206 protein-coding genes and 1 pseudogene (2 of these 207 running past the window's edge) are annotated in these 230,686 nt (G+C 39.0%); 85 read left to right on the top strand and 122 right to left on the bottom strand.

Annotated features, from left to right (window positions below):
- Window positions 1-729 carry the 5' portion of a catalase/peroxidase HPI gene (katG, locus tag AC27JL_RS06795; RefSeq protein WP_487195178.1) on the bottom strand. Its footprint begins 1,449 nt before the window's first position, so 729 of the gene's 2,178 nt are visible here — the first part of the coding sequence; the start codon lies at window positions 727-729; its stop codon lies off the left edge, out of view.
- A 676-nt stretch (window positions 730-1,405) separates the two neighbouring features.
- Here katG and AC27JL_RS06790 point away from each other — a divergent pair.
- Window positions 1,406-2,290, top strand: a complete 885-nt coding sequence (locus AC27JL_RS06790; protein ID WP_138741116.1) for a tetratricopeptide repeat protein — start codon at window positions 1,406-1,408, stop codon at window positions 2,288-2,290.
- A gap of 353 nt (window positions 2,291-2,643) precedes the next feature.
- Here the strand turns inward: AC27JL_RS06790 and AC27JL_RS06785 are convergent, their stop codons facing one another.
- The 4 genes from AC27JL_RS06785 to AC27JL_RS06770 form a co-directional block, all read right to left on the bottom strand.
- Window positions 2,644-2,964 carry a hypothetical protein gene (locus tag AC27JL_RS06785; RefSeq protein ID WP_006794611.1) on the bottom strand — a complete coding sequence of 107 codons (321 nt, stop codon included), beginning with the start codon at window positions 2,962-2,964 and terminating at the stop codon, window positions 2,644-2,646.
- Window positions 2,965-2,972: 8 nt separating this feature from the next.
- A complete protein-coding gene (locus AC27JL_RS06780; protein WP_006794610.1) occupies window positions 2,973-3,641 on the bottom strand; it encodes a nuclear transport factor 2 family protein in 669 nt (222 codons plus the stop codon).
- A gap of 973 nt (window positions 3,642-4,614) precedes the next feature.
- Window positions 4,615-5,316, bottom strand: a complete 702-nt coding sequence (deoD, locus tag AC27JL_RS06775; protein WP_006794609.1) for a purine-nucleoside phosphorylase — start codon at window positions 5,314-5,316, stop codon at window positions 4,615-4,617.
- Between the two features lie 14 nt (window positions 5,317-5,330).
- Window positions 5,331-6,548, bottom strand: coding sequence for a phosphopentomutase (locus AC27JL_RS06770; RefSeq protein ID WP_039037285.1), 1,218 nt, complete (start codon window positions 6,546-6,548; stop codon window positions 5,331-5,333).
- A gap of 192 nt (window positions 6,549-6,740) precedes the next feature.
- Between AC27JL_RS06770 and udk the strand changes: the two genes are divergently transcribed.
- The 3 genes from udk to AC27JL_RS06755 all read left to right on the top strand — a co-directional run bounded on the left by udk (window position 6,741) and on the right by AC27JL_RS06755 (window position 9,595).
- Complete coding sequence (gene udk / locus AC27JL_RS06765; protein WP_006794607.1) at window positions 6,741-7,373, top strand: uridine kinase; 633 nt, start codon at window positions 6,741-6,743, stop codon at window positions 7,371-7,373.
- Between the two features lie 17 nt (window positions 7,374-7,390).
- Entirely contained in the window at window positions 7,391-8,617 is a 1,227-nt protein-coding gene (locus AC27JL_RS06760) for a NupC/NupG family nucleoside CNT transporter (protein WP_008132935.1), read from the top strand.
- 267 nt (window positions 8,618-8,884) lie between these two features.
- Complete coding sequence (locus tag AC27JL_RS06755) at window positions 8,885-9,595, top strand: substrate-binding periplasmic protein (protein WP_487195177.1); 711 nt, start codon at window positions 8,885-8,887, stop codon at window positions 9,593-9,595.
- Between the two features lie 305 nt (window positions 9,596-9,900).
- On the opposite strand, the gene AC27JL_RS06750 is transcribed toward AC27JL_RS06755, so the two are convergent.
- From AC27JL_RS06750 to AC27JL_RS06695, 12 genes are all read right to left on the bottom strand, one after another.
- Complete coding sequence (locus AC27JL_RS06750) at window positions 9,901-10,110, bottom strand: cold-shock protein (protein ID WP_002959120.1); 210 nt, start codon at window positions 10,108-10,110, stop codon at window positions 9,901-9,903.
- Window positions 10,111-10,349: 239 nt separating this feature from the next.
- Window positions 10,350-11,063, bottom strand: a complete 714-nt coding sequence (locus tag AC27JL_RS06745; RefSeq protein WP_008132926.1) for a hypothetical protein — start codon at window positions 11,061-11,063, stop codon at window positions 10,350-10,352.
- Window positions 11,060-11,800, bottom strand: coding sequence for an FTR1 family protein (locus tag AC27JL_RS06740; protein ID WP_487195176.1), 741 nt, complete (start codon window positions 11,798-11,800; stop codon window positions 11,060-11,062). The genes AC27JL_RS06745 and AC27JL_RS06740 overlap by 4 nt, the downstream gene beginning before the upstream one ends.
- Complete coding sequence (locus AC27JL_RS06735) at window positions 11,787-12,140, bottom strand: cupredoxin domain-containing protein (protein WP_487195175.1); 354 nt, start codon at window positions 12,138-12,140, stop codon at window positions 11,787-11,789. Before AC27JL_RS06735 ends, AC27JL_RS06740 begins: the two co-directional genes overlap by 14 nt.
- Window positions 12,133-13,434: an ATP-binding protein gene (locus tag AC27JL_RS06730; RefSeq protein ID WP_487195174.1), complete on the bottom strand. Its 1,302-nt coding sequence runs from the start codon at window positions 13,432-13,434 to the stop codon at window positions 12,133-12,135. The genes AC27JL_RS06735 and AC27JL_RS06730 overlap by 8 nt, the downstream gene beginning before the upstream one ends.
- Window positions 13,435-13,496: 62 nt before the next feature.
- Entirely contained in the window at window positions 13,497-14,156 is a 660-nt protein-coding gene (locus AC27JL_RS06725) for a response regulator (RefSeq protein WP_055011598.1), read from the bottom strand.
- Window positions 14,157-14,167: 11 nt separating this feature from the next.
- Window positions 14,168-14,815 (bottom strand): hypothetical protein, encoded by a 648-nt coding sequence (locus AC27JL_RS06720; RefSeq protein ID WP_487195173.1) that lies wholly within the window; start codon window positions 14,813-14,815, stop codon window positions 14,168-14,170.
- 13 nt (window positions 14,816-14,828) lie between these two features.
- Window positions 14,829-15,599, bottom strand: a complete 771-nt coding sequence (locus AC27JL_RS06715) for an SDR family oxidoreductase (protein WP_010556095.1) — start codon at window positions 15,597-15,599, stop codon at window positions 14,829-14,831.
- Entirely contained in the window at window positions 15,596-16,285 is a 690-nt protein-coding gene (locus AC27JL_RS06710) for an iron-containing redox enzyme family protein (protein ID WP_487195172.1), read from the bottom strand. Before AC27JL_RS06710 ends, AC27JL_RS06715 begins: the two co-directional genes overlap by 4 nt.
- On the bottom strand, window positions 16,278-17,756 hold the full coding sequence (locus tag AC27JL_RS06705) for an AMP-binding protein (protein ID WP_487195171.1): 1,479 nt from the start codon (window positions 17,754-17,756) through the stop codon (window positions 16,278-16,280). Before AC27JL_RS06705 ends, AC27JL_RS06710 begins: the two co-directional genes overlap by 8 nt.
- Window positions 17,753-18,406 (bottom strand): thermostable hemolysin, encoded by a 654-nt coding sequence (locus AC27JL_RS06700; RefSeq protein ID WP_487195170.1) that lies wholly within the window; start codon window positions 18,404-18,406, stop codon window positions 17,753-17,755. The genes AC27JL_RS06705 and AC27JL_RS06700 overlap by 4 nt, the downstream gene beginning before the upstream one ends.
- A 151-nt stretch (window positions 18,407-18,557) precedes the next feature.
- Window positions 18,558-20,126, bottom strand: a complete 1,569-nt coding sequence (locus tag AC27JL_RS06695) for a sensor domain-containing diguanylate cyclase (protein ID WP_487195169.1) — start codon at window positions 20,124-20,126, stop codon at window positions 18,558-18,560.
- Between the two features lie 304 nt (window positions 20,127-20,430).
- Here AC27JL_RS06695 and AC27JL_RS06690 point away from each other — a divergent pair, with 304 nt between their 5' ends.
- The 3 genes from AC27JL_RS06690 to AC27JL_RS06680 all read left to right on the top strand — a co-directional run bounded on the left by AC27JL_RS06690 (window position 20,431) and on the right by AC27JL_RS06680 (window position 25,152).
- Window positions 20,431-22,242 carry a glycoside hydrolase family 3 protein gene (locus tag AC27JL_RS06690; RefSeq protein ID WP_487195168.1) on the top strand — a complete coding sequence of 604 codons (1,812 nt, stop codon included), beginning with the start codon at window positions 20,431-20,433 and terminating at the stop codon, window positions 22,240-22,242.
- Between the two features lies 1 nt (window position 22,243).
- Window positions 22,244-22,969 carry a 5-oxoprolinase subunit PxpA gene (locus AC27JL_RS06685; RefSeq protein ID WP_487195167.1) on the top strand — a complete coding sequence of 242 codons (726 nt, stop codon included), beginning with the start codon at window positions 22,244-22,246 and terminating at the stop codon, window positions 22,967-22,969.
- 158 nt (window positions 22,970-23,127) lie between these two features.
- Entirely contained in the window at window positions 23,128-25,152 is a 2,025-nt protein-coding gene (locus tag AC27JL_RS06680) for a S9 family peptidase (RefSeq protein WP_487195166.1), read from the top strand.
- Between the two features lie 602 nt (window positions 25,153-25,754).
- Here AC27JL_RS06680 and AC27JL_RS06675 read toward each other — a convergent pair.
- Window positions 25,755-27,356 (bottom strand): isocitrate lyase, encoded by a 1,602-nt coding sequence (locus AC27JL_RS06675; RefSeq protein ID WP_006793310.1) that lies wholly within the window; start codon window positions 27,354-27,356, stop codon window positions 25,755-25,757.
- Window positions 27,357-27,590: 234 nt separating this feature from the next.
- Here AC27JL_RS06675 and AC27JL_RS06670 point away from each other — a divergent pair, with 234 nt between their 5' ends.
- Window positions 27,591-29,771, top strand: a complete 2,181-nt coding sequence (locus AC27JL_RS06670) for a malate synthase G (protein ID WP_487195165.1) — start codon at window positions 27,591-27,593, stop codon at window positions 29,769-29,771.
- 274 nt (window positions 29,772-30,045) lie between these two features.
- Here AC27JL_RS06670 and AC27JL_RS06665 read toward each other — a convergent pair whose 3' ends face one another.
- From AC27JL_RS06665 to AC27JL_RS06650, 4 genes are all read right to left on the bottom strand, one after another.
- Complete coding sequence (locus tag AC27JL_RS06665; RefSeq protein WP_487195164.1) at window positions 30,046-30,771, bottom strand: YebC/PmpR family DNA-binding transcriptional regulator; 726 nt, start codon at window positions 30,769-30,771, stop codon at window positions 30,046-30,048.
- Between the two features lie 131 nt (window positions 30,772-30,902).
- Entirely contained in the window at window positions 30,903-31,520 is a 618-nt protein-coding gene (locus AC27JL_RS06660; RefSeq protein WP_006793307.1) for an HAD family hydrolase, read from the bottom strand.
- A gap of 312 nt (window positions 31,521-31,832) precedes the next feature.
- On the bottom strand, window positions 31,833-32,327 hold the full coding sequence (locus AC27JL_RS06655) for a DUF6702 family protein (RefSeq protein WP_006793306.1): 495 nt from the start codon (window positions 32,325-32,327) through the stop codon (window positions 31,833-31,835).
- Window positions 32,327-34,774 (bottom strand): M1 family metallopeptidase, encoded by a 2,448-nt coding sequence (locus tag AC27JL_RS06650; protein WP_487195163.1) that lies wholly within the window; start codon window positions 34,772-34,774, stop codon window positions 32,327-32,329. The genes AC27JL_RS06655 and AC27JL_RS06650 overlap by 1 nt, the downstream gene beginning before the upstream one ends.
- Before the next feature lie 284 nt (window positions 34,775-35,058).
- On the opposite strand from AC27JL_RS06650, the gene AC27JL_RS06645 reads away from it, so the two are divergent.
- The 7 genes from AC27JL_RS06645 (at window position 35,059) to AC27JL_RS06615 (ending at window position 42,429) form a co-directional block, all read left to right on the top strand.
- The gene (locus AC27JL_RS06645; RefSeq protein WP_010556105.1) at window positions 35,059-35,295 is read left to right on the top strand and encodes a hypothetical protein; all 237 of its coding nucleotides are present in this window, start codon (window positions 35,059-35,061) and stop codon (window positions 35,293-35,295) included.
- A gap of 133 nt (window positions 35,296-35,428) precedes the next feature.
- Window positions 35,429-35,665 carry a hypothetical protein gene (locus tag AC27JL_RS06640; protein WP_487195162.1) on the top strand — a complete coding sequence of 79 codons (237 nt, stop codon included), beginning with the start codon at window positions 35,429-35,431 and terminating at the stop codon, window positions 35,663-35,665.
- Window positions 35,666-35,743: 78 nt separating this feature from the next.
- A complete protein-coding gene (locus AC27JL_RS06635; protein WP_487195161.1) occupies window positions 35,744-36,988 on the top strand; it encodes an exonuclease SbcCD subunit D C-terminal domain-containing protein in 1,245 nt (414 codons plus the stop codon).
- Window positions 36,985-40,635, top strand: coding sequence for an AAA family ATPase (locus AC27JL_RS06630; RefSeq protein WP_487195160.1), 3,651 nt, complete (start codon window positions 36,985-36,987; stop codon window positions 40,633-40,635). Before AC27JL_RS06635 ends, AC27JL_RS06630 begins: the two co-directional genes overlap by 4 nt.
- Window positions 40,636-40,655: 20 nt before the next feature.
- On the top strand, window positions 40,656-41,315 hold the full coding sequence (locus AC27JL_RS06625; RefSeq protein WP_487195159.1) for a class I SAM-dependent methyltransferase: 660 nt from the start codon (window positions 40,656-40,658) through the stop codon (window positions 41,313-41,315).
- Between the two features lie 146 nt (window positions 41,316-41,461).
- Complete coding sequence (locus AC27JL_RS06620) at window positions 41,462-41,908, top strand: hypothetical protein (RefSeq protein WP_487195158.1); 447 nt, start codon at window positions 41,462-41,464, stop codon at window positions 41,906-41,908.
- Window positions 41,909-42,036: 128 nt separating this feature from the next.
- The gene (locus AC27JL_RS06615; protein ID WP_487195157.1) at window positions 42,037-42,429 is read left to right on the top strand and encodes a tellurite resistance TerB family protein; all 393 of its coding nucleotides are present in this window, start codon (window positions 42,037-42,039) and stop codon (window positions 42,427-42,429) included.
- Window positions 42,430-42,499: 70 nt separating this feature from the next.
- Here the strand turns inward: AC27JL_RS06615 and AC27JL_RS06610 are convergent, their stop codons facing one another.
- The 3 genes from AC27JL_RS06610 to AC27JL_RS06600 are packed head-to-tail and all read right to left on the bottom strand — an operon-like array spanning window position 42,500 to window position 43,909.
- Window positions 42,500-42,892: an ACT domain-containing protein gene (locus tag AC27JL_RS06610; protein ID WP_305399352.1), complete on the bottom strand. Its 393-nt coding sequence runs from the start codon at window positions 42,890-42,892 to the stop codon at window positions 42,500-42,502.
- Window positions 42,893-42,909: 17 nt separating this feature from the next.
- Window positions 42,910-43,452, bottom strand: coding sequence for a DUF6942 family protein (locus tag AC27JL_RS06605; RefSeq protein WP_487195156.1), 543 nt, complete (start codon window positions 43,450-43,452; stop codon window positions 42,910-42,912).
- Window position 43,453: 1 nt separating this feature from the next.
- Window positions 43,454-43,909 (bottom strand): YaiI/YqxD family protein, encoded by a 456-nt coding sequence (locus AC27JL_RS06600; RefSeq protein WP_004588273.1) that lies wholly within the window; start codon window positions 43,907-43,909, stop codon window positions 43,454-43,456.
- Window positions 43,910-44,029: 120 nt separating this feature from the next.
- Between AC27JL_RS06600 and AC27JL_RS06595 the strand changes: the two genes are divergently transcribed.
- Window positions 44,030-44,551, top strand: coding sequence for a lipocalin family protein (locus tag AC27JL_RS06595; protein ID WP_487195155.1), 522 nt, complete (start codon window positions 44,030-44,032; stop codon window positions 44,549-44,551).
- Window positions 44,552-44,790: 239 nt separating this feature from the next.
- On the opposite strand, the gene AC27JL_RS06590 is transcribed toward AC27JL_RS06595, so the two are convergent.
- Genes AC27JL_RS06590 through AC27JL_RS06580 form a run of 3 tightly spaced genes read right to left on the bottom strand, consistent with a single transcriptional unit; the run spans window position 44,791 to window position 47,059 of the window.
- Window positions 44,791-45,132: a DUF3325 domain-containing protein gene (locus tag AC27JL_RS06590; RefSeq protein WP_487195154.1), complete on the bottom strand. Its 342-nt coding sequence runs from the start codon at window positions 45,130-45,132 to the stop codon at window positions 44,791-44,793.
- A complete protein-coding gene (locus tag AC27JL_RS06585) occupies window positions 45,129-46,724 on the bottom strand; it encodes a PepSY-associated TM helix domain-containing protein (RefSeq protein ID WP_487195153.1) in 1,596 nt (531 codons plus the stop codon). The genes AC27JL_RS06590 and AC27JL_RS06585 overlap by 4 nt, the downstream gene beginning before the upstream one ends.
- Window positions 46,721-47,059 (bottom strand): hypothetical protein, encoded by a 339-nt coding sequence (locus AC27JL_RS06580; protein WP_424072809.1) that lies wholly within the window; start codon window positions 47,057-47,059, stop codon window positions 46,721-46,723. The genes AC27JL_RS06585 and AC27JL_RS06580 overlap by 4 nt, the downstream gene beginning before the upstream one ends.
- A gap of 222 nt (window positions 47,060-47,281) precedes the next feature.
- Between AC27JL_RS06580 and AC27JL_RS06575 the strand changes: the two genes are divergently transcribed.
- From AC27JL_RS06575 to AC27JL_RS06560, 4 genes are all read left to right on the top strand, one after another.
- Window positions 47,282-47,638, top strand: a complete 357-nt coding sequence (locus AC27JL_RS06575) for a VOC family protein (RefSeq protein ID WP_006793291.1) — start codon at window positions 47,282-47,284, stop codon at window positions 47,636-47,638.
- Window positions 47,639-47,788: 150 nt separating this feature from the next.
- Window positions 47,789-48,379, top strand: a complete 591-nt coding sequence (locus tag AC27JL_RS06570) for a uracil-DNA glycosylase family protein (protein ID WP_487195152.1) — start codon at window positions 47,789-47,791, stop codon at window positions 48,377-48,379.
- A complete protein-coding gene (locus AC27JL_RS06565) occupies window positions 48,376-48,702 on the top strand; it encodes a phytanoyl-CoA dioxygenase (protein ID WP_487195151.1) in 327 nt (108 codons plus the stop codon). The genes AC27JL_RS06570 and AC27JL_RS06565 overlap by 4 nt, the downstream gene beginning before the upstream one ends.
- A 163-nt stretch (window positions 48,703-48,865) precedes the next feature.
- Window positions 48,866-51,250, top strand: a complete 2,385-nt coding sequence (locus AC27JL_RS06560) for a TonB-dependent receptor (RefSeq protein ID WP_487195150.1) — start codon at window positions 48,866-48,868, stop codon at window positions 51,248-51,250.
- On the opposite strand, the gene AC27JL_RS06555 is transcribed toward AC27JL_RS06560, so the two are convergent.
- Window positions 51,234-52,163, bottom strand: a complete 930-nt coding sequence (locus AC27JL_RS06555; RefSeq protein WP_487195149.1) for a LysR family transcriptional regulator — start codon at window positions 52,161-52,163, stop codon at window positions 51,234-51,236. The genes AC27JL_RS06560 and AC27JL_RS06555 overlap by 17 nt on opposite strands.
- A gap of 90 nt (window positions 52,164-52,253) precedes the next feature.
- Between AC27JL_RS06555 and AC27JL_RS06550 the strand changes: the two genes are divergently transcribed.
- The 3 genes from AC27JL_RS06550 to AC27JL_RS06540 all read left to right on the top strand — a co-directional run bounded on the left by AC27JL_RS06550 (window position 52,254) and on the right by AC27JL_RS06540 (window position 56,052).
- A complete protein-coding gene (locus AC27JL_RS06550; RefSeq protein ID WP_487195148.1) occupies window positions 52,254-53,060 on the top strand; it encodes a class II aldolase/adducin family protein in 807 nt (268 codons plus the stop codon).
- Between the two features lie 126 nt (window positions 53,061-53,186).
- Window positions 53,187-55,178 (top strand): AMP-binding protein, encoded by a 1,992-nt coding sequence (locus AC27JL_RS06545; protein WP_487195147.1) that lies wholly within the window; start codon window positions 53,187-53,189, stop codon window positions 55,176-55,178.
- A 1-nt stretch (window position 55,179) separates the two neighbouring features.
- The gene (locus tag AC27JL_RS06540) at window positions 55,180-56,052 is read left to right on the top strand and encodes a bile acid:sodium symporter family protein (RefSeq protein ID WP_010556125.1); all 873 of its coding nucleotides are present in this window, start codon (window positions 55,180-55,182) and stop codon (window positions 56,050-56,052) included.
- A gap of 54 nt (window positions 56,053-56,106) precedes the next feature.
- Here the strand turns inward: AC27JL_RS06540 and AC27JL_RS06535 are convergent, their stop codons facing one another.
- Window positions 56,107-57,015: a LysR family transcriptional regulator gene (locus tag AC27JL_RS06535; RefSeq protein WP_487195146.1), complete on the bottom strand. Its 909-nt coding sequence runs from the start codon at window positions 57,013-57,015 to the stop codon at window positions 56,107-56,109.
- A 115-nt stretch (window positions 57,016-57,130) separates the two neighbouring features.
- Between AC27JL_RS06535 and AC27JL_RS06530 the strand changes: the two genes are divergently transcribed.
- From AC27JL_RS06530 to AC27JL_RS06510, 5 genes are read left to right on the top strand one after another with little or no spacing between them, the layout of a single operon-like run.
- Window positions 57,131-58,351, top strand: coding sequence for an acyl-CoA dehydrogenase family protein (locus AC27JL_RS06530; protein WP_487195145.1), 1,221 nt, complete (start codon window positions 57,131-57,133; stop codon window positions 58,349-58,351).
- A gap of 9 nt (window positions 58,352-58,360) precedes the next feature.
- Window positions 58,361-59,182, top strand: a complete 822-nt coding sequence (locus tag AC27JL_RS06525; protein WP_487195144.1) for an SDR family oxidoreductase — start codon at window positions 58,361-58,363, stop codon at window positions 59,180-59,182.
- A 12-nt stretch (window positions 59,183-59,194) separates the two neighbouring features.
- Window positions 59,195-60,268 carry a phosphotransferase family protein gene (locus AC27JL_RS06520; protein WP_487195143.1) on the top strand — a complete coding sequence of 358 codons (1,074 nt, stop codon included), beginning with the start codon at window positions 59,195-59,197 and terminating at the stop codon, window positions 60,266-60,268.
- Window positions 60,268-60,972: a histidine phosphatase family protein gene (locus AC27JL_RS06515; protein WP_487195142.1), complete on the top strand. Its 705-nt coding sequence runs from the start codon at window positions 60,268-60,270 to the stop codon at window positions 60,970-60,972. The genes AC27JL_RS06520 and AC27JL_RS06515 overlap by 1 nt, the downstream gene beginning before the upstream one ends.
- Window positions 60,973-60,982: 10 nt before the next feature.
- On the top strand, window positions 60,983-61,729 hold the full coding sequence (locus AC27JL_RS06510; RefSeq protein WP_171036111.1) for an SDR family oxidoreductase: 747 nt from the start codon (window positions 60,983-60,985) through the stop codon (window positions 61,727-61,729).
- A 62-nt stretch (window positions 61,730-61,791) separates the two neighbouring features.
- Here the strand turns inward: AC27JL_RS06510 and AC27JL_RS06505 are convergent, their stop codons facing one another.
- Window positions 61,792-62,361, bottom strand: coding sequence for a hypothetical protein (locus tag AC27JL_RS06505; protein WP_058429322.1), 570 nt, complete (start codon window positions 62,359-62,361; stop codon window positions 61,792-61,794).
- A 211-nt stretch (window positions 62,362-62,572) separates the two neighbouring features.
- Here AC27JL_RS06505 and arfB point away from each other — a divergent pair, with 211 nt between their 5' ends.
- Window positions 62,573-62,986 carry an alternative ribosome rescue aminoacyl-tRNA hydrolase ArfB gene (arfB, locus tag AC27JL_RS06500; RefSeq protein WP_006793276.1) on the top strand — a complete coding sequence of 138 codons (414 nt, stop codon included), beginning with the start codon at window positions 62,573-62,575 and terminating at the stop codon, window positions 62,984-62,986.
- 53 nt (window positions 62,987-63,039) lie between these two features.
- Here arfB and AC27JL_RS06495 read toward each other — a convergent pair whose 3' ends face one another.
- The 3 genes from AC27JL_RS06495 to AC27JL_RS06485 all read right to left on the bottom strand — a co-directional run bounded on the left by AC27JL_RS06495 (window position 63,040) and on the right by AC27JL_RS06485 (window position 65,877).
- Window positions 63,040-63,924, bottom strand: coding sequence for a spermidine synthase (locus AC27JL_RS06495; RefSeq protein ID WP_006793275.1), 885 nt, complete (start codon window positions 63,922-63,924; stop codon window positions 63,040-63,042).
- Window positions 63,917-64,540 carry a fused MFS/spermidine synthase gene (locus tag AC27JL_RS06490; protein ID WP_039037322.1) on the bottom strand — a complete coding sequence of 208 codons (624 nt, stop codon included), beginning with the start codon at window positions 64,538-64,540 and terminating at the stop codon, window positions 63,917-63,919. Before AC27JL_RS06490 ends, AC27JL_RS06495 begins: the two co-directional genes overlap by 8 nt.
- Before the next feature lie 461 nt (window positions 64,541-65,001).
- A complete protein-coding gene (locus AC27JL_RS06485; protein ID WP_487195141.1) occupies window positions 65,002-65,877 on the bottom strand; it encodes a LysR substrate-binding domain-containing protein in 876 nt (291 codons plus the stop codon).
- Window positions 65,878-65,983: 106 nt separating this feature from the next.
- Between AC27JL_RS06485 and AC27JL_RS06480 the strand changes: the two genes are divergently transcribed.
- Window positions 65,984-66,661, top strand: a complete 678-nt coding sequence (locus AC27JL_RS06480) for a hypothetical protein (protein WP_487195140.1) — start codon at window positions 65,984-65,986, stop codon at window positions 66,659-66,661.
- Between the two features lie 245 nt (window positions 66,662-66,906).
- Here AC27JL_RS06480 and AC27JL_RS06475 read toward each other — a convergent pair whose 3' ends face one another.
- The gene (locus AC27JL_RS06475; RefSeq protein ID WP_487195139.1) at window positions 66,907-67,488 is read right to left on the bottom strand and encodes an NAD(P)H-dependent oxidoreductase; all 582 of its coding nucleotides are present in this window, start codon (window positions 67,486-67,488) and stop codon (window positions 66,907-66,909) included.
- A 119-nt stretch (window positions 67,489-67,607) separates the two neighbouring features.
- On the opposite strand from AC27JL_RS06475, the gene AC27JL_RS06470 reads away from it, so the two are divergent.
- The 3 genes from AC27JL_RS06470 to AC27JL_RS06460 all read left to right on the top strand — a co-directional run bounded on the left by AC27JL_RS06470 (window position 67,608) and on the right by AC27JL_RS06460 (window position 69,683).
- Entirely contained in the window at window positions 67,608-67,979 is a 372-nt protein-coding gene (locus AC27JL_RS06470) for a winged helix-turn-helix transcriptional regulator (RefSeq protein WP_010556137.1), read from the top strand.
- A gap of 473 nt (window positions 67,980-68,452) precedes the next feature.
- Window positions 68,453-69,142 (top strand): hypothetical protein, encoded by a 690-nt coding sequence (locus AC27JL_RS06465; protein ID WP_487195138.1) that lies wholly within the window; start codon window positions 68,453-68,455, stop codon window positions 69,140-69,142.
- Between the two features lie 334 nt (window positions 69,143-69,476).
- The gene (locus tag AC27JL_RS06460) at window positions 69,477-69,683 is read left to right on the top strand and encodes a zinc ribbon domain-containing protein (protein ID WP_487195137.1); all 207 of its coding nucleotides are present in this window, start codon (window positions 69,477-69,479) and stop codon (window positions 69,681-69,683) included.
- A gap of 480 nt (window positions 69,684-70,163) precedes the next feature.
- Here AC27JL_RS06460 and AC27JL_RS06455 read toward each other — a convergent pair whose 3' ends face one another.
- Entirely contained in the window at window positions 70,164-70,664 is a 501-nt protein-coding gene (locus tag AC27JL_RS06455; protein WP_008130525.1) for a lactoylglutathione lyase family protein, read from the bottom strand.
- A 114-nt stretch (window positions 70,665-70,778) separates the two neighbouring features.
- Here AC27JL_RS06455 and AC27JL_RS06450 point away from each other — a divergent pair, with 114 nt between their 5' ends.
- A complete protein-coding gene (locus AC27JL_RS06450; protein WP_487195136.1) occupies window positions 70,779-71,645 on the top strand; it encodes a LysR family transcriptional regulator in 867 nt (288 codons plus the stop codon).
- Window positions 71,646-71,719: 74 nt separating this feature from the next.
- Here the strand turns inward: AC27JL_RS06450 and AC27JL_RS06445 are convergent, their stop codons facing one another.
- The gene (locus AC27JL_RS06445) at window positions 71,720-72,391 is read right to left on the bottom strand and encodes a haloacid dehalogenase type II (protein ID WP_487195135.1); all 672 of its coding nucleotides are present in this window, start codon (window positions 72,389-72,391) and stop codon (window positions 71,720-71,722) included.
- Window positions 72,392-72,959: 568 nt separating this feature from the next.
- Here AC27JL_RS06445 and AC27JL_RS06440 point away from each other — a divergent pair.
- Window positions 72,960-74,036 (top strand): serine hydrolase domain-containing protein, encoded by a 1,077-nt coding sequence (locus AC27JL_RS06440; protein ID WP_487195134.1) that lies wholly within the window; start codon window positions 72,960-72,962, stop codon window positions 74,034-74,036.
- Between the two features lie 123 nt (window positions 74,037-74,159).
- A complete protein-coding gene (locus AC27JL_RS06435) occupies window positions 74,160-74,594 on the top strand; it encodes a hypothetical protein (protein WP_487195133.1) in 435 nt (144 codons plus the stop codon).
- Between the two features lie 309 nt (window positions 74,595-74,903).
- Here the strand turns inward: AC27JL_RS06435 and AC27JL_RS06430 are convergent, their stop codons facing one another.
- The 3 genes from AC27JL_RS06430 to nhaR all read right to left on the bottom strand — a co-directional run bounded on the left by AC27JL_RS06430 (window position 74,904) and on the right by nhaR (window position 78,351).
- The gene (locus AC27JL_RS06430) at window positions 74,904-75,944 is read right to left on the bottom strand and encodes a methionine synthase (protein WP_487195132.1); all 1,041 of its coding nucleotides are present in this window, start codon (window positions 75,942-75,944) and stop codon (window positions 74,904-74,906) included.
- Between the two features lie 31 nt (window positions 75,945-75,975).
- On the bottom strand, window positions 75,976-76,950 hold the full coding sequence (locus AC27JL_RS06425; RefSeq protein ID WP_487195131.1) for a DUF1852 domain-containing protein: 975 nt from the start codon (window positions 76,948-76,950) through the stop codon (window positions 75,976-75,978).
- 507 nt (window positions 76,951-77,457) lie between these two features.
- Entirely contained in the window at window positions 77,458-78,351 is an 894-nt protein-coding gene (gene nhaR / locus AC27JL_RS06420; RefSeq protein ID WP_487195130.1) for a transcriptional activator NhaR, read from the bottom strand.
- A 109-nt stretch (window positions 78,352-78,460) separates the two neighbouring features.
- Between nhaR and AC27JL_RS06415 the strand changes: the two genes are divergently transcribed.
- Together AC27JL_RS06415 and AC27JL_RS06410 are read left to right on the top strand one after the other, a co-directional pair.
- Entirely contained in the window at window positions 78,461-78,772 is a 312-nt protein-coding gene (locus tag AC27JL_RS06415) for a hypothetical protein (protein ID WP_008110823.1), read from the top strand.
- 497 nt (window positions 78,773-79,269) lie between these two features.
- Window positions 79,270-80,244 (top strand): alpha/beta hydrolase, encoded by a 975-nt coding sequence (locus AC27JL_RS06410; protein ID WP_487195129.1) that lies wholly within the window; start codon window positions 79,270-79,272, stop codon window positions 80,242-80,244.
- A 167-nt stretch (window positions 80,245-80,411) separates the two neighbouring features.
- On the opposite strand, the gene AC27JL_RS06405 is transcribed toward AC27JL_RS06410, so the two are convergent.
- From AC27JL_RS06405 to AC27JL_RS06390, 4 genes are all read right to left on the bottom strand, one after another.
- Window positions 80,412-82,745, bottom strand: a complete 2,334-nt coding sequence (locus AC27JL_RS06405; protein ID WP_487195128.1) for a S9 family peptidase — start codon at window positions 82,743-82,745, stop codon at window positions 80,412-80,414.
- 212 nt (window positions 82,746-82,957) lie between these two features.
- The gene (locus AC27JL_RS06400) at window positions 82,958-83,536 is read right to left on the bottom strand and encodes a DJ-1/PfpI family protein (RefSeq protein ID WP_487195127.1); all 579 of its coding nucleotides are present in this window, start codon (window positions 83,534-83,536) and stop codon (window positions 82,958-82,960) included.
- 112 nt (window positions 83,537-83,648) lie between these two features.
- Window positions 83,649-86,849 carry a glycoside hydrolase family 2 TIM barrel-domain containing protein gene (locus tag AC27JL_RS06395; RefSeq protein WP_487195126.1) on the bottom strand — a complete coding sequence of 1,067 codons (3,201 nt, stop codon included), beginning with the start codon at window positions 86,847-86,849 and terminating at the stop codon, window positions 83,649-83,651.
- 137 nt (window positions 86,850-86,986) lie between these two features.
- Entirely contained in the window at window positions 86,987-88,228 is a 1,242-nt protein-coding gene (locus AC27JL_RS06390) for an NADH:flavin oxidoreductase/NADH oxidase family protein (protein ID WP_487195125.1), read from the bottom strand.
- Window positions 88,229-88,320: 92 nt separating this feature from the next.
- Here AC27JL_RS06390 and AC27JL_RS06385 point away from each other — a divergent pair, with 92 nt between their 5' ends.
- Window positions 88,321-88,725, top strand: coding sequence for a MerR family transcriptional regulator (locus AC27JL_RS06385; RefSeq protein ID WP_010556155.1), 405 nt, complete (start codon window positions 88,321-88,323; stop codon window positions 88,723-88,725).
- Here the strand turns inward: AC27JL_RS06385 and AC27JL_RS06380 are convergent.
- The 7 genes from AC27JL_RS06380 to AC27JL_RS06350 all read right to left on the bottom strand — a co-directional run bounded on the left by AC27JL_RS06380 (window position 88,722) and on the right by AC27JL_RS06350 (window position 98,323).
- Window positions 88,722-89,129 carry a hypothetical protein gene (locus tag AC27JL_RS06380; protein ID WP_487195124.1) on the bottom strand — a complete coding sequence of 136 codons (408 nt, stop codon included), beginning with the start codon at window positions 89,127-89,129 and terminating at the stop codon, window positions 88,722-88,724. The genes AC27JL_RS06385 and AC27JL_RS06380 overlap by 4 nt on opposite strands.
- 56 nt (window positions 89,130-89,185) lie before the next feature.
- Window positions 89,186-89,638: a GNAT family N-acetyltransferase gene (locus AC27JL_RS06375; protein WP_243534279.1), complete on the bottom strand. Its 453-nt coding sequence runs from the start codon at window positions 89,636-89,638 to the stop codon at window positions 89,186-89,188.
- Between the two features lie 54 nt (window positions 89,639-89,692).
- Window positions 89,693-90,274, bottom strand: a complete 582-nt coding sequence (locus tag AC27JL_RS06370) for a hypothetical protein (RefSeq protein WP_487195123.1) — start codon at window positions 90,272-90,274, stop codon at window positions 89,693-89,695.
- A 125-nt stretch (window positions 90,275-90,399) separates the two neighbouring features.
- A complete protein-coding gene (locus tag AC27JL_RS06365) occupies window positions 90,400-91,866 on the bottom strand; it encodes a DNA recombination protein RmuC (RefSeq protein WP_487195122.1) in 1,467 nt (488 codons plus the stop codon).
- A 669-nt stretch (window positions 91,867-92,535) separates the two neighbouring features.
- Window positions 92,536-95,682 carry a DEAD/DEAH box helicase gene (locus AC27JL_RS06360; RefSeq protein ID WP_487195121.1) on the bottom strand — a complete coding sequence of 1,049 codons (3,147 nt, stop codon included), beginning with the start codon at window positions 95,680-95,682 and terminating at the stop codon, window positions 92,536-92,538.
- A gap of 424 nt (window positions 95,683-96,106) precedes the next feature.
- Window positions 96,107-97,069, bottom strand: coding sequence for a transcriptional regulator (locus AC27JL_RS06355; protein WP_487195120.1), 963 nt, complete (start codon window positions 97,067-97,069; stop codon window positions 96,107-96,109).
- Window positions 97,070-97,084: 15 nt separating this feature from the next.
- Window positions 97,085-98,323 (bottom strand): AAA family ATPase, encoded by a 1,239-nt coding sequence (locus tag AC27JL_RS06350; RefSeq protein ID WP_487195119.1) that lies wholly within the window; start codon window positions 98,321-98,323, stop codon window positions 97,085-97,087.
- A gap of 775 nt (window positions 98,324-99,098) precedes the next feature.
- On the opposite strand from AC27JL_RS06350, the gene AC27JL_RS06345 reads away from it, so the two are divergent.
- Complete coding sequence (locus AC27JL_RS06345; protein ID WP_006793243.1) at window positions 99,099-100,313, top strand: hypothetical protein; 1,215 nt, start codon at window positions 99,099-99,101, stop codon at window positions 100,311-100,313.
- A 63-nt stretch (window positions 100,314-100,376) separates the two neighbouring features.
- Here the strand turns inward: AC27JL_RS06345 and AC27JL_RS06340 are convergent, their stop codons facing one another.
- Window positions 100,377-101,252, bottom strand: a complete 876-nt coding sequence (locus AC27JL_RS06340) for a DNA replication terminus site-binding protein (RefSeq protein WP_277054928.1) — start codon at window positions 101,250-101,252, stop codon at window positions 100,377-100,379.
- 582 nt (window positions 101,253-101,834) lie between these two features.
- Between AC27JL_RS06340 and AC27JL_RS06335 the strand changes: the two genes are divergently transcribed.
- On the top strand, window positions 101,835-103,184 hold the full coding sequence (locus tag AC27JL_RS06335; protein WP_487195118.1) for a class II 3-deoxy-7-phosphoheptulonate synthase: 1,350 nt from the start codon (window positions 101,835-101,837) through the stop codon (window positions 103,182-103,184).
- A 65-nt stretch (window positions 103,185-103,249) separates the two neighbouring features.
- On the opposite strand, the gene ppsR is transcribed toward AC27JL_RS06335, so the two are convergent.
- Entirely contained in the window at window positions 103,250-104,059 is an 810-nt protein-coding gene (gene ppsR, locus AC27JL_RS06330; RefSeq protein WP_006793240.1) for a posphoenolpyruvate synthetase regulatory kinase/phosphorylase PpsR, read from the bottom strand.
- 154 nt (window positions 104,060-104,213) lie between these two features.
- Between ppsR and ppsA the strand changes: the two genes are divergently transcribed.
- On the top strand, window positions 104,214-106,589 hold the full coding sequence (ppsA, locus tag AC27JL_RS06325) for a phosphoenolpyruvate synthase (protein WP_058429294.1): 2,376 nt from the start codon (window positions 104,214-104,216) through the stop codon (window positions 106,587-106,589).
- 60 nt (window positions 106,590-106,649) lie between these two features.
- Here ppsA and AC27JL_RS06320 read toward each other — a convergent pair whose 3' ends face one another.
- Complete coding sequence (locus tag AC27JL_RS06320) at window positions 106,650-106,862, bottom strand: PGPGW domain-containing protein (RefSeq protein ID WP_008131796.1); 213 nt, start codon at window positions 106,860-106,862, stop codon at window positions 106,650-106,652.
- Between the two features lie 144 nt (window positions 106,863-107,006).
- On the opposite strand from AC27JL_RS06320, the gene ydiJ reads away from it, so the two are divergent.
- Window positions 107,007-110,054, top strand: a complete 3,048-nt coding sequence (gene ydiJ / locus AC27JL_RS06315) for a D-2-hydroxyglutarate dehydrogenase YdiJ (protein ID WP_487195117.1) — start codon at window positions 107,007-107,009, stop codon at window positions 110,052-110,054.
- 58 nt (window positions 110,055-110,112) lie between these two features.
- On the opposite strand, the gene AC27JL_RS06310 is transcribed toward ydiJ, so the two are convergent.
- Window positions 110,113-111,309 carry a cation:proton antiporter gene (locus AC27JL_RS06310; protein WP_487195116.1) on the bottom strand — a complete coding sequence of 399 codons (1,197 nt, stop codon included), beginning with the start codon at window positions 111,307-111,309 and terminating at the stop codon, window positions 110,113-110,115.
- Complete coding sequence (locus AC27JL_RS06305; protein WP_058429291.1) at window positions 111,309-112,520, bottom strand: tyrosine-type recombinase/integrase; 1,212 nt, start codon at window positions 112,518-112,520, stop codon at window positions 111,309-111,311. Before AC27JL_RS06305 ends, AC27JL_RS06310 begins: the two co-directional genes overlap by 1 nt.
- Before the next feature lie 139 nt (window positions 112,521-112,659).
- Here AC27JL_RS06305 and AC27JL_RS06300 point away from each other — a divergent pair, with 139 nt between their 5' ends.
- The gene (locus tag AC27JL_RS06300) at window positions 112,660-113,223 is read left to right on the top strand and encodes a lipid-binding SYLF domain-containing protein (RefSeq protein WP_006794784.1); all 564 of its coding nucleotides are present in this window, start codon (window positions 112,660-112,662) and stop codon (window positions 113,221-113,223) included.
- A gap of 120 nt (window positions 113,224-113,343) precedes the next feature.
- Here the strand turns inward: AC27JL_RS06300 and AC27JL_RS06295 are convergent, their stop codons facing one another.
- From AC27JL_RS06295 to AC27JL_RS06275, 5 genes are all read right to left on the bottom strand, one after another.
- Window positions 113,344-114,282 (bottom strand): DUF2971 domain-containing protein, encoded by a 939-nt coding sequence (locus AC27JL_RS06295; protein WP_487195115.1) that lies wholly within the window; start codon window positions 114,280-114,282, stop codon window positions 113,344-113,346.
- A 68-nt stretch (window positions 114,283-114,350) separates the two neighbouring features.
- On the bottom strand, window positions 114,351-115,376 hold the full coding sequence (locus tag AC27JL_RS06290; RefSeq protein ID WP_487195114.1) for a patatin-like phospholipase family protein: 1,026 nt from the start codon (window positions 115,374-115,376) through the stop codon (window positions 114,351-114,353).
- Between the two features lie 139 nt (window positions 115,377-115,515).
- Window positions 115,516-116,922, bottom strand: coding sequence for an alanine/glycine:cation symporter family protein (locus AC27JL_RS06285; protein WP_006794782.1), 1,407 nt, complete (start codon window positions 116,920-116,922; stop codon window positions 115,516-115,518).
- Between the two features lie 118 nt (window positions 116,923-117,040).
- The gene (gene ctlX / locus AC27JL_RS06280; protein WP_487195113.1) at window positions 117,041-117,952 is read right to left on the bottom strand and encodes a citrulline utilization hydrolase CtlX; all 912 of its coding nucleotides are present in this window, start codon (window positions 117,950-117,952) and stop codon (window positions 117,041-117,043) included.
- Window positions 117,949-119,019, bottom strand: coding sequence for an ornithine cyclodeaminase (locus tag AC27JL_RS06275; RefSeq protein WP_487195112.1), 1,071 nt, complete (start codon window positions 119,017-119,019; stop codon window positions 117,949-117,951). Before AC27JL_RS06275 ends, ctlX begins: the two co-directional genes overlap by 4 nt.
- A gap of 165 nt (window positions 119,020-119,184) precedes the next feature.
- Between AC27JL_RS06275 and AC27JL_RS06270 the strand changes: the two genes are divergently transcribed.
- The 3 genes from AC27JL_RS06270 to AC27JL_RS06260 all read left to right on the top strand — a co-directional run bounded on the left by AC27JL_RS06270 (window position 119,185) and on the right by AC27JL_RS06260 (window position 121,416).
- Window positions 119,185-119,616, top strand: coding sequence for an Lrp/AsnC family transcriptional regulator (locus tag AC27JL_RS06270; RefSeq protein WP_487195111.1), 432 nt, complete (start codon window positions 119,185-119,187; stop codon window positions 119,614-119,616).
- 75 nt (window positions 119,617-119,691) lie between these two features.
- The gene (locus AC27JL_RS06265) at window positions 119,692-120,294 is read left to right on the top strand and encodes a cupin domain-containing protein (protein ID WP_487195110.1); all 603 of its coding nucleotides are present in this window, start codon (window positions 119,692-119,694) and stop codon (window positions 120,292-120,294) included.
- A 258-nt stretch (window positions 120,295-120,552) separates the two neighbouring features.
- The gene (locus AC27JL_RS06260) at window positions 120,553-121,416 is read left to right on the top strand and encodes a DMT family transporter (protein ID WP_243534247.1); all 864 of its coding nucleotides are present in this window, start codon (window positions 120,553-120,555) and stop codon (window positions 121,414-121,416) included.
- A 54-nt stretch (window positions 121,417-121,470) separates the two neighbouring features.
- Here AC27JL_RS06260 and AC27JL_RS06255 read toward each other — a convergent pair whose 3' ends face one another.
- Complete coding sequence (locus tag AC27JL_RS06255) at window positions 121,471-122,463, bottom strand: patatin-like phospholipase family protein (protein ID WP_487195109.1); 993 nt, start codon at window positions 122,461-122,463, stop codon at window positions 121,471-121,473.
- Window positions 122,464-122,791: 328 nt separating this feature from the next.
- Window positions 122,792-123,535, bottom strand: a complete 744-nt coding sequence (locus tag AC27JL_RS06250) for a siderophore-interacting protein (protein ID WP_487195108.1) — start codon at window positions 123,533-123,535, stop codon at window positions 122,792-122,794.
- Window positions 123,536-123,657: 122 nt separating this feature from the next.
- Here AC27JL_RS06250 and AC27JL_RS06245 point away from each other — a divergent pair, with 122 nt between their 5' ends.
- The 3 genes from AC27JL_RS06245 (at window position 123,658) to AC27JL_RS06235 (ending at window position 125,824) form a co-directional block, all read left to right on the top strand.
- On the top strand, window positions 123,658-124,077 hold the full coding sequence (locus AC27JL_RS06245; RefSeq protein ID WP_203987600.1) for a MarR family winged helix-turn-helix transcriptional regulator: 420 nt from the start codon (window positions 123,658-123,660) through the stop codon (window positions 124,075-124,077).
- Window positions 124,078-124,160: 83 nt separating this feature from the next.
- Window positions 124,161-124,574 carry a translesion error-prone DNA polymerase V autoproteolytic subunit gene (gene umuD / locus AC27JL_RS06240; RefSeq protein ID WP_010556176.1) on the top strand — a complete coding sequence of 138 codons (414 nt, stop codon included), beginning with the start codon at window positions 124,161-124,163 and terminating at the stop codon, window positions 124,572-124,574.
- Window positions 124,562-125,824 carry a Y-family DNA polymerase gene (locus AC27JL_RS06235; protein ID WP_487195107.1) on the top strand — a complete coding sequence of 421 codons (1,263 nt, stop codon included), beginning with the start codon at window positions 124,562-124,564 and terminating at the stop codon, window positions 125,822-125,824. Before umuD ends, AC27JL_RS06235 begins: the two co-directional genes overlap by 13 nt.
- Here the strand turns inward: AC27JL_RS06235 and AC27JL_RS06230 are convergent.
- The 6 genes from AC27JL_RS06230 to AC27JL_RS06205 form a co-directional block, all read right to left on the bottom strand.
- Complete coding sequence (locus AC27JL_RS06230) at window positions 125,819-126,286, bottom strand: hypothetical protein (RefSeq protein ID WP_271481655.1); 468 nt, start codon at window positions 126,284-126,286, stop codon at window positions 125,819-125,821. The two genes, AC27JL_RS06235 and AC27JL_RS06230, sit on opposite strands and share 6 nt — an antisense overlap.
- Window positions 126,287-126,415: 129 nt before the next feature.
- Complete coding sequence (locus AC27JL_RS06225) at window positions 126,416-132,727, bottom strand: M4 family metallopeptidase (protein WP_487195106.1); 6,312 nt, start codon at window positions 132,725-132,727, stop codon at window positions 126,416-126,418.
- A gap of 280 nt (window positions 132,728-133,007) precedes the next feature.
- Window positions 133,008-133,523, bottom strand: coding sequence for a DUF4240 domain-containing protein (locus AC27JL_RS06220; RefSeq protein WP_006793493.1), 516 nt, complete (start codon window positions 133,521-133,523; stop codon window positions 133,008-133,010).
- Window positions 133,523-133,714 carry a YwbE family protein gene (locus AC27JL_RS06215; protein WP_487195105.1) on the bottom strand — a complete coding sequence of 64 codons (192 nt, stop codon included), beginning with the start codon at window positions 133,712-133,714 and terminating at the stop codon, window positions 133,523-133,525. The genes AC27JL_RS06220 and AC27JL_RS06215 overlap by 1 nt, the downstream gene beginning before the upstream one ends.
- 68 nt (window positions 133,715-133,782) lie before the next feature.
- On the bottom strand, window positions 133,783-134,064 hold the full coding sequence (locus AC27JL_RS06210) for a hypothetical protein (RefSeq protein WP_487195104.1): 282 nt from the start codon (window positions 134,062-134,064) through the stop codon (window positions 133,783-133,785).
- 8 nt (window positions 134,065-134,072) lie between these two features.
- The gene (locus AC27JL_RS06205; RefSeq protein ID WP_008131755.1) at window positions 134,073-134,285 is read right to left on the bottom strand and encodes a hypothetical protein; all 213 of its coding nucleotides are present in this window, start codon (window positions 134,283-134,285) and stop codon (window positions 134,073-134,075) included.
- 101 nt (window positions 134,286-134,386) lie between these two features.
- Here AC27JL_RS06205 and AC27JL_RS06200 point away from each other — a divergent pair, with 101 nt between their 5' ends.
- A complete protein-coding gene (locus AC27JL_RS06200; RefSeq protein ID WP_006793489.1) occupies window positions 134,387-135,190 on the top strand; it encodes an ion transporter in 804 nt (267 codons plus the stop codon).
- 52 nt (window positions 135,191-135,242) lie between these two features.
- Here AC27JL_RS06200 and AC27JL_RS06195 read toward each other — a convergent pair whose 3' ends face one another.
- The 18 genes from AC27JL_RS06195 to AC27JL_RS06110 form a co-directional block, all read right to left on the bottom strand.
- The gene (locus AC27JL_RS06195; protein ID WP_487195103.1) at window positions 135,243-136,358 is read right to left on the bottom strand and encodes a DUF748 domain-containing protein; all 1,116 of its coding nucleotides are present in this window, start codon (window positions 136,356-136,358) and stop codon (window positions 135,243-135,245) included.
- A 246-nt stretch (window positions 136,359-136,604) separates the two neighbouring features.
- Window positions 136,605-137,744, bottom strand: a complete 1,140-nt coding sequence (asd, locus tag AC27JL_RS06190; protein ID WP_487195102.1) for an aspartate-semialdehyde dehydrogenase — start codon at window positions 137,742-137,744, stop codon at window positions 136,605-136,607.
- A 203-nt stretch (window positions 137,745-137,947) separates the two neighbouring features.
- A complete protein-coding gene (locus AC27JL_RS06185; RefSeq protein ID WP_138740592.1) occupies window positions 137,948-140,647 on the bottom strand; it encodes a TonB-dependent receptor domain-containing protein in 2,700 nt (899 codons plus the stop codon).
- Window positions 140,648-140,710: 63 nt separating this feature from the next.
- Window positions 140,711-144,799, bottom strand: coding sequence for a hypothetical protein (locus tag AC27JL_RS06180; RefSeq protein WP_487195101.1), 4,089 nt, complete (start codon window positions 144,797-144,799; stop codon window positions 140,711-140,713).
- A gap of 307 nt (window positions 144,800-145,106) precedes the next feature.
- Entirely contained in the window at window positions 145,107-146,435 is a 1,329-nt protein-coding gene (locus tag AC27JL_RS06175; protein WP_305398710.1) for a tetratricopeptide repeat protein, read from the bottom strand.
- Window positions 146,436-146,465: 30 nt separating this feature from the next.
- Complete coding sequence (locus tag AC27JL_RS06170; protein WP_006793482.1) at window positions 146,466-147,071, bottom strand: energy transducer TonB; 606 nt, start codon at window positions 147,069-147,071, stop codon at window positions 146,466-146,468.
- Between the two features lie 9 nt (window positions 147,072-147,080).
- Complete coding sequence (locus AC27JL_RS06165; protein ID WP_006793481.1) at window positions 147,081-147,491, bottom strand: ExbD/TolR family protein; 411 nt, start codon at window positions 147,489-147,491, stop codon at window positions 147,081-147,083.
- Between the two features lie 50 nt (window positions 147,492-147,541).
- On the bottom strand, window positions 147,542-148,069 hold the full coding sequence (locus tag AC27JL_RS06160; protein ID WP_006793480.1) for a MotA/TolQ/ExbB proton channel family protein: 528 nt from the start codon (window positions 148,067-148,069) through the stop codon (window positions 147,542-147,544).
- Window positions 148,070-148,072: 3 nt separating this feature from the next.
- The gene (locus AC27JL_RS06155) at window positions 148,073-149,440 is read right to left on the bottom strand and encodes a MotA/TolQ/ExbB proton channel family protein (protein WP_487195100.1); all 1,368 of its coding nucleotides are present in this window, start codon (window positions 149,438-149,440) and stop codon (window positions 148,073-148,075) included.
- Between the two features lie 10 nt (window positions 149,441-149,450).
- Entirely contained in the window at window positions 149,451-150,203 is a 753-nt protein-coding gene (locus AC27JL_RS06150) for a DUF3450 domain-containing protein (RefSeq protein ID WP_006793478.1), read from the bottom strand.
- A gap of 211 nt (window positions 150,204-150,414) precedes the next feature.
- The gene (locus tag AC27JL_RS06145; RefSeq protein ID WP_487195099.1) at window positions 150,415-151,029 is read right to left on the bottom strand and encodes a DsbA family protein; all 615 of its coding nucleotides are present in this window, start codon (window positions 151,027-151,029) and stop codon (window positions 150,415-150,417) included.
- Window positions 151,030-151,037: 8 nt separating this feature from the next.
- Entirely contained in the window at window positions 151,038-152,126 is a 1,089-nt protein-coding gene (locus tag AC27JL_RS06140; protein WP_487195098.1) for a GGDEF domain-containing protein, read from the bottom strand.
- Window positions 152,127-152,128: 2 nt separating this feature from the next.
- Window positions 152,129-154,018, bottom strand: coding sequence for a methyl-accepting chemotaxis protein (locus AC27JL_RS06135; RefSeq protein WP_487195097.1), 1,890 nt, complete (start codon window positions 154,016-154,018; stop codon window positions 152,129-152,131).
- A gap of 251 nt (window positions 154,019-154,269) precedes the next feature.
- Window positions 154,270-155,529 (bottom strand): L-fucose:H+ symporter permease, encoded by a 1,260-nt coding sequence (gene fucP, locus AC27JL_RS06130; RefSeq protein ID WP_487195096.1) that lies wholly within the window; start codon window positions 155,527-155,529, stop codon window positions 154,270-154,272.
- Between the two features lie 98 nt (window positions 155,530-155,627).
- The gene (locus AC27JL_RS06125; RefSeq protein WP_006793472.1) at window positions 155,628-156,521 is read right to left on the bottom strand and encodes a substrate-binding periplasmic protein; all 894 of its coding nucleotides are present in this window, start codon (window positions 156,519-156,521) and stop codon (window positions 155,628-155,630) included.
- A gap of 157 nt (window positions 156,522-156,678) precedes the next feature.
- Window positions 156,679-157,197, bottom strand: a complete 519-nt coding sequence (locus AC27JL_RS06120) for an RNA methyltransferase (protein ID WP_487195095.1) — start codon at window positions 157,195-157,197, stop codon at window positions 156,679-156,681.
- The gene (locus AC27JL_RS06115) at window positions 157,197-157,709 is read right to left on the bottom strand and encodes a YcgN family cysteine cluster protein (RefSeq protein WP_487195094.1); all 513 of its coding nucleotides are present in this window, start codon (window positions 157,707-157,709) and stop codon (window positions 157,197-157,199) included. Before AC27JL_RS06115 ends, AC27JL_RS06120 begins: the two co-directional genes overlap by 1 nt.
- Before the next feature lie 97 nt (window positions 157,710-157,806).
- Window positions 157,807-159,636, bottom strand: a complete 1,830-nt coding sequence (locus AC27JL_RS06110) for a DUF885 domain-containing protein (RefSeq protein WP_487195093.1) — start codon at window positions 159,634-159,636, stop codon at window positions 157,807-157,809.
- Window positions 159,637-159,779: 143 nt separating this feature from the next.
- Here AC27JL_RS06110 and AC27JL_RS06105 point away from each other — a divergent pair, with 143 nt between their 5' ends.
- The 3 genes from AC27JL_RS06105 (at window position 159,780) to AC27JL_RS06095 (ending at window position 164,605) form a co-directional block, all read left to right on the top strand.
- Complete coding sequence (locus tag AC27JL_RS06105) at window positions 159,780-161,057, top strand: Xaa-Pro dipeptidase (protein WP_487195092.1); 1,278 nt, start codon at window positions 159,780-159,782, stop codon at window positions 161,055-161,057.
- Between the two features lie 408 nt (window positions 161,058-161,465).
- On the top strand, window positions 161,466-163,883 hold the full coding sequence (locus AC27JL_RS06100; protein ID WP_487195091.1) for a TonB-dependent receptor: 2,418 nt from the start codon (window positions 161,466-161,468) through the stop codon (window positions 163,881-163,883).
- Between the two features lie 176 nt (window positions 163,884-164,059).
- A complete protein-coding gene (locus AC27JL_RS06095) occupies window positions 164,060-164,605 on the top strand; it encodes a GbsR/MarR family transcriptional regulator (RefSeq protein ID WP_010556194.1) in 546 nt (181 codons plus the stop codon).
- 32 nt (window positions 164,606-164,637) lie between these two features.
- Here AC27JL_RS06095 and AC27JL_RS06090 read toward each other — a convergent pair whose 3' ends face one another.
- Both AC27JL_RS06090 and AC27JL_RS06085 read right to left on the bottom strand, forming a co-directional pair.
- Complete coding sequence (locus AC27JL_RS06090; RefSeq protein WP_487195090.1) at window positions 164,638-165,654, bottom strand: lytic murein transglycosylase; 1,017 nt, start codon at window positions 165,652-165,654, stop codon at window positions 164,638-164,640.
- Entirely contained in the window at window positions 165,647-165,928 is a 282-nt protein-coding gene (locus tag AC27JL_RS06085; RefSeq protein ID WP_487195089.1) for a YcgL domain-containing protein, read from the bottom strand. Before AC27JL_RS06085 ends, AC27JL_RS06090 begins: the two co-directional genes overlap by 8 nt.
- A gap of 155 nt (window positions 165,929-166,083) precedes the next feature.
- Between AC27JL_RS06085 and minC the strand changes: the two genes are divergently transcribed.
- From minC to minE, 3 genes are read left to right on the top strand one after another with little or no spacing between them, the layout of a single operon-like run.
- Window positions 166,084-166,788 carry a septum site-determining protein MinC gene (gene minC / locus AC27JL_RS06080; protein ID WP_008131728.1) on the top strand — a complete coding sequence of 235 codons (705 nt, stop codon included), beginning with the start codon at window positions 166,084-166,086 and terminating at the stop codon, window positions 166,786-166,788.
- A gap of 5 nt (window positions 166,789-166,793) precedes the next feature.
- The gene (gene minD / locus AC27JL_RS06075) at window positions 166,794-167,603 is read left to right on the top strand and encodes a septum site-determining protein MinD (RefSeq protein WP_006793462.1); all 810 of its coding nucleotides are present in this window, start codon (window positions 166,794-166,796) and stop codon (window positions 167,601-167,603) included.
- A 1-nt stretch (window position 167,604) separates the two neighbouring features.
- The gene (gene minE / locus AC27JL_RS06070) at window positions 167,605-167,868 is read left to right on the top strand and encodes a cell division topological specificity factor MinE (protein ID WP_006793461.1); all 264 of its coding nucleotides are present in this window, start codon (window positions 167,605-167,607) and stop codon (window positions 167,866-167,868) included.
- A gap of 61 nt (window positions 167,869-167,929) precedes the next feature.
- Here minE and rnd read toward each other — a convergent pair whose 3' ends face one another.
- The 3 genes from rnd to AC27JL_RS06055 form a co-directional block, all read right to left on the bottom strand.
- Window positions 167,930-169,060, bottom strand: a complete 1,131-nt coding sequence (gene rnd / locus AC27JL_RS06065) for a ribonuclease D (RefSeq protein WP_276755794.1) — start codon at window positions 169,058-169,060, stop codon at window positions 167,930-167,932.
- Window positions 169,061-169,111: 51 nt separating this feature from the next.
- The gene (gene fadD / locus AC27JL_RS06060) at window positions 169,112-170,764 is read right to left on the bottom strand and encodes a long-chain-fatty-acid--CoA ligase FadD (protein WP_006793459.1); all 1,653 of its coding nucleotides are present in this window, start codon (window positions 170,762-170,764) and stop codon (window positions 169,112-169,114) included.
- Window positions 170,765-170,879: 115 nt separating this feature from the next.
- On the bottom strand, window positions 170,880-171,731 hold the full coding sequence (locus tag AC27JL_RS06055) for an alpha/beta hydrolase (RefSeq protein ID WP_487195088.1): 852 nt from the start codon (window positions 171,729-171,731) through the stop codon (window positions 170,880-170,882).
- Window positions 171,732-172,090: 359 nt separating this feature from the next.
- Here AC27JL_RS06055 and AC27JL_RS06050 point away from each other — a divergent pair, with 359 nt between their 5' ends.
- Window positions 172,091-173,380, top strand: a complete 1,290-nt coding sequence (locus tag AC27JL_RS06050) for an alkaline phosphatase (protein ID WP_487195087.1) — start codon at window positions 172,091-172,093, stop codon at window positions 173,378-173,380.
- A gap of 62 nt (window positions 173,381-173,442) precedes the next feature.
- Here the strand turns inward: AC27JL_RS06050 and AC27JL_RS06045 are convergent, their stop codons facing one another.
- The 4 genes from AC27JL_RS06045 to AC27JL_RS06030 all read right to left on the bottom strand — a co-directional run bounded on the left by AC27JL_RS06045 (window position 173,443) and on the right by AC27JL_RS06030 (window position 177,229).
- Complete coding sequence (locus tag AC27JL_RS06045; RefSeq protein ID WP_010556199.1) at window positions 173,443-173,772, bottom strand: hypothetical protein; 330 nt, start codon at window positions 173,770-173,772, stop codon at window positions 173,443-173,445.
- Between the two features lie 76 nt (window positions 173,773-173,848).
- On the bottom strand, window positions 173,849-174,550 hold the full coding sequence (tsaB, locus tag AC27JL_RS06040; protein ID WP_487195086.1) for a tRNA (adenosine(37)-N6)-threonylcarbamoyltransferase complex dimerization subunit type 1 TsaB: 702 nt from the start codon (window positions 174,548-174,550) through the stop codon (window positions 173,849-173,851).
- Between the two features lie 9 nt (window positions 174,551-174,559).
- Window positions 174,560-176,476: a DNA repair helicase YoaA gene (gene yoaA, locus AC27JL_RS06035; protein ID WP_487195085.1), complete on the bottom strand. Its 1,917-nt coding sequence runs from the start codon at window positions 176,474-176,476 to the stop codon at window positions 174,560-174,562.
- A gap of 129 nt (window positions 176,477-176,605) precedes the next feature.
- Window positions 176,606-177,229 (bottom strand): transglutaminase-like domain-containing protein, encoded by a 624-nt coding sequence (locus AC27JL_RS06030; RefSeq protein ID WP_487195084.1) that lies wholly within the window; start codon window positions 177,227-177,229, stop codon window positions 176,606-176,608.
- Window positions 177,230-177,424: 195 nt separating this feature from the next.
- Here AC27JL_RS06030 and AC27JL_RS06025 point away from each other — a divergent pair, with 195 nt between their 5' ends.
- A complete protein-coding gene (locus AC27JL_RS06025) occupies window positions 177,425-178,375 on the top strand; it encodes a GlxA family transcriptional regulator (RefSeq protein ID WP_487195083.1) in 951 nt (316 codons plus the stop codon).
- Window positions 178,376-178,397: 22 nt separating this feature from the next.
- Here AC27JL_RS06025 and AC27JL_RS06020 read toward each other — a convergent pair whose 3' ends face one another.
- Entirely contained in the window at window positions 178,398-178,646 is a 249-nt protein-coding gene (locus AC27JL_RS06020; RefSeq protein WP_487195082.1) for a hypothetical protein, read from the bottom strand.
- 406 nt (window positions 178,647-179,052) lie between these two features.
- Here AC27JL_RS06020 and hisG point away from each other — a divergent pair, with 406 nt between their 5' ends.
- The 11 genes from hisG to AC27JL_RS05965 all read left to right on the top strand — a co-directional run bounded on the left by hisG (window position 179,053) and on the right by AC27JL_RS05965 (window position 187,845).
- Entirely contained in the window at window positions 179,053-179,952 is a 900-nt protein-coding gene (hisG, locus tag AC27JL_RS06015; RefSeq protein WP_487195081.1) for an ATP phosphoribosyltransferase, read from the top strand.
- Between the two features lie 5 nt (window positions 179,953-179,957).
- The gene (gene hisD, locus AC27JL_RS06010; protein WP_487195080.1) at window positions 179,958-181,259 is read left to right on the top strand and encodes a histidinol dehydrogenase; all 1,302 of its coding nucleotides are present in this window, start codon (window positions 179,958-179,960) and stop codon (window positions 181,257-181,259) included.
- On the top strand, window positions 181,249-182,358 hold the full coding sequence (gene hisC / locus AC27JL_RS06005; protein ID WP_487195079.1) for a histidinol-phosphate transaminase: 1,110 nt from the start codon (window positions 181,249-181,251) through the stop codon (window positions 182,356-182,358). Before hisD ends, hisC begins: the two co-directional genes overlap by 11 nt.
- Entirely contained in the window at window positions 182,355-183,416 is a 1,062-nt protein-coding gene (gene hisB / locus AC27JL_RS06000; protein ID WP_006793446.1) for a bifunctional histidinol-phosphatase/imidazoleglycerol-phosphate dehydratase HisB, read from the top strand. Before hisC ends, hisB begins: the two co-directional genes overlap by 4 nt.
- A complete protein-coding gene (gene hisH, locus AC27JL_RS05995; RefSeq protein ID WP_004586382.1) occupies window positions 183,413-184,003 on the top strand; it encodes an imidazole glycerol phosphate synthase subunit HisH in 591 nt (196 codons plus the stop codon). The genes hisB and hisH overlap by 4 nt, the downstream gene beginning before the upstream one ends.
- Before the next feature lie 33 nt (window positions 184,004-184,036).
- Window positions 184,037-184,771, top strand: coding sequence for a 1-(5-phosphoribosyl)-5-[(5-phosphoribosylamino)methylideneamino] imidazole-4-carboxamide isomerase (locus AC27JL_RS05990; protein WP_305398761.1), 735 nt, complete (start codon window positions 184,037-184,039; stop codon window positions 184,769-184,771).
- A complete protein-coding gene (gene hisF, locus AC27JL_RS05985; RefSeq protein WP_058429250.1) occupies window positions 184,753-185,532 on the top strand; it encodes an imidazole glycerol phosphate synthase subunit HisF in 780 nt (259 codons plus the stop codon). Before AC27JL_RS05990 ends, hisF begins: the two co-directional genes overlap by 19 nt.
- Window positions 185,523-186,137, top strand: a complete 615-nt coding sequence (gene hisIE, locus AC27JL_RS05980; RefSeq protein WP_006793442.1) for a bifunctional phosphoribosyl-AMP cyclohydrolase/phosphoribosyl-ATP diphosphatase HisIE — start codon at window positions 185,523-185,525, stop codon at window positions 186,135-186,137. Before hisF ends, hisIE begins: the two co-directional genes overlap by 10 nt.
- Before the next feature lie 119 nt (window positions 186,138-186,256).
- The gene (locus AC27JL_RS05975; RefSeq protein ID WP_487195078.1) at window positions 186,257-186,787 is read left to right on the top strand and encodes a hypothetical protein; all 531 of its coding nucleotides are present in this window, start codon (window positions 186,257-186,259) and stop codon (window positions 186,785-186,787) included.
- Between the two features lie 2 nt (window positions 186,788-186,789).
- Entirely contained in the window at window positions 186,790-186,975 is a 186-nt protein-coding gene (locus AC27JL_RS05970) for a DUF1289 domain-containing protein (protein ID WP_006793440.1), read from the top strand.
- 63 nt (window positions 186,976-187,038) lie between these two features.
- Window positions 187,039-187,845: a glycosyltransferase family 25 protein gene (locus AC27JL_RS05965; RefSeq protein ID WP_487195077.1), complete on the top strand. Its 807-nt coding sequence runs from the start codon at window positions 187,039-187,041 to the stop codon at window positions 187,843-187,845.
- An 8-nt stretch (window positions 187,846-187,853) separates the two neighbouring features.
- On the opposite strand, the gene AC27JL_RS05960 is transcribed toward AC27JL_RS05965, so the two are convergent.
- The 3 genes from AC27JL_RS05960 to AC27JL_RS05950 all read right to left on the bottom strand — a co-directional run bounded on the left by AC27JL_RS05960 (window position 187,854) and on the right by AC27JL_RS05950 (window position 193,579).
- Entirely contained in the window at window positions 187,854-189,125 is a 1,272-nt protein-coding gene (locus AC27JL_RS05960) for an O-acetylhomoserine aminocarboxypropyltransferase/cysteine synthase family protein (RefSeq protein ID WP_487195076.1), read from the bottom strand.
- A 429-nt stretch (window positions 189,126-189,554) separates the two neighbouring features.
- Window positions 189,555-191,642: an EAL domain-containing protein gene (locus AC27JL_RS05955; RefSeq protein WP_487195075.1), complete on the bottom strand. Its 2,088-nt coding sequence runs from the start codon at window positions 191,640-191,642 to the stop codon at window positions 189,555-189,557.
- Between the two features lie 155 nt (window positions 191,643-191,797).
- Window positions 191,798-193,579: a M61 family metallopeptidase gene (locus tag AC27JL_RS05950; RefSeq protein ID WP_487195074.1), complete on the bottom strand. Its 1,782-nt coding sequence runs from the start codon at window positions 193,577-193,579 to the stop codon at window positions 191,798-191,800.
- 204 nt (window positions 193,580-193,783) lie between these two features.
- On the opposite strand from AC27JL_RS05950, the gene AC27JL_RS05945 reads away from it, so the two are divergent.
- The 6 genes from AC27JL_RS05945 (at window position 193,784) to AC27JL_RS05920 (ending at window position 200,864) form a co-directional block, all read left to right on the top strand.
- Window positions 193,784-195,319 (top strand): GGDEF domain-containing protein, encoded by a 1,536-nt coding sequence (locus tag AC27JL_RS05945; RefSeq protein WP_487195073.1) that lies wholly within the window; start codon window positions 193,784-193,786, stop codon window positions 195,317-195,319.
- Window positions 195,320-195,390: 71 nt separating this feature from the next.
- Window positions 195,391-196,734 carry a nucleotide 5'-monophosphate nucleosidase PpnN gene (ppnN, locus tag AC27JL_RS05940; protein ID WP_039037389.1) on the top strand — a complete coding sequence of 448 codons (1,344 nt, stop codon included), beginning with the start codon at window positions 195,391-195,393 and terminating at the stop codon, window positions 196,732-196,734.
- A 10-nt stretch (window positions 196,735-196,744) separates the two neighbouring features.
- On the top strand, window positions 196,745-197,518 hold the full coding sequence (gene xni, locus AC27JL_RS05935; protein ID WP_487195072.1) for a flap endonuclease Xni: 774 nt from the start codon (window positions 196,745-196,747) through the stop codon (window positions 197,516-197,518).
- A gap of 69 nt (window positions 197,519-197,587) precedes the next feature.
- Entirely contained in the window at window positions 197,588-197,974 is a 387-nt protein-coding gene (locus AC27JL_RS05930; protein WP_033019488.1) for a DUF3192 domain-containing protein, read from the top strand.
- 7 nt (window positions 197,975-197,981) lie between these two features.
- Window positions 197,982-199,670 carry a hypothetical protein gene (locus AC27JL_RS05925; protein WP_487195252.1) on the top strand — a complete coding sequence of 563 codons (1,689 nt, stop codon included), beginning with the start codon at window positions 197,982-197,984 and terminating at the stop codon, window positions 199,668-199,670.
- Window positions 199,671-199,856: 186 nt separating this feature from the next.
- On the top strand, window positions 199,857-200,864 hold the full coding sequence (locus AC27JL_RS05920; RefSeq protein WP_006793428.1) for an isocitrate dehydrogenase: 1,008 nt from the start codon (window positions 199,857-199,859) through the stop codon (window positions 200,862-200,864).
- Window positions 200,865-200,916: 52 nt separating this feature from the next.
- On the opposite strand, the gene AC27JL_RS05915 is transcribed toward AC27JL_RS05920, so the two are convergent.
- Window positions 200,917-203,931 (bottom strand): immune inhibitor A domain-containing protein, encoded by a 3,015-nt coding sequence (locus AC27JL_RS05915; RefSeq protein WP_487195071.1) that lies wholly within the window; start codon window positions 203,929-203,931, stop codon window positions 200,917-200,919.
- A gap of 484 nt (window positions 203,932-204,415) precedes the next feature.
- Between AC27JL_RS05915 and AC27JL_RS05910 the strand changes: the two genes are divergently transcribed.
- A complete protein-coding gene (locus tag AC27JL_RS05910) occupies window positions 204,416-206,143 on the top strand; it encodes an acetolactate synthase 3 large subunit (RefSeq protein WP_487195070.1) in 1,728 nt (575 codons plus the stop codon).
- Complete coding sequence (gene ilvN / locus AC27JL_RS05905) at window positions 206,143-206,640, top strand: acetolactate synthase small subunit (protein ID WP_006793425.1); 498 nt, start codon at window positions 206,143-206,145, stop codon at window positions 206,638-206,640. The genes AC27JL_RS05910 and ilvN overlap by 1 nt, the downstream gene beginning before the upstream one ends.
- Window positions 206,641-206,731: 91 nt before the next feature.
- Here the strand turns inward: ilvN and AC27JL_RS05900 are convergent, their stop codons facing one another.
- The 16 genes from AC27JL_RS05900 to AC27JL_RS05825 all read right to left on the bottom strand — a co-directional run bounded on the left by AC27JL_RS05900 (window position 206,732) and on the right by AC27JL_RS05825 (window position 218,680).
- The gene (locus tag AC27JL_RS05900; RefSeq protein ID WP_006793424.1) at window positions 206,732-207,007 is read right to left on the bottom strand and encodes an HU family DNA-binding protein; all 276 of its coding nucleotides are present in this window, start codon (window positions 207,005-207,007) and stop codon (window positions 206,732-206,734) included.
- A gap of 207 nt (window positions 207,008-207,214) precedes the next feature.
- A complete protein-coding gene (locus tag AC27JL_RS05895; RefSeq protein WP_006793423.1) occupies window positions 207,215-207,754 on the bottom strand; it encodes a DUF3833 domain-containing protein in 540 nt (179 codons plus the stop codon).
- A 1-nt stretch (window position 207,755) separates the two neighbouring features.
- Window positions 207,756-208,232: a chalcone isomerase family protein gene (locus AC27JL_RS05890; RefSeq protein WP_370587932.1), complete on the bottom strand. Its 477-nt coding sequence runs from the start codon at window positions 208,230-208,232 to the stop codon at window positions 207,756-207,758.
- Between the two features lie 51 nt (window positions 208,233-208,283).
- A complete protein-coding gene (locus tag AC27JL_RS05885; protein WP_033025361.1) occupies window positions 208,284-208,793 on the bottom strand; it encodes a DUF2878 domain-containing protein in 510 nt (169 codons plus the stop codon).
- A complete protein-coding gene (locus AC27JL_RS05880) occupies window positions 208,771-210,033 on the bottom strand; it encodes an SAM-dependent methyltransferase (RefSeq protein ID WP_008129194.1) in 1,263 nt (420 codons plus the stop codon). Before AC27JL_RS05880 ends, AC27JL_RS05885 begins: the two co-directional genes overlap by 23 nt.
- 49 nt (window positions 210,034-210,082) lie before the next feature.
- Complete coding sequence (locus AC27JL_RS05875; protein WP_008129195.1) at window positions 210,083-210,811, bottom strand: DUF1365 domain-containing protein; 729 nt, start codon at window positions 210,809-210,811, stop codon at window positions 210,083-210,085.
- A complete protein-coding gene (locus AC27JL_RS05870) occupies window positions 210,804-212,060 on the bottom strand; it encodes an NAD(P)/FAD-dependent oxidoreductase (RefSeq protein ID WP_203987519.1) in 1,257 nt (418 codons plus the stop codon). The genes AC27JL_RS05875 and AC27JL_RS05870 overlap by 8 nt, the downstream gene beginning before the upstream one ends.
- Entirely contained in the window at window positions 212,057-212,767 is a 711-nt protein-coding gene (locus AC27JL_RS05865; protein WP_008129197.1) for an SDR family NAD(P)-dependent oxidoreductase, read from the bottom strand. Before AC27JL_RS05865 ends, AC27JL_RS05870 begins: the two co-directional genes overlap by 4 nt.
- Window positions 212,768-212,769: 2 nt before the next feature.
- Window positions 212,770-213,198 (bottom strand): nuclear transport factor 2 family protein, encoded by a 429-nt coding sequence (locus tag AC27JL_RS05860; protein ID WP_006794850.1) that lies wholly within the window; start codon window positions 213,196-213,198, stop codon window positions 212,770-212,772.
- 1 nt (window position 213,199) lies between these two features.
- Complete coding sequence (gene phrB / locus AC27JL_RS05855) at window positions 213,200-214,594, bottom strand: deoxyribodipyrimidine photo-lyase (protein ID WP_487195069.1); 1,395 nt, start codon at window positions 214,592-214,594, stop codon at window positions 213,200-213,202.
- A complete protein-coding gene (locus tag AC27JL_RS05850; protein ID WP_010556229.1) occupies window positions 214,594-215,547 on the bottom strand; it encodes a YbgA family protein in 954 nt (317 codons plus the stop codon). Before AC27JL_RS05850 ends, phrB begins: the two co-directional genes overlap by 1 nt.
- 8 nt (window positions 215,548-215,555) lie before the next feature.
- Window positions 215,556-216,236 carry a ChrR family anti-sigma-E factor gene (locus AC27JL_RS05845; RefSeq protein ID WP_008129204.1) on the bottom strand — a complete coding sequence of 227 codons (681 nt, stop codon included), beginning with the start codon at window positions 216,234-216,236 and terminating at the stop codon, window positions 215,556-215,558.
- Window positions 216,229-216,852 carry a sigma-70 family RNA polymerase sigma factor gene (locus AC27JL_RS05840; RefSeq protein ID WP_487195068.1) on the bottom strand — a complete coding sequence of 208 codons (624 nt, stop codon included), beginning with the start codon at window positions 216,850-216,852 and terminating at the stop codon, window positions 216,229-216,231. Before AC27JL_RS05840 ends, AC27JL_RS05845 begins: the two co-directional genes overlap by 8 nt.
- Before the next feature lie 67 nt (window positions 216,853-216,919).
- Window positions 216,920-217,498: an LON peptidase substrate-binding domain-containing protein gene (locus AC27JL_RS05835; RefSeq protein ID WP_033020167.1), complete on the bottom strand. Its 579-nt coding sequence runs from the start codon at window positions 217,496-217,498 to the stop codon at window positions 216,920-216,922.
- Between the two features lie 235 nt (window positions 217,499-217,733).
- On the bottom strand, window positions 217,734-218,006 hold the full coding sequence (locus AC27JL_RS05830; protein ID WP_475605406.1) for a hypothetical protein: 273 nt from the start codon (window positions 218,004-218,006) through the stop codon (window positions 217,734-217,736).
- A 341-nt stretch (window positions 218,007-218,347) separates the two neighbouring features.
- Window positions 218,348-218,680, bottom strand: a complete 333-nt coding sequence (locus AC27JL_RS05825) for a hypothetical protein (RefSeq protein ID WP_008129213.1) — start codon at window positions 218,678-218,680, stop codon at window positions 218,348-218,350.
- 150 nt (window positions 218,681-218,830) lie between these two features.
- Between AC27JL_RS05825 and trhA the strand changes: the two genes are divergently transcribed.
- The 5 genes and pseudogenes from trhA to AC27JL_RS05800 all read left to right on the top strand — a co-directional run.
- The gene (trhA, locus tag AC27JL_RS05820) at window positions 218,831-219,460 is read left to right on the top strand and encodes a PAQR family membrane homeostasis protein TrhA (RefSeq protein ID WP_008129215.1); all 630 of its coding nucleotides are present in this window, start codon (window positions 218,831-218,833) and stop codon (window positions 219,458-219,460) included.
- A 266-nt stretch (window positions 219,461-219,726) separates the two neighbouring features.
- A complete protein-coding gene (locus AC27JL_RS05815) occupies window positions 219,727-220,881 on the top strand; it encodes a YaaC family protein (protein WP_008129217.1) in 1,155 nt (384 codons plus the stop codon).
- 195 nt (window positions 220,882-221,076) lie between these two features.
- Window positions 221,077-221,493 (top strand): hypothetical protein, encoded by a 417-nt coding sequence (locus tag AC27JL_RS05810; protein ID WP_238530294.1) that lies wholly within the window; start codon window positions 221,077-221,079, stop codon window positions 221,491-221,493.
- 36 nt (window positions 221,494-221,529) lie between these two features.
- Window positions 221,530-222,621: a hypothetical protein gene (locus AC27JL_RS05805; RefSeq protein WP_487195067.1), complete on the top strand. Its 1,092-nt coding sequence runs from the start codon at window positions 221,530-221,532 to the stop codon at window positions 222,619-222,621.
- Window positions 222,622-222,654: 33 nt separating this feature from the next.
- Window positions 222,655-222,819: pseudogene (locus tag AC27JL_RS05800) on the top strand (transposase); the annotation flags it as partial.
- Between the two features lie 66 nt (window positions 222,820-222,885).
- Here AC27JL_RS05800 and AC27JL_RS05795 read toward each other — a convergent pair.
- Both AC27JL_RS05795 and AC27JL_RS05790 read right to left on the bottom strand, forming a co-directional pair.
- Window positions 222,886-223,191 carry an MGMT family protein gene (locus tag AC27JL_RS05795; protein ID WP_008127844.1) on the bottom strand — a complete coding sequence of 102 codons (306 nt, stop codon included), beginning with the start codon at window positions 223,189-223,191 and terminating at the stop codon, window positions 222,886-222,888.
- Window positions 223,181-224,083, bottom strand: coding sequence for a LysR family transcriptional regulator (locus tag AC27JL_RS05790; protein WP_008127847.1), 903 nt, complete (start codon window positions 224,081-224,083; stop codon window positions 223,181-223,183). Before AC27JL_RS05790 ends, AC27JL_RS05795 begins: the two co-directional genes overlap by 11 nt.
- A 122-nt stretch (window positions 224,084-224,205) precedes the next feature.
- Between AC27JL_RS05790 and AC27JL_RS05785 the strand changes: the two genes are divergently transcribed.
- Together AC27JL_RS05785 and AC27JL_RS05780 are read left to right on the top strand one after the other, a co-directional pair.
- The gene (locus AC27JL_RS05785) at window positions 224,206-225,288 is read left to right on the top strand and encodes an efflux RND transporter periplasmic adaptor subunit (RefSeq protein ID WP_008127849.1); all 1,083 of its coding nucleotides are present in this window, start codon (window positions 224,206-224,208) and stop codon (window positions 225,286-225,288) included.
- A gap of 2 nt (window positions 225,289-225,290) precedes the next feature.
- Window positions 225,291-228,368 carry an efflux RND transporter permease subunit gene (locus tag AC27JL_RS05780; RefSeq protein ID WP_487195066.1) on the top strand — a complete coding sequence of 1,026 codons (3,078 nt, stop codon included), beginning with the start codon at window positions 225,291-225,293 and terminating at the stop codon, window positions 228,366-228,368.
- Between the two features lie 91 nt (window positions 228,369-228,459).
- Here the strand turns inward: AC27JL_RS05780 and rluF are convergent, their stop codons facing one another.
- From rluF to AC27JL_RS05765, 3 genes are all read right to left on the bottom strand, one after another.
- Complete coding sequence (gene rluF, locus AC27JL_RS05775; protein ID WP_033035542.1) at window positions 228,460-229,425, bottom strand: 23S rRNA pseudouridine(2604) synthase RluF; 966 nt, start codon at window positions 229,423-229,425, stop codon at window positions 228,460-228,462.
- A 64-nt stretch (window positions 229,426-229,489) separates the two neighbouring features.
- On the bottom strand, window positions 229,490-230,575 hold the full coding sequence (locus AC27JL_RS05770) for a DUF418 domain-containing protein (RefSeq protein ID WP_487195065.1): 1,086 nt from the start codon (window positions 230,573-230,575) through the stop codon (window positions 229,490-229,492).
- A gap of 15 nt (window positions 230,576-230,590) precedes the next feature.
- Window positions 230,591-230,686, bottom strand: the end of a protein-coding gene (locus AC27JL_RS05765) for an EAL and HDOD domain-containing protein (protein ID WP_487195064.1). 1,119 nt of this gene lie beyond the right edge of the window; only the last 96 of its 1,215 coding nucleotides appear in the window; the start codon falls outside the window, past its right edge; the stop codon is at window positions 230,591-230,593.

Below are 230,686 nucleotides of genomic sequence, written 5' to 3'. Positions count from 1 at the left end.
ACGAACTTGTGCTGCGGTTTTAAGCGGATCGGGTTTACCGTTTACCCCTTCTGGGTTTACGTAAATTAGGCCCATTTGAACAGACGCTAACGGGTTTTCCATTGTGTCGGGTTTATCAACATTTTGGTAGCGTTCGTCGCTTGGTGCTAACCATTCTTTTTCGGCGCCCCAGTATACGTCTTTTTCTGGCTGCCAAATGTCTTCACGGCCACCGGCAAACCCAAAGGTTTTTAAGCCCATTGATTCGTACGCCATGTTGCCCGCTAAAATAATGAGATCGGCCCACGAGAGTTTGTTACCGTATTTCTTTTTAATTGGCCAAAGTAAGCGGCGCGCTTTGTCGAGATTGGCGTTATCGGGCCATGAGTTTAAAGGGGCAAAGCGTTGATTAGCCGTGCCACCGCCGCCACGTCCGTCAGATAAACGGTATGAACCTGCCGAGTGCCATGCCATGCGGATCATTAAACCGCCATAGTGGCCCCAATCGGCTGGCCACCAATCTTGGCTTTGGGTCATTAAGTTTTTTAAATCGGTTTTTACGGCTTCTAGATCTAGGGATTTGAATGCTTCAGCGTAGTTAAAGTCGCTACCGTATGGAGAGCTTTTTGTATCGTGTTGATGAAGGATGTCGAAATTAAGTGCATTTGGCCACCAATCTGTGTTTTGGCCTGCTGTTTGTGTATTGCTGCCATGCATTACCGGGCATTTGCCAGCGCTAGAGTTACTCATTATTTAATCCTCTTGGTCTAAAATAAAATACGTAAGCAATGGTCAATTTGTTTAGGTATTACTATTTTTAATTCATGCAAATGTTGCTTAATCAATTGTTTATATACTTGTACTTATTTTGAATTACCAATATAGGCTTATTTTTTGAGCTATACCAACAAATGCACCGTATTTAAAACGATTGGACCGATTTGTATTTTTGATTGGTATTTAAAAACGAGCCTTTAAAAATTTTTGATCTTTTTTTTAAATAACGATGATCGAATTAAAAAGTAGCGGCGTAATGGTATGTGAAGGGTTTGAAAGTGGCTTTGGTTTACCACAGCGCACATAGGAATACCCCCCTTCACCATGAAATTGTAGTTATAACGTTAAAGGTGTATTACTAAGCCCAATACACCTTTACTTTATAACTCTAATTTACCTGTTTTTTGTTAGCTGATTTTTATTAGCTAACGGTAGTTAAGTTTTACCTAACCTTTGATGTTTTAGCAGTTTCAGCCAGCTCACCCAGAGCTGGTTTTTTTTGCCTAAAATTTATTACTGCACACTGCTTTAGTGATAATAATTTATAATGTGCTGTAATCTCGCCTTCAAAACAAAACCCGCCCTAGTGAGTTTAGGTTGTGCGTGTTAATATCATTTTTGCAATTTATTATTTTATTTGGGCATGTTGATGCGTTATTACTTTTATTTACTATGTATTTGTTTTACTTTATTTTTAACGTCGGCTAATGCGGCTGAGCAACAAACAGAAGCCCCCTCAAAGCTACAAGAACAGCAAGCGCTCGAGCAACTTAAAGAGCCTATGTATAAACCGCTTATGGAACGCTACATTTTAGATGAGCTAAAAGCGGTTCGCCAAGATCAGCAAAAACTACGCGAAGACGTTACTAAACAAGTAACGCACGCGCAATTAGACACAGCCGACAGAGCCCTTACTTACACTACCGATACGATAAATAATGTGTTTTTTATTATTACTGCGACGGCATCTATTTTGGTACTTGTTGGCTGGAACTCGCTGCGCGATGTTAAAAATAAAGTAGAAGATATTGTAAATACCCGTGTGAGTGTTATTACGGACGAATACGAAGACCGATTAAAAATTCTAGAAGAAAAACTGCGTGTACGTTCTGAAGAAATACTCAGTAACCAAGAACGTATATCGATTACAAATGAGGTTCACTCGTTGTGGATGCGCGCAAATTTAGAAAGTGATTATGCTAATAAAATCGAGATTTTTGATGAAATTTTAAAGCGTAAACCTGAAGACGTTGAGGCTATTGCTTACAAAGCTGATGCCCTACTTGAAATTAATCAAACAGCCAAAGCGATTGATTTATGTAACCAAGCAATTGATATAGATAGCGACTATGGTTATGCGTATTGGCAACGCGCCTGTGCATTTGCGTTAATACACGAACACGCCGATGCGCTGGCCGATATAAAAATGGCACTTGAGTATTCGCCTAACTTACGTAATGAGTTACTTCACGAAAGTGCATTTGCAAGCCTTCACGATAATAATAGCTTTAATACTATTGTGGCGGGCGAGTAAGTTTAGCTTGCTTATATAGTTTGAAAAAAAGAGCGAAAGCTCTTTTTTTATGGCTGTAATAAAGTCCTGTGCTTTGTGTATTAAGGTTTTAAAAGATTATTATTCACAAAGAGGTTAAGAGACGCTGCGCTTTTAGAGGTAAAAATAAGTGATTTAATATTTGATCTGAAACAAGAAGCTGCGCTTCTAACGTGAGCAAGCTCTACGTCTACAAAACAAGGTTAAGAGACGCTGCGCTTTTAGAAGTAGAGGCTAAGTGATTTAATAAAGGATTACGTGAGCAGGCTTTAGGTATAAAGCATACGTAACAAGTATACCTTTAGCCGCTTTACTTATATTTGAAGCTTCAGGGATTAGCGTTTAAAGTACAAGTCGATTGCTTTGGTGAGTAGCTCGTCGAGTTGCTCTTCAAAGCCATCCATATCGATTTCAAAGTGACTAAAGTACTTTCTAACCTGCAATTGCGATAGATTACGGCTTTTTACGCTGTATTGGCGTTCGTCTTTTTGTTTATCGTAACGCGGTAAAAAAACGAATTGTGCATAATAAGGTGACTTAATATGCTTATTGGCATAACGACAAAAATCTTCAATATGTTGTGCGCCTTCGGGGCCTAAACAACCGGGCTCTACTCGGTACATTAAGCGAAGTTTTTTGTCGTCAGTAATTTGCATAATAATCCTTAACGAAAAAATAATACGCGAATTATTTTTCCGTTTTTAATTTGATAGCTCGATACAAGCTCTGAGCGTTTATCTATTACGTTTTCGTCTGCTGAGCAGGTTTCTGATAGCTCATGGTCTATTACTATATCACCATGGACTATGCGTTTAATTGGCGATGAATGAATACACTTTAGCTTTTTAAACATCAAACCATAACGTGCTATTAGTTTTTCTTTTCCTTTAAATAATAGCTCATTGGGGAAAATATAAAACTCTACATCTTCATCGTAAACACGAATAAACTCTTCAATGTTGCGCGCGTTATAAGCTTTTATAAGTTGTTCAACCACAGCAAGTGATTCGCGTGATTGCTTGGCTTTGGCTTGCTGTTTGGCTGTTAAGGCCTCTTTTGCTTGGGCTACTGCTTTTTCTGCTTCGGCTACGGCTGCTGCTTTTTCTATTTTATTTTTAGGCTTTTCAACGGGCTTGGGGGTTTCATCGCCTAACACTTTTGAGTCGTCTGGTTTGGTTGGGTCAACAACCGGTTTTTTAAGCTCAGGGGCTTTATATTCTAGTGTGTTTACTTTTTCATCCGCTTTTTGCTGATCGGTAGTAGACTCTGTGGCATAGCTATTTACTGCTAGCGTAAAGGTAAATAAAGCAAAAAAAATAGATAACGATTTCATAACTTTCCTAATAAAAACACTAAGCGTGTATTGTATTGCAACATAGCAAATTTTAACGTTTTCGGGTAGCAATTAAATGAATAACCTTGGCTTTCATAGCGTAGTTTAGCTTGAGTTTAACCCAGCTTTTAAAATAATTTTGTTAAATACATAATTTTTAATGATGGTATGAAAAGTGATTACTTCACCACCAAGAAGGAAAGGACAGGAGCCGTGACTAGTTGTTACTCTTTTTTCTCGGTGCAGCGCGAAACGCCTCGGTGCGCTCGGTGGTGATATCTTTTTTAAGTAACAAGAAGCTACGCTTCTAACGTGAGCAAGCTCTACGTCTACAAAACAAGGCTAAACTACGACCTGTTCACTTTGTCTTCTCATTTACTCCTCATTATGTTCTCTTTGTGCATTACGTTTTTGAAAGATTATTCACAAAGAGGTTAAGAGACGCTGCGCTTTTAGAGGTAATGAAAAAGCCTTGTATTTCAATGCCGTGGCTAAATATAACCTGTAAACGCACTTTACTTTTTTTAATAGCAACGTTTATCTCATGCTATAAAAGTGATTGTTTCACCACCGAGAAGTGAAGGAGAAGACCAGGAGTAGTGACTAACAAATATTTTTAACTCTGTGTAGCGCGAAGCGCCTCGGTGCACTCTGTGGTGATACCTTTTTTAAGTAATAAGAAGCTGCGCTTCTAACGTGAGCAAGCTCTACGTCTACAAAACAAAGCCCTAGCCAATTTATTTTAGCTACTCATTTACTCCTCATTCTGTTCTCTTTGTGCATTACGTTTTTGAAAGATTATTCACAAAGAGGTTAAGAGATGCTGCGCTTTTAGAGTCTGGTACTCATGATTTTATAATTATTAAGGCATAAAAAAAGCCGCATAAAATGCGGCTTTGGAGGTTAGTCTCACTTCACTTTGGGCGTGTCTCCAAAACTTAGTGAATACGTTACCAAGGAACTGTTTTATTGATTAGATAGACTCTAATGCAATTTTAACCATTTCGTTAAACGTGCTTTGACGTTCGTCAGCAGGTGTTGCTTCGCCAGTGATCACGTGGTCGCTTACGGTAAATAATGCCATTGCGTTTGCGCCGTACTCAGCTGCAACGCCATATAAACCGGCTGTTTCCATATCTACTGCAAGAACGCCTAACTTATCTAAATCTTTGTAGAAAGTGTCGTCTGCTTGATAGAAAGTGTCGGTTGTGAATACGTTACCTACTTTTGCTTTAATGCCTAGCTCTTTTGCTGCATTAACGCCGTTTAAAAGTAGGTCGAAGTCTGCAATTGCAGAAAAGTCGTAACCACGAACACGTGCACGGTTTACGTTTGAGTCTGTGCTTGCACCTTGTGCAAAAATTACGTCACGGATTTTAATGTCGGTACCAATACCGCCACATGTACCAATGCGTATAATGTTTTTTACGCCAAAGCTAACAATTAGCTCACGTGCATAAATAGACATTGATGGAATACCCATGCCTGAACCCATAATGCTTACTGGCTTACCTTTGTAAGTACCTGTAAAGCCAAACATGTTGCGTACACCAGTTACTTGTACCGCATCATCTAAAAAGTTTTCAGCAATATATTGCGCACGTAGCGGATCGCCTGGCATTAAAACTGTTTCGGCGAAATCACCAACATTTGCATTTATATGAGGAGTACTCATTCGTTGTTTCCTTTTTATTTTGGCGCGTTTAATTGAGTTAAAAAGCTGTCGCCATATTCAAGCTCAGACAAGTTAAACCACTGTGCTAGTGTTTGACCAATATCTGCAAAACTGTTTCGTTCACCTAGCGGTGTATTATCCATACCAGGCTTGTACGCTATCACAGGTACGTATTCACGCGTGTGCTCAGAACCTGGAAAGGTTGGATCACACCCGTGGTCGGCAGTGATCATTAAGACATCATCTGCATTTAACTGGTTTAGTATAGTTGGTAAATAGTCATCAAATTCTTTTAATGCTTTAGCGTAACCTACGGGGTTGCGACGATGACCAAATTTTTCATCAAAATCAACCAAGTTGGTAAAAATTAAGCTGCGATCAGGTGCTGTTGAAATAACCTCGCTGGTTTTTTCAAGCAAGTTCATAAGCCCTGGTGCTTTGTGCTTTTGGGTTATGCCTTGATGCGCGTATATGTCTGAAATTTTACCAATACTAATTACTTCGCCGCCGTCTTTTGCTAAAACATCTAACAATGTTGGTGCTGGCGGAAGTACTGAATAGTCACGACGATTGCCTGTTCGTGCAAAATCTTGACTATTTGAACCCAAAAATGGCCGCGCAATCACTCGCCCTATATTCATTTCATCAAGCAGCGCCCGTGCGATTTCGCAAACTTGATAAAGCTTCTCTAGGCCAAATGACTCTTCATGCGCGGCTATTTGAAACACACTATCAGCTGAGGTGTAACAGATTGGTTTACCTGTTTTTACGTGCTCTTCACCTAGCTGTTCTAATATGGTTGTTCCCGATGCATGGCAATTGCCTAAAATGCCAGGAATACCTGTACGAGCTATAAACTCGTCTACAAATTCTTGTGGGAAACTGGGCTGTGTTTTTGGGAAATATCCCCAATCAAATAACACAGGTACGCCAGCCATTTCCCAATGGCCTGATGGAGTGTCTTTTCCGCTAGAAAGTTCTTTAGCGTAACCCCATGCACCTTGTGGTGCTTGGCGGTCTGAAACTAAACACATTTCTCCACCGGCGGCTTCACAGGCGTCTACTAAACCTAATTTAGATAAATTAGGAAGCGAAAGTGCGCTGCCTGTTTCGTCGTAATATGCTTTTAGTAAGTGAGCGAATGTATTGGCGCCAAGATCACCAAATTTATCTGCATCTGGTGCTGCACCGATTCCTAGGCTATCTGCCATTAAGATAATTGCTCTTGCCATTTTGACCTCACTTTGTTTCTAGGTGGTTACTTTATCTGCTGAACGATTTTTCCGTACAGGACAAAAGTCCTGTTTCATAAAACCTAAACATTATAAATTTGCGTTCTTAAGCGAAGCAAAAGAGATTAATCGTGTCTTTTTTGCTATTGTGATCTACCAACAATATATCCTTCTGTGTGGGTGAGAACTTTAGTGACACGAACAACTATTATAGCTATTGCTGGCGCGTCTGCGTCGGGCAAATCTCTGTTTAGCCAAACTATATACAACGAGTTGGTTAATGAGCTTGAACCGGGCGCAATTGCCATTATTGAAGAAGATGCTTATTACAAGGATCAGTCGCATTTGCCGATGGCTCATCGTACGCAAACGAACTACGACCACCCTGATGCATTTGAACATGAGTTAATGCTTGAACATTTAACTCAACTTCGTAGTGGAAATTCAGTAGAAGTACCAACATATGATTATGCACAGCATACCCGCAGCGATAAAACGCGACGTGTAGCCGCTGCAAAAATTTTAATTGTTGAAGGTATTTTATTACTGAGCGACAAAGCGCTAAATAAAGAATTTGATATTAAGGTATTTATAGATACTCCTTTAGATATCTGCTTAATGCGTCGTATGCAACGTGATATGGAGCAGCGAGGCAGAACGTTACAATCTGTTGTTGAACAGTATCAAGCAACTGTAAGACCGATGTTTTATCAATTTATTGAGCCTTCTAAGCATAATGCAGATTTAGTAGTGACTCGAGGCGGCATGAACCGCGTTGCGATTGATATTATAAAAAGTAAAATTAAATATTTACTACAAGAATAACAACGGGAAACATTTGTATGACAACATTTATGAGCTTGGTAGGCATGTGTGTGCTGCTGGGCATTGCCTTTGCCGCGTCAACTAATCGCAAGGCAATTAATTTAAGAACCGTTGCTATAGCATTTGCAATGCAAGTTGTTATTGGCGGCTTTGTTCTGTTTTTTGACGCAGGAAAAAACGTATTAGCAAGTATGTCAGCAGCCGTTTCATCGGTTATTGGCTACGCGAATGACGGGATTGGCTTTTTGTTTGGCCCGCTGGCATCGCAGGATACGCTAGGTTTTATTTTTGCAATTCAGGTTTTGCCCGTTATTGTGTTTTTCTCAGCGCTGGTCGCTGTTTTATATCACATAGGCATTATGGACTGGATAATTAAGATTTTAGGCGGTGGTTTACAAAAGCTTTTAAAAACCTCGCGAACAGAATCACTTTCAGCGACGGCAAATATATTTGTTGGCCAAACTGAAGCGCCGTTAATTGTTAAACCTTTTATAGCAACGATGACCAAATCTGAGTTATTTGCTGTAATGGTAGGTGGCTTAGCCACTGTAGCTGGCTCTGTAATGGCGGGTTACGTAATTATTGGTGTAGAGCTTAAGTACTTAATTGCAGCCAGCTTTATGGCGGCACCAGGTGGTTTTTTAATGGCAAAAATGATTGTGCCAGAAACCGAAACACCTAAAGATAACTTAGCTGATTTAGATTTAAACGACGATGATAAACCGGTAAACGTAATTGATGCTGCTGCATCAGGTGCGGCAAATGGTATGCATTTAGCACTTAATGTTGGTGCAATGCTACTGGCATTCGTAGCGTTAATTGCGCTTCTAAATGGTTTATTAGGTGGTGTAGGCGGATGGTTTGATCATCCAACATTAACGCTACAAGAAATTTTAGGTTATGTATTTGCTCCTGTTGCATGGTTACTCGGTGTACCGTGGGATGAAGCAATTATAGCCGGCAGTTTTATTGGTCAAAAGATAGTAGTAAACGAGTTTGTTGCTTACTTAGACTTTATAAATTATCGCGATACGTTAAGTGCGCACACACAAGCAATTGTTACGTTTGCTTTGTGTGGATTCGCTAACTTATCATCGATAGCCATTTTACTAGGTGGGTTAGGCGGTATGGCGCCTAGCAGGCGGAAGGATATCGCACGCTTAGGGCTCAGAGCAGTGTTAGCAGGATCTATGGCTAACCTTATGAGCGCAGCAATTGCTGGGTTTTTCCTCTCGCTAGCTTAGAAACTTAAGAGATGAACCGGTGTTGCAAAACAAGAAGTTAGTACTTTAAGGGGTTAAAGTGCTAGCTGACTTGAACGATACTTCACCAAGGGCCGCAAGGCCCTTTTATCGTTTTAGGGCTTTAATAAAGTTACCTTTCTTCCTATATCCTCTCTTTATTTTCATTATGAGGTTTTTACAACTCAAATAACCACTAATACTTTGTAAATTTAACAATTTTAAACCACACTTAATTAAGTGTTTCTAAGCCTAAATTGACTAGTTGTAGTGAATTATAATCTGACCTCTTTTATCCTTTTTTTATCATTTAGTACTTTGGCTGAAGAGCCTTTGCTGGTTGTTACAGAATTAGCACCACCTAATCAAGTTTTAATAGACGGTGAAGTTCAAGGTAAAGGAACACAGTACATAAGAGATATATTTAAACAGGCTGGTTTAACACCAAACATACAAATGTACCCTTGGGCCCGCGCCTATAAAATGGCAAGCGAGGAAAAAAACACGTTTATTTACAGCATTGCTCGCACGTCAGAACGTGAAGATCAATTTCAGTGGGTAGGGGAAATTGGTCGCTTTGAAATGGGGTTTGTTGGGTTATCAGAGAGAACCGATATAGTAATAAATAGTATTAACCAAGCAAAAAATTACAAAATAGCTATGCAACATAACGACTTCTCGACCCAAACTCTCACTAAAATGGGGTTTGAGGGCGTTATAACTTCAGATATACAGCATTCTTATAAGTTACTACTAGCCAAAAAAGTAGACCTAATATTGGATGACCCGCTTTATATGCTCCAATATAGTGATTACTTTAAACTTAAACCGGGCCACTTAAAATTTATTTTTAAAATAGATGCATTAACAACGGTTGCTTATTTAGCTGCAAATAAAGATACAGATAAAGTTCTTATAGAAAAAATGGAAGAAGCGCACAAACAAGTGAGCAAAACTAAAAGAAGCCCTTACGGTAAATGAGTTAAATTACACGCGGGTTTTGAGTTAAATGATGTGCAGGTGAGGTAAATGACTAACAATAAGTGGTATTCGCTCAGCGGTACTTGAACTCTCTCTTCTACGCTTTTACTAATTAAAGCTATACAGACTTTTTATAGCACCTAACCCTGTCACTAAATAGGTGTTTATATTAGACCTTAAGGTCAAATAGAACCACTTTAATTGTGATCCTTGGTATTAGGTCGGGCTGTTGAATAAGTTAGGTTTGTTTCAGACACAAAAAAAGCGCCCTAGGCGCTTTTTTTCATTTTACTTAAAAAGTAAAATTATACAGCTGTGATGTTATCAGCTTGAGGACCTTTTTGACCTTGTGAAAGAGTGAACTCTACACGTTGGCCTTCAGCTAAAGTTTTGAAACCTTCGCTTTTGATTGCTGAGAAATGTGCGAAAACGTCTGGGCCATTTTCTTGCTCGATGAAACCAAAACCTTTAGACTCGTTGAACCACTTAACTGTACCTGATACGATGTTAGACATTGTAATATCCTGATATAAAAATAAAAAATATGCTCATATGAGCGGGTGTAGCAAAAAATGAGATGGTACTTTAAAAACTTCAGGACGGTACTACAAGTATTACTTATACAACAACGAAATGGAGATTTATAGCTTACATGCTTTCTTTCTAGCTGCGGCCCACTATATAGATAACCAAATATAAGTCAAGCACTTCCTTATTTTATTGAGCAATAAATAATCAACCTGTATTTATATGCTTAAAATTCAAATTCTAGGGCAAGTCTAAAACTGTGGTTTTTTTCAGACTGGCTAATTTCACTTATAAAGCCAGCTTCCCATTTTAGCTGTTTTTGGCCTTCAAACCGGTATAGCCCAATAAACCCGGGCCCAATTCCGATAAAATCTTCCCCTGCATATAACTCAATAGAGGGTTGAAACGCAGACAAGTATCGGTAACGATATTGTGCCCTAAACTCTGTTTCCCATTCGTTCTCTATGTCTTGCCCCCATTCGTATACCAAAAAAGCATTCATGGTGAGACTTGCACGACCAAACTCTTTTTCAATTACAAAACCGGAGGTTGCTTCGTATGCGTCGGCGTCATGCTGTTTTTCAAATTCAAACAAAGCGCCCCAATCAGCCCATAACCGGCCTTGCTCTATTAGTTGCCATCTAAGCTCCAATTCATACGCTTGCAAGCCAAAGTCGCCGTTATCATCTCGCTCACCCACTAAATAACCTTCCAGTGCCATAGTGTCGTTAATGGCGCCACCTAAACCAATACGTTGCGCTAAAATATTGCCACTGTCGGTTTGATGCGACACAAGGCGCCACTCAAGCTCTCGTTCAAACGGCAACACATACGGGTGATAAACTTTATCTACTACTATGCCATCAGCATAAGCGAGCTTAGGTATTAATAAACAAAAACCAATTAATACAGTAGCTGCAAATAGGTTTATTGCTTTCATGATTTTTCCTTAGTGATTGATTTAGGAATAAAATAACTAGCAGATAAAAATAATACGCTGCTCAGCACATAGCTTAAAAAACTGGTTAAATTTGGTGTAGCCTCATAACCGATCAGAGCGCGCAATACTCTTCCAAACTCTGAGTTTTCGGTTAAAATGTCACGTAAATCCCATACGGTTACCGTTGTTGCTATCAAATCAATTTGGCTCGCCAAATCAAGCGCCACAACTAGTTTTGCCGCACTATTTAAAGCTAACAATACCAATAAAGGGGTAAGCCCAAAGCGCTGTTTGATTGCACTCAATAAAAAATACAACAAGACGCTAAAGCTGCTGCATATTCCCAAACCTAAAAAAGTGCCAATAAATAAACTTTGTGCCGCTTCGTTGTTTTGCCAAAAGCCAATCAGGTAAATAATGTAGTGACTTAAATAAAGTGTCATTACACTGATAATCGCAATCATAAAAGCAGCTGTTGCTTGTTTAATGGCGTAGTACAGTGCACTAATAAAAATTAAAATACACAAACCAATTTGGGCATATTCTAAACCCTGATAGTCAAACAAGGGGCTCATTAACGGCGCACTTTTAACAAACAAAAATGAAAGCCCGATCCCTAAAATAAGCCCTCCCAGCAATTTCATTAAACTTTGCTTGGCTACAACTTGGAGTAAAATAAGTAAAATGGCCACCGGCAGTAACTGGTTTAGACTCATCACTAGGCTAGTTATTAGCATTAGAACGCTCCTTTTCAGTCACTATGACAGCACCACGCGCCGTATTAGGCGAAAACTCGCCAAAAAATTCATAGCGCCCAGGGATTAATGGCCCGATATAAATAACGCTTTTGCGCTTTGGGTAAAGTACTTTCTCTCGATTGAGATCGAAACTGTCGAACTCTTCAGGCGTACTATCTTGATTTTCGATTAACAAGCGGACCTTTTTATTGGCCGGTACGACGATTTCTGCGGGGTAAAACAAATGATCTTTAAGTACAATAAGATAGTCTTGACTGGCGGCGTTAAATGATAAAAATACACAACAATATAAGTAAGGCCTAATAAGTCGTTTAATCACATTTAGCTCCTGCAAAAACTACCTGTACTTTTAAGCCACCCAAATCACTATCCGTTAAGTGAATTTCAGCGCGATAAATAGCAATAATATGCTGCACTATTGCCATGCCTAAACCCGCACCTTGTTCACCCGAAGGGTGTTGGTCACCGCCAACACGATAAAAACGGTTAAATATCCGTTGTTTTTGATCGTTCGTCATACCTGGGCCACTGTCTTCTATTTGCCAAATACGCTGCTTGTGCATCTGCTTTAGCGTTATTTTTATTTGTCCATTGGCTGGTGCGTACTTTATGGCATTGCTAAGTAGGTTTGAAATCAACGTCACCAAGGTAAATTCATCACCGTTAATGATAAAGTCATCTCCCTCAAGACTAATAGTGTGGTTTTTAGCCTCTATTTTTTCATACAACTGGCTAACACCTTCTTGCGTGATCGCTAATAATGATTGCTCCTTAAACTGTTTTTGCCACTGCTCTGGCTGAGTACGCCCTAGTATTAGCATTTGCTCTACTATATTGGATAGTCGGTTAATACCTTGAGTCATGGCTTGTAATTCTTGGTTATCGCCTTGTTGAGCAGCCAAATTATGCACATTAATTTTTAAACTGCTCAGGGGAGTACGTAATTCATGTGCCGCATCAGAGGCAAAAAAACGCTCTCGTAAATAGGCGGTTTCTACGCGTTTAAATAAATCGTTTAAGCGGCTGATCACCGGTTTTATCTCTTCATCAGTCACCTGCCAATTGATCGCTGTGAAATCATTTGCTTGGCGCAGAGCTAACTGTTTTGATAAACGAGTTAATGGTGCCAGTGCATATTTAACAAAAAAGCTAATAAATAGCGCAAGCAAAGGAACCGCCCAAAGCATAGGCAACATGGCTGATAAAATCACCGCCTCGGCAAGTTCAAACCGCTTAGCAATCGGCTCGGCAACAACCACGGTGCGTAAAGAAGTGACAAATACGAATACCCGCATTCGCTGCCCTGCAATATTAAGCGTTTGAAAACCCGCTTGATACTGGCTCAAATCAAGATTTAATTCGTCAGAGCCACTAAGGAGCTCACCAGCTTGCCAAATTTGATACAGTAATTGGGCGCTTTCTTGCATTTTTGGCGCCATGGCGTTTATAGATAAAGGCTGTTGCATCAACACTCCAGCGACTACTTTTAGCTCACTATCAAGTAGTTGCTCACCATGGCTCATACTTTTTTGGTAGCCTTTGACTAAAGCTAAAAAGCACGTTAACACCATCATTGATAGTAAAATAAGAGTTAAACGCTTACGAATTGACATAAAGTATGGTTACCTTTGTAAATTCAAGTTTGTGCAATCTAGGGGTGTTTTAATCACGTGAACTATCTCTTTCCCACGACATAACCAATACCACGGAGAGTTTTAATAAAATCGCTGGGGAATTTTTTTCGTAGGTGATGAATATGCACTTCAATGGTGTTAGAGCCAACCTCTTCACCCCACTGGTACAGCTTGTTCTCTAACTGCTGTTTAGATTGCACGCGACCTTGGTTTTCCAATAGTGCCTTTAGCAGCATGTATTCTTTTCGTGGCAGAGAAAGCAGCTCATTGCTGAGTGTGACACTATGCGCTGACGTGTCCATAGTCACTTCACCACACTGTAATAAACTTGACTGAGCTTGATTTACTCGTCGGCTCGCTACGCGCAAACGAGCAAATAATTCGGCTGGTTCAAATGGCTTAGCTAAATAATCATCAGCGCCCATATCAAGCCCTTGCACCTTGTCATCTATGCTACTACGTGCAGTTAGTATAACCACCGGAATCACTTTTTTTTGCGCTTTTATGTGCTTTAGAATTTGTGAACCATCACCATCGGGTAAACCTAGGTCAAGTATAACCAACTCTATTTCACCACTGCCTAAGCATTGCAATGCATGCTTAACCGTTGCGCTATGCTCTACACTGTAGCCTTCTTGGCGCAATGAGCGGCAAAGCCCTTGCGCCACAAGATGATCATCTTCAACTAATAATAAATGCATTGTTTATTTTGCTATCTCTTTAGTTTTTTATCTACTTTAGCTAATAAAGAGCTAATTGCTTGTTGACGATATTTATCAGCTTTAGTACGAGTATCACGAATACCTGCTGCTTGCGCAACTAACAAATGGGCTTTAGCTTGCTCATATTCACGCTCGTCATATAAAAACTCACCATACAAGTAGTTAGTATCAATGCCTTTTTTGTTAAAAGCGAGCGCTTGCTTAAAAAACTTGTCGGCGGTGTCATCATCACCAAAACCAATAGGCCACCCCGGTACTTTACTGTATAAGGTTGCTAGGCTGGCATACGCTGAGCCACCTAAAGCACTGTCGTCTATTTTAAGGGCTTGCTCTAATGACGCTTTTGCATCTTTAGCATAGCCCAGCGCCCCTAACCCGCCCTTTGCGCCAGCAAAACTGGCCAGTACAATGCCGTTCCACGTATAGCTATTTGCTGAATCAGGGTAGCTTTCAATAAATTGAGCACTTTGCTCACTCAGTTGAGTAAACGCTTTAATTTGTGCATCACCTTCAAGCTCATAATTAGCAACCGCCCATTGCTGTTGAATAGCAAGTAAATCGCTTTGTTCGTCTGCAAATACCGGCGATGAAAACACACTAACAATGCTTAAATAAGCTACTAAAGTAAATTTTTTCATAATAAATCCTCTATTAACCTAAAAACTGTTTTATTTTAGGAAGCTGTTTGGCAATTGCGTTATCCACAATACCTGGAAAAACGCCATTGATACGTGCAAAAAGTTTCTCAGGAAAACCAATAAATCGTCTGGTTTTATTTGAGTTTAATAACGCAACTAACTCATCAGCTACCAACTGCGGAGAGTCCATTTGATTACCAAGCGCCTTATTCATTGCTCGTATTTGTGCATCATTAATATCTGTATCGGTTGCTCTTGGTGCTAAATAACTAACTTTAACGGGTGTGTCTGAAAGCTCTCGTGATAGCGCTTCGCTAAAACCACGTAAACCGAACTTACTAGCACAGTAAAGTGTTTGATACGGGTAACCTATGCTGCCAAATGACGACCCAACATTAACTATGGAGCCTTTATTCGCGTGCAACTGCGCTAAAAACAGCTGACATAATTTCATAGGGACGGCTAAATTAGTGCTCAGTAGATTATCAATTTGCTCACTACTCGATGCACTTAAGCTTTGCATTACATTAATGCCTGCATTGTTTATGAGTAACTTAGCGCCCCCTAATTTTTTGGCTTTAATGGCGAGTGCCAACATGTTTTCGGCAACCGTTAAATCCCCCACAAAAACTATACTACCGGGACATTGGCTACTTAACGTATTGAGGGCATCACTATTTCGCCCCACCAAGAGCAGTTGCCAACCTTGGCCGTGTAATGTTTTAGCAATCGCTTGACCAATTCCACCTGTCGCACCAGTTAATACACATAAGCCGGTATTCATGCGTGTTGCTCTTGTGCTGATGCTTTAAAAAACGGCTCGTCGTCTAAAGCGCGAAATATATTCCCGTATAAACGGTAAAAACACTTTGCACCATGTAAAATAGCCTGCTGATCCGCCTCGTCAGTAATTTGGTTCATTAAGTTTTCAAAAAACTTTACGTGCTCTATATCAAGCGCGCCGTGAGAGGTTAAATAGCTAAATGCTTTTTTAGGAAGCCCTATTGCATTCGCTATGTTTGATGCGGCTCCATCAGCAAGCGCAATTGAGGTCCCCTCTAATACGTGAACCATGCCAAAAAAGCTAAGCGGATTTTTACGTGCAATACTATCGTAGGCATACGACACCATCATTTCAGTGGCGAATTGTGGCTGACTATGGCGCACACTTTCTTTATCAAACCCACAGGCTGCAATGTCGTTTAGCACCCACTCTTGATGACCAATTTCTTCTTCAATATATTCAGCTACCGCTTCACGTAACCATTCTTGCTCATCAGTTAAACGTGCGCCAAGTGACATCATTAAAGGAACGGTGTGTTTTACATGATGATAAGCCTGCGCTAAAAACGAGGCATACTCTTCAAGCGTTGCTTGCCCGTTAAATACACGCTGTATAATTGGCGCAGCTAATAAGTACTCACGCTCGTTTTGAGTTTGTGCTTTTAATGTATTAAAAAAATCACTCATGGATCACTTCTCCAAGTCGGTAAAACTGTTCAAAAATAGGGCTGTAGTGCTGGCTAATTGCCGCTCGTTTAGGGCGATTATTAGCGGTTAATAATCCTTGCTGCTCGTTTAAAGGTTGGGCCAAACGATGCCACTTTTTAATCTGTGCGTAGTCAGGAAGTTGCTGGTTTACTGTTTTTAAATGTGCTTTTAATTGCTCATCACTAAACTCGGGTGCCGCATAAATAAGCGCGCTTAAAAATGGCTGGCTTTCACCAAACACCACCGCTTGCTGTATCGCACTTTGGCTTAAAATTAATGATTCAGGCCATTCGGCGCTAACATTACGCCCCATACTGGTGATGATCAGATTTTTTACTCGCCCTTTTATGTACAGCTTATTATTACGCTTAGATACTAAGTCGCCAGTGGCGTACCAGGTGTTTGGGTTATGCGGCGCTTGATTTAAATACCCTAAAAATAACGATCCTTTAATAAATAACTCACCATTTTCAACTTTCGTTTCAACGTGCCCTAATACTTCACCAGCACTATTTATGTCGTCACAGTTGGGGGTGTTTAAACTCACTACTGAAGCAGCCTCAGACAGACCATAACCTTGATAAACCGGTAGGTTATATTCTCGTGCAGTTAAAATTAGAGATTCACTAACCCGTGCTCCGCCAACAGCAATAAACTTAAGTGACTTTGGTGGCTGCCAGCCTTGTTTTGCAAAGGCAACTAAACACGTTAATAACTCAGGCACTAAAATAAGGGTGTTAGGTTTTACACTATCGATTGCACCAATGAGTTTGTTAGGATTTTTTAACCCTGAGCCAACAAAACCTAATTCGTTTAGCAGCATTAAATGTACACAACCGCCACTTAACAAAGGTGCATACACACCCGCTACATTTTCCAGTAGTACTGGCAGCGGAAGTAAGCATAAATGCACGGGGTTACTAATGTTTATTTGCTCACATAATGACTGAGCTACCTGCATCTGGCTTTGTGTTGATAAGCACACCCCTTTTGGCTCGCCAGTAGAACCTGAAGTAAATGTAATTTTTTGCGTACCAGTAAAATAGTCCACGGGTTCAATCGCATCGAGCTGATAAATATAAAGGGTATAATGCTCAAATAATGTTACCGATAATGAATGCTTACCAAGCGAATGACGAGGCATATCACTAATAAAAAACTGCGCACCGCATTGAGCTAGCACATACTGTGTTTGCTGCTGACTAAAAAAATGGGCGATAGGCACCGCAACCTTGTTTGCTGCACTGGTTGCGGCATCAACAACCAGCCAAGCTGGAGTGTTATCAAGCTGGAAGGCAATTGCACCTGAGTCTAAAGCGTTAAAAATAGCTGTTAGCTTATTAGTTTCTTGTTGTAACTCCAAAGCGCTAATAGGCATCACTTTATTGGCTAAGTAACTAACAACCACTGGCTCATTCGCTACCTTATTAATATTATTTAATAGGCTCATAAGCTCTCCAACGCAGTCATCAAGGCATTAATTTGTTGTGTATTTTGCTGTTTAATATTTAACAGCATGGGTGTGTTAAGTACTTGCTGATGTGCCTGCGCTAAATTAACAATGCACACCGTAGGTTGATTTGCATAATAGCTACCCCAACTTAATGGGTTTTCAACTACAAAGCTGTTTGCAACAGCAACCTCAGTGCAATTAACCCCCAGCATTCGAACCATCGCCCTTACTTTTTTTGTGGCGCAAAATACTAAATACTTAGCTCCAGCATTGTAAAGTGCCTCGTTAACAACAATAAAATGACCAAGCGTTGCCCTGCGATGTGTAGAGCATAAGTTACCTAGCTCAAATATTTTGCTACGCGGAATTTGTTCTAATAAAAAGTGCTCAATGGGCTCTGCAGTGTACTGCTCAATAAATAAGGGAGAGGTAGCTTGCCTTAAACCTAACGTACATTGCCCCTCAATTGTTGTGTATTGGCAAAGTAGTGGCATAAATGATTTAAGCGTTGCATTGTAAGCCACTAAAAATCCATCTTTTACCGCAGATTCTAGTGCATTGCGATGCTCATCATTTTCTCGAGCAGTTATTAAATGTGCCGAATTTGATATGTTATCTAGTGATAAGTTTGACTGTGCTAATTGCATAAACATCGCCCGTTTAAGGAGTATGTTTATAAGTTAAAGAGCGAAACTTAAAAAAAACTTAAGAAACAAAAAAGCCCTTAAATAAATTTAAGGGCTTTTAAAGTAAAGTTTATTTTTAGCTAAAGATTAATTCAAATTAAACATGTCTATACTAACTAGGCTCTGCCACTACGCAGCGATTACGGCCATGCTCTTTAGCATGGTAAAGCGCTTTGTCTGCACATTTATATACTTGGTCGATGTCATTGCTATGGATTGGCCAAGTTGCAATTCCGACTGAAACGGTAATAAAACCGATTGTTTCCATTTGCGTTGTTTCAACTGTGGTGCGTAATCGCTCTGCTATTTTTAGAGCGCTTTGGCTGTCTTCATGTGGCAATACAAGTAAAAACTCTTCACCACCAATACGCGATACAATATCCCCTTTTCGAGAGATCTTTTTTATAATATCGGCTAATACTTTAAGTGCTTCATCGCCTTTATCGTGCCCAAAGGTATCGTTCACACGTTTAAAAAAATCGATGTCTATTTCTAAAATAGCGAAGGGTGTTTGCTTTAACATTAGCTGACTAAGTAAGCCATTTAAGCTTCTACGATTGTGGGTGTTTGTCAGCGGATCGGTTTGGGCATCGTGCTTAAGTTGCCCTATTTGTGTTTGTAAAATATTGACGCCATTAAGCATCGCCAGCTTCAATCTTTGGCTTTCAAAGTACCACGCTTTTATTTTTTTTAGCTTTTCTATACTGTTTACTTCGTCGAGCCTGTTTGCGCTACTAGCGAGTTGCTTTAATGGGCGTGAAATAAAATACGAAAATACACCTATGAGTATGAAGGTGACTAACGCCATGGGGAGCGTTCTTGCAAATACTTCCATGATTAATGTATCTAGAGACGCAAGTGTTGCTTTGATGGGCCGTTGAGCCACTACGCCCCAGTTTGAATTAATAACGGGTGAAAATCCTGCGAGCATTTTTACCCCTTTGCTGTTTACAACAACGGCTTGCCCCGCCTCTCCTGTAATAACCGCATTGATTACTTTATTCTTGGCAACGCTTGTACCTATTCGCTCGCTATCTGGGTGATACAGGATTTGCTTATTAGCATCGACGACATATAGGTGCGATCCCCCTTCGTAAAAATGTTGCTCTAGGAGATCGTTTAAAATATTTCTTTCTTTTAAATATAACGAGCCGCCCACGTAGCCTAAGTAATTCCCCTCTTTGTCAAATAAGGGATGCGATATAAATATAATTAAATTATTGGCTGCTGACATGTACGGCATGCTAATAAGTGGCTTTTTTTGTTTTAAAGCCTGTGTTGCGCCGGGGGAGGAAATTGATTTTCCTATGATTTCAGGTAAATAAGGGGATGTGGCATTTATAACCCCATTCTTACTTATAACTACTGAATTAAAGCTATTTGTTTGCAAATTTAAGCGCGTTACTTCTTCTTGCAGTAATGCTGCATTATTTATGTTTTGCTCAATTTTATTTGCTGAATACGCAAGTTGTTGTTTTGCCGACTCTAAAAAGTTGTCGGTTGCTGAAGCTAATTTATTAGCGTAAGCGAAGTTACTTTCTAATGTATGGCTTATTAACTGCTCTTTTTGTACTTGGTACGTTGAATGAAAACTACTAATAAGCGTGGCTAAAGCCGCAGAAAAAGCCAATAGCACAATAAGAAGACGCAGATTAAGCACAGGAAATAATTTATTCAGCAAAAGTAAACAGCCCACAGTACACTGCTATTAAAGCAAGTACTTTGTTAAAAAGTATTTACAATTATACCCCGCCATTTATTAATTATCTAATATTTGAGCACATAGTGTATTTTTAATAACCAGCCAAATAACTTTTTATTACATTGTGACGTTACATTCCCCCTAATGACTAGGGTGCGCTTATTTTGCAGTTATATAAAAAAATAGATAAGCTGCTTTCACTTGTTCATTTTATTTAGCTTTGGAGTGTATTTTGCTAAATAAGTATGTTTTATCGTCAATTATTTTTATATCTGGGTGCTTAATGCCATCAATTAAAGCGGTTGCAAAACCGGCTCTTTCTCTTGAGGAAAAACTAGGGCAAAAGTTAATGCTCGATTTTCGCTATTATTGTGAACAAGTCACTGGTAAACATTGCAGAACGCCAATGACAAAGCTACCAGAGTCATTAGCGCGCGTAATCAGCGACTATAACATTGGTGGCGTTATATTATTTTCAGAAAACACACAGTCAATTGAACAAACCATTACGCTTAGCCATCAACTTCAAGTGGCTGCCAGTAAATCTTCAAGTAAACTGCCACTATTTATATCAATAGACCAAGAGGGCGGAAGAGTTGCGCGTTTGCCGCGTGATATTGCAACGTCATTCACGGGCAATATGTCTATTGGTGCAACCTATAAACAGCATGGCGTTGACTTTGCTACTAAATCAGCAACGGTTATTGCCAATGAGCTAACAGCACTGGGAGTCAATGTAAATTATGCACCCACTATTGATGTGAATATGAACCCAGACAACCCCGTTATAAATGTACGCTCGTTTGGTGAGAACCCACAACGAGTGAGTGAACTTGGCGCAGCACAAGTGGCTGGGTTTGAGAGCAATGGCATAATTACATCGCTCAAACATTTTCCGGGACATGGCGATACTCACGTTGATAGCCACACAGGACTCCCTAATGTTGCCCACTCAAAAAGTACCATTTACGAACAAGATTTAGCCCCTTTTAAACATATTATTGCTAAGCAAAATCCCGGTATGATCATGACAGCGCACATACAATACCCAGCGCTTGATAGCTCAACCTTTGTCTCTGTAGAAGGCAAAACAATGATTAAACCCGCCACTATGTCGCGCACTATTATTACCGACATTTTAAGAGGTGAGCTTAACTATAAAGGCGTAGTGGTTACCGACGCACTTGATATGGCTGGTATTAGTCAGTTTTTTACACCCATTCAAGCTGTTATAAATACATTTTTAGCCGGCGTTGATATTGCGCTTATGCCTATAGAAATAAGAACGCCCGATGATATAAAAAAGCTCGATGAGCTTATTAAATCGTTAGTTCATGCTGTCGAGTCAAATCAGTTAGATGAGCAAGAAATAACACAATCGGCTGCGCGTATTATTTCGCTTAAAAATGCATTTGAGTTATCTACTGAGTTTGACCCTATTAATGCAGTAGTTAATGCAAAAAGTATAATAGGCAATAAACAACACAGAAAAATAGAAGCTGAGCTTGCTTTAGCAGCAATAACACAGGTAAAAAACACAGAAAACACATTGCCACTAAATTTAAATGATGACCAACATATACATATTATTATGCCCGACACCCGTAAGTGTATGGCTATGCAGCAAGCAATTGAATCTGCAAGTTCATCATCTATTACGTTCAGCTGCAGCAGCTTACAAGGGTTTGACCCAGCAAAAGCAGCCCAGAGCATTAAAACAGCTGATATTGTTATAGCGGGTAATGCCACGCCCAATCAAAGCGCGGTTGAAATTGGTGGCATGGATGATTTAAAAGATGACCCTAATTTTGCGCTTAATACGCGCGAACAGCCACAAGCGCTTGAGTCATTGCTTTCCATGGCTAACAAATTTAATAAGCGTACTGTATTTATAAGTTTGAGGGCTCCTTACGACATTGCTAAATTTGGCGACTATGCCCACAGTGTACTGGCCTCTTATGCTTACAATATTGATGTAGACAAGCTCGAGCGTGTTTCAGGCCCTGCCTTTACCGCACTCGCTAAAGTATTAGTAGGCCAAGCCACTGCCAATGGCACCTTGCCTGTTACAATTAAACCGCAAAAAGGCAATTAACATGAAACTAAATTGTGATTTGGGCGAAAGCTTTGGTTCATGGAAAATGGGGCTAGATGATCAAGTTATGCCTCATATTAATATGGCGAACATTGCTTGTGGTTTTCACGGCGGTGACCCTGATGTAATAGCAACAACATTAACGTTAGCTAAAAAAAACAACGTAACGGTAGGTGCGCATCCCAGTTACCCTGATCTTCAAGGATTTGGACGACGCTCTATGGCGTTAACAACAAGCGAACTAACTAATTGTATTCAGTATCAGATAGCAGCGCTTGAAGGCATGGCAAAAATACAGGGGCTTACGTTAAGCTATGTAAAACCACATGGTGCACTTTATAACGATATGATGGCGAACAACGACGTATTAGCAACCATTATATCTGCTGTCGCGAGCTACCCTAGCACACTAAAACTGATGATTTTAGCGACTAACCAAGCAGATAAACACATCCAGTTAGCTAAACAGTTTAATGTAGAACTAGTACTCGAAGCATTTGCAGATAGGCAATACACTGATGAGGGCTTTTTGGTCTCTCGCAAACTTGATGGCAGCGTGCATGATAAACCCGCCATAATTGCACAGGTCAAACAGCTCTTACAAACAGGCAGTGTAACCACACGCTCAGGTAAGCAACTAATGCTTAATGCACATAGTTTATGTGTGCATGGAGACAATAATGATGCAATTGAGCTCATTAAAGAAATAAAAGCACTGTGTGACTGACATTTAATAATATATGAAAGCTGTAAACCCCCTTTACAGCTTTTATCCCAACTTGTTAAATACCCCCATAGAGTTAAATATGAGCTTCATCGCATTGCACTGTTAATTTAATAATCCCTCACTTATAACTGTACATAAGTTAACAACAGGGATTAATAATGAAACAACTTTTAGCACTTAGTTTTATATTAAACGCAAGCCATTTGGCTAGCGCAAACGACAATACACACACATTGCAACTTCAAGATGTATTTGATTTAGAATATGCAAATCAAATAGATATTACTGACGACGGAAAAACCGTTTACTTTGTGCGAAACCGCATGGATATAAAAACAGACCGAAAAGTGGGAAACATTTGGTCTGTTGATTACAAAACCAAACAAATGCAGCCGCTCACTTCAGGCGTTCACATGGATTACTCGCCAGTACTTTCTCCAGATGGGCAACGCCTTGCTTTTATATCTACCCGCGATGGCAGCAGCCAAATTTATATGAAGTGGCTTAAAACCGGTGCCATTGCCAAAATAAGTAATTTTACCAGTAGCCCTCGCGCTATTAGTTGGAGCCCCGATTCAAGCCAGCTTGTATTCAGCATGTTTGTACCAAGTAAAAACACGCCACCGGTTAATTTGCCAGGAAAACCAAAAGGCGCAACGTGGGCAGAGCCAGCTAAATTTATTGATGACGTATACTATCGAGCCGATGGTGGTGGATACTCGCAAAAAGGCTTTAATCAATTATTTACACTTGATGCTAACGGCGGAAATGCTAAGCAGCTTACTAGCGATGAATTTGATAACGCAGGTGATGTTAGCTTTAGCAAAGATGGCAGCTTACTTTACTACTCAGCCAATAGGCATAAAAATGGTGAACTCAAGCCTACAAACAGCGAAGTATATAAGTTAAATCTTAATACATTAGCCATTGAAGCTGTAACAAATAGAAATGGCCCAGATCAACAACCCAAAGTCTCTCCTAATGGTCGTTACCTTGCGTATACAGGATATGACGATAAACTCACTAACTACGAAAATACTCAACTTTACATTCGTGATTTAAAAACGGGTAACACCAAAAGCTTAACCCCCAACTTTGATAGAAGTGTTGGGCAAATAAAATGGGCTGCAAACTCTAAAGGGGTTTACTTTAGCTATGCCAATGAAGGTCAAACTACCCTTGCTTATCAACCTCGAAATGGCAAGCGTAAAGTGATCACCGAACAAATTGGCAGTGTAGCATTTGGACGACCATACTCAGGCGGAGATTTTGATGTAAGCAGCAACGGCGATATCGCGTTTACACTTGCTGACACTCAACGCCCTGCTGATGTAGCGAGCATTAAACGCGGTAAAACTCAGCGCTTAACCACGCTTAATAGCGATGCGCTAGGTGATAAACAACTGGCAAAAGTGGAAGAGATTTGGCTTAAATCAAGCCACGACCAATTACCTATTCAAGGATGGATTGCTTACCCGCCAGAGTTTGATAAATCTAAAAAATATCCTCTAGTACTCGAAATTCACGGCGGGCCGGTCGCTAATTATGGCCCTCACTTTAGTGCCGAAGTTCAGCTTTTTGCAGCAAAAGGTAATGTGGTGTTATACATGAACCCGCGCGGAAGTGACTCGTATGGGAAAGAGTTTGCACAAACCATTCATCATAATTACCCAAGTAATGACTTTGATGACTTAATGTCTGGGGTTGATGCTCTTATTAAAAAAGGGTTTATTGATGAGTCTAAACTATTTGTTACAGGTGGTTCTGGCGGAGGTGTACTAACAGCATGGATTGTTGGACATACAGATCGATTTGCTGCAGCTGTTGTTGCTAAACCTGTTATAAATTGGATCAGCTTTGTACTAACTGCAGACTTTTATCCATTTTTTGCTGATTACTGGTTCCCAGGCAAACCATGGGATCACATAGCGCATTACATGAAACGTTCGCCAATTAGCTATGTAGGTAATGTTACTACACCCACAATGCTGCTTACAGGTGAAGCAGACTACCGCACACCTATTTCTGAAACAGAGCAATACTACCAAGCACTAAAATTACAAGGTGTTGACACCGCGATGGTTCGCATACCAGATGCATCGCATGGTATTACAGCTCGCCCTTCTAATTTAATGACTAAAGTTGCTTACATTCAATGGTGGTTTGATAAGCACAGTAAATAGCATTACATTAATTAAATTACTAAAAGCCACTTTTTAAAAGTGGCTTTTACGTATGTGCAAAGTGTAAACCCCCTTTACACTTTTAGGGCATATTAAATATCGGACTTAGTCTATTTCTCAGTTAGTAAAATTTCGGTTTATAGCTTTTTTATAGTTTGAGTTAGTAAAAAATCGGTTTGAGTCACTGTTTATAGCCTTTCAGTTGGTAAAATTTTGTTTTGTGAAAGGTATACGTTAGTAAAAAATCGGTTTATAAATCGAATTTAAACACCAAAAAAAACAAAAAATAACGTTTTTGATTACTTTAATAGCTCTTTAAGGCCCCTTTACAGCAAAAAAGCACTTACAAAACGCTTTTATTAAAGGGTTAGTTAAACTCTGATCTACAAATTCGGTTAGCTAGTTAAAACGTGATCCGCATATCTATAGTTGGTTAAAACCTGATCTCAACTAACTAAGTAACCTAATGTAAGTTTTATTTCTCATACACTATCCGCTTTTAACACTAATAAAGGCTTTACTATTAGTGAGTGCAGTAAAAATATTTATGACACATAAAAAAAAGGGCCTTACGGCCCTTGAGTAACACTATCTAGAAATTTTTAGAACTGGTTCATGGTGTTGTCTTCACCACCGGCTTTTAACGCGTTATCACCAGAGAAGTACTCTTTATGTGTATCACCAATGTTAGAACCTGCTAGGTCTTGGTGTTTAACAGATGCTTGTTCACGGCGAATTTCTTGGCGTTGTACATCACGTACATAAGCAAGCATACCTAAGTCACCAAAGTAGCCTTCTGATAAAATATCTGTGCTAAGTGCTGCAGTATGGTATGTAGGCAGCGTAATTAAGTGGTGGAAGATACCCGCTTCACGTGCACCATCGCGTTGGAAGTTTTGTACAAGTACATCAGCAGCAGCGGCAAGCTCTGTTGCATCCATTTCTGGTGCCATTAGGCCTTTGTTATCACCAAGGCTTGGGTAAGCGCTCAAATCGCGACCCGCTTCTTGCCACTCTTGGTACACTTGCTCACGGAACTTAAGCGTCCAGTTAAACGAAGGTGAGTTGTTGTACACTAGTTTAGCATTTGGTACTTGCTCTTTAACACGGTTTACAAGCTCAGCAATTTGTTTTACGTGTGGCTTTTCTGTTTCAATCCACAATAAATCAGCGCCAGATTGTAGGCTAGTTACACAGTCAAGTACTACGCGGTCTTTCTCTGTTCCTTCACGGAACTGGTATAGGCCATTTTCAAGGCGAGTAGGTTTACACAGCTCACCGTTGATTTTCATTGCCGTATCACCTTCGTTTAAGTCCTCTACGCCATTAATAGGTGTAGTCTCTAAAAAGGCATTGTACTGACTTGCTAAATCACCTGGAGTTTGTGATACCGGTACTTTTTGAGTCAAGCTTGCACCTAACGAATCAGTACGCGCAACAATAATACCGTTGTCGATACCTAACTCTAAAAATGCATAACGAACCGCATTAATTTTTGCTAAAAAGTCTTCGTGAGGCACGGTTACTTTACCCGCCTGGTGACCACATTGTTTAGCATCAGATACTTGGTTTTCGATTTGAATAGCACATGCACCTGCTTCAATCATTTTTTTAGCAAGTAGGTAAGTTGCCTCTTCGTTACCAAAACCTGCATCAATATCAGCAATAATTGGCACAACATGTGTTTCAAAGTTGTCAATTTTATCAAGCACAGCTTGAACGTCGCCGCCATTCGCTTTTGCTTCATCTAGGTCATTAAATAAGTGGTCAAGCTCACGGGCATCGGCTTGCTTTAAGAATGTATAAATTTCTTCAATAAGCGCTGGAACAGATGTTTTTTCGTGCATACTTTGGTCAGGTAACGGACCAAACGCAGAACGAAGTGCAGCAACCATCCAACCACTTAAGTAAACATAACTACGTTTAGTTGTTTTTTGGTGGCGTTTAATAGCCATCATCATTTGCTGGGCAGTAAATCCATGCCAACACCCTAAAGACTGTGTGTACTGGCTTGTATCTTTATCGTAAGCGGCCATATCTTCACGCATTACGTCAGCTGTGTATTGTGCAATTTCTATCCCAGTACGAAAGCGATTTTGTAAACGCATGCGAGTTGCATACTCAGGGTTAATTGCCTGCCATGCATTACCTTGAGATTGGCATAAAGTAGAAAGTGTGTCGGTTTCGCGTTGATATGTTGTCATAATAAAGTCCTTCGAACGGGTATATAAATAATTTAATGTTGTGAGAGTGGCAACGTTGCTAGTGCTCCGTAGCGCTTAATTCAACATTAGGCTTATTTTTTAGATTTAGTAAATTTATAGTTTTTATTACGACTATATTTTTTGTGAATATCAAAAACACACTCAACATGGCTTTTTTACGTTATTGTTGCTCAAACGCACAAATACTATGGCGACCGTTTAAGGAAGGCAATTATGACCCACACTCTCACACATTCAGGACTCAGCGTAGATTTAGAGCTTGCTGACTTTGTTAAAACTAAACTATTACCTGGTACACACTTATCAGAACAACAATTTTGGCAAAGCTTTGCAAAGATTGTTCAAACGCTCACGCCAATAAATAAAGCGCTGTTGGCCAAACGCGAACAACTGCAACAGCAAATTGATCAGTACCACATTGCAAATAAAACGTGGGATAGCAAGCAATACCAACGTTTTTTAAGTGACATTGGCTACCTAGTGCCAGAGCCTGCAAATTTTAAAATTGAAACACAACAGGTTGAGCCCGAAATAGCGGTTACAGCAGGCCCACAGTTAGTTGTTCCAGTAAGTAACGCACGCTTTGCACTTAATGCAGCTAACGCACGTTGGGGCTCGTTATACGACGCCTTATATGGCACAGATGTGTTAAGTGAAGATGACGGGGCAGAAAAAGGCACTACCTATAATCCGGTTCGTGGCTTTAAAGTAATGGCATACGCACGCCAGTTTTTAGACAAAGCACTGCCACTTGAAAACGGCTCACATATTGAAAGCACCAATTATTCTGTTGTAAACGGCGCATTAGTTATTACGCTGCGTGACAGCTCTCAAACCACTTTAGCTGACCCCTCTCAGTTAATTGGCTACCAAGGCGAAGCCCAAAACCCAAGCGTTGTATTGCTTAAAAACAATGGCTTACATATAGAATTACAGATAGATCACCACCATATTATTGGCCAAGCTGATAAAGCGGGTTTAAAAGATGTGGTACTTGAAGCAGCCCTAACTACTATTATGGATTGTGAAGATTCTGTAGCCGCCGTAGATGCACAAGATAAAGTACAAGTTTACAAAAACTGGCTTGGTTTAATGCAAGGTAACTTAGTCGAATCGTTTAAAAAAGGCGACAAAGTTGTAGAACGTACGTTGCAAAGCGACAAAACGTATACTTCTATTGATGGCGGTACCATAACGCTTAAAGGCCGAAGCATGATGTTTGTAAGAAACGTGGGCCACTTAATGACAAACCCAGCCATTACAGACGTTTACGGCGAGCCTGTTTTTGAAGGTATAATGGATGCAATGTTTACTGCCACAGCCGCCCTGCACGACTTAAATAAAAATTCTGGTATAAAAAACAGCAGCGCGCAGAGCATTAATATTGTAAAACCTAAAATGCATGGCCCAGAAGAAGTTGCTTTTACAAGCACACTATTTACCCATGTAGAAGAGGCCTTAAACTTACCTAAAAACACCTTAAAAATGGGTATTATGGATGAAGAACGCCGTACATCTGTAAACTTAAAAGCATGTATAAATGAAGCAAAACAACGTGTTGTATTTATTAACACCGGCTTTTTAGACCGTACAGGCGATGAAATTCACACCTCAATGCAAGCAGGTGTTGCGCTCCCTAAAGCTGAAATAAAACAACAGCCTTGGATAAGTGCTTACGAAGATCGCAACGTAGATATTGGCCTTGCCTGTGGATTAAGCCAAAAAGCTCAAATAGGCAAAGGCATGTGGCCTATGCCTGACAAAATGGCGCTGATGATGGAGCAAAAGTTAGCACACCCTAAATCGGGCGCTAATACAGCTTGGGTGCCCTCTCCTACTGCCGCAACGCTGCATGCTATGCACTACCATGATATTAATGTTTTTACTGAGCAACACGCAATCGCTGAGCGTACAATAGCAAGCCTTGACGACTTACTTACTCCGCCACTCATGCAAGATACGTCAACACTCTCTAAAGAAGACATACAAAGCGAACTTGAAAACAATGCACAGGGTATTTTGGGTTATGTAGTGCGTTGGATAGACCAAGGTGTAGGCTGCTCTAAAGTACCCGATATTAACCATGTAGGGCTAATGGAAGACAGAGCAACACTTAGAATATCTAGTCAACATATGGCTAACTGGTTATTACATGGCATATGTACACAGGAGCAAATTACATCCACAATGGCAAAAATGGCCAAGGTAGTAGACGGCCAAAACGAACACGATAAAGCCTATACCCCAATGGCAAGCAGCCCTGAAACACTAAAAAATAGTATTGCGTTTCAAGCAGCCCTCGCCTTAGTACTTGAAGGAACAACACAACCTAGTGGCTATACTGAACCGTTATTACATAGCTACCGTATACAGTATAAGTTACAGCAAAGTTAATACACTCCAAATGTTTAACGCTGTATCTTAATTGTTTATTTCGTGTCAAAACCAGCCTTAGGGCTGGTTTTTTATTTTCTAAATCAACAAATAAGCACACCAATATTTTTAAAAATGTGTTTAAACACACTTAAAACAACTCATTTTAAAATAGAAACACATAAATCAATAACCTCTATGAATACCTAACATTTCTGTAAATACAAAAAAGCGTGTTTTGTATACACAAAACACGCTTTTTAATTTGTATTTGCTATAAAAAACGACGTTAAGATTATTTTTTTATAATTGCATTGTGATACACATTTTGTACGTCATCACAGTCTTCAAGCATATTTATAAATTTATCGAAGTTAGCAATAACCTCTTCATCATCAATTTCAATATTAACTTGAGGAATAAAAGTAATTTCGTCTACCTCAAAGTTAATACCTTCAAATGCGTCTTCAAGAGCTGTTTTAGCCTTAAAGTATTCTGTAGGCGGTGCAAAGACCGAAATTTTTCCATCTTCAGCTTCTACGTCAGCAACGTCAACGTCGGCCATCATTAGCGCTTCTAAAACAACTTCATCGTCATCGCCTGCAAAGCCTAATACTGCATAATGATCAAACATATGGGCTACACAACCAGGCGTCCCTATTTTTGAATCAGTTTTAGTAAACGGTAAGCGCACATCTTTAATGGTTCTGTTGGGGTTATCAGTTAAGCAGTCAACAATCACCATACAATTACCCGGCCCATAGCCTTCGTAGCGAGCAACCGAGTAATCCTCCCCTGCTCCACCGGCGGCTTTCTCTATTGCTTTTTCGATAACGTGCGCAGGAACTTGGTCTTTTTTAGCTTTTTCGATTAGACGACGCAAAGTTTGATTTATTTCAGGATCGGGTTCACCATTTTTAGCAGCAACGTAAATCTCTTTACCGTACTTTGAGTTTACTTTTGTTTTTGCATTGGCTGTTTTGATCATAGAACTTTGACGAACTACAAATGCTCTACCCATTTTGTGCCTCTAATAAATACATTACATTTTTTATTATTTTACCAATTCAAAACGTATTGGGCTAGTAAACCTTAGTGAATGAGCGCCCATATTGTGAGAGGTAAATTTACTAAAGCTAATAAAGCGCCAATTTAACATAACTCTACTTTTTTGGAGTAGCTTTCAACTAAAGCAACCAAATCGTAAAAATCATGCAACACATAATCAGCTTGATCAGCATAAGGAGGCGTTTCATTGGGAGCATATAAGCAGGCACGCATATTAGCATTGTGTGCAGCTTGAATATCGTATAAGTAATCGCCTACGTACAGTAGGTTATCTGCGCTAATATTCCAAAGCGTAGCAATAGCATTTAATGCACTTGGATCGGGTTTTGCTGGTGCGTCACTTCGTGTAAGTACTGTACTGATAGGAAGCGGGTTATTTTTTAATTTAAGTGCAGCGGCTTTGTCAAAATTACGCGTCACTATTGCCATAGGAATATTTCGTTCATTTAATAGTGCAATAGCTTCACTTACACCTGGCAACAACGTGGCATGTTGCGCATCTAATAATTCGTGCTGGTGAACAATGTTCATTGCCTCTTCGCGCATATAGGGAGAAGGAAGTTGCGCAATAAAGTCGAGTAAATCTTCGTTATCGGGACAGCCAATTTGGGCTTTAATAAGTGAAAAGTCGAGTTCTGACGATACCAAAGTACCATCTAAATCAAATATAACACCATGGATAGCCTCTACCTGAGTCGTCATACCAATCCTTGTTTGTGAAAATAATTAGTTGAGCTTTTTTCAAACATAAAAATACTCTGAGCTTACACCCTTAAATGGGAACAATTAATACTAATTATATTTAAATTAATAGTGCGAGGTGGTCAGTAACTTCACTGCAACTACCAATGAACAAAAGCTTAGCAGCTAGTTGTATGTTGCGCAAAACAAGGTAAATATAAACAACCCAATTTTTTACGTAACTTGGTATTTTACCGATCAATTATGAACGCACGTTAAATAGTGTAATAAAATACGCACTTAAATAAGCGCGTATTTTATATTAACAATGAGTTAGTTAGCCTCAAAGCGAGCTTCAAGCCAGGTATCATCCTGAGCAAAGTTTAGGGTTTTAACTTTACCTTTGCCTTCAACGTTCACCATATTAACTTGTGATGGCCATAAATCACGCAGCGCACCATTGCTCATTTTTATCCCTTGAATTCCCTCTGGGATAGGCGCTTCTTGATAAACCCAAAAAAACTTACCATCAACCTGAGCGCCAACAAAGTTAAGCGGCACAACATCACCATTTAATGTTTGCAAAGCCACATGTGACTCAACATATTTGGCAAAGCGTTGTTGATCGGTTTTATTGCTAATTATATCAATTTTACCTTTAAATAAGCTGCTAACAGCATGCTCAGTATCGTGTAAGTAAAACCGATGCATAAGCTCAACATTATGCGTTCTTTTGTTAAAAAGCACAGTCGTTACTGATGATTTTAATTGATGCGCCATACTTGGCGCAGCAATTAAAAAGCAAACAACAATAAGCAAAAAACGCATTATTGCTGTTCCTCTACTTCATCCTTTGCGTCTTTTTTCTCATCGCTTTTAAGCTCTGTTTTAATATCTTGCATGATATCGCGACTAACTTTAGCTTTACTCTTACTCTTTTTAAATACTTCAATACGTGAAGGAATAATACGACGTGGGTAGTTATTATTTTCTACATCAACGTCTGCAGTTTCCCAGCGTGGATCAACACTTACTGATACAAGCGGCTTATTTTTATCAGTAACTATAAGCTTTTGTACATTTTTATGATTACGACGCCAAATTTCAGCAGGAATGTAACGCTCTTCTTTAGTGCCATCTTCATACGTGAGCTCAAGTAAAATTGGCATCACCAAACCGCCTAAGTTTGAAAATTCCATCACGTAATAGTTTTGATCGTCATTTAAAGCACGGTCTAGCGTTTTACGCTCCCACGGCTCAAGCCCTTTTAAAAACTTGTTGTACGCGTTGCGCTCTTTATTCGTTACCGTGAAACGGTCATTTTCGTCATAAAAATCAGTAATATCAGGGTTTTTCTCAACCCATGTTTTTTTACCTTCTGCACGGTTACGCTCAACAAATAACGATGTTGGTTTGTCAGCTTCAATATCACGTAGGCGGCTGTAATCTATATCTGGATTTTTAGTATCTAAACGCAGTTGATACACTTTATCCAACGAGATATCTACATGGTCGGTAGTGTAAAACCAGCCGCGCCAAAACCAATCTAAATCAACACCTGACGCCTCTTCCATAGTACGGAAAAAATCAGCGGGGGTAGGGCGTTTGTATTTCCAGCGCTGTGCGTACTCTTTAAATGCAAAGTCGAATAAATCGCGGCCTAAAATCACTTCACGTAAAATATTAAGCGCGGCAGCAGGTTTAGTGTAAGCATTAGGGCCTAAGCGAAGTACGCTATCTGATTGCGTCATAATAGGCACCTGAACTTCAGATTTCATATACGAAACAATATCACGAGGCTCAACACCCCAAGGAATAGTAGGATCCCATTCACGTCCGGCAACACCATCTAAAAAGCTATTTAAGCCTTCATCCATCCACGTCCACTGACGTTCATCAGAGTTAACGATCATTGGGAAGTAAATATGGCCAACTTCATGAATCACAACGCCAATCAAAAAGCGTTTTTCAGACTGAGAGTAAGTGCGTGTACCGTCATCTTGTAACTTAGTACGCGGACCATTAAAGGTAATCATTGGGTATTCCATACCACCTACCGGACCATTTACCGATTGTGCAGTTGGGTAAGGGTAATCAAACGAATACTTTGAATACACTTCCATTGTGTGCACAACAGATTCAGTAGAATACTTTTTCCATAAGTCGCCACCCTCTTTAGGGAAGAAAGACATGGCCATAACCAGTGGTTGAACATCACCGCCTTGCTGATAGCCTTTTGCATCCCACATAAATTTACGTGAAGACGCCCATGCAAAATCACGAACATTATCGGCTTTAAATCGCCATGTTTTCGTTTTGTCTGTGCCTTCTTTTTCGTTTTCGAGTGCTTCTTCTTCGGTCACGATAAACACAGGACGCTTAGCAGTTTCAGATTGCTTTAAACGTTTACGCTGCGTGCTTGTAAGTACCTTGCTTGGATTATCTAACTTACCCGTCGCCGATACAATGTGATCAGCGGGTACTGTAATTTCTACGTCGTAATCGCCAAATTCAAGCGTAAATTCACCTGAGCCTAAAAAGGCTTTATTCGTCCATGCTTCGTAATCTGTGTACGCCGCTAAACGCGGAAACCACTGGGCAAGTAAAAATATATCGTTGCCATCTTTTTCAAAATGCTCATAACCTGAGCGTGCGCCAACAGCATCTTCTTCAACAATATTGAACGCAAAGTCCATGCTGAACTCAACTTCTTTACCTGGCTTTAACGGCTCATTCAAGTCAATACGCATTAATGTATCTACAATTGTTACACGTAGTGCTTTACCGTCTTCGTCTTTAACATTGCTTATTGCAAAGCCAAGCTCGTTGTCACTCATAAATTGCTGGCGACGCAACTGACCTAGGCTCAGTTTTGCAGGCTTTTGCGCAGGCAGGCTTTGTAACGTACTTTTAAAGGTTTTAGTGGTTTCAGCAATTGAATCACTTTTAAAAATATTTTGGTCTAACTGTAACCATAAATATTTTAATGTATGCGGTGAGTTATTTTTATACTCAATGCTCTGGCTTGCACTAAGACGACGCTTTTTTTCATCTAACTTCACGTCAATATCGTAGTTAACTTTTTGCTGCCAGTAATTTTCACCTGGTTCACCCGCAGCACTGCGGTACACATTTGGTGTCGGCAATGCTTCATCTAACTGACGAAACTTATCAACAAACGAGCCTTTTGTTTGTTCAACTGAAGACGCAATAGCACTACCCGACATTGCCATTGGCAATAAAAGAGCACTAAGCGTAAGACTTATTTTTTTCATTGTTAGTCCTAAAATAATTTTGTGATCATACTGTGTCAAATGTAGCCATTTTCTTCAATTAAATAGCGACCAAACACCCTATTTTTAGGGTGGTATTCACTAAAGTTTTGTACGCACAAATAACAATAATTTGTTAGCTATTTTAATTCATTTAAAAATGTAAAGGGGGTTTACAAATTTTAAACCGATTAAAGCATTAAAACACACTCGTATTAGCCAACTTCAGGTCAAGTTCATCAAATGAGATTACAGTAAAGTTAAGTGAGATTTTGAAGGTCCACGCTATGAAATTCTATATTGTAAAAAAAGCACACAAACTAGACGCTATTCCTGCTGAAAAAGAACTACTTGAGCGCTATAAAGCTGACCATTATTCTTATGTAGATATTGTGTCGGCCTGCAACAAAGAAGATGCCCTAAAACGGCTAACCACTGAACAAAAACACAGTAAAAAACAGCTCATAATTGGCGTAAATATTGCGGTGTTTTCACTAATTTTAATTATTTGTACGATAAATTAAAATTACCGTAGTTTTTGGTTGATCTTTGTAGTCATTTGTATTTAAAATCGCCCACCTTTTTATTTGAGGCAAATAAATAATGACTATTTATCCTCAAATATTATCGATTACAAGTAAGAAATGCGGTGGGCTCATGGATTTTTATATCCTAAAAAAACAACAAGAACTAATTGCAATCCCAGCCAACGAAAATAGCTGTAAGCAGTACCTTGATTCAGGTTATTTTTACATTGATAAAGTAGCCGCTTGTAACGAAACGAACGCACTTAAAAGGCTGCAATCCAAACAAACTAAAACGTTAAAAAAACCTCTACTCATCGCATTGATTGTTTTGCCAGTAATTTTTGGCATTTGGCACAGCTTAAGCTAACTGTTTAGTTATACTGAGGCTTGCATCTTTAACAACCTTGGGTATATTGGCGCTCTTACTGGTTTTTAAGAGCGCGATATGAAAGTCCTTCATACCTCCGATTGGCACCTTGGCCAACAATTTTACGAACACGACCGCCGTGTTGAACATCAAGCATTTTTTACCTGGTTACTTGCCACACTTGTTGAGCAGCAAATAGATTTGTTATTAGTCGCAGGCGATATTTATCATACGGCAACACCCAGTGCCAGCGCCGAAAACCAACTTTACCAGTTTATAAAAGACGCTAAAAAACATTGCCCACACATGCATGTGGTAATTATTGCTGGCAATCATGACTCTGCAAATCGTATTTTAGCGGCTCAGCCCTTACTTGCTCAATTTGATACCCACGTAGTAGGGCGTTTTGATGTATCAGCGCCTGGCGATATTATTATAGAAATAAATACTAATAATAAACGCGCTGTAATTGCTGCTATGCCTTTTTTACGCTCAAGCGATGTCAGCTCACTAAGCCAGACAAAAAACGGCCCTAGCTATGCACAGGGCGTTGCAAATGCCTATGAGCTTGCTTTAGAGCATGCCTATAAAATTAATGAGCAAAAATCACCGTTAATAGTAATGGGGCACTTACACGCTAAAGGCGGTGACATATCAAGCGATTCAGAGCGCAACTTAGTGATAGGTGGTGAAGAGTCTATTTCTGCTAATGTGTTTGGCAGTAAAGCCAACTATGTAGCTCTAGGCCATTTACACAAAGCGCAACAAGTTGCTAAAAACGAGGCTATTCGCTACAGCGGCACGCCTATTCCCATGTCGTTTTCAGAGCGTAACTATACGCACCAAGTTAATGTTATCGAATTTAAAAGCGATAAAAAACAGTGCATTAGCGCAACTGTAAACCCCCTTTACATTCCGCGCTCAGCCGACGTTATTATTTTACCAAAAGGGGAGTGTGTGCCACTGAATGACTTATGTGAACAAATTAAAGCACTCGATACACAACATGCTATTGCCCCTTATTTACGCGTAAAACTTAAATCAAGTGATACCGACACCACCTTCAGAGAACAAATAGAACAAGCACTAGAAGGTAAGCACGTAAAATTTTGCGGTATCGAACGCGTTCGTGAACAAACAGCCCAAACCGACAACGACACAGTATTTGAAGATTTAAGTGAAGTTGAAATGCTCAATCCGCTCAATTTATTAGAACAAGCCTTTGCAAATAATAAAGACATGGCAGGCCAAAACGTACCCGATGAACTAAAAGTGCTTTTAAACGATGTAATAAGTGAACTGACGGAGCAAGAGCAACTATGAAAATAACCGCAGTACGCATTCATAACTTAGCATCAATAGTAGACGCCGAAATCGACTTTACTCAAGCCCCACTAAAAGATGCGGGCTTATTTGCCATAACCGGCGACACCGGCGCGGGTAAAAGTACCTTTTTAGATGCTATTTGTTTAGCACTTTATACAAAAACGGCTCGCCTAAAAGGCGATAAAGGTAACCTAATTGATTTTAATGGCGACAGCATAAAATTAAACGATGCGCGTAACTTACTACGCCGTGGAAAGTGGGAAGGCTTTGCTGAGGTTGACTTTGTAGGGCAAGACAAACAGCTTTACCGCGCGCGATATTCAATCCAGCGCACCCATAAAAAAGTAACGGGTAAATTAAAAGTAGCCGAGCATACGTTAGTTACTTTGCCCGATGAAACCCTCATAGCCGACAAAAGCCAAACCTTAAAACAAATAGAAAGTAAAATAGGGCTAAGCTTTGAGCAATTCTCGCGTGCGGTATTATTAGCGCAGCACGAGTTTGCTGCATTTTTAAAAGCCACTGGCGATGAACGCGCGCAATTATTGGAGTGCCTAACAGGCACCGACAAATTTAGCCTAATTGGTAAGCGTATTTTTGAACGTAACAAAGAGTTAAAAGATAAGTTTGATTTACTACAAGCAAGCCTTTCAAGCTATACCTTATTAAGTGAAGATGAATTAGCAATAAAACACACCACGCTTAATGAGCTAAAAAAGCAAATAGAACACACTAAAAAAACAATAATAAGCACAGAGCAAAACTTAAATTGGTACAAGCAAGCAAGTGCACTTGAGCTAGCACTTGAAGAGGCAACAAATAGTCAGCAGCATGCTACCAACGAGCTTACAAAAATTGCTCAACAGAGTGAACAAGCAAAACAAGCACAAAGCGCACTTGAGATAAAAGATAACCGAAAACGACATGAGTATTTAACGGCGCAAAATAACACACTAAATGAACAAATAAGTGACTTAAAAACTATTGACCATGCAACGCTTATTGAAGAGCAAGCAAAGGCACTTAAAACCAAACAAAGCGAATTAAAAACAGCACAAGAGCAAAAGCAATCTGCAGAGCCAGTTATTGCAAAAGCCCGCGAGCTCGACAGTCAGCTTGCTATACACGCACAAAGCATTACTAGCCTTAGTCAGCAAAGTGATAAAGAGCAGCAACAACTTAGCGAATTACAAATTCAGTTTAAACACAGCCAAACCGTGCTTGATGAAACAACTAAGCTAAATACGCAGCACCAGCAATGGCTTACTGAACATACGCAGCTTAACCCGCTCGCGAATGATTGGAATTATTACCAACACAGCTTTAATGCGTATTTAAATGCCAATGAGCAAATAAAGGCAACCGCTTCTCAAAGCAAACAGCTGCTAGAAGAGCAAACTAAACACGCGACACAGTTAGCAGATCAAACTAAAAAAGTAGAGCTACAAGAACAACAACTTGCGCATCAGCAGAAAGATCTCAACCAACTAAGTGAGCAACTACGTCAATTCAATATTGAGCAATGCGATAGCAAACTTAAAAATATTGAATATTTAAATGATCAGCGCTTGCGCTACCAACAGTTTAATCAAGAAATAAAACACAGCTCACAACAACAAGCGGCGGTTGCAGCCAAACTTGTAAACAGTGAGCAAACGCAAACAACATTGCAACAAAGCTTAGCTTCATGCGAACAAGCACTTAAACACAGCGAATACGCATTAAACCAAGCACGCCTGCGTGCCAGCGAAAACGTAGAGCATTTACGCACTCAGCTTATTCCAAACGAGCCATGTGTAGTGTGCGGGGCAAAAGAGCACCCGTATGCAAGCAGCCAAAGCCCGCAATTAATTAACTTAATAGCCGATTTTGAAGCAAGTTATAATCAGGCTAAGCAGCTACACGATAGCGCTCAAGCTAAGCTGCATCAACATCAAACACAACATGCTGTCCTTGTCACTGAGCACGCCCAGCACAGTCAAGCCATACAAAGCGCACAGGCAAAACAGCTAGAAATTAAAACAACAATGCAAGGAACGCGTACAGAGCTTAACGATTTAACAGCGCAGCAGCTTGATGAAACCCACGCCCAGCTCAGCAACCAAAAGTCTCACTATTTTGAGTCACAAAAACAGCAAACAGCCTTGCAAGAAAAAGTAAATCAGCAAACAAACGCCTTGAAAGCAGAGCAACAAACACAACAGCAATTGCATAATTTAAACAGTGAACTAACCAATAAACTAAGCCAAATAAATACAAAGCACGCTGAGCTAACGTCGCAAATTAACGATCTAACCACAACACTTAATGCACAATTTGAACACAGCAACTTTTGGCAGCAGCTGCAAGCTGGCTCGCTTAACTTAAATGATTTAAGCCAACAGGTTGAGCAGTATCAGCATACATATGCGCAACTTGAGCAAAGTCAAAAACAAATAGACACAGCCAATCAGCAATTACAGCAGCTTAAGCCACTAATAACTAAAAGCGAAAGTGCACTTAAAACGCTAAAAGGTGATTTAGACAATGCTCAACAGCTACAAAATACAACACAAAGTGAGCGCCTTGCGTTGTTTAATAACGAGCAAATAAGCGTAAACGACTACCAAACAAAAATTAATGTCCAGCTTGAGCAATGCCAAGCTCAGTTAACTAACAGCCAGCAAACTTACGATAACGCTGTAAAAAAACGAGACGAGCATGCAATTGAGCTTAAAAACGCAGAGCTGCGTTTAGCCGATCAAAGCACTGAGCTTAAAACACTTGAAGAGCGCTACAACGAATGGTTTAGCGACTTTAAAGCCCAGTACAGTGAAGCAACGCACGAGCAGATCACAATTTTACTAACGTTAAGCAGTGAGCAAATTAAAGCTCATTTAACCCAGTTTGAGCAGCTTTCAGCTGCACTTACTGATGCAAATGCAGCGCTTAAACAGCAACAAAGTGCGCATACAGATCACCAAAATACTAACAAGCCATCACAAAACCACACTGAACTCACCGAGCAATTAGCGGCATTAAATACAAAGCAAACTGAGCAGCAAAACAGCTTACTTATCACCAATACTGCTATAGAACAGCACAACCAAAGTGCCAAAGCACTTGAGGGTAAGCAAACCGAGCTAGCCACCCTTAAAAAGCGAGTGGAACAATGGCACTTACTTAATAAAGTACTAGGCGATGCAACCGGTAAAACCATGCGTAACTTAGCGCAAACACAAACACTAAAAATATTACTGCATTACGCTAATAGCCACTTAAAAATCCTTAATAAACGCTACGAGCTTACAGCCATTGCGCAATCGCTCGATATTGCCATTATTGACCGCGATATGGCCGACGAACAACGCTCGGTTAATACACTCTCTGGCGGTGAATCGTTTTTAGTATCACTAGCACTGGCATTAGGGCTTGCATCGCTTTCGTCAAACAAAGTACAAATCAACTCTTTGTTTATTGACGAAGGGTTTGGTACGTTAGATAGCGAAACACTCAGCGTTGCTATGGACGCGCTCGATTCGTTGCAAGCACAGGGCCGCAAAGTAGGGGTTATATCGCATGTGAGCGAAATGAGCGAACGTGTAGCCACGCAAGTTCATGTAAGTAAGCAAAGTGGTGGATACTCCACTATTGAAGTTTTATAAGCTGATTAAAGGAGTTAAAAATGCCGACATTTACAGGCGAGCAAGCAACACATTACGATAGTCGCATTACCCGCTTAGTACCTGGTTATGAGCTATTACACCAACTTACCAATGCACAACTACTCGCTACGTTAGCAGACAACGCCCATGTTTTAGTAGTAGGAGCCGGAACAGGTAAAGAAATACTCGCCCTTGCCGCGCTTAACCCTACTTGGCAATTTACCGCGCAAGATACCTCAAGTGATATGCTCGCAATTGCTAAACAAGCGTTTGAAGAGCACGGCATAGCAAAGCGCGTTAACGTTATTGAAGGCGAGCTTGATAAGCTATCTACTAAGGCCGATGCGGCGGTATGCCTACTCGTAATGCACTTTTTAAAAGACGACGGCAGCAAAAAGCAGCTACTCAAAAACATTAAAGCTAATTTAAATAAAGGCGCAAACTTATTTATTAGCGATTTAATGAAACCCGAAACCGACTTTGAGCGCGAAGCACAAATTACTGTGTGTGCCGATTTAGGCTTAAGTGACGCAGGGCAAGCCTACACAGCTCAAAATTTAGAAAGTGAGTTTTACCCACTTGATAGAATGCGCTTAAGTGAATTACTTAACGAGTGCAAATACGGTATTCCTAAGCTTTATTTTAAAGCGCTTGGTTTTAGCGGATACGTTGTTAAATAGTCTTAACCTTAGCACCGATCTGGCTTCAGTCGGTGTTTTCCTTTGAACACATTCTTACATCTTCTAACAGGTACAAACAAAGCTCTCACAGTTTTATTACTAATTAGTGAATATGATTATACTCATTACCAACACAGAGAATAATCATGAAAAAAAGTTTAATTGCCCTTTTATTACTATCTGGCTGTGCCTCTCAGGGCGTTGATCGCGATGACCAAGGTCATATCATTAAGCATTACTATGCTACGGTCGAATCAATTGAAAAGGTAAAGCTGTCATCAGAAATCGGAACCGGAATCATGGTTGGTGCCGGCATTGGTTTAGCCGAGGATTTAGATGGTAACACTGAAGACATGATCAGCGGTGCCATTGCGGGAGCATTGGTTGGCGGACTTTTCACGGCCTTATTTGAAGGCGGTAACACAGCATATCAATACACACTTAACGATGCAGATAACGGCGAATTTATTGTAATTCAAAAGACAAAACTGCCTAAAAATACTCGCTGTGTAAGAGTAAAAACAGGAAATAAAGTAAAGCTAGAAGCGGCTAATGACAGCTTTTGCTTAAATATAAATAACATCAAAAGCTAACCTAGCTTCAAGGCTCGTATTATTAATTACTTACAAAATGTTGCAATTAAACAAACCCATTAAAATTACTTTTTGGTGTGCTTTGGTATAAGCTCTTTAGCAGTATTTTTATCCATCAAGGAAGCACTATGAAGTTTGAACAGTTATTAAATAATTTTGATATGGGCGTGTGTGTTGAGCAACTTCAAAAAGAGTCGTTATTAGACCTAGCTTTACTTTTTGTCACTGTTGATGGTTCTATTGCTGACGAAGAGCTAAATGTAGTGAGTGCTTGGGCACAAAAAATTGAATGGAACTCAGCAATAGAAATAGACAATTACATAATAGAAATGACTAAAAAATGTGTTTCAGCGGTGCAAACAAACGAAATAGAGTCATTTATTCAACACCGTATGGCACACATTATTGACCAACCAATGAGGGTGTTTGTTTTAGAGCTTCTTAAACAAGTAATTGAAGCTGATGGCATAACCCACGAAAACGAACTTAAAGCATTGAAAATTGTTGAATCTATAGTGTAATTAAAATATTAAAAGCTCGGTTACTGAACGTTAATCAACCCTGGACCGGGGACTTTTAATGAAATTAAGTTTAACCAATCTCTTTAAGCGCAGATAGCGCCGCCTGTGCTTTATCTATTTGTACAAAAATATGGTCGTGATAAAACGCAGCCACTACATTGGCGCTAATATTATGCTCGGTTAATTTGGCCGATACCGCAGCGGTTAAGCCAACAGCCTCCAGACTTGAATGCACATTAAGGGTTATTAAATTATATTTACCTTCGTAAGTAATACCGGCTTTATCGGCGGTATCTGCATTTAAAATAAGGGTTAGGCCTTCTTCTTCAACGTAACTAGCAAGCGGGTTTAAATGAGCGTAGTCAGCAAGGTCGCCTGCTAAACAGCAAAATATATATTCACCCTGTTTAAGTTCGGGGTTCATTGATTTTAATAACGTATTTAGCTCTAAAATTCCCACCATGTTGACTCCTTACATTTTTAATTAGCTGTTTTAAGCTTAGCTACAAGCTCGCTTAATCGGGCTATTTTAATATTACTTAACTGCCTGTAATCAAAGTACGGGCACACAATAATGTTATTCGTTGTATCAATTGCAAACTCATCGTCTAGCCAATTAAATTGCGCATTAAGCTTACCTTGTTGTAATAAGTTTTTAGCATGGGTTCGCCCAGCAATAATATGCAGCTGGTTTTTATTAGTGCCGTTAATAATGGGGACACTAAATAGCAGCGCTGTTTTACTGTTTTTTTGCAGTAAAAATGTATCGCGATACGCTTGCCAGCTATCGGCTTGTTTAGCAAAGCTGTAATGCTCACTCGGTAGCGCAAACAATACTTTAGCGTATACGTTAAACACTTTACGCCAGCCATTACCACAGTGCTGGTTTATGGTATTTATTTGCTCGTTTATTACAGGCTCAACACTTTGCAGGGTTTCAAAGTAGGGCATAGGCGGTGCTTTTGCGACATACACGGCTACATTAAAATCATGCTCACCTAGGCCAATAGCTTGCTCACTCACACTAGCTCGCCTTTTTTTGCGCTAAAATACGGTCGAGGTTATTGGCAAAGTTTTGGCGGTCGGTTTGGCTAAGCGGTGGTGGCCCGCCACTCATTTCTACGCCGCTTGAGCGCATGGTATCCATAAAGTCGCGCACGTTTAATAACGAGCGAATATTCTCTGGCGTGTAAAGCTCACCACGCGGGTTAAGTGCTTGGCCACCGTTATCTATAACTTCACTGGCTAGGGGTATGTCGCCAGTAATAACTAAATCGCCTTTTTCTACACGCTTTACTATTTCGTCATCGGCCACATCAAACCCGCTCGAAACCTGTACGCGGCTTATGAATTTTGAAGGCGGAATGCGCATTGCATGGTTAGCCACTAAAATGGTTGGTGTTTGCGTGCGCTCAGCGGCTCTAAAAAGTATTTCTTTTATTACCACAGGGCATGCGTCGGCATCTACCCATATTTTCATGCTTAAATCTTTTAATTGCTCTAGTATTTAGCTGATCCTATAGCAATTTATTTTAATCGGCTAGCAAACTTTATTTGGTTAAAGCCGTACAAACTGCATCACATTTAAAAAGGAGCTTTCATGAAGGCCATTACGACTATTTTACTTATTACAGGGTTATTTTTACTCACTGCCTGCACAAGTGCACCTGAAGGAATTACCCCCGTTAAAAACTTTGACCTTGAGCAATACAAAGGTAAGTGGTACGAAATTGCCCGACTTGATCACTCATTTGAAGAGGGCATGGAGCAAGTAACCGCAACTTACACAGTAAACGACGACGGCACAGTAAAAGTGCTTAACAAAGGCTTCATAACTAAAGAGCAAAAGTGGGATGAAGCAGAAGGCTTAGCAAAATTTGTAGAAGGGACTGACACAGGCCATTTTAAAGTCTCGTTTTTTGGCCCATTTTATGGTGCTTACGTAATTTTTGAATTAGACCAAGGCCACTACCAATATGCATTTATTACAAGTTATAACCGTGATTATTTATGGTTTTTATCACGTACACCTACCGTTAGTGACAAGCTTAAACAGCATTTTATAGCTAAAGCAAACAAACTAGGCTTTGCCACAGAACAAATTATTTGGGTTAAACAGTAGGCTATTTAGCTATGTAAAGGGGCTTTACAATTGTAGTGCTAATGATTGTTACAGCTGTAATAAAACGATCACCTTACTGTAAAGTAAGTTAAATATGTTCGGGCTATATTAGCTGCACTTGCAACGAGACATGCAAGTGTTGGACATACTGAATATCCCCCCTATTGTTGGCAAGCTTTATAGCTTGCCATTTTTTTTGCCTAAAATTAATGGCTTTATTTGGATCAGATTTTTACTAACTAAAGTGAGTTTACTACCAATAATAGCCCTGAAAAGCCGATCAGTAGCATATTTAAAAAGCTAAATGGCTTAATCAACTTTTCTATAAAATTATAAAAAATCGTTATAATTAATACACTTAACCCCATAAAGCCACAAAACAGTAAAGCACCGTATCCCTGCTGCGTAACAACACAGAACAATAAACTTAGTAAAATACTGATCCAAGCAACTATTAGCAGCAAATTACTTTGCAGCTTAGAGGGACGCGTTGTAAACACCGTTTTAAAATGCGCTGGTTTTGCCAAAGCAAAACCATTAAAGGCAAACAAACAGAGGCTAAAGCTAAGTAAATCAATCATACTTTTTGCCTCTTTTTATTATTTGTTAGGTTATTAGCTGTTTTTTTAGATACGATAGAAGCAGTACGTAATTTTTCGGTTTGTACTAAAAACAGTATGCTAAACAGTAAAAATACCGCATCGAAAATAAACAAGGCCCATTGTTTATTAAGTAGGTAGCTCACTATATTACCCTGTGTGGTAAGCGCATTTATTGCCGGTACACTCAAACACGCGAGGGCATTTATGGCTGCCATTACACGCCATAGCAACCTATCGCGCTTTAAAAGTGCCATAACGGCAACCACTAACCATGCTAAAAAGAACGCTGTAACTTCTTTTTCACCACGCCCTGCTAAGGTCGGACTAAGTAATCTATTGGCAATAAAAAAGGCGCAAGTAGCCAGTGGTAAACCCATAATAGTGGCAAGGTTTAAACCTTCGACTAATTGTAAGCCAAATGAGTCTTTACCCTTATTACGCTCGCGTATGCGTTTAGCCCACATTATGCAGCCAGAGCCAATCATTACGCAGCCTGCAAGACCGCCAAGTACGTATAACCAGCGCAGTAAAGGCGTAGCAAAGCGCCCTGTATGTATAGAGTTAAGTGACTCATAAAGTGCTTTACTACTGCTAAGTTCGTCATCAGTCTGTGCAACTAATTCGCCAGTAGCGCCACTAAACAAAAGCCGCGGAGATTGATCGCGAAGCGCCTTTGCAGGGCTCACCAATACCGTTACTGTTGAAGCGGCCATATTCGGTTTACTAACCTGAACACGCGTAATATCTGCGCTAGGCCACTTAGTATAAACTTGATCCAAAATAGTGTTTATAGGGAGCAAATCTGCACTGCCTTGGGCGTTATTAGTCACGTTATTGCTAGGTGTTACATCGTTAAAAAAGCCACGCATACCCTTGTCGTAGGTCGTTAACGCAGGGTAGGGGAACAACATAAATATAAGCGTAATAATGCCTGTATAGGTAATCATTAAATGAAACGGCAAGGCAAGTACCGAGCTTAAATTATGCGCATCTAACCAGCTACGAGTCCCTTTATTGCGCCTAAAAGTAAACATATCTTTAAATATGCGCTTATGAATAACCACGCCCGAAATTATTGCCAGCAGCATAAAAAAGCTGGCAAAACACACCACCCAACGCCCTGTTATGGCATCTAAATAATAAAGCTGATAGTGCAACCGGTAAAAAAAGTTACCGCCTTTGGTTTCAACAAAAGCGGGCAGCGCTTGCATAGTGTTTGGGTTTAATTGGGTATTTACAAACTGGCTGCGGCGCTGTCCTGGCTCTTTAGGTTTTGCATAGCCATATACTAAATACGGTATTCGCTCTTCGGGCAAGGTAATACGCCAACTAGGGGAGTTTGCAGCGTGCTGATTTAAATAATCAAAGCCCTTTATAATTTGCTGCCTCTGTGCGGCCACTCTGTCGGTTTGAGCTTGCACATTGTGAATAGCAGGTTGATTCCAGAGGTTTATTTCGTCTCTAAAAAAACTCGCTGTGCCTGCAAAAAATATTACATAAATAATCCAACAGGTAAGTAAGCCCACCCAGGTATGCAGCCAGGTCATCGACCTAAAAAAGCTGTCTTTCATAGCCAACCCTTCAGTAACGCCAATACAGCAACAAAAAAACCGGTACTTAGTAAAATACTGATCCATGCAGTTTTTAACGACTTAACCGAAAACGCATAAATAAACACAGCGGCGTAAATTAAAATACTGATAGACACACACAGTAATACGGCATCTTGCTTAGCAATAGGCAGTAGCACACTTAATAATGAAATACACGCTGAGGTAAACGCATAGCCACCTACTATGGCAATAATAAAACGCAAAAATACTAACACTCTATAGCTTTGGGCCACCTTTAAAAGCGCAGCTAGGTTAGTTTTTGTAAAAGGTGCTATGTGCAGAGGTGCCTGCATAGTTAACAAATCCCTTATTCAAATACGAAGATAAAAATAAGGGGTTATTATAAAGCTTACAAATACAAAAGATAGTGATTCTCATTTGTATATTATAGATAATTTTACATTAGTGTCTAGCATGTTAGTAAAATACTGATCTCTGCTCTTTTAGGGTTATTGCTTAGCTAATAACGAAGGTTTACAGTGGTCAATACTGGCAAGCCAAAGAGTAAATTTAAAATGAGCAACCACGAAAAACTAAATTATGTAGAGTTTCCCGCGTGCGATTTAACAGCCACAAAAAGCTTTTTTACTAACGTGTTTAACTGGCAATTTACCGACTACGGCCCAGAATATACGGCGTTTAGCGGCCAAGGGCTTGATGGTGGCTTTTTTAAAGCACCGCTTAAATCACTTACTCAACATGGAGCCGCACTGCTGGTGTTTTACAGTAACGACATTCACGCAACCTATAAAAAAGTAGCGCAATATGGCGGCAAAATAGTAAAACCTATTTTTGAGTTCCCCGGTGGTTGCCGCTTTCATTTTACCGAGCCTAGTGGTAACGAATTTGCCGTATGGTCAGAAAAACAATAAATATATCAAGTGATTAGTTGTTATTTTTAGATGAGATCACGATTTTACCAACTAATAACTAATTTGAGTAAAATAAACCGATTTTTTACCAACTCATTAGGTCTAAATGGCCATTTAGAACAAAATTTAAGCATTTAAGGCCAAATTTATATGGTTCCCATCAATTTAATTGAGCAAGTTAGTAAATGCGTGATCTGTGAACCTCATTTACAGTTAGGTGCTCGCCCCGTTATACAATTTAATGCCAATGCGCGTATTTTAATTGCCGGCCAAGCACCGGGCATAAAAGTACACGAAACTGGCAAGCCCTTTAACGATGCTAGCGGAAACCGCCTACGCGAATGGCTTGGGCTAAGTGTTGATGAGTTTTATGACCCGCAAACAATAGCTATTTTACCTATGGGCTTTTGCTACCCAGGTAAAGGTAAGTCGGGCGACTTACCTCCGCGTAAAGAATGTGCACCCGCATGGAGAGCGCAATTACTAGCCGCTCTGCCAAATTTAGAACTGACAATCGTGCTCGGTAAATACGCGCAGGCTTATCATTTACCGCATACTAAAAACAGGCCCTTAACCGAGTTAGTAAAATCGTGGCGTGAGTTTTGGCCGGAGCATTTGGTGCTACCACACCCAAGCCCACGCAATAATATTTGGCTTAAAAAGAACCCATGGTTTGCACAAGATGTACTGCCAGAACTTGCTGAACGTGTTGCTGCAATATTAAATAAAGAACCACAATGAATAGCTATAAATCAAACGGTTATATGCTTGTAAAGGGGCTTTACAGTACCAAAGAGCTAAATGTACGTCTTGCAAAACATAATAAACTGCCAAGCGATGGCTTAACTACAGGCAAAGTTATTAAACTTAATGCGGGTGACTTACTGCTATTTTCAGCCAATATGATTCACCGAGGCTTATACGGCAAAAGCCGTTTAGCACTGGATATTATTTTTTGCGAAAATGCACCACAGCTTACCGCCTTTATCAATGCAGCAAACACTCCAAGCTCGGTAATCGCTAATAAAACCGATAACCCACAGGTATTTTTTAACCCACTTTAAACCCGCTATAACCCCATTTAACACAACACTTTTTCGCTTAACTATAAATATTACTAATAGTGCTGAATAAATAAACATCACTGTTATTTATTTTAAGAGTCGTCAGTATGAAATAGACGCAAAATTATCCAATAAAAATAACCTCTATAATGGAGTTGCAGCTATGACAACTGAACACACACAATCACACACACGTTTAAAACCTGCTTTTTTAAAACAAAAAACACTTACTTTATTTACGCTCAGCGCATTAAGCGTGGGTATGGCACAAGCTGGCGAGCAAAAAATAAATAAAAGTGAGCTTGAAACCATTACCGTCACCTCGCAAAAGCGGGTGCAATCGCTACAAGATATTCCTACCTCTATTCAAGCGCTTTCTGGCGATTACCTCGAGCAAAACAGTGTTGACGATTTACTCGCCCTAAGCGAAAACCTACCTAACGTGCATATAACCGAAACCTCAAGCAGTAAACGTATTTTTGTACGCGGTATAGGCTCGGGTACTAACTCAGGCTTTGAGCAATCGGTTGCTATGTATAAAGATGGCGTGTATTTAGGGCGCGGGCATCAGGCTAAATTTCCATTTTTAGATATGCAGCGCCTTGAACTTATAAAAGGCCCGCAGTCGGTTATGTTTGGGAAAAACGCCACAGCAGGTGCCTTTAGTATGATCTCAAATTCGCCAACCGATGCACTTGAAGGCACCGTATCGGCAGAGTTTGGCTCTGATAACGAAAAGCGCTTTACAGGCGTTATAAATATTCCTATTAACGATGATTTAGCCATACGTATTGCCGCGTTTGACCACTCTGTTGATGGCTTTTTATATAACCAAGCGCGCAAAAGCGACGAGCAATCTAACGACTCATCAGGTGCGCGTTTATCAATAGATTGGCAAATAAACGATGATATAAATACATTATTTAAATGGGAACACGGTGAGTTTGAGTCGTACGGTTCACGCTATCAATACATTATCGATACTCCCAACCGCGACTTACAAATAGCAAGCGATCCAACAAACCCGGGAAACGTGGGCTATCGCTCACTTTTACTAAGCGACAACTCAGGCCTTGATTACACAAGTACGGTATCGGGCGATGGGCACCCAGGCGGGCTTAATGAGCAAAGTAAAACCACGCTTGATAACGCATCACTTAAATTAACCTATAACCATGGCGAATACGAATTTACCTCTGTAACCACGTATAGCGAGTATGATTGGGACTCAACTTTTGATGCCGACTTTTCAGAAGTCCCGCTTATAAAACAAGACTACTTAGAAACCTATAACCAGTTTACGCAAGAATTCAGAGTAAGCTCGCCAACAGGGCGCACGCTTGAATACGTAGCGGGCATTTTTTACATGAGCAGCGAGCTTGAACACCCAAACGATATTTTATTTGGTGCATCGTTACTTATTCCTGATTTAGTAGGTACATCATTGGGCGTAAATGCGCTGTTTGATCAAGGCCAACAAAGCTACTCCGCATTTACCGCCCTTACTTGGAATGTAAACGCGCAATGGCGCGCTAATTTTGGCCTGCGTTATCAAAAAGAAGAAAAAGAAGTGAGCAGCGTACAAAGTGTGTATAGCGTATTTGAGCCCAACACACCGCAAGCCGTACAACAATTTGCCAATGCCGCTGCGCCCACTATTGCAGGGCAGCTTTCGGGCGCGGGGGTACATGACCTTAACGCTAAGCGTGATGAATCGCACTTATCACCCAATATTAGTGTGCAGTATTTAGGGTTTAACAACACCATGTTATTTGCAAGCGCTGGCATAGGCTACAAAGCCGGTGGTTTTGATGGCTCTGGCTTAAATGGCTCGCAAGGTAATACGGTTGATGAAAATTCAGGCTTTGAGTTTGACGACGAAAAAGCCACTAATTTTGAATTTGGTATTAAAGCCGAGCCAATTAAAAATACTCTACAAGTAAACGCTACACTGTTTTACACCCTGTACGATGACCTACAAGTATCTGAATTTAATGGTAATGCATTTGTAGTTAAAAATGCTGCCGAAACCAAAGTAAAAGGGATTGAGCTCGATTCGCGCTGGGCAATAAATCAAAGTTGGCAGCTATCGGCAAACCTTGCTGTGCTTGATTTTGAATACGAGCAATACGCCAGTGCCTCGCCAACAGTTATGCAAAGCGAACTACTTGGCCAAGCATTCCAAGATTTAACCGGGCAAACTGGCGCGTTTGCTCCTGACTACTCAGGCAATATAGCAATTGATTACAATACCGAGGTATTTTCTAATTTAACTTTAAGCAGTAATTTAGCACTTAACTTTAGTGACGATTACTTTTTAGAGCAAGATCTTGACCCAATAGCCAAGCAAAGCGCTTTTGAAAAGCTAAATTTACGCATAGAACTAGGCAGCAGTGAAGGAGATTGGTCGGTGTCGTTATTAGCTAAAAACCTAACCGATAAGCAAACTTTTTCGCAGGCCAATGATGTGCCAGTTATTAGCTACGCACACCGTTTTTTATCAGAGCGTGGGCGTAGTTATCACGCACAATTTAATTATCGCTTTTAAGTTTGTCAGCAGGGATAAGTTGCTGGGCTAAACCTAGCAGCTTTTCTCGCATCCAACTATTTACTAAATCGTCATCGGCTTGTTCGTGCCAATACATGTGCACGGGCATTAACGGCACATCAAACGGCAAGCTAGTAACATGCACTGGCATTTGCTCTTTTAATACCTGCGCGTACGCGTTTGGCATGGTCATTATCATGTCGCTTTGGCTAATCACTTTAGTCGCCGCAAAATAATGTTCACATTTAAGCACTACATTACGGGCAAGTGCATGCTTTGCCAGCGCCATATCAATAATATCTACCTGCGCACCTTTTAACGACACCAACGCGTGCGATGCCTTTGCGTAATTTTGTACGGTTAAGTCATTTAATATGGGATGATCGTGCCTGCAAATTAACGAAAAATGCTCATTACAAATAAAGGTATTTTTTATGTGGTTGCTCGTTGGGGTAAGCACATCAATGACTATATCTAGCTCTTGATTTTCGAGTGATTTTTCCATATCAACATGCGAAACCTGTCGGCTGTTAATTGTAATATTAGGGGTGTTTGTAAGTAGGTCTCTCATTAGTGGCGGAAAAAATATCGATTCTAAAATATCTCTAAAGCCAAATTTAATTTCCCGCTTAAAGGCGGCTATATCAAAAAGCCGCTCGTTGTTCATGGTTGCCTCTAATGCCTGCACCGACTCAATCACTTGCGCTATTATTTTTTGGCAAAAAGGCGAGGGCACCATACGCCGGCCATGGCGAATAAATAGGGGGTCGTCAAACTTATCTCTTAGGCGCGAAAGCGCATGGCTAACTGCTGGTTGCGTTAAATGCAGCTTATCTGCAGCACTAGTAATGCTCCCCTCTTGGTATACTGTTTTAAGTATTACAAACAGGTTTAAATCTATCTTTCCATGCATAGCATTTATGTTTAACCATTAATTAACATCACTTCTATTTATCTTAAGCGAGACTAAACTAAAGTCAATAGACTTTAATTTAGGATTATTATGAGCAATACACTAGAGCAGCAAGCCGCAAAAATGACCATAGGCAGCGATGAATTTAAACTTATCATGCCGCCTAAATTTAACACCCTAAACGAGCAACGCACCTACGAAAAACAACGCCTAGCCGCGGGCTTTAGAGTATTTGCTATGTACGGTTTTGATGAAGGGCTTGCGGGGCACATAACACTTCGCGACTGCATAGAGCCCGATACATTTTGGGTAAACCCCGTAGGTATGCACTTTGCGCATATTAAAGCGTCAGATCTTATTCGGGTTGATCATAAAGGTAATATTATTGAAGGCAGCACACCGATTAATAATGCCGCGTTTGCTATACATTCACGCATACATATGGCGCGCCCCGACGTAAACGCAGTAGCTCATGCGCATACACGTTATGGCCGTGCGTTTTCAGCACTAGGTGAGTTACTTAAACCAATTTCGCAAGATGCTTGCGTATTTTACGAAAACCACAGTGTATTTGATGTATTTAGCGGCGTAGTAGCCGACAGCGAAGAGGGCGACATGATAGCTAAATCGCTGGCTGATCACTGCGCTGTTATTTTGCAAAACCATGGTTTACTTACCGCTGGTTCGTCGGTTGATGCCGCAGTTGCCAACTTTGTATTGCTAGATAGCTGCTGCCAAAGCCAGTTATTAGCACAAGCCGCAGGCGAGCCTAAGCTTATCTCACACGAGGTAGCACTACATACAAAACAAGCCAATGGCTCAGAGCTGGTTACATGGGGGAACTTTCAGCCCATGTATCAGGTAGTTGCTGCACAAGATAACAGTTTTTTAGATTAAAAAATGGCAATAACTTAGTTTTTGATAGACTAAATTTTACGCGGCAATGGCCCACACACCCAAAGCCGCGTTAAACACCATGCACTCACACGCAAACACACATTATAAAAATACGTTGAGAGTTTTATGACTATAACAACAATTAAAAACCACGCCGATGTTGGCAATTTAAACCTTGCTGAAATATCACCAGCGCAACTTCCTCGCTCTACTTATCATGCCATTTTACAATCGGGCCAAAACTTTGGTGATGCAACCGCTATTGAATACATTTTAGATGGCGACTGTATTAGCGAAGCGCAAATTCCGTTTGCAAAAAAGCTTATTCACCGCATTTTAATGACCTTTAAAGGCAAAAGCTTTGCTAATCCGCACCGTAAAATGAGTTACAAAGCGCTCGCAAAAAACGTAACAGGGCTTGGCAATGCATTGCACTCGTTGGGTATTACTAAAACCGAGGTAACCTCGCTGGTGTTACCTAACTTTCCAGAAACCTATGTATCGCTTTGGGCAGCAGAGGCCGCAGGCATAGCAAACCCCATAAACCCCTTGCTTGATGAGTCCATAATGAAAGAAATTATGATCTCAGCCAATACCAAAGTAATTATTGCCCTAGGCCCAGTGCCTGGTAGCGATATTTGGCAAAAAGTAATGGCAATTAAAGAGCATATACCCGGCCTAAAAGCGGTTATTAGCTTATTTGGTGACGACATAGCGTGCTCGCAAAATAATAAAGTACCCGTGTATGGGTTTAAAAAGTTAGTGGCAGCGCAAAATACGCAAGCAGCTAATTTTACTTTGCCTGAGCAAAGCGATGTGTGCGCGTATTTTCATACGGGTGGTACCACCGGTCTACCAAAACTTGCAAAGCACTTGCACTTAAACCAGCTCACCAATGCAGGGCAGGTTAATTTACTTTCGCCAGTAAACGCAGGCGACACCATGTTAGTAGGCTTACCTATATTTCATGTAAATGCGGCGGTAGCCACGGGCATAGCCTCGGTTATGAAAGGCTGTAAAATTTTACTCGCAAGCCCTTCTGGCTTTAGGGGTAAAAACATCATTCAAAACTTGCTCACCCTAATTAATAATTACGATGTAGCCGTTATGACCGCCGTACCTACGGTTTACGCTGCTATGGTTGAGCAAATTACCTCGCAAAAAATATCGGTGCCACCGCTTAAAATGAAGTTTGCCATTTGTGGGGCTGCGCCGCTTTCATCAGATTTACAAGCCCTGTTTACTAAACTCACCAAGACCCCACTGGTAGAGGGTTATGGCTCAACTGAGGGCAGCTCGGTAAGTACGTTAATGCCTGTAAATCCAATTAATAAAGAGGCTTCTGTAGGGCTACCAATACCGGGGATTACGCTTAAAATTGCCGATATAAACGAGCAAGGCACGCTTGTTAAAATGTGCGATACACTCGATGTTGGCGAAATAATAATAACCGGTAATAACGTATTTCCGGGGTATGTAGAAGATGCGCATAACCAAGGCGCATGGGTAGTTGATGAAAACGGCCAACAATATTTTAGAACCGGGGATTTAGGAAAAATAGATGAGAGCGGGTATGTATCGTTATGCGGTAGGCAAAAAGAGCTAATAATACGCGGCGGGCACAATATAGACCCCAAAATGATTGAAGATGCCGCAACCAGCCACCCCGATGTAACACTTGCTGCCGCCGTGCCACGCCCAGACAGCTACGCAGGCGAAGTGCCGGTACTTTACGTCATGCTAAGCCCACATAGCACGCTTAAACTTGGTGATCTCACCACATATGTTAGCGCCAACATACCTGAGCGAGCAGCAATACCAAAAGCTATTTATATAATTGACGAAATACCGCTTACTGCTGTAGGTAAAATTTATAAGCCCGAACTGGTTTGCCTAGAAATAAAACAAACCATTACAGAGGCAATTAACGCGCATTTAAAAAACAAAGCCGTGCAAATAAACGTATTTGCTGATAAAAAGTTAGGCATAAAAGCAAATATTTTTGTGAATGAAAACGAAATAAACGAGTTACAGCCTCAAATAAAGGCACTGTTAACCCCGTTTTCATTTAACTATGAAGTACTCGCTATAAAAACAATAACTAACGAGGTCGCCTAATTTGAATGCATCTTTTTTAACAGAAATAATATTACCCCTAGCCTTAGCGCTCATTATGTTTGGTATGGGTTTAGGCCTTACAACTACTGACTTTACAAGACTTTTTAAAAAGCCCATAGCAATTGCTATGGGCTTGGTAGGCCAAATTATCGCCATGCCGCTATTGGCTTTAGGTTTATGCTATTTACTTAATTTACCCACACCAATTGCAATAGGGTTAATGATTTTAGCCGCGTGCCCTGGCGGTACTATGTCAAACGTAGTGAGCCAGCTAGCAAAAGCTAATTTAGCGCTTTCGGTAAGCTTAACCGCTGCCTCAACTGCTATTAGCATTATTACCACACCGTTTATTATTGGCTTTGCCATGCACCAATTTGCGCCGCAAGACGATGCCAGCTTTTCAATATTAACTACATCACTTGGGCTATTTGTAATCACCTTAGTGCCTGTAGCCATAGGCATAAGCCTGCGCCATTTTAAAAGCGAATTTGCGATTAAAAGCGAGCCGTTTTTTAGGCGTTTTTCGTTATTTTTTATGCTCGCCATGATAGCCGCGCTAGTAATAAAAGAACGCGCCTTACTGGCAAGCTCGTTTAACGATGTATTTTGGGCGTGTATAGCACTAAATATTGGTTCAATGATCATTGGCTTGCTAATAGCAAAGCTTTCAAAACTATCCTTAACTGATTCGTTAACACTCGGCATTGAAGTAGGGATTCAAAACGCATCGCTGGCTATTTTAATTGCTATAAGCTTTTTAAATAAGCCTGAGTATGCGGTAACTGGTGGTGTATATGGCCTTGCCATGTTTATTGGGCCGCTGTTATTAATTGCTGGGCTTAAGTTTAAAAACAAACGCCTTGTAAACGCTTAAAAAATGCGAAGCGCCAAATTTAGTTCACTAAATTTGGCGCTTTTTTTATAGCTATTAACGTTTAAAAATATGCTGCACTTGCCCGCGTAACCATACTAACGCGTCGTCTTTATCAGTACTTTGATGCCAATATAAATGCTGATAAATAGCAGGCATAGTGGTGGGCACAGGCCTTGCTATTAGTGTGTCATCCAACAATTGACTAGCAACCATTGAAGGTAAAGTAAGTAAAAATGGCGCGTCTTTTATTACCTCTTTCGCGGCAAAATAATTTTGACAACGTATAGCTACATGCCTATTAAAACTCAATTGCAATAACGCAATATCTTCAATAACAGTACCTGTTGCCCGGTTAGATACCGCCACATGCTTAGCCGCTAAATAATTGTCTATATTGAGTTGGTTTTTAAGCGGGTGGTTTTTTTTCATGAGTACACAAAAGTGATCGCTTGAGAGAACAGCGTGGCTAATGGGCGCTTTTATTGGCCGTGCTACATCAATTGCCATATCTATTTGATGATTAGCTAATTGCTTATGCATATCTTCACGGCTTAATTTTACGCTCGCTAAGCTTGCATTGGGAGCATGTTTTGCCAATGCAAGTTGCAATTTAGGCAAAACAATAGGCTCTATTGCATCGTGCAGAGCTATTTTAAAGGTTTGCGCTGTGGTCTCTAAATTAAAGTCACCGCAGGCTTGTAGCACTTGGCGTAATTTTTCGAGTAAATCTATTAGCTCGGGTGCCATACGTTGGCACGCAGGGGTGGGCAGCATTAATTGCCCTTGGCGCTCAAATAACGGATCGTTTAATACAGTGCGCAAACGTTTTATAGCATGGCTAACTGCTGAGGGCGTTATGTACAGCACCTTTGCGGTTTCGCTCATGTTTTTTTCACGGTATAGGCATTCAAATATTTTAAGTAAATTTAAATCTAACTGCTGAATATTTTTAGCTTCAATCATTATTACCCGCTCACACTATGAATGTAATTCACACTTAACTGGTAATATATTTCATTTAATTCATTGAGGCGAATGTTTTATGCTGGGTTAACTAAAAAATAAACAGGCAACCCTAATGAACTTTGAGCCAAGCCAAAAAAGCCAAGACTACCTAAAGCGTGTAACTGCCTTTATGGATGAACACATCTTGCCTATTGAGCAAGCGGTAGTTGCGCATAACCATGCTAAAAATAATTCAAACGATTGGACCACTTGGCAGCTAAGTGAGCACATTGAGCCATTAAAAGCGAAAGCGAAAGCCGCTGGCCTGTGGAACTTATTTTTACCCGATGCAGCGCTAGCACAAGGCTTAACCTGCTTAGAGTACGCCCCTATTGCAGAGCAAATGGGTAAATGCTTATTTGCCTCAGAAATATTTAACTGTAACGCCCCCGACACTGGCAATATGGAAGTGCTGTACCACTTTGCAAATGATGAGCAAAAACAGCAGTGGCTAACGCCTTTATTAAATGGCGAAATACGCTCTGTATTTGCCATGACCGAGCCCGATGTCGCTTCATCAGATGCGACAAACATGCAAGCAACTATAGATGTTGATGGCGAAGATCTCATTTTAAATGGCAAAAAATGGTGGACCACCGGCCTTGGTCATCCCAATGCACAGGTGGCTATTTTTATGGGGCTTTCCAATCCCGAAAACGATAAACACAGCCAGCATTCAATGGTACTTGTGCCGCTAAACACACCCGGTGTAAACATTAAGCGTATGCTAAGTGCCTGTGGCGATTTTGATGCCCCCTACGGCCACGGTGAAATGGAATTTAATAACGTACGCGTACCAAAGCAAAACCTTATTTTAGGGTTAGGCAAAGGCTTTGCCATTGCACAGGGGCGCTTAGGGCCTGGGCGAATTCATCATTGTATGCGCGCAATTGGCGCAGCAGAGCGCTGTTTAGAGCTCATGATTAAACGAGGCCTGTCGCGCAGCGCTTTTGGTAAACCCTTACTTAAATTAGGCGGTAATTTAGAACGTGTAGCGCAGGCGCGTATGGCAATAGATCAAGCCCGCTTATTAACGCTGCACGCGGCATGGAAAATAGACACTCAAGGCGTTAAACATGCCATGACCGAAATATCGAGCATAAAAGTAGTCGTGCCTAATATGCTGCAAATGGTCTCAGATATGGCAATACAAGTGTTTGGTGGCGCTGGGGTGTCGAGCGACTTTCCTATTGCCTCGTTTAATGCAATGGGGCGTATTTTACGCCTTGCAGATGGCCCAGACGAAGTACACATGGGCATGGTTTCGCGCCTCGAACTTAACAAATACCGCTAAGGCAACACCATGAAAACACGACTAATAATAACAGGTGGAGCCACAGGGCTGGGTAAAGCGTTAGCCCTGAGTTACGCAAGTAATTTGGGCGCTAACTTACAAATTTGTATTGCCGATATAAACGCCGAGCGTGCAGCCATAACCATTAGTGAGCTGCAAGCACTAAAAGCCGATGCTTTTTTTTACGCCTGCGATGTAACCAAGCAAGCAGATGTAAAGGGGCTTTACGATATTATCCAAACTAAGTGGCAAGGCGTAGATATTGTTATAAATAATGCAGGCGTAGCCACGGGTGGCTCGCTTGAGGGCGAATCGCTTGAGCAATGGCAGTGGATTATGGATATTAATTTGCTCTCTATGGTGCGGGTGTGCCAAACGTTTTACCCCGTATTTAAGCAACAAGGCGGAGGCTACTTTATTAATATAGCCTCACAAGCAGGGCTTACCCCTATTCCGTTTATGAGCAGTTATAACGCCGTAAAAGCAGCGGTTATTGGCTTTAGCGAAACCCTAAAGCTTGAACTCGCCCACGATAATATAGATGTAAGCGTAGTGTGCCCAAGCTTTTTTAAAACCAATCTTGATGAATCAATGCGCACTAGCGAGCCGGCCATGAAAACCATGCTTAATCGTGCCTTTGAGCGCTCTCCCATAAACGCACAACAAGTTGCCGATATTATTTATACACAGTCACTTAAACGCCCATTTTTAATTTTGACCCATAAATTAGGTAAACAGGCCTTTTTAATGAAAAAACTACTACCCGTTGAGTGGTACATTAAAAGCATGCTGAAAAAAACACGCTCTATGCAACGTTTAAAATCAAAATAATAAAGGCTAGCAATGAACACACAATTATTAGATCAAGCCAAAAACGTACGCCAAGGCGAAGAGCTCGACACACAAAAAGTAGATGCCTGGCTTAAGCAACACATTACACAATTAACTGGCGAGCCAAGTGTTACTCAATACGCAGGGGGGGCATCAAACTGGACCTACTGCCTAGAGTACCCAGAGCAATCGCTTATATTACGCCGTGCGCCCAAAGGCACCAAAGCCAAAGGCGCACACGATATGGGCCGCGAGTTTAAATTACAGCAAGCGCTAAAACCAGTTTACGGCTATGTGCCAAATATGGAGGCGTTTTGCGACGATGAAAACATAATCGGCACCGATTTTTACGTTATGGAAAAGCTTACGGGGATAATTCCGCGTAAAAATTTACCACGCGGATTAACCCCCACGCCCGAGCGCACCAAAAAGCTGTGCGAAAACGTACTCGACTGCCTAGTAGAGTTACACAAAGTAGATTACAAACAGGCCAATTTAAGCCATTTAGGCAAAGGTGAAGGCTACACCCAGCGCCAAATTAGCGGCTGGAGCGAGCGCTTTACTAAAGCCAAAACTTGGAATGTACCCAGCGGCAAAAAAGTAATTAAATGGCTTGAAAACAACATGCCAAGTAACGAGCGCATTTGCATAACACATAACGACTTTAGGTTTGATAACGTTGTGCTTGATGCAAACGACTACACCAACGTACTGGGTATTTTAGATTGGGAACTTGCCACCCTTGGCGACCCACTTATGGATTTGGGTAATACACTGGCTTACTGGGTAGAGCCAGGAGATGACTTTTTAGCCCAAGCCACGCGCCGTCAACCCACTCACTTAGAGGGTATGCTAACGCGCAAAGAAGTGGTGGCCTACTACTGTAAAAAAATGAATATAACCGTAGATGACTTTACCTTTTACGAAGTGTACGGGCTATTTAGGCTTGCCGGCATTGTGCAGCAAATTTATTACCGCTATCACCATGGGCAAACTAAAAACCCCGCCTTTAAACACTTTTGGCTGTTTGTACATTACCTTTTATGGCGCTGTAAAAAAGCCATTAACACCCAAGGTAAAGTCTAATGTGTATTTTATATTTAGTACGCCATGGGCAGGCCAGTTTTTCGGCTGACAATTACGATACGCTCTCAACAAAAGGGCAACAGCAAGCCACACTACTGGGTGAATATTTAGCACAAAAGCAGCTTACGCCTGATGCGGTATTTGCAGGCACTATGCTACGCCATAATCAAACCGCAGAGCTTAGTTTAGCAAGTATTAATAATACGCCTGTGGTAATAAACGATGCGCGTTTAAACGAGTACGATCACGAACACATTTTAGCGGTTTATAACCCAGAGCTTGCCACCCCAAGCCAAGTGCGCGCTGCACTTAGCAAGCAAGCCGAGCCTATGGAATACTTTAAAACGGTATTTATCAGCGCCATACAGAAATGGGTACTCAATCCCGACAGCACTCAGTATAACGAAAGCTTTAATGCATTTACTGCACGAGTACTGGGTGCCCTTGAACAAATAGCCAATGAAAACCACGGTAAAAAGGTACTTATTTATACCTCTGGCGGGCCTATTAGTATCATAACCAGCCATTTAATGGGGCTAAAGCTCGAGCGCTTTATTGATATTAATTGGAGCTTAGTAAACGCAGGCGTAACCAAAGTAGTGGCGCGCGGCAAAGGGGCAAACCGTCAGTTAAGCATTAGCAGTTTAAACGAACATCACTTTTTAGAGTGCCACCCACAACAAAAATTAATTACATACACCTAAGGATCTAATTATGCGCAAAAACATACTAATAACAGGTGCAAGTTCAGGCTTAGGCAAAGGCATGGCAAAAGAGTTTGCAAAACAAGGTTGTAATCTTGCTTTATGTGCTCGGCGCTTTGAGCTGTTAGAGCAGCTAAAAAGTGAGCTTGAACAAATAAACCCAAATATAACCATTAGCATAAAAGTACTTGATGTTAACGATCACGAACAAGTATTTAGCGTATTTAATGCCTTTAAAGATGAGCTTAACGGCCTTGATAGAGTAATTATAAATGCAGGGATGGGCAAGGGTGCTTCTATTGGTACGGGTTACTTTAATGCCAATAAACAAACCGCACAAACTAACTTTGTGGCCGCACTTGCGCAAGCTGAAGCCGCAATGGAAATTTTTAGAGCGCAAAACCATGGTCATTTAGTGACTATTTCATCTATTAGTGCTGTACGTGGTTTTAGGCGCGCCATGACCGTTTACGCCGCCACTAAAGCGGCTATTACCTCATTAAGTGAGGGCATACGCATAGATGTAATGCACACGCCTATAAAAGTAAGCTGTGTACATCCAGGTTTTATAAGAAGCGAAATAAACGAAAAAGTAAAAACAGTGCCGTTTATTGTTGATACCGAAACTGGCTGCAAAGCACTGGTAAAAGCAATAAATAAAGAAAAAGCCAACAGCTTTGTGCCAAGCTGGCCTTGGGCATTTCTGCATTGGATTTTACGAATTGCACCACTTAGTACAATTCGTAAAATGTCGTGAGTGTTATAAATTTTAGGTATTAAAAAAGGTGGCAAATGCCACCTTTTTTAATTGTTTAATACTTATAAAAGTGCAAACAACTTTTTAAGCTGTGGCATGTATTCACTTACTAATGCTAAATTACTTTCGCTAACAAGTGACTCGGTTGTATCAGCAGCGCTTGACGCATTACCTAACGAACCCATTAACGATGTAGCACCTTTATCTTTAGCGCTTTTCATGCTTTGAAAACCACCCATTAATTTGTTTGCTGTTTCTTTATTTTCATCAGACAAACCCGATTTAAGGTTTTCTATGTATGCCATAGACACTTCAGAACCCACGGTAATTAACTGCTCAGGCGTAAAGCCATAGCGAGTTGTTACGCTCGCAAAGCTTTTATACAGTGATTGCTCTTTAATCATATTGAGGGCTGTATTTGCAAGCGCGCCTTGCTCTGCTGTAGTTTGATCTGCGGTTGCACCTAGCATGCTGCCTAAGTCTACGTTTTTTAACGCGTCTTGAGAGCTCGCCCAGCTTGTTATAGCAGGTAAGGCTTTCATGTAGCTTTGTAAATCACCTTCGGTGATATCTTTAGCAAAACCAGAAAAGCTCATTGCTAACAAGCTCAGTGATACAAGTAATTTTTTCATGCTGGTACTTCCTATTATCGAAAATCGATTATTATATTAGGCCCGTATAAAGGCTGCGCAATTAAAAACTAAATAATTGCCTATGCCAATCTAAATTTATTTATTGGCGTAAATGCTTACTCAACTTTGCATTAACCGCCTATTTAGCTTATTCACCCTAAGTCAATGTACAAATGGTACAATGCATTTTTAGCAACGGAAACTGAACGCAATGTTAACAATTTCAAATACAGTCACTATTGATGAGTGGGAATTAGAGCTCACCGCTATTCGTTCTCAAGGTGCCGGTGGCCAAAACGTTAACAAAGTCGCCAGCGCCATTCATTTACGTTTTGATATTAATCGCTCTAAATTACCAGACTTTTACAAAGAACGTTTACTTGCTTTAAACGATTCGAGGATCACCAAAGAGGGTGTTCTCATCATTAAAGCACAAAGCCACCGTACCCAAGAGCTTAACCGCGAAGACGCGTTAAAACGCTTAAAAGATCTCATATTAAGCGCTACCAAGGTCAATAAAGCCCGCCGTGCAACTAAACCAAGCCGTAATTCGCAGCGTAAACGCATGGATAAAAAAACTAAACACGGCCAAACAAAAGCATTGCGCGGTAATATTAAGTTTTAGCAATAAACCTAAATGGATGCGCCTAACTATATTAGTGCAAGGCGCATTACATATTAAAAGTTAAGTAGGTTAGCAGGAGAGTATTGGTCGGTTAGAATTTTGGTATTTTTAGGCCAATCTTGCTCATCTTTTGTGTACTGCATGTAATTGCTTATGGCGTTTATATCTACATCATATTTTTTAAGCTTGGGCCCAAGCGCTTTAACACGTTCGTTAAGTTGAGCCTTAGTTGGCATAGCTTTAAAACCCGCTAAAATAATACGGTTGCTTCGATTAGCGCGGCTTACGTTAATAAAATCGCCAAACACGCTATGGTAAGTTGCCGACTCATGCTCGTATAGTTTACTACTCGAAAATGTATTCGCAGCAACTACGCCGCCATCAGCCAACACACCTTTAACCTCTTCAAAAAACTCTTTGGTTAACAGGTGCTCAGGAATGTAGTCACCGTTAAACGCATCAAGAATGATCCAATCGTACTTTTTCTTTTTAATAGCCGCGCGTTTAATAAAAATACGGCCATCTTGGACACTAGATGTCACTTTATCGTTTTCAATAAAGCTAAAGTAGTCGCGAGCCACACTCAATACAGCGGGGTCTATTTCTACATTGTGTATTTTAGCCGCAGGGTATAACTCATGAATAACATTCGACAATGTGCCTCCCCCAAGCCCAATAATTAATACATTTTTAGGGTTTTCGGTTACTAATAAACTTGCAAAAGTAAGCTTTGTGTAGTTGAAAACGAGCTTGTCGGGGTCGTTTTTGTACATGCAACTTTGACTTGTTTGGCTACTTTTAGTGTTAAATTTTAAGCAGCGTAAATCGCGAGTTTCATCCACAATAATATTGCGATATAAAGAGCGCTCTTCGTGAATAACATTAGCTAAAGCAGCGCCTGAAAACACACTAAGTGCTAAAAATACATATTTAAGCATGCGCAAGCTCCTTATTATTAGCAACACTGTTTACAGCAATTGCAACAACACCTAACACACCCAACGTAGTAGCAAAGGCACTAATAATGGTGTTTACATCAAACGCGAGTACAAAGTAAAAAGAGGTAATAATAGTGCCCAAGGCACTGCCAAGCGTGCTTACAAAATACAAAATACCTGCAACTTGGCCGCTTCTTTCGCTGTCGGTAACCAGCAACCTGACTGAGTACGGCGAAATCATACCTAATATAATGGTTGGAATAAAAAACAACGCAGTAGAAGCGAGTAATGAGCCATAACGGCTATCTTCAATATGGGTAAAAATAAATTCCATTATGGGCTCAGCAAACAACGTAATAGGCACAACCATAATGCTCGCAACTAAAAATATTAATCCGTATTTAGTCAGCGACGCATTTTTTGTACTTAGCTTACCGCCAAGCAAGTAACCAAAGGACAAGCTAAGCATAAACACAGTAATAATACTGCCCCAAATATGTACACTACTGCCGAAGTAAGGCGCTAAAATACGTCCTCCTAATAGCTCAATCCCCATAATGCAAAAGCCACTGCAAAAGGCTAAAAAGTAAATCAAAGCGTTTGTTTTTAAAGTCATGTTTTTATCGTTATGTAACTATAAGTAGAGCACCATATTAACGTGATGCCACCAGAGTCGCTAGTGTAATAATTAGCCGTTTGTAGGAATAAAAAAAGTATTGCTTATTAATTTATTGTGCTATCATTTTTGTTATAATATAACATAATTTACTTTGTTGTATTGTCGGTTAATTGTACTTGTACCATTTCGCTTGATTAAGTGATCTACTTAAGTGTGGAAAAACGTGTTGATAGCCAGCCAAAATATTTGTTATTTAGTTGCTCTCGGCAATTTCTCCTGCTTTGCTCTACCTTCTGCATCTGTGCAGTCGTAAATAAGAGTTTTTTTACGCAGGTATTTCCACCTTTAGCCCCGCAAAGTAATTAGGTATTATTGCGGGTTAGTATTTTTAACCACCTTGCTATTTTGTAATGTAGTTTTCATCCTAAAGCGCTTTAGTGTAGTGGCTAAAGCGCTTTTTATAACGAATACATGAGTTTATTAAGCCACCCATCAGCCTTCGATGGTTTATAAATTAACACAATGTCTTCACTGTAATGACTGTTAACCCCCTTTACAGTTAATTTTGTAAACCCTAAATCATCAATCACAAAATTTGGTAAATACGCCAACGCCAAGCCACTTTGTACTACCTCTATTAATGCACTGTAATCGCTACATCTAAATACAATATTGCGCGGTGCAATATCGTCTTGCCAGCCGTCGGAGCCTACTCCTTGTTCAAGGCCGCACAATGGCGAAAACAGCGGGCATGCAAAAGCTGCGTGCAGTAATTGGTTTTTATTAAGCGTTAAAGAGCCAGTTTGTACTAGCTGATGATCAGCAGCTCCAGCCAAACTAAACCCTGTATTAAATAAATCAATCGCCACTAAATTAGCGTGTGAGCTATTATTTAATGCCTCGCGAGTAACTAGCGCAATATGCGCAGCGCCCGACGCCACTTGGCTTATAGCTTCACCTTCAAATACATTATTAATACGTACCGAACAAGGCAGGTTGCCAAGAGGGGTAAGTAACTTTTTTAAACCACTTTTAAGTAAAATTGCAGGGCCTGCAATAACTGCATTAAATTTATGATTATCGCTTTTAAAACGGCTAATAAGCTGCTGGTAATTATGAACTAAATCACTACTGTGCTTAACAAACTCTTTGCCTTTATCATTAAGTACTAAGGTTTTGCCCACACGATTAAACAGTTCAGTGGCTAAGTTTGCCTCAACCTTTTTTAGCGTTTTAGACAGCGCCCCTGGGGTAATATTAAAATGCTTAGCGGTTGTGTGCAGGTTTTGCGAACTCGCCATATGAATTACTTTTTCAATGTCATCTAAATGCATAGCACCAAACCGTATTGACTAACAGGAAACAACTAATAACTTATTATCGATTATTTATATATAAATACCAGATTATAGTAGTGCTAAATTATTTTTGAGCATTAATATGAAACACATACTGCTATTTTTTATTTTATTGTCGAGCGCAGCACTTGCGAGCGACCCTCAGCACAATGCACACAACACACATAAAGCCCACAGCTATGTGGGCTTTCATGGCATGGCGCTTATATTAGCCGGCGATAAAGTACTTGCCAGCCACATGCCTTTATACGCCCCCCCACACAACTACCAAATAGTGTACGAAGTAACCACCAATGACACCCATCTTAAAATAATTAAAAAAGCACTGAACGAGTCACTAAAAAAACAAACTCAGATCACCATTTTACCAACCAAATTTGATTTAAATTTATTAATAAATAAGCTGACACCCACATTAAACACCATTGTGTTTAATGGCCATTTTGAGCGCGGAGGTACGGCTCTGTTTTCGACAAAGCTGACTTTTAAAAACCCGCTATACATTAAAAAACTCGCTGTAACAAAACCCACAAAAGCAGAGTTTGATTTAATAAAGGTTTCAGCAGAGCAGGGGATGGTAATTCATAAAATACAAAGTAAACCAAGCTATGACTCGTTAATTTTAGTAGCACTAACTAACGAGAAATATAATGGCAAGTTAATGTGTGATGCACCAGAAACAGCGCTTACCAGTAAGCTAAAAGCCTGTTTCAAAAGCGCCCCAAGCTATTTAGAAACTCGCGATTTTGCAGTTAATTAATCTATAAATAACCCTATATACAATGACAGCCACTGCTAAATATTGAAGCGTGACGTGTAGTGGCTGATACCTGAAGTTAGCGTTTAGATGGAAAGATTATAAATGCATGACTGGCTGTTATGAGCGAAGAGCAGCCAGTCAAAAGTTTTGATGTCTGAAGTCAAGATTTGACCCTCGTTGGCTACTGCAGGGAAGTCAGTACCCGCGTGTAATTTAGTAGTATATTCAACGCTCATAACTGCCCCTTAAAAATGCTTGGTAATGTGAGCTTCAAAACGTTTGAAGTCGCTTTCAACATCGGCATTTTTCATCACGTCAAAGCATGCAAATGTTTCCATAGTCTTCATACCAAAAAACTTGAAGTTCATATGCATAGGGAATAATAGGTCATCAATTGATTTTCCATCGAAGAATTCGTTTTCATCATTAAACGCTTCTTCTGGCGCATTTAACGTTAGAGACATCATGTATTTTGTATTAGTTAGTGTGCCACCCATGCCATAGTTCTTTTTAGGTGCAGATGCGTCACGACCATCACCAACACATAATGCACCACCCATACCCGCTGTATAAACTTCATCCATGTATTTTTTGAATGACCAAGTAACACCCATCCAGTTTACCGGGGTTTGAAGAATAACGATGTCAGCCCATTGATGATTTTCAAGTTCTTTCTCAACATTAATCTCTTCTAAGGTCGTAACTACGCGAGTTTTGTGGCCTTTTGCCTCTAATATAGAAACTGCTTTTTCTACTAGCGTGGCGTTTAGCTTACCTTCTGAAAAAGGGTAATATTGGTGACCATTAATAATTAAAATATTGCTCATTTGAGTTTCTCCAAAAATAAAATTTATTCTGAATGCGTAACCGTGGTATATTTTATATACCTACATACAACTATCAATTAGTATACTTTTAGTAACCTAAGTAAAATGAGTGAGCAACTGTGGAAAGTTATATAAAAACAGATACTAAGGGAAGAAAAAAAGTTTATAACGCGTGCATGGAGCCTTGCGCGATTGAAAAAGGTATGCGTTTGATCGGTGGAAAATGGAAAGGATCAATCATTTATCATTTAAAAGATGAGCCAGTCCGATTTAATGATTTAGCTCGAATGCTAGGCGGCGCAACAAAAAAAATGGTTGATCAACGTCTCAAGGAACTTGAAGAAGAAGGTATGGTAATTAGAAGGGTTATAAGCGACAGACCCATAGCTGTTACATATGAACTTACTGATTTTGGCAAATCAGCACTTTCTATTTTAGATGATTTAAGAAAATGGTCAGAGGCGAATGGGATAGAGTTAAATTCAAAGTAGTTTTTACCTGTTCCAAGTCAATATTTAACAGTGGTCTTTCCGCATCAGATGAGCAAGCCTCGAATTTAGGGTAACTCTGCGACCTATAGAATAATTACGTTAAATCACATTTTGTCTAAAAGGATTTTGTTCGACTGCCTGCTCTCCGTTCAAAGCCACCCTTAGAGCATTTACGTTAACTCATTTTGGGGCAGAAACGAGTTACGGCTGATAGTCGGCTTATGGCACTTAGCTGAGCCTCGGCAAAGAGCGAGAAGCAGTCATTCAGTTGAGTCATCATTTGTTTAGTAATAATAAGAGGAAACTTTCCTCTTTTTTACATGTTTATATAAGCTACAGAAAGCATAATATATATATCTGGTAATAACTTATAGTATTTGTTATTAATATGAGCTCACAACATTAGGATGTTTTCGCGCTAAAATAGGGAAAGTGTCTTCTAATAAAACTGTTAGCAATAACAAGGATGTTTCTTGAAATACTTTACCATTATTGCACTCATATTATCCTTCAATTCATTTGCTAATGTATTCGAAAAGATAAATTGTGCCTCTTATGAACCTACTAAATATCTTAATAAAACAGTATTAAAAGGTACTGTTAAAAGTGAGGTTACAGAGGTTGGCGTAAAAGAGTTTCTTGAATCTACACAAAATGATTCAAAGCCAAGAATATGGAAGCTTGAACTTTTGGATGGAGCGACAGGTAAGTACAAAAAGTCTTTTCCTAGAAGCTCACCTTACTCCGATGAAAAAACGGCTATTGAGCACCAAATAATACAGCCACATGTAGTTATAAACTTGGGGAAAAAGAGCATCACAGGTAGTAATAATGGTGAATTCGGAGGTGAGTTACTTTTAATCGATGAAAACGATAAGATCACACTCATCGAGCGTATGAATGTAAAAGATATTTTTGAAATGCCTTTCGGTTTAGTTGTCACATCAGGCTTAGCCCATTTATCGTGGAATTATGGTGATATTCATTTCATAAACTCAGATTTTGAAATTGAAAAGTTATATAGCTTAGTCGGTATGCCCGTATCAACATGGCATCTGGAAAGTGGCGCTCTTCTTATTAATAGTTACCCATCGGGCTCTCAGGTTTTAACTAAGAATGGCTATATGAAACGTGTGCAATGTATTGCTAACAAGGCAAATTAAAAGCGTGGACAAAAAACAGTTGGCTTTGTTCGTGCTTCATAATGTCTGCAGTCAAGATTTGCCCCTCGGCTTTCTCGGCTTTTATACAGGCTGCATGTATGAGGGAAAGCCCTTTTAACCTAAAATAAAGCCACGCAAACGCCGCAATTCCTTCCAAAACGCCAACTAAAACAACTGCACATTGTCGTCTTATATTTGATGTAAAATAGCGATAACTGATTGAACCAAAATAGGAACTCGGCTATGGCTGATTCATTAACAAAAACAAATAAAAAACGAGTTAGTCTACAGGCTTTTTATAAGTATTAGTGTTTTCATCAAACAAGGAGTTATTATGTCGAAGAATTGGAAATGCCCGAAATGTGATTGTACTGATTACGACACAGATACAATTTCTACCACAGGTAGTGGTTGGTCTAAAGTTTTTGATATGCAAAATCGCAAGTTTACAGCAGTTATTTGTTCTAATTGTACTTACACTGAATTTTATCGTGGTAAAGCTAGTACGCTAGGTAATGTATTTGATTTATTTACTAATTAAGTGAATGGGAGCAAATCTTGACTTCAGACATTAAAAACCTTCAATGTCTGCTCATCGCACTCAGCAGTCACTTGATAACCTAGAATACTGATAATAATTGGCAAGATATTTTGCTTTATTGATTAGCTTTTTGGCACTACCCTGGGCGCTAATCAGTACTTATGGAATGGAAAAAATATCAGCAGGCACCTTTGAGTTTAATGGTAACTCTTAGTTGACCCATTTATTTTATCACCATTTGCATTAACAGTTATTATTGGTTTCACTTGTTTAGCAGTAACGGATTCATGTTTTTCCTTTAGAACCAGTTTGTGTAACTAGTAAGCTATCAGTGTATGTACCTATAATCACTCAAATGAAGAGATTGATTTTTATAAACCCTAAATTAGCCAAACTAATAATCTACAAGTCTATTTAAAACAAAAAGGCCGCAGTAAATAAATACTGCGGCCTTTGTTTTTAGCTTAAGCTAAGTGCTATTTAATAAGCGCCTGCGCTGTAAATAAGCTCGTAGCTGTGGCTGTAAATCTCAAGGATGTTACCAAACGGGTCTTCCATGTAGATCATGCGGTATGGCTTTTCGCCAGGGTAGTAGTAACGTGGTTCTGGCATACGTTTTTTACCACCTGCAGCAACAATACGATCCGCTAAGCCTTCTACATCTGGGTCTTGTACACAAAAATGAAAGATACCGGTTTTCCAGTATTCAAAGTTGTCTTTAGGGTTTTCTTGGTCTTTAAATTCGAAAATTTCTACCCCAATTCGGTCGCCTGTTGAAAGGTGCGCTATTTTAAATTTTTCCCAATTTGGACCAAATACATCGGTACACATTTCGCCAATGGGGCTGTTATCTTCAGTGATCACGGTAGGCTCCATTATGGTGTACCAGCCCATCACCTTAGTGTAAAACTCTACGGCTTTTTCAACATCAGGTACTGAAATACCAATGTGCGAAAAACTACGTGGATATGTATGACTCATAATCTGTCCTCTTTAACGTGTGGCTTGTTTTGTAACGAGTTGATGGAGTTAGTTTACGAACCATGAGTTATTAAGTAAAATTATCATTAATCATCATTTTGAGTATGTTTTGTAATGATAAACCCGACATGGTTAAACACGTTTTGCACGTTGGTTGAGGTAAATCACTTTACCCAAACCGCCGAGCGCTTATTTATGACCCAATCGGGCGTAAGTCAGCATATTAAAAAACTAGAGCAACAAGTAAACTGCGCGCTATTAGAGCGCCACGGTAAACAATTTACCCTTACCGTACATGGGCAAAACTTATATCAGCAAGGAAGCTTGTTATTAAAAGAATGGCAATTTTTAGAACAACAATTAAAAGATGACTCGCCTTACAGCGGCCTAGTAAAAATACAATCGCCTGGTAGTTGTGGGCTAAAGTTTTACAATCAACTATTAGCAATGCAGGTAGAGCACAAGGAGCTAGTTATAGATTACCGCTTTGCTCCAAATACCAGTGTTGAACAAGCGGTGGCAAACCACAGTGCCGATATTGGCTTTTTAACTCAAGCGCCAACCCTTAGCGAAGTTACTAGCCACAAAATTGGTCAAGAAGCTTTATTATTAGTAACCCCTGCACATATTAAAAACCCAACGTGGGAGGTTTTATGTGAGCTTGGCTTTATTGGCCACCCCGATGCAAAACACCACGCGCAGCTTTTACTTAGCGAAAACTACAGTGAGTTTGAGCATGTTGATCAAATTAAGCGTACGGGGTTTTCTAACCAAATAAGTTTAATACTTGAGCCAGTAAGTTTAGGGTTGGGTTTTACGGTTTTACCTGCGCATGCTGTTAGCGCATTTAATAAACCCGGACTGATAAAAACGCACCACTTAGCTAATCCGATTAGCGAAAATATTTATGTGTGCCATCACCGTAATAGGCCAATGGCAAAGCGCATGAATACAGTAATTGAAGCAATAAAATCAGGCTAGGGCGCGTATAACTGCGCCCGTAAAGCCCTTTACAGCGTTGGTTTTTGATAAGCCACAAAAAAAGGGGCTCGTTTTTAACTTACTAATTTGGCTTTTAAATCAACTAAATCGGTTACTGTGGTGGTTGGCTGAATTTCCCATGGATCAAAAATAGAATCCTCAGAACGCTTTATCCACGCACCGCGCATGCCATGCGAAATAGCGCCGGTTATATCAAACGGATTACTCGAAATAAGCCACGTGTTAGCACCCGTTGAATTTGCCTCGCGTAAAAAGTGGCTGTAAATACCTGGGTTTGGTTTAAATGTTTTCATATCGTCGGCGCTTACAACACCTTCAAAATAATCACTTATGCCTGCCGTTTCGAGCAAAGTATTTACCGCATCAGCAGCGCCATTAGAAAATGCAAACAACCTGTAATTTTGTGCTTTAAGTTGCTCAAGCCCTTTTTTAACATCGTCAAAAGCGGGTAAAATTTTATATTGCTCAAGTAATTGCTGTTTTTGATCATCAGAGAGTGGTGTTTTGTGCGCTAGGCAAGCGTAGTCTAACGCCTGTTTAGTACATACTGAAAACGGAACATAGTTTTGCATCAAACCGCGCCTAAACGAATACTCCAACTGTTTTTCACGCCATGTATTTGAAAAGTTTTGCGCTTTATCGCCAATCATATTTTCAAGTAAGGATAGTACGCCGTGGGTGTTTATAAGCGTGCCGTATACGTCAAATGCGAGTGTGGTTGCCATGTTTGCTCCCAAAATTTAAGTTACTTGTAGCCTAATTGTTTCGAGCTTAACTTACTTTGAACGACTGCTCAACGTTGTTGATTTGTTATATAATAAGGTACAGCAACAACACCCACGCTATAAACGCTAACAGAAACCCCGCAACATTTTAATTAAGGAAACAGCACTTTCAAACCCGAGATACTCGATCGTTTTAGAATGGCTAGAACGGCTGTTGAGTTTATAAGTGCTAGTTATAAATGAAATTAAGTAATAGGGTTTATTAGCCTGTCTTTTCGAGATAGCCTTGTGAGTAGTCAGGTATGATCAAAAACTGAGCATGGAGATTGGATAAATATAATAGCTAATCGATTGGTCAAACAGCTATTTGCTCACATATTTATAAAAATGAGCAAATAGCACATATTGTTCTATTTAAATTTTCAGAAAACTTATTGATAGTAATACCTTAGGTTATTTGCTAAAACTAAATAAGTAGATAAAAGAGCGTTGAGTCGGCAGCAATGAGCGCACTATTAAATTGTTAGGCAGCTGGTTAAGTTGTGCCTCAGTCAAGGAAGAAGAAATAATGCAAAAAATTATAACTCAAGTTTTTCTGATTTTACTTATCTATTTAGCAAGCACACCTGTAATTGGTGTTGTACATTCTCAAGATAAAAGCTCTCTTGTAGATAACTTAAATGTAATACTTTCAAAGCAAAAAGAAGACCAGCCAGGTGTTAGTGTTTTAGTTAAAAAAAATAATGAAATTATTTATCAGTTAAGTAAAGGGCTTGCTAATAAAGTTAATAATAATTCGATTAGCTCTCATACAGGGTTTAGAATTGGCTCAATTAGTAAACCTTTTACTGCACTGGCAATTATGAAGTTAGTTGAGCAGAAAAAGCTTTCTCTAGACGATCAAATAACCAAATACATTCAAGAGCTACCCACAGGTTGGAAAGATATTACGATAAAGTATTTACTATCTCATAGAGTGTATATTTCTGATGACTTCTTCTCTGATTCAAACCTGAACTTAGTAAATTTATCAACAAATCAGGATGTTATAAAGTTTATTTCCTCAAATATGATTAAGGTTAAACCACAAGCTTTCGATAAAGCGATTTATTGTAATAGTTGTTACGTATTGTTAGCTGAGGTTATAGCAAAAGTTAGCGGAGTTAGTTTTTCAGAATATTTGAGTGAGAATATCTTTGTTCCTGCAAATATGAAAAATAGCTACATTGTCGAGAAAGGCGTCACTATTAAGCCTAATGACGCCCTTAATTATGCTAAAACGGAATCTATTTTTGGTATTCGTCAATATACCACAGGGGCAATGGCTCAAGTCAGTAGTATTGAAGACCTGAACAACTTTATTGTTGCATTGAAAGAGGGACAAATTATTAGTCAAAAATCGTTAATTTCGATGACAAAAGTGCATAGTGATGCAGGTAATGATGGCTCCTTTGGTTTAGGTTGGATTATAGGTTGGGGTGATGAGCCTTTTTATTCTCATGGCGGTTCACAAGATGGCTATCAAGCAGAATTATTTTTTTATCCGAAGCATGATCTTGAGATTGTCATTTTAACTAATGGCGGTGATGAGACTTATGAACTTCAATCAAAGGTGATGAGAGCAATTATTACTCACTATAATTAAGTTTGTTTAATGCTGCCTAACAAGAGTTTTCAAGTCGGACAAATTACAGTTGGCTTTTTGTTCGTGCCTCACTTATTTTAGCCAACTGCAATTAGCCGCTTAAAACGGCGTTATGTGTAAATCATGATTGATAGAGAAAATCGAAATCGAACCGCTGAATTAATAAGAAGCTTGTCTTCTGGGCTGATTTCAAATGATGAATTTGAAGATAAAATTCCAGAGTCAGATGATCCGGCGATTAGTGAAATATTTTCTCATGGTGCCTGGTGTCTCTATTCGGATATGAAGGAATACAAGCTAAAAGGTAAAGATGCTCTTTGTAAGGCGGACCGGTCAATCATTGCGAGATGGGTGTTATTTCTAAAATCGGATATTGATTACAGATGGCCATCCGCAAGTTTTAAGGAGAGTGTCTATAAGGCATTTACGCTAGGCGTGTTCGGTCAATCAACACTTGATAAATGGGATGAGTTTGGTGATGCTCAATACTGGCCGTTTTCTAGCAAAGAACAGTTTGAGTCAGCAGATAAAGGGTACTTAGGTTCAACAAACACATAACAAGCAAGTCTTGGGGAACGTCTTACGCTTCGCTTCAGCCGTCCGCAAATTTGGACGTTGCCGTTCTCTGTAAATGGGGTACTTTCCACTCAATAATTAATACCTAGCGACTCGGTTAAATTTATTTAATGACACTAGGTTTGTTGCACTCAACCCAACCAATATTCAACAAACTTAAAACCTTTCCCCTAGCACCTTTTGCCTTTCACCTTGCATTTTAACTGTAAACCCCCGTTACATTTTAACTAAAAAAGCCACACCTCAACATGTGTTAAAGTGTGGCTTTTTTGTAGCAGCTATAACTAAAAATTAAGCTACATTCGCTGCTAATAGCTCGTTACGTACTAGCTCTGCACCTTTGCTTAGGGCGTTGAGTTTACCGTTTGCGATGTCGCGGGGCAGGGGGGCCATGCCGCAGTTGGTGCATGGGTAGAGCTTGTCGGCATCTACGTATTTAAGTGCCTCGCGTAGGGTGTTGGCCACCTCTTCAGGGGTTTCTATAGTGTTGGTGGCTACATCAATTGCGCCTACCATTATTTTTTTACCGCGTACGAGTTCAAGTAGCTCTATGGGTACATGTGAGTTTTGGCATTCGAGGGAAATAATATCTATATTCGATTTTTGCAGCTTAGGGAATACTTCTTCGTATTGTCGCCACTCGGTGCCAAGGGTTTTCTTCCAATCGGTGTTGGCTTTAATGCCGTAGCCATAACAAATATGCACGGCGGTTTCGCATTTTAACCCTTCTATAGCTCGCTCTAGGCAGGCTATGCCCCAGTCGTTTACCTCGTCAAAAAACACGTTAAAAGCGGGTTCATCAAATTGAATTATATCGACCCCTGCGGCTTCTAGCTCTTTGGCTTCTTGGTTGAGTATTTTAGCAAATTCCCACGCTAGTTTTTCACGGCTTTTATAGTGATCGTCATACAGGGTGTCGATCATGGTCATTGGCCCAGGCAGTGCCCATTTAATTGGTTGGCTGGTTTGCTGGCGTAAAAACTTGGCGTCTTCAACAAATACCGATTTAGTACGAGACACAGGGCCAACCACTGTGGGTACTCTGGCGTCGTAACGGTCGCGAATTTTAACTGTTTTACGGTTTTCAAAATCAACGCCATTTAAGTGTTCAATAAAGGTGGTTACAAAGTGCTGGCGAGTTTGTTCGCCATCGCTGACTATATCTACGCCTGCAGTTTGTTGCTCGTGCAGGGAAATACGCAGGGCGTCGTGTTTGCCATCAACCAGCTCACTGCCTTGTAATTTCCACGGTGACCATAAGGTTTCGGGCTCAGCAAGCCATGACGGTTTTGGCAAGCTGCCTGCTGATGATGTAGGTAATAGTTTTTTCATAATAAATGCTGCCTTTAATTTTGTTGTGTGATTAAGCGATACTTGCTGAGAACTGCTGCAGTACTGACTGATGAGGCTTAATAAAATGCTGCTCGGTAAATTTGCCTTGCTCAACCGCTAATTGGCCTCGCTCTGCGCGGTCATACACAATTTGCGTTAACGAATGGTCGTCATTTTTTAAATTCGGTTTATAACGGCTACCAGCGGCGGCGTTGGCGTTATAAATTTCTGGACGATAAATTTTTTGAAACGTTTCCATGGTGCTAATAGTGCTAATTAGTTCAAGGTTGCTGTAGTCGTTAAGTAGGTCACCAAAAAAGTAAAACGCTAACGGTGCAACGCTGTTTGGTGGCATAAAGTAGCGCACTTGTAAGCCCATTTTTTTAAAATATTGCTCTGTTAACGACGACTCATTAGGCTGATACTCTACGCCTAAGATAGGATGTAAATTTTCGGTTTGCTGATAGGTTTTGTTATCAGACACGCTTAAACAAATAACCGGTGGCTTTTTAAAGTGCTGCTTATAGGTATTTGAGTTTACAAAGCATTTAAACAACTTGCCGTGTAAGTCACCAAAGTTATCAGGGATACTAAATTGCGGTTTGCTTTTGTTATGCTCAAGCAATAACACGCTAAAGTCGTAGTCGCGCACATACGATGAAAAGTTATTACCCACCATGCCTTCAAGTCGCTCGTTAGTTTGGCGGTCAATAATATTGGTTTTTAATACCTCAATTGACGGAAATGCCTGACCACTGCCCGCAATGTCTAAATCAACCGAAATGATCTTGAGCTCAACCTCGTAACGATCCCCTTGTGGGTTATCCCAACTGGCCAGTGCATTAAAACGATTGTTGATCATTTTTAGGGTATTACGCAGGTTTTGTTGGCGGCTTTCACCCCTTGCTAAATTAGCAAAGTTGGTCGTAATACGTGTGTTGTTTGATGGGTTGTAGTTTTCGTCCAAGTTAGTGCTTTTAATAGTAAATGTAAGATCAGTGCTCATAGCCGTATCCTTTCAATTTAAGTGGTTACTGCTTTTATTAACTGATTGTTAAACCGACATAACGGTTAAGCAGTAATGATGCTTTGCTGAGTTAATGAATTTATACGCGGTATATAGCATGAAGAAAAACGGGTTTATTTCAGGTAAAACATGAGACAGATTCACGCTTGAGTGAATTCATTAAGTTAGCAATATTGATTAGTTGCTGATGAGGGGTAAAACCCGATTTAGACATCTAGACTTCTATTTAATAAAGTAAGCTATGCAGTTTATTCATATAAAACCTGAATAATATTCAATGCTTTTAGAACGTGCTTATCGTTTGTACTGGTAGGTATGCTATTTAATAAAGTCTAATCAATTTAATGATTTAAAAGTCACAACCCACGTTAAAAATTTAATATAAAGCTAAATGAGGAAATGTTTATTTTTTAAATACAATTTAGTATTTAAAAATAGGGCGCTTAGTTAAACACACTGATAACTACGTGACGAGTAGCGCTAAGCTTACGTTGTTTGAGCGTGCTTTATAAATTCATCGTAAATACTGTCTTTAATAAGCCTGTCGGGCGTAAAGGCATAATAATGCTGATAAACATTTTCAATTGTACCAATATAATTAACGTCGTAGTGACGCTCTACTTCGGCTTTTACCAAAATAGGCGCAGGGAATATGCCAAACCCTTGTTCACCTAACGACTTCATTAATGCGCTGTCGTCAACATGGCCAGCTATTGTCATTTCAATCTTGTGTTCTTGCAGCCAATAATACATAGCACGCGCAACGGGGCTTTCTTTTGCAGGCAGCACTAAAGGCTTGTTATTTAAAGATTGCGGAAACTGCTTATGTAACTGCGAATGCCATGTTTTGTTTCCAAAAAGAGCGATTTGGCTTTTGCCTATTTCATGGCAAAACGCCTTAAACGATAAAGTGGTATCGAGCGGTTTATCGGCTAACACTAAATCAAGCTTATGAATCGCCATTTGTGCAAGCAGTTCATCTTGTTGGCCATCAATACAGTGTAAGTTGGTAATACGGTCGTTATTAATTAAAGGGGCTAGCCACTTTGACACCAGTGATTTGGGCAACACATCTGAAATACCGACCTTTAGCGTTCGTGAATAGTGCGTGGTATCACCTTGCGTGGTTTCGAGCCATTCGTGAGCAATAGCAAACATATCATTAGTATACTGCTGAGTTACATGGCCAAATTCTGTTAACTGTAGGCCTCGCCCTCGGCGGACAAATAGTGGTTTTCCTAATCGTTGCTCCAAGTTAGTAATTTGTGAGCTGACCGTTTGCGGCGTTAAATTAAGTATTTTACTCGCCGCTGCAATACTGCCGTGCTTACTTACCTGCCAAAAATAATATAAGTGATTGTAGTTAATGTTGGTAATCATTCGAAAATACCTGTTTTAAAGTAAGAAATAATCAGCTTTTTCCTTTGCCACTAAGTTAGTAGATTACAGTCATGCCTGCAACATAGTTACTATTAAAAGGTGTAATTGCATGAAGCTAAAACTTACAGTTAAAAACAAGATAATTAACGCAAGTGAAAAGATGTCGCTTTTGAAGTTGATAAAAAGCCAATTGGCAAAACATGCTTTAAATATTCGTAAAGTTGAGATTCAAATAAATGATCTTTCGAGTGAGCGCCACGGCACTTTGCAGCAATGCAAAATTAATATTCTTTTGCCTGGGCTACCCAGTATTAATGTAAATACAAAAGGAAGAAGTATGCTGCAAGCGATAAAGCGGGCTCTTAAAAGTTTGCAGCACATTCTCGTTAATAAGTATCAACCTTCGCAACCAAGCTCTTAATATCGCACTTGTAGTAGCAAGGATGCTACTTTTTTAATGCCCCTCTAATTCCAAGCTATGTTTAGTAATAAACGATTCAATTATTGCCTATTGAGCAGTATTTCCTTGTTGGGTTTTGTTGGACTATACCCAACTTACCGTAACTAAAATTCTTTGACCTTGTTCCTTTAATCTTTGACCTCAGCTGTAAACCCCTCACACCATTTTGATTAAAAAGAGAGTGAAATTTTCAATTACCTAAATTCATAAAACTTAGATAAAAAAGTAACTCAAAGTCGTAACAAAGCACTAAATTTGGGTTTTGATTAATAAGCAAGTGTCTACCTAATGCCAAACAGATTTATTTACTCGAGAAAATTGAGGTGGATAGAAGATACTGTTAAGGTACTTTAAAATAATAAAAAATGCCTAACTAACGGCTAAAACCTCCTCCACCGCATAGGACGTTATCTGCTTAATTAAAGTGTTGATGTTCAAGTTTAACTAATGAAGCAAAAATGGAAAATTTCACCAAACTATTAGCAGTTACACTTTATATATTTTCTTTGTCTGGCTGTACTTCAATTGGCAGTTACGTCATGTCAAACCCCGGTATCTATCTTTCTGAAGCACAGTTTATAAAAGCAAAACCTAGCGACATTGGCTTTGAAAAACAAAAATTTTGCTCTTTTAGTACCACTCAATGCATTACATATCTGACTGCTGAACCTTATCAAGCAGCCGAATTTTCGCAAGAGAGTTCTGTTTATTACAACCTTCATGCAACTGGTAATAATGTAGAAAATACAATTTCACACAAAATGACACCAGATACATTTAATCGTTTTAAAGGCACTGCTTTATTACTTCATGGCTATGGGGGCAGTAAAGAAGCAATGATGGCCTCAGCTATCTATTTTAGAGCGATTGGTATGAACGTTATTATTCCAGATCTTTTTGGCCATGGTGAATCAACTGAAGCATTTGTATTTGCAGCAAAAGAGCACGGCATTTTAAATGAACTGCTTGCTGAATCACTTTTAAATCAAACAAATAACCAGACTGTTGTAGTCGGCCATTCTATGGGAGCACTTACTGCAAGTAACTTATTATCATCAGAATATGTTGACGCTGCTATTTTACTTGCCCCAATGATGAGTTTTGACGTTGCAGCTAAGGAGTACTTACCTTATAAATCGCCTTTGCTTAGTCATTTTTTTCATAGCGAGATTGATAATATTGTTAACCAGGCAATGTTTGAGGCAGGAGTAACCATTCAAGAAACAAATTTATTGCCTAAATTAACTGAGACTAAAAAGCCTGTATTGTTAATTAACTCAGATGTTGACTCTCTATCCCCCCCGGCTTACTTTTCATCTATACAAAATGAGTTAGTAAAAAAAATAACTTTTAATGCTCGCTCTCATTCAAGTTTAATGGTGTTTGATCGTGATGATGTTATCGAAATTGAAAAATGGCTAATAACATGGTGAGTCTTCGCTATTTTAGATGACATTGAGTTTATAAGTCATTTTTTATTATTGTCGGGTTTCGTTGCACTCTATCCAACTTACGCTTTGTAAACCCCCGCACCATTTTGATTAAAAAGCCGCACACTAATAATGAGTGTGCGGCTTTAGTATTTTACTTTTTAAAGCGATTACTTGGTTAGTAAGTGCTTTTCAAAAAAGTCAGCCATCATTGTATGGTAATGCAAGGTGGTGCCTTTGCCTTCACGTAAGCTGTGTGAGCGGTTAGGGTATGAGAAAAACTCAAACTGTTTGTTGTGTTTAACGAGCTCGTCAATTAAACGCTCTGAGCCTTGGTAATGCACGTTATCATCGCCAGTGCCGTGAATAAGCAATAGCTTACCCGTTAGGTTTTTCGCAAAGGTAATAGGCGAGGTGTTATCGTAGCTCTCAGGATCGGTATTAGGGTTACCCGCATAACGTTCTTGGTAAATAGTGTCGTATAAACGTATATCTGGCACGGGTGCTGAGGCAATGCCTACTTTAAATTTATCACCATGGCGGAACAGTAAATTAAGGGTTGAGCTACCGCCGCCTGAATGCCCCCACACACCAACACGGTCTGTGTCGATTACATCCCAACGTTTAGCCATAGCATCAAGCGCGTCTACTTGGTCTTGCACGGTAATTGAGCCAATTTTTTTATAAATTGATTTACGCCAATCGCGGCCTTTTGGTGCACGTGTACCACGATTATCAACCGATGCCACAATAAAGCCTTTTTGCGTTAGTAACGATTTATATAAGTAACTGTTACCTTCCCAGCGGTCTTGCACGGTTGAACCCCATGGTTCGCCGTATACGTAAAACACAATTGGGTATTTTTTACTTTTATCCATGTTCTCTGGGAACATAATGTAGCCGTCAAGCTCGGTGCCATCTTGTGCACTTACTTTAAAAAACTCATGCTTTGGTAAGCTTTGCTCAGCCAGCTTTTGTTTAAGCTTTGTATTTTCAACTAAGGTTTTTACATTACTATGATCGCTTACTTTAATGATCTCTTTAGTCGGTGGCGTACCAAATTTAGAGTAAGTGTGCATAGCCCATGAGGCACCTTTTGACATGTAGTAGCTGTTTGAGCCCTCAAACTCAGCAGGTGTTACCCGTACCGGTTTGCTGCTGCCATCAAGCGGTGTGCTGTATAAATAACGCTGACCAGGATCGTTTGGCGAGGCAATAAAATACATCACGTTTTTGTCTTCATTAATGCTCAGCATATCAATAATGTCGTAATTGCCTGGGGTTAGGTCGATAATAGTTTTGCCATCGCGCGATACACGATAAAGATGACGCCAACCGTCGCGCTCACTGTGCCAAATAAAAAACTCGCCGTCTTTTGACCAGTTTGCTTTATAAAACCATTCTATAAACGCATCGTCTTTGTCTTCTAAAATTTTAGTTAGTTGCTGCTTTTGCCAATCAAACAACCACACTTTGTTATGGCTTTGTGGGCGGTTTAAGTCTTGAATCATTAATTCCTTGCCAGTGCCTGCCCAGCTAATACGCGGAATATAACGGTCGCGGTTATCGCCTTCAAGCTCAGCCCAACGGGTTTGTTTATCAGCAAGGCTTACCACACCAACACGCACGGCAGAGTTGGTTTCACCCGCTTTAGGATATGGGAATTTTTTAAGGGTAGGGTAGAGCTCGTCGGTGTTGTTGATCATAGTGAAAAACTTAACGTCACTGGTATCAAGCTGCCAATAGGCGATTGATTTGTTGTCGGGGCTCCAACGAAAACCATCGGAAATAGTGAATTCTTCTTCGTATACCCAATCAAAATTACCGTTAACAAGGGTGGCGTTACCATCGGTTGTGAGCGCGGTTACATCGTTACTACCAACCGCTTGCATATAAATATTGTTATCGCGTACGTAAGCCACTTTTGAGCTATCTGGTGAGAACTTAGCAAACATTAACTTAGTTGGCTCAACGTCTTTACCACCTAATTGCTGTAATTGGTTAGTCTCAAGGTTAAGTAACCAAAAATCCCCGCGGCTACGCGAACGCCAAACTTGCTCGCTGTTGGTAAATACCATCAGCCATTTACCGTCTTTTGACCATTGGTAGCTTTCTATTGCAAATGGCTCGTCTGCGCCCTCTGGCAGTAGCTTTTCAAACTCAACCAGTACTTTACGGCCGGTCCCGTCAGCATTGTAAAATACAATGTCGTTACCTTTAACGCCGTGCTCTTTTTCGTCATCGGCGTTGCTGTCGTCTGCTTTTTCTTTTTCGCTTTCGCGCTCTTCAAGTACGGTGTAGCCGGTGCCATCATCTAGCCACTTAAAGTAAGTGCTACGCTGGGTTTTAAATTCTTTATCTTTATAAATTTGCGCGAGTGAAAGTGACGTGTCTATTTCAGTAGAGGCCAAGGTAGATGGAGTATTTTGAGTCATAGAACAGCCAGATAAAGACAGCCCCGCTAATATAGAAAAAGCAAGCACTGAGGTTTTAAGTAATGTCATGTGAATCCCTAAAGTGATATTTACTTACTGCTATTATTTTATGAGTTTTGCAATAAGTTGATTTAGCAATACATACTTGTATTAACCAACCTTAATTTAGCAAACTTTTTTGCTTTATATCAGTATGCTTATCGCATAATAGGTACATTTAAGCTGTATTGTTTTTGCTAATCAGTAAACTTCTTTTTTTATAATAGGTTGTAAGAGGGTGATTAAATACTTTTGTGCCAGGTGTACTGCATTTGTTTTGCTGTTAGCTCTGCAAGTTCAGGGCTTATATGCTCAGCCACTAAATGTAAGCTCATATCGATACCTGCAGAAATACCCGCGGAGGTTGTAAATTTATCATGCTTTACCCAGCGCTTATTACTCATTACATTGAGTAAAGGGAACAAAGCGGCTAGCTCGTTTATATCTTCCCAATGGGTTGTTACATTTTTACCATTTAATAGCTCTGCTTTTGCTAATAAAAATGCCCCGGTACAAACCGATGCTACTACCGGAGCTGACTGGGCTGTACGTTTTATCCAATCAATCACAGGTGCTTTGGTAAGTTCATTATTATGAACACCGCCAACCACTAACAATAAATCAATGGCAGGATGGTCAGCAAAACTGTAATGGGGGTTTACACTAAAGCCGCCTCGCGTATTTACAGGCTGATTATGTTGCGCGACTAAAAATATGTTCCACTCGTTTTTAGCTAAACGTTTAGCCGTACTAAAGACTTCAAATGGGCCTGAAAAGTCGAGCACTTCAGCATCATCATATATATAAATACCTATGTTCATTTAGCGTTCCTTCTATTTCAAAGGTTTAAATTAGCATGTTTTACATAAAAAAAGCCCACTATTTAAGGGGAAAAAGCGGGCTTAGGGTAGTCATTTAAAGCTTTATGTATAGCTATTTTTTAGCGTTTAACTTAACAGCTTCAATTTTATAGCTGTATTTGTAGTCTAACCATGGGAGCTCATATTCGTACAAGGGTTTACTACCCCACGAATCCGTTCCACCTACACCACGCTGCTTGTAATCTATATTTACAAAAATGTACGGGGCTTTGGTTAAATCTGATGGGTGCATATTGCGCCGATTAACTTGTTCAGTACTCTTGTCGTAGTCGTGCATATCGTAGAAAGATGCATTAAAGCCAATTAAGGGATCGCCAGAAAACTTAACTCCATAGCCTTTATCATTATAAAACGTAACGTACCGTACATCCGTTTTGTGACCGTTTTCTTGCGGGCGAACATACGGTACACGTAAAGAGTCAACGTCAGACTGATATAAGCCAACAAAAGCCGATGACTTACGATCGTCATAGTTTTCGTGAGGCCCTCGACCATACCACTGAACGTTTTTAAAGTTCTCGTTCACAACAAACTGCATACCTAATCTGGGTAAGGCTGAGTACGAATTATGAGGTGCAGCATAAAAGTAAACATCTACATCAACTACGCCATTGCCATTTATTGTGTAAGTTGTGAAGTACCGACTTTCAACGTTATTTAATGTGTGCTCTGTTTCGACTTTGTATTGTGTTGAGGATACTTTTTTACTACTAAAACTAGTCAGTGTTGTATTTGATCCCGCGTGTTGCCACACAGCAAACGAGTCACCATATCCCTTTTGTGGTAAATCATTATCGGTAGGCGCACGCCAAAAGTTAGGCTGCACAGGTTGGTCTACGCTGTTGGCTAGTAATGACTTTTTAAAAACATTAATTTCATTTAATAAGCCTGTTTTTTTGTTAAACGTAAATTGAGCGTTTTTAGTAGAAAAAGCTAAAGAATTTTCAGAATCCTTTACTTTTAACGAGGCTGATTTTGTATTATTAGCCAGTGCGAAACCTGTTAATGCTAGTTGTTCTGACGCAACTACATGCCCCGTTGGCAAGGTATTTTTAGCGCTTTTTAGAACGGCTTGTACATTTAAAAAATATTCAATGCCTGCTCCTAATTTTGTTTTAATTGGTAACCTAACACGCTGAGATGTTTGTGGTTTGGCATTAATACCAAGGTTAGCACCTTGCTCGACTTCAACACCGTTGGCCATTAGCTGCCATGACAAAGTAAAGTCAGACAGGTCGGCAAAAAACTGTTTGTTAATTACGTTTATTTCGTAAGGCGTTTTGCTCGTTAACTCAAAGTCGATGTTTTGCTGTACCTGTTTAACCTCCCACAAATAAGGGTAGGGCGTTCTGTCGGCGTAAACTAACCCATTTGCAGCAAAACTTTTTGCGCTTACTGCAAATGGAGGCTCTAAGTCGCCACCATATGCCCAAAAAAGCTCACCTTTACTGTTTTTCATGGCAAATGTTTGATCGACCCAATCCCAAATAAAACCACCTTGTAACTGTGAGTATTTTTCAAAGGCCTGCCAATATTCTTCAAGGTTACCTAGCGAATTACCCATTGCGTGTTCGTATTCAATTAAGATCATGGGCCTTGATACGTCATGCTTCGTTTTCGCATAGCGAACAGCCGAATGAATTGGCGCATACATTTGGCCGTATACGTCGGTGTGGCGTCTTAACTGTGCTTGTTCAGATACGACTGGAAATCCTGGGGCTTGACGCTTTAGCCAATCGTACGACGCCTCTAAATTAATACCATCGCCCGATTCATTACCCAGTGAGCGCATAACAACCGATGGGTTATTTTTAGAACGGTGATACATGTTTGAAATGCGATCTATGTATGCATTTTGCCAGCTAAGCTTATTTACCAAGTGTGCCGAGGGGTCGTACTTACCTTGGTTTGCAGCTCCCATTCCATGTGACTCAATGTTAGCTTCATCCATAACGTATAAGCCATATTTGTCTGCAAGATGATAAATGTATGGATCTTGCGGGTAATGAGCCATACGTACTGCATTAATATTAAAGGCTTTCATTAATGCTACGTCTTTTTCCATAGACTCTTTAGAAACCACGTGCCCTGTTACAGGGTCGTGCTCGTGCCTATTTACACCTTTAAATAAAACCGGTTTGCCGTTAACTAAAATATTGCCATTTTTTAGCTCACTGCTTCTAAAACCTATTGATTTTCCGATCCACTCAACCACCTGTTCATTACTATTGCGTAAGCCTATTTTTAATTTATAAAGATTAGGAACTTCAGCACTCCAAGGCAGTACATCATTGACTTTAAACACTGCTTTAACTTGCGTACTTTGTTGCTCTTTTATTTTAGGAACTGACAACGTTTTAGTACTCATTACCTTATCGTTTGCGTCTAGCAGTGAAACGAGCAAGTCAAAGTTAGTTTGGGTTTGCTTAGTGTGGTTTTGTACTGTTGTGGTTAGCGTTAGCTCGCCGTTTGTGTAATTATCTATCAAAGTGGTATTGGCTTCAAAATCACTTATACGCACTTTTGGCGCAGCATATAAGAATACATCGCGTTCAATGCCACTCATACGCCACATATCTTGGCATTCAAAGTAAGACCCTGTTGAATAACGGTAAACTTGTAGTGCTAGGGTATTTTCGCCTTTAGAAACGTATGGCGTAATATCAAATTCAGCGGCAGTTTTAGAGTCTTCTGAATAACCAACTTGCTGACCATTTACATAAATATAAAACGCCGACTTTACCGCCCCAAAATGAATAAGGATTTGTTTGTTATTCCAGCTTTCGTCGATGTTAATTATTTTTCGGTATGAGCCAACAGGATTATAGTAACGCGGTAGCTCAATTTGCTCAGTATTAGGTATTAAACAGTAGTGAGAGTGATAAAAAGGAGAACCGTAACCATTTAGCTCCCAATTGGCAGGGACAGCTATTTCATCCCAGCTTGCGTCATTGTAGGTTACTTTTTCAAATCCATCTGGTTTTCTACTAGGAGAGTCAACCCAGTTAAACTTCCACTGCCCATTTAGTAATTTATAGTTATCTAGCTGCCAAGGCTCCATTGTAAATGCGTTTTGCTCGGTTGCTGTAGGGTAATAGAACGCGCGGGGTGGGAGTTTATTGACTCTAAATATACTTGGATCTTGCCATGCCTGCGCTGCTTGCTGTTCTGTTGCAAGGCCTGGCAAGCTAATTATTAATAAATGAAGTCCCCAAAAGCATAGAAGCTTTTTTAGATAACCTTTAAGCCGCATTCTGTTTTCCTTTCATTAGTTTTTATCATATAAATATGCTAATTAAACTTTAGCGTATTTTTAACAATTAAGAAACTTAATTAATAGAGACTACAACGGCGGTTATGAGGACTATTTCTAATCAACTAAGTGTCAGACTATTCAATATAATGTTGTTTATAGCGCTTTGTTAATTTAAGAGATCTAATTTGGTCGTAAATTAAAGTAAACACTGCTGATGCATTTTCTTTCGCAGCTTTGCCTTGTCCCATACGGCGAATTTGCCTTTTTACTAATGCCATGGTGGCAAGGCCTGCTATGGTTTTATCTTTAATCTGAACGTTTGGCGCTGCGGGAATAAACTCGGGTTGTTTTTGCCAAATACTGACTAAATCAGGTTTATACGCAAGTGCCGTTGCAATACCGGCCAAAGCTACGCCAGAATCAATAACATTATTAGCCACTGATAGGCGACTAATACCACCCGTTGTCATAATAGGAATACTGGATTGTTCACTAATTGTTTTGGCAAATTCTAAAAAGTACGCTTCACGAGCGAGTGTACGTTCATCGGCCGTTTTACCTTGCATGGCAGGTGCTTCGTAACTACCGCCCGAAAGCTCAACAAAATCTATATTTAAGTCACTTAATAGGGTAATTACTGCTTGGGCGTCGCTAGGTTCAAATCCACCGCGCTGAAAATCAGCCGAATTTAATTTAACCGATACCGAAAAGTTATTTGCGCAACTAGCCTTAATCTTTTGCGTTATTTGTGTGAGTAAACGCGCTCGATTTTCAAGGCTACCACCGTATTTATCATCACGCTTATTGGTTAAAGGCGATAAAAACTGTGCTAATAAATAACCATGAGCCGCATGTATTTGCACGCCATTGAACCCTGCCTTTTGTGCTTGTAATGCCGTATTTGTAAATCGCTCAATCACATCATCAATTTCATCGTGTGTCATTGCTTTTGGCTGGCCAAATAAATGAGAGTGTTTTCCCATGCTTAATGCCACATTGGAGGCTGAAAGAACCTTTCCCCCCATTTTTTTAAATACTTGACGCCCTGGGTGATTAATTTGCATCACAATTTTACTGTCGTTTTGCTGCCCTAAACGCGCAAGCTCCGCAAAAGCCGTTATATCGGTATTATGCTCAAGCGCAAGGCCACCGGGGCCAGTCATAGCTAAGTGATCAACCATTACATTACCGGTAATAATTAAACCAACCCCGCCCTTAGCCCATGCGTTATAACAATTTTTAAGTACTTGAGAGGGTGTGAGATCGGCTTCTGCTAAATTTTCTTCCATGGCCGCTTTTACTAGCCTATTTTTTAATACTAAACCACTAGGTAAAGTAACCGATGTAAATACGCTCTGTTGTTGATTTTTTGGCATGTTTGTAACCGTTTAAATTGACATTAATGCCACTATAACTTTAAAGTCAGCTTTAAGGTCAAGGCAGTATTTATAACTAATTTAGGACCACTATGAAAATAAGTGAGCTTGCAAATCTTGTTGGCGTTGCCCCCAGTACAATTCGTTATTACGAAGGTAAAGGTTTATTACCGAAAGGCAGCCGCAACAGTAATGGTTATAGGCAATACGAGCATTCAAGCATTGAGCAAATAAAAATGATTAAGTTTGCACAAAGTTTAGGGTTTTCGTTAGAGGAGATACCCACATTAAAAACGCCAGAAAATGATCTGGATCACACTGTTATTATTGAGCGTTTGCAGCAAAAGCAAAACGAAGCGAATGCGCTGATTGCTCAGCTACAAAAAAAGTCGCAGCGTATCGGTGATTTAGTCACGCAATTAAATGCAAGCTGGTCAAATGGGCAATGTTTAACACAACAACAAATGAGTGACTTATTGGATGAGGTTCAGTTTTAACGGTTAGGTGCTTTGATATGTGTTAAGAATACCCAAGCAAAAAACAGCATAAACACAAAATCGTTGATACCGTAAATACTGTAAAAAATCCCCGCGAATACATCTTTATCGTAAACGTCATCAAGGTTATTGTTTGCTAACCATAATGACCAAGCAACAACATAAACCAGTTTTTCAATTACAAAAGCGCCAGCTAACCACTTTATATTTGAGGTAATAAAAGCACTAGCCAAATATGCTAAGCCCCATATAACAATCATTAACAAGCCAAAATTAGACATAACAACAGGGTCTAGTTCGTTTATTGTGGAATTTGTAAATAGCCGTGAGAACAGTAAAACGCCACCTATATTCATGGCTGCAGCCATAATAAAACCAAATTTAATTAGTTTATTTTTTGTCATTTTTTTCTTCCTATCAGGCTTATTAATTAAAGCGGAAAACTTAATCACATATTTTGTTAGTGAACTTCAATCTGCATTGCTGTTTTTAAAATACCATGTGCGGGCAACCATTGTTTATATTCAGAAAAGCCATGTTTTTTATATAAATTTATTGCTGGCGTATTTGCTACAGCCGTTTCCACTATAGCTTTATTATACGTATGCAAAGTAAGCGCATGAGCAATTAACTTACCTGCGATTCCTTTTTTAAAGTAGCGAGGGTGCACTGTTAAGCTTTCGATACTTAAGCACTTATTTTTTACTGTAATTTCTATGACCCCCGCAAGCGTACTCTCATAATAAAAACCATAAAATAGCGCGTTGCTGCGCACAATGGCATGCTGCGTTCTACTAAGAGGGGGAAAATGTTCAACCTTTATTAAAAGCGCCTCTATTTTATAAGCACATTGAAAAACGTTATAAATTTGCTCGGCAACAGAAGGAACTGCATTTTTTAGTTGAGTGATCATTTTAATTTCACTTATTTATTTTTAGATACTGCAGCGATTGGAAAAAATGAATTATTAATTGGTATATTCAATTAGCTCTTCAACGTATAAATACCCTTTTTGACGCTGAGTTAACTTAATGAATGTTTTTAGTGTTGGTGCATACAAGTGTATGTCTTGTGTGTCGGCTGAATAGCCTCTCGAATTAGTAATTTTACCCGTGTACTCAATGGTGTAGGCTTTATATGTGCCAGATTCTACTTTTTCATCTTTAAAAGAGACAACTTTAGCGTTTTGAATTGTTGAGCCTTTGGTGCCATCTTCGCTTTCCCAGTGCTCTTCAAACACCCATGTTTTGCCTACATATAACGGCCAATAATAACGCGAGGTTTTGCTGTTATTTGGTTTTGTTAATACCTTTAGTAACGTAGTTCCCTTAGCCGTTAACATACTAAGTGCGCCATTTTTGCTGACTATTTGTTTAGTGTCGGTGCCTTGTGCACGTATTTCATTGCTAGGTGTTACCCCTTTATATTTCCATACCCACTTTTCCCCTTCACTATAATCAGCTTCTGTTGGCTGATACGCTTTTTCATCTGAAGCTTGGGCAAAAAAGCTTATTAGGCTTAAGGCAAAAATAATAAATTTAGCGTTCATTCACGTTGTTCCTTTTATTGATTTTTGTATGTGTGTTCAAACCTAATAATTAGGTGTATTGACCTAAAAAAAAGTGTGAGAAATAGCGCTTACACTTTATAAGCGCTTTTATAAAGCTAAAAGGACTAATCTAACTCTAACTGTGCTCGCTCTACGCTCTCGTTGGGTAGCTCTTTTTGAACAGATACACCAAGCTCTTTAAATTCGGCGGCTTGTTTAATTAAGTTTCCCTTACCTCGGTAAAGCTGAGAAAAGGCCTTGTCGTAACTTTCTTTTGCTCGGTCTAATTGTTTACCAACACCTTCCATGCTGAGTAAAAAGCCATTTAATTTGTTGTAGAAGCGCTCTGCACGATTTGCCAGTTCCTTTGAATATTTAGTTTGCTCTTCAAAACGCCACAGCTGCTTAACAATATTTAAACTGGTTAACAGCGTAGTGGGAGTAGCGACCAGAATGTTTTTTTCTATCGCTTGTTGATAAATATCGCTTTGATATTTAAGCGCCTCTACAAAGGCTGATTCTATAGGTACGAACATAATGACAACCTCTGGTGAATTTAACCCCGGGAGGCGGTCATATGATTTACTGGCTAGTTCGTTTATTCGAGCCGTAACTGCATTTACATGCTCTTTAATAGCTTGATTAGCATCAAGTTCATTTTCAGCATTTACATAACGGGTGTAGGCATTAAGGGATGTTTTTGCATCTATAACTAAATGACGCTCTTGTGGTAAGTACACTATAACATCTGGGCGTAAACGACCGTCCTCGGTATTAAACGACACTTCGCGTTTGTAATCGGTACCGGCACGTAAGCCTGCGCTATCAAGCACGTTTTCAAGCATCAGCTCTCCCCAATTACCTTGGGTTTTCTTTTGCCCTTGTAAGGCGTTACTTAGCTTATCGGCTTGCTCGGTGATGGATTGGCTTTTGGCTTGTAAATGTAAAAGCTCAGTTTTTAATTGTGCACGCTGTTTTAAGTCCTCAACATGAATTGATTCCATTTTATCTCTAAAGCCTTTTAACTCACCTTGAACGGGTTTAAGCAGTTGTTCAATACTTTCTTGGTTAGTCACTTTAAAGCTTTGGGTTTTTTCATCGAGGATTTTATTGGCTAAATTTTCAAACTCTTTTTTAAGTACGCTTTTACTTTCTTCTATCTGGGCTAACTGCTCAGTAAAGCTTTGCTGCTTTTGCTCAAGCATAGTTCGCATGGAGTTAAGCTCTACATCGCGTTGATTATATTGTGCACGCAACTGCGTTATTTCGGTTTCGGCTTTTTGCCAAAACTGATTGTATTGCATGCTTTGTTTTTCTTGTTCACTGCAGCGCGTTTTAAAATGCTGCGCTTCGTCGCGTTGTTCTTGGTGGCTATGCTCAAGCAACTCATGTTCATCTTGTAAGACGCTAAGTTGCTCAGCTTTGTTATCGAACTGACTTTGTAATAAAGAGAGTTGCTGTTGTTGCTCGTTAATTGTTTTTTTTAATTTTCTGCGAGGCAAAACACCAATAACACTATAAAGCACAACACCTGCCGTAAACCCTGCAGCTGTGCTTACCCAATCAATTTGGGTGAGTATTTGAGTAATCATAAAATAAACTTATAAAATTTATGGACATGCCATCATAACGAATAAGTTTGAGTAGAAGTAGGGGGTAACAAATAACAGCCATAAAAAAAGCCAGTTCAAATGAACTGGCTCAACCATTACTAAAATAAGTAACACAACAGGGGAATCAACATGAAAACTTGAATTAACTGCAATTAATCAACAAGCACAATAGTAGACGCCCTGTTTTGAATTAAGTTCATTAAAAGATCAAATTATTTTAAAAAACTGATCTTTGTCAAATAAAGCATTAAACGGTAAAAATTAAACATAAAAAAAGCCAGTTCAAAGTGAGCTGGCTTAATCATTACTAAATAAGTAACTAAATGGGGGGGGAATCAACATAAAAACTTGTGTTAACTGCAATTAATCAACAAGCATAATAGTAGACGCCGTGCGTTCAAATAAGTTCAAAAAAAAGATCAAATTAATTTAAATAACTTAAGCCCCGACTAATAACCAACTAAACACTAAAAACAGGCATAAAAAAAGCCAGTTCAAAATGAACTGGCTTAATCATTACTAAAAATTAGTAACTAAATAGGGAATCAACATGAAAACTTGTGTTAACTGCAATTAATCAACAAGCATAATAGTAGACGCCCTGCAGTTAAATAAGTTCAAAAAAGATCGCACTAATTTTAAAATAAATTAATTTTTTATAAGTGACAGCATTTGTTGCTCATCGAACTGTGTAAAACTCATTGATTTATCGGTAAATAATGCATCAACAAGTGCTTGTTTATCTTCTTGCATTTTAAATACTTTTTGTTCAATTGAATGACTCATAATCAACTTATAAACAAAAACTGGGTTTGTTTGTCCAATGCGATAGGCACGATCGGTGGCTTGTTTTTCTACTGCGGGGTTCCACCATGGATCGAAATGAATAACCGTATCGGCTTGCGTTAAATTAAGCCCTGTGCCGCCTGCTTTTAAGCTAATTAAAAAAACAGACGTTTTGCCACTGGTAAACTCATCAATGACTTTATCACGATGGCGAGTTTGGCCTGTTAATAAACTAAAGTTAATATCCAACTCACTTAATTGCTTAGCAATTAAATCTAACGCTGATGTAAATTGGCTAAATATAATTACTTTACGCCCCAAACTTAGCATTAAAGGGAGGTGAGTAGATAACCATTCTAATTTGGCAGACCCGGCTTGTGTATCGGGTTCAATGAGCTTTGGATGACAACAAATTTGTCTTAGCTTCAGTAAAGCCTCTAAAAAGGCAAGTTTACTTTTTTGAACGCCTTGCTCAGCAAATAAATCAATGAGCTTTTCTTCAAGGGCACGTGTTATCCCTTGATACATTTCTTTTTGTTTGGGCTCAAACTCAAACTCTTTAGTTATTTCTGTTTTTTGCGGCAGTTCTTGCGCCACTTGTGCTTTTGTTCGGCGCAGTATAAACGGCATTATGAGTGCTTTTAATTGCTCTGCACGCTGCATGTCTGCCTCACGCTCAATAGGCGTTTGAAAATGTTGTTTAAAATGAGCCTGAGAGCCTAAAAGAGAGGGCATAGCAAAGTCGAGTAAAGACTTGAGTTCAAGCAAGTTGTTTTCGATTGGGGTACCGCTTAAGCACAATTTAAAATCAGCATTAAGTCGCTTTACCAATCGAGATACTTGGGCCGTGTCATTTTTAATATATTGCGCTTCGTCTAGCACTATGTTTTCAAAAAAAAGCGGTGAATAATAAGCTATATCACGTTTTAACAAAGGGTAAGTAGTCAGTATGCACTGTGCTTGCGCTAGGTGTTGCAGTGGCTCGTTACGATTAGACCCAAATATGGTGGTTACCTTTAATCCTTTGGTAAATTTAAGTATTTCGTTTTGCCAGTTACTCACTAAACTGGTTGGACACACGATCAGTGTAGGACCTGCCTGCGGACGATTGTACGTACTCGTTAAAAACGCAATAACCTGCAGTGTTTTACCTAACCCCATATCGTCAGCTAAAATGCCACCAAGTTTGTGGCGTTTTAAAAAACTAAGCCAATCAACACCTTGCTGTTGATACTCTCTAAGTTCGACAGACTCATTTAAACCATGCAGCGATACGCTCAGAATTGTTTTATGTGTACTGTTAAGCTCCTCAAGATAGAGCTCGAGTGAATCGTCGTGCAGCTCAACATTAATTGCAGTGTGTTTTACAAGTTCTGGCAAGTACGAAAGGGGTATATTAAATTCGTCACGTGTTTTTACAAACTCAAAACGTTGCTTAAAATCAGACAAAACGTTCATGGCTGACTTATTAATAACACCAAATTGGCGGCCAACAGGGTAGTAATGAAATAACTGACTTTGTCGATTTAACGATTGATAAAGTGAATCTTCGTTGCTAAAAAGTTGTGAAAGCTTACTGCTGTTAATAAGCACTTTACAGTGCATTTGATGCCCTGCAGCTCTATTAGCAATCAATGTAACTTCACTTTGCGGATTGGCGATATCCATCTTACCAATAGTTACTTTCCAACCATGCTCTTTAAAGCTCGGAAATACCTCGTAAGTTAACCAGTGCAAATGAATTGCTGATTGCTTATTAAAAGTAAACTCACTTTGTAAACCCCCTTTACAAAACTCAAAACCTAAATTAACAAGCTCATTGGTTACTGTGTTTTCAAACGCGCTGTTAATTAAATTATTTGGCGCTGTACCTGCGGGGTAATGTTTATTTTTATACTTAAATGATAAAGACAGCCTTAAACCAGCCTCTTCCATAGTCACTTTAATTACTGCATTACTCGCTGTATGCGGTAAAACAGATTGCGTATTGGTAGGATGGGGAATAACACCCGCACCAAAGTTATCTGCAAGCTGTTTATAAATACGGTCGAAATTAGGGCTGTGTATTGCAGGCATGGTTTGTAAGTGGGCTATTTCATCGCCACTTAACGGTGTGCGTATACGGCCAACTTTTAAGTGGTCAAGGTCAAGGTATGTAGGAGGTGTAGTTTTGAGTACCGCCCAATTTTTACTTTGTTCTAAATTAACGACTAATTTTGTAAGCTCTTTTTCTTGTTGCCAATTAAAACTAAGCGCCTGACCACTTTGAGGCTTTATTGCAGTTCGAGAACGATGCAAAAATAAGCGCTCGGTTGCAATCAACTGCTGTAACGCACTAAATCCCCATTGACCTTTTAACTCAAGACTACCAACTGCATTTTGTGAACGGATCCAACTATAAAGTCTAAAGTCGCTTTCAAGTAAATCATTTGGCGTTATAAAGCTATTTAATTGCTGGTCGGTTAGATTGCGCCCTAAGGTATAATTTTGGTCTTTGTCGAAATTAGCTATTTTAGGAGATATAAATACTTTTTTATTTTCAACACTTAACACAAAAAGTAATACTTGAGACGGTGTTGTTGATTCGGTACTTTTGAGTGTACTTAATTCACTGAACCAATCATTTATAAAATAGTCTTCGCCATACTCACCGGAGTGCTCAATTTTAAGCTTTAACAAAATGGCTGCTAGGTGTAGGCATTTAGATTTGATATTACAGGTACAGTGGGTATCAACAGAATAACCTGTTGGTAATTTACTGATCTCGATTCGCTGGTTATACGAGGCACCGGTATCACTTTGAACGGTTGAGTCTATCACCGAAAAGTCACTGTTATGTTCTAACCAGGCGATTTTACCATTTTTATAATACGCTTTACCCTTTGCCAACACATTTGGCTTAAACAGTTTATTTATAAAACGCTCAGAAAGAGGAAACTGGGTAGCCTGCTCATTTTTAATTTCTTCAAAAATAGCCAGTAAATCATTTTTTGATAAGTTAGCAGACATGTCACTCAAAGGATTAATTTTTTAAAATAATTTTCCCAGTATATGCCTTATAAGCGCTGAGCTAAAGCACTATTCACTGTAATGTAAACTGGTTGGAGTTGATAGGTTAGTAAAAATTCGGTTTATGATGTTAAACAGCAGCGTAATAAAAAAACAAACAGTAACCCACAAATAACAAACAAAATATAAACACCTTACACACAGCGTAGGGGCTTTACAGATCATAATTTTACTAAGAGATAAGATAATGACAGAAGAAGGACCAGAAAATGGATAGTAGTTAGTAAAAAAATGATCTCATTAAGGCTATTTAAGTAAAACAGCTATAACAACACTAATATAGATCAAATTTTTACTAACTAGACAGACTACTAGATCATAGTTTAACTAACTTATAGGACCAAGCAGATCGTTATTTTACTAACTAATTAAATGCACTTAATAACTTAGTCAACTGCTCTAAACGTTTGTCGGTCATTACTTTATTATTAATTTTAATCGACACATCGCCACTTTTTAAGTTTCGTTGCAACATGACATACTCGTTTTCCAACACAGCTTCTTTCTTTGAAGGTGCTTGAGGTTCAGCAGTCAATAACTTAGTGATAGCCATAGCACGCTTGTCGTCACTTGTAATGGCGTTTACCTCAGTATTACTAGCAACATCAGCTACTAACTGGTTAAAGCTCTCAGCATCGCGCTCCTTGGCAATAACAAGCTTTTTAGCGACTTCTCTACCAACGTGATTTGCTGTTGGGTACAAAGCAATAACAGAAGACGGTATTTGCTCATACGCTTTTATTGCATCTGCAATTGCTGTGTGGGATACACCTTCAATGGCTGCAATTTCGCGATACGATCCTTTTTTACCTTTTTCAAGAAGTTCGTTTTTGGTTTGTTGATAAGCTTGACCTAATTCCCACAAGCTGGGTGCTATGTATTGGTCAGACGAAACAGCTAAAATTTTAGCATCTTGCTCTGTGAAATCGCTTGAACTTAAAACAAGATAATCTGCATTACCTAGGATACACGCCATTCTGCGGCGAGAACCAGCGAGTACTAAACTTGTATCTCCTTGTTCCCAAAGCAGAGCAGGATGCTGATTTCGTCCGTCTTCACGAATAGCAGGAAGAATATCCGACACCGATTTTTCGTTTAAAAGCGACTGAACACGACGGTTTTTGCCATAAACATGAGTCGTTTTTTCAATATCAGCATGTGAGATTACTTTACAAACAAGGGTAATTTGTCGCGAAGAATCACTCGGTGCTGGCATTTTAATTACATCGCCAGCATTAGCTTGTTCTAAAAGTGCATCAAGGCTGCTATTTCCTACAGCTGTTGCAAATGGGTCTAAGCGGGTGTCGTTTTTACGTTTTTTAGCCATTATTATTTAACATCCTTACTTAGGTGTATTTAATTTTGATTGAGTAGACTGCCAGTTTGATCGGATCAGCATTTCAAGTTCATCAACAACATCTTTAATATTTTCTTGTGCTCGCATAAGAGATTCGCGACTTGCTAAACTGTCTGATGCTTTTTGATCAAAAATGGTATTGAACGATGATGAGCTCGCCGTGATAGCTGAACTGTGGTTAATTGGGTAACTCATTACTTGGCGACCAAAAGCACTACGTACATCTTTAACAATATCACGTTGTGAATGGTTACCTTTTACGTAATTAGTAACTAAAAACTGCATAAAGTCCCAACCTTCATGGCCAAGTGCGGCAACAGTATGATAAATCTCACCTAAACGTTTTAAATATTTATTATTAGCATCAAAATCAACAGCTTCTGGATGAACAGGAATTAACATAGCTGTAGATGCCATTAATGCATTATAAAACATAAAGTTGAGGGTAGGGGCAGTGTCGATTAGTAATATGTCGAACTCGTCTTTTACCGGATCAATTACTTTTTCGAGTAATTTATGATAATGACGTGTTTCTTCATAATTTGATGTGTCTTTGAGTAAAGTTGCGGTTTCGTGTTCAAAGTAAAAGTCATCCATACCTGAAGGTAAAACACGAATATTAGGAATATGTGTTGGTAAAAATGAACTTGAAACAAATTCTGGCCAGGTTTCACCGTCGTCTAAGTCGATACAATCGCGCATTAGATCTCCGACAGTAATGGGATCGTGCTCACTCGATGGGAAAAAACTCGATGAAGAACCTTGAGGGTCTAAATCTATAATCCCAATCCGGTATCGCTTAATATTAGTGGTGGCAAGTGCCGCTGCAATATTAACCATACTGGTTGTTTTGCCACAGCCCCCTTTGAGTGAATTAATAACAATAACTTGTAGTTTATCACTATCAGAACGGTGATCTGACTTTATGTCCATAATATCTGCCATTGCAAATATATTAACCAATGTGTAAGCATAATGGCCGTTAGCGCCACGTTTGATATTCAAATCGTCAAAATCGCCATTATCATGACGACGTTTTAGTGTACGATTGTTACATCCTAATAAATCAGCGGCTGCTTTTTGGGTGTATGTTCTTAATTCTTTTTCTTCTGATTTAAGATGAGCGCGATAATGTTGAATACGTCCTTCTAATGACTTTTCAGCAACTTCGGCAGTTGCTTTTAAAAGTCGATAGGTATCAAGCGCATTATTGTTAATTGACATACTTTCCTTCCTCAAAGTTAAGCAATTAGTATAATGTCCATTCAAATACCTGTAAACAACTATTTATGACGACATGTCTTTTAAAAAGAAGACATCATAATATAAATTTACAGCTTTAATATTGCTTAGTATAAATAAAGAAGTTTAAAGGTGGTTAAATATATAAGGTAATTAAGGTTAAGAGGTTAAAAGTGTAGTTTAACTATATGATAAATATAAATAAACTATAAAAAGTTAGATCAGCATTATACGTGGTTAAGATCAGATCTTTAATAACTAACAGATCAGCATTTTATTAACTGCTAAATAAATTTAATAGTTATACACAGCTTACCCTTAAGGTTATAAACAAATAGGTCGATTAAGATCATGCTTTTACTAAGTAAATTAGAATGTTATGCACCGTTCAATGTAGAAAAAGCAGTAATCAATTGGTATAGATCTGATCTGTAGTAAGTACAGATCAGATCTATGCTAACTAACTAAGTCCTTATCCACAGGCTAGTATGAAAAAGAGCAAATTTGTCGTGCTTTGCAGTCTAAATTTAGCATAGCAGTGGACAAATTTATAACTGAGTTAGTAAAAATGAGATTTGAAATGCACGTGTTAGTATAATAATGATCTTAAATTAAAGAAAAATGCTAGTACTTAGTATAAAACTGATCTGAATAGATTAATTAGAGCCAGATCACTTTTATACTAACTTAAACATTTAACTTTTTTTGTTTTATGTGTTGTTATTAGCTGTCGCAATAATAAATGGAAATAAGAACAATGAGCCGAAAGGTCAACATCTCGGTAGATAACTTGCCTGATACACTAAGAGGCCAAATTCACGGGGTGGAAAGTGCAATTGATAATGAAAGTTTAGCACTATTTACAGATAACAAAGATGTTCGCATTTCTATCGAGAATGCAGCTCATGGTTTACGTGCCTATTCAAATACATTTAATCATTACGATTTATGGGGACGTTTTGTTCGATCGGGTCATAAAAAACTTCCATTAGAAGAAGCGCCTAAAAAAACAATCATTACACGTAAAATATCAGAAAAAGTAGATGGTATTTTATACGATGGCGAGATAAAAATAACCCCCGCCGTTGTTAGTACGCGCAAAGACGGTGAAGATATTGAATACCTAGTATGGCCATCAGATAGAGAAGAAAAAGTAGAACGAGCTCTTATCCGTTTAGCCTCAAAAGGTAAAATAGTAAAAATAAATTTTAAGTCCGGTATTCAATATGCCGTTGTTTTTTCGATGAACGAATTAGCACAAGAACTTAAAGCCGTTGGTCAGTCCATGCCATATCCTGCAATTAAAGAATCACTTGAAGCACTTCAGGGTTCAAAACTTTCATTTAAATACTCTGCAACAGATACTAAAAATTCAGATATAGATGATTCATTCTACGAGTCAAATATGAATTTTTTATCGTCTTTGCATTTTAGTGGGAAAAAAGGTCAGGGCGGTAATGTTAAATGTGTTGCCTGTTTAAATGCTTTCGTTCATAACATGATCGATAACTTAGAATATAAAGGTTATTATTTTAACAGTGCACAAGAACTAAAGCGTGGTTTATCACGTTGGATGATGCTGCGTTTGTATCACTTATGGCGCTACGCGGCACCAGGTAAAACATATCATTTTAGATTACTTTCTATTATGGAAAAATATGGTTCGATATACTCAACCGACAACATAACAGAAAACAAATTAAAAGCATTACGTCGTGATATGACAACTACCATGAAAGACCTTATAGAAAAGGGTGCCATTTCAGAATACAGCATTACCAATGTTAAAGACGATAAGACCGGTAATATTATAGATTACACCTATGAAATGCATCCGTCAGATCAGTTTTGTGATGAAATACTTACATTGAATAAGCATAACAAACGTATAGAAATTCAAGGCGGTAAACGCATAGTTGAAAATGCCGTTTTAATAGATGAAGATAAAATAGAAGAAATAGTCGAAAAATAGTTTTTTATTTATCTTTGCTATACAAATACTAAAAGGCCACTAAATGTGGCCTTTTTAACATAATTAATTTGTTACTTGTTCAAGGTAAAGCCTATCAACCAGGAAATCATAATCTCGTTTTCGAGGATGACTATCTGGCTTTTCGTAATCTGGTAAGGTTCCTATTTTAACATCTGGCTCTGGGTTTATTAATATAAATGGTAATGCAGCACTAACGTGGTAACGATTTTGTGCCGTGTATCTGATATTTACTTGAGGACTAACTCGAGTAGGGCGTCTTATTCTTAGTTTTTCCTTTTCACCTAAGCTAGCAATCCTCATTTGTTCTTGAGCGACTAGAGATTGCCACTTTTGCTGATCGATCATTCTTGGATTTGTATAACCTGCTGATTTACTCAACATTTCAAGAGCCATCTTTTTAGTGAGGGTTTTAGTTGCATGTTTGTGCATCCATGTAAATCTAACAGAAAAAGGAGATTCACTCTCACTGTGTATTTTTCTGTATGCAGCTAAAGTAATTAAATTTGGTACTGCATTATGAACAGCTTCAAAACGAGCGTCGTTGTTATCAATACTTAGAATACATTCCTTAAATGCTGCTTTAGCTTTATTAACCTGATTAATCCTATCATTGAGTGCCTGTTTATTAGCATTTTTTATAACTAACAAACCAGGGTGCCTTTTAAGTACTCGGCTACTTAACCCTGACTTTGTATACATATCATTAAATGAATTAAGAATGGCTCGTTGGGCATTATCTCCCGTTAGTTTTGAAACGGGTATACTTTGCGGGACATTATTTTCTTCACTAGTAAGAACCTCAGGCAATTTATAGTATTCAGCTTTTGAGTATTCACATTGTTTGAGTTCATCAATTAACAATGAGGTAAGCTCACTCATTAAATCAAACTGACTTCTTATTTTTATTTTAGAGACCATCACACACCAAGAACACATCTTACTTTAATCAGAAATGATACTAATCTTTTGCTATGATTGCTAGATCTTTATAATTTTATTGTTGCCGAGATAAACATCAATTACAATTTTAGTATGATGTGTTCTTTGCTGTTTAGCGTATAAGCTCTTATTTATATTAGATATTATTAATGTTATAGGTGGGCCGCTTAAACTTGGTTGTGCTCCTCTAGCATATATAAGTATAAATACAATTCTCATGATTATAATTTTTAAATTTAACTGTAAAGTTTAGAATACAATTGACCCAAATTAAGTATGATGTGTTCCTTTTTATTCTGTATATAATATCTGGTATTAAGCTTAGTGTTCTCGAACTCTTTGAAATTAACATTTATAGGTGTAGTTGACTGATAATAAATGGTTTTAATAATAGTTTGATTAAGCTAATTTATGAAATATACACATATTGAAAGTTGTTAATTCGTGTTTATAACTAGCCCATAACAAAATAATTAGTAAATAGTGAATTTAGTACTTGAACAGAGGTACGTGCATACGTTAATTTCAGTACATCAGGTAAAGTAGGAATGAGGAAAGAATATGCAATCGTGGAACCCAAATAGCTGGAGAGAGCTGCCAATACTGCAGCAGCCACAATACCCAGATCAAGACGTGTTAAAATCTGTTGAAGGCCAATTAAAAACTGCACCCCCGTTAGTTTTTGCAGAAGAAACTCGTAGTTTATTTAAGCAACTTGAAGATGTATGTGAAGGCCGAGCATTTTTACTTCAAGGTGGAGACTGTGCAGAATCGTTTAGTGATTTTAATGCAGCAAACATTCGCGACACATTTAAAACAATTTTACAAATGGCTGTAGTTTTAACCTACGGCGGTAAATGCCCAGTTGTAAAAATTGCCCGTATGGCTGGACAGTATGCAAAACCACGTTCTGCTGATTTAGAAACTATTGACGGTGTTTCACTTCCATCATACCGTGGCGACATAATTAACAACATAGACTTCACAGCTGAAGCCCGCATACCCGATCCGCAACGTTTAATGACGGCTTACCACCATAGTGCAGCTACATTAAACTTACTACGTGCATTTGCACAAGGTGGCCTTGCAGATTTACACCAGGTCAATCGCTGGAACATGGGGTTTGTAGCCGCCAATCCTCAAAAGCAAAAGTACCAACAGCTTGCTGATAAAATTCAAGATGCATTAGAGTTTATGGAAGTGTGCGGTATTAATTCGACCATTGCACCAAGCCTTAAAGAGACAGATCTCTACACATCTCACGAAGCATTGTTATTGGGCTATGAAGAAGCACTAACTCGACGCGATCACTTATCAGGCGACTGGTATGACTGTTCAGCGCATTTTGTTTGGATCGGTGAGCGCACACGTCAATTAGACCACGCACACATTGAGTTTTTTAAAGGAATTAAAAACCCAATTGGTGTAAAAGTAGGTCCTGGTATGGACCCAGATGAATTAATCCGCCTAATTGATGCATTAAATCCTGAGAATATTCCAGGACGATTAACCTTAATTACACGCATGGGGGCAGATGTACTGCCAGAGAAATTACCAGCACTCGTACGTAAAGTACAACAAGAAGGGCGTAAGGTAATTTGGAGTTCAGACCCTATGCATGGCAATACTGAAAAAGCGACCTCTGGATACAAAACGCGTAATTTCGACAATATAATGCGCGAAATCAGCCAGTTTTTCTCTGTTCACAAAGCAGAAGGTTCATATGCAGGTGGCGTACACCTAGAAATGACAGGTCAGCATGTTACAGAGTGTACCGGCGGAGCATATGGTCTATCAGACGACGATTTAGCACAACGCTACAAAACACAGTGTGACCCACGTCTTAATGCAGACCAAGTATTAGAGCTAGGGTTTTTAGTTGCTGATTTATTAAAAGATGCACGTAAATAAAGACTCTCACATATAAAAAAAGCCGCTTAACAGCGGCTTTTTTGTGGCGTAAATATTTAACTAAGTTAGTACTTACGACGTTCTAAATCCGTATCCATCAATATTTTTGCAGAAATTTCTTCAACAGAATGATGGGTTGAATTGAAGTAAGCAATTTTATGACGCTTGTAAAGCATTTCAACCTCACGTACTTCAATACGACACTGCCTTATAGATGCATATTTAGAGTTGGCCATGCGTCGATGCCTAATTGCAGCAAGTCTCTCTGGGTCAATAGTTAAACCAAACAATTTATGTTTATAAGGTACTAAACATTTCGGCAAGCCTTCGCTTTCTAAATCTTCTTCCGTAATAGGGTAGTTTGCTGCTTTTATGCCATATTGCAACGCTAAATATAAGCTCGTTGGGGTTTTACCACTTCGGCTCACACCTATTAAAATAATATCAGCCTCGGAAAAGTTTTTGATATTGCCGCCGTCGTCATTCATTAAAGCATAATTCACCGCGTCTATTCTAAAGTCATAACTTTTTTCATGTATAGAGTGTGTACGATGCATTTTTGGTACAGGCGCAACCTGTAATTCTTTTTCAATTTTTTCGCTATACGTGGTCAAAAAATCATATGGGATAGCATCCGCTGACTTTATGATTTCGCTCAAACTGTGATTCACAAATGTAAAAAACACAAAGGGCTTTTCACCCGTTTTTGCAGCTGTTGCATTTATTAACGCTTTAATTTCGTGTGCTTTTTCTTCTGTTTCTACGAAAGGAATAGTTTTGTGATTAAAATCGATTGGAAACAAAGATAACGTTGCATGCCCAAACACTTCTGATGTAATTGCTGTTCCATCAGATATATAAAATGCAGTTCTCATAATTAACCTTTTTGTTACTTTTAATCCCTAAAATGGGTTACTCACGGTTTACGCGAGGACTGTTGCCAGTGTAGAATGAAGGTGGCCTTTATAAAAGGTTTTCTTTCTTAACTCTCACAGTTTCAACTACAATTTGTTTTTTGGAGAAAGACCCGTGCAAGAATACGTTCTCTGGTATCAAGAGCTTGGTATGCAAGATGTTCCTCGAGTTGGCGGCAAAAATGCCTCTCTTGGTGAAATGATCTCTAACCTAGCTAACGCTGGTGTACAAGTACCGGGTGGTTTCGCAACAACCGCCGATGCTTTTAATGAGTTTTTAGACCAATCAGGACTCAATGCCAAAATTCATGACATCTTAGATACACTCGATGTTGATGATGTAAATACACTCGCCAAAGTAGGTGCCGATATCCGCCAATGGATAATCGATACACCATTCCAACCAAATTTAGACCAAGCCATTCGCGATGCATACAGCCAACTTCATGGTGATACATCAGCTGATGTGTCATTTGCTGTACGTTCATCAGCAACCGCTGAGGATATGCCAGACGCATCTTTTGCAGGCCAACAAGAAACATTTTTAAATGTTGTTGGTATCGATTCGGTTATGGTTGCTATAAAGCATGTATTTGCATCTTTGTTTAACGACCGCGCAATTTCTTATCGTGTTCACCAAGGTTATGATCATCGTGGTGTTGCATTATCTGCAGGCATACAGCGTATGGTACGCTCTGATAAATCAGCATCTGGCGTTATGTTCAGTATCGACACTGAATCTGGCTTTGAAGATGTTGTATTTGTAACCTCAAGCTACGGTTTAGGTGAAATGGTTGTACAGGGTGCTGTTAACCCAGACGAATTTTATGTACATAAACCAACATTACTAAAAGATAAGCCATCAGTAGTGCGTCGTAATATTGGCTCTAAAGCCATTCAAATGATTTATTCAAACGACAAAGCACATGGTAAACAAGTAGAAATAGTTGACGTAAACCCTGAACTTTCTAACAAATTTTCGATTACAGATGAAGAAGTACAAGACCTTGCCAAGCAAGCTGTAATCATTGAAAAACATTACGGTCGTCCTATGGACATCGAATGGGCAAAAGACGGCAACGACGGCAAACTATATATAGTACAAGCTCGTCCAGAAACTGTGCGTTCAAACGAAGATACAAATGTAATGGAGCGTTTTCAGTTAAACGGTTCAAGTAACGTTGTTGTAGAAGGTCGTGCAATTGGTCATAAAATTGGTAGCGGTGTTGTACGTGTTCTTGACTCGATTGATGAAATGGATCAAGTGCAAGTTGGTGACATTTTAGTAACCGACATGACCGACCCAGACTGGGAACCTATCATGAAGCGTGCAGCAGCGATTGTTACAAATCGTGGTGGCCGCACATGTCACGCAGCAATCATTGCTCGTGAACTGGGTATCCCAGCAGTTGTAGGATGTGGCAATGCAACCGACCTAATCAAAGCTGGTCAAGAAGTCACTGTATCATGTGCCGAAGGCGATACTGGTTTCATTTACGAAGGTATTTTAGACTTTGAAGTGCTTACTTCACGTGTTGACGAAATGCCAAACCTACCAATGAAAGTAATGATGAACGTGGGTAACCCGGACCGCGCATTCGACTTTGCACGTTTGCCACACTCAGGTGTTGGCCTTGCACGTGTTGAATTCATCATCAACCGTATGATTGGCGTGCATCCAAAAGCATTATTAAATTTCGACGCACAAACAGATGCCCTCAAAGAAGAAATAACCGACATGATTGCTGGTTACGATTCACCAGTAGAGTTTTATATCTCAAAACTTGTTGAAGGCATTTCTACGCTAGGTTGTGCGTTTGCTCCCGAGCGAGTAATTGTTCGTATGTCTGATTTTAAATCGAACGAATACGCTAACTTAGTGGGCGGCCAACAATACGAACCTGAAGAAGAAAACCCAATGATTGGTTTTCGTGGTGCAGCGCGTTATATATCTGAAGACTTCCGCGACTGTTTTGCACTAGAGTGTGAGGCAATCAAGCGTGTACGCAATACTATGGACATGACTAACATTGAGATCATGATTCCATTCGTACGTACACTTGAAGAAGGTAAACGTGTAATTGAATTACTAGAAGAGCATGGCCTAAAACGTGGCGAAAATGGTCTTAAAGTAATTATGATGTGCGAGCTGCCGTCAAATGCATTACTTGCCGAAGAGTTTTTGGAACACTTTGACGGTTTTTCAATTGGATCTAACGATTTAACACAGTTAACACTAGGTTTAGACCGAGATTCTGGTTTAATTGCTCATTTGTTTGACGAGCGTGACCCTGCAATTAAAAAGCTTCTTTCTATGGCAATTCAAACAGCCAAAGCAAAAGGAAAATATGTAGGTATTTGTGGACAAGGTCCTTCAGATCACGAAGACTTTGCTGCATGGTTAGTTGACCAAGGTATAGACTCTGTATCATTAAACCCAGATACAGTAATCGAAACTTGGTTATACTTAGCTAAAAAATTAGCTAAGTAACCTGTTAAAGCTATTTAAAAGCCAGCATATATTGCTGGCTTTTTTGTTAGTCAATTTATTTTAACTGCGTGCTAATTTTTTATCTAAATACTGACAAGATTTAGTCAGTGCTTTTTGGCAAAGGGTCAAATAATAACGCGCTTTTGGGTAATAAAACGAATAACACAATAAACCAGCCATAAAAAATATAAGTGATGGACCCGGTACAACCGCAAATATTAATCCTAATAAAATAAATAACGCACCCATGATCTGTAATACAATTTTTTTCATATAAATGACCTCTCATGTAGTTAACTTGATTATAATTACAGCAGCGCTTAAATCGACTAAAAGAGTGTTACAAACTGTAAATTCTTCAATTTCTATTAGCAATCAGCATGATATAATTAACCAAATGTCTAAAAGTATGCCGTTATGATCGCAACAATTACTCAGCAAGATTCCGCGTCAGACCTTGTCGCAAATTACCTAAATACATTACAAAAGCAAGGCTTTACCGGTGATACAGATGCAAGTTATGCAGCACGTATTACCGCTTCAACCGATAACAGTATTTACCAGCAATTGCCACAAGGTGTCATTTTTCCCAAAAATGAAAAAGACATTCAACTTGCTTTGCAAACTGCATCACGGGACCCTTTTTTATCATTTACATTTGGACCGCGCGGTGGTGGAACTGGCACTAATGGTCAGTCTTTAACTCCGGGTATCGTTGTTGATTTATCCCGCTACATGCGTGAAATTCTCGAAATTAATGTCGAAGAAGGGTGGGTTAGGGTTCAAACTGGCGTAATAAAAGATCAGCTAAATGACTTTTTAAGACCTTATGGATTTTTCTTTTCTCCCGACTTATCTACCAGTAATCGTGCAACTATAGGCGGTATGATCAGTACCGATGCTTCAGGGCAAGGTTCACTTGTTTACGGTAAAACAAGCGATCATGTTTTAGGCCTTACAACCTATTTAGTAGACGGTACACCAATGAGTACCGCTCCAATAAACGTCGAAAAAGCAAAAATAATTGCAGAGCAAGACACGTTAGTTGGCACAATATATAAAACTGTACTTAATATAGCCATCGATGAACGTGATGCTATTTTAAATAAGTTTCCACGGTTAAATCGTTTTTTAACCGGCTATGACTTAGAACACGTCCTAAGTGATGACTTACTTACTTTTGATATGAGCCGTTTAATAACAGGTTCAGAAGGTTCACTAGGTATTGTCACTGAGGCAAAATTAAACCTTACACCGATTGCCGAATTTAAAACACTTATAAATATTAAATACGATAGCTTTGATTCAGCACTTCGTCACTCTCCATTTTTAGTTGATGCCCGTGCAACTTCAGTTGAAACTGTCGATAGCAAAGTATTAAACCTTGCTCGCGAGGATATCATTTGGCATTCAGTATCGGACTTAATAACCGATGTACCAAATAAAGATATGCAAGGGCTCAACATGGTTGAGTTTAATGCAGTATCACCCGACGATATAAAAGACAAAGTAGACACGCTTTGTACATTGTTAGATGAATGTGTAGCCAACCAAACCAATGGTGTAATAGGCTACCAGCTAACAAATGATAAAAGTGACATTTTAAAAATTTACGCAATGCGTAAAAAGTCAGTTGGTTTACTTGGAAACGTAAAAGGCAGCCAAAAGCCATTGGCCTTTGCAGAAGATACTGCAGTACCGCCTGAAAATTTAGCCGATTATATAGTTGAGTTTAGAGCCTTACTCGACAGTCATAATTTACAATATGGTATGTTTGGCCATGTTGATGCCGGTGTTTTGCATGTAAGACCCGCATTGGATATGTGCGATCCTGAACAAGAAAAACTTTTACGTACCATTTCAGATGAAGTGGTTAAACTCACAGCCAAGTACGGCGGTTTAATGTGGGGCGAACATGGTAAAGGCTACCGCAGTGAATATGGACCTGAGTTTTTTGGTGAACATTTATTTACCCAACTGCGCATAATTAAAACAGCGTTTGACCCATATAACCGAATAAACCCAGGGAAAATATGCACACCTATCGATAGTGAAGACTCACTAGTTAGTGTTGATGGGCAAAAAAGATCGTGGTTCGACAAACAAATTTCAATCGACGTTAAAACGAGTTTTAACAACGCCATGACCTGTAACGGAAATGGTATTTGTTTTAATTATGATGAAAACTCGCCAATGTGTCCGTCGTATAAAGTAACCGGCGATCGCCGTAACTCACCAAAAGGGCGAGCCAGTTTAATGCGTGAATGGCTACGCCTTCAAGAATCTAAAAGCATAGATCTGCTGGGTGTAGAAAAAGAATTAAATAAAGGTGAAGTAATTACCTGGTGGGAAAGGTTTGTACATAGCCGCGAAAAAAAGAAAGGCCTTTACGATTTTTCACACGAAGTAAAAGCCTCTATGGATGAATGTTTAGCCTGTAAAGCATGTACAACTGCTTGCCCTATAAAAGTGGATGTACCTACTTTTCGAGCTCGCTTTTTAAATTATTATCACAGTTACTATGCGCGCCCACTCAAAGATTACTTAGTGGGTAACATTGAAAGTAGCGCGCCACTTATGGCTAAATTCGGTAAAATAATAAATCCAATTGTTAAAACAAAATTTGTTAGCAGCATAATTAAAAACACGGTGGGTTATGTTGATACACCACAACTGAGCATTCCGTCATTAGCAAAACGAATAAACAAAGCACAGCAGTTTAATTTTGAATTTTTAAATAATTTAACTGCCGAACAACAAAGTGAATACGTTTTAATAGTTCAAGACCCGTTCACTAGCTTTTATGAAGCCGAACTAGTTGAAAGTTTTATAACCTTAATTGCTCAACTTGGTAAAAAACCAATGTTGTTACCCTTTAAACCCAATGGTAAACCGCAACATGTAAAAGGTTTTTTGCACGAATTTAAAGTAACTGCCAAAAATGCCGCAGAATTTTTAAATCAGTTAAACGATTTTAATGCGCCACTAGTAGGATTAGATGCGTCTTTGGTTATGTGTTATCGCGATGAATACAATACAATTTTAGAAAATAACCGCGGCGATTTTAACGTACAACTTGCTCACGAATGGTTAGAAACGCAATCTTTTAAAGGGCTAACTGCAAATAATAATAATGAAACTGAATTTACATTATTAAGTCACTGCACAGAAACTACATCTTTGCCAAAAGCAGCTAATGTTTGGAAAACCATATTTACAGATATCGGACTAACTTTAAATACAACTAATACCGGTTGCTGTGGTATGGCGGGTACTTACGGACATGAAGCACAAAATCAAGATAACTCACGCGCACTTTACGAAATGAGTTGGAAACCCATAGTTGATAAAACTAAATCAGAGCAACTTTTGTCAACTGGGTTTTCGTGCCGTAGCCAAGTAAAACGCTATGAAAAGTTTAAGCCTAAACATCCTATCGAATTACTTGCCCATGTACTAAGTTAAAAATTTTTTTAAACATATTTAAAAGGCGTAACTTAAATTTAGTTACGCCTTTTTTATTTTACTTTGCATTTTTAAAACTATCAGCAATCGGTTTTGTACTAATGCCATGAATAAATACACTAAACAAAATTGTAGTCATGGCAATGCTCGCAATCTGAAATTTATTTTCTATTTGCTCATCAATCACCATAAGAGTAAATACAATTGAGGCCAATCCTCTTGGCCCAAACCATGCAAAAGTAAAACGCTCTTTTAAATTTAAAGATGTAAAAAGTAGTGACAACATTACAGGTATAATTCTTATCAATGTAGTACTTAATAATGCATACGTTACTATTTCAAAATTTAATTTTGGCAATACTAAATAAGCACATGCATAACCGAACAAACACCAAATCATCAGAGACGTAAAGTCAGCAATATGTTCTGAATCTTCTATTAATTCAGTACGCACTGTTTTAGTTGAAAACTTATCAAACAATAAACCCGCTACAAACACAGCAATAAAGCCACTGCCATGCAAATATTGGGTAACAGAAAATACCGCCATTGCAAAACCTAATAACAAAAATGGGCTAGAGTTTTGTGCAAAGTAATGCCGCTTCATTGCAAAATTTAAACTTGGAATAAAAATCGAAATACTCGTTATAGCAACAAGTAATGCAATACCTAACTCTCTTGAAAATACACTCACTACATGAGAGGTTGTAATTGCCGACTCAGGATTTTTTGCCAATAAAATAAATATTAAAAATACGGGTACACATAATCCATCATTTAATCCGCTTTCGGTATTGATACCTTCACGAATTTTTTCGGGCACTTCACTGCTTGATAGTAATCCTTTACTAAGTGCTGCATCTGTTGGCGTTAAAATAATAGCAATTAATGCCGCTTGAATTAACGAAAGCTCAGCAAACAAAAATAAACCAACTGCTATTCCCAGTAATAATGTTAAGGGGAGGGCAACAAATAATAATAAGCCAGGGTATTGAAAACTATGCCTTAATACACTTAGTTTAGATTTAGCCGCATCTGAAAATAAAAATATACTCAAAGTTAATTCTATAAACGGCAGTAATAAATCAACGCCCGCTTTTAACTCACCACCATTATTAGGCACTAAATTGGCTAATGTAATACCGCCAATAACAAAAAACATTGGGCCCGTTACTTCTGTTTTTTCTAGTTGGCGAAGCGTCAATGAATATATTAAAAACAAAGCGCCTATAAACGCTATCACTAAGTAGGTCATTAAATTTTCCTTTTAGCTCCGGATTTTGCTCGCTCTTTAATATTTGTTTGAATATAAATTTGATCGGTGGTCGCAATTTTTGCATGTCCTAAATCTTCAGATAAATGCTTAAGTGGCCGCGTTTGCGCATCATGTGTTGCTCCCGTATGGCGCAGCCAATGGGCAGTTGCTGCACCTAATTGTTCAGCATCATCTTTAAAACCATCATCCAACAATGATTGTTGCGCATAATCAAAACTTTGTTGAACTAATCGCCTAATTTGCCTAACAGTCATACCACCTTGGCCTCTAATTTTATGAACCAGTGGCTCGGCTTCATCAACGCGGGGAAGGGCAGGTAGCCCTCGGTATAATCGGTAACGTTTTAAATATTCAACAAAATCATCACTTAACGTAACATCTCGCAGCTTGTTACCTTTACCCATTATTCGTAAAAACCAAAAGCCGTCGTTATCTTGCCAAAAGTGAGACATAACCGGTGACCACTGAGGTCGCTCAGATAATTCAGAAATTCTTAAATATAATCCCTTTAAACACGCTAGGGTAAATAAGTTTCGTTCTAAATCTGGGTTTTGTTCACATAAATCGCGAGTCACTCCAAACACATACTCCCATTGTATATCGCTTAATGTGTCTGGGATCTGAATTTGAGATTGCACAACTAAATACGGGCTATTTTTTTTCACTACTGGTACAAAATTAGCAAACGTTTTTTCTTCAAGTAATGAAAATTTATAAAATACATTAAGCGCTGTGAACATAGCCGACAATGTTTGTTGGCTAGCCGTAGATTCTTTAAGCATAAAAGGGCGCCAATTTTGATTTAATCGGCGAATCCCTTGCTCATCTTTATAACGCCACTGAACAGAAGTCGATGCCCACTTTTTATCGGGTTCAACCATAAAATCAACATAGGCTTCAATATCTTCACGTTTTAATTCGAATACTGACTTTTCGGCAATTAACCACGACCATAAATAAAACCGTTCAAGTTCGTTTCTAAATCGACTGTATGTTGCTTCTGATTTTCGGCCATAGACATATAAAAATTGATATAAAAATTTAAGATCCGATTCTGATTCAGTTACAGTCAAGGCAACTTGCTGTATAAAGGTTGCAAGTTCTGGGTATTCCGAATTAAGAGTACCGTCATCAAGATGAGCAATTTGATATCTTAATTGTTTTAACGTATCGACCAACGCAACAAGCATAGTATATAAATATTCAATTAAATAAGTTAGTTACAGAATAACCTTTAAGTCCGATACTGTCTAGTATTGGACATAGCAAATAACTGTTTATTTTAGACTATGCTTAAATGACCATGCCAAACCTTATTAAGGAAAAGTTATGAAACAAGTTAGTATATTATTTTTACTTACACTCTCGTTAATACTCACAGGTTGTGCGACTACCGGTAGTGCATCTCCTAGTGAAAAACGTTCTTTAGTACAAAGCATGAAAAGTAACACACTTAGTAAACTTTATACTAAAAAGCCAGATGTTAAAACGCAAATAGCAAACTCTGCTGGTTATGCTGTTTTTGATAACGCGAATGTTAACGTTATTCTTGCTAGTTTTGGTGGTGGTTATGGCGTAGTAAAAAATAACCTAACAGGTAAATCTACTTACATGAACATGGGTGAAGCTGGTTTAGGGTTAGGTTTAGGTGTTAAAGATTTTAATGTAGTTATGGTTTTTCATACTCAAGCAGCAGTAAATAGATTTATTGAACACGGTTGGGCATTTGGTGGGAACGCAGATGCTGCAGCAAAATACGAGGATAAAGGTGGAGCATTGGTGGCCGAAGCCATTGCAGACCAAGTAACTGTATATTCTGTAACCGAAAATGGGCTTGCTCTACAAGCTGTTCTAAAAGGGACTAAATTTTGGGTAGATTCTGAGCTAAATTAACCGTTAATAACTCTCCTAAAAGCGGGCTAATTTGTATAATCACGCTCGCTTTATTATTAATATATCAATTTAACATAACGTAATTTATGGGTTGTTGTGACATTCCTTTATTTAACTTTTTTACGTGAGTTTTTCATATTTCAATTTAAATTGATTGCTGTCAAGTTTGCATCTATAGACATCTCTGAATTTTCGTTCAAAGCTATTATAAAACCTTCCTCTATTTCCTGTTGCTAAGTTAGTCCCTCCTATTATTACTTCTTTCATTTTTTGTATATCTGAATTTACTCCTAAGTAAATTTTAGATATTTTGCTTGGATCAATTTTAATTAAGAACATCACTTGATAAGCTTCGAAATTTCTCCAAACTGAATTCCATTTTGAAATACTAGTTTCACAACCCCCTCCTAAAAAAAACAGGTTAGATAGATCATTTATTTCTTCTCCTAAATCACCTTTATAACCCAGATAACTAAGTTTATTTTTAATTAAATTTGAATTACCAAGTGTTATGACTTTATTGCAGTTTGTAAATGGTAGTGCAAACCTATATTCTTCTTCATGCTCCCAAGATTCATGTTTACTAAAGAAATAATGTTTCGAAAAATTATTAATCTCTTCAACTGATAAATTATTTATAGTTTTACTATAGCTTCGCTCTCTATTATAAATAACATTGTCACTCAGGTAGGCATCATTATCATTAGTTTTATCTATATCAAAAATAGAGAATGGATCTTCTTCATCAACTTCAAACTCAACTAATATACCTTTATTGTTGGTTGCATAGTTACCCCACATTGGCATACTTTCTTTATTTTTGCTTAAAGACACATAGCCATATAAATCTAAGTATGGAGTTATATCCCTGTGCGAATTAAATTCTTTCCCGCAAATTTTTATAGTCTTTTGGGTAGCATCTTTTATTCTATTTAAATCAATTTCTGTAGATAAAACTTCAAAAGGGTCATTTTGACTATTGTTTTGACTTAGCCTGAGTGTAGGTTCTTTTAAAAATGCCATAGCGGCATCAGTAGATAAATATTTGTATAGTTTCATAAAACTTTTTTGATGTCCTTTATTAACAACAACTAACTAAATAATCCTATTACATTATATCTATGGTACTAAAAAATTTTTTCTAAATTATTATCAAATGCTTCCGCCAATTTTTCAGTTTCACTAAACACGGTGTTCCAATATTTAATACGCGTGTCGGCATCGAGATCGGTAAAATCGTTTCGGTCTGGGATTTTTCCGTAAGGTAAGCCGGCTACAAATTCTTTTGATGGGGTGATCATCACCACGTTGTCGTAATTTTGTGGTGCTACTTTACGTTTTAAGTTTTTATCAAACCACCCTGCTTTTGGGTCGCTATTAAAGTGCGGATACAAAATTAAGCCAGGGTTATTAATTTTTACATCAAAGTGGTAATCAATTATTCCGCCATCGCGATACATACCTTGTGGCGAACCTGCAATATTTTTTATACCTTGCATAACAAGCGGTATAGAGCCGGATGCAAGTAAGGCATCTTTTAAATTTGTTTGGTTAAGTGCTATGTTTTGCGTTTTAAAATTATAACTGTCGGTTATTGATAAATTACTATTTGGTGCACCAAAAATAAAACGCTCGTATTGCGAGCCTAATAATTTTCGGTTTACGCGGTTGAGCATATAACTTTTTGATAAACCTAAAAGCTGAATTAATTTATTTTCGCTGGCAATAAAGCCATTAGATTTAGCGACTATAAAATGTGCTTTAAATACGGGGTTATTTATTATTTCGGTAACGCCGTTATCGCCAAATACATCTTCAAGTAATGCGCGGGCTTTATTTGTAATTTCGGCTGGTGTTGGTTTATTGCTTGAATAACGCGTTTGCGAATACGATGTTGCTAAACGCTCAATGGCGGCAACCGGGTCGTTTTGTGCAAAACAGGCTGAACGAAAAGCCCCTGCAGATGAGCCAATTAAATTAAGCGGCTGGGTTCGGTTTTTAAAAAATTCACCAAAAATATATTTGTCTAATCCAAATAAAGTAAACCATTTAGGCCCACCACTTGCGCCTAAAAATGAAGTAAACAGTTCAGGCCTAAAGCCTTGCTCGTTTATTATTTTTGCTGCGTTCTTCCCTGCGACAATGTCGATCATGTCTGTATTTTTACCTTTTATATATGTATTTTAAACTCTTTAACGCGCTACAAATGTGAATAGTTATGCAAAACTAAAAAGCGGTTTTATGCTGCCATAAAACCGCTATTTGTAGTTAAAGTTAGCTAAAATACATGAATTAATCCCAAATGCCGTCTTCGCATTTTCCCTGAACTTTTACATCTTTTACTTTAAATTCGGGCTCTATACCTTTGTCTCTTTGCGTGTGGTAATCGTGCGTTACCGACAAAATAGTAGGCGTTAACAGTATGATAGCGATTACGTTAACGACTGTCATTAACCCTAACGCAATATCGGCTAAATCCCATACTTCTTTTAATGTGGCCGATGCGCCCCACAACATCATTGATAAATATAGTAAGGTGTAAATACCACGCCCGACTTTGTTATCAAGCTTAAATAGATGTAAGTTACTTTCAGCGTAGGCGTAGTTAGCTACCACCGAAGTAAAGGCAAATAACGTAATGGCTGCAGCTACAAAGTACACGCCACCTTGCGCCAAATGCGCGGTCATAGCGCTTTGTGTTAAACGTATGCCTTCCATTTCGCCGCTTATGTCTATATCAGCTAATAAAATAACAACGGCTGTACAACTACAAAGTACGATTGTATCGAAAAACACACCAAGCATTTGTATGTAGCCCTGTGTTACAGGGTGATTAGGAATAGGGCTAGCACTTGCACTGGCATGCGGAACACTCCCTGCGCCCGCTTCGTTAGAATATAAACCGCGTTGAATACCATTTTTAATGGCAGCCCCCATCGCGCCTGCGCCCGCTTCTTGTAATCCAAAGGCTGACAAAAATATATCTTTTAGCATGGCCGGTACTTGAGTAAAGTTTATAACGGTAATAATAACGGCGGCTAATACAAAAATAATGCCCATAATGGGCACTACGCGCTCTGCAAACCGGGCAATGGCTTTAAAGCCGCCTAATATAATTGAGCCTGCAAGGACTGTAATAACAATACCTGAGTAAAACGTGGGTACTTCAAATGCGTAGTTTAGTGCATCAGTAATCGTATTGGTTTGCATTGCGCTAAAAGTAAACCCGTACCCCAAAAATAAGCACGCGGCAAATACAATTGCAAAGGCACGGCTTCCCAGTCCTTGTTGAATGTAATACGCAGGGCCACCTCTAAATTCGCCGTTACTATCGCGAATTTTATACACTTGGCCTAGTATACTTTCTGCAAATCCGGTTGCCATGCCCAATATAGCAATGACCCACATCCAAAATATTGCACCACTGCCACCAAGCGATATAGCGACTGCAACACCGGCTAAATTACCCGTACCTACCCGAGCACAAAGCCCTGTACACAATGCCTGAAATGATGAAATATCGTTTTTATTACATTTACTGCTGCCTTTTAATAGGCTAAACATATGCTTAAATTTAACTATTTGAATTGCTTTTAAACGCACAGAAAACCATACGCCGGTGAAAAGTAAAATATAAATGAGTACCTGACCTTCTCCCCACAAAAGGTTATTCACACTTTTTACTACCGTATCGAACATTGCGGATTCCTTATTATATTTTTATAGTTATGCGCTTTAACATAGGCATTTTAAAATGTACTGGCAACGCTTAATATTTTATACGTAATAAAGGCAACCATGTTGCCTTTAGGTTTTGTTATTTGCTTTGTAAATGTACCCCTGCAATCATGCATCTTACTGAACCACCAGCAGATTCAATGGTAGGTATTGGCAAAGGGACCAGTTTAGCCGTTTTTTGTATTGCAATTATTTGCTCGGCTGTTAGCGCATTATAGGCGGTTTGTGACAGCGCTAAAATTCGCCCATTTTTACCTTGTAATTCAATGGCATTCCCGCAAAAGTTATTTATTTGCTCAACCGACAAATCAATTACTTCGTGATGGCTTTGTAAAAAATGCCCTACCAGCTCACTGCGTTGGTCTTCAGGCACCATATTTAAGCCAATCATTACAAACTTGCTAGCCACACACATTAGTACATTAGTGTGATACACCGCTATACCTTGCTCGTCAGTTGCGTTAAACACAACCGGCTTAAACGAAAGTAAATTACACACCGTATTAACGACCGACCTTGTTGTGCGTTTAGATTCTACCGCGTAGGCAAGTTTATATTGGTGATCGAGCACCAGTGATCCGGTCCCTTCCAAAAATGAATTTTCTTTCGCTAAATGCGCATAATCAGTCACTACCGCCACTTTATAGTGATCCGTTAAAAAATCAATTATATCTTTACGATATTCTAATCTTCTGTTTTCAACAAACATTGGGTAAATAATTAATTGCCCATTTTGATGGGTAGAAAACCAGTTGTTTGGAAAAACCGAGTCGGGTGTTTGTGTTTGCTCATCTTCAAATAAATGAACGGTTACACCTTCGCTTTGTAGTAACTCAACCGCGTGGGTCACCTCTTTAAATGCTTGCTCGCTTTCATTTTTTACTTCACATTCGCTTTGAAATGCATTGTCGAGCATGGTTTGTGGATTAGAAGTAAAGTGATGCGGACGAACCATAACAACCGCGCTCGGTGCTTGTTGTGTTATGCTCATGCTACACTCTCTTTATCTTTATGCGGTATTTCAAGAACTGAAAATAAATTGCGTGGGTCGCCCTGCTGAGTGATCAGGTCAAGTATTTCGTATTCTCCTGACTTAATAAGCTGCTCGCGAATATACACTAACGCGCTAAAATCTTCGCTTGCAAAGCCTACACCGTCAAAAATAGTAAGCTCTTTCTCGCTTGTACGACCAAGGTGCTGTTTATTAATTACTTTATGAAATTCGGTTACAGCAAAACACCTGCTCATTTGTTGAATTTCGCCCTCTACTCTGGTTTGTGGTTCGTACTCTACAAATACATTAGCACGTTCTAGCAACGCTGAATCAAGCTCAGTTTTTCCAGGACAATCGCCTCCAATCGCATTAATATGAACACCTTGTGGGATCATATCGTTTGTTAAAATGGTTGCGTTGGTTTTATCGGCCGTGCATGTGGTAATTATGTGCGCGCCCTTTATTGCTTCCTCTACACTTTTACAGATAGTCACGGTTAAGCCTTTATTGCTTAAGTTATTAAATGCTTTTTGAGAAGCTGCTTTGTCTATATCGTATAAACGAATGTGTGTAATACCTAATACCGCTTTAAATGCTAAAGCCTGAAATTCTGACTGAGCCCCATTACCAATCAGAGTTAAGGTTGTTGAGTTTTTTGGTGCTAAATAAGTAGCCACAAGCGCTGATGTTGCAGCAGTACGTAGTGCGGTTAATAGGCACATTTCGCTAATCATTACTGGGTAGCCGCTATCAACATCTGACAAAATACCAAAAGCCGCAACCGTTTGAAGCTCCTTAAACGTGTTTTTTGGATGGCCATTGACATATTTACAGCTAAACATTTTTCCATCACTTACCGGCATAAGCTCTATTACACCATCCGGAGAGTGAGCTGCATAACGCGGCGATTTATCAAACTCATGCCACCGAGCAAAATCCTGTTTTAACGTGTTAGTTAGGCTAACTAATACGTTTTCTATTCCTAATGTATTTATTAGCTTAGCCATAGCTTGAACACTTACAAATGGAACGCCTTGTTTTGGCTCTGCTATAAAATGACTCATGACTACCTCTGTAATAATAATATGAACTAATTAAAATAAGTTTATCGACTACAGATGCCATTTAATATGGCAATACTTTATACAAATAGTAGTAATTTTTATCAATTTGCTATGCATAAATGTAAATTTTTAGTATTTTGTATTAAATTAATTAGAGGTAAGCGAATGATCCCATACATTTACGACTCATTAGATAACGCCTTAATAGCCGAATTAAGAAAAGATGGCCGTGCTTCTATTTCAGCCCTAGCCGATGTTTTAAAGGTGTCGCGCGGTACAGTACAAAATCGTTTAGACCGTTTAGTTTCATCGGGCGCTATATTAGGCTTTACGGTGCGTGTACACGAACACATTGAAACCGAAGCTGTAAGAGCAATAATGATGGTAGAAGTGGTGGGTAAATCTACATCGCAGGTAATTAAAACTCTGCGGGGCATACCAGAGCTCACTAAATTACATACCACTAACGGCGCTTGGGATTTAGTAGCCGAAATACAGGCGGCAAATCTAGGTGAGTTTGATGGCGTACTCAGGCAAGTGCGCGAAATAGATGGCATTTTAAATAGCGAAACCAGTATATTATTATCATCTACTTAGGTTTTATTAACACCATGTTTTACTTAAAGTATTTTAGGCAATACTCGGGTTATTTATTAGGTAATGGAGTAGGCAATGAATAAGCTTTCTATTCGGTATTATTCGCAAGATATAAAGCGCCACCAGCATAATTACCATCAACTTGTTCTACCCTTACACGGTGAAATTTTCATAACGTTAAATAATGATTTTAAAACGACGGTTAGTACGGGTAGTTGTATCGTTATAGAGAAAAACGTGATGCATGCCTTTACGGCCGATGAAGCCGCGCGTTTTATTGTGGCAGATTTAGACGCGCTACCTGAAAACCTTATTCATCTTTTATGCCCTAAAATCTCAATAGATAGTCGTTTATTAAGTTACTTACAGTTTATAGAGCAGCAACTGCTTTTTGTTAGCGATGAAAAGCTTGCTAGTTCAACCTTTGATTTATTTTACTTATTACTTTGTGAGCAAAGTAGCCACAGTAATATTGATAAGCGAATAGATAATGTAATAACCATTGTTAAGCAAAACTTAGCGTACCCCTACACGTTAAAAGAGCCGGCCGATATAGCCTGTTTAAGCGTTACGCAATTTAAAACTGTGTTTAAAAAAAGTACCACTATGAGTGCACTGCAATATTTAACTATGTTGCGAATGCAGCACGCTCGCGCCCTTTTAACCCACTCAGACTAACCGATTGCTTTAGTAGGCGAGCGCATTGGTTATAACGATGCCTCTGCGTTTAGCCGCCGGTTTAATTTATACTTTGGGCAGCCACCTAAGGCATTTGCAAAGCAATAATATAGATAACCTAAACACGAGATAATAAATAAAGCTCAATCAGAGAGTAGGTTAAATAGCGTCAGAGCAAACAATAACACCGTCTTTTTAGCATATTTTTATAAACCTATATTGATACACTCAGTACATAGTATTTACGGAGTGTAATTAATGGCAACACACATAGGTTTTTTAGCAATATTTTCTTGGGGGCTTTTAGCTTTACTGGGTAATTTAACCAAAGCGCTCCCTGCTTTTCAGTTACTTTTTATGTGCTTTGCACTTTCTTTTATTATTTTATTAGTAAAACGTTTTGCTACAAAACAGCCATTATTAACTCCTCCTAAGCTTTCTAAAAAACAAATTGTAATAGGTGTTACCGGCTTATTTGGTTTTCACTTTTGTTATTTTATGGCTTTAAAATACGGTCCTTTAATTGAGGTAAGTTTAATAGTGTATCTTTGGCCATTATTACTGGGTGTCTTTGTGGCTACCCCTGGGTCTAAATTTAAAGCAATATTGGGCGGATTACTGGGATTTTTAGGCACGCTTAGTTTAATTACCGATGGCAGTGGGTTATCTATCAATAGTGAGTATTACTTAGGGTATTTTTTTGCAGGTTGCTGCGCAGTATTGTGGTCTAGTTATTCTTATTTAATGTCGCAATTTAATAGCCATGTAGATGACATAGGCTGGCTTTCACTTATTGTGGCTGTGCTTGCTCTTTGTGCACATTTTTATTTTGAAACAACCGTTACTAGTTTGTCTGTTTCACAATGGCTAGGCGCTATTTTATTAGGGTTAGGCCCAGTGGGAGGTGCATTTTATTTATGGGATCATGGTTTGAAATTTGGTAACCGCTCGCTATTAGCCTCGTTAAGCTTTTTAACGCCGGTGCTTTCTACTTTTATTTTAATACTCGCCTCGCAGGCTCCCTTTAATTGGTCAGTATTTATTGCTTTAGCGCTTATTTTATTAGGCGCGGCAATTAGCAATAAAAAACCATCGATAAATCTAAAAAAAGCATCGCTTTAATTTTGCCAAGGCACTTTATTAACGCTTAAACTTAAGTTTAAGCGTTAATCACAGCTACATGGCGTAGCTGTGTGCATAATCTACAATACGTGCATTTTGGCTTTTTAAGTATTCACGGCCTGCTTTTACACCAAGCTTATGATCTTTACGTAGATCGTCGTTTGTACTGCCTAATAATTTGCTGTGCAGTGTTTCGTCTGCAAAAATTTGTATAATTTCTACATCACTTGGCGGGTTTGCCATAAAGTTTAGCTCGTCTAAGTAAGCTTGTTCGTGCTGAATTAGGTAGTCGAGTGTTTTTGGGCAGTAACCGGCAGCTGTAGCAAGCGATCTAAGCTTTTGAACCCACGCAGATTGCGCTTGAAAATCACCATCTACCGTTCTAATAACCACAATTTTACGTGCCCCACGGTTATACGCTTCGCGTACTGGTAATGGTGCTGCTAGCCCACCATCAAGAAAAAAATCTTCTTGGGCTTTGTTTATTTGCGTGGTTTCGTTAGCCGCTTGCGCATTTAACCAAGGCGTTAATTTAACACCTTGTTTGTATAAAAATGGTAAAGCACTTGACGCTTTTAATAGCTCGCGCCATTGATGCTCTTCACCCGTTGGTGATAAGTAATACGCTTTTCTGTCACGTGCATTTGTAGCAGTAATAAGTAACTCACGTTCACCTAAAGACGTTTTAGCTGTTTTAAAGTCAATCGCTCTATTTACTTCTTTTGTTTTATCAAAGTACCAGTCTAAATCAACAATATGTTTTCCCATTAGGCCGCGACCTAGCTGAAAAAAACGTTTATTACGAGACAGCCCTCTAATTAGGCGTTTAGCGTAACCTTTTTGACGTGCTAAATAACTTGTTAAGTTTTGTGAACCTGCCGACGTACCAATAAATAAATCAAATGGGTCGTAGTTTTGCTCTAACCACGCATCAAGTACACCTGCCGTGAAAATCCCTCGCTGTCCGCCACCTTCAGCAATTAACGCAACCTTAGGCTGTGCTATTTTAGTTACTGAAGAAGCTGTTGCGCTGTTTAGAGAGTTCACGGTGTACCTGCCTTTAATTTAATAATGTTTGTTTCAATAAATACATTTTATAGAATTAAAGTGATGCCTTAAAATTGATTGTTTAAATCAGTTTGATTGAAAAAATAGAACGAAAAACTATCCATTAGTACACTTAACTAATAATGACCAATGCGTTTTTCTGATTTTAAATATTTAGGCATCACATCAATTAATTTAAATTGTAAATTACTGATTGATGCCACTACTTTAACAAGCCTTAGGTGTACGCTTGCTTAACTAAAATAAAAATGAGTATTGACGAGTGTATTAAATAGCTAAGTAACCTATTTCACTTAGCTACAAAGAATTAAGCCGTTTGTTTATTAGCTTGGCGCTCTAACTTGTAGTTTTCTGAATTTAAGCCTTTTTTCCAGTAACCTGATGCCACTATGTTGCCCCTTGGTATAGAAAGCCTGTTAGTTAATGCCGCTTTAAGCTCACGCACTAGCCCAGCCTCAAGTGCCATAAATACAATAGGCGGCTGTTCATAATGCTGTAGTGTGGTTAATGCATTAGCCATCTCAACCTCTGGCGTTGTAGTTATTGACCAGGTGACCTGGCGCGTTGAATCTAAGCTGATTATATCCGCTTTAGTCGGAGCATGAATAAACGCGTCAATTTTGGCGTTTATTGGCAATTGCTTAATGTAGCCTTTTATAGCGTTTACTGAGGTCAAATCGCCCATCAATATATAATGCGGGTGGGTAAAATTATCTAGCTTTTTAGGACCGGGGCCTGCAATAGCCAGTTCATCACCTACTTTAGCGGCTTTAGCCCAGTTAGTTGCAGGACCTTGGTGCATATTAATAACAAAATCGAGCGTAATTGCACCATTGCTTTTATTTACATTTTGTATTGTGTACGAACGCATACACGCCGTTTTTAAATTGAAGTCGGCCACACCGTTTTTTGGAATAAGCACTTTTACATAACTACCAATGTGATCGGAAGTTAAATCTGTAAAATCTTCAGAGCCTAAAACTATACGTTGTAAATGTGGGGTTAGTTGCTTTGTGCTTAATACTGTTGCTTTGCGTACTTTTTTTGCCATATAAATTAACCTCATTGATTAAAAATCACTGCTTTATAAAGCAGACATTGCACAACGCCCCATTGGTTGATAAAATCAACTATATAGATTTAATTGACTTTGTCAACCATTTGGAATGTGTTATGAACACCTCTTTAGCCAATACGCTATTTATGTTAATGCAAAACTACCGGGTAACCATACGCGAAGCCATTAATGCCAGCGAGCTCGGTTTAAATGCAATGCATGTACGTTGCTTACATATTATTGCAAATACCTCGCAGTGCACAGCAAACGACATTGTGAATAAAACCCAACGAGATAAGGCTCAAATAGCGCGGCTTGTAAAAGAACTTATAGCTTTAAAGCTTATAAATAAGTGTGCCAGCGAACACGATAAGCGCTGTTTTATTTTAACGTTTACAGATCAGGGGGCCGTGCTTTTTGAAAAATTACTGGCCGCAGAAAAACATGTAAACGATCAAATGTGTAAAACGTTAAACCCAAATCAAATCAATGACTTTTTAAACACGGCTCAGCAAATGATCAAAAATATGCAATGATCTTTACTTCATTACTTGGCATAAGTTAAACAAAACACATATACTGTACACTTATACAGTATATGTGTTTTGGTTGTTTATTTATGTTTGTTATTCCTATTTATATAGAAGCAGGTATTTGCGGGTTTGAATCTCCTGCCGCACAATACACTGAGCTTGGCGTTTCCCTTGATGAGCTATTAATAAAGCACCCTGATGCCACTTTTATTGGTATTGCGTCGGGTAGCTCTATGCAAGAAGTAGGGATTTTTGAGGGTGATTTACTTGTAGTAGACCGAGCAGAACACGCTAAAGATGGCGATGTAATTGTGGCTAATTTAAATGGCTTATTTGTGTGTAAGCTACTTGATAAAACAAACGCTCGATTACTATCGGCTTCGCCTTTATATCAACCCGTTAATATTACGCCTAGCGATGAATTTCAGCTTGAAGGCGTAGTCAGTTTGTCAATTCGTATGCATCGCCAAAGCCCTGAGTTACTTTCATGTATGCCTTAGTCGATGCCGTGGCGTTTTATGCCAGCGCCGAAAAAGTATTTGATCCCGCCATTCGTTCAAAACCTGTGGTTGTGCTCACTAATAACGACGGTTGCGTATGTGCGGTATGCCCTATTGCGCGACGTTTAAATATTCCTAAATTTGGCCCTTATTTTAAAGTTAAGCAGTTACTAGAACAAAACAATGTGGTTGTACGCTCTAGTAACTATGAACTATACGCTAATTTAAGCGACCGAATGATGAGTGTGATTGGCCGCTTTTGTGACACCCAGCATATTTACAGTATTGATGAATCGTTTTTGCACTTTAGCGGCTACGAAAACGTTGTAAAAGATTGGCATACTTACGGACACCTTATTAGACGAACCGTATGGCGAGAAACAAAGCTTCCCGTTGGCGTGGGGTTTGGGCCAACGCCTACACTTGCAAAAGCGGCAAATCATGCAGCTAAAAAATTAACAGGCTTTGACGGTGTTGCTGTCATAAATGACGAAGCAAGCCGGCGAGCTATTTTACAGCGCATGGACTGCCAAGATGTATGGGGAATTGGCAAGCGCTTAGCTAAAAAGCTAAAAATAATGAACATAAACACCGCATGGCAACTTGCCCAACAAAACCCAAAAACTATGCGCCGCGCTTTTAGTGTGGTGGTAGAGCGCACAGTAAGCGAGCTTAATGGCTTAGTATGTTTAAACTGGGATGATGTACGCCAAGATAAACGCGAAATTTACTCAACTCGCAGCTTTGGAGAGCGTATTTATGAACCAACCGCTCTTAAAACCGCTTTAATTAACCATGTCACTATTGTGGGCAAAAAACTAAGAGCCCAAAAGTCGCTTGCAAAGCAATTATATATTTTTGCATCTAGCTCATCTCATGAAGATGTATTTTATAAAAAGTCTTATATGTATCAGTTTAGCATGCCAACAAACGATACTTGCGTTATGGCCAATGCGGTGTCTGAAGTGTTTGAAAAAATTTACCAACCTGGCGTGCGGTTTTATAAATGTGGTGTAGGTGCACTAGAGCTTACCGCTGAGCAATTTCAGCAAAGTGACTTATTTGCACCACAACAAGATAACCCACAGTTAATGGGCTGTTTAGATGCTATTAATACCCGATACGGCAAGGGTATGTTGGGCTTAGCAAGTAGTAAATTAAACGATCGCTGGCATATGAACAGAGATTTTTTATCGCCTCAGTACACAACCCGCTGGCGGGATATACCAAAAATAAAATGCGATTTATAGACGCTTTAATTCAAACTTGCACTGAACATTAGCATTTTTAATCAAGTATTCTAACTGTGTATCAGAAACAAAATTTAGCGTACGGCTAACATCTAATGTATCGTTATTATTGTCACACCGGTCTTGGCGTAAATCCATTGTTAAACCAATATTCGTATATTTAAACTTTGTAGTCACTAGACAAAAATCAGGGACTTTATTAGTTTGTGTGCCATTATGTAGATCAATAAAAGAAATTAAACTGCCAAGTCTAAAACCCAAATCGGTATTATTTTTATCAAGCCACATTAATGAGCCTGAATCGCAATAGCGAGCATCGCCAGAAACTAATTCATACTCGCCAACTTTACTATTAAACAAGCTAACAAACTTAGTTTTGTTACTAGGCAAAATCGTTTTAGCAAAAGACTGGTTAGCAAAAAATAAACAACAAACACACAATAGAACTTTATAATTCTTCATTAAAGAAACCTAACAAGTCACAATACAATTAGCTTAACACATTAAACCTACTTACTTATTTTAAAATTTATGCAAAAAAATCCCTTGATAGCAATCAAGGGATTTAATAGTTATACAATTAGACTGTTGTTATTTGTGAAACAACTGTGCTCTTCTATAAACAAACAAAGCGGTTAAGAGTAATAAGAAGAAACTTAAAGACCCCCCTCCACTTTTATCACCTTCTTTAGGTGTTGGCAGTGCAACAGGTACATCATTAACGGTAACGATAACACTTTGCTCTGTCTCCCCTTCACCATCAGAAACGCTGAGTTTAAAGCCAAGTTCACTTGTTACAGATACACTTGGCGCTGTAAACGACAATGTATTTGAATTAGCATCTTCAATTGCGACTTCTATACCTTGTGTTTGAACCCAGCTATAAGTAAGTTCAGATGACTCTTTGTCTGTAGCAGTTGCTGTAATGCTAACGTCTTTACCCTCATCAACCGATAAAGAGGATGAGCTCAACTCAACTGCTGGTAATTGATTAACGTGCATAAAGGTCACTGTATATACCTCTGTGAATTGCTCGTAACCATCTGAGATTAATAAAGTGATATCTGTAGTGAATGTTTCCTCTAATTCACCTACAGTCAGTGTCGCTTTACTGTCTGTCTCTGAAGGCACCAGTGATAATTGAGGATGATCAATACTCCACTCAAAACTTAGCAAATCACCATCAGGGTCTGTTGTTCCTGACGCATCAAGCTCAATAGTTGAAAGCTCTTCAATAGTGGCTGGAATTGTTACATCTAAAATAGGCGCTTGGTTTAAGCTTTCTTCAGCTAACTTAGCAACTAATTCAATCACACCATTAACTTCACCGTCTAAGTCAAATTCACTGCCGTCTGTTACTGCAAAAGTAAAGCAACCTGAACAAATTTGCTCGTACACGTTACCAGTTAGCTTTGCGACCGACTGCCAACCAGTGTTAGATAACAAACGAATTTGCATTTCTGAACTTAAAAGAGAGTTAACATACTCTGGTATCGCAATCTCAGCCGTACCCGATGAGTTTGAAAGTGTAATGTGGATATTTACAATATCACTTTTAGCTTGAAAGTGAGGTTCTGTAATGTCTAAGCTATCAAAGTAAGTACTTAAGTCTTGCTCTGAAATAGACATATCAGCAATCATTTGCGTTACAGTAGCCTGTTTAATATTACCTACCGAAAGGTGGTTAAACTCATCGATGCTACGAACCATATCACCTGAATCTAAAACAGCTGAATGCGTAATAGAAGAGCTATCTAAGTAATCAACAATGCCGTCTTTATCGCCATCGCTCACACCTTCTTCAGCATCAGGAATACCATCACCATCAGTATCTAACTCAAGATCATTGAAAGTAACTGCGTCAATCACACGTAAACTAATTTTATCCGTTGCAACAGCTTCGCTATTTTGTTTTATAGTGAATGCAATGTCTAGATTGTCAGAATCTGTAAGTAATTGAGGCGTCAAAGTAATATTCCATTTTGAGTGACCAATTTTATTTACAAAGTAATCACCTTGTGAAGATAGCTGAAGCTCTATTGAATTATCAGCTGCTGCACTAGGTAAATTAACTGCATGAACATCAACAATAAAGTCTGACGAATCACGTTGAACTATATTGCTTATTACTTTTCCATCTTGATATAGATTAGTAATAAATTCAGGTTTTGCAGTTTCATTTAGAAAAACTAACTGGCTGGTATCATTTCTATCGGTAAATGAACTACTTCTCGTATTAATGCGAATATTAGACGCATTTTCAAAGAACTCACGTTCTAACTCTACCTTGACAAGGCCATGCAGGTTTGTAGATATATATTTACTAGTATTATTTCCAATCAGATCAAAGCTTACTGAACCGTAAGGGCTTTTACCACTTACGAATAAATCAATAACCGCATTACCATCTTGGTAAACATAGGTAGTGGGCTGGATACTAACCTTAGGAAAAACACGAGCATTTACTTCACCTGTAGAAGTATTACCCGCTCCATCAACGGCTGAAACAGGAATTAAGATATCCCCCGTTCTGAACACAAAGTTGCTATCAATATCGATAATAGCTACATCCGATACACTATCGTAGATAGCATTAGAGTTAAATAATGCCGCTTTTATGTCATCAATTGAGCTGCCATAAACATCGACTGAGTAATAGTCTTGTATAACCGGTGGCGTTGTGTCTACTAAGGTTACCGTTTGAATAGCCGTCGTTTCGTTACCAACAAAATCACGAGCAATCCATGTAATTTGATGTTCACCAAGGGGCAAGTAAGACCCAGAAGCAGCATAAACATAAGGTTCTAAATGCCCGTTATCAGTTGCCTCAGGAACAAAAATATTTGTAAGGTTAGTATATTCAGACGTTGCTTCAAGAGTAATTGGTTCTAAACTTGATACAAAAACAGGAGCTATATTTTCACCCAAGCTAGAGTCAGTTGGGTGGCTATCTTCACTATCTAGCACACCGTCGCCATCTGTATCTGTAGAAAGCGGATTACTCGACATCTGGTACTCGTTTAAGTTAGATAAACCGTCGTAGTCTGGATCATTTGATGCATCATAAGAATCAAGTGCATTTAGTCCATTCTGTGCTTCCCAATAATCTGGAATACCGTCGCCATCAAAGTCACTAACTACATCCAGCTCAGCAGTCCATGTGATATTATCAACTGAAAAAGGCATATCTGCTAAGTAAGGACTTTCGTATTTTACCTTCACAATATTAAAACCATCATTTACCGGAATTAACAAACGAGAGCGATAATGCTTAATATTGTACTGGGTACCGTTAACACTAATTTGAAATGACGAGTTACTGTTTGAAAAGTAATCTAAATTAATGAACCCTGCCTCAAATAACCCAGCAATTGCAAAGCCGCTTATGCTACCTGCTGGAGAAGTATTTAGGCTTAAACTTGATGCACCATCCGTAGACCAGTTGGTATTAAGCTGCCATTGTGTAGTATGTTCTGCAAGCTCAGTAAACATAGCTGGCAAAAGCCCTTCTTCAAAGCTTTCATTTAGCTGAGAAAAAGACTGCACAGTTGATGTTGCGTCATTAGCAAGGCTTTGCCCATAGAACTCTTGGATATTAGTGTAACCATCAGCATCAAAATCTAAACTCGCATCTGAAGGGTCAAGTGGTAGCAAGCTATTATTAACTTCATAGCCATCGCTTAACTCATCAGAATCTGTGTCAGCTGAATTTGGATTTGTTCCTAGGTTATACTCATCGAGGGCTGAAAGGCTGTCAGTGTCATTGTCAGATTGTGCATCACTTGCATCAAAACGATTTAAACCATTTAGTAGTTCCCAGTAGTCTGGCATTTGATCGTTATCAGTATCGGTTTGATCACCGACTGGAAGCATAGCAAAATTATCAAGCCATACTGCATCAGCATCAGTTGATACTGATCCGTCTTTGGTATATTTGAACTCAATCTTATGCACCCCTTCACTAATATTAACTAAAAATGAAGTTGGTTCAGGTGCTTCTAAATCTCCACGCTCAGCAAAACCAATAACTTCTTGGCCATCTATAGTCACCATAAAAAAGTCACAACAATATTCAGAATCAATTTTATAATCGAACGCTAAAACCCCTTCTGAAAATAAGCCCGTGACAGTAAACCCGCTAAACTGAGAATCAGAGATATCCCCCGAACGAATACTTTGTGTGCCCTGTGTGGCAAAATCGTCTGTTATAAACCACGGTGCACTTGAGTCTACAGATTCAATCATCCATGTTGGAAGTGTATTGCCTTCGAATGACGTTGTGATATTTAAAGCAACAGGGTAAGAGGTATCTAACTGAGGGTCTGTATTTGCTTGAAACTCAGTAAAGTTAGTAAATCCATCATTGTCAGCATCTTGTGACGCATCTGAGGCATCCGTAAGATTTAGGCTGTTGTTATATTCCCACCCATCAGGCATTAAATCGCCATCAGTATCTGAGTTGTTAGGTAAACCGTTATTTAAAAACTCAAGAAGGTTAGATAAACCATCGTTGTCTAAATCAAGCGCTGAATCGTCAGTATTTATATCCAAACCATAAGATAATTCCCACATATCTGACATACCATCACCGTCAGAGTCAGGGAAGCTAGGCCCAATATATAAATTATCAATAAATACAGCATCTAAGCCTTCAGACACTATAACGTCTTTAGTGTACACAAACTTAACTGTATTGAACCCTGCAGGTACTGGAAAAGAAGCCACCTTCCAGTCAGTTAAGCCAGACTCATCAAGCACTAATGAATCGTTAATATAAACTTTGAAAAAGTCATAAGTTGCTTCAGTTTCCAATAGGTAGTTAAAGTTAACAAAACGTTGTTCGTCACTTAAAAATTGAAACTCAATGCTCGTTTGTTGCGAATCAGTAATATCACTGCTAGATAACACTAAGCCATCATGACCGTCATAATCAGTAATAAACCAAGGGGCTTGAGGATTTGAAGAAACTAAAAGTTCAGGGACAACTGCGTCATCAAAATTATAGGTAGTTTCAGGAAAAACAGAAGGTTCAGAGTTTGGATCAGTTGGGTCGCTGTTGCCATAATACTCAATTAAGTTAGCCCAGCTATCGGAATCAAAATCAAGTTCTGCATCAGCTGCATCAAGTGGATTAAATGCAAAAGTGACTTCCCAACCATCTGGCATACGATCGGAATCTGAATCCGCATTGTTAGGCAGTGTCATGTAGACGTTTAATTCATCGTAATCAGATAAACTATCAGCATCAGAATCAACTGAGTTTGGAAAAGTATTTGCCAAGTATTCTTCCAAGTTAGAAAGGCCATCTTGGTCTAAATCTAAATTGGCGTCATCGGCATCTGAAGGGTCTAGTCCGTATAAAAGCTCCCAGTTATCATCCATTAAATCTGAATCAGTATCGACAAACTTAATATTATCGCAAATAACTTCTACTTCATTAAATGCTGAAATTACATCAGATGCATTATAATTTAGGTCAATTGCAGAGTTGATAGCACCACATGCACCATCGATAAAACCACTTGAATTAACCCAGTAGTTTTGATTTGCTTTTAGCATTATTTCAAACGCTTTTTGAGGATCCCAGCCATCAGTATTTGAAAGCAGGAAAAAAGCACGGTTAAAAACACCACTACTAAAGTGAACATCCATGCCCGGATAAAAATCGCTGGCTTTATCAATAGAAACACCATCTAATGAAGGCGTTTCAAAGTAACGAAGAGCTGGATCTACTTTTGAAATATCCGCCCCTGATAACCAGTCGGTTTCACCACGTAAAAAATACTCTGCAGTTTCACCTGCCATATCAGAGAAAGACTCGTTAATTCCGCCTGATTGATTAGAGTAAATAAGATTGGAGTTTTGACTAGTAAAGCCGTGGCTAACCTCATGAGATACAATATCAAGTGAAACCAGCGGGTAAAACCTATCAGCGCCATCACCAAAGGTCATTGCTTGGCCATTCCAGGTGGCATTTTCCCAGTTATCCCCACTGTGAACTCGCATTAACAATTGAAATGTAAGCGGTGCAGTGTTGTACCATTGTTGATACATATCAAAAACTGCGGTTCCAAATGCATGAGCGTCATTTAATGGAGAAAAAGCACCATTTATTTCCTTATGTGTATTACGATCACATGTGAATGAAAAGGCTTCATTTGGCTCAGAGCCCGACTCCATGGTGACCGTTTTTACTTTGTCATTTTCTAAAAAACAAGTATCGCCAACTTGGGTAACATTAAAGGCGTCTTTATCTGTACCGTATTCATATTGGCCAATCTTTTGATTACCACCAGGTCCTGTTCCGTCAACACTTTGAATATTGTCCCACAGTTCAAAAATCTGATAAGTCGATTCACTTATTAAACCTATTGGCATTTTTTCAATGCCATTCTCAGTTACTTTGAGTTCAATTAAGCGAACGTAGTAAGCTTTTCCATCATGAATATAAATGTAGCGCTTATTATTTATTATTTCACTCTCTAGTGAATCATCTAATTTAGACTTAGTCAGCAACGATTTAACCGCCTTTGACTGATCAAAAGTGGTGCTCGCGGTTTTATTCAAAGATGCAAAGTTAATATTTTTAGCAAAAAAACCACTAATATGTTCAGAGTTAGACTGAACTCTAATTTGCTGACCCCACACTGGAACCCCAGAGAAGTATTGCTGCATCTTCTTCGAAGACGCATTAACTTGTTGTGAAAGGCTTAACTGAGGTTGTTCTAACTCTACAAAGTAAGAACTTGCAGAAGGGTTATTAGCAATAGAGGCATTTTGATTTAAAAGTTGCTTAACTTCTTGGGTGGATGATTTATTTATTCGCTGTGAAACAGCAGCTTGAGAACTTAGAGTGTTCAAAAAGCAAAATGCTATCAATCCCGATGAAAGTGTTTTATACATAACATTCCTATGTCGTATATTGTAATTATTCAGTGTCTATTCATTTAAAAACGCTCAAATGTAACATATTTGATAATGAAGAGTCATTCAAAAAGCTAGTTTAATAGGTACAATTGTTAACTAATGTAAAAAGTAACTAAATAATTAATTGAAACTATGATTTGAATTTTAAAGGTGTAAAAAATAAATGATAAGCGTACAAAAAACTGCATAAACAAATTAAATATCTACGCAGTGTTCTGTTTCAAAAAATAGTTAAGAGTAATACAAAATTAGCGTCTTACTGCCAATATTTTGCGAATAATTGCGGATAGGCTTGTTTTAAAAATTTTGCTTTGTCTTTAAAGCGTTTACCTGCGGGTTGGTCGCCTGATGGCACGAAGGGTAATTCATCCTCATTGCGCTCTTCATATAATAAGCCGGCGATGAGGTCGTACTCGTCAATGTAGGGGTAAGGCTGTTCATTTAAGTGATAAACAGGTGTACATAATGCAATGGAGTCTGCATTAACGAGCGCGTTATCAAACACTGTTTTACCGCGTGAAATAAGCCAGCATCTAAACTCACTAAAACCATATTCGTCATTGCAGCCTGCCATAACAAATGCAGCGCCAAATAAATCCCATGTAAAACATTTACGCATATTTATGCCAAAAAACTTATCAAATGCAATAAGTTGCTGATCGTCTAAATTGCTTAGATTTGCTTTAAGGTGGTCGCTTACACTTTGCGGATCAAGGCCTAAGTCGGGTGTAGTCACTAATTCCCAAAAAGCCTGCTCTGATAACGCTGCCATTATAAAATCTCTTTTACTCGGCCTACTTGGCCATCTTCTAATCTCACTTTAATACCATGCGGGTGGTTTGGTGATTTAGTTAATAAACGATCTACCACGCCTTCCGTGAATGTACCGCTTCGTTGATCTTCTTTTAAAACAATATTAACTACAGTGCCTGGTGATATTTGCGAACGAGAAGGAACAGCCATTATTTAAACCCTAAATATAATTTTTTTAATTATAACGCCCAACTGCAGGCAAACCAACAAAACCCATTTTAATTGGCAAAAAACACGATATGTGTCGGTTTTATCGTCAATTTAATACCCGCTAGTTGAGTAATAATTATAGATTTAAGGTGTTCAATCTCAGAGTCAGCGTTATTAAGCGCTATAGTATCTTCAAAATAGCAGTTAACTTTTAAGGTGTTAGCTTCGTTATTTAAATCAACAGTGTGAGTAAGGTATGCAAAATCGGTCACTGAGTCTTTTATAGACTCACAGGCTTTAGTCAGCGCTACGCGTATTTGTTTGTCTCGTTGTTTTTGTGTTTTAGTCATGAGGAGGATTATTTACTTTTTTCTGCTTGTTGTTTTTTAAATTCTTCGTAATTTGAATCTTGCTCTTTAAGGCACTCATAATATTCTTTATCAGCTTTGTAATTACATTCGTTAAGGCGGGCTGATTGCAATTGTTCAAAGCGTGCGTCGGAACTACACCCGGCTAAAATAGGTAATCCGATTATAAATACAGCACATACTTTTAATTTATTAATAACCATTAAATTTCCTTACACTATTGCTTTTAAAAAGACGTTAAATTAAGCCGAATATATTGTATATTAGCGCCATAAAAATCTTCGTATTTACAGGACCACTTATTATGATGTCGCAGTTACAAGCCTTGTTTCAGCGTATAGACAAAAGCAAGATATTTCAATCATTTGTTATAGCTGTCATTATTGTTTCTGCCCTTACTGTAGGCGCTCATACCTATAGTCTTCATCCTACGGTTGAGCTTGCACTTAACTGGATGGATATTGGCATAACCGCATTCTTTTTAATTGAGCTGATTATTCGCTTTGTTGCAAGCAAAGGCATAAAAGACTTCTTTTCAAAGGGCTGGAATATATTCGACACCATTATTGTATTGGGTAGTTTGTACCCAGCTGCGGGGTCTACGATGCTAATAGCGCGTTTACTACGTATATTTAGAGTGCTCAGATTAGTGTCGATGATACCGGAGCTTAGATTACTCGTTAACTCCTTGCTCAAAGCAATCCCGCAAATGGGCTACATAGCTCTGCTTATGTTTGTTATTTTTTATATTTACGCCGCTATGGGCAGTATGATGTTTGCCGACATTAACCCCGTGCTTTGGCAAGATGTGTCTATTTCAATGTTAACGCTATTTAGAATAGCGACCTTTGAAGATTGGACCGACATAATGTACGAAACAATGGCGGTGTACGAGCTAAGCTGGATTTACTACCTGACCTTTATATTTTTAACCGCCTTTGTATTTTTAAATATGATGGTTGGCGCGATTTTAGAAGTAATGGGTGAAGAACACCGAAATGCACGAGAAGAACAGGCCGATAACGACTCGCTCCCTGCAACACAAGGACAAGTTAACGAATTACAAGCGCAAATAGCAGAGTTAAAAACATTGCTGAGTAAAAAGTAACAGTTTAAGCCTCACAAAATATGTTTGTGGGGCTTAAAACTCAATTAGCCTGTTACTCATTTGATGTACTTTCTACTGTTTCAAACGATATCACGTCCTCCACTTCCATTTTAAACGCTTCTAAAAACGCATTTTTTAATACCGACACCACTGCCTGAAACGTAGATATATCTGTGTTGTTTAATGTGCCATCGATCGGTATGCGCGCAGCAACTAACTCAGATTCATCATTTTCAAGTAATTCGCTGAGTATATCTATGCTGCCTTCAAAAATAGCAGTGAACAATCCGTCATCGTCTTTTTCTATATCTTCACGCCACGAAAAAACACTCAAGTTATAAACACCGGCCTTTGTATAGCCGTTTAAAACATTGTCTTTTGCAGCAAGCTCCATTGCCCCATCAATGCCTCCTGCTTCAATGTCAAACGGGGTATACACTTTAAAAACCGTTTCTAGGTGTTTAACCGAAAAACGTTGAACCTCTACATTAAAGTCAAAGTTTGCTTTTTCACTAAATGGGTCTAATTGACCTTTAAGAGACAATGCAGCTTCGCCCATTAAATCCCCTTCAACGTTTAACGAAGTCACTAACGTTTTTGTGAGGTTTTTAGCATTAGTTATGTTATTAATATTTGCATTAATATTTGAGATATAGGTAGGTTTATCACCCTCGCTGGTGGCATTAACTAACGAAACTTTACCATTATGAATACTTAAAGTGTCAATTGAAAAAGGGACTAAATTATTAGCAAGCCCTACCCAGGTTGTTTCATTTTTAACTTGTTTATTTTGCTCTGTTTTATTAGGGGCTTTGTCGTAAACCACAATTTCAGGGTAGGTAAATTGCATATTTGTCACTAAATTCCCTTTCAGTAGTGCTGACCATGAAAGCGAAAAATTGAGTGTTGCAACGCTAAGTAGTGGTTTAGGCGCTAAATTATCCTCTTTTGCATAAATTTTTATGCCGTCAATAGCATACGCACCGCGGTACAAATATAAATCAACGTCACCTACGTGGCCTGTTATTCCCTGCGTGTCTTTAATTTGTTGATTAACATAATATTGGATAGCGTGGGGCACACAAACACGGAATATTAATAAAAGCACAATGATTAAAACAAAAACAGTAAACCATTTGGCTTGAGTAACCTTTGAAATTAACGCCATATAACCATCCTTATTTGTGTAATTATGAGCATGACAATGTGTAAAAACTACACAAAAATAAGCACAACTGCGCTGTTAAGTACTTAAATTAATGGGTGCACGCAAAATACTATTTTAACTTTTGCAATGGGTATGCCACACAGACAGTTATTTAAAAGCCACAAAAGAGTGTAAAAGGAAGGAATAAAAACTAAAAAGGGTTAGCACTATGCTAACCCTATAAAATAGAAAAGCTAAAAACTAAAATTACTCAGCGTCTACAATAATGCGAAGCATACGACGAAGTGGCTCTGCTGCACCCCATAAAAGCTGATCGCCCACTGTGAATGCGCTAATATATTTAGGTCCCATAGCAAGCTTACGAATACGTCCCACTGGGATACTTAACGTGCCTGTTACTTTAACCGGCGTTAAATCGGTGGATGTAATATCACGCTCATTTGGAATAACCTTAACCCATTCGTTGTGCGAAGCTAATATTTCTTCTATTTTCTCTACGCTTATGTCTTCGCGTAATTTAATAGTCATTGCTTGGCTATGACAACGCATTGCGCCAATGCGAACACATAAACCATCAATAGGTACAGGCTGCTGGGTAGAGCCTAAAATTTTGTTAGCTTCAACTTGTGCTTTCCATTCTTCCTTTGATTGTCCACTTGGCATAGGCACGTCAATCCATGGGATCAAGCTACCTGCTAATGGCACGCCAAATTGATCTTGTGGTAAATCGCTTGAAGCCATTTTTTCACTGACTATTTTATCAATTTCTAAAATAGCTGAACTTGGGTTATCGAGTTGCTGAGCAACACTTGAATGAATAGCGCCCATTTGTGAAATCAGCTCTTTCATATTGCGTGCACCCGCACCCGAGGCTGCTTGGTAAGTCATGGGGCTTACCCATTCAATAAGGTCTTTCTCAAACAAACCACCTAAAGCAAGGAGCATTAACGACACAGTACAGTTACCGCCAACAAAGGTTTTAACGCCTTGCTCTAAACCTTGAGTAATGACATCTTTATTTACAGGGTCAAGCACAATAATGCTGTCATCACTCATACGAAGTGCAGAAGCTGCATCAATCCAGTAACCATCCCACCCCGCTTCACGAAGTTTTGGGTAAACCGCTTTGGTGTAATCGCCCCCTTGACACGTAACAATAATATCCATTTTTGAAAGTTCAGATACATCGCTTGCATCAAGTAGCGGTTTTGCATCACCCGCTAAATCAGGACCAAGTTGTTCGGCTTGTGAGGTAGTAAAAAAAGTGGTGTCTATATTGGCAAAATCATTTTGCTTTTCCATACGCTCTAACAACACAGAGCCAACCATGCCACGCCAACCGACTAAACCTACTTTTTTCATTGTTTTATCCACTGTTTTGTTCATAAAAGATGCCTTAATACATTAAAAATTAAATTCATTGCGTGAGATTCAATTTTCAAGTTAACAAACTAACACTGCTAGACGGCTAAAACTAGTTAATAAAACAGAACTTAAAAATTTTTCATGCGTAATTAAGGTATAAAAAAAGCCCTGTATTAAATACAGGGCTTATAGCGCGAATGTACAAGGCTTAACGCATGCTAAAATTAAAATTCATAGCTATAGCTTAAGCTAAACTCGGTGCCTGTTTCTTGGCCCCAAAGGGTTAACCCTTCTTGCTCTATTTGTTTTTCTTGGCCTAGAATATTCTTCACTTTAAAATTAACTTTAGAGTTAAAGTTAGGAAAGTAAGAATAAACTAAATCAAGTGAGTGAAATGACTTTTCTTCAGCATCTTCATTCCCACGCGTACCTGGTACGATAATTCGCGGCCCAAACACATTGTAAATAACCGATGTTGAATGAAAACCGTCATCTGAATCGTAACCCATTTGTAAGTTAGCAACCCATTCAGAGTGGCCTACTAAACGGCGTTTGTTGTTAGTAACAATGTTTGAAACGGTATCGGCTTCGAGTGCTTCTTTAAGTTGCGTTTCAAATAATGAATCGACATTATCTGAGTCATTTATACCTAAATTGACGCTCGAATCAGATAGCGTTACGTTACCCGACAAAAATGCAGACGACCAATCTTTATTGATAAAACCAAAGTCAGTTAAAAAATCTACCTCAATACCAGATAGCTTACCCGACTGTGCATTAGCTGTAAGTAATTGCGGAGACGCACCACCTACACCTGCAAGTTCAACCATTTCAATTGGGTTTTCTATGTCCTTGTAAAACAATGCAACTGACAGGTTATTACCTGTTGGCATGTACCACTCAAACCTAAAATCAACATTCGTTAATTCAGAGCTTTGTAAGCTAGGCGAACCACGAACCAAAAATTCAGTAAGCGGGTCAACAAAAAACGAAGTACTTACATCTCGTAAATCAGGGCGAATGGTGGTTTCGCTCACGTTTAAACGAAACTGCATTTCTTCATCCATGATGTACGTAACAGCAAGTGATGGAAAAAAAGTATCTTCGTTAATGACTACGTCTTGAATTTCTTCAAGCGTGTTTTCGAATAAGTTTGAATGTGCCTGATAGCCAATCGATACTTGTTTGAAATCTTCCCAGCGAACACCGCCGGTAATACGCCATGTATTTTCAAAAAAGTAGTCAGCCATAAAGTAATAAGCATCTAACTTATGCGCTGCACTGTATTTGTCACCGTCAGTTGTACCATCATCAAAAATACCTGAACCAGTAGCACTTGTGTAAAACGCGTCGTTTGATGTGTTTGCATCAGCAAAAATATCGCTAATGTTATTACCAAACGTAAACTCATCGCTTATACCACGGTGCGTTATGCCAAATTTAACATTGCTTGCATCACGTTTTTTTTCTGAAAAGTCACCGCCAATTTTAAGTTCGAGCTCGTAGCCGTCCCCATAAAAAGGTAACCCCATGTTCCAACCAAATGTTTCTACGTCATCGTGAAGTACCTGGTATTCACGCGTAATATTAGTTGCTGCAACATCTTGAAGCTGCTCTGACTCAAATACACCGTCGTTATAGTTTTGTTGAAAAACAACATCTAAACCGCCTGGTGCGTTACGGTTAGCTCTACTTAAGCCACCATACCAATCAAAGAATAAATTATTTAGCTCTGGAAAGTTATGCGTGCCTTTAAGCTGAGAAGAAAACATTTCACGTTCTTCGTAGCTAATATCAACACGGCGAAGCTCAGTAACACCCTCTTCGGTTTCATTAGCATCGTAATAGTTACGATTACGAACCCGATCGCTCATATCGTGTAATGCAATGTTAGTCAGCTCAAATCGATGGTTTGAGTTAAACTCATAGCCAAGGTTTAACGTTCCGCTCCAGCGAACATTTTGTTCAGTCGATGTACCATCGTAATATTGTGCAAAACATTTGTTCTCACAACCCAAACTACCTAGGCTTGAACCACTTTGTTCTTGAACAACTTCCCATTCGTTGTCATAAGAAACAGCCGCAAGCACACCAAAGGTGCCTATTTCGCTTTCTAGTCTGTCACCCACGGCAACAGAAAAGCTCATAGCGGGGTCAACATCTTCCTTGCTAATGCCTACATTCCAATCAAGCGACTGAATAAGGTTTTTACGCTCTTCAAGTGTAGAATTAATATTGCCTTCAAGGCCTGCGTCGCTGGTAAGTGCTGTAGTAAATACATTAGATAGCGCACGTGTGCCATCATCACGGCCCATCCAATCATCATCACCGCCTTCGTAAAAGTAGCCAGAATCACTATTTGACGTGTTATACGATGAGCCTACTTGAACTTTAAATAAAAAGTCAGACGGAATAGACTTGGTACGAATGTTTACATTACCACCACCAAAATGCGCAGGCATATCTGGTGAAAATGATTTTTGTACACTTAAGCTTTCGATTATTTCAGATGGAAATAAATCGAGTGGCACAACCGAGCGAGTAGGATCGGGGCTTGGTACATACATGCTATTTAATTGTGTACTTGAGTAACGCTCACCTAAACCACGCACATATATAAATTTACCATCAACTAAGGTTAAGCCTGTAACACGGCGAAGAGCCGATGCAGCATCACCATCGCCGGTGCGTGAAATTTGATCGGCACCCATAATATCAGCAACAAACGCCTGATTTTGGCGTTCTTGCAATACTGCACCTGCGCTCCCTTTGAGTCGTTGCCCTACTGCAACCACTTCTTCTATTTCTTGCTCTTGAATGTCGGCTTCTGCAGCAGCAGTATTTACCGACCAACCAAATAGTGCAGCCAAAACGGCGCAATTTAATGTTGATAAGGCAAGTTTAGAGGGTTTATAAGAATTCATTTTTATACTCCGAAACAAAACAAGACATTAGCCGGGCTTTCGCCCGGCCTAAAGCGTTTAAGGTTAAAGACCTACTTTTACCCAACCCGCTGTCCAGTCTGTTTGTGCATCCATTGCACCAATGTAATCTACTGTATCAAAGTAGCTATCTAGGCTAGAAGAATCAAAACCTGCACCTAGTAGTAATGATTCACTTGAAGGCATGTAACCGTTACTCGCTAGTGCAAGGCTTGCAGCTGTTTGCACTGAGTTACCAGCTTGACCTAAGAACCAAGACTCAACATTGCCATCACCAATTGCTTGAGTACCAAAGTTGTTAGCTGTTTCGCACGCAACCACTGAGTGAGTGATAGTAAGTGAACCGTCTTCGGCACGTGGTGCTGAATCAGAACCTACACGTAAACAGTTTGCGTAATCTGTGCCACCGGTTACCACTACGTTTTTAAGTATGCCGGCAGTACCTGCACGTAAGCGAATACCGTTTACGCCTGCGTCACCAATAATGGTTACATTAGAGATAGTAGGCATAGTAAGCGGTGATGCATCTGAATCAAATTCAGAGTTATCAGCTTCAATCGCGTTATCGCCCTCAGAGCCTGATTGTTTGATAAGTACGTATTGCGCTTTACCCGTCCAACCAAATGACCAATCTAGAGAATCGTCACCAATATTAGTAAGCACTAAGTGGCTGATGTTTGCTGTGCCACCGAAAAACTCTACGCCGTCATCTAGGTTTTCATGAACGTGGATGTAATCTAGCTCTGTTTGGCTACCTACACCAGCAAGTGATATACCGTTTAGTTCATCACCATTACCTAGCGTTTTGCCCGCTTGTTTTACAGCAACATACTTTAACGTACCTGAGTTATCTTCTGGGTCATTACCACCAAATTGGCCAGCATCACCTTCAGCAGATACACCACAGTTTGCAAGTTCATCAGCTGTTGCTTCACCTTCTTGGTCACCACATGAGTTAGCCGGTGCATTACCTAATAATACTAAGCCGCCCCATTGGCCAATCGTTGTTTCGCTACCCGTTACATCTTGAATAGACGTCATGGTGATTGGCTGAGTTGCTGTGCCTACGGCCTCAATTTTTGAACCACGACGAACAACTAAAAAGTCATCGCCCGATTCACCAATTAATGTTGTACCAAACTGAACATACAATGTTGTGTTATCCGCGCGGTCATTACCAACAGCTGTACGTCCTTTTAAAATCCAATGTGCATCATTTGTTAGTGTTACATCAGCTGTGAATACCACATCTGAATTTAACTGATAAACAGGCTTATCGGTAATAGCTGGGAAACTTGCAGACACATCTGTTGCTAACCCTTGCTCTAATGCGTTTTGGATATCTGTTGGGAAGCTAGGTTTAATAGCAACGGTCCAGCCTTCCATCCAGTTATTATCACCGTCAAACGCACCTATGTAATCGGTTTTAGTGAAGAACGAATCAAGGCCAGAGGTATCAACACCTGCACCAAGTAAAGGTGAACTCGACTTAGGTGTATATCCATCAGTTGCTAAGCTTAGGTTTGCAGCCGTGAGTGTTTGGTTGCCTGTTTGGCCTTCAAACCACGATTGAACGTTACCACCAGCAATTGCTTCGCTACCGAAGTTATTATCTTCATTACAGGCTACTACTGAGTTTTCAATAGAAAGCTCACCCGATTCTGCATTAGCTACCGAGTCCGAACCTACACGTAAACAGTTTGAATATCCATCTGGGCCAGTGATAACAACATTACGAAGCACACCCGCTGTACCTGCACGTAAACGAACACCGTTAGTACCATCTGCACCTACAATTGTTACGTTAGAAATAAGTGGCTTAGTCAATGGCGTTGCATTTGAATCAAATTCAGAGTTATCAGCTTCAATGGCATTATCGCCCTCAACAGCACTTTGTTGAATGTAGATATTTTGTGCACGACCTGTCCAACCAAACGACCAGTCAAATGCGTCATCGCCAATATCAGTCAGTACAATGTTACGTACATTTACTGTACCACCAAAAAACTCTACACCGTCGTCTAGGTTTTGGTGAACCTGGATATATTCAACCTTAGTTTGTGAACCTACACCAGCAAACGAAATACCGTTTAGTTCATCGCCATTACCCAGTGTTTTACCAGCATGTTTTACAACAATGTAACGAAGAACACCTGAGTTATCATCGCTGATATCACCACCAAACTGACCTGCATCACCTTCTGCCGATACACCACAGTTAGCCAGTTCTTCTGGTGTAGTCTCACCTTGTTGGTCGCCACAAGAGTTAGCAGGAGCATTACCAAGTAATACTAAACCACCCCATTGGCCAATATTTGTTTCGCCACCCGTTACATCTTGAATAGATGTCATAGTAATAGGTGCTGTTGCATTACCATTAGCGTTAATTTGTGAACCACGGCGAACAACTAAGAAATCGTCACCAGTTTCACCGATAAGCGTAGTGCCCGCTTGAACGTAAAGTGTGGTTGCATCTGCGCGATCGTTACCTACCGCAGTACGGCCATTTAAAATCCAATGTGCATCGTTTGTAAGCGTTACATCGGCTGTAAATGTTGTATCTTGTGTTAAACGGTAAACAGGCTTATCGGTAATTTGTGGAAATTCACTTGATACATTGGTCGCTAAACCTTGATCCAACGCATTTGAAATATCTGTTGGGAAGCCACCATTAATACCTACTGTCCAACCTTCCATCCAGTTAGTTGTACCATTAAATGCACCAATTTGCCCATTGGCAATAAGCGGTGATCCCGGCAGTGGTGTGTAACCATTATCATCAAGCATTAAATCTGCTGGAGTTAGCGTTTGGTTGCCGTCTTGAGCTTCAAACCACGATTTAACATCGCCGCCATTAATCGCTTCACTACCAAAGTTGTTAGCTGTTGTTTGACATGCAACAACTGAATTAGTAATAGTTAATGTACCATCTTCTGCGCGTGGTACAGAGTCTGAACCTACACGTAAACAATTTTCATAAGTAGCTGGGCCCGTTACGAATACATTGCTTAATGCGCCCGCAGTGCCTGCACGTAAACGAATACCGTTGTTACCTTCAGCACCTACAATTGTTACGTTTGAAACGGTTGGCATTGTAAGTGGTGTTGCACTTGAATCAAACTCAGAGTTATCTGCTTCAATCGCATTATCACCCACGTTTGCAGCTTGTTGAATGTATACGTTAGTTGCAGAGCCTGTCCAACCGAACGACCAGTCAAGTGAATCATCACCAATGCTTGTTAATACAACATTGCTTACATCAACTGTACCACCAAAAAACTCGATACCGTCATCAAGGTTTTCGTGTACTTGAATGTAATCAACAGTTGTTGCAGAACCCACACCGGCAAACGAAATACCGTTTAGCTCATCGCCATTACCCAGAGTTTTACCTGCTTGCTTAACGATTAAGTACTTTAATGTACCTGAGTTATCATCTGCAACATCGCCACCAAACTGGCCGGCGTCACCTTCAGCAGATACACCGCAGTTAGCTAGCTCGTCGGCTGTTGCTTCACCTTGTTGGTCGCCACATGAGTTAGCAGGTGCATTACCTAGTAATACTAAACCACCCCATTGACCAATGGCTGTTTCACCACCCGTTACATCTTGAATAGAGGTCATAGTAATTGGCTGGCTTACCGTACCAACCGACTCAAGCTGTGAACCACGACGAACGACTAAAAAGTCATCGCCAGATTCACCAATAATTGTTGTGCCTTGTTGAATATAAAGCTTTGCGTTATCTGCACGGTCATTACCTACTGCTGTACGACCATTTACAATCCAATGCGCGTCGTTTGTAAGTGTTGCATCGGTAGTGAACGTTGTATCTGCTGTTAGGCGATACACTGGCTTATCAGTAATTTCCGGAAATTCGCTTGATACGTCTGTGGCTAAGCCTTGAACAAATGCGTTATCAATAGTGGTAGGGAAACCAGTTGTGCCGTTTTGTGAATCATCACGAGATGACGTTTCACCGCCTGTGTCTGAGCCGCCTTCAACAACGTTTGTTATTGTATCGCCTTCGTTAATTGTTGTGTCGCCTTCAGATACTACTAAGTCACCACCACAACCCGCTAAAGATACTGCAGTTGCAATCAAACTAACTTTGAATAAGTCAGATAATTTCATTGTTCACTCCGTTAAAGTATTTAATTATTTTGTTAGCGCTTTATAAAAACTCAAGTCACTTTAAAGCACTTAATAATGCGTTAAGGTCACTTGAGTTATCAGCAGGGCTTACCTTACGGGAGCTATATGACACTGGAGTTACACTTTAATAAACATAACATGACAAAGCTATGTTGTTAAAATTCAATTACTTAATTTCAAAAGCAATAAAAAAGCCGACTCAATTATTATTGAGCCGGCTTGCGTAGTGCGATTATGAAATTGATATTACAAGCACCAACGAAGTAGTGACTTGTTGGTTTAAAATTTAAAGCAGAGCGGTTCTTAACGTTTCAGCATGTACTTTTTCACGTTTGACATACTTAATCCACTGCTTAGCCAAACGCTGTGATTTTTTGTGTTTTTCAGCTTGTTCAAACGCTAAAATAGACGCATCGAAATTTTGCAAATTGTACTGCGCCATACCCAGTGCAACAAAGGCATTTGACTCAAAATCAAGTCCCCCTTTATCAAGCGCTTTACGAGCTGAATCGGCAGCATCTTCATAGTGCTCTGTATTAACATACACCTCAGCTAAACGCTGATCGTATTGCCCATGATCTGATAAATCGGCGGCTTTAACAAAATACTCTATCGATTTTTCATCTTCTTTTGCTTGGATCATCGCCTCGGCTACAAACGCATAGTTTTTAGCTGTTTTTTCGGCAATGCCATTATCTATTGCTTTACTCATAACTTCTGCCGCTTTAAAAGCAAGTCCATTGTATAAGTAAACTTGAGCAAGTTGGCGTAAGTCGGCTCTTGATGTTAAGAACCCTTGCTGATAGGCAGCTTCAATAACAGCTAATTGCTTTTTCTCTTGCCCTGTTTCACCATACATACCCGAAAGCTGTACCCAGTATTCTGGTTTATCATAAAGCTTAACCATGCGTTCAAGCACTTCAACCACTTTGTTAGTTTGATTTAGTGAATAAAACATAGCGCGCTGTAATACAAGCCAGTTTTCTTTTGGGGTTTTACCTTCATCATCACTTAATGAAATAACTTTAGTGATGTAGTCTAGGCCTTGCTTATAGTCTTTTAACTGGTAATACGTTTGTGCACGAAGTAAGTAATACCCTTCAGGTATTGGCTGAGTGTTAATCTCATCCCAGTTATCCAAAAAGGCAATGACTTTATCGTAATCGCTGTTTGCCATTGCAAGCTGCGCTAAACTAAAAGTGGTGCTTAAACGCAATGTTTCAGGGATCCCTTCTTCTGCCACAACGCGTTCAAATGAAGCTATCGCTTTTGGTAGGTCATTTTGATTGTAGTAAATGAACCCGTAAAAATTATGCATCATGGCTATTTCGTACGAATTCATACTTGAAGAACGTTCATTAATGCTATCGAGCGCTTCAAGTCCAGCTTTTACATCGCCATCGTCTGCCAATTTTTGTGCGCGAGCCAGTTGGCTGTATACTTTTTCACGAAGCGCAGGCACGCGTTTTGTTTTTTGCTCCTGCGCCGCTTGAGCACTTGCAATTGATACGCCAGGTAACAACGTTAGTGCACTGGGTGTAACAATACTCAACCCTATCGCAGTGGTACAAAGTAGTGTTACTTTTAAAAGTTTAGTCTTGGTTAATAATTTCATAATCGCCTCACGGTCTTTTCTAGTTAGCTACTATCCGCCAATTTGAAAAGATATTTTGTTCTGAACACCCGCTACTTCAACGGCTTCACCGTTGACAACACGCGGTTTATATTTAAATTTAAGAGCAGCGTCCATTGCAGCCCGATCAAATAACGACTCAGGCTCTGCTTTTAATACTTGCGGGTCGCGAACGGTACCTTGCTTTGTCACTGTAAATTCAACAATCACATACCCTTCAATACCGCGCGATAACGCTCGACGCGGATAAACCGGTGCAACTTTTACAATGGGTAAATACTCGCCATCGCTCGTTTCCAGTGCTAATCCACCCGCCAGGTTCACTTCGGCGTCAACATTAGCACCAAAGTCAAAGTTGTTAGCGTTGGCATTAGCATCACTACTTTGCATTTGTGGCGATTCCATTGGTGGTGGCGGCTCTTTTGGCGTAGGTGGCTTTTGTGGTTTACGCTCTTTCTTTTGAACACTTTCTTCTTTTTTCAAACGAACAAAATCAAGAACATTCCCTTTTGCTGGTTCGCTCATTGCCCCTTCACCGCCAGTTATAAGTGCTTGCATGCCCAAAAACAGCATAAACGTGACTACACCGGCAACAATTAATGCTACTAAATAACGCATTACTTACCCTTACGCTTCTTGAGCCGCAATTGACACATCAAACACACCTGCAGCGCGTGCGGCATCCATTACTTTAATTAACGTATCGGTGGTTGCTTTTTTATCGGCTTGAATTACAACGCTACCTTGTGGGTTTTCAGCTTTTAAGCGTTCAATATTCGCCTGCACTGCGCGAACATCTATTTGGCGTTTGTTAATCCAAATTTCACCCTTATCTGAAATAGCAACTAAGATATTGGCTCTTTCTTTTTTAACCGCAGTTGCGGCTTCAGGGCGGTTTACGTCAATGCCTGCTTCTTTAACAAATGAAGCTGTTACAATAAAGAAGATAAGCATAATAAAGACAACATCTAGCATGGGTGTCATGTTTATTTCTTCAGCTTCATCTTCTTGCATTAAATTACCTAAAGGCGCTCTCATTTTTATTCTCCTGATATGAGCGGGTATATTTAGCCGCTCATAAAACTTATTTAGTGATCTAGCAACATGCTATCTTCAAGTAGTTCTACTTCACGTTTGGCTTTACGTTGTAAGTACGTTGAGGCAAATACACCAGATAACGCACCTACCATACCCGCCATCGTCGGGATTGTGGCTTTAGATACACCTGACGCCATTGAACGCGCACTCCCGGTGCCTGTTATAGCCATTACATCAAACACTTCAATCATGCCCGTTACTGTGCCAAGCAAGCCAAGTAGTGGACACAAAGCCACCATGACATTGATAAGCGGAAGGTTTGCATTTAAACGCATACTTGCTCGCGAAATCATAGCTTGGCGTATTTGCTCAGCATTCCAACTATTGCGTTCGTTACGCGTTGACCATGTTCCTTTAATGCTATTTTTGTATCCGCGAAAACCGTTGAAAAAGTATATAAATCGCTCGAGTATCAATAACCACATCGCGAAGATTAACACCCCAATGACCAAGAGGACTTGGCCACCGGTGTCGAGAAAATCACGGATAGCATTGATTGAGTCAATCAATAGTACCATGGTTTATTCTCCCTTCTCGCTTCGCTCAGCAATGATACCTGCGCTTTGCTCTTGTAAAATAAGCAGTAAGCCTTTTGAACGCGTGTTTAGTAATGTGTATATAAATACTGTTGGGATTGCCACAACTAAGCCAAGTACGGTCGTAACTAGTGCCTGAGAAATACCACCAGCCATTAGTTTAGGGTCGCCAGTACCAAATAATGTGATTGCTTGGAACGTGTTGATCATACCGGTCACCGTACCTAGCAAGCCAAGTAATGGGGCAACAACAGAGATGATTTTTATAAGCGTTAAGTTACGTGTGATTTTTGGCATTTCACGTAAAATTGCTTCACTTAATTTAAGCTCTAACGTGTCGTAAGCAACATGTGGGTAGTCGTCTTTTACTTTCATTACACGACCTAGCGGATTGTCGTCACGCGCTACTGAATCTTTTAATTGGCGACGAATTTTTCCACCAACAAGTAACAATGAAATAAAGCGCTCAATTGCAATTAATAAAGCAAGCAAACCAACACCTAAAATTACATAACCAACCGCACCACCTTGATGAACTTGCTCTGATGTATCTGGTGCTTGAACAAGTAAACCTAAAATAGAGCCACCTGTAGGGTCTAATGCAAACTGTACAACACCACTTTTAGCATCTTGTAAGTCAGCAGCTGTAGCGGTATAACGAGACACTGGTTGGCGAGTAAGCGCGCTCAGCGTGTTTGTTCCTGGGTTATATTCTAAGTATTGACCCTGTGAAATTAAGTTAAAAGCACCAACACGAACAACTTCTTGCTCTGCTTTATTTCCACCTTCAACAATAACTGAAGTATTAAAGCGACTGACTTTACCTTGCTCAGTCATTTCACGTTGCAGCTCGTACCACACCTTTTCAATATCTTCTATTGAGGCGAGCTTAGACGTTGAACCCATTTTTTGAGCTAACTCGTCCATAAAGTCACTACGGCCCGGTAATTCTGCTGATACAACCGAAGTAGCAAACTTATTGCTAGAGTCCCCAGCGACTTGCTGTAATACCCCAAATAACTCTTTAAGTGATCCCATTCGCTTAGATAAGGTATCGGTTAAGTTTGCTAGTTTAACTTCGTTTTCTTCAAATTGTGTTTCAAGGCTCTCTGATTCAACAAGCATTTGGTTACGCTTTGCAGTTGTATCATTTAACATTTGAACTTGCTGGTTTTGGCGAGAGGTAAACTCCTGCTCTCGTTGTTTATTTTGCGCACTTTGAACGGTCTTGCCGTTTTCTAATGTTTTTAATAATGAATCAAGATCCATTGTTTCTGCCGCAGTGCTAACGCCTGCAAAACCGAGGCATGTAACAAACAATGCCATTTTTGTCATTTGAGTAAACAATTTCATTTTTAACCTCTTATTCTGCTGCGTGTACTGGCAGAGTTAGCATATCTGGGGCAAGTTGCTTGCGCGCAATACGTAAACCTTTGTTGATTTGACTAATTGTTGAATCTGGTAATGTTTCAAACGTTTTAGTCTCTGTGTTGTAGCTACCAGCGTGTTTACCATCACGTGTTAGGTAAATCAGCTCTAATCGGCCAATGCGTAAAAAGTCAACTTCACGCTCTTTACCGTTTACATCTAACAATGCGGTGTAAGCTTCAATAGTGCGCCCGTAGTCTACCTCTACTTGGTAAGCTTCTAGCACACGACGAAATTTTTCACTCGAGGTGATATCAGCGCGGTCCATCATGGCTTTCAGTGATACTAAACGCTTAGCGCGCTCGTCTTGCAAAAAGGGAATATCTAACGATACAAACTGCTCAAGACCTGTGATCATTCGCATCATAAGTGGTGTAATTTGGCGCTCAATAATAGAAACCTGATCCATTGATAGGTTAAGCGATTCCATTTCTTCAATTTGATTATTAAGCTGTTTATTTAACTGCGCGTTATAAACAGCTAAACCGTCAATCTCTTTATTGAGCGTTTTAAATTGCTGTAAACGTCCTTGCATTGAATCTGCAATCTTGTCTATTTTTGTTTGTGATTGCGCAGCTGATTTATTAATTTCGCTGCTTTTATCAATAACCTTATCTAAATCGTTAGCGTGTACTGCTGCACTTGCGGCCACAATACCAGCTAAGATTAATGGTTTAACGCCTTTCATCGCATACACCTTTACTCGTTAATTAGCGGATTTGCTAGGTTGTATTTCAAGCCAATAAACAGAGCTTTAGTGGCTTGAATAATTCAATGAAGGGAAGTTTATAGATAAAAGATGACAAGGATGTTGCGCAAAAAAGTCGCTTTTATGACAGCTGTCATAATTAGGACTTATAGCAGAATAAAGACGGTCGAAGCGTTAAAATTAACGCTGCCTAATCAATAATATTTAAAATTTGGCTGTAAGTACTTTGCCAGTCTGTGTAATTAACGCCAATAGGATAGTAGCTGTTGTTATGAATAAGTACCAAGGAAGGAAAGCCATTAATAGGCAACGCATTAACAAATGCCAACTCGTCACTCAATTCATTATTTAATGATGAACTCATTAATTCATTTGCAAATCCCTCTTTATCTAGACCAATGCTTTTAGCGAGCGCTACCAAGGTGGCTTCATCAGAAGGGTTTTGCGCATTTAAATAGTAAGCATGTTGGATTGCTTCTATCATTTGCGCTTCTTTATTGGTTTTACGCGCGATCAGAGCTGCTCTACAAGCCGGGTAAGTAGAACGTCGAGGTTCGCAATTACGCCAAAAGTCATAATTAAACTGGGTACCTAACTGCTTTTGTATTTTGTGCCACGTACCTTCAAGCATTTCTTTCATTGCTTTTGGCATAGGCTGCTGACTATCGGCAGCTAAGCCGCCCACTTTATATTCAACAATAATTTTATGCTCAAGTTGTTCTTTTAATTTTAGCCACGTAGGTGCATAGCCCCAACACCAACTACACATTGGATCGTGTATATAAATTAACTTACTTTGAAACATAACAACTCCTACATAAAAGCTGAAACAACTTTATTTCGACCCGTTTCCTTTGCTTTATAAAGGCATCGATCGGCTTGTTTTAAAGCATCATTGTAATCTGATAGATTATTTACTTGTGCTACACCTATGCTACAGGTAAGTGCTACGTTTTTACTATCAACATTCAAAAGTGTTGTATTGGCAACACTTTCTCTAAAGTTGTTAGCAATGTGCTCTGCAATTTGAATAGTTGCTTTTGGGAGAATAACCACAAACTCTTCACCACCATAACGCGCTTTTATTGAATCGCTACTGAAGTGTGACTCCAGCATTTTAGTAAATTCTATTAGGACAGTATCACCACTATCATGACCATAGTTATCATTGATAGATTTAAAGTGATCTAAGTCCAAAAGTAAAATTGAGAACGGTAAATAATTATCGGGATTATCGCTAACCAGCTTAAAAAAATGAGATGTAACAAAACGCCTATTGGCAGCCCCTGTTAGCTGATCGGTATACGCATCCTTTTTTTGTGCCAAAGTTATTTCAGCAATAGATTGATGGCTTTTATATCTAAAAAATTCACCAATCAACGAAAAAATAAACACCAAACTAAACGAAGCCATAAAACGTGATTTTTCTACAAAACCGTAATCGACCTGCCCAAAATTAGGACCGTATAATAGACCTAAACAGCAGACCAATAAAAACCCACTAAGCCATAACCCTAATTTAACACCGAGAGTAGCAAAGGTAACAACTGGATAAAACATAAGCCAATACAACGCTGTGTTCTCTTTACCACCTGTGTAAATAAGCGCAATACACATAATAAAAATGATTAGCATGGTTATTAAAGACACAACCTCTAGCTTACCGGTTTTGAAGAAGTAAACAGTGCAGGCAATGATCGTCATATTAGCAACGAGCAAAGCCACACTTAAGATGGGCGAATACACATCATAATTAGATAGAAGTAAAAAACCCAATATAAGAATAGCAAAGGCTATCATTGTAAATAATGAAAGTGCTTGGCGTTGCCTGTCCGAATTGTAAACGCTATCTATGTTAATTAAATTGCGCCAATTTGACTTAGCTAATTTTTCCTCTTCCATATCTATACTTTAAACTTTTGGACCATTTGTTCTAAATCACCGAATTGCTGTCTCAGTTTTGTACATTCGTTCAGAGTATTATTTAGGTTGGTTTTACTTTGAATAGATAGTTCACTGATAGTTTGTATATCTGCATCTAGTGATTTAACAACTTGATTTTGTTCTTCTGTAGCGTCTGCAACGGTATGATTGGCAACACTTATTTGTTTTATATCTTCTATAACTTGCTGCATTAATTTTCCAACTGCATCAGCTTCTGACACGCTTTTTTCACTGCCTTGTAAACTTGTTTTCATTAACTCCACAGCCAAAGTTGACCCTTTTTGCAATTCTATGACTGTTTCTTCAATCTCTTGCGTTGATTCTTTGGTGCGATGAGCTAATTGTCGAACTTCATCTGCCACTACTGCAAAACCACGCCCTGCTTCACCTGCGCGTGCTGCTTCAATAGCTGCATTCAATGCAAGTAAGTTGGTTTGTTCACTCACGCCTTTAATCACTTCTAAAACATTACCAATGCTTTCTGTATGTTCATTTAAGCTATTAATAGTTTGTTGAGCTTGCACTATATTGGCAGATAGCTCATGGATCCCTGCAACATTAGTGCTTAATATTTCCTGGTTTTGTGTAGAGTGCTTATTCGCATCTTTTGCGAGTGTTGATGCGTCAGATGCACTATTGAATATATCTGATGTCATCCCTGTAAATTGATTAATTGCAGCTGCAACGCTATCAGTACGCATACTTTGATCGTCATACATAGCAAGTGAAGAATGTGTTTGTGATAGCAGACTGGCTATTACGTCATCAAGAAGTATTGTTGTATCTTTAACTTGTTCGATTGATGATTGAATTTTTTCAATAAACACATTGAATGAATGGCTGAGTTCACCAAACTCATCGTCATTTTCTATCTCTAAACGACGTGTTAAATCACCTTCTCCCTGTGAAATATCTTTTATAGCGTCATTTAACCGATTCATTGGACGCATTAAATAACGAAGTAAAAATTGCATTAAAATTACAATTACGATTGTACCCACAATTAAGTAAATAAATGCCGTTTCACCAAAACTAGATACACTAGCAAATGCTTTTTGTTGATCAATAACAACCCCTAAATACCAATTAACATTTTCAATACCACGGATTTTATTAAACGAAACTAATTTAGTTTCGCCAGCTATTTGATATTCAACAAACTCGCTACTAAGTAATGGTTTGGTGCCAAATAACTCAGCGATATTTTTTAGGTTAACATTGCTTTGTGGGTGACTTAATATTTGGCCGCTGTCATCGAGTAAAAAACCATAACCCAGCCCTAAAAAATCAATATTATTAATAATTTCTGTCACCGTTTGCATATCAATATCAGCACCAGCAACACCAACAAAACGGTCATTTTGGTTTATAGGCACAACAGCAGATATAGTTAACTCGTTAGTTGTTACATCAATATAGGGAGTAGTAAAGGCAGTATTGGTTTTGTTTTCGACTAGCTTATACCAAGGACGTGATGTTGCATCAAAATCTGGCGGTAAAACGATGCTTTGATCATTTAAAATAAAATTACCGTTAGATTGGCCAATATAGGTGTTTTTAAAACTACCTGCTAACCCTGCTGTGTTTAATTGTAGTAATGTAAGCGTATTTGGATCTGATGGTTGGTGGGTTTTAGCAAACGCGCTAACAATGGCCAGCTTTGCATTTAACCAGCTAGCTATATTTTGAGAAACAGATTCTGAGTTTTGTTGCAACACGAGAGCAAGCTGATTTTGTGTTTGGTTTTTTAAGGTAAAGTAGTTATTTACAGTGAATAACCCTAATACCAAAACGAGTACAACAGACGCTGCTATTGTGACTTTTGTCGTAAACTTGAATGCCCCAAACATAAATGCCCTTTAATTTATTTTTAGCACTCTAGTTTTAGCAAATATTGTGAGCATTGTCTTAGCTATTTTCGGTTTTTCCGAAAATAGCAGCTAAAAACAATAAAAAAGGACTAGAAAAACTTAATTACAAATTTTAAGTAATTAATTTTACATAAATAATGTTCAATAGATAACGAATTTGGAATGTTCCAAGTAAAAAGAAAATAATAATGACTGAATACGTATTCAGCCATTATTATTCAATACATTTTCTACCATTTTTTAGCTAAACGAACAGCATTTAAACCATACCAAGCTATAAATACATAACATACCATAGGCACGAAAAAGCTATCTTGAATATTTACGGTATCGGCAATATACCCTTGTAATAAAGGCACTAATGCACCACCTACAATCGCTAAACATAGCCAACCAGAGCCTTTACTTGTTAACGGGCCTAATTTTTCAATCGCAACAGAAAATATAGTTGGAAACATAATTGAATTAAACAACCCGATTGCCAATACTGAATACAAAGCGACATCACCTTGTGTAAAAATAGTGATTAATAACAACGCAATAACACTGATAGCATTAAAGGCAATTGCTTTAGAAGGCGCAATTTTTTGTAACAACGCAGAGCCTACAAAACGCCCAACCATTGCTCCGCCCCAATAATAACTAATAAGTGCCGCGGCAGCATGCTCTTCAAGCCCAGCAATGTGTGCTTCACCAAAGTAATTAACTAAAAAGCTACCTATAGCTACTTCACCGCCTACATAACAAAATATTGCTACAACCCCCATAGTAAGGTGAGGTGCTTGCATTAAAGAGCGAGTTTCAGTATCGGTACTGTCTTCCTTATGGGCTTCAATTTCAGGTAACTTTATAAATGCAAACACAATGGCAATTAATAAAAGTGCTGCAGCCAACATTAAATAAGGCACTTTTACTGATTCTGCCGATGCAGCAGACGCAGCAGACGCAGCCAATGTACCAGCAGTACCGAAAAAGAGAATGCCTCCTACGTAAGGCCCTACTGTAGTACCCAGGGCATTAAGCGCTTGCGCTAAGTTTAATCGTGAAGAGGCGGTTTTATCTGGGCCAAGAGCAGCAACGTATGGATTAGCTGATACTTGCAATACGGTTATACCAGCAGCGAGTACAAACAATGCGCCTAAAAACAACCAATACTCATGCACTACTACCGCAGGGTAAAAAAGCATACAACCAATCGAAGCAATAATAAGCCCCGTTAAAATACCTTTTTTATAACCAAGCTGTTTAACTAAAATACCAGCGGGAATAGATACAATGAAATAGGCACCAAAAAAGCAAAACTGCACTAGCATTGCCTCAAAGTAGCTAAGATCAAATACGCCTTTTAATCGTGGAATCAATACATCATTTAATACTGTAATAAAACCCCATAAAAAAAACAGGGTTGTCATTGCAGTTAGGGGAAACAGATAATTTTTGTTGTGCTGTTTATTAACGCCATAATCGTGATGTGTGTTCAGTGTGCTCATTTTTATTTTCACTCCATTAACAAGTTAAACTGATTCTACATTGTTAATAAGTTGTTTGGGCACAAGGTGATTAGAACGTTCCAAATTATCATACTTATTCAAACTGCACATTCTTCTGAAACAGTATTGATTAAACGCTCAGTCTCACCGCTATTAGAAAATATATATAAGGCTTGATTTATATCATCTAGCACTCCAAGCCAGTTAGGTGTTAGCTTACTTATAGCAAAATACAATGAGTTATAATGTAGTGGTTTGCCATCTTGCTCAACAGCATTAAGCAGTGCTATTTTTTCACTTTGGTTAAGCTCAGAAAACGTAACTGAATGGGTTAACACGGAAGGATCGCCTATAATAAGATCGACCCGCTTGGCAAAAAGTAATTGCATTAACTGCAAATCGTTTACCGCACTAATAACTTTAAACTCTTCATTATCCATCATTGCATCAAATTCAGGCGTGTTTTGATATCCTCTTACAACACCTATTGTTGAGCCTTTTAATGAGTTTAGATTACCTGTAAAAATACCAGGTGCGTTTTTTCGCTTTAGAAATACAATATTTCCACCTTGAAACGAATTTGAAATACCAAGCAGCTCTCTTCGCATTTTATTTTTAACATAGTCTGAAGGCGCAGTGTCTTCAATAAAGTACTCAGGCATTAAAATATCGGCTTTTCCAAGTTCCACATTACGCACAGCTCTTGCCCAAGGTAAAAATTCTAAATAAACGCTGTAACCCTGGCTATTAAGAACAGCAACGGCAAAATGATAGACCCACCCTTTGTTACATAAGTCGTTACTTATATAAGGCGGCCAATCTAAAGTAACAATATGTAATGTGCGTTTACTATTTGGGGCGCTATATAAAAGCCCCGATTTATAACGCTGCCCTTCTACAGTTTTAAGGCTATTTTTATGAATGAAGGTTACGCTTTGACTCGCGAAACTAAAACAACTAATAAAGGACAACAAAAAGACTACAATGCGCATAATAAAGCTATCGTCAAACTAATAGTCAGTTAAGTGTAGGCGTTATTTACACTTTTGAAGGAGAAATAAATCTAGAGAATGAAAAATTGGTAGAACGTGAAATTGAATATAGACAGTGTCTAATGCCAACTAGCAGATTAAATTGGCATTACAAAAGTTATAAAGCAGGTTTAACCCATTTCATTTTATTATTGGTGTCACGCGAACTTATTATTGTGTCATCACTGCTTTTAACACCACCTAATTTAGAAAGCCTATCGTAAAGTACTACATTACAGGTTGCAGCTAAGTTCATACACCCTATAGTAGGAATGTAAACTACTTCATCGCACCACTTTAGTACGTCTTTAGGAACAGAACCGTCTTCTGGGCCCAAAACATAAAATGCATTTTCTGGGTGCTTAAATTCAGGGAGCGGTGTAGCCCCTTCAATTAATTCAACGACAACAACGGTTGCCCCTTCAGGTTTTACTTTTTCTAGGCTATCAGTAGAGGTTAATGGAATACGTTCAACCACATTTTTAGTATCGGTATGAAATTTTTGCGCATTAAGGTATCGATTACCCGTAAAATAAACCTGCATTGCGTCGTAACACCCAGCAGCTCGTAACACACCGCCAACGTTAGTAGGGCTCTTCGGGTTTATTAAACCAATACTCGCTTTTAACTTACTCATTAATCGCAATCCTTTGTTGGCCACTCAGCAATGTATAAATCAAAATCATCTAATTTTACATTACTGTCTTTGACTGTTTTATCTTTTACTGAAATATTGAGATCATGCATAAGTGTTTTATCGCCGTTATTTAATAACGGGTGCCACGAAGCTAAACCACGCCCTTCGTGTAAACGACGATAACTGCAACTTTGCGGCATAAAAAATATATCTTTAAGGTTTTCTTTGGTTAGTTTTACGCAAGAAGGGACAAGTGTTTGGCGGTTTTCGTATTCGCTACACCCACAGGTATTATTATCAAGATACTGACAAACAATATTGGTGAATATGAGCTGTTCACCTTCTCGTAGCTGATCGGTTGGGGCAAAATCGTCTTCATCTTCACTATCTATAAACGTATTTAAACAACATTTACCACAGCCATCGCAAATAGCCTCCCATTCATTTTGGCTCATTTCGCTCAGGCTCTTTGTAAGCCAGAACTGTGAATTTGCTAACTGTTGATCAAACATAGTGTACTCGCGCCCTTTTAAGAGCGCGCATTCTAACGTATTGCACTAAATGGCGCAAAGCGAATACCTCAATTTGATAATCACTTTGCGCTATTCATTAACGCTGCGATTGCACCCAACGCTTTATTTTTTTCTCCAAAATAGGCATGGGTAATGCGCCATCTATTAATACTTGCGTATGAAACGCCTTAATATCAAATTGGGAACCTAGCTCTTTTTTACAATAATCGCGAAGTTCTTTAATTTTAAACTCCCCTAATTTGTACGAAAGCGCTTGCCCTGGCCACGCAATATAACGCTCAACCTCTGCCACTACATCGCTTTCAGCCATTGATGAATTAGCAAGCATGTATTGTATACCTTGCTCGCGCGTCCACCCTTTTGCATGAAAACCAGTATCGAGCACTAAACGCATTGCCCGTAATTGCTCGTCAGCCAAACGCCCATACCACATATACGGATCGGTAAATAATCCAAACTCTTTTCCTAAACTTTCTGCATACAGTGCCCACCCTTCAGCAAAAACCGTATACCCACCAAATTTACGAAAATCAGGTAAGCCGCCTATTTCTTGTTGAAGAGCGATTTGAAAATGATGACCCGGTGCAGCTTCATGTATCGAGAGTGTTTCGAGTAAAAACTTAGGTTGTGCTTTTAAATTAAAAGTATTGATATAAAAAATACCCGGACGTGAACCATCTGGTGCAGGGGCTGCATAAGAAGCACCCGCCGCAGACTGAGCACGATAAGCCTCTACTGGTTTAACAATGTAAGGCGCTTTAGGGGCCACATCAAATAACTGCGGTACTTTTGCATCAATTTTTTTCTTCACATTTTCGTACGCTTCAATAAGCTCATCGGCGGTATTAAAGTAGAACTCATCTGAATCACGCAAGTGAGTAAAAAATGCAGGCAAATCGCCGTCAAAGCCAACGGTGTGTTTTACCTTTTTCATTTCGCTTAAAATACGCGATACTTCGCTTAAACCAATATTGTGAATTTCGTCAGCAGATAAGTTAAGCGTTGTGTTTTTCTTTATTTGGTATTCGTACCAAGCTTTACCATTAGTAAAATCACTGTAGCCTACTGACACACGACTACTAGGTATATAATCGTTAATTAAAAATGTGTGCATGCTTTGATAAGCCGGCACTAATTGCTTCATGATTAAATCGCGGTATTGCGCTGTTATTTCTTGTTTTTGCTCAACTGTAAACGAATTTGGTAAGTTTTTTATAGGTCCCCAAAACAGTGAGTCTTCAGCCTTATTTACAACATGCGCACTAAATTGTGGAGCTAACTTTTTTGCAAGTGGCAAAGGTAAAACAATATTTTGTTTTATACCTTCAGCCATAGAAAGCTCAACACTCTTAAGCCATTTGATATAGCCATCGCTACGTTTTAAAAAATTATCGTAATCCTGTACTGTTTTAAAAGGTTGTGCACTTTGCCCAGAGCCAAATCCAGCAAACACATTATGTGCTCCCGACATTTGATTAATAGGCAGAAAGTAGCTTGGAAATTGCATCCCCTCGAGGTTAAGTGCAAGGTCACGTTTTAAAATCTCATAACTTAATAGCGCTTGCCCTGTTAATTGTTGTGAATCAATGTAAGCAAGGCGTTGTTGATACTTTTTATAAAAAGCCGCCTTTTTGTTACGATTTGTCGCTGAAATTTCAGGCGTGAACTGATCATTAAATTCATTTTTACCGCTATATGTTGCCCTGATTGGCGAAAATGCAAGCGACTCGTTGTAGTATTGTTCAACAAGCACGTCTAATTGCTGCTCGGCCGATAATTCTGAAATCACAGCATTTATAGATGATGAAACCGGTTCACTATTATTTTGTTGAGACGTTGTGCTACTACACCCCATTAGCGCACCGATCACTGAAGAAGCGACCAGTGCTAATTTTAATAATTTCATATTAATCCTTATAAAAAACTCAGCTCGATTATGAGCTTTAAATTAAGCTAAATAAAGTAGTAACTTAGTCGTTATTTTATTGCACTTTTACTTGAGCTTGGTAAAGTCAAAATAACGTAACTTTCATATAAAAGAATTAAAAAGTGAAAAAGCACCTATTATCAGCCTCAATAGCCATATTATGTTTGAGCAGTCTACCTGCCCAGGCAGTCACCTACATTTCTGCAAAAGCCATGTTAGATGTAGAGAATGGCACACTCATTCAATCGCCATTAATTACTATTGATGATGGTGTGATCACCTCAATAGAACGTAATAAAAAGCCGCAACTAGGTAAAAATGATGAACTTATTAACCTGCCACAGTTAACACTAGTCCCTGGATTGATGGACATGCATGTACACTTAACGAGTGATCCTACTGTTTCTCGTAGTGAACGCTTGGGTCAATCAATCCCACGCATGGCAGTTAAATCGGCTTATTTTGCTAAAAAGACCCTTGAAGCAGGTTTTACTACCGTAAGAAATGTGGGCGCAGATGGTTATAGCGTTATTGCGGTGCGAGACGGTATTAATGCGGGTGACATTGTAGGCCCACGAATTTGGGCTGCAGGTCCTTCACTGGGTATAACAGGCGGGCACTGTGACAATAACCGTTTACCGCCAGAGCTAAAATATACCTCAGCAGGTGTTGCAGACGGACCATGGGCGGTTAGAACAAAAGTACGTGAAAATATAAAGTACGGTGCAAACGCTATAAAGTTTTGTGCTACAGGTGGTGTTTTTTCAAAGGGTACCAAAGTAGGTGTACAACAATATTCGCTTGAAGAAATGAAAGCCATTGTTGAAGAAGCGCACATGCGCGACCTGCCCGTTGCAGCACATGCACACGGCACAAGCGGCATAAAAACAGCCATCATTGCAGGTGTTGACAGCGTAGAACACGCAAGCTTTTTAGACGATGAAGCCATAGCCCTGGCTAAAAAACATGGCACTTGGCTTTCTATGGATATATACAACACAGAATACACATTAAGCTTTGGCGAACAAAATGGTGTAGACGAAGAAAACCTAAACAAAGAACGCCAAGTTTCTAAAAAACAAAGAGATAGCTTTAGCCGAGCTGTGAAGGCTGGTGTGAACATGGTATTTGGAACCGACGCTGCCATCTACCCACATGGTGATAATGCAAAGCAGTTTTCACGTATGGTTGAATTTGGTATGACTGAACTGCAAGCTATTCAATCAGCTACCATTAATAGCGCTAAACTTTTAAAAATGCATAATACACTAGGGCAAATAAAAACGGGATATGCCGCCGATATTATTGCTGTTGAAGGAAACCCATTAAAAAACATTTCAACATTAGAGCAAATACCGTTTGTGATGAAAGCAGGTATTGTTTATAAAACTGAAAAATAAAATTTAAATCTAAGTTAAGGCTGGCTTTGTAGTGTTAGCCTTTACTTTTAACGTTAAAATTCATTAAATTTTAATTCTCAATCCTAAAAACACTCAAATTAAAAGCAGAGTAAAACAATGTGTTAAAGCTTTAATAGCATTGTTTTTCCTGATCTCTATTGTCACTTTTAGTTTATTACTCTTAATTTGGGAGAGTTGTTAAAGAAAATCATATTGCAATTTTTTTCTTAATTGCCAAATTCGTCCCCTTCTTTATATTTGTTTGGTTTTTATTAACTAAGCCGGACTATTTGTATAAAAAACACGCAAACAGTTGTTTTAATCTAATATTTATTGAACTTTTAGTATATTTTTCAAATAATAATCATTATCATTAACGTAAATAAATAAATGCGAATGGTTATCATAATGAAAAAGTTTAATTACTCACTCCTCACCCTTGCTTGTTTAAATGCACAAGCCGCTTTAGCATCAACCACTGCAGAACAAGATATTGAACACATAAGTGTTTATCAAAAACAAAATCAAGTTGTTATGAGTTCGGGCCTTGCCACAAAGTCAGATATGTCCTTAATGGAAACCCCTGCTCCTGTTGTTATTGTTGATCGTGAATTAATTGAATCACAGGGCTTAGACAGCCTACAAGATCTTGTTCGTAATGTGAGTGGTTTAACCCAAGCGGGTAATAATTATGGTATTGGTGATAACCTTGTTATTCGCGGTCTTGACGCCAATTACACTTATGATGGTATGTATGGGGGAGCTGGACTTGGAAACACCTTTAATCCAACTCGCTCATTAACCAATGTTGAGTCGGTTGAAGTGTTAAAAGGCCCAGCTACAGGTTTATATGGTATTGGTAGCGCTGGTGGTGTAATTAATTTAATTGAAAAAAAGCCTGAGTTTGAAGAAAAACATAAAGTCGCTTTAGAGCTTGGTCAATGGGACAGCTACTCTCTTGCTTTTGACAGCACAAATGCACTTAGCGACAATTTAGCGTATCGCGTAATGGCTAAAACGGCCTCGAGCGATGGCTTTCGCGATTTAAAAGAAGAGCGTGATGAAATTTATACATCACTTAAGTATGTGTTAAACGATAAACAAGACGTTATGCTCTCTGCTGCCTATATTAAGGATTCAATTGCTGTTGACTCAATTGGCCACCCTATTCGCATATACAACGCAGAGACAGCGAATGGCTTAACTGCTGGTGAAGTAACCGCTGCAGACTTAGTAAACGATCCGACAGGCAGTGGCTTACAACTGACAAGTGAACAGCAATTACAATTAGCGAACTCTCTTTCTGCAACAGATGGTTTAACACCCTATGACTTTGGTACCAATGGGATTATTTCACCAATGGCCGATGATAATGAAGGTGAAGAATTACGATTTAAGCTTACGCATAATTACTTTATCACTGATGACTTATTCTTAAACCAGCAACTACAGTACCGTAATTACACATCAAGCTTTGCTCGTCAAACAGGGGCTTTTAATTACGTGTACTCAACTCGCAGTGGCGTTATTAATCAAGACCCTCGTGCTCCTTTAGTTGAAAATGATGTACTTTATCCATTTGCAGCTAGGCGCCAAGAGTATCGCCAAGTAGAAGCAGATGAAAAATCATGGCAGTACTTTTTAGATTTAAGATACGACTTTGAGATAGGCGATATTGATAACGAACTCTTAGTTAATGCAAATTATGAAGACCGAGATATTGGTTTCAAACAATACTCTATTTATGACAGCGATAAAGTGATTTACGACACTGATGGTAATGTGCTTTATCAAGGTGCTTTACCCTATATCTATGACATGAGGCAACCAAATTGGCCAATCGGTGGCTTTGACGATTACGACCCGCTAAAAACGAGTGATTATAATAAAAAGGTTCAAGCATGGGGAATGGGCGTTCAGCATGTAGGTTATATTAATGACACACTGACTACACGCATAGGAGTCGCCTATAACCGTATTAAGCAGAGCTACGAACATAATGGTGTAGATGAACGTTACAGTTCAAGCCGTGCAGAGCCAACCCCTGAGGCAAACACATCTGATTCAGGTTTAACCTATAATTTAGGTGCTACTTATCAGCCTACTGAAGATTTTTCTGTGTTTGTTAATCACTCTAAAGGCCGAACCGCATACAGTGTATTAGGCTCTGTTGCTGGTAACGAAGCAGATAGAGAAGACTCAGAATCAATAAGTAATGACTTAGGCTTTAGGTATAAAGCATTTGACGACCAGCTACTAGCTACTTTAGTTGTGTTTGAAAGCGCTCGTACAAATCTTGAATACAGTAACCCACTGTATGAAGCTGGTGTGTCTGGCCCTGATATAGCAGAAAGCTACTTTGATGGCGAAGAGCAAACCAAAGGCGTTGAGCTTGATTTAAATGCGTATTTAAATGAGCAGTGGAAAATAAATGTTAACGGCGTATATCAAGACGCGCGTGATAAATCTAACCCCAATAGTAGCGCTTACGACACTCGTCAAAAAGGGGTGCCTTATGTAACTGCAAGCACATGGGTTACTTACTATGCAAACATATTTAATTTACCCGAGTCAGTTAATATTAGCGGGGGTATTACTTACGTTGATAACAGAAGTACTAACTCAAGTTCATTTAGTATTCCTGATGGCTATGTACCTGGCTACACTGTGTACGATGCTGCAATTTCGTATACAACTAAACAGTGGAACATGCAGCTTAATTTAAACAACCTATTTAACAAACAGTATTATTCTAAAGCGATGTTTTTAGGCGGTATGCCTGGTGAAGAGCATAATGCTAAATTAAGTTTTAGTTACACACTTTAGCGGTTAAAATTTATGGGTGCTTGTGTTTACAAGCGCCCTTAATATTTAAAAACTATGCATAAAATGGATTAAATTGTATTTAAGCCAAACTAAGATTATTTTAGTGCACTTAATGCCTTGCTATCGCAAATCAACATGCTAGCATTTAATTTCTGAAATTACTGAAAGTTAATGATATGACTTTATCTGAAAAGAATTTTACCTTTGTGATGCATTGTGGCGAAATGGGCAGCCGTTGGGGCTTTAACCGTACTATAGGCCAAATGTGTGGTTTACTAATCATTACTAAAAACCCGATGACAGCGAATGAAATTGCCGACTCACTAAGTATCTCGCGTGGCAATGTGAGTATGGGCATAAAAGAGCTGCAATCTTGGCAATTAATTAAAGTTCAGCACATTCCGGGTGATCGTAAAGAGTATTATGCGCCTGCAGGCGATATTTGGGATATGGCGAATCGAGTATTTGAAGAGCGAAAAAAACGTGAAATCGATCCAACGCTCAGCCTTTTGCGAGATAACTTACTCGACGAAGCGAATAACGAAGAAGAAGTGTATGCCCAAAAGCAAATGGAAGAAATTCACAACCTACTTGAAACGGTCACTAAATGGTCGTCTGAGTTACAGCGTTTAACTCCAGAGCAGCTCAACAAGCTTATGAAACTGGGATCAGGAATTGGCAAGGTCATCGATTTAAAAGATAAAATTTTTAAAAAAGAATAAAGCCGCATTTTGCGGCTTTATTTTTTGTTGGACTAGATTTTTGGGTATCCGATTCTATCAGACAAATAACCCACACTCGTTGCAAAGTAATAAGAGCGGTTCCAATGCATTAACACTTTGTAATTATCATAGGCCAAAAACATACGGCCGTTGATATCATCGGGCATAACCAGTGCTGCTCGTACATCAACGTTAGGCAACGCAGTACCGTCTGCTCTTCTCACCCCTAAAGCCTGCCACTCATCGAGTGAACGCTCAGAATCATTCCAATACTCAAGCCATTGTTTACGTGTTTTAGTACCACGAACTAAAATATATTTATTGTCAAAGTTATCAGGAAGCATAACTTGACGACCCCAAGTTAATGAGTCGTTCCACCCTTCTTGCTTTAAATAATTAGCAATTGAAGCAAACGCATCTTCTTTTGAAGTCCAAATATCTTTGCGACCATCATTGTTATAATCAATTGCGTAAGCATTAAAAGACGTTGGCATAAATTGAGTTTGCCCCATAGCCCCAGCCCAAGAACCTTTAAACTTGTCTAAAGTAATATGACCCGATTTTAAAATGTCTAAAGCCGCCCACAACTGGCGTTTATAAAGTGCTTCACGGCGGCCATCAAAGGCAAGTGTCACTAATGATGAAATAACATTGTGACCGCCTTGAATAGTACCAAAGTTACTTTCAAGCCCCCATAAAGCGACTATAAAGCGTGCTTGTACGCCAAACTCTTTAGCTACTTGCTCAAGAATATCTTTATTCTCAGCATAAAGTTTGCGAGCACGGTCAATTTTCCATTGTGGTACACGTTTTGGTAAATAGGTCTCGAGTGTTTCTTTCACTTCAGGCTGGTTTTTATCAGCTGATACCACTTTTTCTTTATACGTCGCAGTCGCAAATGCACTATCAATTAACGACGTCTCGTAGCCTTTTGCGATTGCTTCTTCTTTTAGGTTTACTAAGTAATCTTTAAATTCGGCTTGTGTTTTGGCAACAACTGACGAACTCAAGCATAAACCACATAATACAACTGCCAGTTTTTTAATCACGATCGGCTCCATTTTGTTTTCTTAGTTCAGTAAGCAAATTATCTTCCGGTGGTGGAAGTTGTAAATAGTATCCTTGATCGGTTAATGCACCCTTAACGGTTTCCAAATCCGCACCACCTAGGTGCTCACGTTTAGCTAAGTTGATGAGCATCACATATTGAGGTTTGCCAAACATAGCCATTAGAGATTCTGGAACTTTGCTAAAATCATCTCTTTTTTCAACAAATAAGAAGGTATCCGTCTTTTTCTTACTTTTATATACCGCAGTTAACATTATGACCCTATAAATTCTTGCACAACAATGCTTCACACTATACCATGAGAGTAATAATAAGTTAGAAAATTTAGATTAGAAATTTTGATTAAGGCCTTATTCAGCCTGTGTTTATCTAATTATAATTTCTTATCATACAATTCAATTGAGCGTGTATGTCGGACCAAATTTTTGAGTTAAAAGGGAATCTTTTTACGTTATCAGTTTTACATCTTTATAGTGCTGATATAAACCTTTTAGCAGAACAATTGTACGTAAAAATAGCCCAAGCCCCTCGTTTTTTTGAAGGAGCCCCTATTGTTGTCAATTTAGAAGAAGTAAAAACCAGTTCTTTAGACTTTGTTCATTTAAAGTCACTTATCGAACGAATGAGCTTCAACGCAGTGGGTGTATGCAATGGCTCTGATGGGCAGCATGCAAATGCCAAAAAAGCTGGCTTTTCAGTATTAAATTATTCGCAAGACGTAAAAGCAGAGCCCGTTGAAAAGCAACCAAACACTTCAATTGTCGAAAAAAATATTATACTTCCAGCACAAATAATTAACGGTACTGTACGCTCGGGTCAACAGGTGTATGCAAAAGACCGCGACCTTATTGTATTAGGCGCTGTTAGTCATGGTGCAGAAGTAATAGCAGATGGCAACGTACATATTTACGGAACCCTTCGTGGTCGCGCAATAGCGGGCGCAAAAGGATTAGAAAACGCACATATATTTTGCCAAAAGCTAGAAGCAGAACTTGTTTCCATAAATGGCAACTACTGGATCAGTGACTCTCTACAAGGTGAGTTTTGGGGCAGTGCAGTGCAAATACAACAAAAAAATGAATCATTAGAAATTTCAGCTTTGGTTAAAGGATAAATCTCATGGCAAAAGTAATTGTCGTTACCTCGGGTAAAGGTGGTGTTGGTAAAACAACATCAAGTGCCGCAATAGGCACAGGCTTAGCATTAAAAGGCTACAAAACGGTTATTATCGATTTTGACATCGGTTTACGTAACCTTGATTTAATTATGGGGTGCGAGCGCCGCGTTGTTTATGACTTTGTAAACGTCATAAACGGTGAAGCAAACCTAAACCAAGCACTTATCAAAGACAAACGTGTTGAGAAGTTATTTTTACTGCCAGCATCGCAAACGCGTGATAAAGATGCACTAACTCGTGATGGTGTAGAACGCGTTTTAAACGAGCTAAAAGAAGACTTTGATTATATTGTATGTGATTCACCAGCAGGAATTGAAGCGGGTGCGATGATGGCAATGTATTTTGCTGATGAAGCGATTGTAACTACCAATCCAGAAGTGTCATCTGTACGAGATTCTGACCGTATTTTAGGTATTTTGCATAGCAAATCTAAACGCGCTGAAGAAGGCCTTGAAAATATCAAAGAACACCTATTATTAACACGCTACAACCCTGAGCGTGTTGCTAAAGGTGAAATGCTTTCGGTAGAAGATGTACAAGACATATTAGCTATCGATTTGTTAGGTGTTATTCCTGAGTCACAAGCAGTATTGAGTGCATCAAATTCAGGTCAACCGGTAATATTGGATGGCGAATCAGATGCTGGTCAAGCATATGCTGATGCCATAAACCGCTTACTTGGTGAAACCGTCGATTTTCGCTTCTTAGATGTAGAGAAAAAAGGCATTTTTAAACGGATTTTTGGAGGCTAATGTGTCGTTACTTGACTATTTCCGCTCAGAAAAGAAAAACAGTGCGTCTCTTGCAAAAGAGCGATTGCAAATCATTGTCGCACACGAACGTTCTCAGCGTGGAACACCTGAATACCTACCACAATTAAAACAAGATATTTTGGATGTAATTCGAAAATATGTGAACGTTAATAGTGATGCCGTGCAGGTACAATTTGATCAGAATGAAGACGACTTAGCTGTATTAGAGCTAAACGTAACTTTACCTGACGAAGAAAAGAAATAATTGAAGAATGGGCGCGTTAAGCGCCCTCTTTATAACTAACAACTACTAAAATATTAACCTTTTAGGTATCCCACTCTTTTAAAGCTTCTTTAATAAAGCTATAACGCCAAGAGCTCAATAAATCTGGCTTTATATGTGTCTTTTTTTGCTCTGCCGTCAACTTCCAATTCCAGCTGATTAATTGATTAACTTGTTTTTTAGAGGCTAAAACATCTTCAGGAATATTATTAGCTTTAGCAACTTTCGTTATTTTTTGCTTAATATCTTTTGCCGTTTGTTTATAATTAGGAAAATCTATTAAACGCTTCAACACTTGCGGGTGCTCGTCAACGGCAATTGCTTTAGCTTTTTCTATACACTTTAAAATCTCAACCCCAGAGCGATTAACTTCAATCGATTCTACACCCGGTATTTGACGCAATGAATTTAAACTAGATGGCCCTCGCTTAGCGATTTCGGTCATGTTATGTTCTTTCAACACAAAATTAAGAGCAAGGTTTTTACGTATTGCTTTATTACGGCGCCATATTGCTAGCTCTTTTAATACAGCTAATTCATGTGGTTTTAACTGCCAAGCATTTTTAATATCTTTATAGAGCAATTCATCCGGTGTTTGAAAAGCCCGTTTATTAGCAATTAATTCGCTCTCATCCAAAACAATCTCAAACAAATCAGCTTTGTTAATACGATCGATAATTAATTCAAAGCACGGTAATAAATGAAATGTATCAGCGGCAGCATAATCAAGTTGCTTTGTAGTTAGCGGTCGTTGTAACCAATTGGTACGTGATTCGCTTTTATCTATTTCAATACCTAGGAGTGTTTTAACCATAAGGGCAAACCCCATACAGTTTCCTTCACCAAGCAATTGCAAAGCAAATTGAGTATCAAACAATGGTGCAGGAACGAACCCAGCATATTTTTGAAATACTTCAATGTCTTCAGATGGTGAATGAAGCACTTTTAAAACTGCGGGGTCTTTTAAAACCTGCCAAAAATCAAATAACGAGAGCTCAGCTAAAGGATCGATAAGTGCTAGATGCTCACCGTCAAAAACCTGAATCAGTGCAACTTCTGGATACAAAGTGCGACGACGCATAAACTCGGTATCAATAGCTAATATAGGCTTATTTTGGATCTGCTCAACAAAGGTATTAAGCTGAACTTGTGTTTGAATTAATTGATATTGCACTTAGTCTCCTACAATAAAAAAGCCGGCTAATGCCGGCTTTTTTATAGTTTTCTAATCTTTCAAGGCTCGTCTGAGTATTTTACCTACGTTTGTTTTAGGTAACTCATCCCTAAACTCAACGAGTTTTGGAACCTTGTAATTAGTTAAATTATCACGACAATGGTTTATTATATCTTTTTCAGTTAAAGAAGGGTCTTTTTTAACAACAAAAACTTTAACTTGTTCACCGCTGACATCATGAGGAATACCAACAGCCGCCACTTCAAGCACACCGTCGTGCATTGCAACAACTTCTTCAATCTCATTTGGGAAAACGTTAAAGCCAGATACTATGATCATGTCTTTTTTACGATCTACTATATAGAAGAAGCCTTCATCGTCATATGTAGCAATGTCACCTGTTGCAAACCAACCGTCTTGTAAACATTCGGCTGTGGCATCTGGGCGCTTGTAATAGCCAAGCATAACCTGAGGGCCTTTAACGCATAGTTCGCCAGGCTCACCTTTAGCTGCCTCTTCACCATTCTCAAGCATTAGCTTAATGTCAGTATTTGGTGCAGGTAAACCAATAGAACCGTTATAAGACTCTAAGTCGTAAGGGCTAATTGTAACAAGTGGAGCACATTCAGTAAGGCCGTAGCCTTCCATCAGTTTTGATCCTGTCACTTTTTGCCACTTTTCAGCAACAGGACGTTGAACCGCCATACCACCACCTAACGACATTTTTAAGTGGCTAAAATCAAGTTCATCAAAACCTGGTGTGTTTAGTAAACCATTAAATAATGTGTTAACACCGGTGATTGCTGTAAATTTAGTTTGGCTTAATTCTTTTACAAAACCCGGCATATCACGCGGATTAGTAATCAATAAGTTTAAACCACCATATTTCATGAACGTTAAGCAGTTAGCCGTAAGTGCAAAGATATGGTAAAGCGGAAGTGCAGTAACAACCACTTCTGTTCCACGGTTTAGTACCTTATCTAAACAACCAGACACCTGCTCAAGGTTACCCACCATATTACCATGGCTCAACATAGCACCTTTAGATACACCGGTCGTGCCGCCTGTGTATTGTAAAAATGCTAGGTCAGATAAATTTAATTCAGGGCGTGTGTAAGCATTTTCGTCAGCGTTTAACAAATCTGAAAATTTAATCGTGTTTGGTAAGTTGTATTTAGGCACCATTTTTTTAACGTGCTTAACAACAAAGTTAACAATGTGCTTTTTAAGGCCACCCACCATGTCACCAACTTGAGTAACCACGATGTGTTTAACGTCTGTTTTACCTAAAGCCTTTTCAAGAGTATCTGCAAAGTTTGCAAGAATGAAAATGGCGCTTGTGTCTGAATCTTTTAACTGATGTTCGAGCTCACGTACAGTGTATAAAGGGTTAACGTTAACTACCACACACCCTGCGCGTAAAATACCTAAAATAGAAATAGGTGTTTGTAATAAGTTAGGCATCATTACGGCAACTTTGTCGCCTTTTTTGAGTCCCAAATCATTTTGAATATACGAGGCAACTTTTTTAGTTGCTGTGTCTATTTCTTCATACGACAACGTTTTACCCATGTTTGTGAATGCAGGTAAATCTTTGTAATCAGAAAAACTTTTTTCGAACACTTCGAGTAACGAGTTGTAATGCTCAGGATCGATTGTTTCAGGCATACCTTCTGGGTAGCGCTTAAGCCAGATTTTTTCCACTCTTAGCCCCTGTTTATAGTTATATTTTTATTAACCTTAATCTAAGTAAGGCACTTTAACAATTGAGCAAATACTCTAATGCGGGAATAATCCCACATTTAACGTCAATATACAATTAACGTGCACCACTTTGCACCATAAATGCTTGAATGTGTTCATAACATTCTTTGCTACTTTGCATATGGCAATGGTGCCCACCCTCCACATTAATTACACTCAAGTCATTGTAATAATTAATATACTTTTCTAAATTTTGTTTTACAAACACGTAACCTTGGTTACCTAAAATTAATTGGCATGGTGCAATTAATTCTTTTATTGCACCAATACATTGCACTTCATCAAACCTAAAACCTGAATGATTTTTGAGCTTAGGATCGGTTGTTAGTGCAAAACCCTTAGAGACTGCTTTGATATTTCGTTCCATCAATAGCGAAATTAATTCAACATCTAAGTCGGTTGTTTTAGACCGTGCCTCGTAAATATCTTTTTTACAGGGATATATTCTTGTTTTTTTATTATGCGTTCTTGCACGATTAAGCACAGCATTTTTTAGTTGCTCCGTAACTTCCTCGCTAGGTGTTGTTACGCAGCCAATACCCTCAATAAAATTTACCGATTTAACCATTTGACTAAAGCAACTAGCGAAAAGACCCGCGACCATAGCTCCCATAGAATGCCCGACTAAATGAACTTTGTCAGCACCAATAGCTTCAATAAATTGATAAACATCATCGATGTAATCAACAAAATAGTAATGTGCGTCATCACTGCGCCACGATGTTAAACCATGTCCAGAAAAATCAATACAGTACCAAGTTTGCTCTGGCTTTTGGCCATCAAGCATGGGCTTAAAACTATTACAATTATCTAACCAACCGTGAAGTGCTATTACTACCTCTTCACCAGAGCCTATTTTTAAACCATGAATATCTAAATTACGTGTTTGAATATTAAATGGCCGCACATAAACCTCTTTTTATTTTTGTAAATTTATAACATACAAGTTGTCAGACCACTAAATAGTTTCACTAAATGTTTGTTATTTTAGTCGCTGAGGCTACAACTGCAACCTAGAAGAATAAATAAAAACCGTCATTTATTCATAATGTTATTTTTAATTTAGCTCGACTATTATGTGTGTATTTTTTGTTATTTGGTGTTTCCTAATAGATGTTTTAACGGCTTTACAATAATTTTTACGCACAATAATCAGCTTATATATAGCTAAATCATCATTTGTCGCAATCTATTAATTTATTTATCATAGTTAAGGTATACAATAATTTAGCTATTAATAAAGTACACTCAAAAGGTACATAAAACATGAAAAAACAACTAAGTGTGTTAGCTCTAATGTGCACTGCATCTGGTGCAATGGCCGAAACTGCACCTAAAAATGTAATTTATATGATTGGTGATGGCATGGGGCCTGCTTATACTACTGCTTATCGTTATTTTAAAGATGACCCCACTACAAAGTCTGTTGAGCAAACCGTTTTTGATACCATGCTGACAGGAATGGCGCGTACTTACCCTGACGATCACACGGTTGTAACCGATAGCGCCGCAAGTGCGACAGCGTTGAGCAGCGGGCATAAAAGTTATAATGGTGCAATTGCCGTAGATACTGATAAAAAACCACTTAAAACAATGCTTGAAATCGCTAAACAGCGAGGCATGACTACAGCCCTATTAGCTACATCACAAATAAACCACGCTACACCAGCAAGCTTTGCCGCTCATAATGAATCACGTAATAATTACGACGAAATTGCTAATGATTATATTGATAATAAAATCACAGGCAAACTACCCGTTGACCTAATGCTAGGTGGTGGTACTAAATACTTTATTCGAGACGACAGAAATTTAGTTTACGAATTTAAAGCCGCGGGTTACCAGTATGGCGACGATATTCAAAACCTTGATCAAATTACGCAACTTCCAGCTATCGGTTTATATGCCGCTAAAGGCTTACCTTTTGCGTTAGACGAAAACCCAACAAGGTTAACTAAGCTTACTTCTAAAGCACTCGACCTTCTAGACAATCAAGATAAAGATGGTTTTTTTGTAATGATTGAAGGTAGCCAAATTGATTGGTGTGGGCATGCAAACGATATAGCTTGTGCCATGGCCGAAATGGATGACTTTGCATCTGCTATCGAAAAAGCTAAAGCGTATGTTGATAAAAATAAAGATACTTTATTAGTTATAACCGCTGATCACTCTACAGGTGGCTTAACATTGGGTGCGCACGGCCAATATAAGTGGGAAGCAGGTGTTGTGCATGGCGTAAAAGCAACAGCGGGTACAATTACACAACACTTACTTGAGTCTGATGATTTAAAATCTGTGTGGAATAAATATACCAGCATTGCATTTACCCCTGAAAACAAAATAAAACTTGAGCAAGCTAAATCTATGGGTGACAAAGCACTCAACTTAGCCGTTAAAAGTATTATTAGTGACACAAGCTTTACTGGATGGACTACGGGTGGCCATACTGCAGTAGACGTACAAGTTTTTGCTTATGGTAAAGGGAGTGAGCAATTTGTTGGCTCTCAAAATAATACAGATATAGCTGATAAGTTAATACACTTTATAGAACAGTAAAATACGTATAAAGCAAAAAAAACCGAACAATGTTCGGTTTTTTTATTAAAGGTTGATTACTTTTAAGCGTAAATATCTACCCCAATTAAATTTTGTACTTCAGCTCTGCGTTCTAAATTTGCAAACTCAGTATAGGTAGAAATGGCTTTGCTATTTTTTGCACTAGGCTGGTCGTAAATTGTTTGGCTGAAGTTATCACCCTTTGCGCTAGTTTTGAACAATCGATTAGCAAGCTCAACGCCCTCGGCACTGGTTTTTACATAATCAGTATTTGTTTTTTGAGCAGCAGCTTGATCTGCCAAACCTTGTGGTCTTGCAGTTACTCCCTTAGCAGGGATTACTCTACCAGGAATATCACCTGTAAAAAAACCTGAGCCAATAGGCAGCGTCATCACGCTTCTCCAACCTTAAACATAACTAAAATTATGATTTAAAAACAATCAATTTGCAAATTAACGCGGTACTGTTTTATTTGCGCCCTGGTAACTTTTTCCATGTTACGGTATCACGAACGTACTTTGGTTGGGCATCACTTGCTTGAACGCCCTGGCCTGCAATAAATGCGGCATCAACAAAGGCAAGCATAAAACGTGCATCTGGTAATGTTATGTCTGTATTAATAGTGATGTTTTCAAAGTTTGCTAATGCATCAGGGTACGTTTTAAAACCTGTGCCTACTGCAACTGATGCTTCGTTACTCGTTATATACTCATTAGTTAAAAGTTCAGGTTTAATAACACACTCGTTATTAACTAATTCCATTAAACCATTATTTTCTTGGTATTGTGCAAAGTAAATTTCACCCATACGCGCATCTATACTTGGAAAAACAAGTGAGCTGTTGTTTTGCTCGTATGCTTGTTGCGCCATAACAGCCAATGTAGAAACACCTACCAATGGTAAATTAGTTGAGTACGCTAACCCTTGAGCTATAGCAACACTAATTCTTACGCCTGTAAAACTACCGGGCCCTTGGCCAAAACCAATAACATCCAGTTCTTTTAATTTACAATTTGCTTTGGCCAATAACTCATCAATCAAAGGTAGAATTTTTTGACTATGCTGCTGAGGGCACTCTTCAAAATGATGAAATGTCTCTCCCTTATAATGTAAAACAAGTGATAGTGCTTCTGTTGAAGCATCAAGGGCAAGAATATTACTTTTGATCATTTTATTACTCTAATTAATTTGTTGTAAAAATGTATTAGCGACTTCTAAGCTTCGCGTACGACGCATTGCAGGTAAGCTTTTTAAGAACACTTGACCATATTGGCGTGTTACTAATCTATTATCACATATAACAAGCACGCCTTTATCTTTGCTATCACGAATTAATCGCCCTACACCTTGCTTTAAGGCAATAACTGCTTGTGGTAATTGGATATGTGCAAATGGGTCTTTTCCCTGCATTTGGCAATCCTGCATTTTAGCTTGCAACAAGGGGTCGTCTGGCGCTGCAAAAGGCAATTTATCTATAATAACACAGCTTAATGTACTGCCTCTCACATCTACCCCTTCCCAAAATGATGCCGTACCGAGTAGAACTGCATTACCATGGCGGGTAAATTTTTCTAAAATAATCCGCTTAGACATTTGCCCTTGCATATAAACGGGGTAGTCTATTTGCGTTGTGAGCCCCTCTGCAACTAAATGCATCATACGGTAACTTGTAAAAAGCACAAAACAGCGCCCTTGCGCTGATTTTATAAGCTCAAGGGTTAATTTTACAATAGCATGAGGCATATTATCAGCATGCGATTCTGGCAAGTATCTTGGCAAACACAATAATGCTTGGTTTGGGTAATCAAACGGGCTGTCAACCATCATGCTTTGTGCTGGTTTTAGCCCTAAGCTTGCATTAAAGTGGTCAAGCTTATTATCAACCGAAAGCGTTGCAGAGGTAAACACAAATGCAGCACCGGTGTCTTGCATCATTTGTGAAAATTTTGCCGATACATTTAACGGCGTAATATTTATAGTTAAAAAACGCCGTGTTGTCTCATACCAGTAACTAAAACCAGTTTGTGCTGTATCAAAAACCCGCTCTAATTGACCTTTAAATACTAAAGCCCGTTCAAACGGATGTTCTATTTTATCGCTTCTGTCTAAGCATAGTTTTAGTACTTGATAAACAAAGTCCAAATCGCTAATGACACGATGCAGTGCTGCACATATTTGCTTATCGCTAAGCTTTTCTCGCCAATCACCTCTACTGCCATCGATACCAAACTGCAAGCGTAAATCAGCTACACTGGTCTCTAATTTATTCAAGCTTTTACCCAGTTGTAACATATCAGGAATTTCAGCTCGGTATATAGCGCGTAAATCGTTAATTAAATCCACCAGCTTTTTAGTACTTACACTTTCACCAAAATAGTCGCTGGCAATTTCGCTTAGTTGGTGAGCTTCATCAAAAATATAAGCGTCGGCTGTGGGCATCAATTCAGCAAAGCCACTTTCTTTAACAGCCATATCTGCAAAAAATAAGTGATGATTAATAACAACAACGTCAGCTTCAGCAGCAGTTAAACGCGCTTTTCGTATGTAACACTCTTGAAAGTCTGGACACTCTTTACCTAAACAATTATCTGCAGTGGAGTTCACATAAGGTAAAACTTTGGCGTCATCTTCTATACCAATACAATCAGCTAAATCGCCTGATTGTGTTTCACTTGCAAATTTAGCAACCATGGCAAGTTGATGCATAACATCGGGATCGTCTGTAGGCACATGCGCAACATGTTGATTTAGCCTGTAAGTACATAAGTAATTAGCGCGACCTTTTAGTAAAGCCGTTTTTTTTGTAGCACTGAGTGCCTTTACTAATTGAGGTAAATCACGATGATACAGTTGCTCTTGCAATGCTTTAGAGCCAGTAGAAATAATTGTTCTACCCTTAGACTTAAGCGCGGGTGCCAAGTAAGCGAACGTTTTGCCCGTACCTGTGCCGGCCTCAACAACGAGTTGGGAACTGTTTTTTAACGCTTGGGCAACTGCAACGGCCATATCAATTTGCGGTTGACGTGGTGTGTAGCCATCAAAAGATAACGCTAAGGGGCCGGTTGCACTAAACAATTGTTTGATAACAGCAATCACATTTTAAAAACAATAGCGCGATTTTACGTAAGGCTGTAACCAAGGGCAAGCAAATCCCCCTCCTAACAAAATATAAAAAATTAAAATTAAGTACTAAAGACTGCAAAAGGAGCAATACATATAAAATATTTACTTACCAATATTTGAAAAATCAAGAGCTAAATGCGGGTAATAGTGATCACAACTTTTGTTAATAAGTGCCGTTGGCATTGCCGCAAATTGCCCATGATCTTTTAAATACTCCATATGCTTTTCGCCGTCAGCAGTAAATTGATGAAATAAAGAGTGGTTTACTCCATCAAATTCTAATGGCTTTATATTAACGAGATCACATAGCTCTTTATTAAAGGCAGGTGTCGATTTCACCCACTTTCCCTCAATAAACTGCTCTACATAAGCGTGCATTGTAAACACATCATTTTTTAGTAACTTGTCTAACTTAGATGTACTTAAATGATTACGAACATCTGCCAAACCCAAGCGGGCAGGAATATTAATAGCTCGGCTCAATGCAATTTGTAATGATGCCTTTGGAATACAGTATGCTGCTTTATTGTCTAAGCAATAGTCGCTACTAAGTGACTTTGCCCCATCTAAAAGTGTAAAAGGATCATATTTAATTCCATCTCTTACAAGATAATAAATTGATACGGCCTTAGTGCGATCGTCATGGCCTTTAACATTTATCAACCAGTTATTAATTTCAATGTGCTTTTGATTAAAATAAGCATCATTTTGTATATACTGCTGCAAACCATTCCCCTTTGTGACTCTGATTTTTATAAATTAAAATATTTAAAATGCATTTAATGTTAAATAAAATACATTTAAAACAATTACTTAAAAAATAATCGCTATTTAAAGTAGGTTTTAATGTTACTTTTACAAAGATTAAAATAATATGTCTTCACGGGTACTTTTAACAGTCCGATTGGGCCAAATGAAATTATGAAAAATATAGCAATTATTGCCTACGAGGGATGCTGGGCAGTCAGCGTATTATTAGCTAAAGACTTTTTTACCATTGTTTCGTTACTCGACTCGCATTATTCATTACCTCAAAGTTATAACGTAGAAATAGTTACGACAGACGGTGCACCTATAACAAGCTCAAGTAATTCAATTGTTGTTGCCGATAATTCGCTTTCTGACAAACCGTATGATTTAGTGATTATTCCACCAATTGAGGGCTCTAAATTAAAGAGTATGCCCTCTAGCAGTATATTAATAATTGAATGGTTAATACCTAAAATAAATAGTAGTACATCTATTCTCAGCTTAAGCACTGGTTCTTATTTTTTAGCCGCCACAGGCGAGTTAAATAAAACAGCCATTGCAACTCATTGGAGTTTGGTTAAACCATTGAGTAAACTATTTCCCGACTGCCAGTTTATTAATCATAAATCGTATTTAAAAATGGGAAGTATCTATACAACGGGCTCTTTTGAGGCGGGAATAAGTGTACTACTAGAAATAGTTGCAAAAGACAAAGGCGATCGCTTTTCCCAGCAATGTGCCACACATTTACTTATTTCTGACTCTGGTAAGTTAAATTTTGCATTACCAAAATATAGTAGCCACAGAGACGACAAAATTAGTGAAGTGCAAGACTGGATTTATAATCACTCAAGCAGCGTAATCACAATCGTTGAGTTAGCAAAATACTTTAATTTTAGTGAGCGCAATTTAAAGAGGCGATTTACGCAAGCAACCGGTATATCTATAAATAGGTACGTGCAAGAAGTGAGAATAGACAAAGCTAAAAAACTGTTACTGTCTACAGATAAAACCGTAAACGAAATATCAATTAACGTAGGCTACGAAAACAGCAGTTTCTTCACCCGCCTGTTTAAAAAAAACACAGGGCTAACACCCGCAAAGTGGCGTAAAAATGAATAACAAGTTTTAATTTTATGAGCATTTATGCCCATGTGTCTAAATGCTCAATACCATCGTCATCTTTATTAACGCTTTTTTTATGGGTTGATGGTTGAGTCTCGTCACTTAAACCGTTTAGTTTTTTCTTTTTCTGTAATTCTCTCTTTTTTTTGTTTTCAAGTTCCACTTTTTCACTCGCAGCGCTACTTTGCACACCTGCAATATGGAATGCACCTTTAGATTCAAGCGACAGCCGCGTTATTCTACCCAAATAAGGGATCATTATATCCATTTATAAATCCTTAAAGCCAAAGCCTAGTTATGAGCAAAAATCAACCAGCTGATATAATACAAACTAATTCAGTTACATCTATAGTATCGGCAGTTATAAGATATGCTTTAATTAAGCTTAAAAAACACTTGCCATAGTGATGCATAATATGTTTTTATAACCGCGAATTTATTAAAATAGATATTTGTTGAGCGTTACGTTAGTAACGAGCAGCACAAAGGAAATAAAATGCGCTTAAACCTGACAACAGTACATCATCACCATCATTCACCGGAATAACCTGTCAGGTCTTTCGCTGAGAGGTTATTCCTAAAAGGAACCTCTGGCGATTCATAACACATTGATTCATTTTCGCCCTGAGGTTCCCCTCGGGGTTTTTAGTTTTTAAATTAAAGGAAAATGAATAATGAGTAACACAAATCGTCTACGTATCGCCATCCAAAAAGGCGGTCGCCTGTCTAAAGATTGTCAAGATTTACTAAAGCAACTAGGTGTTAAATTAAACCTACGTGAGCAACGCTTAATTGCACACTCAACCAATATGCCAATTGACGTACTTCGTGTGCGCGATGACGATATTCCGGGCTTAGTAATGGACGGTGTTTGCGATTTAGGTATTGTTGGCGAAAACGTACTAGTAGAAGTACAAGCCGAACGTGAACGCCAAGGTGTAACAAGCGAAGTTAGCAAACTAGCAAAACTAGACTTTGGTTACTGCCGCCTTGCACTTGCATGGCCACAAGAGCTTGGCCCACGTGATAAAAGCTGGTTTGAAGGCAAACGTATTGCAACAACCTACCCAGAAATTTTAACGCAGTGGTTAAAGCGCGAAGGCATTAATGCAAGCACTGTAATGCTTACAGGCTCAGTAGAAGTAGCCCCACGTGCCGGTCTTTCTGATGCAATTTGTGATTTAGTTTCAACCGGTGCAACACTTGAAGCGAACGGCTTGATTCAAGGTGATACAATTTTAGAATCAAACGCGTGTTTAATTCAAAATAAAGACCTGCAAGATGAAGACAAACTAGCGCTAATCAATAAGCTTATGCCGCGCCTTCGTGGTGTTAAACAAGCAAAAGAAAGCAAATACATTATGCTACACGCGCCAAAAACTAAACTTGATGAAATTTGCGAAATTTTACCAGGCTCTGGCCAACCTACTCTACTAGCACTTGCTGGAAATGAAGAGTACGTAGCGCTTCACATGGTAAGCAGCGAAACATTATTTTGGGAAACAATGGAGCAGCTTAAAGCCCTAGGCGCTAACTCTATTTTAGTAATGCCAATTGAAAAAATGATGGAGTAAGTACCATGCTTCGTTGGAATGAGGAATCTTCACAAGTACAAGCAGCGGCGCTAATGCGCCCTGCGGTTTCTGCCAGCGCAAAGGTTGAAGCAATATGCCAAACAATTATGAGCGATGTGAAAGAGCAAGGCGATATAGCTTTACTTGATATGGCTAAAAAGTTTGATAATAGAGCTAACCCTCGTTTACGTGTACCGCTTGATGAAATAAACGCATCAGAGCAGGCACTAAGCGCAGAGCTTAAATACGCAATTGACACCGCTTATGCAAACGTTAAACGTTTTCACGAAGCGCAATTGCCTAAAGATATTAAGTTATCAACCCAACCTGGCGTTGAATGTGAACTTAAATATCAGGCCATCGAAGCTGTGGGTATTTATGTACCAGGTGGCAGTGCTCCACTGCCATCATCGGTTATTATGCAAGGTGTACTTGCACAATTAAGTGGTGCTAAAACTGTTGTACTTGCAACCCCTGTTCAAGGTAATGAAAGTATTAACCCTGCGATATTATATGCAGCTAAGTTATGTGGCATTACAACTTTAATTGAAAGTGGTGGCGCAGGTGCAATTGCCGCAATGGCCTACGGCACTGAATCAGTGCCTAAAGTGAACAAAATTTTTGGCCCAGGTAATAGCTTTGTAACGATGGCAAAACAGCTTGTTGCGCAAACAATTCCTGGTATGGCAATCGATATGCCAGCAGGCCCCTCTGAAGTATTAGTTATTGCAGATGAGCGTGCAAACCCAGAATTTATAGCGGCAGATTTACTCTCGCAAGCTGAGCACGGCGCAGACTCGCAAGTTATTTTATTATGTAACAGCGAAAGTATCATTGAGCAAACGCAGCAGGCTCTTACACGTCAGCTTGTTAAATTAAGCCGCAAAGAGACAGCCGAGCAAGCTCTGGCTAATTCATCACTTATTTTAGTGGACTCTGTTGAGCAAGCATTTGACGTATCAGCGCAATATGGCCCTGAGCACTTAATTTTGCAATTAGCAGATTCAACGCCTTACTTAGATAAAGTAAAAAATGCAGGCTCGGTATTTGTTGGCGACTACACGCCAGAATCAGCGGGCGATTACGCATCGGGTACTAACCACGTGTTACCTACCTACGGTTACAGTGCAACCTATTCAAGCTTAAACTTGCTTGATTTTTTCCGCACTTACACAGTACAAACTATAAGTAAAAGTGGCCTAACACAGCTGTCAAAAGCTATTTTACCACTAGCAGATGCAGAAGGCCTTGATGCACACGCAAATGCGGTTTCAATTCGTTTAGAGGCAATTAAAAATGAGCAATGAGAGCGCACAAGCGACTAGCTTATTACCACAAAATATTGCAGCTCTTGCTGCCTACAGCTCTGCTAAAAGTGAAAAGCTAACAGGGTCAACGTGGTTAAATGCCAATGAAAGCCCGTACGCTAAAAATATTGAACTGAGTATTGAAGATTTAAATCGCTACCCAGATCCACAACCGCAATTGGTTATTGACCGCTATGCTGCGTATGCAGAGCTTGAAAGCGAAAACGTATTAATGACGCGCGGCGCCGATGAAGGCATTGAGCTTTTAGTACGTACCTACTGCGAACCTGCAAAAGACAGCATTGCGTTATTTTTGCCAACCTACGGTATGTACAAAGTAACCGCTGATACGCATAACGTTGCAATCAATGGCTTAACCCAAGCGCTATTACTTGATGGCAGTGTTGATGAAATAGTTGAGGCAGTGGGCAGCTCAAAACTGGTGTTTATTTGTAACCCAAATAACCCAACTGGTAGCTTAACCCCCCTTGAAAAAGTAAAAGCACTGGCAACAGCGCTTGCCGGTAAAGCCTTAGTTATTGTTGATGAAGCCTATATTGAGTTTTGCCCTGAGCAAAGTGCTACAGCGCTGATTAACAAATATAGTAATGTAGTGGTACTGCGCACTTTATCTAAAGCGTTTGCACTTGCAGGGCTAAGAACCGGTTTTACACTTGCACAAGAAAGTGTACTGGCCCCTATTCGTAAAGTGATTGCGCCGTATCCGGTATCGGGTGTGGTAGCAAGTATTGCTGCACAAGCCATAGCGCCTGATGCAATTACATCAATGCGCCGCCAAGTGACTATTTTAAATAGTTTAAAGGCTAAGCTTGTACAGTGGTTAAACGCATCCCCTGCTGCATTAAAAATTCTCACTGGTGAAGGTAACTTTGTTACCTTAAAATTAGCCGACAAAAACTACTTTAAAGTAGCACTTGAACAAGGCTTAGTGATGCGCGCGTTTACCCTATACGGTGAAGACGATTGGCTACGTATCTCCATTGGTAATGAGCAAGAACTTGAGCAAGTAAAAATTTGGTTAGATGGCCTTGATAAGCCAGCAACCTCACCTCTTTTATCAGGACAAGAACTATCATGAGTAACCCCTATTTATTTATTGACCGTGACGGCACCATAATTGAAGAGCCAATCACCGACAAACAGGTAGACAGCCTAGAAAAATTAGCGTTTTTACCTGGTGTTATCCCGGCTTTATTACAGTTACAAGCCGCAGGGTACCGTTTAGTGATGGTATCGAATCAAGATGGCTTAGGCACAGACAGCTTCCCGACTGCTGACTTTGACATAGCCCAAGATAAAATGATGGACATAATGCAAAGCCAAGGCATTAGCTTTGATGAAGTATTGATTTGTCCACACTTTGACGAGCAAAACTGTGATTGCCGTAAACCTAAAACAGGTTTATTAACTGAGCTTATGCGCTCTGGCAAAGTTGATTTAGCACGTTCATATGTAATTGGCGATCGCCAAACCGATATTGGCCTTGCTCAAAATTTATGTTGTGAAGGCATTTTGTATGATGGCAGCTGGCCTGCCATTGTTACAAAGCTTACAACTGCCAATCGCGAAGGCCGTGTTACGCGTAACACCAAAGAAACCCAAATTGATGTAGCCATAAACCTAGATCAAACTAAAAACGGTAGTATCGAAACAGGCCTTGGCTTTTTTGATCATATGCTTGATCAAATTCGCACCCACGCCAACATTGGTCTAAATATTAAAGCGAAAGGCGATTTACACATAGACGAGCACCACCTTGTTGAAGACATAGGTATTGCCCTAGGTGTTGCGCTTAAACAAGCGCTTGGCACTAAATCGCAAATAGCGCGCTATGGTTTTGCGCTACCTATGGATGAATGTAAAGCTGAAGCACAAATTGACTTATCGGGGCGCGCTTCGTTTGTATTAAACGCTAATTTTAGCCGCGAAAAAGCAGGCGATTTAGACGTACAAATGGTGGAGCACTTTTTCAAAAGCTTAAGCGATAATGCCGCTATTAGCCTTATTTTATCGGTCAGCGACGGTAACTGTCATCACCAAGTAGAAGGCTTATTTAAAGCGTTTTCACGTGCCCTTCGTATGGCAGTAGCACAAGACACGACCCAACAAACAGCCAGCTCTAAGGGATGTTTATGATTGCCATAATTAATACCGGGTGTGCCAATATAAATTCAGTACGCTTTGCCTTTGAACGCTTAGGTCAAACGCCAACGGTCATTACCTCGCCAGAGCAATTAGCCGGCTTTGAGCGTGCAATATTACCAGGCGTTGGACATGCATCTGTTGCCATGAAACGCCTTGTAGATAACGGCTGGCAACAAGCTATAAACGAATACCAGCGCCCACTTATGGGAATTTGCTTAGGTATGCAGTTACTGTGCGAAAGCACCGAAGAAGGTAACGTACAATGCTTAGGTAAAATACCAGGCCAAGTAAAAGCCCTTGATGTTGGCAATTTAACATCGCCGCATATGGGTTGGAATAACTTAAGCGTAAATAAAGAGCATGCACTTACCAAAGGCTTAACACAAGACGAGCAAGTGTACTTTGTACATAGCTTTGCGCACACCGTAAACGATGCAACACTTGTAAGCGGCGAATACGGCCAAACCTTTTCAGCCATTGTTGCAAAAGACAACTACGCTGGCATGCAGTTTCACCCAGAGCGCAGTGCAAAAGTAGGCACACGTTTATTACAAAATTTTGTTGATTGGCAGTTATAAACGGCCCATTAACCAACAATAAAGAGATTATTTGTGATTATTCCAGCATTAGACGTATTACAAAATCAAATTGTTCGTTTATACCAAGGTAAGTACGACACCGCTCAGTTTTACCCTTTTGAGCTTGGCGCACGTTTAAAAGAATACGCCGATAGCGGCGCAGGTAAATTGCACCTTGTAGATTTAGAAGGCGCACGCGATCCAAGTAAAAAACAGTGGCAACATATTCAAGCTGCAACTAAAGCGCTTAACGTACCGTATCAAGTGGGCGGCGGTATTCGCTCAGAGCAGGATGTAAGCGATTGGCTAAAAGCCGGTGCTAACCAAGTTGTTATTGGTTCAATGGCGGTAGAAAAACGCGAGCAAGTAAAAGCCTGGATAGAACAATTTGGCGCAGAGCACTTTGTTATTGCCCTTGATGTAAATAAAACAGCCACGGGCTGGGCTCCTGCAACCCATGGTTGGTTAAGTGAATCTGAGTTTGGTTTACTTGAGCTTGTAGATTTTTATGTAAGCTTGGGCGTTATTGACTTTTTATGTACGGACATCAGTAAAGATGGCACCATGACTGGCCCATCGTTTGAGCTTTACGAAGATTTAACTCGCCATAACAGCAGCATTAAAGTGCAAGCTTCGGGTGGCGTAAGTTCACTTGATGACATTAAAAAGCTTAAAGATCTTGGTGTAGGTGGCGTTATTTTAGGTAAGTCACTACTTGATGGCGCATTTAGTGTTGAGGAGGCGTTGGCATGTTATCAAAACGCATAATCCCGTGTTTAGATGTAAAAGACGGCCAAGTAGTAAAAGGCGTTAAATTTAAAGGCCACGAAATAGTGGGCGATATTTTAACAATGGCAAAAGCATACAGCGATGCCGGCGCCGATGAACTGGTTTTTTATGAAATCAGCGCAAGTGTTGAAAAACGCCTACTTGATGTAAATTGGGTAGAGAGCATTGCCCGCCACATCGATATTCCATTTTGTGTGGCTGGCGGTATTAAATCGGTAGCCGATGCAGCACGTGTACTAGAGCGTGGCGCTGACAAAATAAGTATTAACAGCCCTGCTATTGCCCGCCCTGAGCTTATAAAAGAGCTACACGATGAATTTGGTAAGCAATGTGTTGTTGTAGGTATTGATAGCTTTTACGATGAAGTGACCGGCGAGTATTTAGTGTATCAATTAACCGGCGATCCTAATGCATCAAGCCGTACACGTTACAAAACCGAGGAATGGGTTAAACGCGTACAAGACTTAGGCGCAGGCGAAATTGTTTTAAACTGTATGAACCAAGATGGCGTACGCAACGGTTACGACAATGAACAGCTAAGTAAAATGCGCGCATTGTGTAATATTCCTTTAATCGCATCAGGCGGTGCAGGCAGCATGCAAGACTTTGTTGATGTATTTAAACTAAGCGAAGTCGATGGCGCATTAGCAGCAAGCGTTTTTCACAAAAATGTGATTAACATTGGCGAATTAAAACAATTTTTAACTGATAACCAAGTGGCAGCAAGACTATGCAAGTAACACAACAAAACCAAACTCAAGTAGATTTTGCTAAAAGCGAAATGATCCCTGCGATTGTTCAAGATGCTCGCTCTGGTGTTATTTTAATGCAAGGCTTTATGAACAGCGAAGCACTAAAAGCGACGCTTGAAAGTAACAAAGTAACCTTTTACTCGCGTTCAAAGTCACGTTTATGGACCAAAGGTGAGTCATCAGAAAACTACTTAAACGTAGTATCGGTGCATACCGATTGTGACTACGACTCAATTTTAGTACTGGCTAACCCAGAAGGCCCAACATGTCACTTAGGCACACAAAGCTGCTTTGGTGATGATGCAAAACCTAGCCTAAGCTTTTTAGCACAATTAGAAGATGTGATTGTTGAGCGTAAAAATGATGACCCAGCAAAAAGCTACACCGCTTCATTATTTGCTAAAGACTTAAGCCGTAGCTGTCAAAAAGTGGGCGAAGAAGGCGTAGAAGTAGCGCTTGCCGCAATGAAACACGATAACGATGAGCTTACTAACGAATCGGCTGATTTAATTTATCATCTTACTGTATTACTACAACGCCAAGGCTTAGCCCTAGAAGACGTTGTAAAATGCCTACAAGGTCGCCATAAATAGCGCCTGCTAAAGTAAATTAAAAAGAGGCTCATATTTTATGGGCCTTTTTATTTTCCCTTTTAGTTGAATAAATGATGTGTGTTATAGTGCATGGCTCAATTTATCGGTTACTGTGAACTATGAAAAACTATATTATCCTTCTTATTATCGTGTTTATTTTAGCGGGCTGTACAAGCAAAACTAATCAGACTACAACCAAAGCTACTACAACGAATCAGTCTGTAAAAACCACAGTCACATCCGATGAATGTAGCAGCATAAATAAACTAATAAATGGTTATGAGTTTGGTTTTAATTCAATCAAAACAGATAATGTGAATAACCCGTTTTCAAACCAATGGCACACTAATACTCATATCATTGGATCTGCCTGTACAATTACTTTAAATAAGTCTGAGCAAGTAAGTTACCAATGCCAAACACCTGTTAAAGCGCAAACGCATGCAGTAAATTCGCATCAAACACTTGCTGAACAGTTACGCCAATGCCTATCAAAAACAGGTTGGTTTGAAAGCCAAAAAGAAACAGCCAGTTCAATTTACAACACCTTTGTACTTGATACTAAAAATCCGGTTATTACACTGTCTACAAATCAAGAAGGTAATGGGTTTTCTACTCGCTTTGAAATTGCTCCACCGTTAGGATTTTAATAATGCGAAAAACGAATAAAAACACATCTAAATTAAAAAGCGACTGTTTAGGCATATGTGAACGTCGCAGCGGTTATTGCACTGGGTGCGGTCGAACTAATGAAGAAATATTTGATTGGATCATTCTCTCTCAAGAAGAAAAAAACGCCATTTTAGCACAGCCGCGAGCTGACTTAAAAAATCCATAAATTTGCCACTTGCGTGTAACAGCCCCTCTTTAGTATTGCTGAAAACGCTAGGGGGTGAACATTATGGCAGCATTATTTGTAATAAACTTAGCGCGCTCAACGCAGCGACTCGCAAATACTCAAACGCAACTGGCACGTGTTAACTTGCCATTTGAACGTATTGATGCCGTAGATGGCGCACAATTGAGTACACTACAAAAGTACCTTCATTACAGCCCGCAATTGAATAAACAACAGTATCACTATCCGCTAAGCAATGGCCAAATTGGCTGCTATTTAAGCCACCGTAAAGCATGGCAAAAAATAGTTGATGAGAAATTAAAATACGCGATTGTGCTAGAGGATGATTTTTATATTGATGACAGCATTCATAATGCGATTAAAAATATTGAGCAGTTAAACCAGCCCTGGCAACTTATTAAACTCGCAGCCTATGAAAACCGCACTCGCCCTATTGCCTATCAGCAAAACCTAAATAACCACCAGCGATTAGTCATACATAAAAAACTAATGACCGGCTGCTGCGCCACAGCAATAAGCTATGAAGGGGCTAAGCAATTACTTAAAGCCACAGCTCAATTTGGCCGCCCTATAGATTGCGACTTACAACATATTTGGGAAACCCACGTAAATGGTTTTTCGCTTATGCCATACCCTGTTTCGCAAAATACAGACATACAGAGCGATATTGCAAGCTGCGCTACTAAAACCAAGGTTAAAAAAGCTTTTTTGAGGCGTAAGTTTCAACAATTACACAGCGGTGTTTTAAATAAACTTTATACAAATGCATTTATAAAACAAACCAAGCAAATTAAACCTAATAAAAAAGGCGCTACAAAAGCACCTTCTTTACTCACGCAAGGTCCTTAATTGTATAACTATGCTTTATCGAGCGCTTGGCTTACATCCGCAATTATGTCAGCAATGTTTTCAATACCGACCGATAGGCGAATTAAATCGCGGCTCACACCTGCGCTTGCAAGCTCTTCATCATTTAATTGGCGGTGCGTGGTTGATGCTGGATGACAAGCCAGCGATTTAGCATCGCCAATATTAACTAAACGCAGGATCATATTTAGCGCATCAATAAAACGCGTGCCTGCATCAAGTCCGCCCGCGATACCAAAACTTAAAATGCCTGAGGCCTTACCACTGGTAATTTTTTTACTCATTGCGTTATAAGGGCTTGATGTTAAACCCGCGTAATTAACCCAAAGCACTTTAGAGTGATTTTCTAAATACTCAGCCAATTGCTGCGCGTTTTCACAGTGGCGATCCATTCTTAAGCCTAAGGTTTCAAGGCCGATTAAAATGTCAGATGCGTTTTTAGGCGCAAGTGCTGCACCGGTATTTCTCAGTGGCACTACTCTACAACGACCTATAAAAGCCGCTTCAGCAAACGCGTCGGTATACACAACATTATGATACGACGGATCGGGCTCGTTCATCATTGCAAAGCGTGTGGCATTGGCTTTCCAATCAAATTGACCTGAATCAACAATCATACCGCCAATAGCTGTACCGTGCCCGTTTATGTACTTTGTCAGTGAGTGAACCACTATATCGGCGCCTAGCTCAAATGGCCGGCATAAATACGGTGTAGCCACAGTATTATCAACAATAAGTGGGACACCTTTGCCATGAGCAATCTTAGCTAAACGCTCAATATCGACAATATTACCTGCAGGGTTACCGATAGATTCACAAAATACTGCGCGGGTGTTGTCATCAATCGCATCCTCGAATGCGCTAAAGTCATCAGCCTTAATCATACGCGCTTCAATACCTTGGCGGGGTAATGTATGGGCAAATAAATTATACGTACCGCCATATACTTGGCTGGTGCTCACAATATTACTGCCTACTTCACATAAGCATTGAATCGCATAGGTAATAGCTGCCATGCCCGAGGCTACCGCCAGCGCGCCAATGCCCCCTTCCATTGCAGCAACACGCTGTTCAAGCACGGCATTAGTAGGGTTCATTATGCGGGTGTAAATATTACCAGGTACTTTTAAGTCGAATAAATCTGCACCGTGTTGCGTGTTATCAAACGTGTAGGATGAGGTATTGTAAATAGGTACTGCTGCTGATTTCGTGGTTTCTTCAGACTCGTAACCATGGTGCAGTGCTAATGACTCTAATTTCATAATTAATCCCTTTAGTAAATTATTAAAACATACCACTTAAGGGTAATTAAATGCACGTAAAAATATAAAAACAAAATAAAGAGATAATATAGTCAATAAATACAAATTTATGATTAAACTAGTTGATTTTATTTTAGAGCACTTACCAGCTAATACTAGTGTATGAACTAAACTTGTTAATTCTTATTGTCTATTAAATTATCACCTCAATACATAGCAGACGCTGAATGTGAAGTGCTGATATAACTCGACCGATTAAAGAGCGATGACACAGTCAAAACCCAACAAATACTGGCTCATGCTGCTATATATGGAAGTAATAAATTAAAAGTGGTCTTAAATCGATTTATGTTTGAATTAGAAAACCATTTAAAAAATGTTATTTAAACACGGTAGTTACATCGCGCCCGTTACAAGGTTTACTGCAAGTTAACTATAAAAACGTATCGAAAAATCAATGAGGTCCTGCTCAGGTATTGGTTTACTAAAATAATATCCTTGAGCTAGATCGCAACCAAGTTCTTTTAATATTGTGAGTTGTTCTTTTGTTTCTACGCCTTCAGCGACAACTTTTAAACCTAAACCATGTGACATGGCAATTGTTGCTTCTACTAAACTGTAATCCTCATTATTTTTTGTAATCCCATTTATAAAACCACGGTCTATTTTTAGTACATTAAACGGGTACTTCCTTAAATAACTTAACGAGGAATAACCTGTGCCAAAATCATCCATTGACAATATAACCCCTAAATTTGTTATATCGTTTAATGTGTCAGTAATGCTGGACTCTCCACTCATTAAAACACCTTCTGTAATTTCAAGTTCAAGACTTTGAGGTTCAATATTCGCATTTGATAACGATGTTTTAATAAAGTTAAATAGGCTCAGATCTTTAAATTGACTAGGAGATAAATTTACTGCAATTGAAAAATTTCTGTTGAGCTGTTCTACGTTCTTCCATCGTTTGAGTAAACTAAGTGACTCTTTAATAACAAACTCACCAATAGATATGATCACGCCTGTTTTCTCTGCAATAGGGATAAACTCATCTGGTGCCACACTTCCTAGTACAGGGTTTAGCCACCTGAGTAATGCTTCTGCCCCTATAATTTCGTTCTTTTTAACATCAAATTGCGGTTGGTAATAAAGAATGAATTCATTGCGCTGCAATGCACCTCGCATTTGCTCTTCTATTGTTAAGCGTCGTTGGATTACAGTATTCATTTGATTAGTAAAAAACGAGTATGTATTTCGACCCAGAGCTTTGGCTTGATACATTGCCGTGTCGGCGTTTCTTAATAAGTCAGACACAGATTTGCCGTTATCTGGAAACATTGCTACCCCAATGCTAATTGTTAACATTAACTCTCGCCCCTCAATTGTGAAAGGTTCTCGAAAATTTTGCAGGAGTTTTTCGGCAATACCCACGGCATTTTGTTGAGTGGAAATTCCTTTTGACAAAATAATGAACTCGTCGCCACCTAAGCGACCGATTGTGTCAGCTTTTCTTAATGCCCTTTGTAAACGACTGGCTGTTTCAATTAAAACTTTATCGCCTGCTTCATGACCTAGTGAATCGTTAATTTTTTTAAAATCATCTAAATCTAAGAAAAATACCGCTGCTTTTTCATCATTACGAGTCGCTTCAACTGTTAGCTGTGATAAACGGTCAAGAGCGAGTAAACGGTTTGGTAATTGTGTAAGGCTATCGAAATATGCTTGTTTTCGTATTAATTGTTCTGATTGGTGTTGTTCGGTTATATCTCGGATAATTATCATTATTTGGTCGTATTTTAAAACTTTGTTAATTCTTGCTTCAAAATACACCTGCCCTTGAGGAACGGACAGCTCATATTTAAACGTTACAATTTCATCTTGTTCAATTGCTTTTTCTATGTAAACTTCAAACTTTTTAGCAACACTCTTCGGTAAAATATCAAGCATATTATTACCAACAAATTGGTCAGGGGAGACATAGAGGGCATCTTGATTATTAGCATGGTAATCGATAATTATTCCGTTATAGTCCATTAAAAAAAGCAAGTCTGGGATTGCTTCAAAAATGGTTTTTAGCATTTGCTCTTTAAATGTGGCAATAGCTTGGGCTTTTTTTACATCCGACAAATTAATGTCTATACAATACATTTGCTTGTTTTTAAATTCATTTTCAAACATTGCGTGGCTTGAATAAACGTATATGTCAGTTCCATTTTTATGTTTAAGTAATATTTCTGCAGCAGGGATTGCTACGCCTTCATTGATCCACTTTGTATGAGCCTCAATTACCATGTCTCTCATAGGTGCTGGTACTATCAGTTCTTCTAGCTTCTTTCCAAGTGCTTCCTCTTGTTTATAGCCATAAAGGAGCTCACTCCCTTTGTTCCAATACACAACTCGTCTTTGATCATCATAACCTTGCACTGAGATTGAATTAACACTTTCAAATAATTGGTGCAATGAATCGTTAGTAACAAACTGTTTAGATAATTGATTTACAATTGAGTTGGCAGTCATGCTGTGACTATCTCCTTTAAAATTTCCTTATTTTATAATAGAAGTTAATTGTTGAATTTCCATACACATATATTTAAAAAATAAGCTTAGGTTTATTATTAATTGTTGGAGCAATAAAAAAGGAGCCTTAGCTCCTTTATTACTATTTTTAAATCCTATTTAGTATCATTAGGATGCTCAACACCCATCCAAGCTTTGAAAAGGGCTTTTTGTTTCTCACTTGCTTGTAAATTAGCAGTTGCCTTCTTAGGTTTATCAAACTTTTCAGTTAATACTAATGTGAGGCTTTGTAATGCATCACGACGAATAAAGTCAATAACCACTTTATCACCAGGTTTAAACGTCTCAAGGCTAGACTTTAAATCTTTATTAACATGGAGCTTATTAATAGCTACAATTTTATCGTTAGTTGTTAAGCCTGCTTTCCACGCGCTACCACCGCGTTGAACATGCGTTAATGTTAAAAGCTGGCCGGTATTTTTAGCCACTGCATCTATGCTGGCAATAGCCTCAGCACCTTTCGGTCGTTCAAAAATCAAACCTACTTTGTTAAGCAACTCGTCAAAATTAATATTTGCAGGTGAGTCGACATGCTCTTCCCACCAATTTGAATAATCGAGACCTGTCAGGTTTTGTAGAATGCTTAGTACGTCTTTTTCATCAAAGCCCGCTGGTAACTTATGATTGTTATATAGTGCTTTATGCACATCACGGTAACTTACTTTACCCGCTGTTTTTTCTAGTAGGTCAATATCAAGTACCATTGATAACAATGAGCCTTCTGAATATATGTTGGTACTGTAGTTGCGTCCGTGATCACCACCTTGGTTAATCCATTTATCAAAACTCGTTTCACTGGCACTTTGAACTTCTCTGCCTGGTGTTTGTAAGTGTCGATTTATGGTTTTTGTTAGGCCTTTAAAAAACTCATCTGTCGTTTCAATGCCTGAACGCACTAATAAATGATCCTCAAAGTAGCTTGTTGAGCCTTCTGCAATCCAAAGTAATTTTGAGTAATTCATATTGGTGTAATCGTAAGGTACCAATCCATTTGGACGATATGCTTTTACATTCCAAGTATGAATAAACTCATGAGCTGCTGTGCTTATGAAACCTAAATAATCTTCACGAGAGCCAAATCGATCACGCGGCCTTTGAATTATGGTCGAATTTAAATGCTCGGTTGCACCACCAGCGCCAGAGGTAGCATGCACCATAAATACATAGCGCTCATATGGGTAACTATCCCAAATTACATTACCGGTTGTTACTAGCTTTTTAAGATCACGCAGCATTAATTCAACGTCGTAGTTACCCTCTCCCCAAATAACTAATTCGTACTCACGTCCATCAACGTTAAATGAGTGAAGTTGGTTAATACCTGTTTCTATAGGCGAGTCCACAAGCACATCGTAATTAGCTGCCTTGAACGAATGAGTAGAAGCTAAATTATCCATTCCAGATACTGAACGCCACTGCTTTGGAACATCTAAATTAACCGTTACAGGCTCTTGTCGAAATGATTCGCTAAACATAAAAAAGCCAGAAGCGTCTATAAAAGCGTGGCTATCATCAATATGGCGAGCACGTTTACCAAGCTCGTTTGCATAGACCTGATACCCAACACTTACTTCTGTTGGTGTATCAATGTGAACACGCCATGTGCTGTGATCAATTTTTTCCCACTTTAAAGGATTACCCTCTTTATCTGTTGGGTTAAAGTAACGAACGCCATTGGCAAGATTTAGTATTTCATAACGACCGGTGCGCCAAGAAGGTAATTTAATATCAAGATGGGCTTGTGCTGATTTAGGGAATTGAACGCGCACATCACCAAGATGATGTTGAGGCTCGTCAATATTCAATGAGTAGTTAACATCTGCAAATGCAGATGCAGATAACGCAGCACAAATTGATAAAACTAATAACTTTTTCATAGAAACCTAATTAAGACCTTAATTGTGCTCAAGGTTAACAAGCGTACATTTAAATGTGAATTAAAAGCGATAAACACTCATGTATACGAGTTTGTACGCACTAGGTTAATAAAATTATAGAGTTTTTACCGAGATAACTACACTTAATATAAATTTGTTGTAGACTTAGAATAATAAAATTACAAATCATGGTGGCTTGCCTAGGTGTCAGAAAAATCTACTGCTACAGAGAAAAAACTTAAACAAGCAATTGGTGCGCGCATGGCACTTGAAGACGCGCGAAAACATCAAGTAGACACCCTTTCTATTTTCTCATCTAAATTATCTTTAGCCTGTAAGGGTCTAGATACGGAACTTGATAACAGACTTGCTAACTTTAGAAGCGCATTAAACAAAGGCGTTGGTTTTGATGATTTATCTCCTTTAATCGACGAAACAATAGAGCTGTTAAAAAAGCAAGAAGCCATACAACTATCGCAGCAACGTGACCTGCAAGAAAGTGTTTTATCTGCTGGCAGACAACTACAAAAAACCAAAGGCTTGCCAGAGGGTACACGCCGCTCGTTAAGAAACTTACTTGATCACGAAATGAATAACGTCCATTCCACTCATGACTTTATTCCGCTACTAGAAAAATTAATAAGCTTTTATCATCAGGCGTTAAACACAAAGCTACGTGCTGATAGCAATATTAGTTGTGAGGCCACGCCTGCACTAGCACAAAAGCTGCTTGAACTCGCTAACGACTTAGTTCTTGAAGATGAAGCAACTGTAGAAATTAAACGTATTAAAAGCATTATATCTGAAAGCGATAATTTAGGGTCTTTGCTCGATACGGCCATAAATATAATTACTGTTGTTGTTAAAAATATAAATAAAGAACGAGAATCAGCGCAAAGCTTTTTATCGTCACTTAACCAAACAATTGAAGAACTACACAAATCAATAGTCGCTACAAGTAAGCACTCAACCTCAATGGGGACTGAGTTTGAAAACCTAAATAAAAGTATTAAAAGTAAAATAGAAAGCTTAAACGAAAAAACACAATCTGCGACTTCTATTTCATCATTAAAAGAGCTTGTTGATAATGAGTTAAAGTCGTTAACTCAAGACTTTATGGCAAAAGAAAAACTAGAACGCGAAGACAGAGAAATACTTCTATCTAGTTTTAATGAGATTAATGGCCGTATTGGCACGCTTGAAACAAAGCTTACAAAATACAAAAAACGCTTAAACGATCAACGTTTTAAAAGCCTGCTGGACGGGTTAACAAAATTACCTAATAGAGCCGCTTTTGACGAACGTTACAATCACGAAATGCATTTATTTAATGTTCAGCAATCAAATGTTACGCTGGTTGTCATCGATGTTGACCACTTTAAGTCAATAAACGATAGATTTGGCCATACAGCTGGCGATATAACGTTGCAAGTTATTGCGAAAGCATTACAAAAATCGATAAGAAAATCTGATTTTATAGCGCGATATGGCGGTGAAGAATTTGTCCTATTAATGAGCGAAACCACTGTTGATAATGCAGTTGCACCGCTTGAAAAACTCAGAAAGGTTATAAAAAACATCCCTTTTAAATTTAAAGACAAGCAAATTGAAATAACTATCTCCGTAGGTGCTACACAATTAAAAAAAGGGGATACGCCGATTAAAGCTTTTGATAGAGCCGACGACGCTCTGTATGAGGCCAAAAATACAGGTAGAGACCGCCTTTGTATAAGTAAATAATGTCATTCGATTATAAATATTGTGAATGTATGACTCAGTAGTAATTTACATAAATAGCAAGGAGTACGCCCATGTTAATACAGTTAAACCCAACTGGTGTATTAGATTTACTATCTCAGTTAGAGGTTGATTTATTAGAACAATCTTCTACCAGCGAACGTTATAAATTATTTAGAAATTGTGTGTTAGCGGTACTCAATGTAGGCAGCCACACAGACGAAAGTTCGCAAATATACGACAAGTATAAAGATTTTGATATTCGCTTGCTCAGCCGAGAGCGCGGTATAAAAATTGAACTTGAAAACCCTCCAAAAACAGCCTTTGTAGATGGTGAAATAATCACCGGTATACACGAACATATATTTTCAGTTATTCGCGATATTTTATTTATTTGTCAAAAGTACGAAAAAGACCTGCAAGAACAAAAAGCCATAACTCATATGGTGTTTGATATGCTCAGAAATGCGCATGCACTTCGTGTAAACAGCGAGCCTAATATGGTGGTTTGTTGGGGTGGACATTCAATAAACGAAACTGAGTACAAGTACACCAAACAAGTGGGTTATGAACTTGGCTTGCGTGGATTGAATATTTGTACTGGTTGTGGACCTGGGGCAATGAAAGGTCCAATGAAAGGTGCCACCATTGGCCATGCTAAACAACGTATTAAAAACAATCGTTATTTAGGGTTAACAGAACCCAGCATTATTGCAGCTGAACCCCCTAACCCAATAGTAAACGAACTCGTTATTTTGCCAGATATAGAAAAACGGTTGGAAGCATTTATACGCACAGCTCATGCAATTATTATCTTTCCAGGTGGTGCGGGCACTGCCGAAGAACTATTGTACTTACTAGGGATTTTATTGCATCCAGATAACGAAAAGCAGTGTTTGCCCGTTATTTTAACAGGACCAAAACAAAGCAAAGATTACTTTGAAAAACTCTGTGAATTTATCGAAATGACACTCGGCAAAGAAGCATTAGACAAATTTGAAGTGATTATTGATGATCCGAGTTTAGTAGGTCAAAAGCTAAAATCTAAAATGGCCAATGTACGCGAGTATAGAAAAAGTGAAGGCGATGCGTATTACTTTAATTGGACGCTTAAAATTGATCACGATTTTCAGCAGCCTTTTGCACCCACACATGAAAATATGGCAAGCTTAGACCTACATTTGGATCAACCAAAACAACAGCTTGCAGCAAACTTACGACGTGCATTTTCAGGTATTGTTGCGGGTAATGTTAAAGATGAGGGTGTACGCGCTATTAAACAACATGGACCTTATACTCTCAGCGGCGAGCCTGCCTTAATGCAAGATATGGATGTACTTTTACAGGCTTTTGTTGATCAAGGTCGTATGAAACTTCCTGGTAGTAAGTATATTCCGTGTTACAAAATAAAAGCATGAGTCGTATAGTTTGAAACCCCATTTATTATTAATTGATGCGCTTAATTTAATTAGGCGCATTTACGCAGTTGACGCAAATCAAAAACATAGCAACGATGAGCAATTAGTGCTTACTTGCAGCGAGCGTGTAGCTCAAACATGCAAAAAAATGCTTCGCATAACGGATGCAACACATGCTATTGCGATATTTGATGGGGATAAAAGTTGGCGTTATCACTTTTATGAACATTATAAACACTCCAGAGCCCCAATGCCTGAAACGCTAAAAAGTGCGTTGCATCATTTTAAATCAGCAATAGAGGAAACCGGCATTGTTGTTTTTGAACCAATAAATGATGAAGCTGACGATATTATTGCTACCCTTGCTTGCAAAGCTGCTGATAATAAAATCACGAGTACTATCGTATCCACTGACAAGGGATTTTTACCGTATTTAAACAGTGAAATACATATTTACGATTACTTTAAAAGGCAGCATTTAGATGAACCTGCAATACATGAACGCTTTGGGGTAGATAAGAATAGACTCGTCGACTTTTGGGCGCTTGCAGGCGATAAAACGAATGATATACCTGGTGTTAAAGGCGTTGGTATAAAATCAGCTCAACAGATTGTTAATAATTACACCTCTATAAATGAAGCATTGAGTGATGAATTACTTAATTCAGGACTACGCAAAAAACTTGAAACCAATATGGATATGTACGTTATCTCCAAACAATTGGTTAGTTTAAGAACAGATATAAATTTAGGGTTTAGTTTAAAGCAGCTCAGGCTTAATTAGTCGCAAGTAAATAGCGTGTATTTATAGCAAAACGTATACTGATACCCGTGGTAGTATTTAAGGTAAATAGTGTTGAAAAAGTTTATACGGTATTTAATTTTAGGATTGGGGCTATATGCGCTCATTGCAACTTTGGTGATTGCTTTTTACAAAGACGATCCTCAAGCTATGATTTGGCAAGATCGAGAGTCATTTAACAAGCGCTACATTGAAAAACTTTCGCTAGATTCTCAAACTACACTCAATACCGTACTTGATTATCTTGGTAGCCCAGACCTAACATTTGCTAAGCGGGATAACGAACAAGTATTACAGATTATTTTTTATCGTACTCAGCATATTACGTCAGACGGGATAACGACAATGGATGAATGCACAGGTTTATTATTTAAAAATGGCCAGCTCATTTTATGGGGACCTAGTGCGTACAGTAAATATCAGGAAGAAGTTAGGTGAAGGCATAATGGATGAGCCTCTTGCGAATCGTTTAAAGCAACTGCACGAAAATACGCAGCGTTTTTTAACAGGCTATAATAATAAAGAGCAATGGCAAGCCTTATACCCTATGGCTTGTAAATTAGCTGAACAATATAGAATCTTATATGAACACTGCCCTAATGCACTGTTGTCTAAATTAACGTTATTTAATCCTCAATACAGCTATTCAACTAATTTAGTTATAAGTCAATGTGTAATTACCGCCGGCTTATGCGCTAGCCAAAATTACGATAAAAAACTTACCGAACTTTATATTAGCGCTGCGCTTGTGGAGCATATATGTGTTTGTTCGCAGTTAAATAAGCTAGCTGAACAGTCTAAATTTAGTGCCAATGATAAAAAAATTTGGCAGCTTCGCCACCAATTTGCAGCAAAAATAATGTTGAGCTGCGGCAATAGCGCAGCCCCTATTACACATATACTCGCTAAACTAAATAAATATAAGCAAGCCCTTGTAAACACGCCTAAAACAATGCTTTACGATGGTGGAATTACGCTTGTTGCATTAGCTAATATAATAGCAATGAATATAACTCATACCCCTGCTAAAAAGCACATAAGTTTTTATCAAGCTTTGGCCGATTTATATTTGCGCACGCCAAATCTGTTTGCACAACATTTGGTTAAGTCTTACGTGGCCGACGTGGGACCCTTTTTAGCTGGTAGCCGAGTTATATATCAAGATCAAAGTATGGTTTATTTAGCGACCGACAAACAAAACCGACACATTTTAGTTAACTCAGAAAATAAGCAGAAATTAGCTTGGTATAGAATAAAAGCCCCACTAAAAGACACCCCAAAACAGTGGAAGTGTGCAGATAAAAAGCTTTTCTACAGTGTATGGAACAGTGAACATATTACTATTAACGAGCCAAGCAGTTTAGATAAACCAAGGCAACTAATTGAGTTAATTAGTCAAATTAAAGTTAACCAAGAATATAGTTTTAAAGGTTTGAATAAAATAATGGGTCATCACCCTGAGATTATTGCGCGAGTATGTGAAGCCGTAAAACCTTATAATAAAGAACATCAAGCAGCTAAAGATCTCCGCCATAGCTTGTCGATGGTTGGATACAATAATGCACCTGCGATTATTCAGCGCGTTGTATTTGAACAATTGGTGAATTCAACACCTCACCCACTACAAAGGTTTATAGTAAATCGATTAGACAGCTTAGTAAAAATAATGGCTTTATTGGTAGCACCCAATAAGCAGTATCAATTTGAGCACATAACTTTACCTCTGTATGCATATACTCATTTTATGTTAACCCAATGCAGTACTCACTTAACACGAAAAATAGCTATCGATGAAGTGCCTAACAAAACGCTAAGTGCACCATTTAGTGCATTTTTTGGTGTAGCAAGTATAAAAAATGAACACATCGAATCATTGTTTTCACAATTACTGAGCGATAACCCTTGGGCAAACACATTGTTACAGGCAGAGCAAACAGCAAAAAAACAGCTAACAAATAAACATAAGCTATGGGTCGCTTTAAAAGTAATTGCGCAACAGGTTTTCAAACCAGAACTAAAATTAACCTCATGGCAACAGCAAACTCTCAGTGAACAACTAGAATTAAATGGCTGGAATGAAGAGCGCACTTTTTACGACCAATTAAGAAATCTACAAATATATAACAATATTTAGTTCGGTTATTACCATTATAAATACAGGTTATACCCATTATTTATTCTATAAACTGGCAAAATAAGCGTTAAATTGGTATAAATGCGCCCTTAAAATTTTCAACCATTCACATAAATGACCTAACAAGCAGCTACTCTCTCAGAGTAGTAATTTATGTGCACATCAAACTCTTTAAAGGAAAAGATAATGGCCAAACAAACCATCACAGTGATCAAAGGCGACGGCATCGGTCCTAGCATCATCGACTCAGCACTTGAAATACTAAAAGCCGCAGGATGCGATTTTGATTATGAATTTGTTGATGCTGGCCTAGCCGCTCTAGAAAAAACAGGTGAGTTACTTCCACAAGAGACAATTGATACAATTGCTAAAAACAAAATCACACTTAAGGGCCCGTTAACTACCCCTGTAGGTGAAGGTTTTACGTCTATTAACGTAACACTGCGCAAGCAATTTGGCTTATACGCTAACGTACGTCCAGTAAAATCATTTGTAGGCACTAAAGCACGTTACGATGATATTGATATCATCACTATTCGCGAAAATACACAAGGTATGTACTCAGGTGCAGGCCAAGTAGTGAGCGAAGACGGCAATGAAGCAGAAGCAAAGTCTGTAATAACGCGTGAAGGCGCTGAAAAAATCGTAACATTTGCTTATGAGCTTGCGGTACGAGAAGGCCGTAAAAAAGTAACAGCGGTTCACAAAGCAAACATTTTAAAATCTACTTCTGGCTTATTTTTAAAAGTAGCTCGTGAAGTAGCTGAGCGTTACCCACAAATTGAATCAACAGAGATGATTGTTGATGCAACGTGTATGAAACTTGTAATGACACCAGAAGAGTTTGACGTTGTTGTAACGACTAACCTATTTGGTGATATTTTATCAGACCTATGTGCTGGCTTAGTAGGCGGTTTAGGTATGGCACCAGGTGCAAACATTGGTGAAGATGCTGCAATTTTTGAAGCTGTGCACGGTAGCGCACCAGATATCGCGGGTAAAAACCTAGCAAACCCTACCTCAGTAATTTTAGCGTCTATTCAAATGCTAGAGCACTTAAACATGGGTGACACAGCGGAGCGAATTCGTAGCGCAGTTGCTGATGTAATTAAATCAGGTGACCGTACTACACGTGATTTAGGTGGCAGCCACGGAACAACTGATTTCACACAGTCAGTGATCGACCGCCTGTAATTTAATAAAACGTTCAAAAAAGCCAGCATTTTTGCTGGCTTTTTTATGCCATTTAAGGGCGTTTAAATCTAATTGAAATTAACAACATAAAAATTAATAACCCGCCAAGCGCCCCTCCACTAGAGCTTGAACCGCTATTAGTTTGAGATTGTGCTACCGTTACGGATAAGTCATCACTAATAACCTCTCCCGTAATTGTGTCGGTTATAGTTAAAGTAACAGAATAACTGCCAGCATTTTGATACGTATGACCTGGGTTTTGAACTTGAGAAAGCTCACTGCCGTCACCAAAATCCCAGCTATATGTATAATTTTTAAACCCACCTAACACATCAGCGTTAAATTGGACCGTTAAATTATTTGTTGAAAAACCGGTATTAACTGCAAGTGGAACATTTACGTTTACATTTACGTTTTGAGATACCGACATTCCTTGGTCGTCAGTCACTGTTAGCGACAATAAATAATCACCCGAGTGTAAATAGTCATATGAAATGGCTTGTGATGCTAGCGAACTGCCATCGCCTAAATTCCACAAATAACTGTATGGTGCTAACCCTCCTGCAACTTCAGCTTTTGCCGTTAGTAGCCCTTGTGTTATTTCGTAATCAATTTCAGTAATACTCAGGGGTGCGACAATAATGACTGTTGTTGTTGCTACCTGCTCTGCTTCACCGTTGCTTGCAGTAAATTTAACATCATAGCGTCCGTAACTCTCAAAAACGTGCGAAGGGGATAACTCAGAACTTGTTCTGCCGTCACCAAAATCCCAAGTAAACGTATCAGATGGCGAAAGCGTCAATCCATCAACTGTAAAATCTGCTGTGAAATCTGAGAGTGAGTAACTAATGCCATTTGATGGCTCGTAATTTAATAATATTTCTATGCTTAGATTATCGTTTTCTTGGTTTGTGAGCGTAAAACCAAAGCCAACTTGTGGTAATTTAACACCCGATTCAGCTTGTTCTGCAAAGCGATAGTCCATCTCGTCACTAAAAGAGCTGATAGCAGATAAATCGTCATCTCCTAGCCCTGCTCGTTGAGCATAAAGGCTAAATGCGGCATCTCTTATTTGAATAGCGGTATTTGCTGGTGATTGCGTGCTTCCTTTATTGATAGCACGCTGATCTGCGTCAACAACCAATGCAAAACCACTACCGGGGTGCTCAGTTGTATTGTTATCAGTGTGCGACTCATCGCTGTACCACAGTAATAACCCTGGCGAGTAACCTTCTTTTTGTAATCCACTATCTATACCCGAATAGTCACGCAACTGCAGGTAATAGTAAGATGGCATAGCAAATACATAACTCCCTACTTTTGCAAACCCGGATAAGGTCGTATTACTTTGAGTTTCTGCGTTATTTTGCCAAATTAATGAACCATTTTGCTCAATGCGCATATCGTCAATAACAAAACCATAATAATGCGTATTAGCGTCTGTTAAGTATTGTACTTGTAACTCTATTGTTTGCCCTGCATAAGCAGATAAATCAAATTGATGCGTTAAGTATCCGTTAGGAAGTTGTGCATCAGGATTTAAAAATGAATCACCTGTAATATAAGGACCAATATTGCCATAGAAAGGGTTAGTAGGTTGCGTATAGTTACCCGCAATTGGCACACCATTGACCTTTATTTGAACTAAGTCATAATCTTGCTCAATGCTATAAAAAGCAACAAAGCTCAGCATAAGCGATTCTGTCGTGCTTGGTAAATTAATGGTGTTCACTAAACGAGTATTAAGATTATCGCCGGTATTTGAATAATATTGAAAAACGCCTTCTACTGGCGTTTTAAATTTTTCAAGCCTTGGTGGCAATGTGACCTTTACTTGGCTTTGTGATTTAGACGTACTTGATGCGTTATTAATCACTTGCACTGGGTTCGTAACAACCTCATCCATATCAAGGCTAAGCTGGTTTACCCAATTACCTTGGTAGCGTGTTTGAAGATACTCTAGCGCATATGGGCTAAACATTACTGGCTCAGACCCGCGTGGTGAACCCGCCCACGTACCTGACGACATAACCGACCATGAGGCTACAGGCTCACCTACCGTATTAGACTGTAAATCGTATTCATCTTTTAAACCTAAATCGTGCCCAAACTCATGGACAACAACACCAATGGCGGCATCAATAGGGTTTATTGTGTAACCAAATAGCTTTATATCACTCCCAACAACTTCAGTTGGTTGGCTATTTTCGTCTAAAACATAATAACGATGTGACCAAATTGCATCTGTTGATAAATAACCCCCGCCCGACTCCTCACCAATACTAGAATGAAAAATCATAACATGATCGATTATCCCATTTGGTTCGTCGGTAATACCATCACCGTCTATGTCATCAAGATCAGTTAAGTCATAATCAGCCAAATTAATATTAAATTGTGCAACCGCTTTTTCAACAGCTTCTTTTACAAGGCTCGGCGCATTTTTATCTCGGGTAGAGCCTAAACGTTCACCATAAAATTTAGCGTTATTATTTGCAGTTACCCACCCGTAAACTTGCCCTTCAAAATTAAGGCTGTTGCCAGAAGCCGCTTTATAATAATCGGCCGCCGATAAAAGAACCTGTCCGTCAGGGCCTTCATAGCCGTTAGTGTTAAACAGCATCTGCTGGTAATGATCGGGGGAGTAGTCGGTATAAAACATATCAGTGTCTTGGGGAGTTAACTGGTTTTCGTCGTGCTTTAAATCAGGGAAATCAACTAAAATAGTTAAGACTTTAACTGTATTGACTCGATCATCTGGGGTTAACTCCGATGAAAAACTAAATTGTTGACTAGATAAGAGCCCCTTTTGTATTGAGTTATATGTCGATAAACGAGATAGCTGGCTAAACCCATTTTTTAACGCTACTTGCACAGGTGATTTGTTATTGATGTATTCATTGTAAGACGCTTCTAACTCATCGGAAGTTAAGTCTTCTTTTTTATTAAGCCAATACAAAATACGTTCTTTGTTGGTTACACCTATATCGTGCGGAGTAGATATTTTAGCTACAGTTATAGAGCTAAACAACGTAGTAATAAGTGTAAGTAACGCTATTTTGTTCACTGTATATTCCTCAAACAATTTGTTAAGCACATCATACCTAATAACAACTATTTAAACATGTTATAAACCAGCTTTAAGTATACGTTAGCAATCTATAATTGCTTAATACTAAAACAACAGCAAACAAAGCAAAAATAAGCGCAATGCATATTATCTCCCTAAAAACTTCAAATTAAACGCACAAAAAGCAACAAACCACTAAAAAATAATAAAAAACGAATTTAAAATGCAAAAAACAACATTCAAGGTTGACATAAACACTTAAAACACTTAAAAATAAACCCATATAAAATTTCACACCAAAGCAGTGTTTTGCTGAGTAGAGTAAATAACTATGAAAACACAATTTAACCTTCTAGTCGTTCTCGTACTGGTCTTAGTAATAAGCCCAGCGGGGATGTATTAAAAGGTAATACTGCTTTTTAAAAACCCCCGCACCACGCGGGGGTTTTTTTATGCACAAAAAAAGCGCAGAGGAATGAGGATGAGCAAACAAGAGTATAATGGCTCTGAACTAGTCGTTCAGGCATTAAAAGAATTAAAGGTAAAATATATATTTGGCTACCCAGGTGGCTCAGTATTAGATTTATACGATGCACTTTTTCAACAAAATGATATTGAGCACATCTTAGTTAGGCATGAACAAGCAGCAACACACATGGCTGATGGTTATGCACGTGCTACTGGTGAGGTCGGTGTTGTTCTTGCTACTTCAGGCCCTGGTGCTACAAATTGTATAACCGGTATTGCAACTGCGTACATGGACTCAATTCCGATGGTTGTATTATCTGGGCAGGTACCTACTAGTCTAATTGGTGACGACGCCTTCCAAGAAACAGACATAGTGGGTTGCTCTCGACCAATTGTAAAACACAGCTTTAACTGCAGAAGTGCACAAGAAATACCTGCAATATTGGCAAAAGCTTTTTATATTGCAAGCACTGGTCGCCCTGGGCCTGTTGTTGTTGAGCTACCAAAAGATATGCTTAACCCTGCTGTCAAATTTGAATACGACTTCCCTGCAACGACTGAACTCCGAACTTACAGCCCAAATACCAAAGGCCATTCAAAACAAATTAGAAAAGCAGTGGCCGCTATATTGGAAGCTAAAAAGCTAGTTATATATTCTGGGGGGGGCATTATCATCTCAAACACCTCAGAGCAATTAACGCACTTAGTAGAATCATTGAATGCACCTATTACCAACACTTTAATGGGTCTAGGTGGTATTTCAGGGGTTCACCCTAATTTTATCGGTATGCTCGGGATGCATGGCACGCTAGAGGCCAACAAAGCTATGGCAAATGCCGACGTTATATTGGCATTAGGCGCTCGCTTTGATGATCGGGTTACAAATAACGTTAAGAAGTTTTGCCCTAATGCAACGATTGTCCATGTAGATGTAGACCCCACCTCTATTTCTAAAACCATTAAAGCGCATATACCTGTTGTAGGTTGTTTAGACACTGTACTTAAACAGCTACAAGACGGCATAGACAAAAGCACAATTCAAATAGATCGCAGTGCACAAGAAGATTGGTGGCGACAAATTATTAGCTGGCGTGAACAAAAATGTTTGGGTTACAAACAAAGCCCTTCAGAAAAAATTAAGCCTCAAGCTGTTATTGAGGCGCTTTATAAAGCAACTGACGGCGAAGCCTACATCAGCTCTGATGTAGGGCAGCATCAAATGTTTGCAGCACAGTATTACCCATTTAAATACCCTCGCCAATGGATCAATTCAGGCGGATTGGGCACTATGGGCTTTGGTTTACCGGCTGCCATGGGCGTTAAGCTCGCATTTCCTGATAAAGAGTCGGTGTGCGTAACTGGCGATGGTTCTATTCAAATGAACATTCAAGAGCTTTCTACGTGCTTGCAGTACAACTTAGCCGTTAAAGTCGTCTCTCTTAACAACCGCTCATTAGGAATGGTACGCCAATGGCAAGATATGGTGTACGGCGGTCGTCATTCATCATCTTACATGGACTCACTACCTGACTTTATAAAATTAGTTGAAAGCTATGGCCACGTTGGTATTCAGGTAAACACACTTGACGAGCTTCAACCCGCGATTGACAAAGCAATGAGCATAACGGATCGTCTAGTATTTTTAGACATACTTGTCGACGAAAAAGAACATGTGTACCCAATGCAAATTAAATTAGGTGGCATTGACGAAATGTGGTTACGTAAAGGAGTTAAAGCATAATGCGTCGTATTTTATCAATATTATTAGAAAACGAACCCGGTGCACTATCTCGTATTGTTGGACTATTTTCACAACGAGCATACAACATTGACAGCCTAACGGTAGGTACTACTGACGATCAGTCTTTATCGCGTATTACCATAACAACAATGGGTGACGACCGAATTGTTGAACAAATTACTAAGCAAGTTAACAAGCTCGTTGATGTATTAAAAATTATTGATTTAACAGAAATGAGCCACATTGAACGAGAACTACTCCTTGTAAAAGTATTTGCACAAGACGAAACAACGCGTGCCGCAGTTACTCGTGTAGTAGATGTGTTTAAAGGTGATATTTTAGATATGGGCCGTCAGAGTTACAGCTTACAACTTGTGAGCAGCACAGACAAAATAGAATCATTTTTAGATACGCTACGCCATGAAACAGATATCATAGAAGTTGTACGTTCAGGTGCAGTTGGAATTGGTAGAGGCGATAAAGCCTTAAAAGCATAACTTTTCAAATACTGAGCCGTTACATTACGGCTTTTTCAACACAAAAAAAAAGGGCTTATTAGCCCTTTTTTCAATTAATTTGTAAAACCAATTATAGGTTTACTTGGTCTTTAAGACCTTTACCTGCTTTAAAGCTTGGGATAGTTGCCGCTGCGATTTGGATCTCAGCACCCGTTTGAGGGTTACGGCCTGTGCGTGCAGCACGTTCTTTAACTGAGAAAGTACCAAAACCAACTAATGCTACTGAATCACCTTCTTTAAGTGCAGAAGTTACAGCGCCAGTAAATGCGTCAAGAGCACGTGTAGCTGCGGCTTTAGAAATTTCCGCGTCAGTAGCAATTTTTTCAACTAATTGAGCTTTATTCATTGTTAGATTCCTATTCGTTATTATTTTGCCTTCGCAAAACCTATCTTTATGTATTTTTTAAAAGTTAGCAACAGCAAATTGCAATTTTTAGTTAAAATCTTATAAAACACATAAAATTATATTAATTTCCGCTAAAATACAGCATCTTGTGTTAACAAAGACTTAATTTTTGTACAATATTGGTGCATGTTAATCAGCATATAAAAACTATATTTTTTCGATAACTAAGGTCACTTCCCCGACCTCGACACCAAACTTAACAATAGATGTGCGGTTAATCAAGCGCGATTGTGTTACCAAGTACATCCAATCATCAAAATTAACTTCTAAAGTGCTTCCGTCATAAGGGAGTTCTACGTTGTAGTTCCAATGAAATACACTGCCATCACTTTTACCTTGTGCAACGCCAAGAACGTCTGCAGCAGTCCCTGTAAGGGTATTATCGTCATTAAGGGTTATTTTCCAGATGCGTTTTTGTGTTTCACCATCATCATACACAAAGTCTTCTTCTATGACACCCTGGTTGCCCTCCCACGTAGCGTTCATATCAACGACTAACTTACGGGTTAACTCACCTTTAAAGTCTTGCACTACACCGTAAGCTTTTAATTTGCCGCTAAAGAAGGTTTTAAAGTCAAAATTGGGAGTTGTTTTACTGTAGTGTTCTACATTAGGCGCTGAGCAACTAACCAAAAAAAGTGCAAATACACACACAAAAATCGTTTTTAACGCGTTATTAATAATCATTTTAATTTCCTAATAGTTTTTTTCTTAAAGCTGGCTCTGACGTATTTTTACCTAACCAAATAGCTAAAAAATCACTTGAAAACGCAACATCATCAATTACGCCAACCTCGCTATCGTTATGCAAAAAAGTACTTTTGCCTTCCTTATCAGTTATCAGCGTTAACGAATCACCTTTACCTATGTTTGGCCAAATAGACAAAAGCACCTCATCGTACTTGCCGACTAGATTTTTTTTACCTATGTGCTCCCACTGCTCATTGGTTGCTTTAACTATATCTTTGGCGTCAAAATCACGTAAATAGGTCAGCTTAAATTTGACAGGGTGTTCACCCAAAGCATAATCGCCAGAAGGGGTATACAAGGTGGCGTCGTAAACATCCCAAAACAAGTATTCCATTCTACCCTCGCCCACTTTGCTATATTCAACATTAGCAAAGGCAGAAGTAGACAATAAAAGACATAAAACAGTTGTCGTTATGATTGATTTCACGATTAAAGTCCTTCTTTTAATAACAAATAAAAGGGTAAACTAATTTTGACTTGCTAAAATAATCGACTTAATTTTTTGGTTTATAAATACAATAAACGTAAAGGCTGCCGACCAAATAACACCGTAGGCTACCCAAAACTGCCATAGCGGTAAGCCTAAATTAATTACGTTAAAACGCGCACCCGCCCAGTAGCTAGCTGGCGCAAAAATAAGGCAAACAACAAATACCTGCCAAAGTCTTAATCGACTTAAAAAATGCATCGATGTATTTAATGAAAGAAGCAACGCGGCCCATAGAAGTACCAGCCAAATTGGAAAAGGATCAACTTTAAATGAAAGTAGACCAAGCTCCACCGCTATGTATTCAAGTAGCAAAGCGATAGGAAGCGCTTTTAGTAGCAATAATCCATCTTGTTTTTTTTGCTTTGATAAGTAAAACATTAAGCCAATGATGCCAGCGCTAAATAAAAGTGATTGTCCTTCAAGCAGTAATGATAAAAACCACACTGCTTGAAACAAGACAAAATTAATAAGCGAGTGCAATTTTATCTACATTGCTGCTAAAGCGAGGTTTGCGCGCCATTAAATGTACAGTACTGGTTGCACGCGTTCTAAATGCACCTTCACAGTACGCAAAATAAAATAACCACAACCTATAAAAGCGGTCATCAAATTTCGTGCGGTCTAGGTCAGGCCAACTTTTGATAAAGCGTTCACGCCAGTCAGCTAAGGTTCGTGCGTAATGCGTTCCAATATCACTAACAGTATGGATAACCATATCGGTGTTATTTTTGATTTGCTCACTCATTTCGTTTAATGAGGGTAAACACCCACCAGGGAAAATATACTGTTGAATAAAATCTGAATTTTTAAGGTAGTGCTTGTATCGCTGATCGCTTATGGTGATTGCTTGTATCAACATTGCGCCATCGTCTTTGAGTAGCGAACCGCACTGGGTAAAAAAGCTAGGTAAATATTCGTGGCCAACCGCTTCAATCATTTCAATCGAAACGAGTTTGTCGTATTTGCCCGTGAGTAGTCTGTAATCAAGCTTAAGAAGCGAAATTTTATTCTCTAAGCCTAACTCTTTAATTTTTTCTGCAACAAAGTCATGTTGCTCGTCAGATATTGTTGTAGTCGTCACGTGGCAGTCGTAATGTGTTGCTGCGTAAATGGCAAATGCGCCCCATCCTGTGCCAATTTCTATAACGGAATCGCCAGGTTGCAATTCTACCTGTTCACATATGCGCTTTAATTTGTACTGCTGCGCGTCTTCTAGACTGGCATCTTTTGATGGATAAACAGCACACGAGTAAAGCATTTCTTTACTCAAAAACGATTCGTATAAATCGTTACCTAAATCATAGTGAGCAACTATATTTTTTTTAGAGCCTGACTCAGAATTTTTATTTTTTAAATGAGTTAGTCTGTGGGCAATGTTGCTGAAAAACGCGAATTTTTTCTCAAACTCGTCTAACTGTTTTTCATTTATAGCAAATAACTCAATTAGTCGGGTTAAGTTGTCACAACTCCATTGACCTAAAATGTAAGACTCGCCTGCGCCAACACTTCCAGATAATGCAAACGCCTTGTACATCGCTTTGTCATGAATTGTTACCGTTACTTTTAAGTCGGATGATGCATCTCCAAAAACAAGCTGCAGATCTTCATCAATAACGGTGATTTGCCCTGTTTCTATTGAAGAAAAAGCTTTAAATACTAATTTTTTATAAAGCCCTGTAAACCAGCCCGTGTTTTGTTCGCAATTTAAGCTAGACACTTTTTCCATTAGAACACCTATATTATTTTTATTACTGCTTGTATGTAATTTGTGACTTTTAAGAATGACCTAAAAAAGGCACTCTTTTTATAAACAGCTTCAACGCTTGGTAATAAATACCTTTAAATATTGTCCACGTCATTGCTGGGAATCGCTTTAACAACTGACTCATTTCTTTTTCAGTCAGTTCTTTGCGGGTTAATCGAAGAGTAGCATCAAATAGCAATTCTCCATCCCGCTTATTTTCAATATGAATCAATGTTTTATCTTGCGTTAACCTAATTGTCCAATGATAGTTCATATCAAGGTTCATAAAAGGTGATACGGAAAATACTTTTTTAAAGTTCACTTTTTTTTCTAGTGGTATCAAGTAGTAGTGTCGCTCATTCCATGGCGTATTACTTACTTCAGCCACCATGTACTTAAACTCACTGTCGCTATGACCATAAAAGAAAAAATTTACAGGGCTAAAGTAAATACCAAAGCAACGGAGCTGTCCTAGCATGTATACATGGTTAAAAGTCTCAGTTACACCAAGCGATAATAACTGATGATTTGCACGTTCAATGATTGACGCATCATTATTGTGGGGCTTATTAACAAAGTAGTCTGATTCGTTAAACTTTAATGCTTTTGAACCAGACGTACCTAACCATTTATGCTTATTGTTCAATTGCTCTGGGTTGTTGAGATCAACCCACATCATATAAAGTGGATTACTAAAATGATGAGTCTTAACAGCAAAACGGCGATGCTTAACATCGCCTAAATAAACAGCACTAGTCAAATTCAACCCCTAACTGCCTTGCCACATCTACACCACTGCGTACACCATCTTCATGAAAGCCGTTGTACCAATAGGCACCACAAAAATAACTATTATTTTGACCATCGATCGTTTGTTTAAGCCCTTGCGCAGCAATAGACTCTTTGTTGAAAACAGGGTGATGATAAGTGAATTCACGCAATATTTTGCTTTTATCTATCCCTTCAAGGTGGTTTAACGTAACGCAAAACTGCGTGTCTGATTGAATACCTTGCAATATATTCATCTGGTAAGTAACAACAGCTGCTTTGTCGGTATTGTTATTTAATAAATAATTCCAACTAGCCCAAGCGGCTTTTCTGTCAGGTAGTAAATTTGTATCTGTATGAAGTACTACTGAATTTTCAGTATAAGGAATTGCGCCAAGTACTGATTTTTCTTGGCTTGTTGCATCACCAAGTAGTTTGAGTGCTTGGTCTGAGTGGCACGCAAAAATAACTTTATCAAAAAAGTGCTGCTCGCCATTAGCAAGCTCAATGGTTACATCGTCATTTGCACGTGTTACCGATTTAATATCAGTGTTAAGCTTTATTCTGTCAGCAAACCCTTTAATTAATGGGTTAATGTATTCACGTGATCCACCCGGTACAACATACCATTGCGGCCTATTTGTGATATCTAAAAGGCCATGATTAAAGAAAAACTTTACAAAAAACTCTACGCCTACGTTTTCCATTTCTTTAATACTAGTAGACCAAATAGCTGCGCCCATAGGTAAAATATAATGATATTTAAAAAAGTCGTTAAACTGATTTTCATTAAGTAGCTGACCGAGTGTTTGCGATTGCTGATATTCGCCTTTTTCGTGTATGGCTTTACATAGTTTGTTAAATTTAACTATGTCAGATAGCAAGCGCCAAAATTTAGGCCTAAAAATATTTCTTCTTTGTGCAAACAAACTGGTGAAGGTATGGCCATTGTACTCAAAGCCTGTTGCCTCATTATGAACACTGAAGCTCATTTGGGTTTCTTGCTTTTTTATACTAATACGCTCAAGTAGCTTTTCAAAATAAGGGTAGGTTCGGTTATTAAAAACAATAAATCCGGTATCCACGGCGTAATTAACGCCCTTAATATCTACGTCAACAGTCGCAGTATGCCCGCCAATATAATCGTTTTTTTCAAATAAAGTGACATCGTAGTGTTTGTGAAGCAAATGCCCACATGTTAAACCTGATACACCAGTTCCTATTATTGCTATTTTTTTCAACGGGTTAATCCTTTTGCTATTTTAAGCCAAAGCGGCAAAGGCAATATCCGCAATGCTTTTAATATAAGCGTAAAGCGATACGGAAAGTGTACCTCTTTACGTCGTTTGTTTATTCCTTTGATCATATAATCTGCCGCTTCTTCAGCGGTCACTGCCATAGGCATGGGAAAATCGTTTTTTTCAGTCAGAGGAGTTTTTACAAACCCTGGGTGAACTAACGTGACATCCACATCCATCAAATCAACGGCTAGGCTTTTAGCTAAATAACTTACGCCCGCTTTAGACGCCCCATAAGCCTCGGAGCGTGGTAACGGTAAGTATGTAACGCTTGAACTAACAATAACTAATTGACCGCCACTTTTAACTTTAGGGAGTAATGCTTCTAAGCAGTAGCCAACCGACAGTAAATTTGCATTAATTACGCGCTCAAACAAAGCACTGTCAAAGTTTTTTGCGTCGTCTATGTATTCACAATTGCCCGCATTAAGAATTACTCGGTCAAAGTGTGGGTATCCAATGGTTGCTTCTTTAATATCTTTTAGGCTTGTTGCATCAAACTTACAACTTTCTATGTTGTTATGTTTTGAAAGCTCAGCTAGTTTTTCTGTATTACGTCCACATGCAATAACGGTGTCGCCCATTTGTGCATATTTAATAGCTAGTTGTTCGCCAATGCCTGACGTTGCGCCTGTAATTAAGGTAACCATAATTAGCCCGCCCTCTTATCAATGTAACTAACCACACTACCTAGAATTGGAATATGCTTGTAAAGTAGTTCGCCTACGTTGAAATAATCACGATGCTTAACAATTTTATCATTATCAAAAATTAGCTTACTGTGCCCCTGCACAGATATGGTTTTGCCAGAGGCCAGTTTGGGATGTGAATAATGCATAGTCCAATAAACAAATGCATTGTTGTTGATACCAAACGAATCCGTTATATCAAATTGACAATGCTTAACATTGCTATATAAATTTGCAAAATAGTCACGCAAACTTTCTATGCCGTTAATTTCGTGCATCGGATCAATAAATTGAATATTGTCGGCATAAATGTCACTTAATAAGTCCAAATTAGAGCTATTAAGTTGCTGGTAAATATCAACAAATTTATCTACTGGTAACTGGTTATCCATATCATACCTTAAATGCAGCGAGCGCACGTTCACGTGCAGCTTTGTGGTCAACAATTGCTGGCCAGTAACATTCACTTCCCTTGCCTGTTGCAGCTAAGTAAGTATGCGGAAAATGAATGTGTTTATCTGGCACATTTTCAAGCTCAGGCAAATACTTACGTATAAACTTACCTGTTGGATCAAAGCGCTCACTTTGAGTAATAGGGTTGAAAATCCTAAAATACGGTTGTGCATCACACCCTGTGCTTGCAGCCCACTGCCAGCCACCATTGTTAGAAGCTAAATCGCCATCAATAAGGTGCTGCATAAAAAAGCGCTCACCTTCACGCCAGTCAATTAATAGGTGTTTAGTTAAAAAACTGGCCACTACCATTCTTAAACGGTTATGCATCCATCCAGTTTGCTTAAGCTGTAACATAGCTGCGTCTACGAGTGGGTAACCAGTTAGACCTTCGCACCACGCGTTAAATTCTTTTTCACTTTTTCGCCATTCAACAGGATTGTATTTCTCGTTAAAGTTTTCACCACGAGAGAGCTTCGGGTACTCTGCAATAAGATGCCTGTAAAACTCTCGCCAAATAAGCTCGTTAACCCACGTGAATGTTTTACTTTTTGATGTAGTCAGAATGTCGGGGTAACGTTGCTGTATATTAATTAGCAACTGCTTTGGGCTAATAATGCCCAGCGCTAAATACGGGCTCAAACCCGATGTACCTTTAATACTGGGGATATCACGCTGATCGTCGTAGCTTGTTAACTTATCGCAAATAAAATTATCAACTACACTCAAAAGTGTTTCATCATCAACAGGCCATTTATCCGAACTACAATCGCTTTCAAGGTGCTGGCTTTTTTCAATTTTTATAGGGTTTTGTTCTAGTGGCCATTGCGCCAAGCTAAAGTGAGTATCTTGATACTGTTTTAACCATGCGCGTTTAAATGGTGTGAATACTTTATACATTTCATTACTTTGGTTTTTAATGCTACCAACAGGCGCAATTAAATCTCCTTCGTATAATGTAAAAGTAATGGAACGTTTGTCACATTGCGCTAAAACAGCTTTGTCTCGATTTACTTCGTTAAGCTCATATTCTGTATTAGCAATAATATGCTGAATATCATGAGTTTCACAAAACGAAAGTAGCTCAGATTCACAATCACTAAAACTGGGAGCGTTTATTACATTAAGCGTTATCCCGAAATTGGCAAGTTGCTCTTGCAAATAAGTTACACGTCGCTTTAGTAAATCAATTTGTATTGGCGCTGCTTGGTGTTGTTGCCACTGCTTTTCGCAAACAAAAAAAATGGCGTGTTTAGCGCCATTATTTAGCGCTTCTATTAACGCTTCATTCGAAAAAAGGCGCAAATCGCGCCTAAACCAAAATAATGTATTCATTAAATACCAAATCGTAGTTTTAAATCATGAGGATAGGGATTAAAAAACACCTGTTTTTCTAGGTACTCTTTAGGGTGAACTTTTAGATGGTGCTTAAGTAAAGTAAGAGGCACATAAAGCGGCACTAAACCAGAGCGATACTCGTCTATTGCTTCACGCAGTTCTTGCTTTTCTACCTTAGCAAGGTCTTTTTTAAAGTAACCTTGTAAATGCATTAAGGTGTTACAGTTATTACGACGAGATGCAGGTTTTTTAAGCCCTGTCATTAAACCTAAAATGTATTCATCGGCCAATGCGTTTATATCATCACCAGCGTAGGTTCCAAGTAACTTGCCAAGCTCTCGATAAGCTTGGTAATTGTGTGCCATTAATAAATACTTATGCTTTGCATGAAATTGCGTTAAGTGATGAACACTTAATGGTTCTTTTACAAGCTGCTGCCAACTGTTTAGAACGTACACGCGCATTACAAAATTTTCACGCAGGTGTATATCGTTTAACCTACCATTTTCCTCGCAAGGCAAAAGTGGGTTGTGCTTCATAATTTGTTCTGCAAAGAAACCAACGCCCTCTGAGGTATTACCCGTCCCAGCCTCGTTGTATATTTTTATACGCTCCATGCCACAACTTGGGCTTTTGGCACAAAATACAAAACCACTCAACTCTTTAGCTTGCTCAGTAGCAACCTTTTTACCGTACTCGGTTAACTGCGGTCCAACGTCACCAGAGCCATCAGGACGGCAAACTTTAATTGTGTCGCCAACTCGAACTTGGCGAATTGTAGGTCGAGGAATTGGTAAGCCAACCGCAACCTCAGGACAAAAGCGTGTGTATTCAACATGCTTTGCAAGTTCGTCCATACAAAAGTTTGACCTTTTGTGACCTGTATCAAATCTAACTTTCTCGCCTGCTAAGCAGGCGCTTATACCTATTTTTATTGTAGTTTTTTGCATGTAATCTCTTAGTAGATTAAATTACCAATTGGATTTAGTAATTTACTTAGCCCTTTATTAAAATGTAGCGCACTGCTCACAACTGTAAAGCATAAACACCCATCTTTTGTTATTGGCGTGTGTTGATGGCGACCATCTTGCCAAATAAAGTCACCTGGCACGTAGTGTCCGTCTTCATCACAAAACTCACCGTCAAGTAATAGGGTTATTTCAAAACCTGTGTGCGTATGTTCAGGAATTTCACCGCCCGCATCTATGTGCAGTAAACTTGAACGTAATGCGCCATCGTCTAGTGCTACACGTGAACGGGCTAATTTGCCAACTTGAGTAAACTTGCTGTGCGAAATACGAGTCAGAGCACGAGGGAGTTGGTAATTGTGATCATTTACACTTACTTTAACTGGCTCTACTTCATATACTTCGTCTACAGAATCGTCTGCAGTAATTAAGTCAAGCACATTCATATCAAACTCTTCAAGCAACTGAGATTGGTTATTAACCGGATTCTCAAAAGCTTCGGTGTCTTCACTAAACAAAGCATCTGCGTTGCTTGCTTCTATTTTTGCTACTTTTTCTTGGCAAACAGGACACATATCCACATGTATCGAAACTGCAAGGCTCAAAGAGGCACTTAACGACGCTGAACAATACTCTGTAAGTAGTGTTTCACTCGGGTGATGTTTAATCATGCTGATCTCCCATTTCATTACGTAATTTCTGCAAGGCTAAACGTAATCGTGATTTTACCGTGCCTACTGGAATATTAAGTTGTTGAGCTAATTGCTCTTGCGACATATCTTGAAAATATACACCACGAACGACCTCACGTTGAGCGATAGGCAATTTATCAAGGTAGCGTTTAATTTGTTTGTCTTCTAAATGGTCAGTGTATTCGTGATTTGTGTCTTCAGAATCATTAATTAAAGGCCAAATGTCTTCGCTGATATTTTCTTCTTTATTGCTCTTCATTTTACGAAGCATATCAAATGACGCATTACGCATTACTGTATAAACCCACGTAGTCGCAGCACCCTTATCGCTGTTGTATAAGTGTGCTTTACGCCATACAGACGTTAATGTTTCTTGTACAAGCTCCATTGCTTGTGCTTCCACACCAAATTGCTTTATTCCAAAGCGTTTAATTTTTGGTGAAAAATATTCAAATAAATAGGCAAATGCTTTTTTATCACGGTCTTGTGCGACCGATAGTAATGCTTGCATAAGTTCAGAACTAGGCGTTTCTGGCATGGCAGTATACTTACCTGTATTAGGTTCACAACGAGTTGTCTGTTGTTGACTTACCATAGTAATTAATCCCATTATTGTTTTGATAAATGTAATACGTGCAATAAATGGTACGAGATCACATTATTTAGGCAAATTCATTATTAATTACAGTATGGAGGAAATTAAGTAAGTTATCAAAGTTAGTTTCGAACGCAAGTTGTTGTTTTTTCTCGATCGAAATAGGTAACAACTCAAGCCAACGGGCAGCTATCCAAGCTAAATTATTAAAGTTAGTTGTTTTGTAAAGTAGGTTAAGTTCAGGGTTACCATAAAAAACGTTACGCAATGCGTCATGCAATAAAAAATGCTCACCAACTTGTTTGTTTTTATCGCTATACCAGTAAGGCGTTTTACAATCAGATATTAAACCATGGCGAAGTTCTTCTTCGTCTTGGTAAACATCATTTATTTGAACACTTTTAGACGCAAAAACATCAATAAGCAGCACGTCATTATCGTCTTGGTCAAAGTCGATTATATCAACCAAGCATCCTTGGGCGCTAATGTTAAAAGGTGTGTCGTGCTCAAACGTACATAGCACAAACCCCGTGTTATTTTTTAATGCAGTTTTAACCATGTTTAAATAACGAGGTTCAAAAATACGCAAACGCGTATAACCTTCAGGTAAAATAAAAATGGGTAATGGGAAAATCGCACGTTTCATAAAGTCTACTTCTATCAATAACACTGCCTTTATTTACGTGCGTTTTTACTAAGTCGATCAGCTTTAAGTAAACCGAATTAATTGCATTGTACTTAATTGGTTAAATATTAAGCCACCCACCCATACTCTTTAGTGCTTGTACAGATACATACGCAGTTATAATACTCACTACGGGTGCCAACATAAGTGCAAATAATCCAAGCTCGGTACTCATCGCCTTATTCCTTTAAGTTGCTTATTTTACGTTATTAACTGCAGGGTCTTTACTTTCTGCCGCTTCATTACTCACTAAATCAGCAGGCTCAATTAACGTTTCCAGTGTTAATTTTGTATCAAAATAAAGTGTTTCTTTTATAGATTTTTCAAGCTCAATGGTGGTTTGCTTAATGTAGGTAGTTACACTTTTTGTTAAAATATCAGTTACATCTAGGTCCACTTCTGTCGCGTTTACTTGCGAAGAACCTAATACTAATAAACTAGCCATAGCGATTTTAATTGAATGTTTCATAATGGTATTCCTTGTTTGTGTATTGTTTAGACGTAGTTATATACTCAAGGGTTGTGCCAAGATGAAAATAAAGTTTAAATTGCTGATATTAATAAAGTTTTAATGAGCTGGTTAATTTATTGAAATTCAGGAAAGGTTAATTTAACCACGTAGTTTTATTTTTTAGCCACTTTTTAGTTAAAAAATAAATAGGGGTATGCTTAATTTTTTTATGCTAGCTAAAAAATTTAAATACAAAATGGCACGGTGAATTACAAAGTCATTACAAAAAAACACACAACTTTAAATAATGGTTTTGAAATAACAAAAAAGTGAATACAAAAAAATGGGGAGGCCTGGGTTTACTTTTTACCTAAACGATAGGCATCAACCATACTCAGCACCCAAATAATTATCATAAGTGGCAAGTATTTGTATTCTGCAAGTTTTGCACATGCCAGTGACGGCTCTTTTGCAGCACCTAATATAGAGGTGATGGTCATCGGTATTTTTCCTGCCACAATTTCATTGGCTGTACATTGTGCAACGGCAAATATATCTTTCATCGTTAAAATTAATAATACCGAAAACACACCAGCAAATATTGCACCTATTAAATGTTTTTTTAACGAAAAGTGCCCTGCCCCTGGGTAAATAATGGCTGTTAGTAATGCGGCTTTTAAATTTGCTTTCATGGTTATTAACTTGAGTTTTGTTGTAAATAGGCCAACCCATAGTGAATTATTTTTGTTTAAAATCAAGAAAAGCTTTAACTTATACAGTGATTGAAAGTTTCAGCGTACACTTGTACACTAAACGCAAATTAAATAGTGGTAGGAGCAGTAATGTCACTCGACGCCCCTTATTCTCGTAAAGAAGAACAGCTCAATGTTATAAGCCACGCACTCGGTATTTTTTTTGCTGTTTTTGTTATGTGGGATTTATTTAACCAAGCAACCAGCACTAAAGCCAATATAAGTACCGCAATATACGGTAGTAGCTTATTTATACTATTTTTATCATCAACACTATACCACGCGAGCGTGCAACCTAAGTTGCGTGCCTTGTATAAAAAGTGTGACCACTGCGCCATTTATTTACTTATTGCAGGCACATACACTCCTTTTTTATTACTCTCACTAACGGGGGCCTGGTCATGGGGTACACTCACCTTTATATGGACCGTTGCGATTGCAGGTGTTGCATACAAAATACTTGTTAAAAATGGTAACAAAAAAATATCCCTAGCCACCTACCTACTCATGGGGTGGTTTGCATTAGCAATTATCTATCCATTGTATTCAAGCATTGATGTAAAAGCTTTGTATTGGCTACTCGCTGGCGGAATTTTTTATAGCGCAGGCACACTATTTTACAGCGCTAAAACAACTCAATTCAGTCACGCAATTTGGCACTTATTCGTAATAGCTGGTTGTGTTTGTCATTATATTTCGATCAGTACCTACGTTTATTAATGGCTGCTTAGAGCTTGAGTTAACAGTTACTTTTTAATTTCGTCAAAGTATAGTGCTTGCATAGTCAGGAAAACGACCCAATCGCTCGTTTTTATCTTGCATTAAAAACCTGAACGACTGTATTTTGTTAGTACTAGCAAATGCTTAAGAAGTTTGTTACAAATGAGTAATTAAGACAAACAAGCGATGCTATGGTAGAAATACGCGCGATTAGCTCGCTATAAACATGTTACGTGTCTTTTGAAGATCATCTAAGGAATTGAAGATTGGCAAACCCAAATAATTCATTGTCGCAAAAAGTTACCAGATTGGATGATGATATTTCTAAGATTAAATCTGATCTCAAAGAGAATAAAATTCGCCCATCTACTCAGTGTGGTAAGTGGCCTGTAAGAGTATATCGGCCTCTTATTTCCCCGAAATTAGACAGCAAAGTAATTCTCACTGACTCAACTTGGCAGTTTGTAGAGATATATCTAAAAAGAAATTGCACGAATAGTGATGCTGTTTTCTATTGGCAGCAGGCAAAAAATTTCTATGAAGCAACCAAACAGCTTGATCTTATATCTAAGCCATTAACAACGTATTACTGTTTTCTAAATGCAACAAAGGCTTTGCTGGAGTGTAAGTCAATTGATTATCATTTTTCGCATGGGGTTTCTGGAAAGGTATCAGATGGCCACAAACGTCTAAATAATGAGCTTGTCAGGTTTCAGGTTAGAGGTGTACTTTCGGGGTTATGTGTTTACCTAGAAGAACCAGTTACACCAGAGTCAACAGAGAGAAAGTTTGAAGAATATAATCTGAAAGACATTTTATATAATTTACCCTATGTTCATCGAGCGTATCATTCAACATACGGTAATCAAGCTGAAGTATTTATTCCTGTATTAAATCCTAGAATTGTTCACGACAAAAGTCGAGGTAAATGCTGGCTTGAACTCCAATTAGAGCCAGAGCATTCAAATGCAACAACGTTAGGTAGACTTGTGGGGTATAGTTTAGATCGTAGGTATCGAAATGACGAAATTTACACCGTGAGAAGGAATAAAGATTTTAAATGGAATGCACCAAGAAATAAACCTGACTTGATTAGTAATAATAGGCTAAAAAATTATTTAAAGAATAGGCGCTCTGAAATGGCCTATATTTATAGCGCAAACGACCTCTGGTACGTTAAAAGAAAAGACTTAAAATCTACATCTGTAATTAGTCGTAGCACGCTGCCTCTAACTTATGCTGCAATGCATAGGCTAAGTGAGCTTGCTCGGTATGAACCACAGTCGCTAAGAGCACACTTAGAAAAAGATGCGTCTTGGCTACTTAGTGAGTTCATCGAAAAATCCATAGTACAGTTTATTGATCAAATATCCTGTGAAATCACTGGAAATGAGTTCCGGATGACTGGGTTTCGCTCATGAAAACACGTAACAAGGCGCTGCTACGGAAAAATTACTCGCTGGCGCTCCCAAATTTCCGCAGAGCGCGGCGTTATAACTTTTATTGGAGTTTGAGTGAGAAATAGAAATCATGAGCTATCAGAGATTCTCGTTGGTTTGATCGGTGATCTAACTATTTCAGTTAGTATCATTCGTGAATATGAAGATAAGCCTTATATGCACAAACCAGAATTAGTAGCTAGTCGACAAAGTATTTGGAGACTGTGTTTTAACTCAATTGTATTAAACTGCTGCAAGTACGTTGAGTTAAATCGTAAGTACTCTCGTGAATTTAACGAAATGACTCCTGAGTTGAATAAAATTCGGGGGCAGTATAACGAGCTAATTACTAGCAACAAATCACTGTTAACCTTGCGAGATGACTACGTGGCTCATATTAACTCACTGAAAACAAAAAAGTGTCTAACACCAGACGAAGTACAAAATCATATTATCACTATGATTGGTGGTGGGACTAATGCGGCAGAGTTTCTAGATTGGATATGTCCTGATGATTATGAATCATCTAACCCGAATGAAAGTTTAGTCGGGGTAGTGACGCAGCTAAGAGACCTACTGGTATCAAAGTTATAACAAAGCATTTAAGAGTGATTCGCAACGCTTGGCAGTATGATGATACTTGAAAATGGAAATATTGTAGATGCGAATGGTAAAGTTACATTTGTTAGCATTGCAGCATTTGAATCTGACGTTTGTAGTTTAAATATATGCTTTCTTTGTACGAAAGTTCTAAACCCACAGAATCAGAATAAAGAGCACATCATACCTAATTGGATTCTAAAGCGATTTGACCTTCACAATGAAGCCGTGAATTTACCTAATGGTTCAAAATATAAATACAACCAATATGTGATTCCCTGTTGCATCGAATGTAATAGCCTACTTAGTGCTGAATTGGAAACTCCATTGAGTAAGGCGTTTTCAAGAGGTTTCGATGATTTGGTTAATTATATTGAGAAGAAAGGATACTTGAACCTTTATTTGTGGATGGCGCTTCTATTTATTAAAACTCATGTTAAAGATCAGTCTCTACGAATGTACTTAGATCGAAGGGTTGAGTATTCATCAATCGCAAAAGGAGTAGGTTATGAGTGGGAAAGTTTTCATCATGTTTATTGTTTAAGCCGTGTGCCCTATACCCAAGCAACATTAGAACAAAATTGTGTAGGATCTTTCTTTATTGTTCCGGTTGAAAGTATTGATGCAGAAAAAGAGTTTAATTATATGGACGTCTCTTACGCAAATACTTCAGGAGTTATTATTGGAGGCATTGGCATTATTACTGTATTCGGCGACGCTGGCGCCGTATATAATCAGATCCAACCAACAGTTATAAATAAGTTAAGTGGTTCAGTTACAAATATGCAATTTAGAGAACTTGTTGCTCACTTCGCCTGTTGTAGTTTACATCTAAAGAATAACCCCAAGCACTCTACTATTTCGGATTCCTCGGGAGTTCAACCTCCACGTATGATATGTACTTTGTTAAATTCAAATCCTGAATTTGAAAATTATAATGACCTAGTATTTGGTAGTTTGATGGACATGTTACTAGGCGATCTACTTGATGGTAAAGTTGCTTTACCTGACTTTCGAGAAAAGTTGAAATCAGGTCAACTATCCATACTTTTTGATAGTTCGGGGCAAGTGATTGCGCATAACAAGAGCTTTAAACGAAACTATGCTCCTCACCCGATTTAGTGGACACCTCATCATTACTTTAAGGAGGCTAATATGCCTAGATATACCCAATCTAGAAAGACATATTTTTACCCCGCTAATTTCAAAATCAAAGCAGTCAAACTTAGCTTACGAGACGATACCGAATTAAAGGACGTTGCCGAGGCGTTAGGTGTTCATCTGTTAATACTGAGTACTTTGCAAAAATATCTAGAAGGTATTTTACTGTGCCGAATGGCACTAATTTATCGGATCTACACTGGCAATTAGCCTAAAGTGTTAATTTTACTGCCATCTACACTCACGCATATTTACTTTGTCGTTTATAAAAAGTACACCTTCTGATAATAATTTTTGACGCTGTTCTTGGTACTTGTTACTGCCTACAGGGAACGCTATTTTACCTTGGCTGTTTACAACACGATGCCATGGAATAACCGAATCACTTGGCATTATTTTTAATAAACGGCCAACTAAACGTGAGTTTTGCGGAAATCCAGCCAACGTAGCAACTTGACCATAGCTTGCTACTTTTCCTGCTGGGATACCGGCTATTACAGTATAAATAAGGGTTTCTTTTTCAATATCCATTTTTATCAGCGTAAGCCTTACTTAGTTGTTTAAATTGCTCCCATACAGTGCGTGCCACAGGGCCATGATGAATAGCATGCTGCCTAAACGCTCTTATTTGTGCGCTAAATTTATGTTCGCGATCTGTAATATGGATTTCTTGTAATAAGCCTGCTTTTATTTCAGGTTTGCAATGCTCTAGGCTCATCATTGCCCATCCGGCCCCTGAAAGTAAAAACGATTTTAAAGTTGCTACATCGTCTATTTTCATCATTGCAGAACCTTTAGAGTAAGATAGCCTATCGCTGTCTATGCTTAAATCGCTTTCAAACATAGCTAAACACGGATAGGTTTGTAATTGTGTGTATGTTAACTGTTGGGGTAATAACCCTTTAGCACTTACTATACCAATATCGAGCTTACCTATGGGCACGCTTTCTAAGTCACCTGTAGCATGAAATAAATCAAACCAGGGGCCAATACCTAACTCTGCTTGCCCACTATTAACTTGTTCTAATGATACAAACCGTTTGCCACTGGTAATACAAAACTCTGTACTCGTAAACTGCCTAAAAGTATTACTTATGATCTTGTTATAACTTTGTTTATGACAGAGCTGTTCGTAACAAATTTGATATTGGGGTTCATTTCCTAACGAAAGCTCTTCTGCGAGTTTGGCAAGCTCGTCATTTGCATGCAGTAACTGTTGTGCCTCACGATGAAAAATACGTCCTTTTTCAGTAAGCTGTAACCGGTACTTAGTTCTATCTAGCAGCTCAAAGCCTATTTGCGCTTCTAAGTTTTTTATAGCCAACGTTAGCGCGGGCTGTGTTTTATGAAGCTTTTGCGCAGCACCGCTCAAACTTGCGCTTTGCACTATGGCATCTAATATTACTAATTGATTCAGCTTCATATACCGCCTCAAAACATTATAAGTAAAACTTATTGAGTATCTAAAATTTAATGAATTTTATTTTATATGTTTGCAGCGTATCCTGCACTTACTTATTTTGCCAATATTGCAACGGAGAAGACATGAAACTCTTTCGTCTATGTTTACTAACAACGACCCTACTTAGCTTAATTGCCTGTTCTGAGCCAGAACAACAAGTTAAAGAAGAGCCCATTCGCCCTGTTAAGCTGTTCAATATTGGCCATGACTCTCAAATCAATATTCGTAGTTTCCCAGCTGAGGTGGTTGCAAACCAAGGATCTTACCTTGCATTTAGGGTAAACGGAGAACTTATAGAGTTTCCGGTTCTTGCTGGGGAGCACGTTGAAAAAGGCGATTTACTAGCCAAATTAGACCCTGAAGATTTTCAACTCCAGTTTGATGAACGTAAAGCACGTTACGAACTAGCAAAATCGCAACTGAGCCGAATTGAACAATTATTCGAGAAAAAAATTACCAGTCAATCTGAGCTAGACCAAGCAACCGCCAATATGCAAATTGCTGAGTCGGCATTTAAAATTGCTGAAACCAACCTAGAGTACAGTGAATTGCGAGCCCCTTTTGCGGGCACTGTTGCCAAAGTGTTTGTAAAGAATTTTGAAAATATTCAAGCTAAACAAAATATTTTGCGCCTAGAAACGCGTGATTTAATGGACGTAGAAATTCAGGTTCCTGAAAAAATAGTGGCACGATTCAAAAAAGGCACTGATTACCACCCTACTGTTAAATTTGATGGTTTTGAAGATAAAGAATACTCGCTCGATATTAAAGAATGGGACACTCAAGCCGACCCAGCAACACTCACTTATAAAGTGGTGTTTTCGTTACCCGTGCCTGATGACTTTAACTTACTAGCAGGTATGACTGGCCGCGTTTTAATTGATTTAAGTAAAGTAACACGTTCGCAGGTTGCTTACACAATACTCCCTATTGAATCGGTTTTTTCTGATCCACAAGAAGCAATTAAAAATAATGCCTATGTTTGGCTTTATGATGAAAATACCGGCCAAGTCCATAAGCAAGCTGTTGAAGTTGGCCAATTACACCATGATGGCATAGAGGTACTTAGCGGTATTAAAGAGGGCCAAATTGTGGTGTCTGCGGGTGTTCACTCGATTGAAGAAGGCATGAAAGTTCGTCCATGGAATAAAGAGCGAGGCTTATAATTATGAGCTTTGCACAATTTTCTATAAAGAAAAAAGTAATTAGTTGGATGTTTGCCCTGCTGCTTTTAATTGGTGGTAGCGTATCGTATTTTGATTTAGGCCAGTTAGAAGACCCTGAATTTACACTTAAACAGGCCATGGTTATTACCATGTACCCTGGCGCATCACCGCAGCAAGTCGAGGAAGAAGTTACTTTTCCACTCGAAAATGCAATTCAACAGTTACCCTATGTTGACCACGTGACTTCTATTTCATCCAACGGGAAGTCGCAAATTGCCGTGGAAATGAAGAGCACTTATCGAAAAGAGCAACTTCGCCAAATTTGGGATGAAATGCGTCGTAAAATAAACGATCTTTCTCCGTCTTTACCCAGTGGTGTTTATCCAAGTACAATTTTAGATGACTTTGGCGATGTATATGGTGTTTTATATTCTGTTGTAGGTGATGGCTATTCTTACGATGAACTAAAAGACTACACCGATTATTTAAAGCGTGAACTGGTATTAGTTAAAGGGGTAAGCAAGGTAACGATTGCAGGTGAGCAACAGCCGCAAGTAATGGTAGAAATATCTACCCGTAAATTAGCCCAACTTGGTATTGCACCTAGCCATATATTTGCTTTGTTACAATCTCAAAACACGGTGTCTAACGCGGGTAAAATTAGAGTGGGCGATGAGTCGATTCGTTTTCATCCTACCGGCGAATTTAAAGATGTTAAAGAACTTGAAACTCTGCTGATTTCTAAACCGGGTGCGAGCGAGCTTATTTATTTGGGTGATGTTGCCGAAGTATTTAGAGAGTACGCTGAAGTACCCACTAATGTAATTAGATATAACTCTGAGCAAGCGCTATTAATTGGCGTATCGTTTATGAATGGCGTTAATGTGGTTGATGTGGGTAAACGTATTGATGCTCACTTAGCAGAACTTGAGTACCAGCGCCCGCATGGTATTGACGTGAATGCTGTATACAACCAGCCAAAAGAAGTAGAAACCTCGGTAGACGGTTTTATTGTTAGCCTGCTAGAAGCAATTGCGATAGTAATTGTGGTACTCCTTATTTTTATGGGCCTTAAAAGCGGTATTTTAATAGGCGGTATTTTATTACTAACGGTTTTAGGCACCTTCATTTTTATGAAGTTGTTTGCCATAGACTTACAACGTATATCGTTAGGTGCGCTTATTATAGCCCTTGGTATGCTGGTAGATAACGCCATAGTGGTTACCGAAGGAATTTTAATTAACCTAAAACGTGGCCAAACCAAACTTAAGGCCGCAGTTAACATTGTGGAGCAAACTAAATGGCCACTGTTAGGTGCAACTATTATTGGTATTACTGCATTTGCGCCAATTGGTTTAAGCTCTGACGCAACCGGTGAGTTTGCGGGCAGCTTGTTTTGGGTGTTGTTTATATCGCTGTTACTTAGCTGGATAACCGCTATTACTTTAACTCCATTTTTTGCAAACCTTATGTTTTCAGAAAATGAATTTAAAAAAGATAAAAACACCGAAGACGATTCAGATAACGACCCATACCAAGGGTTTATTTTTACAGGCTATAAAGCACTATTAGATTTAGCAATGCACTATCGTAAGTCAACAATGATCCTCATGGTTGTATTACTGTGCAGTGCCGTAGTGGGTTTTGGTTCAGTTAAGCAGTCGTTTTTCCCCGCCTCTAACACACCTATGTTTTACGTAGATTACTGGCAACAACAAGGTTCGGATATTCGTGCCACATTAGATGGCATAAAGAAGCTTGAAAACTATTTGCAAAAAGAAGAACTTGTAGAAGAAGTAACAAGTACAACCGGGCAAGGTGCGCCACGCTTTATGCTTACTTATGCGCCTCAAAAGTCTTACTCGTCGTATGGACAACTTATTATAAGAGTAAAAGACCGAGAAGCAGTTGCGGTTGTTATGCAAAAGGTCCGAGATTATTCTCGAAATACACCGTTATCAGCTCAACTAAAAATAAAGCCTATGGAAATTGGGCCTTCTACTGATGCAAAAATAGAAGCCCGTTTTACAGGCCCTGACCCTGTCATTCTTAGAAAACTCGCAGCTGAAGCTGAAAAGCTTATGGCTCAAGATGATGGCGCATTTAATATTCGTAATGATTGGCGTGCGCGAACCAAAATGATTCGCCCACAGTTTAACGAGCAAAAGGCTCGACGCTTAGGCATAAGTAAATCAGATCTTGATGATGTGCTGCTTACGAGCTTGTCGGGTAAACAGGTGGGTGTATACCGTGATGGTACTCAATTACTGCCAATTATTGCGCGCTCCCCTGCTAATGAGCGTCTTAACGTAGATAGCGTTCATGATTTACAAATATACAGCCCTGTTTTAGGTGTATTTGTACCAGTAACTCAAGTGGTAGATGAGTTTATCGTTGAATGGGAAGACAGCCTAATAATGCGTCGCGATAGAAAGCGAACAATAACGGTAATGGCCGACCAAAATGTGCTGGGAGATGAAACAGCCGCTAAATTGTTTGCCCGAGTACGAGGCCCTGTTGAATCTATAGAGCTACCTCATGGGTACTCATTAGAATGGGGCGGCGAATATGAATCTTCAAGCAAAGCTCAAAAGGCTATATTTGGGTCTTTGCCGCTTGGCTACTTAGCTATGTTTGCTATTACGGTTTTACTGTTTAACTCATTAAAGCAGCCTCTTGTAATTTGGGCCACAGTTCCACTGGCAATTATTGGTGTCAGTGCCGGTTTGTTAGCAATGAACGCGCCGTTTAGTTTTATGGGCCTACTTGGGTTATTAAGCTTAAGTGGTATGCTCATTAAAAATGGCATTGTATTAGTCGACCAAATAAACCTTGAGCTAAAAGCGGGCAGCTCACCTTACCAAGCGGTTTTTGATTCTGGGGTGAGCCGTGTGCGGCCTGTAGCAATGGCTGCAATCACTACAATACTCGGTATGATCCCTTTGCTGTTTGATGTGTTCTTTCAATCTATGGCGGTCACAATTATGTTTGGTTTAGGCTTTGCGACCATACTTACATTAATAGTAGTGCCTGTTTTATATACTATGATTTTTAGAATTGAATACCAACCACGTAAATAAAGACATATTAAGGTTTAACTAAATAAAAATGCCACAGCGTAAACTGTGGCATTTTTTATAACTTACATAAATACAGTGGTAATTGTTTAGCTTATTTTTTTAAACTTAGCTTAGTGCGTGCGCCTGCTTTATTGCTAGATGCACTATTTGCTTTTGCCGTTTTTGGTTTACCAACATAGGTTGTAGAGCGTTTTTGATAAGGTGCATTAGTTCGATTATTTTTTTGCTCATCGCCTCGCTCTTTTTGCTTATTACGACGAGGGTTTTCACCCTGAAAGTCGCGCTTAGGTGATATAGCAGCATTTTTATCAACTTGCTTATTAGTATCTAACGAGTGCTCTTGGGTTTTGCCTGAGTCAGCAATTGAGTCGTTTATTTGCGCCATTTCAACATCGGATAAATGACGCCATTGACCCACTTTTAAGCCTTTTAATGTTACATTCATAATACGAGTGCGCTTTAAAGTCACCACTTCGTAACCTAAATACTCACACATTCGGCGAATTTGGCGATTTAACCCCTGAGTTAAAATGATCTTAAATTCTTTAGGGGCTGTTTGTGTAACCTTACACTTTTTGGTGACAGTATCTAAAATAGGAATGCCGTTGGCCATTTTAGATACAAATTGGCGGTTAAGAGGCTTGTCTACGGTGACAACGTATTCTTTTTCGTGGTTATTACCCGCACGCAAAATTTTATTTACAATGTCGCCTTCGTTAGTTAAAAATATTAACCCTTCAGAAGGTCTATCTAGGCGCCCAATTGGAAATATACGATCGGGGTAATTAACCGCTTTGACAATATTGCTTTGGATTTTACGTTCGGTTGTACACGTTATACCCACCGGTTTATTGTAGGCAATATAAACGCGTTTAGGTGGTGTTTTTAATGGTTTGCCATCGACCAATACTACATCGGTTGCTGCAACCTTCACGCCCATTTCTGGCGCATTACCATTAACTGACACACGACCTTGCTCAATATATTTATCGGCTTCACGGCGTGAACAAAAACCTGTTTCACTAATAAATTTATTTAAACGTTTTAATTCGGTCATATCACTTAATGGTATTAATTTTTTAGGGTCGCTAGTGTATACCCAAACCACCTAAAAATGCGAGTTATGCCGCCGATTTAATGTCGGTTAATTTGCGCCACAGCACTTCAAGCGGCCCTTGTTTAAAATAACGACTATAAAATAACGTAAATAATAACTGCACAGCAACTAAGCTGGCAGCAACTAACCAGTAATCTATTCTATTAAAGCTAAGTATCCACTCTGGAAAAAACACTCTATAAATAAGTAATTGCATAACGGTTTGGCTTATATACAGTGTGAATGCCATGCGACCCGCCTGCTGTATTAGTTTGCCAAACTGTGGGCTATTATTACAAAACTTAACAATTACATGAATATAAAGCCCAGCCATACACAGAGCAGCGAACATGTTAGAAATTTCTTGTAAACTCATACCCAAACCACCAGTAAGCGTTGATGTACTTACTCGTATACTACAAAATATAAGTACACCTAAGGCACAAACCCACAACTGCTGATTTGATAGACCTTTGTTAAATATTCCCTCTTTATACGCGTAAATGCCAATTAGCATGATGCCAACGCACATCCACATCGTCATTAGCGGCACTGTGATTAGCATAAGGATATTTATAAAAAGATTTTCATTAAAGTAATCACTGTAATGAGGGCTAAATAACTCAATAAACTTGGCAGAATCACGAAAGCTCTGATCGTCAGGAATAGTGAACAACACTAAAAACGTAACCACCGCCGAGAGCCCAGTAAACTCGAGCCCTCTTTGCAATAGCTTTGGGTTGTCGGTGTCTAGATATTTAATAATAAACCAGCCAGACACTCCATAAACAAACAAAATATCACCAGCCCAAAGTAAAAAACCATGTATTAGACCAAAAATTATGAGCCAATATAATCTACTTTTTATTTGCGCAGATGATTTAAAGCGCTGCCATTGAATATACAAACCTGCGCCAAAAAGTAAGCTAAACAGCGTTCTAAATCGGCCTTCTATAAACAGTATATTAAAATATTCAATGATGGTGTCGCTTACAGGGGGGATAGTTAAAGGCACATAACCAAATTCCATAAAACCAAAGGCATAGCCATTCATAAACACTAAGCCAAGCACGGCAATGCCGCGAATAAAGTCCATATTATAATTACGCATTAAAGCTGTTTTCCGTTAAATGTTATTTTTATAGCTGTCGGCCCAGTCAACCGACTTCTGGTAAAGCTCTGGTAGTATATCACTTTGTATATTTAAAAATATAACAGCTTG

This window comes from Pseudoalteromonas sp. 4NS20-0020 (assembly GCF_057554385.1).
The sequence above is the reverse complement of the archived record's forward strand: the minus strand, read 5'-3'. Positions and strand labels throughout refer to the sequence as shown.

What these genes read in the sequence shown, in the direction of transcription:
- AC27JL_RS05965 (WP_487195077.1), top strand. Translation starts at nt 187,039, where the DNA reads ATGGCAGCATTATTTGTAATAAACTTAGCGCGCTCAACGCAGCGACTC.
- AC27JL_RS06550 (WP_487195148.1), top strand. Translation starts at nt 52,254, where the DNA reads ATGAGCAATACACTAGAGCAGCAAGCCGCAAAAATGACCATAGGCAGC.
- AC27JL_RS06210 (WP_487195104.1), bottom strand. Translation starts at nt 134,064, where the DNA reads ATGACTAAAACACAAAAACAACGAGACAAACAAATACGCGTAGCGCTG.
- AC27JL_RS06760 (WP_008132935.1), top strand. Translation starts at nt 7,391, where the DNA reads ATGACAACATTTATGAGCTTGGTAGGCATGTGTGTGCTGCTGGGCATT.
- AC27JL_RS06430 (WP_487195132.1), bottom strand. Translation starts at nt 75,944, where the DNA reads ATGAAAAAACTATTACCTACATCATCAGCAGGCAGCTTGCCAAAACCG.
- AC27JL_RS06140 (WP_487195098.1), bottom strand. Translation starts at nt 152,126, where the DNA reads ATGGAAGAGGAAAAATTAGCTAAGTCAAATTGGCGCAATTTAATTAAC.
- AC27JL_RS05835 (WP_033020167.1), bottom strand. Translation starts at nt 217,498, where the DNA reads ATGAAACGTGCGATTTTCCCATTACCCATTTTTATTTTACCTGAAGGT.
- AC27JL_RS06640 (WP_487195162.1), top strand. Translation starts at nt 35,429, where the DNA reads ATGGATTTTTATATCCTAAAAAAACAACAAGAACTAATTGCAATCCCA.
- AC27JL_RS06175 (WP_305398710.1), bottom strand. Translation starts at nt 146,435, where the DNA reads ATGAAATTATTAACCAAGACTAAACTTTTAAAAGTAACACTACTTTGT.
- AC27JL_RS06780 (WP_006794610.1), bottom strand. Translation starts at nt 3,641, where the DNA reads ATGAAATCGTTATCTATTTTTTTTGCTTTATTTACCTTTACGCTAGCA.
- minD (WP_006793462.1), top strand. Translation starts at nt 166,794, where the DNA reads ATGGCAAAAGTAATTGTCGTTACCTCGGGTAAAGGTGGTGTTGGTAAA.
- AC27JL_RS06740 (WP_487195176.1), bottom strand. Translation starts at nt 11,800, where the DNA reads ATGCTAATAACTAGCCTAGTGATGAGTCTAAACCAGTTACTGCCGGTG.
- AC27JL_RS06335 (WP_487195118.1), top strand. Translation starts at nt 101,835, where the DNA reads ATGCAATCGTGGAACCCAAATAGCTGGAGAGAGCTGCCAATACTGCAG.
- AC27JL_RS06520 (WP_487195143.1), top strand. Translation starts at nt 59,195, where the DNA reads ATGAACACACAATTATTAGATCAAGCCAAAAACGTACGCCAAGGCGAA.
- AC27JL_RS06670 (WP_487195165.1), top strand. Translation starts at nt 27,591, where the DNA reads ATGACCCACACTCTCACACATTCAGGACTCAGCGTAGATTTAGAGCTT.
- AC27JL_RS05840 (WP_487195068.1), bottom strand. Translation starts at nt 216,852, where the DNA reads ATGGTAAGTCAACAACAGACAACTCGTTGTGAACCTAATACAGGTAAG.
- AC27JL_RS06395 (WP_487195126.1), bottom strand. Translation starts at nt 86,849, where the DNA reads ATGCGGCTTAAAGGTTATCTAAAAAAGCTTCTATGCTTTTGGGGACTT.
- AC27JL_RS06400 (WP_487195127.1), bottom strand. Translation starts at nt 83,536, where the DNA reads ATGAACATAGGTATTTATATATATGATGATGCTGAAGTGCTCGACTTT.
- AC27JL_RS06370 (WP_487195123.1), bottom strand. Translation starts at nt 90,274, where the DNA reads ATGAACGCTAAATTTATTATTTTTGCCTTAAGCCTAATAAGCTTTTTT.
- AC27JL_RS05960 (WP_487195076.1), bottom strand. Translation starts at nt 189,125, where the DNA reads ATGAAATTAGAGTCATTAGCACTGCACCATGGTTACGAGTCTGAAGAA.
- ilvN (WP_006793425.1), top strand. Translation starts at nt 206,143, where the DNA reads ATGCGTCGTATTTTATCAATATTATTAGAAAACGAACCCGGTGCACTA.
- AC27JL_RS06410 (WP_487195129.1), top strand. Translation starts at nt 79,270, where the DNA reads ATGGAAAATTTCACCAAACTATTAGCAGTTACACTTTATATATTTTCT.
- AC27JL_RS06490 (WP_039037322.1), bottom strand. Translation starts at nt 64,540, where the DNA reads ATGACTTTAAAAACAAACGCTTTGATTTACTTTTTAGCCTTTTGCAGT.
- AC27JL_RS05790 (WP_008127847.1), bottom strand. Translation starts at nt 224,083, where the DNA reads ATGAAGCTGAATCAATTAGTAATATTAGATGCCATAGTGCAAAGCGCA.
- hisH (WP_004586382.1), top strand. Translation starts at nt 183,413, where the DNA reads ATGATTGCCATAATTAATACCGGGTGTGCCAATATAAATTCAGTACGC.
- AC27JL_RS06615 (WP_487195157.1), top strand. Translation starts at nt 42,037, where the DNA reads ATGAAGTTTGAACAGTTATTAAATAATTTTGATATGGGCGTGTGTGTT.
- AC27JL_RS05955 (WP_487195075.1), bottom strand. Translation starts at nt 191,642, where the DNA reads ATGACTGCCAACTCAATTGTAAATCAATTATCTAAACAGTTTGTTACT.
- AC27JL_RS06610 (WP_305399352.1), bottom strand. Translation starts at nt 42,892, where the DNA reads ATGGTGGGAATTTTAGAGCTAAATACGTTATTAAAATCAATGAACCCC.
- AC27JL_RS06405 (WP_487195128.1), bottom strand. Translation starts at nt 82,745, where the DNA reads ATGACATTACTTAAAACCTCAGTGCTTGCTTTTTCTATATTAGCGGGG.
- AC27JL_RS06505 (WP_058429322.1), bottom strand. Translation starts at nt 62,361, where the DNA reads ATGAAAAAATTACTTGTATCACTGAGCTTGTTAGCAATGAGCTTTTCT.
- AC27JL_RS06700 (WP_487195170.1), bottom strand. Translation starts at nt 18,406, where the DNA reads ATGCAATTAGCACAGTCAAACTTATCACTAGATAACATATCAAATTCG.
- AC27JL_RS06675 (WP_006793310.1), bottom strand. Translation starts at nt 27,356, where the DNA reads ATGACAACATATCAACGCGAAACCGACACACTTTCTACTTTATGCCAA.
- AC27JL_RS06115 (WP_487195094.1), bottom strand. Translation starts at nt 157,709, where the DNA reads ATGTTTGATCAACAGTTAGCAAATTCACAGTTCTGGCTTACAAAGAGC.
- AC27JL_RS06110 (WP_487195093.1), bottom strand. Translation starts at nt 159,636, where the DNA reads ATGAAATTATTAAAATTAGCACTGGTCGCTTCTTCAGTGATCGGTGCG.
- AC27JL_RS06300 (WP_006794784.1), top strand. Translation starts at nt 112,660, where the DNA reads ATGAAACAAGTTAGTATATTATTTTTACTTACACTCTCGTTAATACTC.
- AC27JL_RS06295 (WP_487195115.1), bottom strand. Translation starts at nt 114,282, where the DNA reads ATGAAACTATACAAATATTTATCTACTGATGCCGCTATGGCATTTTTA.
- phrB (WP_487195069.1), bottom strand. Translation starts at nt 214,594, where the DNA reads ATGAATACATTATTTTGGTTTAGGCGCGATTTGCGCCTTTTTTCGAAT.
- AC27JL_RS06275 (WP_487195112.1), bottom strand. Translation starts at nt 119,019, where the DNA reads ATGAGTCATTTTATAGCAGAGCCAAAACAAGGCGTTCCATTTGTAAGT.
- umuD (WP_010556176.1), top strand. Translation starts at nt 124,161, where the DNA reads ATGTTTGTTATTCCTATTTATATAGAAGCAGGTATTTGCGGGTTTGAA.
- AC27JL_RS06135 (WP_487195097.1), bottom strand. Translation starts at nt 154,018, where the DNA reads ATGTTTGGGGCATTCAAGTTTACGACAAAAGTCACAATAGCAGCGTCT.
- AC27JL_RS06155 (WP_487195100.1), bottom strand. Translation starts at nt 149,440, where the DNA reads ATGAAATTGTTTACTCAAATGACAAAAATGGCATTGTTTGTTACATGC.
- AC27JL_RS06585 (WP_487195153.1), bottom strand. Translation starts at nt 46,724, where the DNA reads ATGAAAGACAGCTTTTTTAGGTCGATGACCTGGCTGCATACCTGGGTG.
- AC27JL_RS06445 (WP_487195135.1), bottom strand. Translation starts at nt 72,391, where the DNA reads ATGGCAACCACACTCGCATTTGACGTATACGGCACGCTTATAAACACC.
- AC27JL_RS06045 (WP_010556199.1), bottom strand. Translation starts at nt 173,772, where the DNA reads ATGACGCTGCCTATTGGCTCAGGTTTTTTTACAGGTGATATTCCTGGT.
- AC27JL_RS06145 (WP_487195099.1), bottom strand. Translation starts at nt 151,029, where the DNA reads ATGTTTCAAAGTAAGTTAATTTATATACACGATCCAATGTGTAGTTGG.
- AC27JL_RS06565 (WP_487195151.1), top strand. Translation starts at nt 48,376, where the DNA reads ATGAATAGCTATAAATCAAACGGTTATATGCTTGTAAAGGGGCTTTAC.
- AC27JL_RS06310 (WP_487195116.1), bottom strand. Translation starts at nt 111,309, where the DNA reads ATGACCTACTTAGTGATAGCGTTTATAGGCGCTTTGTTTTTAATATAT.
- AC27JL_RS05865 (WP_008129197.1), bottom strand. Translation starts at nt 212,767, where the DNA reads ATGGTTACCTTAATTACAGGCGCAACGTCAGGCATTGGCGAACAACTA.
- AC27JL_RS06450 (WP_487195136.1), top strand. Translation starts at nt 70,779, where the DNA reads ATGATAAACCCGACATGGTTAAACACGTTTTGCACGTTGGTTGAGGTA.
- AC27JL_RS06270 (WP_487195111.1), top strand. Translation starts at nt 119,185, where the DNA reads ATGATCCCATACATTTACGACTCATTAGATAACGCCTTAATAGCCGAA.
- AC27JL_RS06535 (WP_487195146.1), bottom strand. Translation starts at nt 57,015, where the DNA reads ATGATTGAAGCTAAAAATATTCAGCAGTTAGATTTAAATTTACTTAAA.
- AC27JL_RS06125 (WP_006793472.1), bottom strand. Translation starts at nt 156,521, where the DNA reads ATGCGCATTGTAGTCTTTTTGTTGTCCTTTATTAGTTGTTTTAGTTTC.
- AC27JL_RS06385 (WP_010556155.1), top strand. Translation starts at nt 88,321, where the DNA reads ATGAAAATAAGTGAGCTTGCAAATCTTGTTGGCGTTGCCCCCAGTACA.
- AC27JL_RS05925 (WP_487195252.1), top strand. Translation starts at nt 197,982, where the DNA reads ATGGATGAGCCTCTTGCGAATCGTTTAAAGCAACTGCACGAAAATACG.
- AC27JL_RS06265 (WP_487195110.1), top strand. Translation starts at nt 119,692, where the DNA reads ATGAATAAGCTTTCTATTCGGTATTATTCGCAAGATATAAAGCGCCAC.
- AC27JL_RS05920 (WP_006793428.1), top strand. Translation starts at nt 199,857, where the DNA reads ATGGCCAAACAAACCATCACAGTGATCAAAGGCGACGGCATCGGTCCT.
- AC27JL_RS06730 (WP_487195174.1), bottom strand. Translation starts at nt 13,434, where the DNA reads ATGTCAATTCGTAAGCGTTTAACTCTTATTTTACTATCAATGATGGTG.
- hisG (WP_487195081.1), top strand. Translation starts at nt 179,053, where the DNA reads ATGAGTAACACAAATCGTCTACGTATCGCCATCCAAAAAGGCGGTCGC.
- AC27JL_RS06085 (WP_487195089.1), bottom strand. Translation starts at nt 165,928, where the DNA reads ATGTTAACTGCGGTATATAAAAGTAAGAAAAAGACGGATACCTTCTTA.
- AC27JL_RS06475 (WP_487195139.1), bottom strand. Translation starts at nt 67,488, where the DNA reads ATGAGCAATATTTTAATTATTAATGGTCACCAATATTACCCTTTTTCA.
- ppnN (WP_039037389.1), top strand. Translation starts at nt 195,391, where the DNA reads ATGTTAATACAGTTAAACCCAACTGGTGTATTAGATTTACTATCTCAG.
- AC27JL_RS06230 (WP_271481655.1), bottom strand. Translation starts at nt 126,286, where the DNA reads ATGAAGAATTATAAAGTTCTATTGTGTGTTTGTTGTTTATTTTTTGCT.
- AC27JL_RS05785 (WP_008127849.1), top strand. Translation starts at nt 224,206, where the DNA reads ATGAAACTCTTTCGTCTATGTTTACTAACAACGACCCTACTTAGCTTA.
- AC27JL_RS06510 (WP_171036111.1), top strand. Translation starts at nt 60,983, where the DNA reads ATGCGCAAAAACATACTAATAACAGGTGCAAGTTCAGGCTTAGGCAAA.
- AC27JL_RS06205 (WP_008131755.1), bottom strand. Translation starts at nt 134,285, where the DNA reads ATGGTTATTAATAAATTAAAAGTATGTGCTGTATTTATAATCGGATTA.
- AC27JL_RS06250 (WP_487195108.1), bottom strand. Translation starts at nt 123,535, where the DNA reads ATGGCAAAAAAAGTACGCAAAGCAACAGTATTAAGCACAAAGCAACTA.
- deoD (WP_006794609.1), bottom strand. Translation starts at nt 5,316, where the DNA reads ATGAGTACTCCTCATATAAATGCAAATGTTGGTGATTTCGCCGAAACA.
- AC27JL_RS05895 (WP_006793423.1), bottom strand. Translation starts at nt 207,754, where the DNA reads ATGATTATTAATAACGCGTTAAAAACGATTTTTGTGTGTGTATTTGCA.
- hisF (WP_058429250.1), top strand. Translation starts at nt 184,753, where the DNA reads ATGTTATCAAAACGCATAATCCCGTGTTTAGATGTAAAAGACGGCCAA.
- arfB (WP_006793276.1), top strand. Translation starts at nt 62,573, where the DNA reads ATGTTAACAATTTCAAATACAGTCACTATTGATGAGTGGGAATTAGAG.
- AC27JL_RS06720 (WP_487195173.1), bottom strand. Translation starts at nt 14,815, where the DNA reads ATGAAAAAATTTACTTTAGTAGCTTATTTAAGCATTGTTAGTGTGTTT.
- AC27JL_RS06165 (WP_006793481.1), bottom strand. Translation starts at nt 147,491, where the DNA reads ATGAGAGCGCCTTTAGGTAATTTAATGCAAGAAGATGAAGCTGAAGAA.
- AC27JL_RS06725 (WP_055011598.1), bottom strand. Translation starts at nt 14,156, where the DNA reads ATGCATTTATTATTAGTTGAAGATGATCATCTTGTGGCGCAAGGGCTT.
- AC27JL_RS06530 (WP_487195145.1), top strand. Translation starts at nt 57,131, where the DNA reads ATGAACTTTGAGCCAAGCCAAAAAAGCCAAGACTACCTAAAGCGTGTA.
- AC27JL_RS05850 (WP_010556229.1), bottom strand. Translation starts at nt 215,547, where the DNA reads ATGCAAAAAACTACAATAAAAATAGGTATAAGCGCCTGCTTAGCAGGC.
- AC27JL_RS06685 (WP_487195167.1), top strand. Translation starts at nt 22,244, where the DNA reads ATGAAACTAAATTGTGATTTGGGCGAAAGCTTTGGTTCATGGAAAATG.
- AC27JL_RS06100 (WP_487195091.1), top strand. Translation starts at nt 161,466, where the DNA reads ATGAAAAAGTTTAATTACTCACTCCTCACCCTTGCTTGTTTAAATGCA.
- AC27JL_RS06790 (WP_138741116.1), top strand. Translation starts at nt 1,406, where the DNA reads ATGCGTTATTACTTTTATTTACTATGTATTTGTTTTACTTTATTTTTA.
- AC27JL_RS06630 (WP_487195160.1), top strand. Translation starts at nt 36,985, where the DNA reads ATGAAAATAACCGCAGTACGCATTCATAACTTAGCATCAATAGTAGAC.
- AC27JL_RS06485 (WP_487195141.1), bottom strand. Translation starts at nt 65,877, where the DNA reads ATGCATTTAGATGACATTGAAAAAGTAATTCATATGGCGAGTTCGCAA.
- AC27JL_RS06380 (WP_487195124.1), bottom strand. Translation starts at nt 89,129, where the DNA reads ATGACAAAAAATAAACTAATTAAATTTGGTTTTATTATGGCTGCAGCC.
- hisD (WP_487195080.1), top strand. Translation starts at nt 179,958, where the DNA reads ATGCTTCGTTGGAATGAGGAATCTTCACAAGTACAAGCAGCGGCGCTA.
- AC27JL_RS05975 (WP_487195078.1), top strand. Translation starts at nt 186,257, where the DNA reads ATGAAAAACTATATTATCCTTCTTATTATCGTGTTTATTTTAGCGGGC.
- AC27JL_RS06750 (WP_002959120.1), bottom strand. Translation starts at nt 10,110, where the DNA reads ATGTCTAACATCGTATCAGGTACAGTTAAGTGGTTCAACGAGTCTAAA.
- AC27JL_RS05950 (WP_487195074.1), bottom strand. Translation starts at nt 193,579, where the DNA reads ATGAAAAAGTTATTAGTTTTATCAATTTGTGCTGCGTTATCTGCATCT.
- hisIE (WP_006793442.1), top strand. Translation starts at nt 185,523, where the DNA reads ATGCAAGTAACACAACAAAACCAAACTCAAGTAGATTTTGCTAAAAGC.
- AC27JL_RS06645 (WP_010556105.1), top strand. Translation starts at nt 35,059, where the DNA reads ATGAAATTCTATATTGTAAAAAAAGCACACAAACTAGACGCTATTCCT.
- rluF (WP_033035542.1), bottom strand. Translation starts at nt 229,425, where the DNA reads ATGACCGAATTAAAACGTTTAAATAAATTTATTAGTGAAACAGGTTTT.
- asd (WP_487195102.1), bottom strand. Translation starts at nt 137,744, where the DNA reads ATGAACAAAACAGTGGATAAAACAATGAAAAAAGTAGGTTTAGTCGGT.
- AC27JL_RS06460 (WP_487195137.1), top strand. Translation starts at nt 69,477, where the DNA reads ATGTCGAAGAATTGGAAATGCCCGAAATGTGATTGTACTGATTACGAC.
- AC27JL_RS06625 (WP_487195159.1), top strand. Translation starts at nt 40,656, where the DNA reads ATGCCGACATTTACAGGCGAGCAAGCAACACATTACGATAGTCGCATT.
- AC27JL_RS06425 (WP_487195131.1), bottom strand. Translation starts at nt 76,950, where the DNA reads ATGAGCACTGATCTTACATTTACTATTAAAAGCACTAACTTGGACGAA.
- ydiJ (WP_487195117.1), top strand. Translation starts at nt 107,007, where the DNA reads ATGATCGCAACAATTACTCAGCAAGATTCCGCGTCAGACCTTGTCGCA.
- AC27JL_RS06020 (WP_487195082.1), bottom strand. Translation starts at nt 178,646, where the DNA reads ATGGATATAATGATCCCTTATTTGGGTAGAATAACGCGGCTGTCGCTT.
- AC27JL_RS06555 (WP_487195149.1), bottom strand. Translation starts at nt 52,163, where the DNA reads ATGCATGGAAAGATAGATTTAAACCTGTTTGTAATACTTAAAACAGTA.
- AC27JL_RS06160 (WP_006793480.1), bottom strand. Translation starts at nt 148,069, where the DNA reads ATGGTACTATTGATTGACTCAATCAATGCTATCCGTGATTTTCTCGAC.
- AC27JL_RS05970 (WP_006793440.1), top strand. Translation starts at nt 186,790, where the DNA reads ATGCGAAAAACGAATAAAAACACATCTAAATTAAAAAGCGACTGTTTA.
- AC27JL_RS06660 (WP_006793307.1), bottom strand. Translation starts at nt 31,520, where the DNA reads ATGACGACTCAGGTAGAGGCTATCCATGGTGTTATATTTGATTTAGAT.
- AC27JL_RS05805 (WP_487195067.1), top strand. Translation starts at nt 221,530, where the DNA reads ATGATGATACTTGAAAATGGAAATATTGTAGATGCGAATGGTAAAGTT.
- AC27JL_RS06665 (WP_487195164.1), bottom strand. Translation starts at nt 30,771, where the DNA reads ATGGGTAGAGCATTTGTAGTTCGTCAAAGTTCTATGATCAAAACAGCC.
- AC27JL_RS06455 (WP_008130525.1), bottom strand. Translation starts at nt 70,664, where the DNA reads ATGAGTCATACATATCCACGTAGTTTTTCGCACATTGGTATTTCAGTA.
- AC27JL_RS06495 (WP_006793275.1), bottom strand. Translation starts at nt 63,924, where the DNA reads ATGCTTAAATATGTATTTTTAGCACTTAGTGTGTTTTCAGGCGCTGCT.
- AC27JL_RS05810 (WP_238530294.1), top strand. Translation starts at nt 221,077, where the DNA reads ATGCACAAACCAGAATTAGTAGCTAGTCGACAAAGTATTTGGAGACTG.
- trhA (WP_008129215.1), top strand. Translation starts at nt 218,831, where the DNA reads ATGTCACTCGACGCCCCTTATTCTCGTAAAGAAGAACAGCTCAATGTT.
- AC27JL_RS06715 (WP_010556095.1), bottom strand. Translation starts at nt 15,599, where the DNA reads ATGAATACCGGCTTATGTGTATTAACTGGTGCGACAGGTGGAATTGGT.
- AC27JL_RS06200 (WP_006793489.1), top strand. Translation starts at nt 134,387, where the DNA reads ATGATGTCGCAGTTACAAGCCTTGTTTCAGCGTATAGACAAAAGCAAG.
- minC (WP_008131728.1), top strand. Translation starts at nt 166,084, where the DNA reads ATGTCGGACCAAATTTTTGAGTTAAAAGGGAATCTTTTTACGTTATCA.
- AC27JL_RS06440 (WP_487195134.1), top strand. Translation starts at nt 72,960, where the DNA reads ATGCAAAAAATTATAACTCAAGTTTTTCTGATTTTACTTATCTATTTA.
- AC27JL_RS05825 (WP_008129213.1), bottom strand. Translation starts at nt 218,680, where the DNA reads ATGAAAGCAAATTTAAAAGCCGCATTACTAACAGCCATTATTTACCCA.
- AC27JL_RS06480 (WP_487195140.1), top strand. Translation starts at nt 65,984, where the DNA reads ATGAAACACATACTGCTATTTTTTATTTTATTGTCGAGCGCAGCACTT.
- AC27JL_RS06320 (WP_008131796.1), bottom strand. Translation starts at nt 106,862, where the DNA reads ATGAAAAAAATTGTATTACAGATCATGGGTGCGTTATTTATTTTATTA.
- AC27JL_RS06560 (WP_487195150.1), top strand. Translation starts at nt 48,866, where the DNA reads ATGACAACTGAACACACACAATCACACACACGTTTAAAACCTGCTTTT.
- AC27JL_RS06365 (WP_487195122.1), bottom strand. Translation starts at nt 91,866, where the DNA reads ATGATTACTCAAATACTCACCCAAATTGATTGGGTAAGCACAGCTGCA.
- AC27JL_RS06515 (WP_487195142.1), top strand. Translation starts at nt 60,268, where the DNA reads ATGTGTATTTTATATTTAGTACGCCATGGGCAGGCCAGTTTTTCGGCT.
- AC27JL_RS05910 (WP_487195070.1), top strand. Translation starts at nt 204,416, where the DNA reads ATGAGCAAACAAGAGTATAATGGCTCTGAACTAGTCGTTCAGGCATTA.
- AC27JL_RS06375 (WP_243534279.1), bottom strand. Translation starts at nt 89,638, where the DNA reads ATGATCACTCAACTAAAAAATGCAGTTCCTTCTGTTGCCGAGCAAATT.
- AC27JL_RS06690 (WP_487195168.1), top strand. Translation starts at nt 20,431, where the DNA reads ATGCCATCAATTAAAGCGGTTGCAAAACCGGCTCTTTCTCTTGAGGAA.
- AC27JL_RS05795 (WP_008127844.1), bottom strand. Translation starts at nt 223,191, where the DNA reads ATGGATATTGAAAAAGAAACCCTTATTTATACTGTAATAGCCGGTATC.
- AC27JL_RS06195 (WP_487195103.1), bottom strand. Translation starts at nt 136,358, where the DNA reads ATGGCGTTAATTTCAAAGGTTACTCAAGCCAAATGGTTTACTGTTTTT.
- hisB (WP_006793446.1), top strand. Translation starts at nt 182,355, where the DNA reads ATGAGTAACCCCTATTTATTTATTGACCGTGACGGCACCATAATTGAA.
- AC27JL_RS06620 (WP_487195158.1), top strand. Translation starts at nt 41,462, where the DNA reads ATGAAAAAAAGTTTAATTGCCCTTTTATTACTATCTGGCTGTGCCTCT.
- AC27JL_RS06170 (WP_006793482.1), bottom strand. Translation starts at nt 147,071, where the DNA reads ATGCGTTATTTAGTAGCATTAATTGTTGCCGGTGTAGTCACGTTTATG.
- AC27JL_RS06650 (WP_487195163.1), bottom strand. Translation starts at nt 34,774, where the DNA reads ATGAAAAAAATAAGTCTTACGCTTAGTGCTCTTTTATTGCCAATGGCA.
- AC27JL_RS06150 (WP_006793478.1), bottom strand. Translation starts at nt 150,203, where the DNA reads ATGAAAGGCGTTAAACCATTAATCTTAGCTGGTATTGTGGCCGCAAGT.
- AC27JL_RS06350 (WP_487195119.1), bottom strand. Translation starts at nt 98,323, where the DNA reads ATGTCAATTAACAATAATGCGCTTGATACCTATCGACTTTTAAAAGCA.
- AC27JL_RS05860 (WP_006794850.1), bottom strand. Translation starts at nt 213,198, where the DNA reads ATGGATAACCAGTTACCAGTAGATAAATTTGTTGATATTTACCAGCAA.
- AC27JL_RS06525 (WP_487195144.1), top strand. Translation starts at nt 58,361, where the DNA reads ATGAAAACACGACTAATAATAACAGGTGGAGCCACAGGGCTGGGTAAA.
- AC27JL_RS06770 (WP_039037285.1), bottom strand. Translation starts at nt 6,548, where the DNA reads ATGGCAAGAGCAATTATCTTAATGGCAGATAGCCTAGGAATCGGTGCA.
- AC27JL_RS05845 (WP_008129204.1), bottom strand. Translation starts at nt 216,236, where the DNA reads ATGATTAAACATCACCCGAGTGAAACACTACTTACAGAGTATTGTTCA.
- AC27JL_RS06595 (WP_487195155.1), top strand. Translation starts at nt 44,030, where the DNA reads ATGAAGGCCATTACGACTATTTTACTTATTACAGGGTTATTTTTACTC.
- AC27JL_RS06710 (WP_487195172.1), bottom strand. Translation starts at nt 16,285, where the DNA reads ATGAGTGATTTTTTTAATACATTAAAAGCACAAACTCAAAACGAGCGT.
- AC27JL_RS06680 (WP_487195166.1), top strand. Translation starts at nt 23,128, where the DNA reads ATGAAACAACTTTTAGCACTTAGTTTTATATTAAACGCAAGCCATTTG.
- AC27JL_RS06435 (WP_487195133.1), top strand. Translation starts at nt 74,160, where the DNA reads ATGATTGATAGAGAAAATCGAAATCGAACCGCTGAATTAATAAGAAGC.
- AC27JL_RS06120 (WP_487195095.1), bottom strand. Translation starts at nt 157,197, where the DNA reads ATGAGTAAGTTAAAAGCGAGTATTGGTTTAATAAACCCGAAGAGCCCT.
- AC27JL_RS06785 (WP_006794611.1), bottom strand. Translation starts at nt 2,964, where the DNA reads ATGCAAATTACTGACGACAAAAAACTTCGCTTAATGTACCGAGTAGAG.
- ppsR (WP_006793240.1), bottom strand. Translation starts at nt 104,059, where the DNA reads ATGAGAACTGCATTTTATATATCTGATGGAACAGCAATTACATCAGAA.
- AC27JL_RS05880 (WP_008129194.1), bottom strand. Translation starts at nt 210,033, where the DNA reads ATGGAAAAAGTGTCTAGCTTAAATTGCGAACAAAACACGGGCTGGTTT.
- AC27JL_RS06705 (WP_487195171.1), bottom strand. Translation starts at nt 17,756, where the DNA reads ATGAGCCTATTAAATAATATTAATAAGGTAGCGAATGAGCCAGTGGTT.
- AC27JL_RS06355 (WP_487195120.1), bottom strand. Translation starts at nt 97,069, where the DNA reads ATGGCTAAAAAACGTAAAAACGACACCCGCTTAGACCCATTTGCAACA.
- AC27JL_RS06095 (WP_010556194.1), top strand. Translation starts at nt 164,060, where the DNA reads ATGACTTTATCTGAAAAGAATTTTACCTTTGTGATGCATTGTGGCGAA.
- nhaR (WP_487195130.1), bottom strand. Translation starts at nt 78,351, where the DNA reads ATGATTACCAACATTAACTACAATCACTTATATTATTTTTGGCAGGTA.
- AC27JL_RS06600 (WP_004588273.1), bottom strand. Translation starts at nt 43,909, where the DNA reads ATGAAAATATGGGTAGATGCCGACGCATGCCCTGTGGTAATAAAAGAA.
- AC27JL_RS05780 (WP_487195066.1), top strand. Translation starts at nt 225,291, where the DNA reads ATGAGCTTTGCACAATTTTCTATAAAGAAAAAAGTAATTAGTTGGATG.
- AC27JL_RS06390 (WP_487195125.1), bottom strand. Translation starts at nt 88,228, where the DNA reads ATGCCAAAAAATCAACAACAGAGCGTATTTACATCGGTTACTTTACCT.
- AC27JL_RS06285 (WP_006794782.1), bottom strand. Translation starts at nt 116,922, where the DNA reads ATGTTCGATACGGTAGTAAAAAGTGTGAATAACCTTTTGTGGGGAGAA.
- AC27JL_RS06050 (WP_487195087.1), top strand. Translation starts at nt 172,091, where the DNA reads ATGAAAAAACAACTAAGTGTGTTAGCTCTAATGTGCACTGCATCTGGT.
- AC27JL_RS06225 (WP_487195106.1), bottom strand. Translation starts at nt 132,727, where the DNA reads ATGTATAAAACACTTTCATCGGGATTGATAGCATTTTGCTTTTTGAAC.
- AC27JL_RS05900 (WP_006793424.1), bottom strand. Translation starts at nt 207,007, where the DNA reads ATGAATAAAGCTCAATTAGTTGAAAAAATTGCTACTGACGCGGAAATT.
- AC27JL_RS06580 (WP_424072809.1), bottom strand. Translation starts at nt 47,059, where the DNA reads ATGCAGGCACCTCTGCACATAGCACCTTTTACAAAAACTAACCTAGCT.
- tsaB (WP_487195086.1), bottom strand. Translation starts at nt 174,550, where the DNA reads ATGATCAAAAGTAATATTCTTGCCCTTGATGCTTCAACAGAAGCACTA.
- AC27JL_RS06360 (WP_487195121.1), bottom strand. Translation starts at nt 95,682, where the DNA reads ATGTCTGCTAACTTATCAAAAAATGATTTACTGGCTATTTTTGAAGAA.
- AC27JL_RS06290 (WP_487195114.1), bottom strand. Translation starts at nt 115,376, where the DNA reads ATGATCGACATTGTCGCAGGGAAGAACGCAGCAAAAATAATAAACGAG.
- AC27JL_RS06185 (WP_138740592.1), bottom strand. Translation starts at nt 140,647, where the DNA reads ATGAATTCTTATAAACCCTCTAAACTTGCCTTATCAACATTAAATTGC.
- AC27JL_RS06635 (WP_487195161.1), top strand. Translation starts at nt 35,744, where the DNA reads ATGAAAGTCCTTCATACCTCCGATTGGCACCTTGGCCAACAATTTTAC.
- AC27JL_RS06575 (WP_006793291.1), top strand. Translation starts at nt 47,282, where the DNA reads ATGAGCAACCACGAAAAACTAAATTATGTAGAGTTTCCCGCGTGCGAT.
- ctlX (WP_487195113.1), bottom strand. Translation starts at nt 117,952, where the DNA reads ATGAGCATAACACAACAAGCACCGAGCGCGGTTGTTATGGTTCGTCCG.
- hisC (WP_487195079.1), top strand. Translation starts at nt 181,249, where the DNA reads ATGAGCAATGAGAGCGCACAAGCGACTAGCTTATTACCACAAAATATT.
- AC27JL_RS06220 (WP_006793493.1), bottom strand. Translation starts at nt 133,523, where the DNA reads ATGGCAGCGTTATCAGAGCAGGCTTTTTGGGAATTAGTGACTACACCC.
- AC27JL_RS06655 (WP_006793306.1), bottom strand. Translation starts at nt 32,327, where the DNA reads ATGCGTTTTTTGCTTATTGTTGTTTGCTTTTTAATTGCTGCGCCAAGT.
- AC27JL_RS06025 (WP_487195083.1), top strand. Translation starts at nt 177,425, where the DNA reads ATGAAAAATATAGCAATTATTGCCTACGAGGGATGCTGGGCAGTCAGC.
- AC27JL_RS06305 (WP_058429291.1), bottom strand. Translation starts at nt 112,520, where the DNA reads ATGCTTGTTGCGTTGGTCGATACGTTAAAACAATTAAGATATCAAATT.
- AC27JL_RS06215 (WP_487195105.1), bottom strand. Translation starts at nt 133,714, where the DNA reads ATGGCTGTTCCTTCTCGTTCGCAAATATCACCAGGCACTGTAGTTAAT.
- AC27JL_RS06235 (WP_487195107.1), top strand. Translation starts at nt 124,562, where the DNA reads ATGTATGCCTTAGTCGATGCCGTGGCGTTTTATGCCAGCGCCGAAAAA.
- AC27JL_RS06245 (WP_203987600.1), top strand. Translation starts at nt 123,658, where the DNA reads ATGAACACCTCTTTAGCCAATACGCTATTTATGTTAATGCAAAACTAC.
- AC27JL_RS06590 (WP_487195154.1), bottom strand. Translation starts at nt 45,132, where the DNA reads ATGATTGATTTACTTAGCTTTAGCCTCTGTTTGTTTGCCTTTAATGGT.
- AC27JL_RS06570 (WP_487195152.1), top strand. Translation starts at nt 47,789, where the DNA reads ATGGTTCCCATCAATTTAATTGAGCAAGTTAGTAAATGCGTGATCTGT.
- AC27JL_RS06545 (WP_487195147.1), top strand. Translation starts at nt 53,187, where the DNA reads ATGACTATAACAACAATTAAAAACCACGCCGATGTTGGCAATTTAAAC.
- AC27JL_RS06260 (WP_243534247.1), top strand. Translation starts at nt 120,553, where the DNA reads ATGGCAACACACATAGGTTTTTTAGCAATATTTTCTTGGGGGCTTTTA.
- AC27JL_RS05830 (WP_475605406.1), bottom strand. Translation starts at nt 218,006, where the DNA reads ATGAAACATTCAATTAAAATCGCTATGGCTAGTTTATTAGTATTAGGT.
- AC27JL_RS06340 (WP_277054928.1), bottom strand. Translation starts at nt 101,252, where the DNA reads ATGGTCTCTAAAATAAAAATAAGAAGTCAGTTTGATTTAATGAGTGAG.
- AC27JL_RS06415 (WP_008110823.1), top strand. Translation starts at nt 78,461, where the DNA reads ATGAAGCTAAAACTTACAGTTAAAAACAAGATAATTAACGCAAGTGAA.
- fucP (WP_487195096.1), bottom strand. Translation starts at nt 155,529, where the DNA reads ATGAGCACACTGAACACACATCACGATTATGGCGTTAATAAACAGCAC.
- AC27JL_RS05770 (WP_487195065.1), bottom strand. Translation starts at nt 230,575, where the DNA reads ATGCGTAATTATAATATGGACTTTATTCGCGGCATTGCCGTGCTTGGC.
- AC27JL_RS06345 (WP_006793243.1), top strand. Translation starts at nt 99,099, where the DNA reads ATGAGCCGAAAGGTCAACATCTCGGTAGATAACTTGCCTGATACACTA.
- AC27JL_RS06745 (WP_008132926.1), bottom strand. Translation starts at nt 11,063, where the DNA reads ATGAAAGCAATAAACCTATTTGCAGCTACTGTATTAATTGGTTTTTGT.
- AC27JL_RS06180 (WP_487195101.1), bottom strand. Translation starts at nt 144,799, where the DNA reads ATGAAATTATCTGACTTATTCAAAGTTAGTTTGATTGCAACTGCAGTA.